The organism is Corynebacterium stationis, assembly GCF_001941345.1.
GTDB lineage: Bacteria > Actinomycetota > Actinomycetes > Mycobacteriales > Mycobacteriaceae > Corynebacterium > Corynebacterium stationis.
On sequence record NZ_CP009251.1, the window covers coordinates 1609962 to 1840647 of the forward strand.

192 protein-coding genes, 4 tRNA genes and 4 pseudogenes (2 of these 200 only partly in view) are annotated in these 230686 nt (G+C 55.1%); 74 read left to right on the forward strand and 126 right to left on the reverse strand.

Going from position 1 to position 230686, the window contains the following annotated elements; genetic code table 11:
- Window positions 1–321, reverse strand: partial view of an IclR family transcriptional regulator gene (locus CSTAT_RS07495; protein ID WP_075722984.1) — the 5' end (the start) only. The gene continues 450 nt to the left of window position 1, outside the view; only the first 321 of its 771 coding nucleotides appear in the window; it begins with the start codon at window positions 319–321; the stop codon falls past the left edge of the window.
- 212 nt (window positions 322–533) lie between these two features.
- Here CSTAT_RS07495 and CSTAT_RS07500 point away from each other — a divergent pair, with 212 nt between their 5' ends.
- Genes CSTAT_RS07500 through CSTAT_RS07510 form a run of 3 tightly spaced genes read left to right on the forward strand, consistent with a single transcriptional unit; the run spans window position 534 to window position 3622 of the window.
- Window positions 534–1817: an enolase C-terminal domain-like protein gene (locus CSTAT_RS07500; protein ID WP_075722985.1), complete on the forward strand. Its 1284-nt coding sequence runs from the start codon at window positions 534–536 to the stop codon at window positions 1815–1817.
- Between the two features lie 49 nt (window positions 1818–1866).
- Window positions 1867–3201, forward strand: coding sequence for an L-fucose:H+ symporter permease (gene fucP, locus CSTAT_RS07505; RefSeq protein WP_066794524.1), 1335 nt, complete (start codon window positions 1867–1869; stop codon window positions 3199–3201).
- Entirely contained in the window at window positions 3194–3622 is a 429-nt protein-coding gene (locus CSTAT_RS07510) for an RbsD/FucU family protein (protein WP_075722986.1), read from the forward strand. The genes fucP and CSTAT_RS07510 overlap by 8 nt, the downstream gene beginning before the upstream one ends.
- A 108-nt stretch (window positions 3623–3730) precedes the next feature.
- On the opposite strand, the gene CSTAT_RS07515 is transcribed toward CSTAT_RS07510, so the two are convergent.
- From CSTAT_RS07515 to gltX, 3 genes are all read right to left on the reverse strand, one after another.
- Window positions 3731–3803, reverse strand: a tRNA-Glu gene (locus tag CSTAT_RS07515).
- A 41-nt stretch (window positions 3804–3844) separates the two neighbouring features.
- Window positions 3845–3916 (reverse strand) — tRNA-Gln (locus tag CSTAT_RS07520).
- 163 nt (window positions 3917–4079) lie between these two features.
- Window positions 4080–5576 (reverse strand): glutamate--tRNA ligase, encoded by a 1497-nt coding sequence (gene gltX / locus CSTAT_RS07525; protein WP_075722987.1) that lies wholly within the window; start codon window positions 5574–5576, stop codon window positions 4080–4082.
- A 160-nt stretch (window positions 5577–5736) separates the two neighbouring features.
- Here gltX and CSTAT_RS07530 point away from each other — a divergent pair, with 160 nt between their 5' ends.
- Complete coding sequence (locus CSTAT_RS07530) at window positions 5737–6846, forward strand: isochorismate synthase (RefSeq protein ID WP_075722988.1); 1110 nt, start codon at window positions 5737–5739, stop codon at window positions 6844–6846.
- 98 nt (window positions 6847–6944) lie between these two features.
- Here the strand turns inward: CSTAT_RS07530 and CSTAT_RS07535 are convergent, their stop codons facing one another.
- From CSTAT_RS07535 to CSTAT_RS07560, 6 genes are all read right to left on the reverse strand, one after another.
- Window positions 6945–7757: a fumarylacetoacetate hydrolase family protein gene (locus CSTAT_RS07535; RefSeq protein WP_066838171.1), complete on the reverse strand. Its 813-nt coding sequence runs from the start codon at window positions 7755–7757 to the stop codon at window positions 6945–6947.
- Window positions 7758–7858: 101 nt separating this feature from the next.
- On the reverse strand, window positions 7859–8506 hold the full coding sequence (locus CSTAT_RS07540) for an exonuclease domain-containing protein (RefSeq protein ID WP_075722989.1): 648 nt from the start codon (window positions 8504–8506) through the stop codon (window positions 7859–7861).
- A gap of 15 nt (window positions 8507–8521) precedes the next feature.
- Window positions 8522–10381 carry a DUF294 nucleotidyltransferase-like domain-containing protein gene (locus tag CSTAT_RS07545; RefSeq protein ID WP_075722990.1) on the reverse strand — a complete coding sequence of 620 codons (1860 nt, stop codon included), beginning with the start codon at window positions 10379–10381 and terminating at the stop codon, window positions 8522–8524.
- 10 nt (window positions 10382–10391) lie between these two features.
- A complete protein-coding gene (locus CSTAT_RS07550) occupies window positions 10392–12005 on the reverse strand; it encodes a cell wall-binding repeat-containing protein (protein ID WP_244892803.1) in 1614 nt (537 codons plus the stop codon).
- 121 nt (window positions 12006–12126) lie between these two features.
- Entirely contained in the window at window positions 12127–12618 is a 492-nt protein-coding gene (locus tag CSTAT_RS07555; RefSeq protein WP_075722991.1) for a hypothetical protein, read from the reverse strand.
- A 105-nt stretch (window positions 12619–12723) separates the two neighbouring features.
- On the reverse strand, window positions 12724–13740 hold the full coding sequence (locus tag CSTAT_RS07560) for a 3-isopropylmalate dehydrogenase (RefSeq protein WP_075722992.1): 1017 nt from the start codon (window positions 13738–13740) through the stop codon (window positions 12724–12726).
- A gap of 139 nt (window positions 13741–13879) precedes the next feature.
- Here CSTAT_RS07560 and CSTAT_RS07565 point away from each other — a divergent pair, with 139 nt between their 5' ends.
- A complete protein-coding gene (locus tag CSTAT_RS07565; RefSeq protein ID WP_156845103.1) occupies window positions 13880–14344 on the forward strand; it encodes a hypothetical protein in 465 nt (154 codons plus the stop codon).
- A gap of 76 nt (window positions 14345–14420) precedes the next feature.
- Here CSTAT_RS07565 and serA read toward each other — a convergent pair whose 3' ends face one another.
- The 6 genes from serA to CSTAT_RS07595 all read right to left on the reverse strand — a co-directional run bounded on the left by serA (window position 14421) and on the right by CSTAT_RS07595 (window position 22847).
- Window positions 14421–16007, reverse strand: coding sequence for a phosphoglycerate dehydrogenase (gene serA, locus CSTAT_RS07570; RefSeq protein ID WP_075722994.1), 1587 nt, complete (start codon window positions 16005–16007; stop codon window positions 14421–14423).
- A gap of 148 nt (window positions 16008–16155) precedes the next feature.
- On the reverse strand, window positions 16156–17073 hold the full coding sequence (locus CSTAT_RS07575; RefSeq protein WP_083640761.1) for a hypothetical protein: 918 nt from the start codon (window positions 17071–17073) through the stop codon (window positions 16156–16158).
- Window positions 17074–17182: 109 nt separating this feature from the next.
- Window positions 17183–19006, reverse strand: a complete 1824-nt coding sequence (locus CSTAT_RS07580) for a GmrSD restriction endonuclease domain-containing protein (protein ID WP_075722996.1) — start codon at window positions 19004–19006, stop codon at window positions 17183–17185.
- A gap of 188 nt (window positions 19007–19194) precedes the next feature.
- Window positions 19195–20211, reverse strand: a complete 1017-nt coding sequence (gene ilvC / locus CSTAT_RS07585; protein WP_066838191.1) for a ketol-acid reductoisomerase — start codon at window positions 20209–20211, stop codon at window positions 19195–19197.
- 246 nt (window positions 20212–20457) lie between these two features.
- Complete coding sequence (ilvN, locus tag CSTAT_RS07590) at window positions 20458–20979, reverse strand: acetolactate synthase small subunit (RefSeq protein WP_066794568.1); 522 nt, start codon at window positions 20977–20979, stop codon at window positions 20458–20460.
- Window positions 20979–22847 carry an acetolactate synthase large subunit gene (locus CSTAT_RS07595; protein ID WP_075722997.1) on the reverse strand — a complete coding sequence of 623 codons (1869 nt, stop codon included), beginning with the start codon at window positions 22845–22847 and terminating at the stop codon, window positions 20979–20981. The genes ilvN and CSTAT_RS07595 overlap by 1 nt, the downstream gene beginning before the upstream one ends.
- Window positions 22848–23267: 420 nt before the next feature.
- On the opposite strand from CSTAT_RS07595, the gene CSTAT_RS07600 reads away from it, so the two are divergent.
- The 4 genes from CSTAT_RS07600 to CSTAT_RS07615 all read left to right on the forward strand — a co-directional run bounded on the left by CSTAT_RS07600 (window position 23268) and on the right by CSTAT_RS07615 (window position 28691).
- Window positions 23268–23942 carry a PH domain-containing protein gene (locus CSTAT_RS07600; RefSeq protein ID WP_075722998.1) on the forward strand — a complete coding sequence of 225 codons (675 nt, stop codon included), beginning with the start codon at window positions 23268–23270 and terminating at the stop codon, window positions 23940–23942.
- 150 nt (window positions 23943–24092) lie between these two features.
- Window positions 24093–25946: a dihydroxy-acid dehydratase gene (gene ilvD, locus CSTAT_RS07605; RefSeq protein WP_075722999.1), complete on the forward strand. Its 1854-nt coding sequence runs from the start codon at window positions 24093–24095 to the stop codon at window positions 25944–25946.
- Between the two features lie 81 nt (window positions 25947–26027).
- The gene (locus CSTAT_RS07610; protein WP_244892804.1) at window positions 26028–27380 is read left to right on the forward strand and encodes a glycosyltransferase family 87 protein; all 1353 of its coding nucleotides are present in this window, start codon (window positions 26028–26030) and stop codon (window positions 27378–27380) included.
- 198 nt (window positions 27381–27578) lie between these two features.
- Window positions 27579–28691, forward strand: coding sequence for an HNH endonuclease signature motif containing protein (locus CSTAT_RS07615; protein ID WP_075722717.1), 1113 nt, complete (start codon window positions 27579–27581; stop codon window positions 28689–28691).
- A gap of 178 nt (window positions 28692–28869) precedes the next feature.
- Here CSTAT_RS07615 and CSTAT_RS07620 read toward each other — a convergent pair whose 3' ends face one another.
- Window positions 28870–30414, reverse strand: a complete 1545-nt coding sequence (locus tag CSTAT_RS07620) for a DoxX family protein (protein WP_075723000.1) — start codon at window positions 30412–30414, stop codon at window positions 28870–28872.
- Window positions 30415–30588: 174 nt separating this feature from the next.
- Here CSTAT_RS07620 and CSTAT_RS07625 point away from each other — a divergent pair, with 174 nt between their 5' ends.
- Window positions 30589–31677: a glutathione S-transferase family protein gene (locus tag CSTAT_RS07625; RefSeq protein WP_075723001.1), complete on the forward strand. Its 1089-nt coding sequence runs from the start codon at window positions 30589–30591 to the stop codon at window positions 31675–31677.
- A 12-nt stretch (window positions 31678–31689) separates the two neighbouring features.
- Here the strand turns inward: CSTAT_RS07625 and CSTAT_RS07630 are convergent, their stop codons facing one another.
- Window positions 31690–32571: an ArgP/LysG family DNA-binding transcriptional regulator gene (locus tag CSTAT_RS07630; RefSeq protein WP_066837073.1), complete on the reverse strand. Its 882-nt coding sequence runs from the start codon at window positions 32569–32571 to the stop codon at window positions 31690–31692.
- A 78-nt stretch (window positions 32572–32649) separates the two neighbouring features.
- On the opposite strand from CSTAT_RS07630, the gene CSTAT_RS07635 reads away from it, so the two are divergent.
- Complete coding sequence (locus tag CSTAT_RS07635) at window positions 32650–33357, forward strand: LysE/ArgO family amino acid transporter (RefSeq protein ID WP_075723853.1); 708 nt, start codon at window positions 32650–32652, stop codon at window positions 33355–33357.
- Here the strand turns inward: CSTAT_RS07635 and CSTAT_RS07640 are convergent.
- The 7 genes from CSTAT_RS07640 to CSTAT_RS07670 form a co-directional block, all read right to left on the reverse strand.
- Window positions 33354–34646 carry a benzoate/H(+) symporter BenE family transporter gene (locus CSTAT_RS07640; RefSeq protein ID WP_083640764.1) on the reverse strand — a complete coding sequence of 431 codons (1293 nt, stop codon included), beginning with the start codon at window positions 34644–34646 and terminating at the stop codon, window positions 33354–33356. The two genes, CSTAT_RS07635 and CSTAT_RS07640, sit on opposite strands and share 4 nt — an antisense overlap.
- Before the next feature lie 326 nt (window positions 34647–34972).
- On the reverse strand, window positions 34973–36280 hold the full coding sequence (locus tag CSTAT_RS07645; protein WP_244892805.1) for a YkvI family membrane protein: 1308 nt from the start codon (window positions 36278–36280) through the stop codon (window positions 34973–34975).
- 318 nt (window positions 36281–36598) lie between these two features.
- A complete protein-coding gene (gene gatB, locus CSTAT_RS07650; protein WP_075723854.1) occupies window positions 36599–38104 on the reverse strand; it encodes an Asp-tRNA(Asn)/Glu-tRNA(Gln) amidotransferase subunit GatB in 1506 nt (501 codons plus the stop codon).
- Between the two features lie 70 nt (window positions 38105–38174).
- Window positions 38175–39224 (reverse strand): bile acid:sodium symporter family protein, encoded by a 1050-nt coding sequence (locus CSTAT_RS07655; RefSeq protein WP_082738155.1) that lies wholly within the window; start codon window positions 39222–39224, stop codon window positions 38175–38177.
- Window positions 39225–39670: 446 nt separating this feature from the next.
- Complete coding sequence (locus CSTAT_RS07660; protein WP_066797674.1) at window positions 39671–40702, reverse strand: 6-phosphofructokinase; 1032 nt, start codon at window positions 40700–40702, stop codon at window positions 39671–39673.
- A 75-nt stretch (window positions 40703–40777) separates the two neighbouring features.
- The gene (locus CSTAT_RS07665; protein WP_410110764.1) at window positions 40778–42184 is read right to left on the reverse strand and encodes a DHA2 family efflux MFS transporter permease subunit; all 1407 of its coding nucleotides are present in this window, start codon (window positions 42182–42184) and stop codon (window positions 40778–40780) included.
- Between the two features lie 10 nt (window positions 42185–42194).
- Window positions 42195–43253 (reverse strand): MFS transporter, encoded by a 1059-nt coding sequence (locus CSTAT_RS07670; RefSeq protein ID WP_336469900.1) that lies wholly within the window; start codon window positions 43251–43253, stop codon window positions 42195–42197.
- Window positions 43254–43296: 43 nt separating this feature from the next.
- Between CSTAT_RS07670 and CSTAT_RS07675 the strand changes: the two genes are divergently transcribed.
- On the forward strand, window positions 43297–43620 hold the full coding sequence (locus CSTAT_RS07675; RefSeq protein ID WP_066837083.1) for a hypothetical protein: 324 nt from the start codon (window positions 43297–43299) through the stop codon (window positions 43618–43620).
- Between the two features lie 124 nt (window positions 43621–43744).
- Here the strand turns inward: CSTAT_RS07675 and CSTAT_RS07680 are convergent, their stop codons facing one another.
- From CSTAT_RS07680 to gatC, 3 genes are all read right to left on the reverse strand, one after another.
- Complete coding sequence (locus CSTAT_RS07680; RefSeq protein WP_075723004.1) at window positions 43745–44605, reverse strand: siderophore-interacting protein; 861 nt, start codon at window positions 44603–44605, stop codon at window positions 43745–43747.
- A gap of 191 nt (window positions 44606–44796) precedes the next feature.
- On the reverse strand, window positions 44797–46281 hold the full coding sequence (gatA, locus tag CSTAT_RS07685) for an Asp-tRNA(Asn)/Glu-tRNA(Gln) amidotransferase subunit GatA (RefSeq protein ID WP_075723005.1): 1485 nt from the start codon (window positions 46279–46281) through the stop codon (window positions 44797–44799).
- Entirely contained in the window at window positions 46282–46578 is a 297-nt protein-coding gene (gene gatC, locus CSTAT_RS07690) for an Asp-tRNA(Asn)/Glu-tRNA(Gln) amidotransferase subunit GatC (RefSeq protein WP_066794617.1), read from the reverse strand.
- 199 nt (window positions 46579–46777) lie between these two features.
- On the opposite strand from gatC, the gene CSTAT_RS07695 reads away from it, so the two are divergent.
- Both CSTAT_RS07695 and CSTAT_RS07700 read left to right on the forward strand, forming a co-directional pair.
- On the forward strand, window positions 46778–47443 hold the full coding sequence (locus tag CSTAT_RS07695; protein WP_075723855.1) for an ACT domain-containing protein: 666 nt from the start codon (window positions 46778–46780) through the stop codon (window positions 47441–47443).
- Between the two features lie 229 nt (window positions 47444–47672).
- Window positions 47673–49076 (forward strand): DHA2 family efflux MFS transporter permease subunit, encoded by a 1404-nt coding sequence (locus tag CSTAT_RS07700; protein WP_075723856.1) that lies wholly within the window; start codon window positions 47673–47675, stop codon window positions 49074–49076.
- A gap of 83 nt (window positions 49077–49159) precedes the next feature.
- Here the strand turns inward: CSTAT_RS07700 and ligA are convergent, their stop codons facing one another.
- Window positions 49160–51229 (reverse strand): NAD-dependent DNA ligase LigA, encoded by a 2070-nt coding sequence (gene ligA, locus CSTAT_RS07705; protein WP_075723006.1) that lies wholly within the window; start codon window positions 51227–51229, stop codon window positions 49160–49162.
- An 88-nt stretch (window positions 51230–51317) separates the two neighbouring features.
- On the opposite strand from ligA, the gene CSTAT_RS07710 reads away from it, so the two are divergent.
- From CSTAT_RS07710 to CSTAT_RS07725, 4 genes are all read left to right on the forward strand, one after another.
- Window positions 51318–51989, forward strand: a complete 672-nt coding sequence (locus tag CSTAT_RS07710) for a 3'-5' exonuclease (protein ID WP_075723007.1) — start codon at window positions 51318–51320, stop codon at window positions 51987–51989.
- Between the two features lie 118 nt (window positions 51990–52107).
- On the forward strand, window positions 52108–52650 hold the full coding sequence (locus tag CSTAT_RS07715; RefSeq protein ID WP_075723857.1) for an ArsR/SmtB family transcription factor: 543 nt from the start codon (window positions 52108–52110) through the stop codon (window positions 52648–52650).
- 22 nt (window positions 52651–52672) lie between these two features.
- On the forward strand, window positions 52673–53662 hold the full coding sequence (locus tag CSTAT_RS07720) for a serine hydrolase domain-containing protein (protein ID WP_075723008.1): 990 nt from the start codon (window positions 52673–52675) through the stop codon (window positions 53660–53662).
- Complete coding sequence (locus tag CSTAT_RS07725; RefSeq protein WP_066794625.1) at window positions 53662–53946, forward strand: hypothetical protein; 285 nt, start codon at window positions 53662–53664, stop codon at window positions 53944–53946. Before CSTAT_RS07720 ends, CSTAT_RS07725 begins: the two co-directional genes overlap by 1 nt.
- Here CSTAT_RS07725 and CSTAT_RS07730 read toward each other — a convergent pair.
- Both CSTAT_RS07730 and mnmA read right to left on the reverse strand, forming a co-directional pair.
- Window positions 53943–54893 (reverse strand): uroporphyrinogen decarboxylase/cobalamine-independent methonine synthase family protein, encoded by a 951-nt coding sequence (locus CSTAT_RS07730; protein WP_075723009.1) that lies wholly within the window; start codon window positions 54891–54893, stop codon window positions 53943–53945. The genes CSTAT_RS07725 and CSTAT_RS07730 overlap by 4 nt on opposite strands.
- Window positions 54894–54903: 10 nt before the next feature.
- Window positions 54904–55989: a tRNA 2-thiouridine(34) synthase MnmA gene (mnmA, locus tag CSTAT_RS07735; protein WP_075723010.1), complete on the reverse strand. Its 1086-nt coding sequence runs from the start codon at window positions 55987–55989 to the stop codon at window positions 54904–54906.
- A 27-nt stretch (window positions 55990–56016) separates the two neighbouring features.
- Here mnmA and CSTAT_RS07740 point away from each other — a divergent pair, with 27 nt between their 5' ends.
- Window positions 56017–56871: a spermidine synthase gene (locus CSTAT_RS07740; RefSeq protein WP_075723011.1), complete on the forward strand. Its 855-nt coding sequence runs from the start codon at window positions 56017–56019 to the stop codon at window positions 56869–56871.
- Between the two features lie 53 nt (window positions 56872–56924).
- Here the strand turns inward: CSTAT_RS07740 and CSTAT_RS07745 are convergent, their stop codons facing one another.
- From CSTAT_RS07745 to CSTAT_RS07775, 7 genes are all read right to left on the reverse strand, one after another.
- Window positions 56925–58097: a glycoside hydrolase family 25 protein gene (locus CSTAT_RS07745; protein ID WP_075723012.1), complete on the reverse strand. Its 1173-nt coding sequence runs from the start codon at window positions 58095–58097 to the stop codon at window positions 56925–56927.
- A gap of 260 nt (window positions 58098–58357) precedes the next feature.
- The gene (locus CSTAT_RS07750; protein WP_075723013.1) at window positions 58358–59485 is read right to left on the reverse strand and encodes a cysteine desulfurase family protein; all 1128 of its coding nucleotides are present in this window, start codon (window positions 59483–59485) and stop codon (window positions 58358–58360) included.
- The gene (locus CSTAT_RS07755) at window positions 59485–60426 is read right to left on the reverse strand and encodes an electron transfer flavoprotein subunit alpha/FixB family protein (protein WP_075723014.1); all 942 of its coding nucleotides are present in this window, start codon (window positions 60424–60426) and stop codon (window positions 59485–59487) included. The genes CSTAT_RS07750 and CSTAT_RS07755 overlap by 1 nt, the downstream gene beginning before the upstream one ends.
- A gap of 13 nt (window positions 60427–60439) precedes the next feature.
- Window positions 60440–61243: an electron transfer flavoprotein subunit beta/FixA family protein gene (locus CSTAT_RS07760; protein WP_075723015.1), complete on the reverse strand. Its 804-nt coding sequence runs from the start codon at window positions 61241–61243 to the stop codon at window positions 60440–60442.
- Window positions 61244–61350: 107 nt separating this feature from the next.
- Entirely contained in the window at window positions 61351–62589 is a 1239-nt protein-coding gene (locus tag CSTAT_RS07765; protein WP_075723016.1) for a THUMP-like domain-containing protein, read from the reverse strand.
- Window positions 62565–63449, reverse strand: coding sequence for an NUDIX hydrolase (locus CSTAT_RS07770; RefSeq protein WP_083640767.1), 885 nt, complete (start codon window positions 63447–63449; stop codon window positions 62565–62567). The genes CSTAT_RS07765 and CSTAT_RS07770 overlap by 25 nt, the downstream gene beginning before the upstream one ends.
- 104 nt (window positions 63450–63553) lie before the next feature.
- Window positions 63554–64423, reverse strand: coding sequence for an ABC transporter ATP-binding protein (locus CSTAT_RS07775; RefSeq protein WP_075723017.1), 870 nt, complete (start codon window positions 64421–64423; stop codon window positions 63554–63556).
- 79 nt (window positions 64424–64502) lie between these two features.
- Here CSTAT_RS07775 and CSTAT_RS07780 point away from each other — a divergent pair, with 79 nt between their 5' ends.
- Window positions 64503–66530, forward strand: coding sequence for a maltotransferase domain-containing protein (locus tag CSTAT_RS07780; protein WP_075723018.1), 2028 nt, complete (start codon window positions 64503–64505; stop codon window positions 66528–66530).
- A gap of 40 nt (window positions 66531–66570) precedes the next feature.
- On the forward strand, window positions 66571–68688 hold the full coding sequence (gene glgB, locus CSTAT_RS07785; protein WP_075723019.1) for a 1,4-alpha-glucan branching protein GlgB: 2118 nt from the start codon (window positions 66571–66573) through the stop codon (window positions 68686–68688).
- Here the strand turns inward: glgB and CSTAT_RS07790 are convergent.
- From CSTAT_RS07790 to rho, 20 genes are all read right to left on the reverse strand, one after another.
- Window positions 68685–69620 (reverse strand): tetratricopeptide repeat protein, encoded by a 936-nt coding sequence (locus CSTAT_RS07790; protein ID WP_075723020.1) that lies wholly within the window; start codon window positions 69618–69620, stop codon window positions 68685–68687. The two genes, glgB and CSTAT_RS07790, sit on opposite strands and share 4 nt — an antisense overlap.
- 32 nt (window positions 69621–69652) lie before the next feature.
- The gene (locus tag CSTAT_RS07795) at window positions 69653–69967 is read right to left on the reverse strand and encodes a thiamine-binding protein (protein WP_075723021.1); all 315 of its coding nucleotides are present in this window, start codon (window positions 69965–69967) and stop codon (window positions 69653–69655) included.
- Window positions 69968–70061: 94 nt separating this feature from the next.
- The gene (locus tag CSTAT_RS07800) at window positions 70062–70529 is read right to left on the reverse strand and encodes a hypothetical protein (RefSeq protein WP_156845104.1); all 468 of its coding nucleotides are present in this window, start codon (window positions 70527–70529) and stop codon (window positions 70062–70064) included.
- Window positions 70530–70592: 63 nt separating this feature from the next.
- A complete protein-coding gene (locus tag CSTAT_RS07805) occupies window positions 70593–70904 on the reverse strand; it encodes a hypothetical protein (RefSeq protein WP_075723023.1) in 312 nt (103 codons plus the stop codon).
- A 29-nt stretch (window positions 70905–70933) separates the two neighbouring features.
- The gene (gene nucS, locus CSTAT_RS07810) at window positions 70934–71626 is read right to left on the reverse strand and encodes an endonuclease NucS (protein WP_066794676.1); all 693 of its coding nucleotides are present in this window, start codon (window positions 71624–71626) and stop codon (window positions 70934–70936) included.
- Between the two features lie 82 nt (window positions 71627–71708).
- Window positions 71709–72224 carry a DUF2550 domain-containing protein gene (locus CSTAT_RS07815; RefSeq protein ID WP_066794679.1) on the reverse strand — a complete coding sequence of 172 codons (516 nt, stop codon included), beginning with the start codon at window positions 72222–72224 and terminating at the stop codon, window positions 71709–71711.
- 373 nt (window positions 72225–72597) lie between these two features.
- Window positions 72598–72969, reverse strand: a complete 372-nt coding sequence (locus CSTAT_RS07820; RefSeq protein ID WP_066794682.1) for a F0F1 ATP synthase subunit epsilon — start codon at window positions 72967–72969, stop codon at window positions 72598–72600.
- Window positions 72970–72979: 10 nt separating this feature from the next.
- Entirely contained in the window at window positions 72980–74425 is a 1446-nt protein-coding gene (gene atpD / locus CSTAT_RS07825; RefSeq protein ID WP_066794684.1) for a F0F1 ATP synthase subunit beta, read from the reverse strand.
- A 3-nt stretch (window positions 74426–74428) separates the two neighbouring features.
- The gene (locus CSTAT_RS07830; RefSeq protein WP_066794686.1) at window positions 74429–75412 is read right to left on the reverse strand and encodes a F0F1 ATP synthase subunit gamma; all 984 of its coding nucleotides are present in this window, start codon (window positions 75410–75412) and stop codon (window positions 74429–74431) included.
- A 62-nt stretch (window positions 75413–75474) separates the two neighbouring features.
- Window positions 75475–77115, reverse strand: a complete 1641-nt coding sequence (atpA, locus tag CSTAT_RS07835; RefSeq protein WP_066794690.1) for a F0F1 ATP synthase subunit alpha — start codon at window positions 77113–77115, stop codon at window positions 75475–75477.
- 64 nt (window positions 77116–77179) lie between these two features.
- Complete coding sequence (locus CSTAT_RS07840; RefSeq protein ID WP_075723024.1) at window positions 77180–77995, reverse strand: F0F1 ATP synthase subunit delta; 816 nt, start codon at window positions 77993–77995, stop codon at window positions 77180–77182.
- Between the two features lie 6 nt (window positions 77996–78001).
- The gene (locus tag CSTAT_RS07845; RefSeq protein WP_066794696.1) at window positions 78002–78571 is read right to left on the reverse strand and encodes a F0F1 ATP synthase subunit B; all 570 of its coding nucleotides are present in this window, start codon (window positions 78569–78571) and stop codon (window positions 78002–78004) included.
- Between the two features lie 47 nt (window positions 78572–78618).
- The gene (locus tag CSTAT_RS07850; protein WP_066794699.1) at window positions 78619–78858 is read right to left on the reverse strand and encodes an ATP synthase F0 subunit C; all 240 of its coding nucleotides are present in this window, start codon (window positions 78856–78858) and stop codon (window positions 78619–78621) included.
- Window positions 78859–78960: 102 nt separating this feature from the next.
- Window positions 78961–79758 carry a F0F1 ATP synthase subunit A gene (gene atpB / locus CSTAT_RS07855; protein ID WP_066837152.1) on the reverse strand — a complete coding sequence of 266 codons (798 nt, stop codon included), beginning with the start codon at window positions 79756–79758 and terminating at the stop codon, window positions 78961–78963.
- Window positions 79759–80448: 690 nt separating this feature from the next.
- On the reverse strand, window positions 80449–80889 hold the full coding sequence (locus CSTAT_RS07860; protein ID WP_066794704.1) for a Cg1360 family ATP-synthase-associated protein: 441 nt from the start codon (window positions 80887–80889) through the stop codon (window positions 80449–80451).
- An 89-nt stretch (window positions 80890–80978) separates the two neighbouring features.
- Complete coding sequence (locus CSTAT_RS07865) at window positions 80979–82124, reverse strand: glycosyltransferase family 4 protein (RefSeq protein WP_075723025.1); 1146 nt, start codon at window positions 82122–82124, stop codon at window positions 80979–80981.
- A 3-nt stretch (window positions 82125–82127) separates the two neighbouring features.
- Window positions 82128–82799 carry an L-threonylcarbamoyladenylate synthase gene (locus CSTAT_RS07870; RefSeq protein ID WP_075723026.1) on the reverse strand — a complete coding sequence of 224 codons (672 nt, stop codon included), beginning with the start codon at window positions 82797–82799 and terminating at the stop codon, window positions 82128–82130.
- Window positions 82800–82920: 121 nt separating this feature from the next.
- Window positions 82921–83793: a peptide chain release factor N(5)-glutamine methyltransferase gene (gene prmC, locus CSTAT_RS07875; protein ID WP_075723027.1), complete on the reverse strand. Its 873-nt coding sequence runs from the start codon at window positions 83791–83793 to the stop codon at window positions 82921–82923.
- A gap of 6 nt (window positions 83794–83799) precedes the next feature.
- A complete protein-coding gene (gene prfA, locus CSTAT_RS07880; protein ID WP_075723028.1) occupies window positions 83800–84876 on the reverse strand; it encodes a peptide chain release factor 1 in 1077 nt (358 codons plus the stop codon).
- Window positions 84876–87029: a transcription termination factor Rho gene (gene rho, locus CSTAT_RS07885; RefSeq protein WP_075723029.1), complete on the reverse strand. Its 2154-nt coding sequence runs from the start codon at window positions 87027–87029 to the stop codon at window positions 84876–84878. The genes prfA and rho overlap by 1 nt, the downstream gene beginning before the upstream one ends.
- A 316-nt stretch (window positions 87030–87345) precedes the next feature.
- On the opposite strand from rho, the gene CSTAT_RS07890 reads away from it, so the two are divergent.
- Window positions 87346–89136 (forward strand): long-chain fatty-acid--CoA ligase, encoded by a 1791-nt coding sequence (locus CSTAT_RS07890; protein ID WP_075723030.1) that lies wholly within the window; start codon window positions 87346–87348, stop codon window positions 89134–89136.
- Window positions 89137–89170: 34 nt separating this feature from the next.
- Here the strand turns inward: CSTAT_RS07890 and CSTAT_RS07895 are convergent, their stop codons facing one another.
- A complete protein-coding gene (locus tag CSTAT_RS07895) occupies window positions 89171–89620 on the reverse strand; it encodes a molybdopterin-binding protein (protein WP_231725472.1) in 450 nt (149 codons plus the stop codon).
- Window positions 89621–89901: 281 nt separating this feature from the next.
- Between CSTAT_RS07895 and CSTAT_RS07900 the strand changes: the two genes are divergently transcribed.
- Genes CSTAT_RS07900 through narI form a run of 5 tightly spaced genes read left to right on the forward strand, consistent with a single transcriptional unit; the run spans window position 89902 to window position 98431 of the window.
- Window positions 89902–91260, forward strand: coding sequence for an MFS transporter (locus CSTAT_RS07900; protein ID WP_066794727.1), 1359 nt, complete (start codon window positions 89902–89904; stop codon window positions 91258–91260).
- Window positions 91261–91310: 50 nt separating this feature from the next.
- Window positions 91311–95093, forward strand: coding sequence for a nitrate reductase subunit alpha (locus CSTAT_RS07905; RefSeq protein ID WP_075723031.1), 3783 nt, complete (start codon window positions 91311–91313; stop codon window positions 95091–95093).
- On the forward strand, window positions 95093–96700 hold the full coding sequence (gene narH, locus CSTAT_RS07910) for a nitrate reductase subunit beta (protein WP_066837177.1): 1608 nt from the start codon (window positions 95093–95095) through the stop codon (window positions 96698–96700). Before CSTAT_RS07905 ends, narH begins: the two co-directional genes overlap by 1 nt.
- Window positions 96701–96705: 5 nt before the next feature.
- The gene (narJ, locus tag CSTAT_RS07915; protein ID WP_075723032.1) at window positions 96706–97602 is read left to right on the forward strand and encodes a nitrate reductase molybdenum cofactor assembly chaperone; all 897 of its coding nucleotides are present in this window, start codon (window positions 96706–96708) and stop codon (window positions 97600–97602) included.
- Window positions 97603–97615: 13 nt separating this feature from the next.
- Window positions 97616–98431, forward strand: a complete 816-nt coding sequence (gene narI, locus CSTAT_RS07920) for a respiratory nitrate reductase subunit gamma (protein ID WP_075723033.1) — start codon at window positions 97616–97618, stop codon at window positions 98429–98431.
- Window positions 98432–98457: 26 nt separating this feature from the next.
- Here narI and CSTAT_RS07925 read toward each other — a convergent pair whose 3' ends face one another.
- From CSTAT_RS07925 to CSTAT_RS07935, 3 genes are read right to left on the reverse strand one after another with little or no spacing between them, the layout of a single operon-like run.
- Window positions 98458–99942 (reverse strand): multicopper oxidase domain-containing protein, encoded by a 1485-nt coding sequence (locus tag CSTAT_RS07925; RefSeq protein WP_075723034.1) that lies wholly within the window; start codon window positions 99940–99942, stop codon window positions 98458–98460.
- Between the two features lie 11 nt (window positions 99943–99953).
- On the reverse strand, window positions 99954–101231 hold the full coding sequence (locus tag CSTAT_RS07930; RefSeq protein ID WP_244892806.1) for a beta-carotene 15,15'-monooxygenase: 1278 nt from the start codon (window positions 101229–101231) through the stop codon (window positions 99954–99956).
- Complete coding sequence (locus CSTAT_RS07935; RefSeq protein WP_075723035.1) at window positions 101212–102321, reverse strand: hypothetical protein; 1110 nt, start codon at window positions 102319–102321, stop codon at window positions 101212–101214. The genes CSTAT_RS07930 and CSTAT_RS07935 overlap by 20 nt, the downstream gene beginning before the upstream one ends.
- A 245-nt stretch (window positions 102322–102566) precedes the next feature.
- Here CSTAT_RS07935 and CSTAT_RS07940 point away from each other — a divergent pair, with 245 nt between their 5' ends.
- The 6 genes from CSTAT_RS07940 (at window position 102567) to CSTAT_RS07965 (ending at window position 107406) form a co-directional block, all read left to right on the forward strand.
- Window positions 102567–103343, forward strand: a complete 777-nt coding sequence (locus tag CSTAT_RS07940; protein WP_075723036.1) for a helix-turn-helix domain-containing protein — start codon at window positions 102567–102569, stop codon at window positions 103341–103343.
- 149 nt (window positions 103344–103492) lie between these two features.
- A complete protein-coding gene (gene moaA / locus CSTAT_RS07945; protein ID WP_228385364.1) occupies window positions 103493–104581 on the forward strand; it encodes a GTP 3',8-cyclase MoaA in 1089 nt (362 codons plus the stop codon).
- 11 nt (window positions 104582–104592) lie between these two features.
- Window positions 104593–105909, forward strand: a complete 1317-nt coding sequence (locus tag CSTAT_RS07950; protein WP_075723037.1) for a molybdopterin molybdotransferase MoeA — start codon at window positions 104593–104595, stop codon at window positions 105907–105909.
- 18 nt (window positions 105910–105927) lie between these two features.
- Window positions 105928–106404 carry a cyclic pyranopterin monophosphate synthase MoaC gene (moaC, locus tag CSTAT_RS07955; RefSeq protein WP_066794755.1) on the forward strand — a complete coding sequence of 159 codons (477 nt, stop codon included), beginning with the start codon at window positions 105928–105930 and terminating at the stop codon, window positions 106402–106404.
- The gene (mobA, locus tag CSTAT_RS07960; RefSeq protein ID WP_075723038.1) at window positions 106401–107033 is read left to right on the forward strand and encodes a molybdenum cofactor guanylyltransferase; all 633 of its coding nucleotides are present in this window, start codon (window positions 106401–106403) and stop codon (window positions 107031–107033) included. The genes moaC and mobA overlap by 4 nt, the downstream gene beginning before the upstream one ends.
- Window positions 107034–107145: 112 nt before the next feature.
- Window positions 107146–107406 carry a DUF2249 domain-containing protein gene (locus CSTAT_RS07965; RefSeq protein WP_075723039.1) on the forward strand — a complete coding sequence of 87 codons (261 nt, stop codon included), beginning with the start codon at window positions 107146–107148 and terminating at the stop codon, window positions 107404–107406.
- 74 nt (window positions 107407–107480) lie between these two features.
- Here CSTAT_RS07965 and CSTAT_RS07970 read toward each other — a convergent pair whose 3' ends face one another.
- Entirely contained in the window at window positions 107481–110342 is a 2862-nt protein-coding gene (locus CSTAT_RS07970) for an FAD-binding and (Fe-S)-binding domain-containing protein (protein WP_083640770.1), read from the reverse strand.
- Window positions 110343–110549: 207 nt separating this feature from the next.
- Between CSTAT_RS07970 and modA the strand changes: the two genes are divergently transcribed.
- The 4 genes and pseudogenes from modA to CSTAT_RS13310 form a co-directional block, all read left to right on the forward strand.
- Complete coding sequence (gene modA / locus CSTAT_RS07975) at window positions 110550–111326, forward strand: molybdate ABC transporter substrate-binding protein (protein ID WP_083640771.1); 777 nt, start codon at window positions 110550–110552, stop codon at window positions 111324–111326.
- 6 nt (window positions 111327–111332) lie between these two features.
- Window positions 111333–113264, forward strand: coding sequence for an ATP-binding cassette domain-containing protein (locus tag CSTAT_RS07980; protein ID WP_083640772.1), 1932 nt, complete (start codon window positions 111333–111335; stop codon window positions 113262–113264).
- A 127-nt stretch (window positions 113265–113391) separates the two neighbouring features.
- Window positions 113392–114483, forward strand: coding sequence for an HNH endonuclease signature motif containing protein (locus tag CSTAT_RS07985; RefSeq protein ID WP_244892807.1), 1092 nt, complete (start codon window positions 113392–113394; stop codon window positions 114481–114483).
- Between the two features lie 383 nt (window positions 114484–114866).
- Window positions 114867–116065, forward strand: a pseudogene (locus tag CSTAT_RS13310) (IS3 family transposase); the annotation flags it as partial.
- 87 nt (window positions 116066–116152) lie between these two features.
- Here CSTAT_RS13310 and thrB read toward each other — a convergent pair.
- The 4 genes from thrB to argS all read right to left on the reverse strand — a co-directional run bounded on the left by thrB (window position 116153) and on the right by argS (window position 121756).
- Entirely contained in the window at window positions 116153–117082 is a 930-nt protein-coding gene (gene thrB / locus CSTAT_RS08000; RefSeq protein WP_075723041.1) for a homoserine kinase, read from the reverse strand.
- 30 nt (window positions 117083–117112) lie between these two features.
- Window positions 117113–118447 (reverse strand): homoserine dehydrogenase, encoded by a 1335-nt coding sequence (locus CSTAT_RS08005; RefSeq protein WP_066794766.1) that lies wholly within the window; start codon window positions 118445–118447, stop codon window positions 117113–117115.
- A gap of 313 nt (window positions 118448–118760) precedes the next feature.
- Window positions 118761–120098: a diaminopimelate decarboxylase gene (gene lysA, locus CSTAT_RS08010; protein ID WP_075723042.1), complete on the reverse strand. Its 1338-nt coding sequence runs from the start codon at window positions 120096–120098 to the stop codon at window positions 118761–118763.
- Between the two features lie 5 nt (window positions 120099–120103).
- Window positions 120104–121756 (reverse strand): arginine--tRNA ligase, encoded by a 1653-nt coding sequence (gene argS / locus CSTAT_RS08015; RefSeq protein WP_075723043.1) that lies wholly within the window; start codon window positions 121754–121756, stop codon window positions 120104–120106.
- Window positions 121757–122077: 321 nt separating this feature from the next.
- On the opposite strand from argS, the gene CSTAT_RS08020 reads away from it, so the two are divergent.
- The 6 genes from CSTAT_RS08020 to CSTAT_RS08045 all read left to right on the forward strand — a co-directional run bounded on the left by CSTAT_RS08020 (window position 122078) and on the right by CSTAT_RS08045 (window position 128750).
- Entirely contained in the window at window positions 122078–123748 is a 1671-nt protein-coding gene (locus tag CSTAT_RS08020; RefSeq protein ID WP_075723044.1) for an L-lactate permease, read from the forward strand.
- Between the two features lie 195 nt (window positions 123749–123943).
- Window positions 123944–124729 carry a (Fe-S)-binding protein gene (locus CSTAT_RS08025; RefSeq protein ID WP_066794773.1) on the forward strand — a complete coding sequence of 262 codons (786 nt, stop codon included), beginning with the start codon at window positions 123944–123946 and terminating at the stop codon, window positions 124727–124729.
- Window positions 124729–126261 (forward strand): lactate utilization protein B, encoded by a 1533-nt coding sequence (locus CSTAT_RS08030; protein WP_066794775.1) that lies wholly within the window; start codon window positions 124729–124731, stop codon window positions 126259–126261. The genes CSTAT_RS08025 and CSTAT_RS08030 overlap by 1 nt, the downstream gene beginning before the upstream one ends.
- Window positions 126262–126263: 2 nt before the next feature.
- Window positions 126264–126893: a LutC/YkgG family protein gene (locus CSTAT_RS08035; protein ID WP_075723045.1), complete on the forward strand. Its 630-nt coding sequence runs from the start codon at window positions 126264–126266 to the stop codon at window positions 126891–126893.
- Window positions 126894–127077: 184 nt separating this feature from the next.
- Complete coding sequence (locus CSTAT_RS08040) at window positions 127078–128595, forward strand: alpha/beta hydrolase (RefSeq protein ID WP_075723862.1); 1518 nt, start codon at window positions 127078–127080, stop codon at window positions 128593–128595.
- A gap of 81 nt (window positions 128596–128676) precedes the next feature.
- A tRNA-Arg gene (locus CSTAT_RS08045) sits at window positions 128677–128750 on the forward strand.
- A gap of 191 nt (window positions 128751–128941) precedes the next feature.
- Here the strand turns inward: CSTAT_RS08045 and CSTAT_RS13600 are convergent.
- The 8 genes from CSTAT_RS13600 to CSTAT_RS08080 all read right to left on the reverse strand — a co-directional run bounded on the left by CSTAT_RS13600 (window position 128942) and on the right by CSTAT_RS08080 (window position 138790).
- Window positions 128942–129109, reverse strand: coding sequence for a hypothetical protein (locus CSTAT_RS13600; RefSeq protein ID WP_168970021.1), 168 nt, complete (start codon window positions 129107–129109; stop codon window positions 128942–128944).
- 114 nt (window positions 129110–129223) lie between these two features.
- Window positions 129224–129538 (reverse strand): molecular chaperone GrpE, encoded by a 315-nt coding sequence (locus CSTAT_RS08050; RefSeq protein ID WP_066837238.1) that lies wholly within the window; start codon window positions 129536–129538, stop codon window positions 129224–129226.
- A gap of 72 nt (window positions 129539–129610) precedes the next feature.
- A complete protein-coding gene (locus CSTAT_RS08055) occupies window positions 129611–129835 on the reverse strand; it encodes a PspC domain-containing protein (protein ID WP_066794781.1) in 225 nt (74 codons plus the stop codon).
- 165 nt (window positions 129836–130000) lie between these two features.
- Entirely contained in the window at window positions 130001–130477 is a 477-nt protein-coding gene (locus CSTAT_RS08060) for a MarR family winged helix-turn-helix transcriptional regulator (RefSeq protein ID WP_066837244.1), read from the reverse strand.
- A gap of 155 nt (window positions 130478–130632) precedes the next feature.
- The gene (locus CSTAT_RS08065) at window positions 130633–133302 is read right to left on the reverse strand and encodes an AAA family ATPase (protein ID WP_075723046.1); all 2670 of its coding nucleotides are present in this window, start codon (window positions 133300–133302) and stop codon (window positions 130633–130635) included.
- A gap of 2 nt (window positions 133303–133304) precedes the next feature.
- Window positions 133305–134468, reverse strand: coding sequence for a metallophosphoesterase family protein (locus tag CSTAT_RS08070; protein WP_075723047.1), 1164 nt, complete (start codon window positions 134466–134468; stop codon window positions 133305–133307).
- A 47-nt stretch (window positions 134469–134515) separates the two neighbouring features.
- Entirely contained in the window at window positions 134516–135322 is an 807-nt protein-coding gene (locus CSTAT_RS08075; protein WP_156845154.1) for an SWIM zinc finger family protein, read from the reverse strand.
- 357 nt (window positions 135323–135679) lie between these two features.
- Window positions 135680–138790: a DEAD/DEAH box helicase gene (locus tag CSTAT_RS08080; RefSeq protein WP_075723049.1), complete on the reverse strand. Its 3111-nt coding sequence runs from the start codon at window positions 138788–138790 to the stop codon at window positions 135680–135682.
- A gap of 400 nt (window positions 138791–139190) precedes the next feature.
- On the opposite strand from CSTAT_RS08080, the gene putP reads away from it, so the two are divergent.
- The 3 genes from putP to CSTAT_RS08095 all read left to right on the forward strand — a co-directional run bounded on the left by putP (window position 139191) and on the right by CSTAT_RS08095 (window position 142313).
- Window positions 139191–140747: a sodium/proline symporter PutP gene (gene putP / locus CSTAT_RS08085; protein WP_066794796.1), complete on the forward strand. Its 1557-nt coding sequence runs from the start codon at window positions 139191–139193 to the stop codon at window positions 140745–140747.
- 557 nt (window positions 140748–141304) lie between these two features.
- Window positions 141305–141793: an HNH endonuclease family protein gene (locus tag CSTAT_RS13815; protein WP_244892808.1), complete on the forward strand. Its 489-nt coding sequence runs from the start codon at window positions 141305–141307 to the stop codon at window positions 141791–141793.
- A gap of 73 nt (window positions 141794–141866) precedes the next feature.
- Window positions 141867–142313: a DUF2269 domain-containing protein gene (locus tag CSTAT_RS08095; RefSeq protein ID WP_075723050.1), complete on the forward strand. Its 447-nt coding sequence runs from the start codon at window positions 141867–141869 to the stop codon at window positions 142311–142313.
- 178 nt (window positions 142314–142491) lie between these two features.
- Here CSTAT_RS08095 and CSTAT_RS13465 read toward each other — a convergent pair whose 3' ends face one another.
- On the reverse strand, window positions 142492–142764 hold the full coding sequence (locus CSTAT_RS13465; protein WP_156845105.1) for a hypothetical protein: 273 nt from the start codon (window positions 142762–142764) through the stop codon (window positions 142492–142494).
- A gap of 137 nt (window positions 142765–142901) precedes the next feature.
- Entirely contained in the window at window positions 142902–144902 is a 2001-nt protein-coding gene (locus CSTAT_RS08105; protein ID WP_075723052.1) for a DEAD/DEAH box helicase, read from the reverse strand.
- A 327-nt stretch (window positions 144903–145229) separates the two neighbouring features.
- Between CSTAT_RS08105 and CSTAT_RS08110 the strand changes: the two genes are divergently transcribed.
- Genes CSTAT_RS08110 through CSTAT_RS08120 form a run of 3 tightly spaced genes read left to right on the forward strand, consistent with a single transcriptional unit; the run spans window position 145230 to window position 147816 of the window.
- Window positions 145230–145655 carry a hypothetical protein gene (locus CSTAT_RS08110; RefSeq protein ID WP_083640774.1) on the forward strand — a complete coding sequence of 142 codons (426 nt, stop codon included), beginning with the start codon at window positions 145230–145232 and terminating at the stop codon, window positions 145653–145655.
- A gap of 35 nt (window positions 145656–145690) precedes the next feature.
- Complete coding sequence (locus tag CSTAT_RS08115) at window positions 145691–147133, forward strand: sensor histidine kinase (RefSeq protein WP_075723053.1); 1443 nt, start codon at window positions 145691–145693, stop codon at window positions 147131–147133.
- On the forward strand, window positions 147130–147816 hold the full coding sequence (locus CSTAT_RS08120; RefSeq protein WP_075723054.1) for a response regulator transcription factor: 687 nt from the start codon (window positions 147130–147132) through the stop codon (window positions 147814–147816). Before CSTAT_RS08115 ends, CSTAT_RS08120 begins: the two co-directional genes overlap by 4 nt.
- Here the strand turns inward: CSTAT_RS08120 and CSTAT_RS08125 are convergent.
- The 6 genes from CSTAT_RS08125 to CSTAT_RS08145 form a co-directional block, all read right to left on the reverse strand.
- A complete protein-coding gene (locus tag CSTAT_RS08125) occupies window positions 147801–149012 on the reverse strand; it encodes an amidohydrolase family protein (protein WP_075723055.1) in 1212 nt (403 codons plus the stop codon). The two genes, CSTAT_RS08120 and CSTAT_RS08125, sit on opposite strands and share 16 nt — an antisense overlap.
- Before the next feature lie 48 nt (window positions 149013–149060).
- A complete protein-coding gene (gene hutU, locus CSTAT_RS08130) occupies window positions 149061–150740 on the reverse strand; it encodes a urocanate hydratase (RefSeq protein WP_075723056.1) in 1680 nt (559 codons plus the stop codon).
- A gap of 258 nt (window positions 150741–150998) precedes the next feature.
- Complete coding sequence (hutH, locus tag CSTAT_RS08135; RefSeq protein WP_075723057.1) at window positions 150999–152564, reverse strand: histidine ammonia-lyase; 1566 nt, start codon at window positions 152562–152564, stop codon at window positions 150999–151001.
- 145 nt (window positions 152565–152709) lie between these two features.
- Complete coding sequence (locus CSTAT_RS13820) at window positions 152710–153102, reverse strand: FCD domain-containing protein (protein WP_244892809.1); 393 nt, start codon at window positions 153100–153102, stop codon at window positions 152710–152712.
- Complete coding sequence (locus tag CSTAT_RS13825; protein ID WP_244892810.1) at window positions 153084–153374, reverse strand: GntR family transcriptional regulator; 291 nt, start codon at window positions 153372–153374, stop codon at window positions 153084–153086. The genes CSTAT_RS13820 and CSTAT_RS13825 overlap by 19 nt, the downstream gene beginning before the upstream one ends.
- 10 nt (window positions 153375–153384) lie before the next feature.
- Window positions 153385–154143: an IclR family transcriptional regulator gene (locus CSTAT_RS08145; RefSeq protein ID WP_066797698.1), complete on the reverse strand. Its 759-nt coding sequence runs from the start codon at window positions 154141–154143 to the stop codon at window positions 153385–153387.
- Window positions 154144–154195: 52 nt separating this feature from the next.
- Between CSTAT_RS08145 and hutG the strand changes: the two genes are divergently transcribed.
- The gene (gene hutG, locus CSTAT_RS08150) at window positions 154196–155155 is read left to right on the forward strand and encodes a formimidoylglutamase (RefSeq protein WP_075723058.1); all 960 of its coding nucleotides are present in this window, start codon (window positions 154196–154198) and stop codon (window positions 155153–155155) included.
- 20 nt (window positions 155156–155175) lie between these two features.
- Here the strand turns inward: hutG and CSTAT_RS08155 are convergent, their stop codons facing one another.
- Window positions 155176–156537: a YjiH family protein gene (locus CSTAT_RS08155; RefSeq protein WP_075723059.1), complete on the reverse strand. Its 1362-nt coding sequence runs from the start codon at window positions 156535–156537 to the stop codon at window positions 155176–155178.
- 221 nt (window positions 156538–156758) lie between these two features.
- Window positions 156759–158012, reverse strand: a complete 1254-nt coding sequence (locus CSTAT_RS08160; protein ID WP_075723060.1) for an MFS transporter — start codon at window positions 158010–158012, stop codon at window positions 156759–156761.
- Window positions 158013–158144: 132 nt separating this feature from the next.
- On the opposite strand from CSTAT_RS08160, the gene CSTAT_RS08165 reads away from it, so the two are divergent.
- Window positions 158145–158696, forward strand: coding sequence for a hypothetical protein (locus CSTAT_RS08165; RefSeq protein WP_083640775.1), 552 nt, complete (start codon window positions 158145–158147; stop codon window positions 158694–158696).
- 105 nt (window positions 158697–158801) lie between these two features.
- On the opposite strand, the gene CSTAT_RS08170 is transcribed toward CSTAT_RS08165, so the two are convergent.
- The gene (locus tag CSTAT_RS08170) at window positions 158802–159764 is read right to left on the reverse strand and encodes a DNA primase (RefSeq protein WP_075723865.1); all 963 of its coding nucleotides are present in this window, start codon (window positions 159762–159764) and stop codon (window positions 158802–158804) included.
- A 173-nt stretch (window positions 159765–159937) separates the two neighbouring features.
- A complete protein-coding gene (locus CSTAT_RS08175) occupies window positions 159938–161698 on the reverse strand; it encodes a carboxylesterase/lipase family protein (protein WP_083640776.1) in 1761 nt (586 codons plus the stop codon).
- A 194-nt stretch (window positions 161699–161892) separates the two neighbouring features.
- Between CSTAT_RS08175 and CSTAT_RS08180 the strand changes: the two genes are divergently transcribed.
- Both CSTAT_RS08180 and CSTAT_RS08185 read left to right on the forward strand, forming a co-directional pair.
- Window positions 161893–162684: a hypothetical protein gene (locus CSTAT_RS08180; protein ID WP_083640777.1), complete on the forward strand. Its 792-nt coding sequence runs from the start codon at window positions 161893–161895 to the stop codon at window positions 162682–162684.
- A gap of 202 nt (window positions 162685–162886) precedes the next feature.
- On the forward strand, window positions 162887–166660 hold the full coding sequence (locus CSTAT_RS08185) for a multifunctional oxoglutarate decarboxylase/oxoglutarate dehydrogenase thiamine pyrophosphate-binding subunit/dihydrolipoyllysine-residue succinyltransferase subunit (protein ID WP_075723062.1): 3774 nt from the start codon (window positions 162887–162889) through the stop codon (window positions 166658–166660).
- Window positions 166661–166733: 73 nt separating this feature from the next.
- On the opposite strand, the gene CSTAT_RS08190 is transcribed toward CSTAT_RS08185, so the two are convergent.
- The 3 genes from CSTAT_RS08190 to CSTAT_RS08200 form a co-directional block, all read right to left on the reverse strand.
- Window positions 166734–168515: a hypothetical protein gene (locus CSTAT_RS08190; protein WP_075723063.1), complete on the reverse strand. Its 1782-nt coding sequence runs from the start codon at window positions 168513–168515 to the stop codon at window positions 166734–166736.
- Window positions 168505–169224, reverse strand: a complete 720-nt coding sequence (locus CSTAT_RS08195; protein ID WP_244892811.1) for a DUF3558 family protein — start codon at window positions 169222–169224, stop codon at window positions 168505–168507. The genes CSTAT_RS08190 and CSTAT_RS08195 overlap by 11 nt, the downstream gene beginning before the upstream one ends.
- Before the next feature lie 149 nt (window positions 169225–169373).
- Complete coding sequence (locus CSTAT_RS08200) at window positions 169374–170039, reverse strand: hypothetical protein (protein WP_244892812.1); 666 nt, start codon at window positions 170037–170039, stop codon at window positions 169374–169376.
- Between the two features lie 83 nt (window positions 170040–170122).
- Here CSTAT_RS08200 and CSTAT_RS08205 point away from each other — a divergent pair, with 83 nt between their 5' ends.
- Window positions 170123–171259 (forward strand): Mrp/NBP35 family ATP-binding protein, encoded by a 1137-nt coding sequence (locus tag CSTAT_RS08205; protein ID WP_075723065.1) that lies wholly within the window; start codon window positions 170123–170125, stop codon window positions 171257–171259.
- A gap of 9 nt (window positions 171260–171268) precedes the next feature.
- Here CSTAT_RS08205 and CSTAT_RS08210 read toward each other — a convergent pair whose 3' ends face one another.
- The 3 genes from CSTAT_RS08210 to sigE are packed head-to-tail and all read right to left on the reverse strand — an operon-like array spanning window position 171269 to window position 172837.
- The gene (locus tag CSTAT_RS08210) at window positions 171269–171796 is read right to left on the reverse strand and encodes a twin-arginine translocase TatA/TatE family subunit (protein WP_075723066.1); all 528 of its coding nucleotides are present in this window, start codon (window positions 171794–171796) and stop codon (window positions 171269–171271) included.
- A 9-nt stretch (window positions 171797–171805) separates the two neighbouring features.
- Window positions 171806–172243 (reverse strand): hypothetical protein, encoded by a 438-nt coding sequence (locus CSTAT_RS08215; RefSeq protein ID WP_066794866.1) that lies wholly within the window; start codon window positions 172241–172243, stop codon window positions 171806–171808.
- Between the two features lie 6 nt (window positions 172244–172249).
- Window positions 172250–172837, reverse strand: a complete 588-nt coding sequence (gene sigE / locus CSTAT_RS08220) for an RNA polymerase sigma factor SigE (RefSeq protein WP_066794869.1) — start codon at window positions 172835–172837, stop codon at window positions 172250–172252.
- A gap of 121 nt (window positions 172838–172958) precedes the next feature.
- On the opposite strand from sigE, the gene CSTAT_RS08225 reads away from it, so the two are divergent.
- Window positions 172959–173600, forward strand: a complete 642-nt coding sequence (locus CSTAT_RS08225; RefSeq protein ID WP_075723067.1) for an O-methyltransferase — start codon at window positions 172959–172961, stop codon at window positions 173598–173600.
- 1145 nt (window positions 173601–174745) lie between these two features.
- Here the strand turns inward: CSTAT_RS08225 and glgC are convergent.
- Window positions 174746–175963: a glucose-1-phosphate adenylyltransferase gene (gene glgC / locus CSTAT_RS08230; protein ID WP_075723068.1), complete on the reverse strand. Its 1218-nt coding sequence runs from the start codon at window positions 175961–175963 to the stop codon at window positions 174746–174748.
- 109 nt (window positions 175964–176072) lie between these two features.
- On the opposite strand from glgC, the gene glgA reads away from it, so the two are divergent.
- Together glgA and CSTAT_RS08240 are read left to right on the forward strand one after the other, a co-directional pair.
- On the forward strand, window positions 176073–177227 hold the full coding sequence (gene glgA / locus CSTAT_RS08235) for a glycogen synthase (protein ID WP_075723069.1): 1155 nt from the start codon (window positions 176073–176075) through the stop codon (window positions 177225–177227).
- Window positions 177228–177269: 42 nt separating this feature from the next.
- Window positions 177270–178670, forward strand: coding sequence for a GH32 C-terminal domain-containing protein (locus CSTAT_RS08240; protein WP_075723869.1), 1401 nt, complete (start codon window positions 177270–177272; stop codon window positions 178668–178670).
- Between the two features lie 513 nt (window positions 178671–179183).
- On the opposite strand, the gene CSTAT_RS08245 is transcribed toward CSTAT_RS08240, so the two are convergent.
- The 7 genes from CSTAT_RS08245 to dapE form a co-directional block, all read right to left on the reverse strand.
- Entirely contained in the window at window positions 179184–180053 is an 870-nt protein-coding gene (locus tag CSTAT_RS08245) for a methyltransferase domain-containing protein (protein WP_075723070.1), read from the reverse strand.
- Between the two features lie 46 nt (window positions 180054–180099).
- The gene (locus CSTAT_RS08250) at window positions 180100–180267 is read right to left on the reverse strand and encodes a DUF3117 domain-containing protein (protein WP_066837332.1); all 168 of its coding nucleotides are present in this window, start codon (window positions 180265–180267) and stop codon (window positions 180100–180102) included.
- 201 nt (window positions 180268–180468) lie between these two features.
- The gene (locus CSTAT_RS08255; protein WP_075723071.1) at window positions 180469–180801 is read right to left on the reverse strand and encodes a DivIVA domain-containing protein; all 333 of its coding nucleotides are present in this window, start codon (window positions 180799–180801) and stop codon (window positions 180469–180471) included.
- Window positions 180798–181574, reverse strand: coding sequence for a glucosyl-3-phosphoglycerate synthase (locus CSTAT_RS08260; protein ID WP_075723072.1), 777 nt, complete (start codon window positions 181572–181574; stop codon window positions 180798–180800). The genes CSTAT_RS08255 and CSTAT_RS08260 overlap by 4 nt, the downstream gene beginning before the upstream one ends.
- Entirely contained in the window at window positions 181571–182434 is an 864-nt protein-coding gene (gene folP, locus CSTAT_RS08265) for a dihydropteroate synthase (RefSeq protein ID WP_244892813.1), read from the reverse strand. The genes CSTAT_RS08260 and folP overlap by 4 nt, the downstream gene beginning before the upstream one ends.
- A complete protein-coding gene (locus tag CSTAT_RS08270) occupies window positions 182400–183137 on the reverse strand; it encodes an LOG family protein (RefSeq protein WP_156845155.1) in 738 nt (245 codons plus the stop codon). Before CSTAT_RS08270 ends, folP begins: the two co-directional genes overlap by 35 nt.
- Window positions 183138–183252: 115 nt before the next feature.
- Window positions 183253–184386: a succinyl-diaminopimelate desuccinylase gene (gene dapE, locus CSTAT_RS08275; protein ID WP_083640781.1), complete on the reverse strand. Its 1134-nt coding sequence runs from the start codon at window positions 184384–184386 to the stop codon at window positions 183253–183255.
- A 96-nt stretch (window positions 184387–184482) separates the two neighbouring features.
- On the opposite strand from dapE, the gene CSTAT_RS08280 reads away from it, so the two are divergent.
- From CSTAT_RS08280 to CSTAT_RS08290, 3 genes are all read left to right on the forward strand, one after another.
- Window positions 184483–185811 carry an amino acid permease gene (locus CSTAT_RS08280; protein WP_075723074.1) on the forward strand — a complete coding sequence of 443 codons (1329 nt, stop codon included), beginning with the start codon at window positions 184483–184485 and terminating at the stop codon, window positions 185809–185811.
- 57 nt (window positions 185812–185868) lie between these two features.
- Complete coding sequence (gene dapD / locus CSTAT_RS08285; RefSeq protein ID WP_066794895.1) at window positions 185869–186840, forward strand: 2,3,4,5-tetrahydropyridine-2,6-dicarboxylate N-succinyltransferase; 972 nt, start codon at window positions 185869–185871, stop codon at window positions 186838–186840.
- Between the two features lie 702 nt (window positions 186841–187542).
- Window positions 187543–188463 carry a type IV toxin-antitoxin system AbiEi family antitoxin domain-containing protein gene (locus CSTAT_RS08290; protein WP_075723075.1) on the forward strand — a complete coding sequence of 307 codons (921 nt, stop codon included), beginning with the start codon at window positions 187543–187545 and terminating at the stop codon, window positions 188461–188463.
- On the opposite strand, the gene CSTAT_RS08295 is transcribed toward CSTAT_RS08290, so the two are convergent.
- The 7 genes from CSTAT_RS08295 to typA form a co-directional block, all read right to left on the reverse strand.
- Window positions 188456–189010: a GtrA family protein gene (locus CSTAT_RS08295; protein WP_066837349.1), complete on the reverse strand. Its 555-nt coding sequence runs from the start codon at window positions 189008–189010 to the stop codon at window positions 188456–188458. The two genes, CSTAT_RS08290 and CSTAT_RS08295, sit on opposite strands and share 8 nt — an antisense overlap.
- Window positions 189011–189175: 165 nt before the next feature.
- The gene (gene dapC / locus CSTAT_RS08300; protein ID WP_075723076.1) at window positions 189176–190291 is read right to left on the reverse strand and encodes a succinyldiaminopimelate transaminase; all 1116 of its coding nucleotides are present in this window, start codon (window positions 190289–190291) and stop codon (window positions 189176–189178) included.
- Window positions 190292–190318: 27 nt separating this feature from the next.
- A complete protein-coding gene (fdxA, locus tag CSTAT_RS08305; protein ID WP_066794920.1) occupies window positions 190319–190642 on the reverse strand; it encodes a ferredoxin in 324 nt (107 codons plus the stop codon).
- Between the two features lie 50 nt (window positions 190643–190692).
- Complete coding sequence (locus CSTAT_RS08310) at window positions 190693–191085, reverse strand: hypothetical protein (RefSeq protein ID WP_075723077.1); 393 nt, start codon at window positions 191083–191085, stop codon at window positions 190693–190695.
- On the reverse strand, window positions 191075–192052 hold the full coding sequence (locus CSTAT_RS08315; protein WP_075723078.1) for a PIG-L family deacetylase: 978 nt from the start codon (window positions 192050–192052) through the stop codon (window positions 191075–191077). Before CSTAT_RS08315 ends, CSTAT_RS08310 begins: the two co-directional genes overlap by 11 nt.
- Window positions 192049–193713 (reverse strand): ABC transporter family substrate-binding protein, encoded by a 1665-nt coding sequence (locus CSTAT_RS08320; RefSeq protein ID WP_244892814.1) that lies wholly within the window; start codon window positions 193711–193713, stop codon window positions 192049–192051. The genes CSTAT_RS08315 and CSTAT_RS08320 overlap by 4 nt, the downstream gene beginning before the upstream one ends.
- Before the next feature lie 77 nt (window positions 193714–193790).
- A complete protein-coding gene (typA, locus tag CSTAT_RS08325) occupies window positions 193791–195701 on the reverse strand; it encodes a translational GTPase TypA (protein ID WP_066794934.1) in 1911 nt (636 codons plus the stop codon).
- 820 nt (window positions 195702–196521) lie between these two features.
- Here typA and CSTAT_RS08330 point away from each other — a divergent pair.
- From CSTAT_RS08330 to CSTAT_RS08340, 3 genes are all read left to right on the forward strand, one after another.
- Entirely contained in the window at window positions 196522–197226 is a 705-nt protein-coding gene (locus tag CSTAT_RS08330; RefSeq protein WP_075723080.1) for an Rv1157c family protein, read from the forward strand.
- 1 nt (window position 197227) lies between these two features.
- Window positions 197228–197764, forward strand: coding sequence for a ribonuclease FAU-1 family protein (locus CSTAT_RS08335; protein WP_066794945.1), 537 nt, complete (start codon window positions 197228–197230; stop codon window positions 197762–197764).
- 95 nt (window positions 197765–197859) lie between these two features.
- On the forward strand, window positions 197860–198792 hold the full coding sequence (locus CSTAT_RS08340; protein ID WP_075723081.1) for a DUF808 domain-containing protein: 933 nt from the start codon (window positions 197860–197862) through the stop codon (window positions 198790–198792).
- Here CSTAT_RS08340 and zupT read toward each other — a convergent pair.
- A complete protein-coding gene (zupT, locus tag CSTAT_RS08345) occupies window positions 198789–199589 on the reverse strand; it encodes a zinc transporter ZupT (RefSeq protein ID WP_075723872.1) in 801 nt (266 codons plus the stop codon). The two genes, CSTAT_RS08340 and zupT, sit on opposite strands and share 4 nt — an antisense overlap.
- A gap of 63 nt (window positions 199590–199652) precedes the next feature.
- Between zupT and CSTAT_RS08350 the strand changes: the two genes are divergently transcribed.
- Window positions 199653–200537 carry a hypothetical protein gene (locus CSTAT_RS08350; protein WP_075723082.1) on the forward strand — a complete coding sequence of 295 codons (885 nt, stop codon included), beginning with the start codon at window positions 199653–199655 and terminating at the stop codon, window positions 200535–200537.
- Here CSTAT_RS08350 and selB read toward each other — a convergent pair.
- The 3 genes from selB to CSTAT_RS08365 all read right to left on the reverse strand — a co-directional run bounded on the left by selB (window position 200534) and on the right by CSTAT_RS08365 (window position 203740).
- Window positions 200534–202321, reverse strand: coding sequence for a selenocysteine-specific translation elongation factor (gene selB, locus CSTAT_RS08355; RefSeq protein ID WP_075723083.1), 1788 nt, complete (start codon window positions 202319–202321; stop codon window positions 200534–200536). The genes CSTAT_RS08350 and selB overlap by 4 nt on opposite strands.
- Window positions 202322–203626, reverse strand: a complete 1305-nt coding sequence (gene selA / locus CSTAT_RS08360; RefSeq protein ID WP_211272995.1) for an L-seryl-tRNA(Sec) selenium transferase — start codon at window positions 203624–203626, stop codon at window positions 202322–202324.
- A gap of 19 nt (window positions 203627–203645) precedes the next feature.
- Window positions 203646–203740 (reverse strand) — tRNA-Sec (locus CSTAT_RS08365).
- Window positions 203741–203768: 28 nt separating this feature from the next.
- Between CSTAT_RS08365 and selD the strand changes: the two genes are divergently transcribed.
- Window positions 203769–204797, forward strand: coding sequence for a selenide, water dikinase SelD (gene selD / locus CSTAT_RS08370; RefSeq protein ID WP_075723084.1), 1029 nt, complete (start codon window positions 203769–203771; stop codon window positions 204795–204797).
- Between the two features lie 427 nt (window positions 204798–205224).
- Here selD and nrfD read toward each other — a convergent pair whose 3' ends face one another.
- From nrfD to CSTAT_RS08395, 4 genes and pseudogenes are all read right to left on the reverse strand, one after another.
- Window positions 205225–206334: an NrfD/PsrC family molybdoenzyme membrane anchor subunit gene (nrfD, locus tag CSTAT_RS08375; RefSeq protein ID WP_075723085.1), complete on the reverse strand. Its 1110-nt coding sequence runs from the start codon at window positions 206332–206334 to the stop codon at window positions 205225–205227.
- Window positions 206335–207420, reverse strand: a complete 1086-nt coding sequence (locus CSTAT_RS08380; RefSeq protein ID WP_075723086.1) for a 4Fe-4S dicluster domain-containing protein — start codon at window positions 207418–207420, stop codon at window positions 206335–206337.
- A gap of 179 nt (window positions 207421–207599) precedes the next feature.
- Window positions 207600–210776 (reverse strand): annotated as a pseudogene (gene fdnG / locus CSTAT_RS08385) (formate dehydrogenase-N subunit alpha); the annotation flags it as partial.
- 98 nt (window positions 210777–210874) lie between these two features.
- The gene (locus CSTAT_RS08395) at window positions 210875–211570 is read right to left on the reverse strand and encodes a PIG-L deacetylase family protein (protein WP_075723088.1); all 696 of its coding nucleotides are present in this window, start codon (window positions 211568–211570) and stop codon (window positions 210875–210877) included.
- A gap of 201 nt (window positions 211571–211771) precedes the next feature.
- Between CSTAT_RS08395 and CSTAT_RS08400 the strand changes: the two genes are divergently transcribed.
- Entirely contained in the window at window positions 211772–213139 is a 1368-nt protein-coding gene (locus CSTAT_RS08400; protein WP_075723089.1) for a dicarboxylate/amino acid:cation symporter, read from the forward strand.
- Between the two features lie 313 nt (window positions 213140–213452).
- On the opposite strand, the gene CSTAT_RS08405 is transcribed toward CSTAT_RS08400, so the two are convergent.
- Window positions 213453–214397 (reverse strand): PRC and DUF2382 domain-containing protein, encoded by a 945-nt coding sequence (locus CSTAT_RS08405; protein WP_075723090.1) that lies wholly within the window; start codon window positions 214395–214397, stop codon window positions 213453–213455.
- 245 nt (window positions 214398–214642) lie between these two features.
- On the opposite strand from CSTAT_RS08405, the gene CSTAT_RS08410 reads away from it, so the two are divergent.
- Together CSTAT_RS08410 and CSTAT_RS08415 are read left to right on the forward strand one after the other, a co-directional pair.
- The gene (locus tag CSTAT_RS08410) at window positions 214643–215290 is read left to right on the forward strand and encodes a mismatch-specific DNA-glycosylase (protein WP_075723091.1); all 648 of its coding nucleotides are present in this window, start codon (window positions 214643–214645) and stop codon (window positions 215288–215290) included.
- Between the two features lie 14 nt (window positions 215291–215304).
- Entirely contained in the window at window positions 215305–216288 is a 984-nt protein-coding gene (locus tag CSTAT_RS08415; RefSeq protein WP_075723092.1) for an arsenic resistance protein, read from the forward strand.
- Here the strand turns inward: CSTAT_RS08415 and CSTAT_RS08420 are convergent.
- Window positions 216245–218167, reverse strand: coding sequence for an MFS transporter (locus CSTAT_RS08420; protein WP_244892815.1), 1923 nt, complete (start codon window positions 218165–218167; stop codon window positions 216245–216247). The two genes, CSTAT_RS08415 and CSTAT_RS08420, sit on opposite strands and share 44 nt — an antisense overlap.
- A gap of 283 nt (window positions 218168–218450) precedes the next feature.
- Window positions 218451–219647, reverse strand: a complete 1197-nt coding sequence (locus CSTAT_RS08425) for an MFS transporter (RefSeq protein WP_075723874.1) — start codon at window positions 219645–219647, stop codon at window positions 218451–218453.
- 201 nt (window positions 219648–219848) lie between these two features.
- Here CSTAT_RS08425 and CSTAT_RS08430 point away from each other — a divergent pair, with 201 nt between their 5' ends.
- Window positions 219849–220352, forward strand: coding sequence for a MarR family winged helix-turn-helix transcriptional regulator (locus CSTAT_RS08430; RefSeq protein WP_075723094.1), 504 nt, complete (start codon window positions 219849–219851; stop codon window positions 220350–220352).
- Window positions 220353–220374: 22 nt separating this feature from the next.
- On the opposite strand, the pseudogene CSTAT_RS08435 reads toward CSTAT_RS08430, so the two are convergent.
- Window positions 220375–220747 (reverse strand): annotated as a pseudogene (locus CSTAT_RS08435) (zinc ribbon domain-containing protein YjdM).
- Window positions 220748–220826: 79 nt separating this feature from the next.
- Between CSTAT_RS08435 and CSTAT_RS08440 the strand changes: the two are divergent.
- The gene (locus tag CSTAT_RS08440) at window positions 220827–221225 is read left to right on the forward strand and encodes an OsmC family protein (protein ID WP_075723095.1); all 399 of its coding nucleotides are present in this window, start codon (window positions 220827–220829) and stop codon (window positions 221223–221225) included.
- A gap of 71 nt (window positions 221226–221296) precedes the next feature.
- Here the strand turns inward: CSTAT_RS08440 and CSTAT_RS13605 are convergent.
- From CSTAT_RS13605 to CSTAT_RS08475, 4 genes and pseudogenes are all read right to left on the reverse strand, one after another.
- Window positions 221297–222827, reverse strand: a pseudogene (locus CSTAT_RS13605) (alanine/glycine:cation symporter family protein).
- Between the two features lie 427 nt (window positions 222828–223254).
- Complete coding sequence (locus tag CSTAT_RS08465) at window positions 223255–224019, reverse strand: isocitrate lyase/PEP mutase family protein (protein ID WP_075723099.1); 765 nt, start codon at window positions 224017–224019, stop codon at window positions 223255–223257.
- A gap of 102 nt (window positions 224020–224121) precedes the next feature.
- On the reverse strand, window positions 224122–224829 hold the full coding sequence (locus CSTAT_RS08470; protein ID WP_075723100.1) for an SCO1664 family protein: 708 nt from the start codon (window positions 224827–224829) through the stop codon (window positions 224122–224124).
- Window positions 224826–225494 carry a histidine phosphatase family protein gene (locus tag CSTAT_RS08475; RefSeq protein WP_075723101.1) on the reverse strand — a complete coding sequence of 223 codons (669 nt, stop codon included), beginning with the start codon at window positions 225492–225494 and terminating at the stop codon, window positions 224826–224828. The genes CSTAT_RS08470 and CSTAT_RS08475 overlap by 4 nt, the downstream gene beginning before the upstream one ends.
- A gap of 68 nt (window positions 225495–225562) precedes the next feature.
- Here CSTAT_RS08475 and CSTAT_RS08480 point away from each other — a divergent pair, with 68 nt between their 5' ends.
- The 3 genes from CSTAT_RS08480 (at window position 225563) to CSTAT_RS08490 (ending at window position 229416) form a co-directional block, all read left to right on the forward strand.
- A complete protein-coding gene (locus CSTAT_RS08480) occupies window positions 225563–226951 on the forward strand; it encodes a sigma 54-interacting transcriptional regulator (protein ID WP_075723102.1) in 1389 nt (462 codons plus the stop codon).
- Between the two features lie 15 nt (window positions 226952–226966).
- Complete coding sequence (locus CSTAT_RS08485; RefSeq protein WP_075723103.1) at window positions 226967–228925, forward strand: vWA domain-containing protein; 1959 nt, start codon at window positions 226967–226969, stop codon at window positions 228923–228925.
- Window positions 228926–229008: 83 nt separating this feature from the next.
- The gene (locus CSTAT_RS08490) at window positions 229009–229416 is read left to right on the forward strand and encodes a VOC family protein (RefSeq protein ID WP_075723104.1); all 408 of its coding nucleotides are present in this window, start codon (window positions 229009–229011) and stop codon (window positions 229414–229416) included.
- A 41-nt stretch (window positions 229417–229457) separates the two neighbouring features.
- On the opposite strand, the gene CSTAT_RS08495 is transcribed toward CSTAT_RS08490, so the two are convergent.
- Window positions 229458–229922 (reverse strand): MerR family transcriptional regulator, encoded by a 465-nt coding sequence (locus CSTAT_RS08495; RefSeq protein ID WP_244892816.1) that lies wholly within the window; start codon window positions 229920–229922, stop codon window positions 229458–229460.
- On the reverse strand, window positions 229873–230058 hold the full coding sequence (locus CSTAT_RS13830) for a MerR family transcriptional regulator (RefSeq protein WP_336469886.1): 186 nt from the start codon (window positions 230056–230058) through the stop codon (window positions 229873–229875). Before CSTAT_RS13830 ends, CSTAT_RS08495 begins: the two co-directional genes overlap by 50 nt.
- Before the next feature lie 275 nt (window positions 230059–230333).
- On the opposite strand from CSTAT_RS13830, the gene CSTAT_RS08500 reads away from it, so the two are divergent.
- Window positions 230334–230686: the start of a SulP family inorganic anion transporter gene (locus CSTAT_RS08500; RefSeq protein WP_075723105.1), read on the forward strand. Its footprint extends 1165 nt past the window's final position; 353 of the gene's 1518 nt are visible here — the first part of the coding sequence; it begins with the start codon at window positions 230334–230336; the stop codon falls past the right edge of the window.

Genomic DNA, 230686 nt, shown 5'->3' on the forward strand with positions numbered 1-230686 from the left:
GAATTGATTCAATGCCCCTACGTGTGCCGTATACCCAAGAGTGGAAGACAGCTTACTTAAGTGCGGGGCTGCAATCTGCGAAATATCAATATTCCGAAATGCTTCACCCGCAAGCTGCAAAGAAGCAGGCCCCGCGAAATAGTCCCCGTTTTCCGATATGGAAATAAACCCGAAGTCCACCAAGGATTTCAAAATTCTATGAACCGTAGCCTTCGCAAAACCTGTCGCGGTAACAATCTCCGAAAACCGTTCATATTTAATCGCTTCCTGCAGGACAATTAGCGTCTTGTCCGATGCGGTGTACTGACGTTCGCCACTCATATGGACTCCATTTCCTTCTGCCTTTCATAGTTATGTTGCCACACATCAACGCAAGCACAGCAACGAAAGAAGTAATTCAAGAAACTCCTTGCGGTACATGGTGATGTGAGATACATTCTTTCTCAAGGCGCATAAGGAACTTAGTTCCGAGAGACGGAACAGATTCTGGGCGCGGCCGGGTATCCCGTTCGGATTCAAATGAAAGGACTTCAATGAGCAAGATTTCAAAAATCTCTACCTACGATCTGCGGTTCCCCACATCCGCAACCCTGTCCGGGTCGGACGCAATGAACCCTGATCCTGACTACTCATCTGCATATTTGGAGGTAGAGACGGACGCAAACGATGGACATAAAGGGATCGGATTCGTGTTCACAATCGGCCGCGGAAATGATGTGGTCATCAAAGCCATTGAGTCACTGTCGCAGCGGTTCGTGGGTCAGACAGTAGAGCATCTCTTAGATGACATGAAAATGGCCTGGGACATGCTTGTTCACGACTCACAGTTGCGATGGCTAGGTCCAGAAAAAGGCGTCGAGCACATGGCAATCGGAGCCATGCTTTCGGCACTGTGGGATCTTAAGGCTAAGCGCGCAGGACTACCGTTGTGGCAGCTATTGGCGGAGATGACTCCAGAAGAGTTGGTAGCAACATTGGACTTCCGTTACCTGACCGATGTCCTCACCCCTGAGGAAGCCGTTGACATTCTTAAGCGGGGACAAGTTGGCAAAGCTGAACGCATCCAGTCGCTATTGGACAATGGCTACCCCGGCTATTCCACCGCGGCAGGTTGGCTGGGCTACAGCGACGAGAAAATGGTATCCCTCGCAAAGTCGGAATCTACCGAAAAAGGCTTTGGTCTAATCAAGTTAAAGGTCGGACAAAACATCAACGACGATCTCCGTCGACTCAAGCTTGCGCGTGAGGCAATTGGTCCCGACGTCAAACTTGCGGTAGACGCTAACCAAGTGTGGGACGTGGATCAGGCTATTGAATGGATTGGGCACTTCAAAGACTACGACCTGGCCTGGGTGGAAGAGCCCACAAGCCCAGACGACGTCTTGGGGCACGCTCGAATTGCACAGGCTGTAACACCAATTCCCATCGCCACTGGCGAGCAAATGCAAAGCCGTATCCTCTATAAACAATTCCTACAGGCAAACGCCTTTGAAATCATGCAGGTTGATGCAACTCGCGTAGCAGGGCCTCAAGAGCTTGTTATTGAATACTTACTGGCGCATAAATTTGGCAAGCGGGTATGCCCGCACGCTGGCGGAGTCGGTCTTTGTGAAGCCGTTCAACACTTTGCCATGTTCGACTTCGTGGCGATTTCCGGCAGTACCGAAGGTCGATTCATCGAGTACGTGGATAACCAGCACGAGCATTTCATCACTCCAGTCGTTATCAAAAACGGTAACTATATGCCTCCGACAACCCCCGGCAATAGCTGCGAAATGACCCTCGAAACCGCAGAGAAATATCTCTATGCACCCTAACTCTCGGCTGCATCCAGTCAGAGCCGAAGCATAATCCTTAAGGAAAGCAATGACTTCAAATATCCAAACCAGCGAAACATCTTCAGAACAAGGTGGCGGGAAGTCTAAAGAAGGGTTCGTTTACCCTGGACTTCTATTGCCCTTTGCATTGATCGTAACCTGCTTTGCAGCGTGGGGAATTTCTACCGACTTGACCGCTCCCATGGTCAACGTTTTTAGTTCCGTATTCGACATGAGCGCATTCCAATCTGCGCTCGTGCAGTCTGCATACTATGGCGCATACTTCCTGCTCGCGATTCCAGCTGCCATGCTCAACACCCGCTTCGGCTTCAAGGGCGGTGTCGTTATCGGCATGACGCTAGCAGCCATCGGCGCATTTCTGTTCTTCCCTGCGGCAGAAATTATGACTTTCGGAACCTTCCTGCTCGCACTTTTCGTTCTCGCAGGTGGACTTTCAATTGTTGAAACTTCCGCTAATCCGTTCGTAATGTCCTTAGGGCCTGAGAAAAGCGCTACGCGACGCTTGAACTTTGCGCAAGCATTTAACCCTATTGGTTCCAACATCGGTGTTCTCATGGCAACACTTCTGGTGGCTCCACACATCGGAAGTGCGGTTGAACGTGCATCCCTTTCAGAGGCAGAAGCCTTGGCTCAAACCTCCTCTGAACTCGAAAAAGTCATGGTTCCATACATCATCTTGGGTGTATTGTACGCGGGTCTAGCAATCGCTATCTTCTTTGTAAGAATCCCCAAGAATAAGCGCATGCAAGAAACCGACTCCAATACGGTTGCCAAAGGTGTATTCCTTCGCTTGTGGAACAACCGAACTTACCGATTCGGTGTCATTGCACAATTTTTCAACATTGCAGCACAAACCTGTATCTGGACATTCATTCCGTTCTACGTCCAGCACACGCTCGGAGCTTCACACGAAACGGCCGGATGGTGGCTTCAGCTATCGCTTATCTTCTTTCTCGTCATGCGTTTTGTCATGGTCTGGTTGATGGGAAAGTACGACGGCCGCAAGCTGTTGATATTTATGTGTGCTTTGGGAGTTGTTTTCACACTCATCGGTGTCCTGTCGGAGAACGTGGTCGGTGCTGTGGCCATTGCTGCACTCTCTGGCTGCATTTCGCTACTCTTCCCCACCATTTACGGAGTCTCTCTAAGCGGTGTCGGCGCTGACACGAAGTTTGCCTCTTCTGGATTGGTCATGGCCATCGTCGGCGGCGCAGTTGCTCCTATGATTCAGGGCGCGATTACGGATGCGACCAACCCTCAGATCGGTTTCTCGTTCGTAATCCTCTGCTTCGTAATCATTGGCGCTTTTGGCCTTTATGCCATCAAGAACCAAGTGGAGACAAAGGAAGAATCACATGCTTAAAAATATTTCACCGCTTGTCTCTCCGGCATTGCTTAACGCATTAGCTTCCATGGGACATGGCGATGAAATCACCATCGCAGATGCCCACTACCCACGCATGGGATCCGCAGACACGGTCCTAAGAATGGACGGAATAAAAATTCCGGAGTTGCTTGACGGAATCCTGCGACTACTGCCTTTGGATCACTATCACGAGTGGCAATACGCCCTCATGAAACCTGTCGGTGGGGATGAGCAGCCAACCATCTGGCAAACTTACCGCGCTATCATTGATGAACACGACCGGGGTCTTCCCCATCACTTCGAGCGCTTTGAATTCTATGAATATGCGAGACATTCTTTCATCACTGTTATCACAGGTGAGACTGCGCAATACGGCAATATTATTCTGCGCAAAGGAATCGTCAGAGAGTCTCCATAAATAATCATGGCCCCTCGAAACCGAAGAGAATTCGAAGGGCCCTGCCATTGCTGCAGAAAAACTAAAAGTCTCGGATTTCCACTAACGTGACTCCGAGACTTTTATTTGTACCCCGTACGGGATTTGAACCCGTGTTACCGCCGTGAGAGGGCGGCGTCCTAGGCCGCTAGACGAACGGGGCATTAGGACGTGATATTACTAATTTCTTAGCAGTAATCACTGCTGGCCTACCAGGACTCGAACCTAGAACGACGGTACCAGAAACCGCTGTGTTGCCAATTACACCATAGGCCATCATTGCTTTTCAGAACCGGCGTTCACCGCTCTGTGCAACGGTTAATAACTATATCCACTATACTGACCTAAGCCAAATCCCCAGCACAAAGGCAATTTCATGGCTGTAATTAGCTTCGTACTGGGGTTCATTTCCAAGCCTTAGAAGTTCGGCTTTGGGCTTTTATTGCGCTGGCTGCTCTGCTGCCTGAAAAGGCGTGACCGCGCGAGCGGCATTAAGACGTGCCAGGGTGGATTCCTTGCCCAGAAGGTCCATGGATTCAAACAGTGGTGGGGAAATTGCCGCGCCAGAGATAGCGACACGGAGGGCGCCGTAGGCCTTGCGTGGCTTCAGCTCCAAATCCTCGATAAGAGCCTTAGTAAGAGCCGCTTCGATGTTAGGAGTGTTCCACTCCTTTACTGCCTCTAGAGCGGTAATACCGGCCTCTAGTGGCTCAACTGCGTCTTCTTTCAGGTTCTTCTTCGCGGACTTTTCATCTAGGGTCAGTTCTTCGTCGGAGGTGACGAGGAACTTGAGAAGATCGTAGGCATCGGAAAGCACCTTGATGCGTGTTTGTACCAAGTCTGCTGCGATAGCGAACTTCTCCCCGTCGTAGTCTGCGGGAAAGTCGGTGTACTCGCTCAAATAGTTGCGCAGACGGAAAGCGAACTCTTCGGGGTCGAGCAGACGAATCTGGTCAGCGTTGATAGCCTCGAGCTTCTTCTGGTCAAAGCGCGCTGGGTTGCCCAAGACATCCTTGATATCAAAATTGGCAACCAAGTCATCAATAGAGAAGATATCTTCATCTGCAGATAGCGACCAGCCCAATAGCGAGAGGTAGTTGAGCATGCCCTCTGGGATGATGCCGCTATCGCGGTGGTTGAACAGGTTCGACTGTGGGTCACGCTTCGACAGCTTCTTATTGCCCTCCCCCATTACGAATGGCAGGTGGCCAAATTCTGGGGTGAAGTCGGTGACGCCAATCTGCTTGAGCGCTTCGTACATGGCTAGCTGACGTGGGGTGGATGACAGTAGGTCCTCACCGCGCAGGACGTGGGTGATCTGCATGAGAGCGTCATCGACTGGGTTAACAAGGGTGTACAGCGGTGCACCATTGGAACGCGCCACGACGTAGTCCGGCTGAGTTTCCGACTTGAATGTCATCTCACCACGTACGAGGTCGTTCCAGGACCAATCCTGTTCTGGCATGCGCAGGCGCCAGACTGGCTGGCGGCCTTCGGCTTCGAAAGCTGCAATCTGCTCGTCGGAAAGTTCGCGGTCATAGTTGTCATAACCGAGCTTTGGATCGCGGCCAGCTGCCTTGTGTCGCTCTTCTACCTCTTCGGCAGTCGAGTATGCCGGGTAGACCAGACCTGCCTCTTTGAGTTTTGCCAGGATATCCGCATAGATGTCCATCCGCTGTGACTGACGGTACGGCTCATGTGGACCGCCGACATCAACACCTTCATCCCAGCCCAGACCGAGCCAGGTCAAAGAATCTAAGATTGCTTGATAGGACTCCTCTGAGTCACGAGCTGCATCAGTATCTTCGATGCGAAAGACGAGCTTGCCACCAGTGTGGCGGGCATAAGCCCAGTTAAACAAGGCAGTTCGCACCATACCAACGTGCGGAGTACCGGTGGGCGACGGGCAAAAGCGTACGCGTACTTCTTGAGTCATACCGACAATGTTAGACCAACCAGTCCGGACGACTCCACAAAGGCAATGGCTTTGATTGGTGATTTTTGATTCCCGTTAAGGGACGTCAACGTGGAGATAGCTCCAAGTTAAAGGGACTTAATTTTATTAGTTAATAACCCACGAAGTATTGTGGTTGGTTATGTGTGCCCAACGCCCTTCTACCGCGCCTGATTTCCTGTTGTCTAGAACAACAGGTTCTGTGCGTACCCAGGGCTCGGTGCAAACCTACACGGACGTCGATAAAGCCATCGACGATATTGAGGCACAGCGCGTAGAAATGGTCGTCGGCGCACTGCCTTTCGACCTGGATAAACCCTCTGCTTTGACGGTTCCGAAGACGATTGTTCGTGAACCTGCGGCACTCGAACCCCCAGCGTATTTCCGGCAGCAGAATCTGACCTCAGAAATCTCTGGTGTCGATCCAGACATGCACGAGCATCTTCGCCGCGTGGAAGCTGCCGTTGCCACTATTAACGCGTCCCGTTTGGAAAAGGTCGTTCTAGCCCGCGCTGTCGATATTGAATTCAACGGCCCGGTTGACCCGATGCTCGTGGCAGCGCGCTTGATCAATTTATCGAATCACCGCGATGGCTTTGCCGCGGATCTGACCCCTGCCGGCTATGACGGCACTATGTTGGTGGGCGCTTCCCCTGAGGTGCTGGTGAAAAAGCGGGGTAACGTGGTCTCCGCCTACCCCCTGGCTGGCTCGGCTGCACGTAGCGCCGACCCCGAAGAAGACCGCCTCGCCGGTGAGCGCCTTCTGACTTCTGATAAAGACCTGCGCGAGCACGCCTTTGTCGTCGAACACCTCACTGAGATTCTGGCGCCGATGTGCGATACCTTTTACGCACCCAATACCCCGCAGCTGGTCCACACCAATGAGATGTGGCACCTGGGCACGCCCATTTCCGGCACCTTGAAAAAGCCCACCACCGCGCTGGAACTTGCCGTGCGCTGTCACCCCACCCCAGCTATTTGCGGCACCCCGACGGCTGCCGCGAAGTCCCTTATTTTCACTGCCGAAACAGACCGCGGTTTTTACTCCGGCGCCGTGGGCTGGTGTGACGCATCCGGCGACGGCGAATACATGGTTGCCATCCGCTGCGCCGAAGTAGCCGGTGACGGCCTTACTGCGCGGGCCTGGGCCGGCGGTGGCATCGTCGAAGACTCCGACCCCGAGGCGGAGCTCGCCGAGACCACCGCGAAGCTGCAGACCATCGTCCGCGCGATGGGTATCCAGAACTTCTAAGTTTTCTAGCCCTCGCAACAAATAGAACTGCTCCCACGACAATTGGTATCTGATTTCTCAGGCCAACTGGTGGGAGCACTATTTGTTAGGGGTGGGACTTAAGCGTTCTCGATTGGGTTGGCAAGGATGCCGACCTTCGGGATTTCCACCTCGATGCGGTCACCGTCGTACATTGGTGCGGTGCCTGCTGGGGAGCCGGTGGTAATGACGTCGCCTGGCAGCAGAGTCATGGACTGGGAGATCTCAGCGAGGATGCCACCCATCTTCACAATCATCTGATTCGTGTTGGAGTCCTGCTTTTGCTCACGCTTGCCCTCGTGGGTCAGGTAAGCGTTGATCTTGTGATCATCGAGGTCCAAGGCATTCAAGTCGGTCTGGATCCATGGGCCGATTGGGCAGAAAGTATCAATGCCCTTCGCGCGTGCCCACTGACCATCCTGGAACTGCAGGTCACGGGAGGAAACATCGTTGCAGATGGTAAAACCTAGTACGTGGTCTTGCCAGTTTTCAGGGTCGATGTTCTTGGAGACCTTGGAGATAACTACAGCCAGCTCGCCCTCGAATTCAACCTTGGTGGCAAAATCCGGGATCTTGATGGGAGCCTCAGGGCCGATAACGGCCGTGGATGGCTTGATAAAGATGGTTGGTGGCAAAGATTCTGCTGATTCTTTAAAGACCTCAGCAACGTGGTCAGCATAGTTACGGCCCAGTGCCACAACCTTGGTCGGCAGGGTTGGGGCAAGCAGTCGAACCTCGTTGAGCTTCCACTCACGGCCGGTTGGCTCTGGAGTGGTGTATGGGGTGCCAGCGATTTCTTTCGCTACAAGCTTATCGCTTTGTGGGTCGTCGCTGTCGCCTTCAATGATGGCAAAGCAGATTCCGTCGGGGTGTGCAATTCGTCCTAAACGCATATGTCAATGCTACTAAACAGTATCTTTGCACACTTGCAAAGGATAAGGCTAACTAGTTTACAGGCCGGTTAAGGCTCATATTCGCCCGGTGTTGCTAATTTTTAACAACGCTGGATTTGCAGATTTTTCTGCATATCCTTCAGCTTCTGCGGCGGACGATGCGCGGCCATGGCGAGGTAGAGTTCGGCGCACGCGATGGCATCGGTTAGCGCATTATGATTGCGGTAATTCGGCAGCCCGTACCGCGCGCGCACTCGGCTCAGCCGGAGGTCTTCCCCACGTGGAAAGGTACTCATGCGTTCCATGTGGCGGCGCTCTAGCGCGAAAGTGTCTACTACTTGCAGTTGTGGTTCTTTGCCCCAGAGCTTTTTACACGCGTGTGAATAAAAGGCGGTTTCAATCGGTGCGAAGTGTGCAAGCAATGCCTTGCCGTGCAGGGCCGCGGTGAGCATTTCTATTGCTTCTTCTAGCTCACAGCCTTGTTCCAAATCGCTATCGCGTAAGTGGTGAATGATTGCGGAGTCGCCAACATCCACGCCTTTAATCAGCACATAGTGCGCATCTTTGAGCTGCACGCGGTTATTGATGACCGGCACCCAGCCAATGGAAACAATTTCATGCTGCTTGGGCTTTAAACCGGTAGTTTCCATATCGACGGCGAGAAACTCCACCTCCTCGATGGGAGTATTCGGTTCTGGTGCTTCAATCTCGAACACGCGCCGCGGAGAGAGAAAATCAAATAAGGCCATGCTGTCATCTCTCCCCTACAAAATATTCCGGACAGGATACTTGGTGGCCAAAGCATTTTGCATGCTCTTAATAATGGAGAAAGCATCACGAAGGTTCTCGCGCTCCATGCCGGAAAGTTGTTTGGGGTCGATATGATAGTTCGGTTGCTGGCCAGAGCGAATCTGCGAGGCTTGATACTTCAAGGTGATAGAACGTAGGTAGTCGAAGGCATCGAGGAGGTCTTCGCTGCCGGCACGGCTGACAGTCTTGCCCGCGGATTGGCGCAGGCGCTCGCGGGTTTCTACGATGCTGTGTCCTGCAGAGAGTGAATACAGCCGCGCCATCTGCACGATAGCGGCTGTGCCGCCTTTCTTTATGTTTAAGGTATTGGCGTACTGCCCGCTACGCTCGACCACCAGGCCCTTAAAGAAGGTCAAAGGTGGTTCTCGGCGCGCGGCTAGTGATGCCAGGTGCGCGTGCATCCGCAGGGCGTTTTTGCCGTGCGCGACGGCGGATTGATGGACTTCGTTGCCTAGTTCTTGACTGCCGGCGATAACGCGGAAGTCAAAGAATATCTGCGCGTTGAGCAAAGCATCAGGTTCTGGTGCCCCGGTCCAATTGGCAAAGGTGCGCTCCCACTCGGTCACGGTCATACGCCACTGCGGGTTCATGGCCATCATGTCACCGGGGCACAGCACCTGCCCGGCACGATCAAGTCCCAGGCACACAAACTCGGTGAGCTTTTGGAAGTAGTCGTTGTGGATGGCGTGGTCGAAATCATCGCTAAGCACAAGTGCATTGTCCTGGTCTGAAGCTAAGACCATCTCCCTGCGGCCCTGGGAGCCCACGGCAACAAAAGCAAAGTCCACCGGGGGCTTGCCATATTTCTCTATCCCTAAGGTAAAAAGCCTGCGGGCTACGCCATCGGCAGCGATAGTGATCATGCCGGCGGTTTCTTCTGGTGCTGCCCCGCTTTCAATTAGTTGAGCAACTACCTTGGTGGTACGCGTAAAGGCATCGGCAAGCTCATCGATGGAGTTCTTGCGTGAGATATCCGCTGCGAGGAAGACTGGGTCATTGTGCAACAGGCGTGCGATATCGTTCTGCGTGACAATGCCTGTTACCCGGCCATCATCCACCACCGGCAAGTGGTGAATCTTGCGCTCGGACATGAGCATCAAAGCTTCCATGGCAAGTGCCTCTGAGCCGAGCGTTAACAGGTTGGTGGTCATCACTTCTGTGACCGGTCGGGAGGTATCTACTCCTTCGGCGACGACGCGCCCGCGCATATCGCGGTCAGTGATAATGCCAAGCAGTGCTTCGTTTTCAATCACCAGCAGTGAGGAGACGCTGTGCTCATCCATGCGCTGGGCGGCTTCGCGGATGCTGAGGTCCGGCGGGCACGACAGCGCCTTGGAAATTTTGACGTCATAGATATGCGTGCGCAGCACATTGGTGTTGGCACCTGCATTGGCAATTTCTTCTGCCGCGGCACGGATACGGCGTGACTGGGAGGAGTAAAAGCGCGCGATATCGGGGTTACGCTTAGATAGCTGGATGAAAACCTCGCGTGGCATTTCATACACCAAACTATCTTCGACCGCCTCCATGCGATAGCGCGAGGAATTCGTACCCACCAAGGTGGAATAGCCAAACGTTAGTCCTGGGTCGCGGCGGTCCAGCAGCACATTATCGGGGCCTAAGATATCTATCGCGCCGGAGCGGATGATGCGCAAGAAATTATTGGACTCTTCAAAGTCCAAAACAATTTCCCCACGTCGGACGTAGCGCACCGTTAGTGTGGGCGCTAGTGCTTCGAGCTCTGCTTCCGGAAGGTGCCGGAAGGGCTCGATGGACGCGAGGAAACCTGTAACCTCTTCTAATTCGACGCTCATGCGCCTTAGGTTACTGATAAGAAACGAACCATGGGCGTGGATCGACATCATAAGTTTGCGTGGGGTCAAACATTGGGGTGTCTTCGTCGATGAAATTCTTCCACGCCATGAAGTAATCAGAGCTTAGGTCCTGACGCATTGCATTCCAGGTATCGAACTTCTGCCCGGCATCACCGTGTCCATCTGCGTGCAGGATAAACGACAGCTCTGGGTAGTCAGTGCGAATCTGGTCCCTATCGCGCAGCATCTGCAGCTGGAATTGGTGCAGAATCAGTCCCTTTTGCGGCAGGTCATTATCTTGCACGAGCTGAGCAAGCCATTCGGAGACCTCATTGACCTCTTCGGCTTCCACGTGGCCCACATTGGTCATTGGCACTTCATCAGGGCCAATCTTCCACTCTGGATCCAGTGCTAAACCGACGTTAGGTTGTTTGAGCAGGTCCTCATACATCTTGGCCTGATCAATCAGGCGTGCACGGCCTGGCTGAAGGTCCAAGAAGGCGTAGCCACCGGCCTCGGTAATCGCATCAACATAAGGGCGCAACTCATCCGGTTGGGATTCATTGCTGTAATCGCCGTCATCGCCAGGCGAATCCGATGCCACCGTCGCGATGATTTCAAAAGCCGGGATAACTGGCCACTGCGTTAAGTCCTTGTACCTATCGGCGTATTCCTGCGCGAGTGCCGCAGCTTCTGCTGGGGGTTGCTCGCCCATGACACCTAAGGCAGGACCTGAAGGATGACCGTAGAGCGCCACCATGCGTCGGCCTGGGAATACGAGTCCACCGCCACCAGGCAGTTCACCATTGGCAGCGAGTTTCACCTGGGCATCGAATTCTTCCTGGTTGCCAAAGCCTTCGCCTAATGCGACGGCGTTGCCCTCAGCTACAGCAGCCATGGAATCTGAGGTCGCACGTGGGTCAGCAGCGGCTAGAACCTGCACTGGTGCGCCTGCCGCGCGTGCTGAGGCTACCTGTGCGACATTCGTGCCTGATGCCACGAGTACCTGCGGTGCAGCGTCATTGCCGTCATTAGGGCTTTCCTGCGCTGCTAGGTCCTCTAAGGAGCTTAGGGTTGCAGTCTCCTCACTCTCCTCTGGCTTGCTAATCTTTGCATCAGATTCGGCGAGCGCCGGGTCATCGTTTAAGTCGATGCCGTACTGCACGATCTCTTCGGGCGCTAGTTCCAGGATCTGTGCTTTGGCCTTTTCGCCGGCTTCGCCGTCGCCGATAATCAGCATGGGCGCGCCTGACTCAACCGCTGCCTGCGCTGCGGCATATTGGTCAGTTTCCTCAGGACCAGCGACCACTAACTGCTTGCTAGTGGGATCATTATCGCCAGCCTCGGCTGGGAAGAAATATTGCGCGGCATTAAACCCGGACGGGTCCGCATCCGATAAGGAAGTCGGCGCATCCACGGCGAAGCTAGGCGCCTTAGAGCTATCTTCCGAGGACGCGCTATTGCTCGTGCCATCGTTGTTCTCGCCGGAGGTAAAGACGCTACAAGACGCCACCATCAAGGCAGCGGATACAGAAGCCACCGCCATGCGGCCATAGCGGCGCAGTTTGCGACCATGTGGCTGCTCAGTAGCGTTGAGGGAATGGGAAGCTAAATTAGTGTTCATCAGTTACCAATGTTAGCCGTGTGGACCATCAACATGGGCAACACGACATAGCTAGGGGTAAGGATTAACCGCGCTATACCCCCTTTGACATCCTGATGCCTGCCATGAGTTTCGACAGAAACTATTGGCCTGGCTCTTTGAGCAAGCGGGCTTTTTCTTCATCGGAGATATGGCGTGATTGCCTATCGATTAAATAGCGGCGCGTAAAAATCCACGCGGCCGGCACCCCAACCAGCGCGAAAAGCGCCAGCGCATACCAAAGCACTTCGGCAACGCCGGTTTCCATGGTGACGGACAGAGCATAAATTCCCAGCGCCAAAAGGAAGCTGACAAGTGCCATCAGGAATAATTCGCCAACGCCGACTGTGGTGTGAAAGTGCAAAGTGCGCAGGCTCTTCTTATACCCAACCAACGCATCAGTGCTGTAGACAACGCCCTTATCGTCGTGGAAGTCGTGCTCGGCGCGCTCGAGTTCATCGAAAAGCTGTGCTGCCTCGCGTAATGCCTCAGCACGCTCTAATTCCTCTGCCACCGAAAAACGCGACAACAACGTGTACAACATTGCAATCGCTGAAACCACCAGACCTAAAAGTTCAATGACTTCAAGTGACATTTTTATACCTCCGACATGCAAAAATTCCCCGTGTGAGCATCACCTTAGACGCTCTCACGGGGAGTTCGCGGACTTATCGTCCTTGAACTAGTGCTAGCTAGGAGATTAAGACAATGCCTGGGCGATGCGGTCGCCAACCTCAACGGTGTTGACCTGCTCCTCACCACGGGATGAGACATCATCAGCGACAGCCTTCTCAATGCGCTGGGCATTGTCTTCATCACCTAAGTGGCGCAGCAACATCGCAGCGGACAAGATAGCTGCGGTTGGATCCGCAATACCCTGGCCAGCGATATCTGGTGCGGAGCCGTGTACGGGCTCAAACATCGAAGGGTTAGTACCGGTGGAGTCAATATTGCCCGAAGACGCCAAGCCGATGCCGCCTGCTACTGCACCTGCCAAGTCGGTCAGAATGTCGCCGAAGAGGTTGTCAGTGACAATGACGTCATAACGTGAAGGATCAGTAACCATGTAAATGGTTGCAGCGTCGATGTGGTTGTAGTCGACTTCGACGTCTGGGAATTCCGGTGCGACCTCATCAACGGTGCGCTGCCACAAGTCACCAGCGTTGACCAACACGTTGGTCTTGTGTACCAAGGTCAGCTTCTTACGGCGGTTCTGCGCGCGGTTGAAAGCATCACGCACAACGCGCTCAACACCGTAACGGGTGTTTTGCGAAACCTCAGAGGCCACCTCATGCTCAGTGCCCTGGCGCAGGGTGCCGCCGTTGCCGGCGTACAGGCCCTCGGTGCCTTCGCGGACCACGACGAAGTCAATCTCACCAGGATTAGCCAAAGGCGATACCGCGGTTGGGTACAGCTTCGATGGGCGCAGGTTAACGTGGTGGTCGAGAGCAAAGCGCAGCTTCAGTAACAGGCCGCGCTCCAAGATTCCTGGAGGCACCTGCCCTGGCGCGCCAACAGCACCCAACAAAATAGCGTCGTGTTCACGCAAAGACTTCAGGTCTTCGTCGGTCAGCAACTCACCGTTGTTGAGGTAGCGCGCAGCGCCCAGATCGAAATCAGTAGTCTCAATATCATCACGCACAGCGCGCAGAACCTTAACTGCTTCTGCTGTGACCTCTGGGCCGATGCCGTCTCCGCCAATAACCGCGAGTTTCATTGTGTGGTACGCCTTTCTCATAGGGTGGATATTTCTACCTTAGTTCAAGAACGCGATTGTTGCTAGCACTACCCCGCCCTAAATCTTTTAACCTTTATGGGGCGCGTTCATCTTCGCGATTGTTCCCAGCGTCGTTATTTTGATTCCGCTGATGATTGGCGCGTGGAATATTAAAAGTCAACGGGCAAAGAAACCCTTCCCGCTTATCGGCATGGCCATGGCTTTTATCAGTGGCATCTTATCCGCCGGGTTGTGGCTGTCGTGGAATAGCGACTCGCCCATCCCCCACTACTTTCAGCGCGGTGCGCCGACGCAATTTCCAGCGTGGCAAGTTATCGGCTGTGGCGCGACGGTGGTTATTCTCAGCGCGCTGATTCTTATTAAGTACTCACGACACCGCAATGTCTTAAGCTGCGCCACGGTAATAACTACTGCCGGGTTTACTACCGCCTATGCGCACGCGGCATCATTTGGCGTGAGCACCCAAGAAGCCGTCGGAGTGTTCCTCTCCTATATCGGTATTAACCTTTTGCTGCTCGTCACCAATGGCATCTGCCTCGGCGTCATCAAGTGGCGCGAGCCCAGAAAGTCGAACCAAGGTTAAGCCCAGTTAGGGCACCGATACAAAGGAAAAGACGCCATGCATCGACAAGCGATGATGGCGTCTCTTTGTGCGCTATTTAAGCGTCGAAGTTGACCTGCAAGGACTGAGCCTCCAGCTGGTCCTGAATCTCAGAGATGAGCTCTTCTGGGACCTCGCGCTCAACGCGCAGGATAAGCACGGCGGCATCGTCCTGCTTGCCCTGGGTCAAAGCTGCTGCCTGGATGTTGATGCCAGCGTTGCCCAACACAGAGCCGACAACACCCAAAGCGCCTGGGCGGTCACTGTAGGAGAAGAAGATGTTGCGGCCGGTCGCGCGCATATCCACGCCGCGGCCGTCGATGCGCACAATCTTTTCCACACCATCGATGCCGGTAAGTGCACCTTCCAGAACAGAGGTGTTGCCCTCTGCGGAAATGACCTTCACGCGCACCGTGGAGTTGTGGCCCTTTGCCTCATCCTTGGTGGAGACCTTGACGGTCACGCCGCGGGATTCAGCAATGGACATAGCGTTAACGAAGGTAACAACCTCGCTGGTAACACCGGAGAACAAGCCACGCACTGCAGACAGGCCAAGGACCTCAACGTCTTCGGTGGACAGCTGACCACACGCGGTGACCTCGATGGCCACTGGTGCAGAGCGCAGCAGCTTGCCGGATGCCAGACCCAGCTTGCGCGCCAGGTCGAGCCAACCTGCCACTTCTTCGCCCACGCGGCCGCCGGAGACGTTGACTGCGTCTGGAACGAACTCGCCAGCCAGTGCCTTAAGCACGGACTCAGCAACGTCGGTACCAGCGCGGTCTTGTGCCTCAACAGTCGATGCACCCAGGTGTGGGGTCACAACGACCTGTGGCAGGCCAAATAGTGGCGAATCGGTGCAAGGCTCAGTGGCGTAGACGTCAAAGCCTGCGCCCCAGTGGTGGCCGGCCTTAATCGAATCGGCCAACGCCTGTTCATCGACAAGCCCGCCGCGAGCCGCGTTGATGATGATCTGGCCCTTCTTCGCCTTGCCCAAAAGCTCAGAGGAGAACATGCCAGCGGTCTCTGGGGTTTTAGGCAGGTGAATGGTGACAAAGTCCGAGCGGCTCATCAGCTCTTCAAGCTCAACCAGCTCCACGCCCAAGGACGCCGCACGCGCGGGATTGGCATATGGATCATAAGCGATGATTTCTGTTTCAAACGCTGCCAAGCGTTGCGCGAACAGCTGACCAATGTGGCCAAAGCCGACGATGCCGACGGTCTTGCCGAAGATTTCCACGCCCTTGAAAGAAGAACGCTTCCATTCTGCATCACGCAAGGTCGCATCTGCCTGCGGAATTTGACGTGCGGTAGACAGCAGCAAAGAAATAGCGTGCTCACACGCAGAGTGAATATTGGAGGTTGGTGCGTTGACAACCATCACGCCGCGAGCAGTAGCTGCGGGAACGTCAACGTTATCGAGGCCAACGCCTGCGCGGCCTACAATCTTGAGGTTGTTCGCAGCTTCGAGGACTTCCTCATCAACAGTGGTTGCAGAACGAACCAGGAGAGCATCAGCTTCGCCTACTGCCCCCAAAAGTTCATCGCGGTTTGGTCCATCAACCCAGCGGACCTCAACTTCCTCCCCCAAAGCTTCAACGGTGGATGGGGCAAGTTTGTCGGCAATTAAAACGACCGGCTTCGACATGTTCTTCGATCCTTATGGAAATTGGAGTGATCAGTGGCTCGTGATCAGTGGCGGTTCATCAAGTCAAGTCACCAAAAGTGACCAAGCAGCGGGAATTGGGCGGCGCGCTCATGCTTTTAAATCTCCTCGAAGATTACTTGAGGTGATTTTATGAGTTTGCGTGCGTCGAAGAATTCCAACCGTGCCTAATCCTATCGGTTAACAGGTTGGTATCCCCAAACTGGGGGCCGAGCGCGACTAGCGGACCATCTTCTAAACCAGACACCAAAGCCATTTGATGCTTGGAATCGCGCGGATCGCCGGTGGGCATAACCCACACTTCCCCGCCCCAGGCTTTGACATTAGCTACCGATGCCACCGACGATTCCGGGGTCACAATAATCACTGGTGACATGCCAGAATCCCTGCGTGACTGCGCGGGAATCGGTTCTGTCTCCCACCGCTCTTCGCGGTATAAGGGCTCCCATGCGGCCTTTAATTCCGTGAAGTCAGCTGACTCTACATCGGCTACGGCTTTGACCATCCCCTCTGGGCTATCGACGACTTGGCTGGTGAATTGAAATGCCGTCATCTCCCCCAATGCTTGGGTAGTACCCGGGTCATGCAAAATCTCTAGGTCCCCGTGCGTGGACGCAAACGGCAGGTCGCCGACCAATAAAATGCGGGTAATGCCCAATGCATCTATTTGCGCGATTAGTTCACTGCGCATGGAGTCATCGTAGGTGACCATGGGTACGCGTTGCGCCACGGCTATCGATGCCGCCCGCAACTGCGAAGAATCCGTATTCTCCGCGATGATGATCGAATTTGAACCAGAAGCCTGGAAAAACAACTCCGCTGATTGCAGTCCCCAGGGGTCTGGGAGCACCTGGACTTTATCGCGGAATTCTTCGCGCACTAACTGGCTGCGGTTTTCGGTCGCAGCCTGCTCTAAGTTGATCTGGGCTTCATCCAGATCAAAAAGCTGCGGGGTTACCACTGGCTCGCTTTGACGGAAACACGACGACAAACTCAGCGCCAAGCCCATAGCTACAAGCGCTGCGACTGCCTTCGGTACTTTTGCCACACGCAACTTTCCCCGCCTTATTTTTCCACTACTGGCAGTAAGTATCTCACCACTACTGCAGTTTGGGAAACACCCAGTTGAAGGCCGAATTGCCTAGCAGCTTGGGTGCCTAAACTGTGCTGAGATCCCGGATGATGTTTTTGCCCATGGCGTGTTCGACCATTCCGACAAAGCGCTCGCGTCGATCCCGAATAAACCCGTCAAAGTCAGCGTCGTGTAAAAGCTCCGCATTGAGTTCGTGGGAGGCTAATACGGTGTCGAATTCTGCGTCTTCCATAATCGATTTCGATTGCACACGGGATAGATACCGTGCCGGCGATTGCCCATCGATGACGACTTCGGTGCGCTTGCCCATTGGGGTGTGGTTGAGCACTGAGCTGGCCAAGGCGGGATCCACCTGGAATTTTGCGCACCAGGTATCGGGGAAGATTTGGTGAAATCCTGTACTCAGCTCGAAGAACGAGGTCTTGTCAAAGACTTTCGCGCTGCGCCAGTCCCTTGCGCCGCGGGCCATCAAAAGCGCATAGAGCGCGTGGTAGATACCGCTGGATTCATCTGCGGAATTAAGCCGGGATTCTTTAAACTCCGCTTCACGCACGGACTTCGGCTCTTCGTCACGGGTGCCTAAAATCCACGCGCAGACCTCTTCCACATCGCGTGCTGCCCGCAACTTGACGGCTTCCGAGCCATAGAGCTCACCAAAGACGCCCGACCAGAACCAGCGGTTGAGCTTATCCCAGGCCTGCTGGGAGGACAGACATCCGGTAATCGGTGCTAGGCGCGCCAGAATGACCGCGAGCGGGATAATCTGTGCGGTATACGGGACTTGTTCCTGGTTGAAGATGCAGCGCTGGCGCAAGAACTCTGCGACTTCCTGGAAAGTAATTTGCAGCTTGTCGGCTGCTGCCAAGTACTCCGATAGATTCAGGTTCAAAATATCTTCGCGCTGACCGCCTGCATGGCCGGAATCTGCCGTGGAATACAAGGAGACTGCAGAAAGGAATTGCGTGCGCGTGATGCCATTAAGCGCCGGGTATTTCCGCAAGGCTTTTTCACGCTTGGCCCAATCATCCGCCAACCGGAAATCCTCGTCCTCGGAGGCAAAGACCGCTGTGACTAAGTCAAAGACATCCATGTCCTTGCCAGACCTATTGGCGTGGGCGAAAATCGTTCCCACACCAGCACTCGCGGTTTCGCGCGACAGCCGAATCATCGGCACGTCATAGCCTGCCAGTGGGAAAAGCACGCGGTTGTGAAACTCGGCGAGCTCCGCGTAATTAAGCTGCTGTTCGCTCGCTGTACTGTCAGTAGACGTGCTCTTGCTGCTTGCTTCGTCGGCGGCTGCGTTTACGCTGCCAGCGACGTGGGCGGCCATGGATAAGATGATGCGCGTGCCTTCTTCAGACAACAGCATAGATACGGGGACGCAACCGCTGCGAATATAGGCCTCTTCCCTATCTAATGGGTAGTCCAAGCTGGGGCCAAAGTGCGAGCACACATAGCCGTCATCATCAACGGCGAAGACTGACTCATCGGGAAGCAGCCCTTCAGATACTGCCCGGCGTAAGTCGACAAAGTAGCGGCGCATCACTGTTTCGTTGCGGAAGTTGGTGGTGCGGATATTCCCGGAACCACGCAGGCAGTGATACAAGGTGGTCAGGCGCTGCTCGCCATCTAATAACAGCATGCCGGGGTTATTGTCGGTAGCCGGTGCGCCAGCTAATGGACGCGGCTTAAAGCGCATCTTTTCATCGCGTGTATCTAAGACAGTCACCGCACCCACTGGGTAGCCGCGCAGGACAGTAACTAATAGGGAGCGAATATGGTCTTCGTCCCAGGTGTAGTCTTGCTGGAAATCGGGAACTTGGATATCACCGCGGTCAATGCGTTTGAAAAGGTCCAAAAGGTCATAGCTTGGCGTAATAAAACCCATGCCTTCGAGCTTATACCGCAAATCAACTTCCCGCGCGTGTCCGATCGGACATTATTACCGTGGGGGTGCTTTTGTTTAGAGATCGCAAAAGCGGCTAGCCCGCAAAGGTATCTCAACCTTGCGGGCTAGCCGCTTATGAAGATTATTTCGAACTAGCGAAATAGCTCTGGTTAAATCGTATTTACGACCTAAGCGGTTTCAGCGCGAGCGTCAACCTTGACCCAGCTCATCAGATCGCGCAGCTTCTTACCGGTCTGCTCGATTGGGTGATCGTTGTAAGATGCACGCAGGCCTTCGAGCTCCTTGTTGCCACCTTCAACGTTAGCCAGCAGACGCTTGGTGAAGGTGCCGTCCTGGATATCGGCCAGGATGTCCTTCATGCGCTCCTTGGTGCCAGCGTCGATAACGCGTGGGCCGGAGACGTAGCCACCGAACTCAGCGGTATCAGATACCGAGTAGTTCATGTTGCTGATGCCGCCCTCGAACATGAGGTCAACAATCAGCTTCAGCTCGTGCAGAACTTCGAAGTAAGCCATTTCTGGCTCGTAGCCAGCTTCGGTCAGAACCTCGAAACCGGTCTTGACCAGTTCTTCGGTGCCACCACATAGAACTGCCTGCTCACCGAAGAGGTCAGTAACGGTCTCCGCCTCGAAGGTGGTTGGGATAACGCCCGCGCGTGCGCCGCCAATTGCGGCAGCGTAAGACAGCAGGAGGTCGTGGCCTTCTTCCTTAGGGTCCTGATCAATTGCGATCAAGCAAGGAACACCCTTGCCGTCAACGAACTGACGACGAACCAAGTGGCCTGGGCCCTTTGGCGCAACCATGCCGACCGTGATGTTGTCAGCTGGCTTGATCAGGTCGAAGTGAATGTTCAGGCCGTGGCCGAAGAGCAACGCGTTGCCCTCTTCTAGGTTTGGCTCGACGTCATTGGTAAAGATCGAAGCCTGGGAAGTATCTGGAGCCAGGATCATGATAACGTCTGCCCACTTGGTGGCGTCTGCAACAGACTTTACTTCAAAGCCAGCTTCTTCTGCCTTGGCTGCGGACTTGGATCCGTCGCGCAGACCAATGACTACCTCAACGCCGGAGTCGCGCAGGTTCTGAGAGTGCGCGTGGCCCTGGGAGCCGTAACCAATAACAGCGACCTTGCGGCCCTGGATGATCGACAGATCAGCATCGTCGTCGTAAAAAGTCTCAATTGCCATGAGAGTTAACCCTTTCGTTGGAAAGTTCGGAACTAGTGTGGGTGCACTTCATCTACCGTACCACAGTGCGGGATGATGTGTTCACATTATGAGATATTTTAGAAATTTACTATGAATTTTTGAGAGGGCTTCCCTTATGAGGACTCCCCCTACTAACCGACGCGAACCTTGTGGGCTGCGCCGGAGTGCCTTCCTCGAGGATTCCCTCTCGTCAGGTGATTCTTCTGATTGACTTTGTTGAGTGAATCAGAGCTTGCTGGGTGCCATGGCCTTCGGACCACGGCTTAGTGCCACGTGCCCGGACTGGATGAGTTCGCGGATGCCGAATGGCTCTAGAACATCGAGCAGTGCGCGCAGCTTTCCTGGCGAACCCGTAGCTTCCACAATGACGGATTCTTGAGCCACGTCTACTACGCGGGCACGGAAGATGTTGACGGCGTCGACAACCTGCGGGCGGTTGGTGTTATCAGCGGTGACTTTGACCAGCATGATGCCACGTGCGACCGAGGTCTCTTCATCTAACTCAACAACCTTGATGACGGGGATGATCTTGTTGAGCTGCTTGGTTACCTGTTCGATAACTACCTCGCTGGCATCGACCACGATGGTAAAGCGGTTAATGCCGGGAGTTTCCGTGCGTGCGGAGACAATGGATACGAGGTTGTAGCCACGGCGGGTGAACATGCCGGCGACGCGGGAGGTGATACCTTCTACGTCTTCGACCAAGACGGACAAAGTATGGCGGGTGACTTCGTGCGGAGCAGGCATTAGTCTTCGATCTCCTCTACGGTTTCGTGAATGGTCGCCGGTTCTTCAGCAGCTGATTCATTTTCATCAAACAGTGGACGCAGGCCAACGGCGTACTGGATTTCTTCATTCGAAGCGCCACCGGAAATCATTGGCCAGACCTGAGCGTCTTCGCCAACGATGAAGTCGATAACTACTGGACGGTCATTGATTTCGCGCGCGCGCTGGATAGCAGGCACGATTTCTTCTTCGGTGGTAACGCGTATGGATTCGCAACCCATGGCATCGCCAAGCTTGACGAAGTCTGGGATGTAGTTCCCCTCCTCACGCAACTTGGTATTGGAGTAGTTGCGCTCGTAGAACAGGGTCTGCCACTGGCGCACCATGCCCAAGTTGCCGTTATTAATAACAGCGACCTTGATGGGGAAACCTTCCAAAGCTGCGGTAGTCAGCTCCTGGTTGGTCATCTGGAAACAGCCATCGCCGTCGATTGCCCAGACTTCCTTCTCTGGCATACCGGCCTTGGCACCGAGTGCTGCAGGAACCGCATAGCCCATGGTGCCGGCGCCACCGGAGTTGATCCAAGTGCGTGGGTTTTCAAAGTCAATGAACTGTGCAGCCCACATCTGGTGTTGCCCAACGCCTGCGACGTAAATGGCCTCCGGGCCGATTTCACGCGAGAGGTGCTCCAAAATCAGCTGCGGGTTGAGCTTGCCGTCTTCAGTTGGCTCCCAGCCGCGTGGGAAACGGTCCTGCAGATCATTAAGGTAGCCAGTCCACTCGTTGATTTCCGGCTTCGGGTACTTGGTGGAATTCTGATACGTCTTGGTCAGTGCCAAAAGTACCTCACGCGCATCACCCACGATTGGGATGGCAACTTCGCGAATCTTGCCGATTTCCGCTGGGTCCACATCGGCGTGGATAACCTGCGCGTGGGGCGCGAAGGTATCAACGTCACCGGTGACGCGGTCATCGAAACGCGCACCGATAGCAATAAGCAAGTCTGAGCGCTGCATTGCAGCAACCGCTGGAACCGTACCGTGCATGCCCGGCATACCCATGTGCTGTGGGTGAGAATCAGGGAAGGCGCCCAAAGCCATCAAGGTGGTAACCACTGGGATGCCGGTAAATTCGGCAAACTCCAGCAGCTCACGGTGAGCATCAGCCTTGATGACACCGCCACCGACGTAGAGAACAGGGCGGGTAGCTTCCGAAATCATCTTCACTGCCGCAGAGATCTGACGGTTGTGAGGATTCGTCGTTGGCTTATACCCCGGCATGTAGAACTTCGGTGGGAAGGTGTATTCCATCGTCGCATTTTGGATATCCTTCGGGATATCCACCAGGACAGGACCAGGACGGCCAGTCGACGCCAAGTGGAACGCAGACGCAATCGCCTCTGGAATCTTATTCGGATCCGTGACGATGAAGTTGTGCTTGGTAATCGGCATCGTCACACCGCGAATATCTGCTTCCTGGAAGGCATCGGTACCCAAGAGGTTAGAGCCCACCTGGCCAGTAATGGCCACGATTGGAACAGAGTCCAAGTTGGCATCCGCAATTGGCGTAACTAAGTTGGTTGCACCAGGGCCGGACGTGGCAATACACACGCCCACCTTGCCGGTTGCCACTGCATAACCTTCAGCAGCGTGGCCAGCACCCTGCTCGTGGCGGGTCAGCACGTGGCGAAGAGTTTCGGAACGGTTTAGTGCATCATACAAAGGCAGCACGGCGCCGCCTGGGATGCCGAAGACTAGGTCGGTGCCTAAATCTTCAAGGGTGCGGACAATAGCTTGTGCACCAGTCATGCGCTCTGGGCCTTTTGGTCCTGGCTTTACGCCAGTCGAAGAGGCCACCGAAGCCGGAGAGGGCGTTGTGGAAGCTGCCACGGTGGTAATGCTCCTTAGGTCATGGACTTTTTCAAAGTAATTATTCAATTAGACACTTTTCCCGTCCTAGCACCGTGCGGGTGGCGGGCAGGCGAGCAAGCGCAGATCAAACATCGGCTGTGGGTGGGCCGAGCTATAAATAAACAATGCCCCCGACTCAACTCGGGTGGGAGTTGGCGAGGGCACTTGCTTTTAACGACTTCAAAATGGCCGCTACGGCAAGCGCCGCGCTGCTACTACTACCACCTGAAGTCGAATATTGATCATGGCCTACATCATACACACGGATTTTCCTCAGTCCAGTTAACACCCCCATTGCGCGAGAAGCCCATCTCAGTGTGCGGAATTTACCTGCATCTTTGTCCGATCCCCCATCCCATGATTAACCCCAGGGAATAAAACTAATTAGCATAGGTTTACATGACCGATCCTGTGCCTGCTGACAACCCTGCCGACAACAACGCAACTACCTCTTCCACTATCCCGGCCCCCACGGGCGAGACCAAGGAGTTCGTGCCCGAGCGCACCCACGTCTTCGCCATCGCCTTGATGGCCATGGTGTGCATCATCATGGCCGGTTGGAGCCCACTGCTTTTGGGCTGGACCGTATTAATTCCTGCCCTGTGGATTTATTGGGTATTGCGCGGCAAGACCACCGTCGGCGAAAAAGGTATTGCCATTCGCTACGCATTCAAGGGCCGCAAGACCATTTCTTGGGACAACTTCGAAGGCATCGGCTTCCAAGGCTCCAAGGCTTTTGCTGAGACCTCCACCGGCACCAAGCACAATTTGCCCGGCGTTACCTTTAACTCTTTGCCAGGGCTTTACGATGCATCCCGCGGCCGCATCCCCGACGCACTCAGCGAGGGGAAAGCCGCAGCTCATGAAAAGGTGGTCATTGTCCACCGCGACGGCCAGCAGATCTTGATGGACAAAGAAGAATACGCGCAATATCAAGCCGCCCAAGACGGCGCCGCGAGCGCCGTCCCCGAAACCAATGAAGGCGTCCCACAGAATGGAAACCTTTATCCACCCCGTGAGACACCCCCATCGGATGGCCAGACTCAGAATCAGCGCCGCAACGGAGTAGAGTAAGTAACCTACCGATGCTGCGGCGAGCACACCCCCTTTACCCGCAGCATTCGCCGAAGGCCCAAGGCAGTGAGGGAATACTTTCTTATCACAAAGCGTTGACCACGCTATACGCCTTATAATCCCCATCTTTGATTTTTAGGATCTATTTTCATGTTTCCTCTGCGCTCTAAAGTAACCACCGTCGGCCGGCAAGCTGCGGGTGCGCGCGCTCTCTGGCGCGCGACCGGCACCAAGGAAAATGAGTTCGGCAAGCCAATTGTCGCTATCGCCAACTCCTATACCCAGTTCGTTCCTGGCCACGTCCACTTGAAAAACGTCGGTGACATCGTCGCTGATGCTATTCGTGAAGCTGGCGGCGTGCCGAAGGAATTTAACACCATTGCGGTCGATGACGGCATCGCCATGGGCCACAGCGGCATGCTCTACTCCCTGCCATCACGTGAGATCATTTCCGACTCCGTGGAATACATGGTCAATGCACACACCGCTGACGCGCTAGTCTGTATCTCCAACTGTGACAAGATCACCCCAGGCATGCTCAACGCCGCTTTGCGTTTGAACATCCCCACCATCTTCGTCTCCGGTGGCCCTATGGAAGCCGGTAAGGCAGTTGTCGTCGATGGCGTCGCCAAGGCTCCAACTGACCTGATTACTGCAATCACCGCATCGGCTAGCGATGATGTCGATGATGCCGGCCTGGCTATGGTCGAAGAATCTGCCTGCCCAACCTGTGGTTCTTGCTCCGGTATGTTCACCGCGAACTCCATGAACTGCCTGACTGAGGCTTTGGGCTTGGCGCTGCCGGGCAACGGCACCACCTTGGCAACCCACTCTTTCCGCCGTCGTCTTTTCAAGCAGGCCGGCTCCACCATCGTGGACCTGTGCCGCCGCTACTACGGCGAAGAAGATGAATCCGTCCTGCCACGCAATATCGCCAACAAGGACGCTTTCTACAACGCCATGGCGCTGGACATGGCCATGGGTGGCTCCACCAACACGATCTTGCACACCCTAGCTGCGGCGCAAGAAGGCGCCATCGACTTCACCCTGAACGACATCGAGGCTGTCTCCGACGCTGTTCCTTGTCTGTCCAAGGTGGCACCGAACGGTGTCTGGCACATCGAAGACGTCCACCGCGCCGGCGGCATCCCTGCCATCTTGGGTGAGCTGCGCCGCTCCGGTCACCTGAAGATGAATGTTCACACCGCGCTGTACAAGGACGCCGGCGAATGGCTGGATGACTGGGATATCCGCGGCGGCAAGGAACTGGAAGAAGCCCGCAATCTCTTCCTGGCTGCCCCAGGTGGCGTACGCACCACCGAGCCATTTTCCACCGACAATGTCTGGGAAACCCTGGACACCGACCAGGAAAACGGCTGCATCCACTCCGCAGAATTCTCCTACTCCGACCAAGGTGGTCTGGTTGTCCTGCGCGGCAACCTCGCACCTAATGGCGCCATCATCAAGGCCGCCGGTGTTGAGGAAGAACTGTGGCACTTCCAGGGCCCTGCTCGCGTTGTCGAGTCCCAGGAAGAAGCCGTCTCCATCATCCTCAAGCGCGAAGTGCAAGCTGGCGATGTCATCGTCATCCGCTACGAGGGCCCAGCTGGAGGCCCGGGCATGCAGGAGATGCTGCACCCGACCTCCTTCCTCAAGGGCTCCGGTTTGGGCAAGGCATGCGCCTTGATTACCGATGGCCGCTTCTCCGGTGGTACCTCTGGTCTCTCCATTGGCCACATCTCCCCTGAGGCTGCTCACGGCGGAGTTATCGGTCTGGTCCAAAATGGCGACCCGATCACCATCGACGTACGCAAGCGCGCACTGACCTTGGACATCGACGAAGATGAGCTGGAGCGTCGTCGCGCTGAGCAAGAACGTCGCGAAAAGCCATGGACCCCGGTCAACCGCGACCGTCCTATCACCAAGGCTTTGCGCGCATACGCGAACATGGCGACTTCTGCCGACATGGGCGCAGTCCGCATCGTTGATGGGCATATCGCTTAATCAACGACATTCGCCACATTTCAACTAGGCGGTGGGTCAGTATTTACCGAAGTACTGACCCACCGCCTAACATTATGGCCTGTGACTACTTCGCCAAATATTGACCAAGACCCGCCGGTGCCGACAGCGGCTACGAACGTCGCTGCTCCCAAAGCCTTCTTCTCCCCCGCTATCGCGGGGTTCATTGGCTTACTTGGGGTTATCATCGCCACGGTAACCACGGCGATTCAGGTGATGTCGACGGATTTTCCCATCGACATGATCATCTACCGCGAAGGCGTTAAAGCTTTCATGGCCGGCAACGAGGTCTACTCCGTGCCCATGATGGCCGGGGATATCGCGCTACCGTTTCTTTACCCGCCTTTTGGCGCGCTGGTGATGGTGCCACTGGCTGGTGATTGGTTTAGCGATGCCGTGGCCGGCGATATCGTCATTATCTTATCCAATCTGCTCATCGGCCTCGTGCTGCTTTTGCTGGCTTTCGCCTTAAATAAGCAACGCACCAATCGTTTTGCTAGCTCCGATGTCATCGCTGTTACCGCCTTGGTGTGGGGCATCGTTTTAATCTTTGAACCCGTGCGTTTGAATAACGGTTTCGCGCAGATCAACATCATCCTCATGGCGCTCGTCGCTTTGGACTTAATCCCCCGCAAGCGTCTCAAGTGGCTACCGCAAGGCTGGCTTATCGGCATTGCCGCGGCCATCAAAATCACTCCCTTGGCGATGCTGCTGTATTTCTTGGTCCGCAAGGAAATCAAACCGATTATCACCGCAGGCATCTCTGCCATCGTGGCCACCGCCATTGCCGCGGCCGTGCGCTGGGATGTGGCGTGGGAATACTTCACCGTCAATCTCTTATCGATGGGCTCCGGCGGCGAAATCGGCGTCCAAACCGCCTACCAATCCAATAGCTCCCTCAAGGGCTTCCTCGAGCGCCTCTACACCTCCCAAGAGGCCATGGACACAGCCAGCATGATCACCACGATCATTTGGTTCTGCCTGGCCATTATCACCGTCGTGCTCGGTGGCTGGTTGATGATTGCGCTGAATAAGCGCGGACTCAACATCGAAGCCTTCATGATCAACGCGTTCATCATGCTGCTGATTTCCCCAGTCAGCTGGTCGCATCACTGGATCTGGCTCACCATCGCCATCCCTGTCTTGCTCTACCGCGCTATTACTTGGCGCCACCTCAGCTGGCTATCCGGCATCATGATCTCCATCCTCGGCCTGTGGTCACTGCTGATTTTGACCATCCCACCGAAGTGGTACTGGGGCGATAGCATCAATGTCTGGGAACAAGAACTAGTCTTCAAACTCGTCATGAGCGATTTCATTTGGTTCGCTATCGCGACCATGGCCGTCACCGCATTCATGCTCCGGTTCGTTCCGCTTAAAGATTCCACCGCTCGCAACGCTGCGCAAAGCATGTAGTATCACGCGCTAGATTCTCTCCTAGGCCGGTTAACCGCCGGCCTTTTCGCGATCTCAGTTACTTTTCGGCGCCATTGTACCGCCTCAGTGGCCCGCTTGTGGATAACTTTGGCAGTTAGGTGACGCGTCAACGTAGTTATCCACAGATTTTCGAGGTTGCACTAGCGCACACTTGCTTTCCATTTTAGTGTCGAAGTCATGAACGATATATGGCAAGCATTCAAGCTTCTCACCAGCCACGGAATAGGCTTTTTGCGGCTTTTCGATGAGCTTTCACCCCACGACTTATCCGACGAAGGCATAGAAGTTTCCCTCGCCAAAAATTACGCCCGCCTCGCCACCGAACTTTTTAGTCCTTGCGACTCCCCGCGTGTCCAGCACGACGCTATCGCCCTCGCCGAAGAGCGACAGCTCAGCGCCAATCACTTACTAATGGTCAACAAACACGCCAGAAAGTTAAAAGCTCGCGGCGCGGCCTGGAAACTACGCGCAGAACTCATGGCCCTTGAAGGCTCTTTAGAAGAAGTCGAAGCCTACGCCAAAAAGCGCGTCACCGAAGAAGGCGGCGACAAACCCAAACAACGCGGCGTACGCGTCGGCCGCGTCACCGATGGCCTACGGACTATCAGCATCACCGATACCCAACGGAAAATCACCGACTTAGAAAAGACCCTCGATACTGCCATCAAGGATGATGACCAGCCACGCTCCGAAGCACTTCTGGAGCCATTCTGGGATTTAGTCGAAGGAGGCGGCACCGGGCTTATCAAGCCGGAATACCGCACCGTCATCGCTATCGGTCTTAACGATTTCGCTAAAGTCTCCTGTGGCAAGGGCGACGAAGTCATCATCGGACTATCTGATGGAACGACCATGACCGGCGCCGAATTCATCAACGCCGCAATGGAAGGCAGCTTGGGTGACAAGCTTTATGTCGGACTCTTCCATCCCACCGCCGGACCAGTGAATCTCTACGAGACCCGCTTCGCGTCAGACAAGCTGCGGACTTTAGCCATGGCGGAGAATCTCGTCTGTCCGTGGCCAGACTGCAACGTGCCTGCCGATAGGTGCCAGGTCCACCACATTGATGCGCATAAGAATGGCGGTCATACAAAGCCCTCGAACCTGACGATGCTGTGTAAGCACCACAACGGCGTCAATGATGATGACGGCCCGCGCAAGAAGCGAAAAGGCCCAAGTCGCGGCAGGATGCGCCGCCACCGCGGCAAAGTCCGCCTGCACACCCCAGGCGGCAAACTGGTGGGCAACACGCACGACCTGAGCAGCATGGGGGCAATGGACCTCATCTAGCAGCCTCTCCGCCGCAAAGTGGCAATCACACACCCCGACTAGATAACCGGGCTAGTCGGGCGATTCGGCGAACCCTTTTCCAAATGCAGCGCTAAGGAAGGCTGTGCAAACAAAAGCGCGCCAGTCAGAATTTCCACGAAGGATTCTGACTGGCGCGCTTTCTTGCGCTTAATGCGGATTAGTTCAGCGGGTTGACACCTGCGCCGAACCACCACACAGCTACCAGTGCCGCTGCACCGAGGATAAAGAATACCCACGACGACGCAAGCGGGCGGCGAGCCGGGCTCGAGAGTGCCTTCACGCCAAGGGCGGAGTCAACCGAGATAAACCCTGGGCCAGTAAACTGCACGCCAATGTTAACTACGAACAAGACTAGTGCCAGCCACAAAGACTCAGGCCAGCTGAATACATCCAACCCTGCACCGGAAACAGCCAACTCATGGATAGCCATGAAGCCGGTAACAACAAGTGCCAGCATGGATGCAAATGGGGTCAGAAGGCCGAGGACTAGGAAGACACCTGCAACGAGCTGTCCTACTGGAATGCCCATAGCAAGGATATTCGCCATCGAGTAGCTAGCATACTCAGACTCCAGTCCGGAAATGCCAGCGGACTCTCCGATGCTAAAGAGCGTGCGCACGCCCTCAACGATGAGGAAGCCACCCAGCGCGATACGGATGAAGAGCAAACCGAAATCAATGGTGCCGCGCTTGCCGTACTGACGACGCAGTGCTTGTTCTTCCTCAGCCTGGGCTGCAGCAGCGCTATCGGCATCGAGCGCCAAGGCAGTGTCATCCGAGTACTGCGACGGTGAATCAAAGTGCTGCGTCGCCGCGTATCCTGCTGCACCGCCTGCTGGTACTGCAGCCGGCTGCACGGTAGTTGGTTCATTGCCGTAATCAGCGGACGGGTTTACCGACGTCGGCGATTGGTCGAAGGAGGTATCGCGGCTGGCGAAATCACGGTCATCGTAAGGATTGTTCTGTGAACCAGTTGTAGGGCCCATGTTCATCGTCTCCGTAGGTTGGGACTCAACAGCGGACTGAGGAGCCTGGGTGGTATTGGGCGTAATTTCTTGAGGTTGAGCACGTCCCGGGCGTTCGAAGACGCTCGAGCGCGGAACTTCTTGGGTGGCTTCAGGCTTCACAGCCTCCGGCTCAGCATCCTTAGCGCCCGATGCGTGCGCCGCGGCAAAGCCTGCACCAGCAGCACCAGCAGCCGCAGCTGCGATACCACCAGAAGCGGAACCCGTGGAGCCACTGTCTGCAGTGCCAGTGCTTGCGGACGCCTTAGGTGCCGCGGTGCCTTTCGTAGGCTCCGCAGTTTGTGGAGCATCCACCTGAGTCTGTCCCGAGGTTTCTACTGGGGTTGCCTCAGAGGTAGCCGCTGCCGGTGCCGAAGCCGCGGAAGGCGAAGAAGGCGTGGATGCTACTGGGTCGATACTTTCGACGATGCGCACACCACTTGGTTTCTTATCGGATGCCTTGCGCTGCTCGCTAGCTTTAATCTCCGCGTCGGATGGTCGCTCGAATGACGTCGTTGGCTGATCCGATGGGCTGGTGGACTCAGCAGCCGTGCCGGCAGCAGAGGCCGGCGAAGCGGAAGCTGGAGATGCTGAGGCCGGAGTGGAGTCGGTGGACGGTTTGTATGCAGGAACACCCAACTCGTCATCAAAGTCTGATGCCTTATCAGGTTGATCGTGGGACGGTGTATTCGTGCTCATAACCTAAACACTATGCGAAATCGTCGCTGCTGACAGCCAGCTAAGTCGGCGCGCCCCACCATTTTGCCAGCTGTTGCCAAACCTTTATCTCTCATGCGTGGGTTCGGTCTAGATTTTTCGGGGCAAATGAACTAGAGTTGTTGACACGTCAACACAATAGAATGAAGGAGTGACATGGCAACCGAGAATAAGCAGGAACCAGTCCAAGAAGCACGTAACGCCTCTCCCGATGGAGAGTTTATTCGCGATACCAATTACATCGAGGATCGTATAGTCCCCGGGATCAGTGAGCCAACAGAGCAGGGAGATGGCACATTCCACTGGCCACAAGAAGCTGGCCGCTATCGCTTGGCGGTAGCTCGTGCATGTCCGTGGGCGCACCGCACCGTTATTGCACGCCGCTTGATGGGCCTCGAAGACACCATCTCGCTCGCTTTGGCCGGCCCAACGCACGACGTGCGCTCTTGGCAGTTCGATCTAGATGAAGGCGGAGTCGACCCAGTCCTACAGATTCCACGTTTGCAAGACGCTTACTTTAAGCGCTTCCCCGATTACCCCCGTGGAATTACGGTTCCAGCGATCGTGGAGGAATCCACTGGTCGTGTGGTCACCAATGACTACCCTTCTATCGTGCGCGATCTCATAACCAACTGGAAAGATTTCCAGCGCGAGGGCGCACCGGATCTCTACCCAGCACAGCACGCCGAAGAGATGGAGGAGATCAATTACTACATCTTCAAATCCATCAACAACGGTGTCTACCGCTGTGGCTTTGCAGGTTCGCAAGAAGCTTATGAATCGGCATATGCGTTCATGTGGGAAGCACTGGACTGGGTGGAAGATCGCTTAGGCAAGCAGCGCTACATGGTGGGTGACCACATCACCGAGACCGACATCCGTCTCTTTGTCACCTTGATTCGCTTCGATCCGGTTTATTACAGCCACTTTAAGTGCTCCCGTCACAAGATGGCTGAGCTTCCTAATATCCGCGGCTACCTGCAAGAGCTCTTCCAGATTCCGGGCTTTGGTGACACCACGGACTTCACCGAGATCAAGCAGCACTACTTCATGGTGCACACCGAGATTAACCCCACCAAGATCGTGCCTGTCGGTCCAGACATGGCGTGGTTGATGGAACCTCATGACCGGGATCGTTTTGGCGGTCAGCCATTTGCAGATGGCACCACTTTGCCAGGCGCTCTGCCTGCTGGTGAGGAAGTTAAAAACCCAGAAGATTTCCAACTTCCACTGTTTAACCGCTAAAAGTACCGCGCGTCATTTACGTTGTGGCAGCGCCGCCCGCGCGGCGCTGATAACGCTGCTGGTGAGCTTTTCCAGAACTTCAGATTCTAATCGCCAGCGCTGCCAGTACAGGTCCACTTCAATATCCTCGCCATCCAGAGCCACTAATTCGCCGGAGTCGAGATATTGCTGGACCTGGATTTCTGCCAGCACTCCCCACCCCAAGCCAATGCGCACGGCTTCGAGATAGGCCTCAGACGTCGGAATTTGGGATACCCGGCCGCGGATAACGTGCAGCTCCACGTCGCGGTCGCGCATCGCGCGGTCCAAGATGGCATCTTGGGGGCCATAGATCACCAGTGGCATCTGCCGCCACGCCAGGCCCAACTCCGTGTTAAACCGAGTTTTGATATCCGGGGTACTCACCGCAACATAGCGCATGGTGCCTAAATATTCGGAAACACAACCCGACACTGGGGCTTGCTCATGGGTAATAGCGCCAAGGACATCGCCGCGGCGCAGCATAGCCAAGGTGCGGGTTTCATCTTCGACGCGCAGCCGCAGCGCTGCCTCACCGTATTGCGCCATCTCCGCCATCACGGCCTTAAACCACGTGGCTAGAGTGTCGTTGTTGACAGCCACCGACAGCGGCACACGTTGTAAGCGTTGGCCTAAGCGGGCATCAGTTTCTGCTTGCACCAGTGCCATGCGCCGGGCAGATTGCACCAAAATTTCCCCGGCATCAGTCGCCGTGACTGGATTTGCACGACGCAGCAGAACACGGCCCGTGGATGCTTCAAGTGATTTGATTCTTTGACTAACTGCCGACGGTGTGATCCCCAGCACCGTCGCAGCATACTCAAAGCTGCCCTCATCCACGATGGCCAGCAAGGTTTCCAAATGTACCGGATTCATGAAGCCATTCTAACCTAAGGTGAAATTCAATAACTGGACTTCATCGACAAGCGACTGCACAGTAGAGATATGTCAACGCTGTCTATCCTTCTCGCCGGTTTCGCACTAGGGCTCTCACTTATCGTAGCGATTGGCCCGCAAAATGCTCTGCTGATCAAACAGGGCATTAAACGCGAGCACGTGTGGGTAGTCATTGCGATTTGCGCGGTGTCCGACATCATTTTGATTAGCGGTGGCACCGCGGGTGTGGGCTATCTGGTGGAGACTTTCCCGACCGCACTGGTGGTGCTGAAGTATCTGGGCGCGATTTATCTGGCTTACTTTACTTATCTGTGCTTTCGCGATGCGTTGCGCGACAAGGTTGAAACTCTCTCCCCTGCGCAGATCGAGCCGAATAAGACGCAGCAGATCGATGCATTCGATGGCGGCGACTTGGGCGGTTCTTCTATTGATACCCGGCGGCGCACCACGCGTCTGCGCCAGCAAGTACGCGAATCGACCTGGGTGAAGCCAGCTCTTGCGACCTTGGCGATTTGCTGGCTGAACCCGGCAGCTTATGTCGATGTGCTGGTAATGATTGGCGGACTTGCCAACCAATACGGCGAAACCGGCCGATGGTTCTTTGCTGCCGGTGCCATTGCAGCGAGCATGCTGTGGTTTCCCACCGTTGGTCTGGCTGCCGCGAAGTTCTCGCACGTACTTTCGCGCCCTGCGGTATGGCGCGGCATCAACTTCGGCATTGGCTGCATCATGGCGCTGCTGACCATTAAGCTGCTGTTGACCTAGGACTTTGTAGGTTGAAGTTCCTCGGTGGATTCTTCGGCTGGGGAATCTTCGACCACCGAGGTTTTCTGCGCGCGGGCATCCATGAGCCAGGCAATGAGGCAGCCAAAGACGATGCCCCAAAATGGTGCAGAGATACCCAGCAGTGAAATCTCTGAGACTGTAACTAGGAAGCAGACCAGCGCGCCGGTGGAATATGCGCCAGAAAATCCTGCGATGAAAGCATTCTTCAGCGGGGTCAGCATCGCGATGCCTGCAAGTGCTGCGATAAATGCCGCAGGCATGGCCAGCATGAAGCCCACGAATACTGGAGAGAACAGTCCCACGGCAATCGCGCCGACGGCGGTGACCATCGCTGCGGCATAGTGCCGTTCTTTGTGCGGGCCGGAGACGATCAAGGCATTTGTCGGGCCGGTCAAGCAGGTAGAGATATTTCCAATCAGTGCCATGGGCATCGACACTAGGCCGCTGACTGCCGCAGCGACATTGACGCCGGGCTTATGCCCTGCCGCTTGGAGCACTGCGATGCCTTGGCCATTTTGCACGATAACGACGGTAATGGTTAGCGGGATAACAAGCTCCGCCATAGCTGCAAGAGAGAATTCCGGCGCGGTAAACACTGGTGAAGCGATGATGCCGTCGGCGAGGATTCCGCCGCCTAATTGCCCAGAGACAATCGCGATGATTGTGCCAATCACTGCTGCGATAGCCACTGGTGGAGCAACTGCGGCCAGGCGCGGGGCGACGCTTAACGCAACGAAGATGAGAATCATCGGCAGTGCAATCAGCGGGGAGCCGGTGGCGGCGTCGATTAGTTCTAAGCCAAAACGCAAGAAGATGCCCGCGACCATCGCCATGACAATTGTCGGCGGCAGGAGCGCCATGATTTTTCCAATGAGTCCTGTCCACCCGAGCAGAAATACCAAAAGCCCGGTGGCGAGATAGGCACCGATAACTTCGCCGAAGCTCAAATGCATCAAAGCATCGCCGGCGAGCACCGTGCCGGGAATGGTCCAGAAATACGCCTGCGGGCTGCGGTAGAGATAAGTCATCAGCAGCGTAAGAATGCCGTTGCCCAAAAAGGCACCGAAGATCCACGATGAGGTTTGATCGGGGCTGAGATTGCCCGCCGCAGCTGCCGCGAGGATGACCGCAATCGGACCAGAGGCAGAGAAGATCAAGGCCACTAGACCGTCCCCAATTTCATAAGGTCCGAGATCGCGCAGGATCTCACGGAAAGTCGGGCGCGGCAAGTGTGGCTTTTCCACCGCCAGCAAAGATGATGTGCCCATGAGGGTAAGGCTCCTAATCTTTTTAAATAAGATGGCGCTAAGCCCTAAGTGACATCGCTCCACGCCACCTAGGGCGGATTTTCCATCCAGCACTCTTACCTGCCATATTGTGCCGCACATCACCGAATAGTGCGCGAAAATACCCCTGCTAAAAAGCGGATTTGTGCGGTGATGAGTGACTTTGAAGAAGTCTTTCCAGCGCAGCCAATAAGGGGTTTGCGTTCACAGAACGCACGGCTGTACCCCCGATGAACAGTAGACAGAAAAATACCCTCCGCGGGAGGTTTCTCCCGGGAGGGCTTATTTTCGCTAGTGTGCGGAGTCGGCTACTTTCTTAGCATCGCCACCGCTTCTTCACCACTGTCGCCTTCGTTGTCGCTGTCGATGTAGTACTGCACATCGGTTGTCTCTTCTTCCACTTCACCAACTGCAAATTCGACCTCATCATCGGATTCGAGCTCTTCAGTGACTTCCTCGATCAAGTCTTCAAAGAGTACCTCGTGGTGCAAGTTGGATTCTACGAGTTCGCGGCCGATGGTTTCATCGTGCTTTTCATCGTATTGTGCGTCGGGATGCAGCTTAAGGCGCAGCAAGGACTTGATGCGCTCGCGGCGGGTGGATTCATCACGAATCTTAGAAAGGCCACGGAACCAAGCGATGACAAGAACTATAACCATGAACATGCCTAGGTAGCCCAGAATTGGGTAGACGTAATTCATCAGCGTCTTGAAACCGAAAAAGCTCATGCCGTAGCCCGCGACGGTACCTGCGGCAAAGATTGGGTAAGTGCGGTTTTCGCGTCCCGCAGATAGGCGCTTGCCAAGCGCGTAGAACATGCCGATGGCGGTGTTGAAAATCATGAGGAAGATGACCACGGCCATCAAGGTGCCTGCGGTATCGCCCATTTCGTTGACGAGGACAAGCATCGGAACATCGGAGCCGACAATCTTGTCAGCGCCCATAAGCAAAACAAAACCAGCAATGCCGAGCAAAATCGCGTAGACAAAGCCGCCGAAGATGCCACCCCAGCCGGCTTCGCGGGGGCTAACGCGGTCACCGCCGATGACCAACGACATAGATACTGCCAAAATCAAGGCGAGACCGTTGTAATTGAGGCCAGATACAAGCCAGTTGCCGATGGGTGCATCAGTGTGCGAGGCGGTCTCGACCATGGCGGCTGGTTCAGCTGGCATATTCATCAAGGTGTAGACCAACACAACGACTACGGCGATGATGATGGTTGGGGTCAACAGGCCAATGACGTTGGAGACCTTGTCGACATCCAACAGGCCAGTTGCTCTGACGGGCACCATCATAAGCGTCGAGCCCACCCAGGTGGGCCAGCCAAATTGCTGCGCCATGTTTGAGCCGGCGCCAGCAAACATGACAAAGCCGACGGCAAAGAGCGTGAAGGTGACAGCGACATCGAGCATCTTCGAGACCACTGGGTGCGATACGTTCCGGAAAACCGTGTTATGTTCCGAGGCGTGGAAATAAGAACCGAGTTGTAAAAAGACGGTGCCGGCAAGCGTCATAATGACACCGGCGATAATCATTCCCCACACGCCGTTGATACCAAACGCCGTGAAGTACTGGACCACTTCTTGTCCGGTTGCAAAGCCTGCTCCCACCAAGAGGCCAATGAATGCGAGGGCAATTCCGATTATGTTTCTAAAAGACCCATTTATCTAGGCTAACCACTGACCTGCACCGATGCTAATTTTCTGCGGTGCTGTTCATTGTTAAAACAATGCAGAAATATACCCCTGCCTGGCTTTATATAGTTTTGATTACCACGCGCTATCTCACAGGCCGACTAATTGTGAATCAATCAATGCGAAAGCGCACGCACGCGTCATTTTAGACCCATAAAACGCGAAACCCGCACGTCAAGAGCTTGGGAATCCAAACACTTAACGTGCGGGTGAGCTGCGAGCGAGGCTTATCACTTATTAGCTAAGCTTTTTAGCAATCAGCTGGTTGACCTGACCTGGGTCAGCCTTGCCCTGGGTAGCCTTCATGACGGCACCGACGATAGCACCGGTGACCTTCTTGTTGCCAGCGCGGTACTTCTCCACGATGTCTGGGTTTGCGGCCAAGGCGTCATCGACAGCCTTTTCAATCGCTGCGTCATCGCGAACGACTTCCAGACCGCGTGCCTTCACAACCTCATCGACATCGCCTTCGCCGGCGAGAACGCCATCGACAGCCTGGCGTGCCAACTTATTAGTCAGCTTGCCTTCCTTGACCAAAGCGGCCACGCGGGCAACCTGGGCCGGGGTAATGTTCAAAGCTGGCAAGTCAACACCCTGCTCATTTGCCTTCGCGGACAGGTAAGAAACCCACCAGGAACGAGCTTCATCAGGGGTCGTGCCCTCTTCAGTCGTCGCGATAATCAAATCCAGTGCGCCGGCGTTGACCAGGTCACGCATCTCTGCGTCCTTCAGGCCCCACTCTTCCTGGATGCGCGCGCGGCGAATCCATGGCATCTCTGGCAAGGTCTGGCGGATTTCTTCCACCCACTCGCGTGGTGCCAAAACCGGCGGCAGGTCTGGATCGTTGAAGTAGCGGTAATCATCCGCGGTTTCCTTCGGGCGACCCTTGGATGTAGAACCATCGGTCTCTTGGTAGTGACGGGTTTCTTGGTCGATCACGCCACCATCGTCAAGCACCTGCGCCTGACGCATCATCTCAAAGCGCACTGCCTGCTCTACAGAGCGCAAGGAGTTGATATTCTTGGTCTCGGTGCGGGTACCAAACTCGGTGGTGCCGACCGGGCGCAGGGACAAGTTGGAGTCCACGCGCATAGAACCCTGGTCCATGCGGGCATCGGAAACGCCGAGTGCCGCGACCAGCTCGCGCAAAGCGGTGACATAGGCACGCGCAATCTCTGGCGCACGCTCGCCGGCGCCTTCAATCGGCTTGGTCACAATCTCAATCAGAGGAATACCAGCGCGGTTGCAGTCAACCAATGACGCGGTTGCGCCGTGAATACGGCCCGAGGTGCCGCCCAGGTGGGTCAGCTTGCCGGTGTCTTCTTCCATGTGCGCGCGCTCAATCTCGACGCGCCATTCGGTGCCGTCCTCCAGAACGACGTCGAGGTAGCCATCGTAAGCAATTGGCTCATCATACTGGGAGATCTGGTAATTCTTTGGCTGATCCGGGTAGAAGTAGTTCTTGCGGGCAAAGCGCGACGATTCCGCAATGGAGCAATTCAGCGCCAAACCAATCTTGATGGCCCACTCCACGCCCTTGGCGTTAACCACTGGCAAAGCACCTGGCAGACCCAAGGACACAGGGTCTACGTTGGAGTTGGCAGGAGCATCAAAGTTGGTCGCCGAGGTGGAAAACATCTTGGTGTCCGTGCCCAATTCGACGTGGACTTCCAAGCCCATAACTGGGTCATACTTTTCAAGGACTTCATCAAAGTCCATCAGGTCATACATCGCAGCAGTCATGCGTGCCATCTTAATACTTCTACCCTGAAGCGTCAGACACCACCCAGCCCTCACAGGCTTTTAAAGGGGGCTACTTAGCCTCCCCGGTCTGCTCAGCATTTGCAGCACGGCCATCAACGTAGCGGCAGATGGCCGCCACCACGGCTCCGGAGAGGTTGTGCCAGACAGAGAACACCGCGCCCGGCAGCGCCGAAAGCGGGCTGAAGTAGGTCGAAGCCAACGTGGTTGCCATGCCGGAGTTTTGCATGCCGACCTCAATCGCCATGGTGCGTGCGACGGCTTCTGGCTGGCGGGTGAACTTACCGGTTAGGTAGCCCAGCGCGTAGCCCAGGCCGTTATGGATAATGACCGCAATCAGCACGACGCCGCCCGCGGTGACGATGTTGTCGCGGTTGCCGCCAACGACAATGGCAACAATCGACGAAATTGCGATCACAGAAATCCATGGCAACGCCGGGGTAATAAATGCCACGACCTTCGGCAATAGCAGGCGTACAACCAGACCGCCGACCACAGGGATGAGCACAACCTTGACGATGTCCCACGCCATCGCACCGGCATCGAGCGGCATGTACTGCCCCGCCAGCCACAGGGTGAGCATCGGGGTCAAAAGCGGCGCCAGTAGTGTAGATACGGAAGTCATAGTTACGGATAAAGCAACGTCGCCGCGCGCGAGGTAGCTGACCACATTGGAGGATGTGCCACCTGGTGCACAACCAACCAAAATGACACCAACTGCAATTTCCGCAGGCAGCTGCAAAATCCATACGGTCAGCACCGCAATAAGCGGCATGACGACAAACTGCGCGACAACACCAATAAGAACGGGCAAAGGCCGCTTAGCGATGAGCCCAAAGTCCACCGGCCGCAACGTCAAACCCATGCCGAACATGATGATGCCCAGCAGCGGGGTTACCTGCGGTGCAAAGCCCGTAGCAACATCAGGGAAGAAAAAGCCTAATAGGCCACCAATGATAACCAGAACTGGAAATCCAAGCGCCGCGATAAACGCCGCGCGGTCCTCTCGAGCGGTCGCCGCTTTATCAACGTCAGATTGTGCAGGAGTCGAATGCCCGGTAGCACCTGCGCCACCGGATTGTGAATCAAGGGAATTATTCATCCCCTCATAGTAATCCACACTTTGGGACAACTATCCCATTAGGTGGGCAATTTCACGGGCAAAGCCACCGGTCACTCTCTTTTACTGAGATGGAGTCCAGTTATGCGACTATAATCTATCGCTCAACGGTACTCGCTGATGCCCGTCGTGGTGAGCGGAGCACTCCCGAAGCTCAGTACGGTCTATCTCTCGGCGGTGCTCGAAGATCTTTAAGTCGCTGACTTCGATGAGCCGTAATGCTCCCGCAGCATGAGAAGGTAAGTCACCACACTCAACAAGCTTGCTTAAATGACATCTACTCATGCCGATTTCCTGTGCTGCCGCCTATAACACATATGTCTGCTGCTTGTTCTATTTCATCGTTTCCTTAGGAAACTCAACTGCAAGACAATCCTTCAGTCCACTGTTCCTAATTGGAGCCGCATGAATTATTTGCCTTGCGCGCTTTAGCCAAACAGCGCTTGGGCGTTTTCGTAGCGGTGAATTGGCACGGTTTTTAGTTCGTCGACGGCGTCGGCCAGGTCGACAAGTTTGATGTCTTCGCCGCGTAGTGCAACGCACTTATTGGATAAGCCTTCGTGGGCAGCGCGGGCGGCGGAAACACCGTAGCGGGTTGCTAGGACTCGGTCGTAGGCGGTTGGGGTGCCGCCACGCTGGATGTGGCCAAGCACCGTGGTGCGCACGTCGTATCCAGTGCGGGCTTTGATCTCGTCGCCGATGACTTGCCCGATGCCATTGAACGTTTTGTGGCCGAATTCGTCTTCTTCACCTTCGCCGAAGTTCATGGTGCCTTCCTTGGGCAGAGCGCCTTCGGCAACGCAGATGATGCCGTACTTCTCCCCCATTTGGAATCGGCGTTCCATTGCCTTGCAAATATCAGCTACATCGAAAGGCACTTCGGGAATCACGGTGTAGTGCGCACCGCCAGCCATGCCGGCATGCAGCGCAATCCAGCCAACGTGGCGGCCCATGACTTCAACAATCAGAATACGGTTGTGGGATTCCGCCGTGGTGTGCAGCCGGTCAATGGCGTCGGTAGCAACGGAGACGGCGGTATCAAAACCGAAGGTGTAGTCGGTGGCGTTGACGTCATTGTCAATGGTCTTGGGAACACCAATGACGGGCACGCCGTTATCAGCGAGCCACTTCGCGCCTTTGAGTGTGCCTTCGCCGCCAATGGCGATGAGTGCGTCGACTCCGGCATCTTCCAGATTGGATTTGATGGTTTCTAATCCGGCTTTGAATTTATCCGGGTGCAAGCGGCCGGTGCCTAAGATAGTGCCGCCGCGCAATAGGATGCGGTCGATGGTGGCGTCGTCATATAGGTCGCGGCGGCGGTCTTCCATCAGCCCCACCCAACCGTCTTCATAACCTACAACGGTGTCGCCGAACTCATTAGACGCGGTGCGCACAATAGCGCGAATTACGGCATTTAGGCCGGGGCAATCGCCGCCGGAAGTCAATGTGGCTAGTCGCATAACCACCACACTAGTTTGGAATCTTTCCCCGCGCTTTTCTGCACGTGCTAAAGGGGAAATCGAGCTCCGAGATATTTACCCTTTAGGCGTCAAAGTATTTTCAAAACAGGCCACGGCAATAAGACCGGCCACCATCACGGCTGCCGGCAGCACGAGCGATATCGCCATGCCTTGGTGCAGCCCGAGGCTGGCGGAGCCGACCTGCATCGCTGCACCTACGGCAGCGGCACCCACCACGGCGCCGACTTGGCGGGTGGTGTTGTAGACGCCCGAAGCCGCGCCCATATAGCGCAGGTCAACGGTGCGCATGGCGGTCACCGAGTTCGGTGCCCAGACAAACGCATTGCCCACACCCAGTAGCGCCGAGGCGCCAATGAACCAGAACAATGCAGCATCGGTGTACATGATGCCGGCAATCCACAGCAGCGCAGCAATGACCGAGCCGAAGCCAAACACCGACAGCAGCCGCGGTTTAATCCGGTCAGCCAAAGGTCCCACCAACGGCGAGCCGAGACCTGCGGCCACAGCCATGGGCACCATCATCAGGCCCGCTTCCGCGGAAGTTAGGCCCCGGCCGGTTTGAAACCACATCATGATCGGCAGCATCTGCGATGCCACAGCAAAACCCATGGTCGAGATAGAAAAAGCACCGAGCGAATAGTTGCGGTTTTTAAACAAAGGCAGCGGCACCAGCGGTTCGGTACCGCGTTTACTCGCCGTGGCTTGCAGCCGCACGAACCAGACAATCAAACCAATACCGCCGATAAGTAGGACAAAAGTCCACCACGGCCAGCCCAAGCCCGGGCCTTGTTGAATGGCGATAACCGCAGAGGTCATACCGACCAAGGTCACCACGACGCTTAGCTTGTCGATGCTCCGTGCATACGTCGGCAGCCTCGGCACCCACAGAGCAGACAGCACCAATGCAGCAATGCCTAATGGCAGGTGCAGTACAAAGACGCCGCGCCAGCCAAAGGTGCTGATGATAATTCCACCGAGTACTGGTCCTACTAGTGAGGCAACGGATCCGACAGCACCCCATACGCCAAGTGCCGGTCCGCGGGCGTCTTGGGGGAAGATGCGGTTGATAACAGCCATGGTTTGCGGGGTCAGAATGGCTGCGCCTAAACCTTGGACCGCGCGGGCTACCAGCAGCACGCCGAGATTCGGCGCCAATGATGCAGCAAGTGCTGCGATCACAAAGACAGTAATGCCCAATTGGAACATCCGCGCTTGGCCAAAGCGGTCTCCCAAACGTCCGGTAAATAGCAGCGGCACAACCATGCACAACAGGTAGATGGAAGTGACCCACACAACTTGGTCAAACTCCGTATCGAAGTTGGCCATAATTTCAGGCGTTGCTACCGCGACGATGGTTTGATCCATCAGCACCATGAAAAAGCCCAGGCACAGCGCAGCTAAAGCGCGCCAGGCTTGAGGCTTCGACACTGAGGGCATCGGGGTAGGTTTAGTAGTAGACACGCAGGCTATCCTAACTGGATGTTACTCCTTCCGGCGAACCCTGACCCGATATGGTGTCGACGGGCGTCGTCGTGGCTTCTGATGCGACAAAGCTCGGCAGTACCTTCAGCCCGCGGATCATCGCCCACACCGCGACTAACATGTAGGCGGCAACGAGTAGGACGGCCAGCTGGTAGATCGACAAGGTAATCAGCACCATCTGCAAAGGTGAGAGCATGCCGCCGGCCAGACCTGCGATTCCGCAGCCGATGACGACGAACCAGGACACGCCGAGGGCGGGCATCATCGCAAAGCCTATGGCTTCAACCCCAATGGCAACGGCCCACACTAAGCGACGACGCGATGTGCCGACTTTGGCAATGCCTGCGCCGGAAATCATCATGCCGATGGCGTAGAAAGAAAAAGCCAAGCATCCGAATGGGTGCGGGACTGATAACCTTTCCCAGCTCTTGAGTGCTTGCAGGTTCAGGGCATTATCTGCTGCCGCGGCCTGCTTTTCTTCTTCCGTAAGCTCGCGCTTGGCCAAACGCAAGAAGGTAGTCAGCAATGCTGCGAGGAAGGAACAAGCTGCGGTGATGATGAGTACCAAGCTGGAATTGAGCGCGGCTAATAAGACGGCCGCGACAGCGGGGCCTACCAAAAATGCCACGCCTAAGATGGCCTGGTTAAGACCTGCGATATAGTCCACGGTCTTGCCCGAGGCCTGCGAGACATCGCCTACCAACGCGGGACGCGCTGCCATGCCGTGGATATCCCCCACGCCACCGATGATGCCTAAAGCGATGAACCAGGCGATGGTCAACCCTAAGGTCTGATCAACGAGGACCACACCTGCAACAGAGGCTCCAGAGATGATATCGGAGATAACCGATATGGGTTTTCTGCCGACGGTATCGATGAGGTAGCCGCCGAGGGAAGCGAAAATTACTGAGGGCACTGCCACTGCTGCAGCGACCAAGCCGGCGGCGGCGGGGTCGCCGGTGCGCTCTAAAACGATCCACGGCCGCACGATGCCCGCAATCGAGTTGCCCAGCGCAGACATTCCCGCTGAGCCAAGATATATCCAGATATTTACTACCGGAACTGTATGGCAAAACGGCTATCATAAAATCATGTCTGCAATTGATATTAAAAATGCGAAGAAAGTAAAGACTGCGACTGTGGTTAGCGCAGGTCTGCTCGGTGGTTTCATCACCGCCCGGGAATCTGGAATCCGTCCGCTTGGAGGCGTTGTGCTCGCTGCTGCGGGTGGCTGGGCTGTGCGTTCGTGGTTGGCTAAGACTGATATTCCAACCACCGTCGGCCTGACCGCGCTGTATATCGGCGGTTTCGGTGCTTCTCACCCACTGGCGAAAAAGATTGGTCCGTGGCCAGCGGTCTTTGCGGTCACCGGAGCATCGGCAGGCGCGGCCTACCTGCTTTCTGACAGCAAGTAGGCTTCAATAATTATTGAAGCCTGAGTCAAGGCGAAGAGCCCGCATTCTCACAAGGTGAAAATCCCAAGTGAGAATCCGGGCTATATTCTGCTGCGGTGCTCCTGCGTTATTTAACTTCAGTTAATTAACGCGTGCTGAGGCGCTCTTCTTCTGCCTCAATCTCCGCATTGAATTCCTGCTTGGAGGATTGCCACTGGTCTTCGGTCATGCCGATGCGCCAGTAACCAGAGATGGAGACGTCTTCCCGTGGGATTTCGGATTCGACGAAGAGGAAGCGACGCATCTCTTTAATCATTTCGGCAACGCCGTGCACGAACCAGCTGGTTTTCTTACCTTCTGGCACACCGGCACCGCGGACGATGCGGGAGAGTTCCGTGCCATGGGTTGCGCCGTTGCGGTAGACCCACTGGATGTCGATACCTTCACCCGTTGGGATGTCAAAGGTGCGGTCTTCGGATTCAATCTCGATATAGGCCGTTGCGGTGGCACCTTCTGGCAAGCGGGCCAAACCTGCGCTAATCGCTGGCGCAGCTGACTCATCGCCGGCGAATACGAAGTGGTCATAGGATGCTTCTGGCTCCCACTTGCCGCCTGGGCCGAAGAAGCCGATCTTCGCTCCTACTTCCACATCGCGGCCCCATGGGCCTGCCAGACCGGAATCACCGTGGGTGACAAAGTCTGCCTCGAAGTCGCCGGTCTCGGAGTTGAGGTTAAAGATAGTGTAGGTACGGGTGATGGGCTGCTTATCCCGTGGCTGTTCCTCGCGGACCTGTGCTGCATCGAAAGGCCATGCGTAATCCGCTCCCTCTGGAACAAACAGCAGCTTGATGTAGTGGTCGGTAAATTCTAATTCCTGGCCCACAAAGTCTGGAGAATTCAAGCTGAGACGAACCAGGTCTCGAGAAAGCTGACGGCGACCAGTAACGGTTGCCTCGTGTGCCTTCCGTGCCTTGCGCTTGGGTGCTTTATTAGCTTGGTCAGCCATAGTGATCACTGTCCTTAAATAATTCTGGGCTTGCTTCGTACCGGCGGAAATCTACACGCCGCACACTTAGGCAAGGCTAACACACTAACAGCCGACGAGTTGTTGAGACCTTCATGACACAAAACTAAACCCGCTGGCCACAGCGCCATTACGGGCGCTTGGACCAACGGGTCTAGGGGTGAAACGAGTGTTTACTTGTTGCGGCCAGCCTCATAAGCTGCGCCGACCTTATACAGGCGGTCATCCTGGAACGCAGGTGCCATGATCTGCAAACCGGTTGGCAGGCCAGTATCGGAAGCCATTCCGGACGGTACAGACATGCCGCACAGACCAGCAAGGTTCAATGGCAAGGTGCACAAGTCGAAGTTGTACATCTCCATTGGATCCTCAGTCTTTTCACCGAGCTTAAAGGCAGTGGTTGGCGTGGTTGGGGAAACCAGCACATCAACCTGCTCGAATGCGCGCTCGAAGTCCTGCGCAATCAAGGTGCGTACACGCTGCGCCTGCAAGTAGTAGGCATCGTAGTAGCCCACCGACAAAGCGTAGGTACCCAGCATGATGCGGCGCTTGACCTCGGGGCCAAAGCCTTCAGCACGGGAGATGCTCATAACATCATCAGCAGAGTGCGCGCCGTCATCACCAGAGCGCAGGCCGTAGCGCATGCCGTCGAAACGCGCGAGGTTCGAAGACACCTCACACGGCATAATCAAATAGTACGCAGCAAGGGCATCATCAAAGTGCGGGCAGTCGACTTCAACGGTCTCAGCGCCTTGCGCCACCAGCTGGTCAACAGCTGCGCGGTACGCTTCCATCACGCCTGGCTGCCAGCCATCGCGCTCAAATTGCTTAATCAGGCCAACCTTAACGCCCGACAAGTCACCCTTTGCGCCTTCGCGCGCAGCAGCAACAACATCTGCCACTGGACGGTTCACAGAAGTCGCATCGAATTCGTCGTGCCCTGCGATAACCTCATGCAGTAGCGCGGTATCGAGGACAGTACGCGCGGTTGGACCGGCCTGGTCCAAAGAAGAAGCAGCTGCGATAAGTCCATAGCGCGACACCGTGCCATAGGTTGGCTTCACGCCAACGGTGTTGGTCAGTGCTGCTGGCTGGCGGATCGAACCGCCGGTATCGGTACCGATACCCAAAGGTGCCTGGCCCGAAGCCAAGGCAGCAGAAGTACCGCCACCGGAACCACCTGGGGTGCGCTCCAGATCGTGTGGATTGTGCACGGGACCGTAGGCAGAGTTCTCATTCGAAGAACCCATGGCAAATTCATCCAAGTTGGTCTTGCCCAAGATCGGAATGCCGGCGTCGCGCAGTTTCTTGGTCACCGTGGCATCGTAAGGCGAAATCCAGCCTTCCAACATCTTGGACGCTGCCGTAGTTGGCGCGTCCGTCGTCGTCAGCAAGTCCTTCAATGCCAAAGGCACACCAGCCAACGCCGATGCTGGCTTCTCGCCCGCATCCAGTGCTTTATCAACAGCATCGGCAGTAGCCAAAGCTTCTTCTGCACCAACGTGCAGGAACGAGTTCAAAGCATCGTTGGTCTCAGCGATGCGATCGAGATGCGCTTGCACAACCTCGCGGGAGGTAACCTCACGGGAGTGGATTTTTTCCGCTAGTTCAGCAGCGCTTAACGATGTAAGCCCCTCAGCAGGAACTACGTAGGACATTTATTCGCCTCCCAAAATCTGAGGAACTACAAAACGATCATCTTCAACCGCTGGCGCCTGATCCAGTGCCTGCTCCGCGTTCAAGGTACGCACAATGACATCTTCACGCATCGAAGTGGTAATCGAATGCGGGTGGCTCATCGGCTCCACCCCTTCGGCATTGACCTTGCCCACAGCCGAAACTGCATCCACAATCTCATCGATTTGGCTGGCAAACTGGTCAAGTTCTTCTTCGCTCAAAGCCAAACGTGACAGCTTGGCGAGATGGCTGATTTGTTCCCGCGAAATCTCAGACACGCGCTACCCATCCTTTTCCACAACGTTAATTATTTTTCTGCCTACCCATGCTACTGCACAGCCTGTTTCGAGATAACTATCCCCCGTGCCCTTATTTAATGCCACCTTTAGGTGCAAAAGTGAAGGTGGAGGTTGTAGCATGGAACACAATAGCCTTGCCTTTGGTTTAGTTTATTTAGAGAAAGCCTTTCATCAACCAATGTCTTTTTTAATCCGTGTCCAACTTCCCGATACTCCCGGCAGCCTTGGTGAATTAGCCGAAGCTATCGGCGCCGTCGACGGCAATATTAAATCCGTCGATATTGTAGATACGGCCTCTGATGGAACGGTAACCGATGACATCGTGGTCGAACTACCCGTTGGCACCTTGGCTGATACACTTATTACTGCAGCCAGCACCGTGAAAGGTGCCGAAGTAGATTCCATCCGCCCATTCTCCGGGCGTGTGGATCGGCGCGGGCAGATTAACTTGCTGTCCTCTATCGCAAAAAAGACGCACAATATTCAAGCCGCCATGGAACAGCTCGTCCAGGCTATGCCGCAGGCACTGACTTCTAGCTGGGCAATTGTTGCTGATACTTCAGGAACGATCAAACGTGTCGCGGGTTCTTCTGCTGCTCCCGAAGATGATGGCACTGTCCCCTCCGACTTGGAAGTTGATACCGCGCGCCACCTCAATCCTGACACAGAGGATTGGATCCCAACTTCTTGGGCGCTGTTGGACTCATCCCTTGCGGCAACGCCCATCGGTTCTACCGGTTTAGTGCTTATCATCGGCCGCGTTGGCGGACCAGACTTCTTGGCTTCTGAGGTTGAGCATTTAGGAAACCTCGGCACCATCTTGGGCGCATTTTTAAACAAATAGCCGCCTGTTAATTTTCACCGGCCCATCTTGCCGCCAGTAAGTTGTTGCAGCTCACTGGCCAGGTCGGTCGGTGTTTTGCTGCGGGCGTAGATAGCGCATTTTCTGCCCCAACGTACATCCTGGTTTAGACTAGAACGCTTAGGCTATAATTTGGCCGAATTTTCTCCTCTTTTGTTATAAATAGAAAAAGGTTCTAGTGCGTTCCCGCCTTTCTCAATCTGCTTCTGTAATGCAGAAGTCCCCAGAAATTTCTCCGCAACAATCCTGGCGCGCTTTAGCCGCGCTGTGCACCGGGTTATTTATCACCATGATGGACCAGACCCTGGTGGCCGTTGCACTCCCCCGCATCCGCGAAGACTTGGGAGCCAGCATTAACCAAGCAGTGTGGGTATCTGCGGTCTATCTCCTGACTTTCGCAGTGCCACTGCTTATCGCCGGTCGCCTGGGCGACCGCTTCGGTCAACGCAATGTGTACCTCGCAGGCATTAGCCTGTTTACTTTAGGCGCAGTTGCCTGTGCTTTTGCTCCAACGATTGAAATGCTTATCGCTTTGCGTGCTGTACAAGGCCTCGGCGCATCCCTGGCCAACCCGCAACCGCTGAGCGTAATCAACAAAATCTTCCCACGTGAGCGCCGCGGTTCTGCCATGGGCGTGTGGAGCGCTGTCGCCGGTTCTGCTGGACTTTTCGGTCCCGTCGTCGGTGGCGTGTTGGTAGGTTTCGTCGGCTGGCGCTGGACATTCTTCCTCTACTTGCCACTAGGACTGGTGTGCCTGACGTTGGTTGCACTGTGGGTGCCGAAGCTGCCAACGATGAGCGGCCGCATCGATTTCCTAAGCGCTCTGGTTTCTCTAATCGCCGTGCTCGCTGTGGTTTTCTCCGTACAGCAGGGTCCCGATTTGGGCTGGCCGCTGTGGCTGTGGGCACTGCTGGTCTTAGGGCTCGTGGCCGCGGTGGTGTTTGTCCGTTTACAAAAGACCGCTTCCCGGCGCGGCGCCGAGGCGCTTGTCCCCCTGGATTTGTTCCAGCACCGCAATTTCTCTTTAGGCCTTTTCGCTGTCGCGATGCTCGGGTTTACGGTTTATGCCGTGAACTTGCCCATCATGTTGTACCTGCAAGAAAGCGCTGGCCTAACGTCGCAATCCGCGGGTCTATTGCTGGTTCCGATGGCAGTAATCTCCATGTTCATCGCCCCAGTGATTGGCCGCATTACTGACCGGGTCAGCCCAGGTGGCGTATCCATCCTCGGTTTTTCTTCGTTGATTTCATCCATGGTGCTTTTTGGAATCTTCATGTTCTTAGAAGTTCCCGCCGCTTGGATGCTGGTGCCGATTATCTTATTGGGTGCAGCTAATGGTTTATGTTGGTCGCCGAATTCTACGATTTCAATGCGTGATCTGCCGCCGCACCTCGTTGGCGCTGCATCTGGTGTGTATAACACCGCCCGCCAAGTGGGCGCGGTATTAGGCGCAGCCAGCCTTGGCGCAGTGATGCAGATTGCCGGTCAGCATTTCTCTCTCCATAGCACAATGGGCGCCGCGATGTTATTCCCAGTGCTCTTCTTAGTCTGTGGCCTTATCGCGGTTGCCAATTTTCAGGCGCATCCCCGGGTTGTCAGCACTTCGAAGCCTTAATACGTCCCAAGAGATGGGGTCTAGTTGGCATTTATTGCCGCCTAGACCCCAATTCTGTTTCATTGGTGATACGACTACAGATACTAGCCTTCTTCCGGGACAGCGCCGGTAGCCAGCAGAGTTTCAAAGCCTGCTTCATTAAGAATGGTCACGCCTAGGTCGCGGGCTTTAGTTTCCTTCGAGCCAGCGTTTTCTCCTGCCACCACGAAGTCAGTCTTCTTCGATACTGAGCCGGATGCTTTGCCACCGCGCGAAATAATTGCTTCTTTGGCGCTATCGCGGGAGAAGTTTTCCAAGGTGCCCGTGACCACGATGGTCAATCCTTCCAAAGTCTGTTCTGGCTTATCGGATTCATCGATAGCCATGGTGACCCCAGCGGCAGACCACTTCTCAACGATGGTGCGGTGCCAATCCACCTCAAACCACTCTTTGAAGCTTTCGGCAATAATGTGTCCCACGCCATCTGTTTGCGCGATATCTTCTACATCAGCGTCGCGCGCGGCGTCTAAAGAGCCGTAGCGTGAAGCGATCGCACGCGCAGCTGTTGGGCCGACATGGCGGATAGACAACGCCACCAGCACGCGCCACAAATCTGTGTGGCGCGCAGTTTCTAGGTTGCTGAGAAGTTTCTTGCCCGAAGCATTCACATTGCCAGCCTTGGTGGTGTAGACATCAGACTTCTTTAATAGCTCTTCCGTCAGGTCAAAGAGTTCTGACTCATCTTCTAGAACACCACGTTCAATGAGATCGATAGCGCCCTTCTCCCCTAGTGCCTCAATGTCGAAGGCACCTCGCCCGGCAAGGTATTCCAGACGCGCCGATAGCTGCGCTGGGCAGGTACGGGTGTTGGGGCATCGCCAGTCGGCATCGCCTTCTTTTTGCGGCGCAAGTTTTGTGCCACAAGATGGACAGTCTTCAGGGAAAGTCCACTCGACCTCACTGCCGTCACGCTTTTCCAGTACTGGGCCCAGCACCTCTGGAATGATTTCGCCGGCTTTACGGATGATGACGGTATCGCCAATCAACACGCCCTTGCGCTTGACCTCAGATTGGTTGTGCAAAGTTGCCATCGAAACCGTGGAGCCTGATACGAAAACAGGGTTCATCACCGCATAAGGAGTAACGCGTCCAGTACGTCCCACGCCGACTTCAATATTCAACAGCTTGGTGGTCACTTCCTCTGGTGGATACTTATAAGCAATTGCCCATCGAGGCGCACGAGAAGTCGCGCCAAAGCTGCGCTGGGTTGCCAGGTCATCGACCTTGATGACCACGCCATCCATCTCAAATTCAGCGTCATGGCGGTGGTCCGCCCAATACTTGACCTTGTCTTGGACTTCCTTGGACGTTGTCACGCGCTCGGTGTAAGGCGAAACCGGCAAGCCCCAAGCAGCGATCGCGGCATAGGCATCGTGCTGGCTTTGCGGAGTAAACCCATCGCGGGCACCAATGCCGTGTGCGACTAAGCGCAAGCGACGCTTTTTCACCTCTTCAGGGTTTTTCATACGCAAACCACCGGCTGCTGAGTTTCGAGGATTGGCAAAAGCCTGCTTACCGTCAGCAGTGCGTTCCTCGTTGAGGGTGTCGAAGTCTTCTGGGCGCATGTAAATCTCTCCGCGGATTTCCACCAAGGCAGGCACCGGGTATTCATCCGTTCCCTGAAGCTCGTGTGGAATGGATTCAATTACCTTCGCATTTGCGGTGATATCTTCGCCGACGCGGCCATCGCCACGCGTTGCCGCGGTAGTAAGCTTGCCGTCCCGGTAGACCAAGTCGATTGATGCACCGTCGATTTTCAGCTCTGCTAAATAAGCCTTGGCCGGAGTACGGTCTAGCCAGTCTTGTAGCTCGGAAGCATTGAAAACGTTGTCCAAGCTCATCATTCGCTCAAGGTGCTCAATATCTGCGAATGCTGAATCAGCCGCCGGTGCTGAACCTACCTCTTGGGTGGGCGATTCTGGAACCACCAATTGCGGATGCGCGGATTCCAGCGCCACAAGCTCTTGAAATAGGGCATCAAAATCAGCATCGGGGATCGATGGCTGCTCGTTGTAGTAAAGCTCACGGTGGCGTCGCACTTCTTGGGCAAGCTCGGCCCAACGCTTCTGTGCTTCTTCCGGGGTTAGCTGGTCAAATGAATCAGTAGCAGTCACGCTTTCCAATTCTAGTGGGATCGAGGTTGCAACCGGGATATTCCCCCACTCGGCGCCAATGTCTGCCCCTGCCTATAAAGTAAAGGCCATGAACTTCGACGCCTCCAAGATGCTTTCCTTCGACCTTGAAACCACCTCCGTCAATACTCGCGAAGCCAAAATCGTTACCTCTGCGGTCATTCGCATCGCCGGCCGTGATGTAGTGAAGAAAGAAACCCTCGCCGACCCGGGCGTAGAAATCCCCGAAGCAGCAGCCAAGATTCACGGCATCACCACGGAAAAGGCTCGTGCAGAAGGCCGCCCGCACGATGAAGTCCTGCATGAGACCGTCAATGCCATTAAAACTGCGTGGGACGAAGGCTTTACCCTCATTGTCTACAACGCGCCTTATGACCTATCCGTGCTGCGCAACCTCACTGGCGACTTCACAGTCACAGGCCCGGTCTTTGACCCTTATCTCATCGACCGTGTTAAAGACCGCTACCGCAAGGGCAAGCGCACCTTGGGCGACTTGTGCCGCGAGTACAAGGTCACTTTAGATAATGCCCACGAAGCAACCGCCGATGCTTTGGCTGCCGCGCGCATTGCGTGGAAACAAGTCAACCAACGTTGGCCTGAGCTTAAAGACATGGACTCTGATGAGCTCATGGAGTTTCAAGCGGTTAATTTCTACGACCTAGCTGTTGATCAGAAGAAATACTTCGAAGGTATCGGGCGCGATGTCTCCGACTTCAACATGTCCTGGCCGCTGCAGGGCTAAATACTTAGATAGTGAGCGCTGCCTCTCCACCTATTCCAAAAATTTCAACGCCTTTGTAAATTAAGGGAATTATTTCCTGAATGTTGAAATCATTCCCGCAATGATGGAAGATGGGTTTATGTCTTCGATCCCAGAACCGCAACGCAACACGAGGAACGCCACGCAGCCCGCCAGCGCCGAAGAGCGCTTGGCGGCGCTGGAAGATCGTGTTGAGGCGCTTGAGAACGCCGCTGCAGAATCTTCTGCGGCACAAGGGTTTTGGGTTGTGGATGCTCTTCATGCTCAACGTGACCAGATTCCTGAGGGCTCAGTTATTTTCGGCGGCGATATCGACGCAGCCGGTGGCAGCTATAGCTACCAGTGGCAACGTCCCATCTCAACGCTTACTGAACCTTCAATGTGGAGTGAAAGCTTTGAACGCCTTTCCGCACTGGCACATCCGGTACGCGGGGAGATTTTGCGCCGATTACTGCAAGCTCCGGCTCAGGTCGCAGAGCTTGTCGGTGAAGAGATAGTCACATCCACGTCGACGGCATATCACCATCTATCTGCGCTTTCTCATGCTGGTTGGATTAAAAAATCCGGCAGCGGGACTTATGAGATTGCGCCAGCGCGGGTAATTCCGCTGCTGACCATCATTTCAGCTGGTGAGGACCACTAGCTCAAGCAAAGGGGTAAGCGCCATGAAAAGATCGGTTCTTTTCGGCATCCTGGCAACCGTCGTCGTACTCATCGGACTTTTGATCGTAGGTCCACAGCGCATCGCGTTGGCAAAGAACAACACGGGCGATGAGGAATTAGCACACAAGCTGCGAGAAAACGCAGGCAAAGCCCAAAACCAGATCACTGCCTTTACTTTCCACAATGGCGAAACAACCTTCGCAGGTGTCGGTGCCGATGAAAACACTGAAGTAGAAGTTGGCTCTGTGACCAAGACTTTCACCACTGAACTTTTACGCCAGCAAGTCGAAAGCGGAGACATCAAATTAGACACCACGGTTGGAGACATCATTGATGTCGAAGGCAGTGAAGTCGCGGATGTCACCATGCTGGAATTGGCTGAGCATACTTCCGGTCTTCCGCGCTTGGACAAGGATAATTTTAAGATTTTCGGGAATCTTTTTGCGGCAAACCCTTACCTCGGCATTACTCAAGAAGATATCTTCGATGCTGCTCGGACAGCGAGTTTGAGTGGTCGAGGTGAGGAGAACTATTCCAATTTTGGCGTCGCACTACTCGGACAGTTACTAGCGGTCAACGCCAATGCCGACTACGCGGTCTTGGTCGAGGATAATATCCTCGACCCCGCAGAAATGAACGACACCTACGTGGGTGGCGAAACCAATATTGCTGCGGATGCACCACGTGGGTTGGCAGCTAATGGAAAAGAGACTGCGCCTTGGGGTATGGACGGCTACGCCCCTGCTGGTTCAATTCGCTCCACGGCGGCAGACATGTCCAAATACGCCAGCTTCTTGCTGGAAAATAGCGAGTTCGAATTCGGTTGGTTCCCCGAGGATTCCGGCGGCTACTGGCACAACGGTGGCACCTACGGCTTTTCCACCATGCTAATTGTGGACCCAGAAAAGAATGAAGCCTTCTTTACCAGCGGCAACACTCCGCAAGGTGTCGAAGAACTCGCCGTGGCTATCCGCCCAGGAGGTAATTCCTAATGCTTATCCCCTACGTGCTCTACCTAATACTGGCGCTTATCGTTGGCGACAATATCTACCAGATGTGGAAGCTTACTCGCCCTGTGCAACCCGCAAAGTCCACAGCCAAGGTTTTAAGCCACTTGGTCTTTACCCTGGCCATCATTGTGTTTATCGCCTACACCATGCAATGGAATGTCCTGATCTCGATATTCATGTGGTGGCTAATAGCAGTAACTACCGCGGCCTATGCGGGCGTTGCTATTTGGCGCGTATTGCGCAATAGCGAAATCAAGCAGGCTTAAAGATCGCCGGCGTCACGTTCGAGGATGCCGGCGATCTCCGCTACAAAGCGGTAAGCCTCCGCCATGTCTTTAAGGCTTTCACCTGCGGTGGCGGGGACAATATCAAGATTAGTGGTCAGGCGGATACGCGAGTGACCGATACGGTCCCAGGCTTTGGCAATGCTGATGGAGACTTGGCGTGAATCTTTCAGGCTGCCGTCGTCAAAGAAAGGATTGATCGCCAAAGCGAGGCGGTGGCCTTCTTCAATGTGCTCGCCGATGCCGTCTTGGTCAGTCGTTAACAGGTTGACGTCAATTACGGCAGTCTTTGCCACGCGGGCTGCTTCCCAGTTGGGGTGTTGCCCGGTGAAGTTCAGCAAGTCCGCATCAAATTGTTCTATGGCATCAGCTGCTACTTCAGATGGAACGGGGCGCACGGGATCGAAATCCGTGGTGCCTTTGAGACCTGCTAGGACATCACCGTAGAGAGGTTCATCAATCTGCACGGCAATATCGCAGTGGAAACGGTTTTTCAGATCCCGGATATGCTCATCCAAACCGGCATGCAAAGCAGCGGTGAGATCACGCAGGGCACCAGAATCAGTTATCGCACGGTGACCATTGGAAAGCTCCAGTGAGGCAGCAAGGGTCCACGGGCCAATAACTTGCACCTTGAGATTGTCGAGGTCATCGCCCCACAGCTCCTGCAAGATATCGAGGTCACGGTCCATTCGATCCCACATGGCACGTGATGCCAACTGTGGACGGTCGGTCAAGCGCCAGCTGCGCGGGCCCCGATCGACAGACACCGCTTCCAAAAGCCCCGCGGTGCGCCCGATAGCATCGGATCCCAAACCACGGGTGGGAAGTTGCGGCAGGTGCAAATTATCGCCGGTCTCCCCGGCGATAATATCCGCAGCAACAGCAATATCGGTGCCAGGCACCGGGCCTAATCCAAACGCCGTCATCTATCTCGTGCTAAGCCGTTTCAATAATCGTGCCGGAGCCGATGACAATATCGCCCAGCTCATCCGGAGATGGGAAGTACAGCACGGCAGCCTGTCCTGGAGCGACACCAGAGAGTGGCTCAGTGAGTTTCAAAACCATGGTGTCGGCATCCCGATCTACCTGCGCATGGCATGCCACGACGGAGCCGTGCGCACGTACCTGCACGTCGCATTCAAATTCGCCGTCCATCGCGGGGTGCAGATACTTCAAGCGGTCTGCGGTAATTTCCGTGACCTTGAGATCCTCGCGAGAGCCAACGGTTACGGTGCCAGTTTGGGCATCGATACCGGTGACATAGCGTGGGCGGCCATCGGCAGCCGGTGCCTTAATGTCCAAGCCCTTGCGCTGGCCGATGGTGTAGTTCCACGCACCATCGTGCTCGCGCAGCTCAGTACCGTCCTGGTCCACAATCATGCCCGGTCGCATGCCGATGCGCGCGCCTAAGAAAGCCTGAGTGTTGCCATCAGGGATGAAGCAGATGTCGTAAGAATCTGGCTTGGATGCCGTGGAGAAACCGTGACGCTTAGCTTCCTCACGAATCAGCGGCTTCGGAGTATCGCCGATTGGGAAGTAGCAGTAATTGAGCTCTTCTGCGGTGATAACACCCAGTACGTAGGACTGATCCTTGTTCTCATCCAAGGAACGGCGCATATAGCCGTCCTTGTCCAAGGTAGCGTAGTGGCCGGTGGCCACGGCATCAAAGCCGAGCGCCATGCCCTTGCGCAAGAGCGCTGCGAACTTAATCTTTTCATTGCAGCGTAGGCATGGGTTAGGGGTTTCACCGCGGGCATAGGAATCCACGAAGTCACTGATCACTGCTTCCTTGAATTCTTCGGAAAAGTCCCAGACGTAAAATGGGATGCCTAATTTATCGCAGATGCGTCGTGCATCCGCGGAGTCTTCCAATGAGCAGCATCCACGTGCTTTCTCACGGGTTTGTTGGGCATCTTTGTGCAGGGCAAGGTGGACGCCGACCACCTCATGTCCTGCTTCAACGGCACGAGCCGCTGCGACAGATGAGTCGACGCCTCCTGACATGGCAACCAAAACTCGCATGTTATGGGAGTGTACTCTTTATTAGCTATGGGTAAAAAGCGTGGCAAACGAGGTCACAGTTCTTCTTCATCCAGCGTTGGAGCACAGACCTCACCAATTGGTACTTATGAGATTTCTACGGGTACTGCGGAGATTGAAGCAGACCCGTTTCGCGATGGTGCATATGTCTTGCACGTCAATGGTGTCCCCAGTTCCCATATTGTTCCGGGTGAGCCGCGGGAACTCGAATTTGAGTATATGCGCTGGATTGCTGCTGCCGTCGAAGCTTTCGCACCAGGTCATCGTCTAACTCATTTAGGCGGCGGTGCCTGTTCGCTCGCGCGCTACTTTGCGGATATCTGGGATGACTCGAAGAACACCGTCGTGGAATTTGATGCCAAGCTCGGTGAGCTCGTCCGCGAGAAATTCGATATCCCGCGCGCACCGAAGGTGAAGATTCGTGCGGGTGAAGCTCGTGAGGAAACCGAGAAGTTTCTGCCGGCCTCCCGCGATGTCATCATCCGTGATGTATTCGCCGGCGCTGTCACGCCTACTCCCCTGACCACCGTGGAGTTTTTCCAAACGGCGCACCGCTCACTGGTGCCAGGTGGACTCTATGTCGCCAACTGCGGCGATCATTCTGATTTGCGCGGTGCCAAAGCAGAAGTCGCTGGACTCAAAGAAGTCTTTGGTCACGTCGCGGTTATCGCAGATCCGCCCATGCTCAAAGGCCGGCGCTACGGCAACATCATTCTGATCGCTTCAGATACTGAATTGCCTTCGCAGCACCAAGAGATGACCTCTCTCCTACTTGGCGGCGCGGTGCCTGCACACTACAAGGGACCAGCCTGGATTGAAAAGTTCGCAACTGGTGCATCTGGTCGCCATGACGAGGATGACTAGTAAGCGTTAGTGAAGCACTAGTGGAGTATGAAGCTCTAACGCTTCTTACGGGTTTATTGCTGGGCGATCTCTGTGAGCGCACCGACGGCGGCTTCATACTCTGGGGATTCGGCAGCGCCTGCTGGCGCCACGCCGTTCTCTTCAGCAACGTGCTGGGCGTTATCCAGCAGCAGCACCAAGTCGCCTAGGGTGTAGTGGCCATTGGCCATCTCTTTAAGTTGTTCGACTGGCAAATTGTTCTGCGCAATCAGGTCATTGACGACATCGGGAAGGCCGTCAAGGTTGGCGTTCTCGGCGGCATCGACAAGCGCTGGCGCTGCGATGACCCCTGCTGCCAGAGCTAAGATAACACCGATGATTGCTGCGGCGTCGCCACCTAAATCAATACCTTCGTCAACGGTCAAGCCTTCCAGCTTGCCTCCGGAGGCTTCCAGCTGACCCGCGGAGAACATATTCAACTGATTTTCATCGCCGTTAAAGAGGTTCAAGTCCACGTTTCCAGCAATGCCATTGACGCGGCCGGCATCAGAGCGCTGCCACATATCCAGTTTGTCCCAACCGCCAACCGGCTGCGGTGCGGTGGACTGATAAGCCGCCAGCCACAGCGGGTAGTTCGCAAATTCCTGGGAGTTATTCATCTGCTCAATCCAGAAATAGCGGTAGGTATAGACCATTGGCGTGCGGCCGGTTAGTGACTGCAGCTCGTTTAAGAACTCACGCGTCCAGGCGCTAAGCTGCTCCGGGCTTTTGCCTTCAGCAACTTCTAAGTCCAGCACAGGTGGCAAAGAGTGATTACCCACCTGGTTATATTGCGCGGCATAGTGCTGAGCCTGTGCACGTGGGTCACCCGCGGGGCGCGCGTAGTGGTAGGTACCGACTTTCATGCCGCTTGCCGCAGCCTGTGAGGTATCTTCTGCCAAGTGTTCATTAGTCCACGTGGATCCTTCCGAGGCCTTGATGACAGCAAAGGATTGGCCGTCGGTGCGGACCTGATCCCACGCAATCGCTTGGCCATCAGGGTGCTGCCAGCGGGAGACATCCACACCGGAGGCGATACCTGGCACGGTCGATGCCGTGGGGTTTACAGAACCCGGCACAACGCCTTCCGGCAATTCGATCGGAAGATTCGCTGGTAGACCAGGAATCGCCGTGGCAGGAAGGACCAATAAGGATCCAGCAACGGCAGCGGTGGCGGTCACGGCAGTAAGCAAGCGGAGTTTACGCATGCATCACAGCCTAACTGAATTCACTTTAGTCACATACGTTTCATGCGTAACAATTTCGACATTTCATCCAACATTCATCTTCCGCGCCCCCTTCGAGAGGGTTTCCCGTGCCAGTCAGAAAGCCAAGGGAAAATTTAAGGAAAAGTCTGCATAAAAATAAAAATCTTCAGCACGCGGCGAGTTGCGAAGTATAATTTCGCGCTCCACGGTGCCGAAGATTTCTTGTGCTGGAAGTCGTAGCTGGCTAAAAAGATAGCCCCCTAGACTGAGCGGGCGAGCGCCACGACCTCTGGGAGGAGGCCCAGCAGCTCATTGACGTCGGCTTCGGTGCTTAACCGGCCCAGGGTAAAGCGCAGGGAGCCTCTGCCCTGCTCATCGTCAACGCCCATGGCTTCGAGCACATGCGACATGCGGTTAACCCCTGCGTGGCAGGCAGAGCCAGTAGCGGCCTCAACCCCGCGCTGGTCCAGCAACATGATCAGACTATCGCCATCGGTGCCGGGGAAAGAGACGTGCAGGTGTGAATCCAAGGAAGGTTCATTGGTGTTGATGACGGCATCATCGATGCTGCCCAAAATGCCCTCGCGCAGTTGGTTGCGCAGCGCAAGAATATGCGCGGTTTCCTGCTCCATCTGCTCGACAGATTCTTTCAATGCAGCGGCCAGGCCCGAAGCGCCAGCAACGTCGTTGGTGCCAGGGCGAATGCCACGTTCTTGCCCGCCGCCAAACATCAATGGTCGCGGTGCTGGGGTGCGCTTGGCCAGCAGGAGGCCAATACCGCGCGGTCCACCAAATTTATGCGCGCTGGCTGCCAGTGTGGCAGCACCTAGCTCGTGGAAATTAACCGGCAATTTGCCCACGACCTGCACAGCATCCACGTGAACGGGAGTGCCCGCGGCCGCTGCGCGGGCAACAATATCTGCGACCGGCATAATCGCGCCGGTCTCATTATTGGCCCACATGGCAGTAGCCACAGCCGCCGGAGTATCCAGCGCCGAGAGCTCGCTGATGTGCCCATCACGGCCAACCGGTAGGAGATCAACCGTGGCGCCGTGTTCTTGTTCTAAGCGAGCAACGGTATCGCGCACCGCAGAGTGCTCAATCGGCGTGGAAATAATCCGGCCCGCGCCAGCTTCATTCGAAGAAGCGTGGAAAAGACCCTGCATGGCGATATTGTCAGCTTCGGTGCCGGAGGCAGTAAAGATCACTTCAATCGGCTCGCAGCCCAGTAGCTCAGCCACGGTTTCCCGGGCGTCATCTAATACCGACCGGGCTTTGCGGCCCGAGGCATACTGCGCACCAGCATTTAACATGCCGGAAGCGTCAACCCACGCATCAATCGCAGACTGGCGCATGGGTTGGGTTGCTGCGTAATCGAAATACGACATTAGACGCGCTTCTTCAATTCTTCGACGAGTGCTGGCGCAAATTCATGCAGGTCAGCAACTACGCCGAGATCGGCGATCTGGAAGAAAGGCTCATCCTGGTCTTGGTTGACCACGACGATGGTGCCAGAGGTCTGCATACCGGAGGTGTGCTGGATAGCACCGGAGATGCCCAGACCAATGTAGAGATCCGGAGAGACGGTTACACCGGTCTGTCCGATCTGCAGCGCTGGGTCGTACCAGCCTTCATCCACGGCGTCGCGGGTAGCGCCCACGGCAGCGGAGAGAGCATCGGCCAGCGGTTCTACTACCCCGGCGAATTCATTGCCTACACCGCGGCCACCGGCCACGACGGTCTTGGCAGTGCCCAATTCCGGACGCGCCGACTTCACTGCTGGTGTGAATCCTACAACCTGCACATCGCGCTCGGTTGCTGCTGGCAGCGGCATTGGCACAACCTGCGCCTGCGCTGGTGCCTCGGAGGGCTCTACTGCACCTGGCTGCACGGTATACACCGGGCAGTTACCGTGAGCAGAAGCGGTGACCTCCGTGGAGCCGCCGAAAATCGACAAGGTTGCTGAGCGGTCTTCAGCAATCGCTGAAACATTAGCCAAGACACCGGAGGCAAGGCGTGCGCCCAAGCGGCCAGCAATCTCATTGCCCGTGCGGTCTGCCGCGATGATAATCGGCGCTGGGTTAGCCTGACCCAAAGCGTGCAGGGCATCGACCTCTGGGGTGATTAGGCGAGCGTCATAATCAGCAGCGGTGGCATTGACAACCTGCACCGCTCCGAACTTTTCCAACTCCGGGGCAAGTTCCTCAGCGTGTCCACCGACAACTACGGCAGATACAGCGCCCAAAGGACGTGCTGCAGTAATGAGTTCGGCGGTAACTGGGGCTAGCTGGCCGGCATCGTGCTCGACCAAAACATAGACGTGAGACACGTTAATTCTCCTACTAAATTAAGTTCTTCGAGGCCAAGAAGTCAGCGACCTGCGCTGCCATCTCCTCTGGGCTACCGGAATCAATAACTTCACCTGCGGTACGCGCTGGCTTTTGTGCCGACGAGTTCACCACGGTGGTAGAGGCTGCAAGGCCGACGTTGCCAGCATCCACGCCGATATCAGCGATAGACCACACGGTGACATCGTGCTTCTTCGCAGCCATGAGTCCCTTGAAGTTCGGGAAGCGTGGCTGGTCAGCCTTGTCAGTGACGGAGACAATAGCTGGCAGTGCGGCAGAAAGTTCCCAGTGCCCAGCCGCGTCTTCGCGGGTGCCGGTGACTTTGCCATCGCCCAGGTTCACAGAGAGCACATTGGTCAGTGCAGGGGCCTGGCGGTATTCTGCCAACATGCCTGCGAGCAGGCTGGTTTCACCATCGGTGGAGGTATTGCCCAAGACCACCAAGTCAACGCTACCGTGCTTTGCGGCGATAGCGTTGAGTGCATTGTGGATGACCCAGGTGGTTGCCAAAGCATCAGAGCCAGCAAGTGCGTCATCTTGTACATGCACGGCATCGTCAGCGCCCATGGCCAGGACCTTGCGCAACGCTTCATCCGCATCTGCTGGTCCAACGGTCAGTGCCACGACCTGGAATTCCGGGTTGGAGTCTTTGAGCCGCAGGGCTTGCTCAACGGAGTATTCGTTGATTTCGTCCAACATGTTGTCAACCGCTTCGCGGTTTAGCGTGTGGTCGGAGTCTAAGGTCTTGGTCGACCACGTGTCAGGAACGTGCTTGACCAGTGCCACGATCGTGGGCATTAGGCATTCACCTTTTCTTTAGATCAGTTAAATGTTGCGAAATTCATTCAACTGCCATAGTAGTAGGCATACCTACTTTAGAACTACTTTAAAGTCTCCAAAGGTGCCTAAGCCCACTCCCGCGCGGAGCAAATTAGAGCCACGCCGCGGGTGCCAATGCGGGTAATAATCACGGCATATTCTTTAGTCCCGCGCAGTTTAAGCTTCTTTCGCAGCAGGTCAGGGTCAGTATCAAGGCCGCGCACTAAAATTTCTACACGTCCGCAGTCAAGGGCTGCGAGCGCAGATTTTAATTTCTTGATGGGTACTTCTTCGATGAATCGAAACCCTGAGCGCCCGGTCGGAATTCGCGGTCCGGTCAAATATGCGATGCGATCATCTATCTGCCACAGGCCCTCACGCGCGGCATAATCTTTGACCAGCCCGGCGCGCACGATGGCTCCATCGGGGTCGATGAGAAATTCAGAAATTTCCCCGGCAGCGGGTAGGTCCTCACGGTCGCCGGAATATTCTTCTAGGACATAAGGGGCAGGTTCGCTATCGCCTTTGCTTGTCGATGCCAAAAGCACCGCCCTGCGGGTCTTCTTCAACTGCGGGCTATATAAACACGCTTCTTTGACTCCCCCATCCAGTGAAGTCACGGTAATACCGCCGTCCCAGTCGGAGAAATCCAAACCGGGTGCGCATTTCACCATGAGCGCTTTATCAACGTGGGTGGATACTAAATCCGGCAATGGCGGCAATAAGTCTGCTGGGGAGGTAATCCTTCGCCCGCCTGCCCGGCGCGCGGGATCGGCAAGAATCACTTCGGCATTGGTTGTCTGCGTCAGCGCATCTGCTTGAAAGAAGTGACCGGTGGGAACGTTGTGGCGGGCCATCGATAAGCGAATGCGATCGATATCGCTGCCGAAATAGCCGATACCCGTCCTGCGCAGTGCCGCGCCTTCAAAGCCCACGGAGCACGTAATGTCATGCACCGTTGAAACTCCCATGCTTTGTAGCTCTTGGGCGCGAAAGCGCGCTACGGGTTCCGGGGTTGCTTGCTGGATGGAATCGGTATCCACCAACCACGTGAAAATTTCAGCCTCGCTATCGCTCGCTTCATTTTCACTCCGCTCGGATGGGAGGAAGCTTGCTGAGTCTCCGGGGAATTTGTGGGTGCGCACCCCTGCCCTGCGCGCGGAAATCAGCTCTGCGACCGCGCGGGAGAACTCACCAAATTGCGTGCGCAACACAGTCATATCTGCCATGGTGGAAGCTTTGCTCAACTCGAGTGTGTGCGCAGTAGCCGCGATAACTTGCTGATTCGCGGTGAGATATTCTACTTCTGCTGATGAGAACGCCATGTAATCCGATCGATGGGAGTAGTGGTGAAAAAGTCATGGTAGCGCGGGTCATCTTTCGGGTCCCCGATGACCGGGCGGGTATCAGACAGCGAAGCTGCATCAATAACTTCTGCCACCGAGTCATACTGCGCCAAGCGTTGCAGCTGCGCCCACGTGGGGATGACCAAACGAACCAGACCCGCTTTCCAGCCGTCGAGCAATAATCGCGGTGGAAACCAGTTGGCATCGGCTGCTTCGCCGGTTTCACCATCGGGCGTTTGTCCCTCGGGCAATAATGCTACGAAAAAGAAGGTATCAAACCAGTTTTTCGCACCCGATGAGCCCACCCACCGTGCCCAGGGAATGAGCAAGTCTGAGTCAACCTTCATGGAGTTCTCTGCCAAAAAGTCGGTAAAAGAGACTTCATGGGTCTCCAGCAACTGGCGCTGGTCATGAAAAGGCGAAGAGTCTTGAATCGGGCCGTCATCATCAACAACCAACAGCGTGCCCGATTCTTCGAATAGCTCGCGGGCTGCAGCAAAGACCAAAGCGTGCGCTTTATATTTGGTCACGCCCATCCGCCGGGCCATCGACACCACAGAGCGCCCTGCCCAAAATTCACCCGAGTCCCAGGACCGCGGTGGAAAGTCACGGCTATCTACCCCGCCGCCGGGAAAGACCACGTATCCGGGATAGTTGACCATGGTGGAGACGCGCTCTTGTACCCAGACTTCCAGGCCGTTTTGCCCATCACGAATCAACAGGACGGTCGCTGCCATCCTACCGCCGTTAAATCCCGTGGTATCGGCGTGATCAATCGCATCAATCTGAGCCGGGTCAAAATGTTGAGCTCTACTCAGATTCTTATCTGTATCGCCCATTTCCCTTGTATCGTACGTCTTCCCTCCCCAAAGCTAAGACTGCTTGGAAGCCTCTACCCCCAACGGTGCGGCAAGTAGTGCGAAGTGTCGAAGACACGGCAGCACTACTTGCGGTGGCTGGTGCGCGCCGAGCGGATACGGCGAGCAAAATAGCGATCGCCGATGCGATCCACCTGAATCGGCTGATGGAATGCCTGGGAAAGATTCTGCGAGGTCATCACCGAGTTGATAAGGCCCTTGGCGACTACTTTGCCCTCGTCCAAAATCATCGCGTGGGTAAAACCATAAGGAATTTCTTCTACGTGGTGGGTAATCATCACGATTGCTGGGGCATCAGCATCCAAAGCCAAATCACCTAAGTAGCCGACTAAGTCTTCACGTCCGCCCAAGTCCATGCCGGCGGTTGGCTCATCCAGGATCAGAAGTTCAGGATCAGACATTAACGCGCGGGCTAAAATGACGCGCTTGCGCTCGCCTTCGGACAAAGTGCCCCACCTCCGCGTCGCCAGATGGTGCGCGCCGACCTGGTCGAGGATCTCGCCGACGCGGTCAAAGTCCATATCGTCGTACTCCTCGCGCCAGCGTCCTAAGACTGCATAACCGGCGGAGATAACTAAGTCTTGGACAACCTCCTCATCCGGGATGCGGTGCTGTACTGCCGCCGAGGACATACCAATCGCCGCGCGCAGATCGCGCATATCGGTCTTGCCGATGCGTTCCCCCATCACAAATGCCGTACCCACAGACGGGAATTCTTCTGCTGCTGCCATGCGCACCAGCGAAGTCTTACCCGCGCCGTTGGGGCCAATCACGACCCAACGTTCATCTAATTCCACTTGCCAATCCACTGGGCCAACCAGCGTATTGCCACCGCGGCGCAATTCCACGCCCCGGAAGTCAACGAGTAAATCATCGTGGGTTTCTAAAGTCTCGGCGGCAGCCTGCGACGGAGATTGAGCTGAAGAGTTAGACATAGGTACATTCACACCCTCTATTGTGTCCTAATTTTTGGTTGACCGGTGAAAGTGACACAGCTCGACTAACCTAGCAATCATGACTCAGCGCCTTGGGATAGATGACGTCCGCCCGCGGATCGATAATGGAAACTTAGCCGTCAAAGCAGTTGTGGGGGAAGTAGTACCCGTTACCGCTTTGGTGTGGCGCGAAGGCCACGCCGCCATCGCCGCCACTTTAAATGTGTGGTCCGATCGGGATCCTGACACTGTGGCTACCTCTACGATGACCGTGGACCGCTTTGTCCCCGACCGCGTGCACGGCATTTTCACCCCCGGCACCGAAGGCACCTGGTACTTCCGCGTTGACGCCTGGTCAGACCCAATATCGACCTGGCGCGATGCCGTCGAAAAGAAACTCGCTGCAGGCCAAGACGCTGAAGAATTAGCCAATGACTTAGCCCACGGTTCTAATCTCTACGCGCGCGCCGGGCTGGAGCTTGACGGCGATAAGGGACGCACCTTGTTGAAAGCGGGTGTGGCGCTCGATGACCGCACGGCCGGTCTCGAAGAGCGCGTGGAATTAGCGCTTTCCGATGAAGTCCGCGAGATCTTGTGGCACCACCCTTTTCGCGAGCTGCTGACCGAAGGGCCAACGCAGCAGGTACGTGTGGAGCGCCCCCAGGCATTATTTAATTCCTGGTATGAGCTTTTCCCGCGCTCCACCGGTGGCTGGGATGACAACGGCAAACCCGTGCATGGCACATTTGCCACCACTGCCAAAGCACTCGAGCGTGTAGCTGCGATGGGCTTTGACACTGTGTACTTCCCTCCGATCCACCCCATCGGGCAAGTACACCGCAAGGGTAAAAATAACACCTTGACCCCAGAAGCTGATGATGTGGGATCACCATGGGCCATTCAAGACCACACGGCCACGCACCCAGAGCTGGGCACCATGGAAGATTTCACAGCACTTGTCGAACGCGCAAATCAACTGGGTCTTGAAGTGGCACTCGATTTAGCGCTGCAAGCCTCCCCCGATCACCCGTGGGCGACAACTCATCCGGAGTTTTTCACTGTCTTAGCCGATGGCACCATCGCCTATGCAGAGAATCCGCCGAAGAAGTACCAGGATATCTATCCCATCAACTTCGATAACGCACCGGATTTGGTTTATGAAGAAATCTATCGCGTGGTCATGCTGTGGGTCGAAGCTGGCGTTAGCACCTTCCGCGTGGATAACCCGCACACTAAGCCCACGAATTTCTGGTCGTGGCTTATCACTAAAGTCCACGCGAGCCACCCCGGCGTCATCTTTCTCGCCGAAGCTTTTACCCGCCCCGCGCGTTTGTACGGTTTAGCTAAAAATGGCTTCTCTCAGTCTTATACCTACTTCACGTGGAAGACCACCAAGGAAGAACTCACAGAGTTCGCTACGGAGCACGCGCTGCAAGCAGATTTCTGCCGCCCCAACCTCTTTGTCAACACCCCGGATATTTTGCACGAGTCTTTGCAAACCGGCGGTCGCGCGATGTTTGCCATCCGCGCCGTGCTAGCGTCGACCCTCTCGCCGCTGTGGGGTGTGTACTCCGGCTATGAGCTCTACGAACACGTGCCGGTCAAACCAGGCAGCGAAGAATACCTCAACTCGGAAAAATATGAACTGCGCCCGCGCGATTTCCAGGGAGCCGTTAATTCCGGAGATTCGCTGGAAAGCTTCATCCGGCACTTGAATATGCTGCGCCGCAACAACCCTGCCTTGCAGCAATTGCGCAACCTGCATTTCCACGACGTCGATAACGCCAATGTCATGGCTTATTCCAAGGCTGATGCCACCACCGGAAATGTCATCTTGGTGGTCATCAACCTCGATCCGCGCAATGCCCAAGAAGCCACCGTCACTATTAACTACGACGCAGTTGGACTCAATGCCGAAGGTAAGAGTCCAACTGCGTCCTACCAAGTCGATGATCTTATCTCGGGCAATAGCTACGAGTGGTCGAGGCGAAACTTCGTACGCCTTGAACCACTGCGCGATGTCGCCCATATCTTCTTGCTGCCTCGGGTGCCACGGGAGCATCGAGAAGCACTGGCGTATCGCCATGTCACTGATTACCGTCCCTAATCCCGCCCCTTACTTTCATTTTCCAAGGTAGCGTTAAACCATGAGCATTCCCGCAGATGATCTGCATCTTTTAAACCAGTGCCGCCACTACAATCCACATGGCCTCTACGGCTGGCACGACGGCACAGTGCACACTCGCCGCCCTGGGGCACAGCGCGTGGAACTTGTAACCGCCACCGATGTCATAGCGATGCGCAACCTTGGCGATGATATTTTCTTCGCCGAGTTAAAAGACAATGAAGATTACCGTCTGCGCATTACCTACCCGGCCCAGCCCCCGCGCGATGTCGCCGATGGCTACCGATTCCTGCCGACTTTGGGTTCTTTGGACTTGCACCTAATTTCCGAGGGGCGTCATGAGCGCCTATGGGATGTACTTGGTGCCAATATCAAGACCTTCGACTCTGAGCTCGGCTCCATTACCGGCACAGCATTTGCCGTGTGGGCTCCCAATGCCGAAGGAGTTTCTGTCGTAGGTGATTTCTGCGGCTGGAATGCTGCGCAATACCCCATGCGTTCTTTGGGTTCGACAGGCATTTGGGAAGTCTTTATCCCCGGCATTGGCGCGGGCGAGCGGTATAAGTTCGCCATCCAGACCAAGGACGGCCACCGCATTGATAAAGCAGACCCGATGGCGCGCAAGACCCTGGCGCCACCGGAGACAGCCTCTATCATTGAAGAGTCTTCCTACCAGTGGAATGACGAGCAGTGGCTCCAAACTCGCAACTCGGACTTGAACGTCCCAATGAGCGTGTATGAAGTCCACGTCGGCTCCTGGAAGCAAGGCTCCAACTACGCAACGCTAGAAAAAGAGCTCATTCCTTATCTTTTGGAGCACGGCTTTACCCACGTGGAGCTCATGCCCGTGGCGGAGCACCCCTTCGGTGGCTCCTGGGGCTATCAAGTATCGAGCTACTACGCACCGAGTGCACGCTGGGGCAACCCGGATGAGCTTCGCTCGCTTATCGATGCTTTACACAACGCCGGCATCGGCGTCATCGTCGACTGGGTGCCAGCACACTTTCCCAAAGACTCCTTCTCCCTCGGCCGCTTCGACGGGCAGGCCTGCTACGAGCACCCTGACCCGCGCCGCGGCGAGCAACAGGACTGGGGCACCTATGTCTTTGACTTTGGCCGTAATGAAGTTCGCAACTTCCTCGTCGCCAATGCCTTGTACTGGGCAGAAGAATTCCACGTCGATGGCCTGCGCGTCGACGCAGTCGCCTCCATGCTGTATTTGGACTACTCCCGCGATGATTGGATCCCCAATGTCCATGGCGGCCGCGAAAACCTCGAAGCGGTGCAGTTTTTACAAGAAACCAACGCCACCTTGCACCGCCGCCACCCCGGCGTGCTGACAATCGCTGAAGAATCCACTTCCTGGCCAGGAGTTACCAACCCCACCGTCAACGACGGCCTGGGCTTTAATTTGAAGTGGAATATGGGCTGGATGAATGACACCTTGGAATACTTCCGCCATGACCACATCCATCGCAGCTACCACCACAGTGAGCTGACCTTTTCCATGGTCTATGCCTATTCAGAGCGCTACATGCTTCCCTTTAGCCACGATGAGGTCGTCCACGGCAAGGGCACATTGTGGACCCGGATGCCCGGCGATGACTGGAACAAGGCCGCTGGCGTGCGCGCGCTGTTTGGTTATATGTTTAGCCATCCCGGCAAGAAACTAATGTTCATGGGCTGCGAATTTGGGCAGACCACCGAATGGTCCGAAGCATATTCCGTGGACTGGTCCAATTTGGACGGCTGGGGCTATGAATACCACCACGGTATTAAGCGCCTTGTTCGCGACCTCAACCACACCTACAAAGTCCACCCGGCACTGTGGTCTCAGGATTTCACCCAAGATGGCTTCCAATGGGTCAAGGCTGACGATGGCAACAACTCCATCCTCGGCTACGTACGCTACGGCGCAGATGGCTCCACCATCTTGGCGGTGTGCAACTTCGCCGGCACCTCACAGCCTGCCTATGGCATGTGGGTGCCTTTCGACGGCGAGTGGGAGTTAATCTTAAACACCGACGACGCCGTCTATGAAGGCGCCGGCAATGAGCTTGCCCGCAACCTCACATCCAGCGATAACAACCTGCAACTACACATTCCGGCCAACTCCGTGCAGTGGTACAAGTTTCGCTAGTAGAGCGAGCTTGCTAGCTTCGTGCGGGCGGTGAGAACGCGCGGATCGGCGGCGTCGAAAAGCGCAAAAAGCTCCAGCAACCGATCGCGTACCTTGGTCTTTTCTCCGCCGACGTTGCCGGCAATCAACGCAATAAGGCGATCAAAAGCTGCCTGGGGATTGCCCGCAACGATCTCGGCATCGGCAGCAGCAAATTGCTTATCGATGTCCTCCGGTGCCTGCTGCGCATCCGCAATCGGATCCGTGGTGCGATTGGCAGGGTCCAAGCGCTTGAGCAACATCGTGGTATTGCGCGCCTGCTTGATATCAGCGTTATCTGGCTCCTGCGCGAGGATGGAGTCATACACACCGAGTGCCCCGTCAAAATCCCCGCTGTTGAGCATGCTTTCGGCCTCCGCTAGGCGGGGGTCTTCTGCTGGCTGCGGCTCTTCCTCCTGCGGCATATCTTGGGCCTCAAGGCCTTTGAGCTTCGGCCCAATCTGCTCGACTAGGGCATCAACCCACTGCTGCAAAGCCTCTTTCGGCTGTGCCCCCTCGAAGTTGGTCAACGGTTGGCCCGCGCCAATGGCAACCACGGTTGGGAGCTGCTGCACGCCAAAGACCTGAGCAATCTGCGGGAAGGTATCGGCGTCAATGTAGCCGACGAGAAACTTTAAACCACCGGCCCGCGCGAGTTCTTGAAAATCTGCCCTAAGTTGCTCCGACGCGGGCGAGCGCTGGGTGCCGATAATCGCAATAACCGGCACCTGCGTGGAACGGCGCACCACATCATTTTCAAAATTGGCGTCTGTAACCTCAAAAAATGGGGCAATTCCCCCACCCTGTCCTTGGGACTGGGCCTGATTCTTGGCAGCTTCGCGGGCTTCGGCTTGGGCCTTCACCTGGCTTAAATCTAAGGCTCCACCCACAAAGCCGGACTGCGGATTCGTCATATGAAAAATACCTCTTTAAAAGTAGCTAAATTTTACTGTGCAGAATCTGGACCGAGGTGACGGTCAATGGCCTCAACCTTGCCGCGAATCCGGTCTGCGTAGCCCGGGCGGATATCCGCCTTAATCACCAATGACACCCGCGGGGAGACAGCTTCAACCGCAGCAGTTGCTTGTTTAATGACGCCAAAGACTTCATCCCACTCACCTTCAATGAGCGTGAACATGGCGTTAGTTTCATGCGGAAGACCCGATGCGCGAACTACGCGTACTGCCTCCGCGACGGCCTCGGACATCTCAGCATCTGCGGATGGGGTGCTTGTAGGAGCTACAGAAAATGCAACAATCATGGCTTCTACTCTACCGCTCGCGGCAGTCTGCGTGGGGTTGAAAGTGCGATGTGATCGCAGGTGGTTTAAGCCAACCACCACACCACGAAGCCCCTCACCAGGCTTGCGGCAAAAAGTACGAATAGCGCCTTGGGATGCAATTGTCTTTAACGTGGAAGCCATGGTCTTGCCAACCGGCGCATTCTTCAGTACCTGGCAGCATGAGTTGACGAGGTGACCAGGTACAAATCACTAGCCAATCGGTGATGACAAGGTCAAAGAGCGCAAACATGATGCTCAGTGCCCGTGCCATTAATGCCACCTCAGCAAAGCTGGCGTCCGGGTTTTCTGCCGCCCACAACGACACCACGCTGGTGAGCGATAAGAATAAGACCACAATGAAGATGATTCCGCTTATTAACCCGGAGCGTTTCTGCGCCGTGGTCGGGGCGGGTGCAGCGTTGCGGATGTCTATTGGGTAGTCATCGATGCGCATATGGCGCAAAAAGATAGCACTGCTAGAAGCACTTCCCCGCTTAAGAACACGGCGATTGCGCCGTAGGTCGCGGTGTGTAGCCACCATGACCCCCATGCAACAGTGGACACTGTAGACACTGCAGTCCTTCTTTACACTTTAGGGGAAAGCCTAGCGCCGTTCCCAACACCGAGTATGCCAGTGACGGCGTTCTTCTACGCGCCCACCACCTTCCTGGGGCCATGCCACGATGTGCGCCATGCCGGCGAAAATGGTGCCATTGCATCCTGGACACACATAGTTTTTCTGCGCGCCGGCTGCTCCCACCCGACGCAAAATATAGGGGCGGCCAAAGTCCCACGAAGGTCCCTCAACGGTCTCAGCACCAAAGAAGGCGGCAGCATCACGCGGCAATGCACGCGGTGTCTGCTGCGCACGTGCGTGACGGAAGGAACCTTTACCCCGACGACTTTTGCGACCCATAATCTTTTAGTCCCTTAGCATTCGCCGGATTAGAAAAGACGAAGTTCGTTGGATTCAATACCGCGCAGTTCTTGATAGTCCAAGATTACGCAGCGAATGCCTCGGTCTTCCGCCAAGGTACGTGCCTGTGGCTTAATCTCCTGGGCAGCGAATACACCTTGCACGGGGGCTAGAAGGTCATCGCGGTTGAGCAATTCGAGGTAGCGAGTCAGCTGCTCTACACCATCAATTTCACCGCGGCGCTTAATCTCAACGGCTACATATCCCTTCGAGGCATCCTGCGCCATCAAATCCACCGGACCAATGGCGGTTGGATACTCCCTGCGCACCAAGGTGTAGCCCTTGCCCAAAGTCGTGATGTGCTCAGCTAAGAGCTCCTGCAAATGGGCTTCCACGCCATCTTTGACCAAGCCGGGGTCTTCGCCGAGCTCAGCTTGGATATCTTGGTGGATCTCTTCAATGGTGATGCGCAGCTGGTCACCCTTTTTATTTTCCACCAGCCACAGATACTCCCCCGTGGGCTCACCATCGATATCTTTAATCTCTGATTCTTCTAAGGTGCACGGTGGCGTCATCCAGTTCAAGGGCTTATAGGCCCTATCGTCCGCGTGCACCGAAACCGAACCATCGGCTTTGAGCAACAGCAGACGATCTGCCATGGGAAGGTGGGCATCCAAACGGCCGACATAGTCGACGGAACAACGGGCGATGACTAAACGCATGCCCACTACATTAAGCGTTCAAGCACGCGAACAAAAACTAGCCGCGCGCAGAAAAGAATTCGTGGGAGGATTAATACCTTAATTACTTACCGTTATAGCTTGACCATGTCGATGGATCGTAGGGCATATTGCTCCCCCGCGGACGCGTTGCCCGTTCGCGCAAACGACGAAAATCAATCTGTTCCTTACGCTGCGACGGCGAGGCTTCCACCCACGCGCCAAAGGCCATCATGGCGTGCTGCGTACACGCGAGCTCGTAGCCCTTGCCAGCTGCGCTGAAGCAGAAGATCAAATAGTCCTTGGAAATGAAAGCAGCCTCGCCATCAGTTGCGGGACGAGAATCCAGCAACTCGATGTCGAGGCGACTAAATGAGTGATCGGCCATAGGCCACACGGAGCGAAGCTTGTAGAAATCTACAGTGTCTCCCTTGTAGCGCAGCACACCATGGCGCCAGCCGTGGTAGCCCTTGGCCGGGAGCTTGCGCATCAACACTGAAGCACCGCGTGACCGCAAGGTGAAAAAGCGCATCGCTGCGAAGAAAATACATAGTATGGCAATAATGGCGAGCAACCAAAGGATTACCGAAACCACGCTCATCAGTCCCGCTCTTCCCTTCTCCGTCACAACCGCTAATGGCACGGGCGAGGCAGAACACGTTATCTGAACTGCCTCAACCAAACTGCCTAGAAGCGGTTCAATCAATCTCAAGTTGTTGAATAGTCTACAGAGCGCCTGCATAGAGTCACAATAAATCGTTTGGTTGACTACCTCCACCCAGACCCCTGCTATAGTTTCTGCTCGGGCTACAGCGATAGTCTTCGCACACAAGCTGGCTAAAACGGCAAAAAAGAACCCGCAGCAATTATTACTGCGGGTTCTTTATGAGAGAGGAAGGGCGGTAATTGCTGCCCTAAATCTCCGAATCCTCGGTGCTTAAGCAACCTTTAGAAAGAACGAGTCTTTAAAAGGGTTAGCTTTCGCGAGAACGAGCCAAGGCGCGAAGCGCTGCCTGTCCACGAGAAGAAACCAGTTCATCGGAAGACAAGGCATCTTCTTGAGCCTGAGATTCATTAACCTCATCTGCCCAAACTGCCCAGTCCGCCAAGACGGTGATCTTCTCGGTGGATACGGAGAGGAAGCCACCCTGAACAGCGGCGACCTTGCGGTCACCGTCGACAGGACGGAAGGTAACTACGCCATTCTCAGCCAGCTGGCCAAGCAATGGTTCGTGACCCGGAAGCACGCCGATCTCACCCTCGGTGGTCTCTGCGGAAATGATGGTGGCCTTTCCAGACCACAGCATGCGCTCAACAGAAACCAGTTCCACGGTGATGTCAGCCATGTGCCTCTCCCTACTTCTCAGTCAGCTTCTTGTACGCTGCTTCGACGTCGTCCAAGCCACCCAAGCCGTTGAAGGCCTGCTCTGGGTAGTGGTCGAATTCGCCGTTGCAAATGCGCTCGAAAGCGTCGATGGTATCTGCCAAAGGTACGTAAGAGCCTGGCAGCCCGGTGAACTTCTCTGCGACGAAGAAGTTCTGGCCCAAGAAGCGCTCAATGCGACGTGCGCGCTGAACGGTGATCTTGTCCTCTTCAGACAGCTCGTCCATACCCAGAATCGCGATAATATCCTGCAGTTCCTTGTTCTTCTGCAAAATGTTGATCACGCGCTGAGCAACAGCGTAGTGACGCTCACCGACGATGCTTGGCTCGAGAATACGAGAAGTCGACGACAGTGGGTTCACTGCTGGGTAGATACCCTTGGAAGCAATCGCACGGTCAAGCTCGGTGGTTGCATCCAAGTGAGCGAATGTGGTCGCTGGAGCTGGGTCGGTGTAGTCATCGGCAGGAACGTAAACGGCCTGCAGAGAGGTAATCGACTTACCCTTAGTAGAGGTAATGCGCTCCTGGAGTACACCCATCTCATCAGCCAAGGTTGGCTGGTAGCCCACAGCGGAAGGCATACGGCCCAAAAGGGTCGAAACTTCAGAACCAGCCTGCGTGAAACGGAAGATGTTATCGATGAACAGCAGCACGTCCTGGTTCTGAACATCGCGGAAGTACTCCGCCATGGTCAGACCGGACAGAGCTACGCGCATACGAACTCCTGGTGGTTCGTCCATCTGGCCGAACACGAGGGCGGTGTCCTGCAGTACGCCCATTTCTTCCATTTCCAAGAACAGGTCGGTGCCCTCACGGGTGCGCTCGCCAACACCAGCGAACACGGAGGTACCAGAGAACTCGCGTGCGATACGAGTAATCATTTCCTGAATCAGAACGGTCTTACCAACACCCGCACCGCCGAAGAGGCCAATCTTGCCGCCCTTGACGTATGGGGTCAAAAGGTCGATGACCTTAATGCCGGTTTCGAGGATCTCGGTCTTGCCTTCGAGCTGGTCGAATGCTGGTGGCTCGCGGTGGATGCCCCACTGCTCGCCATCTCGGCCCAGACCTGGCTCATCCAAGCAGTCGCCCAATGCGTTAAAGACGTGGCCCTTAACAACATCGCCAACTGGCACGGAGATTGGTGCCTCGGTATCGGTTACTGCCGCACCGCGAACAAGACCATCGGTAGGTGCCATCGAAACGGTACGAACCAGGTTGTCGCCGAGGTGCTGTGCAACCTCAAGGGTAATGGTGCGTGCAACAGACTCGAGGTTAATCTCGACGGTCAGTGCATTATACAGTGCCGGTAGTCCGCCACGCGGGAACTCCACGTCGACGACCGGACCGATGACGCGCACCACACGGCCGGCAATTGCCGACTCCTGTGTGTTCTGCTCATGCAGAGCTGTAGTCATAATCTAGTCACTTTCTGCGCTTTCGGCGAGCGCGCCAGCGCCACCGACGATTTCTGTGATTTCCTGGGTAATCTGCGCCTGACGAGCCTGGTTAGCAACACGAGACAAGTCGGTTACCAAGTCATTAGCGTTGTCAGTCGCAGCCTTCATTGCAGTTCGACGAGCTGCGGACTCAGAAGCCGAAGCCTCCAAGAACATCGAGAAAAGGATACGTGATACATACTGCGGCAGAAGTGCCGAGAGCAAAGTATCTGCATCCGGCTCAAACTCGTAGTCAGCAGACAGGCCCTGAGCATCAGGGTTGGCTTCTAGCGCCGAGTCGCCCAAGTGAAGTTCCTCTTCTTTAATTACCGGTTCAATCGGCAACAACTGGTGAGCACGTGGAGTCTGAACCAGCATGGATTCGAACTCGGTGTAAACAACGTGTACCTGGTCGAAACCACGTACCGTTTGGTCTTCGGTGTTCACGCCCTGACGGGCCGGAGTTGTACCTTCGGAGCCAGCAATGAAGCCGTCAACCAAGTGGTGACGAACGTCGTGAGTGCCTTCCCAGGACGGATCCTGAGAAAAGCCAGTCCACGCGCCCACAACTTCCTTCTCACGGAAGTTGTAGTAGCCGACGCCCTTGCTACCGGTTACGTAGCGGACAACGTCGAAGCCTTGACCGCGAAGGAGTCCTTCGAGCTCAGCAGCCTTCTTAAAGACGTTGTTGTTGTAGCCACCACACATACCGCGGTCAGAAGAGACCACGAGTACGGCTGCAACTTTGCCGTTTTCACGGTGGCGCAGCATTGGGTGCTCCAACGAGCTAGCCGATGCAAGACGGTCCATCATGTTCGACATCTCGTGTGCGTACGGTGCTGCTGCATCAACCTTGGCTTGCGCCTTGGTAATGCGAGAAGTTGCAATCAGCTCCTGCGCCTTGGTGATCTTCTTGGTCGAGTTCACGGACCGGATACGGTCGCGCAATTCGCGAAGATTTGCCATGTTGTTTCGCTCCTCCCTTCTAAATTTCTATTCAGTCAGTGTGAGTAAGTACCCGGAGGTCTTTACTTAGCCGACTTACGGGAGACGGTGACTTCAGTCTTCTTGACTTCTTCTTCAGCCAAAGGATCAACTGGAGCTTCAGTGCCCAAGTTGTGGCCCTCGGTGGTGCGGAAGGAAGGAGTGAAGTCCTTAGCTGCCGCCAAGAGGGCTTCCTTGGACTCGTCGGTAAATGCCTTACCGCCGGCAATCTGCTCGTAAACCTCTGGGGTGTTCTGCTGCAGGTATTCCTGAACGTCAGCCTCAAAGCGACGAACATCTTCGACAGGAACGACGTCGAAGACGCCTTCTTCAGCCAAGAAGATGGAAACCATCTGGTACTCGACTGCCTGAGGAGAAGACTCAGACTGCTTCAGGATCTCAACCAGACGCTCACCGCGCTCAAGCTGGGCCTTGGACACTGGGTCCAAGTCAGAAGCGAAGGCAGCAAAGCCCTGCAGATCACGGTAGGAAGCGAGGTCAAGACGCAGGTTACCTGCAACCTTCTTCATACCCTTGGTCTGAGCAGCGCCACCAACACGGGAAACCGACACACCGACGTTAATTGCCGGACGGACGCCCTGGTTGAACAGGTCGGACTCCAGGAAGACCTGGCCGTCGGTAATGGAAATAACGTTGGTTGGAATGAACGCAGAAACGTCATTCGCCTTGGTTTCAATAATTGGCAGTGCGGTCAAAGAACCTGCACCCAAATCGTCGGAGAGCTTCGCAGCACGCTCCAGCAGACGAGAGTGCAAGTAGAAGACGTCACCTGGGTAAGCTTCGCGGCCCGGCGGGCGACGCAGCAACAGGGAAATCGCACGGTAAGCTTCAGCCTGCTTGGTTAAGTCATCGTAGATGACCAGGACGTGGTTGCCCTGGTACATCCAGTGCTGACCAAGAGCAGCACCGGAGAACGGTGCCAACCACTTGAAGCCTGCGGAGTCAGAAGCAGGAGCAGCCACGATGGTGGTGTACTCCAAAGCGCCCTGCTCTTCGAGGGTCTTGCGGACACCAGCGATGGTGGAGCCCTTCTGACCAATAGCGACGTAGATACAACGAACTTGCTTGTTCTTGTCGCCGGATTCCCAGTTAGCCTTCTGGTTAAGGATGGTGTCGATGCAGACTGCGGTTTTACCAGTCTTACGGTCACCAATGATGAGCTGACGCTGACCGCGACCGATTGGGGTCATAGCATCAATAGCCTTGATGCCGGTCTGCATTGGCTCTTCAACTGGCTGACGCTGCAACACGGAAGGTGCCTGCAGCTCGAGGACGCGGTCCTCTTCGCCAGCGATTGGGCCCAGGCCGTCAATTGCCTGACCCAATGGGTTAATTACGCGGCCGAGGAACTCTTCACCCACTGGGATGGAGAGAACTTCGCCAGTTCGCTTAACTTGGTCGCCTTCTTTGAGGGACTCGTAGTTACCAAGAATAACAACGCCAATGGAGTTGGTTTCAAGGTTTTGTGCGACGCCGATTACGCCGCCAGGGAACTCGAGCAGCTCATTCGCCATAACTGAAGGTAGCCCAGAAACCTGTGCAATACCGTCAGCTGCCGAAATGACCACGCCGACCTCCTCACGGGAGGCCTCCGCGGAGTAGCTCGAGGTGTAGTTCGCTATCGCGCTACGGATCTCATCGGAGGAGATCGTCAGCTCCGCCATATTCTTCCTACTCTCGGTAGATTCGTCCAGCACTTACTTAAATCAATTCTGTCGTTGTAGTTGACTACTTCAAAGCGGTACGCAGGCGCTCAATCTTGCCTGCGGTAGAACCGTCAATAACTTCATCGCCTACGCGGATTGTCATACCACCGAGGAGGCTGGTGTCAACCTCAGAGTGGATGGACATCGCACGACCATAAATCTTGCCCAGCTTCTCGGCGAGTACTGCCTGCTGGCCTTCATTGAGTTCACCCGCACTAACAACGTGCGCAACAGTGCGACCCTGAAGCTGTGCTGCTTCAGCCGCCAGATTCGCAATGTCATCAATGGGATTGTGCTCAGGGCGGTCAATCACCTGCAGCGCAAGCGCCTCAGTGAATTTGGTGACCTTTCCGTAAAGCACATCTGCCAGCAACTTGCGCTTACGCGCAGGTTCTGCAGCTCGGTCAGAAAGCAGCTGGGTGAGTTCGCCTTCGCGGTCCAGGATCCGGGACAAACGGAAGAGTTCATCTTCGACCTGTCCTAGTTGTCCTTCGCTTTCTGCGCCGCGCATCAAAGCACGACGTGAAAGAGCGACCAGTCCGGAAACCATCTCGCGAGCGCTCGACCACTTCGACGATGCAATCTGTTCCAGAACCTGCAAGGTAGCAGGAGAAACTTTGGCACCGAAGAGATCATTAACGAGCTTCTTACGGGATTCAGTGGAAGCAGATTCATCAATGATTGCTCCACGGAGTTCGCGGTCATCACCCAGTACTTGGGAAACCTCGAACAGTTCCATGCCGGTCATGGTGGACACTGCTACACCTGCTTGAGCTGCCAGATTGGAATCCAGCGACTCGGAAGCGGATGCGAGCGATTCGCGGCTAGCTGCCTTCATAGTTGCCTACTTTCCGGCCGATGCCACAGAGTCGAGCTCGGACAGGAAGTTATCAATGGTTGAAGACTGCTTGGTGGACTCAGAGAGTTCACCGCCGAGCAGCTTCTCAGCCAAGTTGATGGAGTTCTGTCCGATATCGGAACGCAGTTCAGCAACTACCTGTGCGCGGGAAGCTTCAAGCTGTTTTTCGCCACCTGCGACGATACGGCGTGCTTCTTCCTCTGCCTGGGTCTTTGCCTCTGCTTCAATCTGCTTGCCGCGCTCACGCGCCTGCTCACGGATTTCAGCTGCCTCTGCGCGAGCGTCAGCTAGCTGTGCGTTGTACTTCTCAAGTGCGGCCTTTGCTTCTGCCTGTTGGGCTTCAGCGCGCTTGATGCCGCCCTCAATCCGGTCTTCACGCTCTTGCAACAGTTCCTGGAACTTCGGAATGACAAACATTGCGAAGACAATAAGGATGATTAAGAACGGGATCAGAGACCAGACGATGTCATAGCTCTTGGGAAACAGAAGGGAGTTGCCACCTTCCAGTGGAAGGGACTCTCCTTCCGCTGCAAGATAGTAAAAGACGTTGTTCATAAGTCTCCAGTCTTAAAAACGGTGGTTTGGTTTTAAACGCGCGCTTTTTAGAACAGGAAGCCTGCAACCAGGCCAATAAGTGCAAGAGCCTCAACGAAGGCGATACCCAGGAACATGGTGGTACGCAGCTGGCCAGCCATCTCAGGCTGACGTGCCATGCCCTCAACGGTCTTGCCGACGAGGATACCAATACCCAAGCCTGGGCCGATGGTTGCAAGGCCGTAGCCGATGGACTGAAGGCCATCGAAGGAGGTCTCGGTTGCCTGAGCCAAGATGATGTCGTTCATGAAAGTCGTTCCCTTTCGAAAAATCTTCGCTTTTCGTTTATTCCAGCGAAGTTGGAGTTGGTCTTAAAGTGGGGGTTATTACAAGGCCGGTTAGTTCGCGCCTTAGTGCGAGTCTGCGTGAAGTGACAACTCGATGTACACCGCCGTCAGCAGAGCAAAGATGTATGCCTGCAGGAAGATGATGATGATCTCGTAGACCGTAAACAGAACCGCTGCGAGCAGGGTCACACCGGACATCGCTGTCCAGCCGTTGAGCTGCCAGAAGAAGAAGTTCGTGGCAGAGTACAGCAGAACCAAAATGATGTGGCCGGCAAGGAAGTTCGCCATAAGACGAATTGCCAGAGTGACGGGACGCAAGATGAAGGTCGAGAAAAACTCAATTGGAACAACCAGCAAGTGCAAAGCCGGTGGAAGGTTAGGAATAACCAACGACGACTTGACGTACTTACCGAAGCCATAGCGCTTGGTGCCTGCGTAAATCATTGCGATATACGCTGCGCCAGCCAAGACAATAGGCATACCAATACGAGCGTTTGCGGAGATGTTCAGTGCCGGAATAATCGTGGAGACGTTCCAGAAAAGGGTGCCGAAGAAGATAGCCGCCAGCAACGGTAGGAAGCGACGACCCTCCTTCTTGCCCAGGATGTCCTCAGCAATGTGAATTCGGACGAAATCTAACGCGTATTCTGCGACGTTCTGTAGTCCCTTAGGAACCAGCTTTGGGTTCCTAAATGCTGCAATAAATAAAAGCACCAAGATGGCGGTCATCAACAGACGAACCAGCATGATGCGATCAAGTGCGAACCATCCGCCCAACACATCGTCGAACAGGATGTCGCCGTAATATTGCCCCGGGAAAAATTCTGGGTCCAGTTCGGGCGCGTGGAAGCTACCCTTCATGGCCAATGTTGTAACGCTCAGCGTTCTCTCCCGTGTTCGGGCCGTACGATTGTCGGCGTCGTACGGTGCGATGGACGTCTCAAACTCTCTGTCACAGCTACGGACTCCGTCGCACATCAGCGAAGCTGTAACAGGGAATCACCGTAAATGGGATACGGCATAAATTTTTCGCAGGACACGAATCTTACTAATGCCGCTTCCGCGGTAACCCGGAGGAAATAATATCAGCTCATTGAGGCTTATTTCGATCTGCAGTCATCCGAACTTCCGAGGTTTGAGCCAACCCTGCGATTGCTCCCCCTGGATTAGCCCATATCCCCAGCCCAACCCCGGTTTACAGGCATTAGTAAGGTTGATCACAGTTATTTTTTGAATAGCCGTTTCACAGTCTTTTACCCCCCTTGAATCACCCCCGATAACATTGCCTGCTTTCACCCCTTGCAATTCCCCTTAGGTGCTCGTTAAAGGCATTTTTTCGCCATACGTCACCCCTTTGCCTTTATATGCTTTATGTCACATGCCATGTCTCGACCAGGGAATTCAAATAAATCAAAATTCTGTTTTGCCTATTTCCCTACACCCCATCACTCCACCCGTTTAGCGATCACCAAAGGGAGCACATCCCTAAAGATGCACTCCCCTTTGTCGCAACCTACGACGCCCCAGCGGGCGTCATGTCACTAGTAGCTATTAAGAAATATAAGTCACGCGGGAGGTGATGATTCCCCAGACCTCAGTACCGAGTACCGCAATCATCGCCAAGACAACCGTGATGAACATAGCCATAGTGTCATAAAATTCCAGGTCCCGAATGATCATCAGGACGACAATCAAGAGTACAACCTTGAGTAGCCATCCACCGAGGACAACAGCCATGGTGGTGGACGGTGCAGACTTTGCAGTAAACAGCACAAGCGCTGCCGTAATCAGAACGAAGCCACCGCCAATAGCAGCGCCGATGACTACTCCCCAGATTCCGGGTAGACCACGAACTCCACCCCAGATAGCTAGAGATAAAACGGTGATTATGGCTAGCGCAATCGAGCCCAGCCGCAGGGCGCGCTGCAGTGGCACGCGCGGGTCATCAAAACTACTGGTGCTGGCGCCATCGCCATTTAAAGTATCACTCACGCTGGGACACTCTACTACAGACGTAAGGAAAATCTGAACCCTCTAAGTAGGGCTTGTGGCGCAGGCTATCATCGAAAAGCCTGTCTACGTCAACGCTTGGCTGGCAAGTCGATTTTCCCACGACGCAACGGAATTAGTGTCACGCCACTTGCAACCACCAGCGCCAAAATTGTTGCGATGGTTGCGATCAGTGGCGGAACAATCGAGTAGCTAACTGCGCCAAAGGCAACAGCCGAGACCCACAAATAAAGCACCAATACGGTGCGGCGGTGCGTATGGCCTAAAGACAACAGCCGGTGGTGGATGTGCGCCTTATCTGCAGCAAAGGGAGATTTACCTTGGGAGACTCGGCGAATTACTGCCCATACGAGGTCTAGGACAGGGACGAAGACAGCTGCACAGACAACGATGAAGGGGCTGACCAACGCCACAACGTCTGCGGTTCCATACAGCGACTGCGTAATCTTGCCCGAAGCCGAGGTCGAAGCGGCGGCCAGAAGCAGTCCGATGAGCATCGCGCCTGAGTCGCCCATGAAGATGCGCGAAGGTTCGAAGTTATGTGGCAAAAAGCCAATACACATGCCCACTAGTGCTGCGGAGATAATGGCCGGTGGATACGCCGATACTGCCCCGCCCTGGTCATAGAGAACCGTGAGCGAGAAGATTAAGATGGCGCCACCGGCGATAAGTCCCAGACCCGCTGCTAGCCCATCGAGTCCATCAACGAAGTTAATAGCGTTGATAAGCAGAACCGTGACGAATGTAGTCAAGATTGAAGACTGGAATTGATCCAATAAGACGGTGGTTCCACCGTCAAAAGGAATAAAGAGGATAGTCCAAGACAATCCCAAAATGCTCAATAGTGCCGCTGCGACAATCTGACCAACCAGTTTTATCCATGCGCTGAGCTCATAGAGATCATCTATGACTCCGACGATGACAATCGCTACAGCGCTCCAGATAACGGCAGATATTTCCGGAGTCACAGGCATAAATCCGCGTGTGAGCGCAGGCAATTGCGAGGCTAGGAAGATAGCTGCCATAAAGCCCACGAACATCGCGACGCCACCGAGCTGCGGGGTGGGTTGCGAGTGACTATCGCGCAGACGAATCTCAGCGACTTTGCCAGTGCGCACGAGGACGGAACGAACGATTCCGGTCACAAGAAAAGTCAGCACCGCGGCAACTAGGATCACCAGCCCTAGTTCCCGCAACGGCACGCCAGAACCAGTCATGAATTACTGCGCTCCAGGTCGGGTGCGCAAGCGCTGCGCATCCACACCAATAACCTCGCCGATGCGTTCAGCAGATAGTGCGCCTTCGCGCAAAAGATATGGCCATGGGCCGGAAAGATCGATTATGGTGGAAGGTTCACCAATTGGTGCTTCCCCGCCATCAAGGTACACCGAGACACTCTTGCCTAATTGTTGCTTAGCAGCAATCGCAGTTGTGGCCGGTGCCTGGCCAGAAATATTCGCGGAAGAAACAGCCATCGGGCCGACCTCGCGAAGCAGTTCAATAGCAATGGGATGCAATGGCATACGCAACATCACGGTGCCGCGGGTATCTCCCAAATTCCATGGCAATGAAGGCGCCTGCGGAACGACGATGGACAATCCTCCTGGCCAGAATGCTTCGGTGATGAGCTGCACCTGGTCAGTAAAAGTCTGTACTAACCCTTTGGCGGTATCCCAGGAGCCAATCAAGACTGGCACTGGCATATCAGGTCCACGGTGCTTCGCTGCTAAGAGGTTGGCAACAGCGTTATTGTCGAAAGCATCGCATCCAAGCCCATAAACAGTATCGGTTGGGGTGACGATCAGCTGGCCAGACTTCGCGGCTCGTGCTGCCAGCGCAATCCCTTCAGCGCGTTGCTGCTCGTCTGAGCAATCGTAAATCTTTCCTTGCATGTGTTTGCTCCCCACTTTTAAAAAGTGTTGCTTCGTGTATCGATGGCCTAAGGCGTATTTAGGCTTCTCATAGTACTACTGCCAAATATTGGCGCAGTCTCTTGTGCCGAGTCTTGCTCCGCTATCCTCCACCCGGTGCCTGAGCCAACACAAATCGCGCGGTCCCGCCTAGGTCCTTCAAGGGTGAAACATTGACTAGGCCCGCCTCACGCGCTGCCTCTTGCACAGCGTTGGATGTGGAATCATCATGTTCAATGCCCACTGCCCCGCCGGGTTTGAGTAACGCCAGAACGTTCGGCAGCATCGCCTTAATCGTGTCCATGCCATCATCACCGGAAAAGACCGCATCATGGGGATCAAAATACACTTCCGGGGCAAGATTCGGATCTTCAGGGACATAAGGCGGATTAGTTACTAAAAGATCGACTTTGCCCACCAGATCAGAAAGGACCTCTAAAAGCTTTTCGCTTGTGACATCTGCTTGTTTGATCTCCACGGAAGTGCCCGCGAGATTACGTGAGGTAAAGGGCAGGGTTGCATCGGAAAGCTCTACTGCGACAATGTGAGCATCCGGGCGATAGTGCGCGATATAAGCTGCCAAAGCCCCCGAACCCGTACACAAATCCACAACAATTGGCGCAGGCTGCACTCCGCGTCGATGCTGCCGACTTAAATGGTTCACTGCCCAATCAGCCAACATTTCAGTCTCCGGGCGTGGGATGAACACGCCCTCACCAACCTCCAGGTCCAAGGGCCCAAAAGGCGCTGTGCCCACGATATGCTGCAAAGGTTCGCGCTGCGCACGACGAGCAATAAGAGCGTCAAACTCTTCTAGGTCACCAGCTTCCTTCTGCAAAGGAATATCCATGTGACCGACCTTGAGCACGTGTGCAAGCACCATGCGGGCATCCCACATTGCCGAATCTATTCCCGAAGCGCGAAGGCGCTCCGCGGCAATGCGAAGCGCCTTTTCATACGTAGCCTTCTGGCTCATTGACAACTAGCCTTCAGATTCCATGCGCTCTGCACGCTCTTGCGCCTGCAAAGCTTCAATCAAGCTACCCATATCGCCATCGAGCACAGAGTCCAAGTTATTTGCCTTGTATCCAATGCGGTGATCGGTAATACGATTTTCTGGCCAGTTGTAGGTGCGGATGCGCTCAGAGCGGTCCATGGTGCGCACCTGCGATGCACGCTGCTCACCAGCTTCTGCCTCACGCTGTTCACGTTCCATCTGCTCCAGGCGAGCCTGCAGAACCTGCATTGCGCGAGCCTTGTTTTGAATCTGTGAACGCTCACGCTGACAAGTCACAACCAGACCTGTTGGCAAGTGGGTTAGACGCACCGCGGAGTCCGTGGTGTTAACGCCCTGTCCACCCTTACCGGAAGAGCGGTATACATCGACGCGAATATCCTTTTCATCGATGTGGACTTCTGCGACCTCATCTGGTTCTGGGTAGACCAACACACCTGCTGCTGAAGTCTGAATACGCCCCTGCGACTCGGTGACTGGCACACGCTGAACGCGGTGCACGCCACCTTCAAACTTGAACACAGACCACGCACCATCACGCGATGGGGTCTTGGACTTGAACGTAATGGTCATGTCCTTAACGCCACCGAGATCAGATTCGTTAATGCCGATAACTTCCCAGCTAAAGCCAGACTTATCTGCATAACGCTCATACATGCGCGCAAGGTCAGCCGCGAACAGCGCTGCTTCCTCGCCGCCGGCACCCGCTTTAATTTCCATGATGATGTCTTCGGAATCATGCTCATCACGTGGTGCCAGCAAGTCTGCAAGCTGCTCTTCCAGCTCGAGAACAACGCCTTCTAGACGCTGTGCCTCTTCCTGGAAGTCATGATCTTCATACGCCATTTCTTTGGCATCTGCGAGATCGTCTTTCGCCTGCGATAGCTCAGTGTGCACCACGATGATCGGGCGCAATTCGGCATAACGCTTCGACAACTTACGAAACTGTGTCTGATCAGAGGCAACCTCTGGGTCTGCCATCTGCATCTCAATACCTTGGTATTCAGAGACGATGTCATCTACCAGTGAAACTTCATTGGCCATTAGGAGTAGTCCTCCTCTTCAAGGCTTGCCGTCATAGGAGCAGAAGTTGCAATACCCATGAGGAACTCAGCGTTGGACTTGGTCTTCTTGAGCTGCTTAATCAGCAGGTCAATAGCCTGGTGGGAATCCATACCAGACAGGATGCGACGCAGCTTAGTCATGATACGCAGTTCATCTGGAACCAGCAGAAGCTCGTCTTTACGGGTACCCGATGGGTTGACGTCAACCGCTGGGAAGACGCGACGCTCAGAAATAGAGCGATCCAGCTTCAGCTCCGCGTTACCGGTGCCCTTGAATTCCTCGAAGATGACATTGTCACCGGTAGAACCGGTTTCCACCATCGCGGTAGCAATAATAGTCAAAGAACCGCCATCTTCGATGTTGCGTGCTGCACCCAAGAAACGCTTTGGTGGGTAAAGCGCATTCGAGTCCACACCACCGGACAAAATACGTCCAGATGCTGGTGAAGAGTTGTTGTAGGCACGACCCAAACGAGTAATCGAGTCCAGCAGAACCACAACGTCCTTGCCCTGCTCTACCAGGCGCTTTGCACGCTCAATCGCCAGCTCCGCCACAGCGGTGTGCTCTGATGGTGGGCGGTCGAAGGTCGAAGCAATAACTTCCCCCTTGACCGAACGCTGCATATCGGTAACTTCCTCAGGGCGCTCATCAACCAACACAACCATCAAGTAGCACTCTGGGTTGTTGGTAGCGATAGCATTTGCAATATTTTGCAAAATGGTGGTCTTACCAGCCTTAGGAGGCGAAACAATCAGCGCACGCTGACCCTTACCAATAGGCATGATCAAGTCTATAACACGAGTGGTCAGCACATTTGGTGTGGTTTCCAAGCGCAAACGCTGGTTCGGGTACAGCGGAGTGAGCTTAGAAAACTGCGGGCGGCTCTTAGCCTGCTCTGGTTCTAGACCATTGACCGTGTCGACGCGAACCAACTGGTTGTACTTGCGGCGGTTGCGGCCGTTGCCGTGCGAGTGGGTTGCACCGCCAACCTTGACCTGGCCAGTCACAGCATCACCGGAGCGCAGACCCAAACGGCGCACCAGGTTGCTGTTAACAAAGACGTCGCTGCTCATCGCGCGGTAACCGGTGGTACGAAGGAAGGCAACGTTGTGGTCGACAACCTCTAGGATGCCGCCAACAGCCTGCAGCTCGTCACCATCGCGAACCTGCATGTCATTGCTGTTTTGACCACCGTGGCTGTCATTGCCCCCGCGGTTGCGACGGTTGCGACGACCGCGACGTCCACGACGTCCGTTGTCATCATCCTGGTTGCTATTGCGACCACCACGATTGTTATCGCGGTTGTCGTTGCCACGGCTATCACCATTGCGGTTGTCGCCATCATGGTCGCCATTGCCGTTGCGGTTATCGCTACCACGGTTATCGCCACCGCGGTTGTCGTTGCGGTCATTGCGGCGGTTGTTGTTGCGGCCCCCGCGCTGGTGGTTATTGGAATTATCGCCACGGTTATCTTTCGAAGAGTCGCTCTCTTCGTTGTTATCGCGTGCATTACGGCGGTTGTCGTTGCGCTCGGAGTCAGAATCTGGCTGGTCATCAGATGCGCTAGCGCTTGTCGATGCCTGGCTCTCATCTGAACCGGATTGATCATTGCGACGTGCGCGGTGACGACGTGCTCGACGAGCCTGGGAGCGGGATTCATAGCGGTGTTCTTCGCTGCCTTCCCCCTCATTAGAAACAGAAGTGTCGGCCTTGCCGGCATCTTCGCTAGCGCTTGATGCAGAAGCCGCAGCCTTCTCAGCCTGTGCAGAATCCTGTGCACCATCTTCAGCACGTGCTGAACTAGTCGAACGCACGACGCGACGTGCACGACGGGCGCCAGACTTTGGCTTGTCTTCCTCAGCAGCACCGCTAGGGGCAGACTGCGTCTTTTCCGCAGCGTTGTCCTCGTTCTTTGCAGCTGGTGCATCAGCTTGAGGTGCAGCCTTAGCCGATGCCTTCTTGGCAGCAGGCTCTGCCTTGCCCGGCACTTGGCCGGAAACAATTGCGGTAATCAAGTCACCTTTACGCAAACCTGAAACTCCACGCAAACCCTTCTGAGCAGCAATTGTGCGCAGCTCAGTTAGCTTTAGGGAGGCCAAATCCTGTGCGGAGTTGATGTCCGTATCGCTCACGGATGTCCTTTCATAGCCTGCGACAGTATGTGTACAGCTTCGCTGAACTGCGCCATTTTCAAGCAGGCCGTTACGGTACTTTAAGCTATTTATATTCTCGCCTGAAACAATAATTTTACGGCGAAAGTTTCTTCATTCCCCATGTGAGGCCCAAAAAGTGACAGTACAAGTCAGGGACCAATCATCAGGTGATGTGACTGTTTTCTACGCTTCATCAGCGCTGGTAGATATGTTGCACACTCGACTAAATAGCGAGCAGTCAATCAGTCAGCTATTAGTATAACGCATCACCACCAGCACCGCTAAAGTGGGACACATGCTTTCGACCATGATGGATATCCCCCTTTCAATTTCACGGATATTGACGTACGGCTCTACCGTTCACGCCAACACTAAAGTCACCACCTGGCACGGCGGACGAGCAGGCGAAGACGCAAGCGACAGCCCAGCAGAAGAAACTACTTTCGCTGACATTGCCGCCCGCGCTGCCGCCTTTGCTCATGCGCTTCACGATGACCTAGGGATCACCGGCGACGAACGAGTGGGCACACTGCTGTGGAATTGTGCGGAGCACCTAGAAGTCATGTTCGCCTCATCCTGTAAAGGGGCTGTATTTACCCCATTGAACAAGCAGCTGATGAATGACCAGATCCGTCATATCGTCAATCACGCAGAGATTGAAGTGGTCGTTGCCGATCCGCGCCTGGCGGAACAGCTAGGCAAGGTTCTCGCCGGTGCTGATACCGTGCGCGCCGTGGTCTTTACCGGCACGCAGAACCCACGCCATTTTGCTCATCACTTTGGTCGAAATGTTGAAGTCTATTCCTATGAATCATTACTAGACGGCAAGTCCTCGGTTTATGCCTGGCCAACGCTGGATGAAAATACCGCTGCGGCACTGTGTTATTCCACAGGTACAACGGGAGCGCCCAAAGGCGTGGTCTACTCACATCGCTCGATCTATTTAGAAGCAATGCTGCTTCGCACCACCGATAGCTTAGCCATTACCCACGGTGAGTCTTTCTTGTGCTGCATCCCGATTTATCACGTACTGTCCTGGGGTGTCCCTTTTGCCGCATGGATGACAGGCACGCCGCTCATTTTGCCGGATTCCAATGTTTCTGCGCCGACGCTGGCAAAAATCATTGCCACCACCCACCCGCGTGTGGCGCATGGTGTTCCAACGCTGTGGATCCAATTGATGGTTCACTACCTCAACAATCCACCAGAGCGCATGTCTCTCGTTGAAATTTACGCCGGCGGCTCCCCCGCACCGGAACAGTTAATCCGCGTGTGGGAAGAAAAGTATGGTGTCGATGTTATCCATGTCTGGGGCATGGTTGAAGTTTCCACCGTGGGTACAGTTGCTCGTCCTCCTTCAGGAGCTTCGGGTGATGCACGCTGGGCATATCGGGTTTCTCAAGGCCGGTTCCCTGCCTCATTGGAATACCGGGTTGTCAACGACGGCCAAGTTGTGGCCACCACCGACCGCAACGCCGGTGAAATCCAGGTCCGCGGCAACCTTGTAACCAAGGAGTACTACGACTCCCCTGCTGAACATGATGACGGGTCCGCATCGGAATTTCGCGGCAAGGCAACAGACACCGCCACCAATAAATTTACTGCCGATGGCTGGTTGCGCACCGGCGATGTGGGTTACGTCAATGAAGACGGCTTCCTCAATGTCTCTGACCGTGCACGTGATGTTATTCGCTCGGGTGGTGAATGGATTTATTCCGTACAGTTGGAGAACCTCATCATGAACAATCCGGAAGTCGTTGAAGCCGCCGTTATCGGCTATCCCGATAAGAAGTGGGTCGAACGACCTTTGGCTATCACCGTTTTGAGCCCAGGTATCTCACCAACTATTGAGACAGCTGAACGCCTGCGTGAAGCGCTGCGCAAGGAACTGCCGAAATGGATGCTTCCGGAATATTGGACCTTCGTGAAGTCCTTGGATAAAACTTCGGTCGGCAAATTCGATAAGAAGGATATGCGCTCACATCTCGCAGAAGGTGACTACAACATCATCCAGCTTGAGGGCCCAGGCTCTAGCAATCCCGAGGACCCCGAGGCGATTAGGGACGTCGAGGCCGACCAGGACTAAACGATCCCCTGGCCAAGATTTATAGTCCTGGCCGCTAGCACTCGCGCAGAATATCGTCGACGCGCGGCAAAACAACGCTGAGAGTATCAGTCACCGCGCCGCGGGAGCCGGCAGAATTCACAATCAAGGTCGTGGGGTGACCGTACTTGGTCACGCCGATTACCCCGCGGCTAAGCCCTGCTTTGGGTGAAGATTCTAAGCCTTTAAGCAACACTTGCGTCTCCAGCCCATGCAGGCGCGCGCAGATTTGTCGGCCCGTTACTTCGGGGACAACGTTGCCGACACGCGTTCCTGTGCCGCCAAGCGTGACAATAATGTCATCGCCTGCCTGCAGCCGCGATTGCAGCGCGATAGTAAAAGCGGCTTCTTCTTCGCGCACGATTTCCCGGTGTGAAATTTCTACATCCGCGCCCTGCAACATTTCGACAGCACTATCAGCCGCATGATCCGGCTTGAGACCGCTGGAAATTCGGTCTGAAACCACAATCACAGCTGCCTTCAGGGGTGTCGTTGTGGGGTACATAAAGTTCCCTTTTCCGGCTTTTACACCATCGTGATGAAAATAACATTTAACAGTACGGAAATACTGTTTTAACCCAAAAACTAGTCTGCCTGCATCGACAGTTTCTGCAGGTCAATTAGGCAATATTAGTGTTGCGTAATTAAACGGGTTTTACCGGTTTAAACAGCTAATAATTGAGCTTAGCAAGCTAATCTATTCACTAGGCACCCCATTGGTTCCCTTTCTTTTTCAAGCGAGGATAAATGTCTAAACTCAGTTCCCCCGGTACTCAACTAGATAGCTCCGGAAGAATTCTTCATGGCTGGGATCCTGAAGATCCGGAGAAGTGGGACAAGGCTATTGCCTGGCGCACTTTGACCATTACCACCGCCACGATGGCAGTGGGTTTCAGCGCCTGGTACTTGGTTTCCGCTATCGCCCCGCTGCTGAATCAAATCGGTTTCGACCTAACCGATAGCCAGCTTTATGCGCTCACCGCCATTTCAGGACTTTCTGCCGGGCTGTTCCGTCTGGTCTTCATGTTCCTGCCCCCAGTGCTAGGCACGCGGAAGCTGGTTACATTTTCAGCACTATTGTTCTTACTGCCCATGCTGGGCTGGTTCTCAGTAGTCCAACGTCCAGAAAACACGCCTTTTTGGGAATTGCTCGCCATTTCCTTTGCGTCCGGTTTCGGCGGCGGTGTGTTCGCAGGCTTTATGCCTTCGACGGGCTACTTCTTTCCTAAGCGCCTGCAAGGCACTGCCTTGGGCTTGCAAGCTGGTATCGGTAACTTTGGTATCTCTTTCATTCAGCTAGTCGCACCGTGGCTGATGGGCTTTACGCTCTTGGGCATTGGTTTCGTCGCCCCACAACGCCTTCCAGATGGATCGAATGTATTCGTTCACAATCCAGCTATTTTCATGGCACCGTGGGCAATCGTCTGTGCGCTGTTGGCATGGACCTACCTTAAAGACGTCCCGGTCAAAGCTAATTTCCGTCAACAGCTTTCAATCTTTGGCAACGTCAACACCTGGGTGATGACCGTGGTCTATCTGATGACCTTCGGCGCTTTTGCAGGCTTTGCCGCGCAATTCGCACTCATCATCAACCAAATCTATGGTTCCGGTTCCTCTTTTGCTGAAACTATTGGCGTTGAAAATCTGCCTCGTGGTGCAGCTTATGCCTTCTTAGGCCCACTCATTGGTGCTGGTGTTCGCGCCGCATGGGGCCCGTTGTGTGACAAGTTCGGTGGTGCCATCTGGACGTTTATCGGTGGTATCGGTATGACCATCTTTACCGCTGTTGCCGCACTATTTTTGAACCCCACCGACCCAGACCAATTCTGGTGGTTCCTCGGCGCGATGCTCTTGATGTTCTTCTTCACAGGTCTTGGCAACGCAGGCACCTTTAAACAAATGCCCATGATTTTCCCTAAGCACCAGGCCGGTGGCGTCATCGGCTGGACCTCCGCGATTGGTGCATTCGGCCCCTTTGTCGTCGGTATCTTGCTCTCGCTGATGCCCATCCAGGCTTTCTTCTGGGGCTGTGTGGTCTTCTTCGCCATCTGCACCGTGCTCACATGGATTTTCTACGCCCGCCCCAAGGCTCCCTACCCCGGATAAATACTTCGTGCAGATTGTCCAATTTCCATTAACCCAAAGGATTTCCCCTCATGACTAAAGCAACCACAAGTTCTTCCAGAACTTCACGTAGCTCCACAAACTCACTGTTTGAGATGGGTTCCCACCTGCGCAAGGGAACCTCCGGCTCCGGCGGACAGCAGCTATTTTTACAAGGCGGCCGCCAAGCTGATGTCTTCTACCGCAACCGCTGGGCTTTCGACAAGATGGTTCGCTCCACCCATGGCGTAAACTGCACCGGCTCTTGCTCGTGGAAGGTCTATGTCAAAGACGGCGTCATCACGTGGGAATCACAGGCGGTTGACTACCCCACCAACGGCAATGACATGCCCGAATATGAACCCCGCGGCTGTCCTCGTGGCGCATCCTTTTCCTGGTACACCTACTCGCCCACGCGTATTCGCTACCCTTATGCCCGCGGCGTGCTGGTGGATATGTACCGCGAGGCCAAAGAACGCCTGAAGGATCCGGTGCTGGCGTGGCGGGAAATCCAGCAAGATCCGGAAAAGCGCAATGCATATATCAGCCAGCGCGGCAAGGGTGGACTCATTCGTATTAACTACGAAGAAGCCATTGAAATGGCAGCGGCAGCACACGTCTACACCATCCGTGAATACGGCCCCGACCGCATCAACGGCTTCACCGTTATTCCGGCAATGTCCCAGGTCTCCTACGGTGCGGGCACACGCTTTTTGGAGATGATTGGCGGCGTGGCGCTGTCCTTCTACGACTGGTATGCCGACTTGCCACCGGCTTCCCCGCAGACCTTCGGTGACCAGACCGACGTGCCGGAATCTGGTGACTGGTACAACTCCTCATATCTGATGATGTGGGGCTCCAATATCCCAGTCACCCGTACCCCGGACGCGCACTTCATGGTCGAGGCCCGTTACCGCGGCACCAAGGTCGTTGTAGTCTCCCCTGACTTTGCTGATAACACTGTGCACGCTGATGAGTGGGCACGTATTAACCCAGGTACAGACGCAGCGCTCGCCTTTTCCATGGGTCATGTCATCTTGAAGACTTTCCATGTCGACCGCCAGGAACCATACTTCCTCAACTACATGCGCAAGTTCACGGACTCCGCGTTCCTCGTGGCTCTGGAAGAAAACACCGATGAAGCACACTCCAGCACTTCCGGTGAAACCACCTACACCCCTGGCAAATTCCTCACCGCCAGCCAATTGGAAGGTGATGAGTACGCCGAGCTGCGCGCATCGGCGAACGCAACCCACCGCACCCTGATGATGGAAACCGACGGCAAGATTGTCGATCCAGGCGGCACCGTTGCCGACCGCTGGGATGAATCCACTTCCCGTTGGAACCTCTCACTCGAAGGCGTCGACCCAGTCATGTCCATTGCGGAGACTGATAGCTTCGGTACCGCAGAGGTACTCTTCCCGCGCTTTGATCTTGATGCCAAGCCAGAAGAAGTCGGCACCGGCCGCCCCATCGGCGCCGGCGTTGTGCACCGCGGTGTTCCCTACCGTGAGATCAACGGCGTTAAATACACCACGGTCTTTGACATCATGCTCGCGCACTATGGTGTTAACCGCCCTGAGCTGAACCTTCCGGGTAGCTGGCCAGAGGACTTCCACGACGCGACTGAGGTCGGAACCCCAGCGTGGCAGGAAACCCTAACCGGTGTGCCAGCCAATGCCGCTATCCGTATCGGCCGCGAGTTCGCGCAAAATGCCGCGGATTCTGAAGGCCGCTCCCAGATCATTATGGGTGCTGGTGTTAACCACTACTTCCACGCGGATACCATCTACCGCACATTCTTGGCGTTGACCTCGATGTGTGGCACCCAAGGTGTCAACGGTGGTGGCTGGGCGCACTACGTCGGCCAGGAAAAGCTGCGCCCAATGAATGGTTGGCAGCAATGGGCGATGGCCACAGACTGGCAACGCCCACCGCGCCACATGGTGACCACGGCCTTCTACTACTTCGGCACTGAGCAATGGCGCTATGACAACACCCAAGCATCGCACTTGGGATCACCGCTTGCGCAGCGTGGTTCGATTGGTTCGAAGATGGTCTCGGACACGATGGCCGAATCCATGCGTCGCGGTTGGATGCCGGCGTATCCACAGTTCAACCGCAATTCACTGTTGCTTGCCGATGAAGCCGAGAAGGCAGGCATGGATGTCAAGGAATACATCCCGCAACAACTGCAATCTGGTGAACTGGGCTTTGCTTACGATGACCCCTCGGCCGAAGAAAACTGGCCACGCATCTTGCTCAACTGGCGCACCAACCTCATGGGTTCTTCCGCAAAGGGTACGGAATACTTCCTGCGTCACTTACTCGGAGTGGACTCTGATGCCACCGCGCAGGAGTTAGCGGAGGGCGAGCGCCCGGAGACCATTAAATGGCATGAGAAGGCGCCGCAAGGAAAGCTCGATTTGATGCTGACCACGGACTTCCGCAATACCTCCACCACCTTGGTCTCCGACATCGTGTTGCCGGCTGCAACATGGTACGAAAAGCACGACATGTCATCGACAGACATGCACCCCTACCTGCACTCTTTCAACGCGGCTATCAACCCGCCGTGGGAAGCTCGCACCGACTTTGAAGTCTTCCGCGATCTCTCTGCATCGTTGTCTGCGCTCTCTGTGCGCTGGCTGGGCACCCAACGTGACGTGGTGACCCAACCAAGCCACCATGACAGCCCGGATGAATTGGGCATGCCAAATGGCGTGGTACCTGACGTCGAAAAGCAAGGCTATATTCCAGGTGTCACCATGCCGAAGCTTGCTGTGGTGGAGCGCGACTACACGAAGATTTATGAAAAGTGGTCGCACTTGGGTCCTTTGACCGCCAAGGCAGGAACTGCCGTTCACGGCACCAAGTTCGATGTCAGCAAGCAGGTCAAAGAACTTGAGCTCATATGTGGAACCTCAGAGACCTCCATGGGTGAACTTGTTGATTTGTCGAGGGACACCAAGGTCATCGACGCCATCTTGCACTTATCGGGTGTCTCCAACGGTGAGGTTGCTGCCAACGGCTTTGACTACCTGTCCTCACGTACCGGCAAAGATCTCTCGCCTTTGGCCGCATCCGATCAGGACGTCCGCATTTCCTGGGACACGATTAAAGAACGCCCGACCCAGATCATCACGTCGCCGGAGTGGACGGCAGATAAGCGCAACAACCGCCGGTACACCGCCTTTTCCATCAACGTGGAATTCGATAAGCCATGGCACACCTTGACCGGTCGCATGCACTACTACATCGACCACGACTGGTTTATGGACTACGGCGAATCACTTCCGGTCTTCCGTCCGCCGCTGGATCACCTGCACCTGCACGGTGAATTCAACCCAGGGGAAACCTTCAACAACAACGGCGAAGTGGAAATTTCACTGCGCTATCTGACCACCCACAACAAGTGGTCTATCCACTCGCAATACTTTGACAACCTGCATGTCCTGTCCATTTCCCGTGGTGGCCAGGTCGTGTGGATGTCGAATAAGGATGCCGAGAAGATTGGTGTCGCGGACAACGAATGGGTCGAAGTCTACAACCGCAACGGTGTAGTCAGTGCTCGTGCAATTGTCTCCCACCGCATTCCCGAAGGCACGATGATCATGAACCACGCCCAGGAACGCACCGTGGGCACCCCGCTCAATGAGCACACCGGCCGCCGCGGCGGCACGCACAACTCTCTGACGCGCATTCTCATCAAGCCTGTACATATCGCTGGCGGCTATGGCCAGCTGACCTATCACTTCAACTACATCGGTCCAACCGGTAATAACCGCGACGAAGTTACCCGTGTTCGTCGCCGCTCCCAGGAGGTGCAGTACTAATGAAGGTAATGGCACAAATCGCCATGATCATGAACCTGGACAAGTGCATTGGTTGCCACACTTGTTCGGTGACATGTAAGCAGGCGTGGACCAACCGCGAAGGCACTGAATACATCTGGTTCAACAACGTTGAAACCCGCCCTGGTGTGGGCTACCCACGCACCTGGGAAGATCAGGAAAAGTGGCAAGGTGGCTGGAGCTTAACCGGCAGCGGCAAGCTCAAGCCCAAGGCCGGTGGCCGCATCAAGAAGCTGCTCACCTTGTTCCACAACCCGAACTTGCCCACCATCCATGACTACTACGAGCCATGGACCTATCAGTATGAAGATTTGATGGGTGCTAAGGCGGGTCAGAAAACCCAGCCCACGGCGAAGCCCGTATCCCAAATTGATGGCCGCGAAATCAACAAGATTGAATGGTCCTCTAACTGGGACGACAACCTCGGTGGCTCCACCGCCACCATGGATAGTGACCCGGTGCTCAACAAGATGAATATCGCGGTCAAAAAGCAGATTGAAGACTCCTTCATGTTCTATCTGCCGCGTATTTGTGAACACTGCATAAACCCGACGTGTGTTTCCTCCTGTCCTTCGGGTGCGATGTACAAGCGCGCTGAAGACGGCATCGTCCTTGTAGACCAGGACCAGTGCCGCGGCTGGCGCATGTGTGTTTCTGGCTGTCCTTATAAGAAGGTTTACTTCAACCACAAGACCGGCAAGGCTGAAAAATGTACCTTGTGCTACCCGCGCTTGGAAGTTGGCCAGCCAACTGTGTGTTCGGAAACCTGCGTCGGCCGTCTGCGCTACCTAGGTGTTATCTTCTACGACGCCGACCGCGTTGCAGAAGCAGCGTCTGTACCCGATGAGAAGGACCTTCTGGAAGCTCAAAAGTCCATCTTGTTAGACCCCAATGACCCTGAGGTCATCGAGGGCGCCAAGCGTGAGGGAATCCCGCACTCCTGGATTGATGCAGCACAGCAGTCGCCTATCTACGACATGATCTTCAAATACGAGGTCGCGCTTCCCTTGCACCCCGAGTACCGCACCTTGCCTATGGTTTGGTACGTTCCGCCTCTGTCTCCAGTAGTCGATGAAATCACCGCCGCGGGCTATGACGGCGAAGACCATAAGCTGCTGTTTTCAACGTTGGCGAATATGCGCATCCCGCTGGATTATCTGGCAGGACTTTTCAGCGCCGGCGATACCGTCCCGGTGGAGAAATCCCTGCGTCGTCTCGTCGCCATGCGGTCCTATATGCGCGATATCAACCTCGGCAATGAGCCGCAGGAAGAAATCGCCGAAGCAGTTGGTATGACCGGTAAGCAGATTCAGGAAATGTATCGTCTGCTGGCTATTGCCAAGTACGACGACCGCTACGTCATCCCTACTGCTTCGCCTGAAACCCCGCGCGGCATTGCTGACCTGGATCCCTTCGGTGACACTGACCCGACCCGCGCGATGGACAAGGCCTTTGCGGATTTGGGCATGGGCGCACCTGAAGCATGTTCCAGCCACGGTGGCGGCGAATCCGGCAAGGTATCGCTATTGTCCTGGACCGGTGACCGCCCTGATGGCATGTTCCCACCACGGCGTGAGGAAGAAAGCTAATCACCATGGGTATTTTCGACAAGCTCAAGCTCCTGCCTGGTGCAGGAAAATTCACGATCTCTTCCCCACATCATCACTCACACCTACCTCCCCTAGACCACGACACTTTGGCAGGCTACGGCACACCCGCTGGCATGGGTGCGTCTGGCGGCGCCAAAGATGTCGAGCGCACCAGCCGCGCCACCATCAGTGCGCAAGTAGGCGCTGCCGATCCCAGGCGTACCCACACCGGCCGGATTCCGGCCGAGCTGATCACACCAGTTGCGGTAACTGAACACCAGCGCCGCACCGTCGCCATGGCAGTGTCTGTCCTGCTGCAGTACCCGGACGAGAATTTCCATGACACCGTCGCAGCGGTTGAACAGCACGTAGAGGATCTCCCTCAGGCGATCTCCGAGGATTTCCGCGAGTTCTTCAGCTGGGCGTATTCCGCTAGTTTGCGCGATGTCGAAGAGCACTACGTGGAAACCTTTGACCAGCGCCGTCGCTGTTCGCTGTTTCTTTCCTACTACGCAGTTGGCGATACTCGCCAGCGCGGAATGGCCATTTTGGCTTTCGGCGAGCAGCTGCGTTCGCTGGGCTTCGACTTTGATGAAAATGATGAGCTGCCAGACCACCTCTGCGTGGTGCTAGAGGCCCTCGGGCTTTCGGAAGGTTCATCGCATGAGCAGGCCGTGGAGTTTGTGGCCAGCTACCGGGACGGACTGGAAGTTCTCCGTGCTGCCTTAGAGCACACGGATTCGCCTTATGTCTCCCTCATCATTGCTGTGTGCCGCGCATTGCCGCGTGTCGATGCAGAGATCGCCCAGAAATACGTGGACCTAATCCGTACCGGCCCGCCCGCAGAGGTTGTGGGTATTGCCGATCTTCCATTCCCGACCGTCCAACCAGACGATCTATAAAAGGACTATCACCATGGAATACTTTGAAAATTTCCTCTGGGGCGCGTTCCCATGGCTGGCCATCGTCGCATTCTTCGTCGGTATCTTTTGGCGTTGGCGCACTGACCAGTTTGGCTGGACAACGCACTCTTCGCAAATCTATGAATCCAAACTGCTGCGCATGTCTTCGCCACTGTTTCACTGGGGCATGGTCTTCGTTATCGTCGGACACCTAATGGGCCTGGCCATTCCGAAGTCCTGGACTCGTTCGGTAGGGATTTCGGACCACTTTTACCACTTGATTGCCACTTATCCCGGCGCGCTGGCCGCGATTGCCACGGTTCTAGGCCTGGTCGGTTTGATCTATCGTCGCGTGGTTAATCGTTCGGTATTTTTGGCCACGTCTCGCTCAGACAAAGTTATGTACATCTTTTTGGGTGGAGCTATCTTATCGGGCACGATTGCTACATTCTCCTTGCAGCTTTTCGATACTTTGGGCACCAACGGCTATGACTACCGCGAAACCATTTCGCCGTGGCTGCGTAACCTGTTGATTTTCAACATCCAGCCTGAGCTCATGTCGAATGTCCCGTGGCAGTTTAAGGTCCATGTCCTGGCTGGCTTTACCTTGATAGCGGTGTGGCCATTTACTCGCCTGGTCCACGCATTCTCAGCACCAGTTGGTTATGTCACGCGTCCTTATGTGGTCTACCGCTCGCGTGATACCCGCACCACCGATATGCGTTCCCACGTTGCGTGGGAGCCAGTGCGATCTCCTGCTTCACAGCTAGACCGCAACTCCGAGCGCCGCGGCAACTCCGACCGCAGCCGCCCACCGCGCTCTTCCTAGCTAAAATTCCGGATTCGTAGATTCCTTCATTTTACGACCACGATTGACCCGCTCTGACCTTTCTCAGCGCGGGTCATTACGTGATTAACAAAGGTATAGGTTCCGGGTTCGTCGAAGGTCATTTCCGCAAAACCGCCCTGGGCTGGCAGCAGCGACAGGGCTTGGGAACCGGTTTCGGCCGTATCGCGCACCGTATACGCGCCTTCGGTAAATACGGTGTCAAAGACCTCGCCCACCACATGGAAACTCAACGGCTCATCGGGACCAACATTCATAATCCACATTCGGATCGTGTCTCCCACTTTCGCCTGCAATGGCTCCAACGCGTATTGCGATGGATAGTAGTTAAAAGCCATGAGGTCGAATTCGCCATTCGCAACGCGCTGTGGATCTGCGCCGACTTCAGATTCTCCTAAGAAGATCTCTGAAGCAATCATTGCGTATTCCGCATCAACATCCGCCAGCGCAAGTTCTGAATCTGCCGGCGGGTCAATAATGACTGCTCCAGCCATACCATTAGCGATGTGCAAGCTCATCGGCATCGTGGCGCAGTGATACATCCAGATGCCAGCCCGGCGTGCCGTGAACTCATAAACTACTTCTTCGCCGGGTTGAATAGTGGCCATTGCCTGATCTGGGCTGATTTCACCGGCGTGAAAGTCCAGGGAGTGCCCCATCGTTCCTTCGTTACGCAGGGTGATGCGGAAAGTATCTCCTATCGTGCCGCGCAAGGTAGGTCCTGGTGCTTGGCCGTTGAAAAGCCACTGTACCTGTTCAATCCCTGGTGCAACTTCACGCTTTTCTTCTGTAGCCACCCAGGTGTATTCGTGCACGGTTGTGCTCGGCGCTGGTTTTAAGCTGGCATCAAAAGCTTTAAAGCCTTCGCGTTGTGTTCCCAACTCCGCCATGCTCGGCACCGTCACGTGTGGGTTATCCCCCGCCACCACCTCATGATTGTGTTCGCCTGCGGCATTTCCTGCGGCATTCCCCGTCGCTGTCCCTGTGGCTGTGCCTGTGACAGTGACATCGAAGACCATGCCTTGGGAGTGATGACCGACAATTGTGCAATATCCTTGGATGCTTTCCCCAATGGGCGCAGTTTCTAGCACTGCCGTATTGCCGGGGTTCACGCGCCCGGTTTCATCATTGCCAATTTTTAGATCATGGACCTGGTCGCCGGTATTGGTAAAGGTGATTTTGAGGCTGTCTCCTGCTGCAATCTCTACTGAATTAGGCACAAAAGCCATGCCTTCGACCTCAACGTCGAGTTCTACAACCTCACCGGTGGATACAACAGACCGATCGTTTTGGTGCTGGGCCTGTCCCTCTCTGGGCAGGCCCGCATCTCCACCCGAAGAAGGCGTCATGGTGGTGACAATCAAAATGACCACAGCGGCAATTGCAAGAGCGATGACTAACCACGCTGCCCATTCAGCGCGCTTTTTGCTACCACCCGCGGCAGGCTGATTCGGCCTGTTGGGTGAAGAATTAGCCATAAGGTTTTGTGTCATGATGTCTTCCTTTAATGATGAGCTCTAATTAACGCACTGAGCAGGACGCCTATATGTCCGGCAATCCCTAATGCGATGAGTATGAGTCCTGCCTGCACGGCTGTCGATGCCGGAACCTGCGATGGGGATATCAGTGTCAGCACGGCGCCGAAGTTGATAAGCCCCAGCCGCGCCCAGCCGCCTAAATCGGCATATTGGCGTGCAGCTGTCACCACATGATTTCCGCCCCCGCGCAAGGTGGGTAATAGATGGAGCAATACCCCGGTGACCAATTGCAGCAAACCTGCGCCAAGAAAAGCTGGGGCTAGCGCACGCGTAATTTCTCTGGTTTCTTGCCCCAAGCCGACACAGACGGCATCGGCAGCACACAGCGCAACCAGCCAAATGACTCCTGCCATGACAGAAATCGCGGCAGCGCGCAGTCGTTGGTTCTTCGCAAAGATTCCGGCTAGCAATGGCTGCATGATAAGTACTGCAGCAACCACCATGAAAAGCTGCGAGATGCCCGCCCCGGTATTCCAGCTAGCAGCATAAAAGCCGCACGCCGCAATAAGTCCGCCGCTGTGTAATGAAAGCGCAAACGTACAGCGTTTCATCACTTGGGGCGGAATCTTCGTCGAGGTCAGCGTCGGCAACAAGGTCATGATCGTGCCCAAGACAGTCAGCCACGCGAATCCCCAAATGGTTAAGCGGGAATGAATTGCGATCATGCGGGTGTAATCGCCCACGCCATGACTCGCCACGACTGCCACCACTACCGCGGTGATGAGAAAAGCCAAGGCAGCGAGATAAAACGGCACCGTGGCAGCAAAATTCGTCGACAGTGACGTCCGCAGCATGCGAAAGATAACCCACAGATGCCACCCCGCAACAATGGTGACAAGTGTGGCACCAATATCAGAAAGCATCGACCACGTGCCTGTTGTGGTGTCGAGCAAAAGCACAATAAGCCCTACTTGCACCAGGCTAATGCGCACCATAATCGGCTGGTAAGAAGAGGTAGGCTGCCGCGTGAGTGCTTCGGCAAAGTGCAGCGAATAGGTCAAAATCGCTGTGGTCACCACTCCCAATGTGAAGGAGTGGACAATGGCCCACCAGGCAATCGTTGCTCCAAAATTACTGGCTATCACCAAGCCAATTCCGCACACCAACCACACTGAAATCAGGCCAAAGACAATGGTGTGCCAACGCCCGCGTGCTTTCAAAGACACATCGGTTACGCCAACGGGGCCTGCATGAAGACTTTTTCCTTGCTGCGGCATCCCTGAATTAGGCATTGCTATGTGCACGTTGTTTGCTCCTTTTCTTCCACGCCGCCCTCACCGCTAGCACGACTGCGGTGAGCAAAAATCCCAGCACCCCGACCGCATTGATAACCCCACCGAGCTGATGGCCTGGAACAAAATTTTGAGTATCGGAAACAATGCGCACAATCAGTCCCAGGTGCACAGCGGCAACGGGCACATAAAGCACTGAGTGATACGGCAGCGCACGATGCACCACCGCTGGAAGAATCACGGGAGCATGCGCAAAAATCATTGACAAGGTAAACCCGATAAACACAGCGTGAACCGCCGCGTCATAAACCAGCTCCCCAGGTAGAAATTGCGAGCTCATCCACAAAATTCCAGTAACAGCCAGCCACCCATAAGCAGCCAGCATGCACGCCGCCGAAAAGCGCGGGAGGCCACGTGAGCAAACAAGGTTGATAGCGACATCGACACGCACTGCTGCTAACGCGATGATGAGAAAGAGTGCTCCCATCACGGCAAGCCCAAGTTCTGGGGCAAGGATGAACACCAAGCTGGCAGCCACTAGCGCCAGGCATAGCGCAGTTAATAAAACATCCGCCGATGACTGCGCAATCTTCAGCTGCGCTAGTTCAACCCGCTCCCCAATGATGGTGGCTACGACAAATACCGCAGCCAAAGGCATGGCAGGTTCAAAGTCACCGGCTATAGCCCACTGAACAACAGAGCTTAAGATTCCAATAGTTCCGGCGGCTTGGATAACTACTTCCAGCGTCGATTGCCGGTGATAGATAAGGACGTAGCAGGCGCTAAGCGTAGCAAAAGACATGCAGAACGCTACCGCTGTTAGCTGTCGTGGGGCACCACTAATAAGGAGAACAACGCCCAAGGTATGAAAGGCAGGTGCGGCCCACGCCCACCAGGTCTTGGTCGCTACAGTGCGCTCCATGACAATGGCACCTGCTATAAAACCGAAAATCATCAACGGGCCGTGCTCGATCGCTTTGGCGTCAAAAGGCCGCGGAACTGTGAGTCCTAAAAGAGCTAGTCCAGCGCCGAGGCCAATAATTAAAGATATGCCGGCGAATGCCAAAAAGAAGGCACGATGAGCAACCCATTTCTTTTCCACGGGTTTTATAGTACTTATTATTCAAGAAGCTTTGAAGTTTTCGTATAAACATCACAGCGGGAGTTAAAAATTAGGGCATATACTGGTTCTTTCCCTTACGGAAGTATCGACCATAGAAAAGTGTTGGTTATTTAATTCACCGATTGTCACGGTAGTATCTATTCAATCTCATCGTGCTAACACTGCATGATTTATCGGAGAAGAAACCTCCAAATTTTTACCCTCAAGAAAGGACGCTGATTCAGATGACCAGCAGTGCTGCGACTTCTTCCTCGCGCGTCCCCCGCTCCAGCTCTGATCTGTTCCCCGAGTCTTTGGGATTATCACCCAAACAGCGCAAAGTCCTAGACGCGCTGCACGAATTCCCCCAAGGCGCGAAGATTTCAGAGATCGCCGAAATGCTGGACTCGCACGTCAACACTGTACGCAGCCACCTCGACGAGCTCATTGCCAAAGATGCAGTTCAGGTCATGCCCGCGCCAGCCCAGGGCCGCGGCCGTCCGTCGTTTGTATTCCACGTTCGTGCACCAAAGACTGAAACCATCGCCGAAGAGTATGTCTCTCTCATCGGCGTGCTCACCAGCATGCTGGTGGACCAAGAAAACTTGACCCCGGAAACCTATGCGCAAGCACTCAACGTTGGCCGCCAGTGGGCCCAGACCATGGAGAAAAAGGATCCCAAAGGCGCAGCTCCTGTCGGAGTTAGTACAGAAAAGGACGCCTTAGAATCCCTATTTGCCAAGCTTCGAGACCTCGGCTTCGATCCATCACCACCGGCAGGCGATTTAGATTCCGCGCAAGGTTCCGACCTTGATTTGCACGCTTGTCCACTGACCGTCAATGGCACACGTCCGCATCCTTTCGTGTGCGCCGTGCACGAAGGTTTCTTGGGACATCTCACCGATGCCGACGTCGATCCGCGCTTGCGCCTTGAGCTACACCCATTATCACGTCCTGGCGTGTGTTCCATTAACCTCAGCACGCATCGTGGCCAAGCATCCGGGCCGACTGCAGAAGAATAAACAGGTATGGTCCAGGCGCGCCTTTCAAACTGGGTTTTTCGGTGTTTAAAGCCTAGACTGGATAGAACATGACTACTCAGATTTCTTCCCTCAATCCCCATGAAGGGCAAGCAGCTGAGAACCATTCAGTGTCTCTTGGCCTTCCCCAGATGGGCCTTTCGCACGCCTCGAGTACTTCGCTCCCGAAGGATTTACCAGCAGCCAAGGCTGATGGTTCCCGCAGTTTGCTAGATAAGTATGGCCGCGTGGCGCGTGACTTGCGGGTTTCTTTGACCGACCGTTGTAACCTGCGCTGTACTTACTGCATGCCAGCAGAAGGTCTGGAATGGATGGCCACGGAGCACACGCTTGACGATGATGAAGTGATCCGCCTTATCACCTTGAGCGTGACCAAGTTGGGGATCCGCCAGATTCGTTTTACTGGTGGTGAGCCGCTGTTGCGGAAGTCTTTGGAACATATCATTGCGGAGACTAAAAAATTACGTACCGATGAGGGCCTGCCGCCTTCAATTGCGCTGACCACTAACGGTCTGGGGCTGGAGCGTCGCGTACACCAGCTCAAGGAGGCTGGGCTAGATCGCGTCAATATTTCGCTCGATACCATCGACAAGCAGCGCTATGCGCAGTTGACCCGGCGTGACCGGCTCGATGGCGTGTTCAAAGCTATCGATGCCGCCATCGAAGCTGGTCTTAATCCAGTCAAGATTAACGCCGTGGTGATGCCAGGGATTAATGAAGATGACATCGTGCCGCTGGCGAAATTCGCGCTGCGCAAAGGTGCCCAGCTGCGTTTTATTGAGCAAATGCCGCTGGGACCTCGTGAGCAGTGGAAACGCTCGGATATGGTCACTGCTGATGATATTTTGCGCAGGCTTAGCGAAGAGATTTCGCTTACCCCCGCCGAGGAACCACGCGGTTCTGCTCCAGCACAACTATGGAACGCAGAGGTGTCCTTAGATAAAAATATTTATGAGGGCAATATCGGCGTTATCGCCTCTGTCACCCGGCCGTTTTGCGGCGATTGTGACCGCACGCGTTTGACCACTGATGGCGCTGTGCGCAACTGTCTCTTTGGCAACTCGGAGACCTCCCTGCGCGATTTGATGCGTGCTGGTGCCAGCGACGAGGAACTGCTTGCCGCGTGGGCTGGAGAGATGTGGCGGAAGAAGCCCGGGCACGGAATGGATGATGAAGGCTTCTTGCAGCCAGACCGCCCGATGTCTGCCATCGGTGGCTAAGATCGGCTTTTATGAACCCGGCGGATCCTTCTACCCCACCTGCTTTAGATGTGCGCACCATGGAGCAGCATCGCGCAGCGATTTTATCGCTGGCACCAGTGCCCGATACCGAAACTATTCCGGTAGATGTCAACGCCTTATCGCGCATACTTGCCGCGGATCAGCAGGTTATCAATGCTATCCCACCTTTTGATAACTCGGCGATGGATGGATTTCTTCTCCACCGCGCTGACCTCAAATCTACGGGCAGCGCCACGCTGGACGTTGTCGGTGATGTCGCCGCGGGCGATGCTCCTCTTACTCCACCCGCTGGCGCTGCGGTGCGGATCATGACCGGGGCGCCAGTGGATACTTCGACCGCGGACTTAGTCATCGTGCCTGTTGAGTACACCAATATCCCCGCCGGCCCGCAGCCGCTGCCCGCGGAAGTCCACGTGGAGAATTTTGATGCAGCTAAGTTGCACATCCGGCGTAAAGGCGAATCCCTAAAAGCGGGTACGCTTTGTGCACACACTGGTCAAGGTATTGATATTGGTCTGCTGTCCACGTTAATTTCTGCTGGCATCGCCGAAGTTGAAGTCTATGCTGCACCGCGAGTGGCCGTGATTTCTACCGGCAAAGAATTACACCCTACTGGTGAGGCGCTCGCTCCCGGCAAGATTCCCGATTCCAATAGCCCCATGGTCGCAGGCCTTGTGCGGACCTGGGGCCCGGCACACACCACGATTGCCCAGTGCGACGATGATCCAGAAAAGCTGCGCGCTCTTTTTGAACAACTCGCCGCTAATCACGATGTCATCATCACCACTGGTGGTGTGGCCGTGGGAGTCTACGACGTGGTGCGCGAAGTCTTGCTCACTTATACCAACGACTCCTGGTTTGGCCGGGTAAATCATAAACCTGGTTCCCACCAAGGGGCGTCGTGCTGGACTAACGATGCTGGCCGTCGTGTCCCCGTGGTTTCTTTGCCGGGAAATCCGGTTGCGGCATTTATCTCCTTTGTTCTGTATGTGCAGCCCCTGCTGGATAGGATTGCCGGAAAACCTGTCCTGGCTCCGCCTGCCAAAGCTTCGCCAGCGACAGTCGAAGGCAAGCTCTGTGGCGAGCTTCCCAAAGTAGCTGACCGCGACATACTTGTCCCAGCCATCGTGGATTTCACGGCTACCCCGACGACGGTGACGCCATTTAATGGCCGCCATGTGGGCTCGCACATGATTAGTGCTCTGGTCGGAGTAAATAGCGTGCTGCATCTCGTCAGCGGGGGTCGTAAATACCGGGAAGGCGATATGGTGGAAGCCATCCTGCTGCCCACCTCGAACCATATTTAGAAAGATTTAAGGTTGTCCATGAAATTTACCCACCTTGATAATGCCGGCGATGCTTACATGGTCGATGTCACGGAAAAAACGCCGACGGTGCGGGCAGCAACTGCGCAAGGAGAAGTAGCGTGTTCGCCTGAGGTGCTTCAAGCCCTGCGCGAAGGCACTGTTCCGAAGGGCGATGTCTTAGCTGTCGCGCGCATCGCTGGCATTGCCGCAGCAAAGAAGGTGCCGGAATTGCTGCCGCTGGCGCACACGATTGGCGTGCACGGGGCCAAGGTAGATGTAGAAATCTTAGAGGACCATGTCTTTATTGAAGCTACGGTGCGCACCGCTGACCGCACCGGCGTGGAGATGGAAGCGCTCACGGCGGTCAACGTGGCAGCGCTCGCGATTATTGACATGGTCAAAGGTGTAGACCGCAGCGCATTTATCCGCCGTTGCGGCATTGTCGCGAAGTCTGGGGGTCGCTCTGGCGATTGGTCACGGGAGCTTCCACAATGAACCAGACGGCGAACCAGGCTCAACAGCCACGCTTAGCCACGATTGTGGTTGCCGGTGGTCAAGGCACGCGAATGGGTGGCGTGGACAAGGCCAGCGTTAAAGTACACGGGGTAAGGCTCGTCGACCGTCTCATCGCCCAGTTGCCCTCTGCAACTGATTATGTGGTGGTCTCCCCGCGTGAGTTGGGTCTGCCTTTAACGTGTGAGCAACCGCCTTTTGGCGGCCCCGTCGCAGGAATCCACGCAGGTTTTGAATATCTCCTCCACCGCCACCCCGACTTAGAATTCATCGCCACGTTACCGGTTGATGCCCCGGATTCCCCGCAGATTCTCCCCCGCCTTTTTGCCGCCATCACCGCTGATTCAAGCGCCGGCGTAGCGCTTATTCGCAGTCAAGATGGTAGCTTGCAAAATCTCTGCGGAATCTGGCGAACCTCCGCACTTAAAAACGCCTTCGACCAGTTAGGCAGCCCCCGCAATCAATCCGTGCGACGCCTTCTAGCCCAAGCCGGACGGATCATCGAGGCGGAAGGCACCGGCGAAGAACAAGACTACGACACTCGCCAAGAAGCGGATGCCTATATCTCCTCGGCCTCAGAGAACGTCCGCTGTGCCAAGCTTGATCATTAACCCCGATTGAGGGACAGATTATTTACTAGTGGATCCGTGTTTAATGCTCATTCTAGGATGGATGGGGTAATAAAAAATACCCCGAGAAGAACGAGTAGAAAAGGCCACGCTCATGGAACTTAACCTCACTGAGGCCAACAAGGTCGAGGAAATTCCCACCCTGCAGGCGAGCCTCATCCGACATGCCATCCGCCACGGTGCCATTCACGGCGCATTGAGCAACCGCCAGGTCGGAGAATCTTTGATCCTGGTTGCTCCTCATAATCCAGTGCCTTTGCTGCGCGAAGTCGAAGCCCGCGAGGAGAAGTTCGAATTGGAATACCTCAAGGAAGAACCACGCGAATACCACATCAAGTTTACCCGGGTTTCCTAATCTTCTCGGAAACCCGAGAATACCGCTAGGACTGCTAGGACCGCTAGGCAATAAGGGCGCGTTTGGCGCCCCTCCTACCGCGTAGCTATTTCCAAAAGTTCGAGCACGTGGCGATAAGGCTTGCCGGTTGCCCGCGTCATCCCTAGCTCACACGTGCGGTTTGAAGACACGTGATATTCCGAATCAATCCCTGCCACTTCAGCTGCTTCGCGCGCGGTGGCACTCGCGGTGAGCTCTGGATGCAGCATGCCGCGGTCGCCGGCATAGCCACAGCAACCCCAGCTATACGGAATGACCACCTCGTTAGCCGCTAAGTTAGCGACTTTTTCTATCGCTGGCATGAGAGCTAAATGCTGCGAGGAACAGGTCGGGTGAATAGTCACCGAATCCACCGGATGAGCCACGGTGAGCTGCTTCGCCAGATGTGAAGCAGTAAAAGCAATCGAGTCCAGCACGGTTATGCCAGTATCTTCGAGCATCGCGATAAATCCTTCAGTACAACTTGATGCGTCGATGATGACGGGCAGTTTGCCGCCGCCGGAGGCATCGACAAGCACTGTGCGAACCCGCTGCTGCATAACCTCATGGCCATTTGCCATGCCTTTCGATGTCCACGGCGTTCCACAGCACAACGAGTCGATGGCCTCCGGAATTGCTACCGCCACCCCGGCGCGCTTAAGCAGCGCGATGAAAGCCTGCGTGACCCCCATCCCGCCTTTTTGTGGACCGAACATCGCGTTGACACAGGCCGGAACATAAATGGCCTGAACTTCGGCGTTCTTATCACCCACGATGCCGCCGAGTTTCGAGCGTCGATGACCACCGCCGGGCAATTCTGGCTGGTACTGCGGCATGGTTTCTGTACCAACTAGTTTCCGGCCAACGTCTGTTACTGCCTGAACCAGCGACGTGGGCAAACGGTGTGCTCCGCTCAAGGCAATGGATGCGCCCCGATTCACCGCGGACCAGCCCTGTGCTGCACCTTTCCAGGCGGTTTGCTCAACCTTGTTGGCGTCCTCGCGGCGCAAACGCTTGATAAATTTGCCGGTGTCAATGCCCACAGGACACGCCCGCAGGCACATCGAGTCCACGGCACAAGTTTGCTTGCCCATGTATTCATAGTCTTTATCCAGCTCGGTGACCGTGATGAAGTCACCTTGGTGCTCCGCTTGGGCACGCGCGCGACGCACCACGATGCGCTGGCGCGGGGTCAGCGTCAAGTCCTTCGATGGACACACGGGCTCGCAATAGCCGCACTCGACGCAGGTATCGATTTCTTCTTCCACGCTGGGGTTGAGCTTGATATTGCTAATATGCGCCGTGGGGTCTTCATCCAGAATGACACCGGGGTTTAAAATCCCGCGCGGGTCGATGGCCTTTTTCAGCTCCTGCATGACTTCATAGAGCTCATCGCCGTATTGGCGGCGGACAAAAGGTGCCATCGCGCGGCCGGTGCCGTGCTCAGCTTTCAAGTTTCCTTCGGCACCCAAGATGAGATCCACCATGTCATCGGTGAAGTTGTTATAGCGCCCAAGGCTGTCTTCGCCTTCGAAGCGGTCGGTGAGCAGGAAGTGAATATTACCGTCTTTTGCGTGGCCGAAGATGACTGCGTCGGCGTAGCCATTGGCATCGAAAAGCTCCTGCAAACCAGCACAGGTAGAAGCCAGTCGCTCCACTGGGACGGCGACATCTTCTAATAAGGCCGTTGTGCCGCTGGGACGTGCTTTGGCCACCTTGGCGTAGAGGCCTTTGCGGAACTGCCACGCGCTATTGCGATCAGCCGCGGCAGTAGAAAATGCCGAAAGCTTAAACATCTCTAGCTCACGCAGCAGCTTCTGCCCTGTATGTTCACGTTCTGCGAGCTCCTCGGCGGTGTGCGCGTGGTACTCAATCAGCAGGGCTGCTTGGGCGTCTACTTCGAAGCCGCGGATCGATGCTGGTGCATCATCAAAGCCTTGGCCGACTTTGATAGATGCTGCGTCCATGAGCTCCAAGGTGGCAGCACCAGTATCTACAAGTTGTGGCAACGCCGAAGTCGCGCTGTTGAGGTCCGAAAACACCGCCACAGTCGTAGTCGCAAGCTTTGCCACCGGAATAGTTTCAAAGACTGCTTCTGCGACAAAAGCCAGCGTGCCTTCAGAGCCCACAACGAGGTGTTCCAAAATCTTCGCAGGGCCTTCAAAATCCAAAAAGGAATTTAGCCCGTAGCCCATGGTGTTTTTAATAGCGAAGTGGCGGCGAATAATCGCCACGGATTCTGGATTCTCTTTCACGCGGCGTTGGAGCTGCATCAGCCTTTCGGCTAGCTGCGGTTCCTTGGCATAGAGCTGCGCATCGGCATCATCGGCGCCGGTATCAATAATCGTCCCAGAGGCAAGCACTAAAGTCAGCCCGCGCAGGGTTTGATAGGTATTAAATTCCGTACCGCACGCCATGCCGGAAGAGTTATTGTTAACTACCCCGCCGATAGTCGCAGCCGATTCACTCGCCGGATCCGGGCCTAGCTTGCGCCCATACAGTGACAGCCGCGCATTGACCTGGGAGACAGTAAGCCCAGGCCCCACCCGAATAATCCGTCCCTTTTCTTCGACCGTCATAGTGCGAAAGCCACGGCGGACATCGACAAGCAAGCCCTCACCGCTAGCTTGTCCCGACAACGAGGTGCCTCCCGAGCGCAATGTAATGGGCAAACTATTCTCTGCCGCGATGCGGAAAGCATGCGCTACCTCGGAGATATCAGAAGCAACGATAACCGCTTTGGGCACGTGGTAATAATGCGAGGCATCACTGGCATAGGCCAGGCGGTCAATCAAACGCGTGCGCACATCATCGCCTGCGATTTCAGCGCGCAGGGCTCGCAGCACCTGGTTGGGAACCTCTCCATGTGAGCAAGTGCCATCGTGGGCATGGGCCGGGTTTGAAAAAGCAGTAGTCATGGGGGTCCTTCTTCAAGTAGATGCCGATGTCGTCGAATGCTGAAAACCACCAGCACAAGTCTGTGATTAATATTACTCAGTCCTGGCCTGCTGACAATCAAGGTTGACCTAACTAAGCAGGCTATCTGCCCATTTAGCCAGGGGTGTACGTGCTAATCTGGTCTTGTTTCTAAACACGAATAATCCCGTTCAAATTGGAGATAAATGATGAAAAGCCGCGTGCTATCTGGACTCGCTCTCTTGTCGCTGACCGCAGCGCTGGTTGCCTGCTCAGATTCCTCGGATGAGGCAAGCACCTCGGAGGCCCTGGAAAATCGCGTGGAGCTGAATCTGCTCGCGGCATCATCCACTCGTGTCTTCAATGATGACTTGAAAAAGCAAGCCACAGAGCTTGAGCCACCAGTTGGGTTGTTTATCAACAATGCAGGCTCTTCCACACTCGTTCAGCAGCTTGTCGATGGCGCACCGGGCGACGTGTTGATCACCGCCGACGAAAAGAACATGAATGATGCTAAGGAAGCTGGCGTCGTCAACGATCCGGTTCAGTTGGCATCGAATGTGATGGTCATGGTGGTGCCTTCTGGCAACCCTGGCAACATCAACTCGATCGAGGACATCACCGATGAAAGCACCTTTGTGCTCTGTGACCCACAGGTACCGTGTGGCACTGTCTCTGAGTCAATCATTGAATCTAAGGGTCTGGATATCACCCCTGACTCCCTTGAGCACCAGGTAGCAGACGTGTTGGGCAAGGTTACTTCCGGTGAAGCAGATGCTGGCTGGGTCTACGCTACCGACGCGGCAGCTGCTGGTGACACCGTTGAGGTCATTGAGATCGAAGGCGCTGAGGAATTTACCAATGGTATTTTCGGAGCGGTCGTCTCTGAGTCTGAGAATCCAGAATCCGCACAGCAATTGCTGGACCTGTTGGCTGATGACTTCGATAAGGTCTGGAAAGAATACGGCTTTACCCCAGAAGATTAATATCTCATGACTTCCTCCCTGTCTGGCCCGGCTTCATCCGCGGGCGTGCAAACGTCCACCCCGATTTCTTCGCAGCTAAAGGCTGTTACGCACAAAGTACCGGCGCTTTTCGTGGCGATTGGAATCATCGCTATCGGATATATCGTCTTTCCGGTTATTGCTTTGGCGCTGCGGGTGCCCTGGGAGGATTTCGCAGCTATAGCTCAAGACCCAAGCACCATCGAGCTGCTCAAGACGACGTTGTCTGCAGCAGCTTGGTCCACAGCAATAGCCACTCTCTTAGGCACCGCCCTCGCCCTGTGGCTGTCGCAGCTGCGGCGAGGTGCGGCGGCCGTGCGCCTTTTGGTCTATCTGCCGCTGGCTATGCCACCGGTGGTCTCTGGTCTGGCATTGACCGCTTTTATTGGCCGTCGTGGCCTACTCGCGCCGGTGCTGAATTTCTTTGGGTGGGAGTTCGCTTTCGCTTTTCCTGGGGTCGTTGCCGCGCATGTCTTTGTGACCTTGCCCTTTGTGGTGGTCGCGGTCGATTCAGCTTTGCGGCAGATTGATTCTGAAATCACGGCCTCTGCGCGTGGTGTCGGGATTGGCCAGTGGACCATTTTGAGCTGCATCACGCTACCGACAATCTTGCCGGCTATCGTCACAGGCGTGGGCTTAGCTTTCGCTCGTTCGCTCGGGGAATTCGGCACCACCATTACTTTCGCAGGGTCCATGCCTGGCGTCACCCGCACCCTGCCTTTAGGGATTTACTTAGAGCGCGAGGTCAGTGCTGAAAATGCGTATGCACTGTCTGCGATTCTCATCGGTATCGCGGTGCTGAGCTTAGTGGTCGCAGGCTTACCGATGTTATTTACCCGCCGCGCTTCCCAACGCGCACATGTTTTGGACGATATGGACATCGATAAGCTGCGAGCTTTAACGCGTTCGGTAGGCGACAGCCCCGAAATTGCCGTGACATCCAATGGCTCGACCACGCGCTTTCCGGCGAATAAAACCACCGCGATTGTGGGGATGAATGGCTCTGGTAAAACCACGCTGGTGAGTTTGATTGCAGGGCGTTTAACTTCAAGCAATTTCCAGCTGCATGACCACACCAAAGTAGTCTTACTAACGCAAAATCCCGGGCTGCCGAAGACGGCCAGTGTCCACCAGGCGATAACGATGGTGACCAAAAATTCCGCCGTGACTGATGAACTTCTTCAAGCAGCGGGTCTTGCTCCTTTGTGTCACGTTCGTGTGGCCACGCTCTCTGGTGGTCAAGCTGCCCAAGTCGCTTTGGTGCGTGCTCTGGCGGCTAAGCCGAAAGCGTTGATTTTAGATGAGCCGCTGGCAGCTATCGATGTCGCTTCCGCTGCGCGCTGGCGCCGCTTTTTGCACGCGACCTCCGCGGACCGCACCACCTTGATGATTACCCACAACGCACTGGACATCGCTGGGCTGTCTCACAACATGGCGGTATTAGAGGGCGGGCGTGTTATCGCATGTGGCCCCACCAGTGAGATTCTCAACGTCCCACCAACTGCTTTTGTCGCAGACCTTGCTGGGCTTAACCGCCTCAACGGCACCATCCAATCCGTCGATGCCAACGGGCACGCAGTGATCAATTCACACAATCAAGACATCCATGGGGTTTTGGAAATCACCCCTGGCGCGGATGATCAGGCCGCTGGCAACCAGGCCACAGCCGTATTTTCCCCACAAGATGTGCAGCTACACCTCGAGCCTTTAGACCAAGGCTCTGCCGGAAGCACAATTCGCGGCACCATCTACTCAGTTACAGCTGACTCCCTTACTCAGCTGCGCGTGAGTGTGCGCGTAGGCAATGAGCTCATCACCGTGCCGGTGACGGCGTCCAGTGCTCTGCATGCCTCGCTAGATTCCTTAAAGGAAGTCGATTGCACTATTGACGCCTCCAGGGTTCGGGTATATCAGCACTAAGAGTGCACGTCCTCTAGGCCTCGCCTGTGAATAACTTTGGCAGTTGCGTGACGTGTCAACGTAGTTACCCACAGATTTTTGAGCTCCCCCTAGCGCGGGCTCGCGTATCCGTCTTAGTGTCGAAGTTATGAATGGACAACAAATATTAAACCTCTTCACTACCAGCGGAGTAACCATCCTCCGCGATGTTTATCAGTGTTCCCCGCATGACTTAGCCGGTGGCCTGATGTCACTAAATACCGCACGAAAATACACCCGATTAGCCACAGTCTTCTTTGGGCCGGCTGCTTCTCCCAAGGTGCAGTGCGATGCTGTCGCACTCGCTGAAGCGAGGCAATTAAGCCTTGAATACTTAGAGCTGGTTAACAAACACGCCAAGAAACCCACAACCCGCGGTGCTGCCTGGCAACTGCGCGCAGAACTCATCGCGCATAAAGGCACGTTGGACGAAGTTGACGCACACGGCAAGAAGCGTGTCACCGAAGAGGGCGGCGACAAACAAAAGCAACGCGGCGTGCGCGTGGGCCGCGCTATCGATGGCCTACGCACCATTAGCATCACCGATACTCAACGCCGCATAACTGATTTAGAAAAGACGCTTGACGCCGCCATCAAAGACGACGACCAGCCACGCTCCGAAGCCCTTCTGGAACCTTTCTGGGACTTAGTCGACGGCAACGGCACCGGGCTCATCCGCCCCGAATACCGCACCGTGATTGTTATCGGTCTCGATGACTTCGCCAAAGTCTCCTGCGGTGCCGGCGACGAAGTCATCGTCGCTTTATCCGATGGCACGACCATGACTGGCGCAGAGTTCATCAACGCCGCGATGGAAGGCGCTTTAGGTGACAAGCTCTACGTCGGGCTCTTCCACCCCACCGCCGGGCCGGTCAACCTTTACGAAGCACGGTTCGCATCCGACAAGCTCCGCACCCTCGCCATGGCAGAGAACCTAGTCTGTCCATGGCCGGACTGCAATGTGTCAGCCGATAGGTGCCAAGTCCACCATATCGACGCCCATAAACACGGCGGGCATACCAAGCCATCGAATCTGACGATGCTGTGTAAGGACCACAACGGCGTCAACGACGACAGTGACCCGGGCAATCCCGGGTCGCAGAAAAGAAAAACAAGCGAGGAAAAGGCAAGCCTAGTCGCGGGAGGATGCGACGCCACCGCGGCAAAGTCCGCCTGCACACCCCAGGTGGGAAGCTTGTGAGCAATTCACATGACTTGAGCAGCATGGGGGCAATGGACCTCATCTAACTGCCTCCTCGCCGAAAAGCGGCAATCACGCACACCCCGACAAGACACCCGGTCTGGTTGGGTAAATTGGCGATCCCTTTTTAGTTTCTGAAACAGCAGGAAAGCTCCCATTCTTCAACGATTATGAACTGCTCCCTGAAAGTTGGACTGATTAATCAGACACCAATTTTTGGGGAGTTTTCTATGCGTGTACGAAGTTCACTATCGCCTTCTCAACGACTTCACCTGGTAGAGCTGTTTGAGGAAGGCTACGGGTATGCCGCATCAGCAAATCGATTGAAAGTCAGTCGTGAAGTTGTGCGCCACCTATTTCGTCGTTGGTCCTTACATGGCAGGCTATGTCTTGTGGAAAAACCAACGAAGCAGTTCTACTCCTTTGAGACGAAAAAGAGCATTGTTGATCGTGCTCTAGCAGGCGAGACATACATGGCTCTTGCCCGGCAGTACAACTTAAGCTCCAGCGAACTTGTTAGGACTTGGGTCCGTGCATTTCGCAAAGATGGATACGACGGGCTAAAACCAAAGAAGAAGGGCCGTCCAACCAACAGTGCGATACCGGTGCCGCTGACTGAGGAAACGAAACTTCGTCGTGAAGTTGAAAAGCTTCGTGCCGAAAATGCTTATTTAAAAAAATTGCGGGACTTAAGGAATCAGGGGCACGGCTAAAAACTCAAGTCATTGTCACCCTTAAGTCGCAGTACCGCCTTGACGATCTACTTTTAGCCGCGGGTCTGGCACGGTCGACCTATTTCTATCACCAAGCCAGACTTAATGAGCCAGATAAATACGCACCGCTGAAGAAGACAATCAAGGATATATTTGACCAGTCTCGGCAACGCTATGGCTACCGCCGTATGTGCATAGAACTACGTCATATGGGCACAGTGGTCAACAAGAAGCTGGTCTATAAACTCATGAAGCAGCAAGGTCTGGCATCGAAGATACGTCGTCGGCGACGCTACAATTCTTTTAAAGGACACAGCAGCAACATTGCTGAGAATCTGTTAAATCGCGAGTTTGATGTCGACCAGCCGAATCAAAAGTGGGTCAGTGACGTCACTGAGTTTCGGGTAGCAAACCGCAAAGTCTATTTATCTCCGCTTATGGACCTGTGTGACCGTCGGATTATAAGTTTCACGGTGTCTACGTCACCGACGACGGCGTTTACAGCTGCGAGTTTAAAAGCTGCCTTTGAGCTAGAAAAGCCAGCTAAAGGGCTCATAGTGCATACCGATCAAGGATTTCAGTATCAGCATTCCAGTTGGCGTGATCTCATTGGAAAGCATCACGGTGTGCAGTCAATGTCGCGTAAAGGCAACTGCTACGACAACGCAGTGATGGAAAATTTCTTTGGCCATCTCAAAGCTGAAATGTTTCACGGCGAAGTCTTCCACAGTGTCGACGCCCTGATCGCTGAAATAGATGATTACATCACCTGGTACAACACACAACGCCGGCAAGAACGACTAAACGGCATGACTCCAATGGAATATCGAAATCATGCCGTTCATCGAACACTACAAGGGGTAAACTAAACCCAGTCTAACTTTCGGGGGTCAGTTCAATTAATTATCGGAAGAATCGGAGCTTTGTTTATGTGGTGCCGTGTGGGTAGCTCGCGATTAAGCTTGCGTTACCTCGACGGTAGCCGGACCGGCGACATCGAGTTCGATAACGCGTAGGCCTTGGGCACGGGCGTCGTCGAGAATTTCGGCATCGATAGGCTCGGTGTGTAAAACCATCACGGTCGGACCTGCACCGGAAAGGTACGCTGCGTAACCGCGGTTGCGTAGGCGGTTAACCCACTCCGCAGTAACCGGTAGTACATCGGAGCGGTACGGCTGGTGTAAGCGGTCGCGGGTACCTTCCCACAGCAATTCTGGGTAGCTTTGCAAAGCCGCAACCTGCACTGCAGTGCGCGAGACGTTAAACGCCGCATCACCGTGAGTGACGTGCGAAGGCAGCACGCGACGCACAGCTTGGGTCGATGCGTGGAAATTCGGCACCAACGCGGTGGCGTGAATATCCTCGTGCACCTTAATCTGCGCAGCTTTGTATTGCGGTTGGGACCGGCCGTCGACTGGGATAGTCGTCCACGAGACAACCGCCTGGCCCAGCACAGATGCCGCAGCATTGTCCGGATGGCCCTCGAAGGCCGAAGACAGCTGCACAATCTGGTCAGTATCGAGCGGGAAGCCAGCCAAAGCATTGGCGGCTACTACCCCGGCAACTGCCGCAGAAGCTGAAGAACCCAAACCACGAGATTGTGGAATGTTATTCGTGGAGACAATGCGCAGACCTGGTGCATCTACATTCGCTGCATTTAGACCGGAGCGAATCGCCTTGACCACCAGGTGCGAGCCATCACGTGGCAGGTCTTCTTCGCCCTCGCCAAAGATCTCTACCTCAAGACCTGATGGGATGATCTCTACTTCAACAGTGTCATAGATAGATACTGCCATGCCTAAGGTGTCATAGCCTGGGCCCAGGTTCGCGGAAGAGCCCGGGACGGAGACTACTACCTTGGTGCCTACTTCTAATTCAGTACTCATAATTGCACTATCTTAGCTGTGCTTGCCGCACTAGCTGTCAAGACGTAGGACAGAGTTAACTTCCTTGACCACATCCAGCTGAGTCAAGGTCTCGACAATCTTGCGCAAAGCGGATTCGCGGGCCGTGTGAGTAACCACAATTAGGCGTGCACCTTCTTCAGAGCCTTCCTGGCGCACGGTGCGCAGGGAAACGCCTTGCTTAGCAAATTCAGAGGAAATAGCTGCGAGCACACCGGTGCGCTCATCGACCTGCATATCGATGTGGTAGCAGGTCAGAGCCTCGCCAGCGTCAGCGATAGGCAATTTAGCGTAGGTATTATCCTCCGGTGCACGGCCACCGTAGACAATATTGCGGCTGGCACCAACGATATCGCCCACTACTGCAGATGCGGTTGGGTATCCGCCAGCACCATTTCCGTAGAACATCAAGGAACCTGCAGCCTCGGCTTCAACAAAGATCGCGTTATAAGACTCAGAGACAGTAGCCAATGGGTGTTCCTTCGGGACCAAAGTGGGGTGCACGCGCGCATTGACCGCTTCGGTACCGTCTTCACGGGTCAAGCGCTCACAAATAGCTAGAAGTTTGATGGTGTAGCCAGCTTGATTTGCTGCTGCAATATCTTCAGACGTGACATTGGAGATGCCTTCGCAGTACACATCCTCGAAATTCACGCGGGTGTAGAAACCAAGCGATGCCATAATTGCCGCCTTGGAGGCTGCATCGTGGCCTTCAACATCGGCGGTTGGGTCAGCTTCTGCATAACCCAGGCGAGTAGCTTCTGCCAGTGCGTCGTCGTAAGTTGCACCGGTCGACTCCATCGCATCCAGAATGAAGTTGGTGGTGCCATTAACGATGCCCGAAATGCGCTGGATGTGATCGCCAGCCAAGGAACGACGCAGCATACCCACGACAGGAATGGCGGCCGCAACAGCAGCCTCGTAGTAGAGATCCACACCCGCAGCATCTGCTGCTTCTGCTAGACCGTCTGCGTGTGCGGCAACAAGTGCCTTATTGGCGGTGACAACGGATTTACCAGCATTGAGAGCATCAAGCACCAATTCGCGCGGGTAATCGATGCCACCGATAACTTCCACAACCAAGTCCACGTCATCACGTGCGATCAAGGCGCGCGCATCATCAGTGAGCAGCTCTTCAGGAACGCCAGGGCGCTGCTTCGCAAGATCTGACACAGCGATGCCGCGAACCTCGACGGGTCCACCGATGCGGTGCGTGTAATCATCGGCATGCTCAGTCAGGAGACGAAAGACTTCCGCACCAACGGTGCCGAAGCCCAACAGTGCAACGCCTACTGGCTGCCCTTCGCCCTTGCCGGTGCGGTTAAGTTCTTGGACGGTCGAAGACATGCGTACTCTCCAAAATTACGTGTAGTGGGATTTATATTTCATTCCATGACCATCATACAGAACGAGCGGTCTATTTCAGCCCTTGGGCTGGACTAAAGGCGCATGTAGATCCGAGTAACTCTGCCCCACAGTGGCACCACCAGTATTAATAGGCTCAGCAGCACCCGGGTCCACATCGAAATGAAGCGAATATAAGTCTAGCTAAGGCTGCTTTAGAATTGCTAATGTCGTTTTTAGCGCCAAAACTGAATAAAATACCCCACAGCTTGGCTAATGCTGTGGGGTATCGAATATCACCGAGTAAAGAAGATTCTTAATCTACTTCCAAGGAGAGCAAGTCATCGAGAGACTCGCGACGCAACATAGGTTTGATCATGCCAGCGCGCACGGCAACTACTGCTGGGCGAACAGCTGCGTTGTACCGCGAGCCCATCGAATAACTATAAGCGCCCGTTGCTGCGGTGGCGAGGAAGTCTCCTGCCTTGACATCGTTGGGCAGTTGGACGTTATCGATGAGGATATCGCCTGATTCGCAGTGCGAGCCCACGATGCGCGTTGGGATTTCTTCGCCATCGGTGTAGCGGTTGATGATCCGCGCGTCGTATTCGGCACCATAGAGCGCGGGGCGGATGTTATCGCTCATGCCGCCATCGACAGCCACGTAGCGGCGCTGCGGGGTTTCTGCATCGCCAGTGGTGACGTCTTTGATAACGCCTACTTCGTAGACAGTTACCGCTGCGGCGCCAACTAGCGCGCGGCCCGGTTCGACCAACACGGTGGGTGGAGTAATGCCTAGCTCTTCGGCAGTGCGAGCTACTGCCGACAGCAAGTCTTGCGATACAGATTTGATATCCAATGGGGACTCATAGGCGGTATAAGGAATACCGTAGCCGCCGCCCAGGTCGATTTCTTGCAGCGTGTAGCCCAGCTCATTGTGGATTTGGCTGTACAGCCCCATGACGCGCTCGGCGGCAAGTTTAAAACCTTCGGCATCAAATACCTGGGAGCCAACGTGGCAGTGAAGTCCCACCAGCGTGAGGTTCTCAGCACGCAAGCAGGCTTTAGCTGCTTCGAAGGCATCGCCGGTAGCCAGGGAGATACCGAATTTCTGATCTTCATGGCTGGTTGCAATGAACTCATGCGTATGGGCATCAACGCCCGGGGTCACGCGAATCAGCACTGGCTGCACGTGCTGCGCTTTGGCTGCCACGAGATCGAGGAGCTGGAGTTCGTCGGCAGAGTCGATCACCACGTGGCCAACCTTGGCATCAACGCAGGCCTGTAAAAAGCGCGCGGACTTATTGTTGCCGTGGACAGTGATGCGCTCAGCTGGGAATTCCGCGGCCAAAGCGATCTGGAGCTCGCCTAACGATGCAACATCCAACGCAAGTCCTTCTTCATTGACCCAACGGGCGATCCGCTTGGACAAAAATGCCTTAGAGGCATAGTGCACGCGGTCTGCACCGCCGAAAGCATCTGCCATATCGCGGCAGCGCGAACGGAAGTCGTCCTCGTCAAAGACCATGACTGGCGTGCCAAACTCTTCAGCGATTTCTGAAAGCGGGACCCCGGCGATGGTTACTTCCCCATCTTCTTGGCGCTGGGCGTTACGTGGCCAAACGTGTGCTGGTAGTTCATTGAAATCAGCCATAAAATTTACATCTTCTCCGGTGCTGAGACGCCCACCATGCCCAAAGCATTAGCGAGTACTTGGCGAGTAGCCTGCGCAAGCGCCAGACGAGCCGCGTGGATTGGTTCTGCCGCATCGCCTGCCTTAGGCAAAATCTGGCACTGGTCGTAGAACTTGTGGAATACAGATGCCAAGTCTTCAGCATAACGAGCGACGCGGTGTGGCTCGCGCAGCTCTGCAGCTTCTGCGACAACAGCTGGGAATTCACCCAGGGTGCGAATGAGGTCGCCCTCGCGCTCATGGGTCAGCAAAGCGAGGTCAGCAGCTTCAGAGGTCACGCCGATTTCTTCGGCCTTGCGATGGATAGAGCACAAACGTGCGTGTCCGTACTGCACGTAGTACACGGGGTTTTCTGAAGATTGCGCAGCCCACAGGCCAAGGTCGATATCAATGGATTGATCCACAGAAGAACGAACCAATGAGTAGCGCGCGCCGTCAACACCGATGGCCTCAACGAGGTCATTCATGGTGATAACAGTGCCGGCACGCTTGGACATCTTGACAGCCTTACCATCGCGCAGGAGGTTGACCATTTGTCCAATAAGCACTTCAACGGCTTCAGCGTTGTAGCCCAATGCCGCAGCCGCAGCCTTCAGACGTGGCACATAACCGTGATGGTCTGCGCCCAGCATGTAAATGTTGAGGTTGTGGCCACGGTCGAATTTATCAGCTACGTAGGCGATATCGCCGGCGATATATGCAGCATTGCCATCAGACTTGATGACCACGCGGTCTTTGGAGTCACCGTAATCGGTGGACTTGAGCCACCACGCGCCTTCGGTTTCATACATCTGACCAGAAGACTTCAGCTGCTCCAAGGCCTTGTCGACGGCACCCGATTCGAAGAGCGAGTTTTCGTGGAAGTAGACGTCGAAGTCCACGCCGAAATCGTGCAAGTCTTTCTTAATCTGCGCGAACATCATCTCCACGCCAAGGGAGCGGAAGTTTTCTTGAACTTCTTCTGCTGCACCATCGAGCGCGTCTGGCTTTTGTTCCACGATAGCTGCAGCAATGTCATGGATGTACTGGCCTCCGTAGCCATCTTCTGGCGTAGGCTCGCCCTTAGCTGCAGCCACCAACGAACGCGCGAAGCGGTCAATCTGTCCGCCGTGATCATTGAAGTAGTACTCGCGGGTAACAGTTGCACCGGCCGCTTCAAAAATGCGTCCCAGTGAGTCGCCCACTGCTGCCCAACGGGTGCCGCCCAGGTGGATAGGTCCGGTTGGGTTCGCGGAGACGAATTCTAAGTTGACCTTGACATCGGCCATGGCTTTGCCATTGCCATAAGCACTACCCGCAGCTGCAATCTGGGAAACAATTTCACCCTGTGCTGCTGCAGCTAGGCGGATATTCAAAAATCCAGGGCCTGCGATCTCAGCGACGTCGATAGCATCTGATTTCGCTAGAGCTTCAGCCAACCATTCTGCTAGCTCACGAGGGTTTACTCCAGCCTTTTTCGCGACCTGCAAAGCAACGTTGGTGGCGTAGTCGCCATGCTCAGGGTTACGCGGACGTTCAACCGTTACGGCTTCCGGCAATACGGAGGTATCTAAATCGTGGCTTTCAAAGACCTGCACGGCAGTCTCTTTGAGCAAAAGGGATAAATCAGCTGGTGTCATAGCACCGTAGTTTATCGCACCGCCCGCCGGACTACTCAAGTAAGTTCCCCGAAGACCCGCGCACGGGATTTAACCAATTGGTCCCAATGTCGGCACCGGTGCTGGTTTAGGGGAAAATACCAGGGGTAATGCACTCCTTATTGGGGTAGGAAAAGATAACAATGTGTTAAACGCGGGGACGCTTCGGCAGCGTGTGAATATGCCGCGAAGGGAAAAGGGAATCTTTGCTTCAAAATCTAAATATTGCCCCTGCAAAAGCGATAAAGTGTAGGCGATCACATGTGATTATGGCTTTCGTCCTCCTGACTTAAGGAAAACACAATGGAGAGATTCGCAATCGATACCGCTGCCATCGGTGGCAGCCTAGGTCTAACTGCTTTGGTATCAACCCTTCCCCTTTTAACCTTTTTCGTGATGCTTTTGGGTGTTAAAGCCCGCGCGCACACCTCTGGTGCAGTAGCGCTTTTAGCATCCATTCTCGTTGCACTGTTCGGCATGGGCATGCCGATCGATCTGGCACTTTCATCCGCTGGCCGCGGTGCACTCTTTGGCTTCCTGCCAATTGTGTTCGTGATTGTCATGGCGATTTGGTTCTATGAAATCACCGTCGCCTCAGGACGCTTCGAAGATCTCCGCCGCACTTTCGACATTCTCGGTGAAGGCGATATCCGTATCCAAACCATTTTGATTGCTTTCTGTTTCGGTGGTCTGCTGGAAGCTTTGGCAGGGTTCGGTGCTCCGGTCGCGATTACCGCGACCATGATTTTGGTCCTTGGCGTACCGCCGCTGCGTGCGGCAACTGCCGTGCTGGTTGCAAATACTGCACCTGTTGCCTTCGGTGCGGTTGCAATTCCGATTACTACCGCGGGTGAAGTCGGTGGGCGAACTGTCGAGCAGACAGAAAATATCGCTGCCATCGTCGGACACCAAGCACCGTTTCTGGCGTTTATCGTGCCATTTATCATTCTGTTCATCCTGGACGGGATGCGTGGCGTGAAAGAAGCTGCCCCTGCGGCCTTTGTCATCGGTTTGTCTTTCGCTATCGCACAATGGGCGGCATCGAACTTCTTTGCATACCAGCTCACTGACGTTGTTGCGTGTATCGTCTCGCTCGGCGCAGCATTCCTGTTTCTGCGTGTGTGGAACCCCAAGGGTGTTCCCGAACTGCGTGAGCGCATGAATGTTGGCCCGCATGAAGCCGATGCTGACCTTCCAGGTCGCCGCATCTGGATGGCGCTGATGCCTTATGCCGTTGTGACGATTATCTTCGGTCTGGCCAACTTAGGTTCCTGGCTGCCGGGGCTGTTGGCAAAGGCCACGGTCGCGTTCGACTGGCCGCTGCTTACCGGCACGCTGGCAGATACCGATGGAGAAGTAATGGGTACTCGCTACTCCATTGCTCTTATCAGTAACCCTGGTTCCCTGCTCCTCATCGCTGGCTTGGTGGTTGCCATCATCTACAGCATCTTCAATGACGATGGCGCTTATCCGCTCAAGGCGAAGCAAGTCTGGGGTGCTTTTACCGATACCGCATACCGCATGCGATGGGCAGCATTGACCATCGTATTGGTGCTGGCTTTGGCCTATGTCATGAACTACTCCGGCCAAACCGTCGCCATGGGTGAATACCTCGCTGCACTAGGTGGCGTCTTCGCTATCCTGTCACCGCTGCTGGGCTGGATCGGCACCGCGGTAACGGGTTCTGATACTTCTGCCAACGCACTCTTTTCCAAGCTGCAGGTCACAGCCGCTAATAACATCGGCATCAACCCCGACCTGCTGCTTGCGGCAAACACCGTTGGTGGTGTCACCGGCAAGATGATTTCTCCACAGTCATTGGCCATTGCCGCCACGGCAGTAGAGATGGAAGGCGAAGAGTCGAAGATCTTCAAGTCGGTTGTCGGCTACTCCATTTTCTTCCTCATCCTTTTGTGCGTCTTGGTCTTCCTTCAGTCCAACGTCCTAAGCTTTATGGCGCCGGTGGTCGGATAGACAGAAAGAATTCCGCAACACTAGCCTTGCGGAATAAGCGCAGGCCAGAGCGAGTTTACTTTCGATTAAACTCGCCCATTGTGCCGGAAATGCGAGTAGCATGAAAAGCACAATCCTTCGAAACAAACTCGTTTTATCGCACGTACGCGGGACCCCATGCCGCGCGCACAAGTGAGGGACTAAAGGAGCAACACATTGCGTATCGCACTTTTCTCAACGTGTATCGGAGACTCCTTGTTTCCGGATGCACACAAAGCAACCGCGGTTATCCTCGCGCGTTTAGGACACGAAGTTGTCTTCCCCGAGGAACAAACCTGTTGCGGGCAGATGCACATCAATACTGGCTATCAAAAAGAAGCCCTGGGCATGATTCGCACGTATAACGATGCCTTTGCGGATCCATCCATTGACTATGTCGTCGCTGCCTCTGGTTCATGCGTCGGTGCAGTACGCGAGCAGCACGTTCGCCTCGCGGATCGCTTTGGTTCAGCTGCGGATGTCGACGGTTCCAAGAAGGCTTCACACAAGACTTTGGACTTGCCGGAATTTCTTGTCGATATCGCAGGGGTTACCAACGTGGGCGCCTTCTTTCCACACAAGGTCACCTACCATCCTTCTTGCCATGGTCTGCGCTTTTTAAAATTAGCTGACAAGCCATATCAACTTCTCCGTGAAGTGGAGGGCATCGACCTCGTTGAACTTGCCAATTCCGAAGAATGCTGTGGGTTCGGCGGTACCTTTGCTATTAAAAACGCTGAGACCTCGCAGGCTATGGTCTCGGATAAAGTCCGCCACGTGAAAGAAACCGGTGCTGAATATGTCACCGGTGGTGACTCTTCCTGCTTGATGAATATCGGAGGCTCACTGTCACGCCAGCAAGCCGGCGTCCGCGCTATCCACATGTCAGAAATCCTCGCGTCCACTAAACAACACCCGTGGACGCCTAATTCTGCTATTTACTCGAGGGAGAAGATGCTCTAATGGCTACATTTCTAGACACCACTCCACCCCGCGCACCAGAAGGTTACGGCAACCTCCGCGGCAAGAAAAGCTTCGTACCGGCAGCCCATGAGGGCCTAAACAACGCTACGCAGCGGCGCAACCTTCTGCATGCAACGACAACCATTCGCAACAAGCGCCAGCATGCGGTTGATGAGATTGACGATTGGCAAGATCTGCGCGATGCCGGCTCAGGCATCAAAGAAGATGTTGCAGCGCGTTTGCCTGAGCTCTTGGAGCAATTTGAACACGCCGTCACCGCGCGTGGCGGCATTGTGCACTGGGCGCGCGATGCCAAAGAAGCCAATGAAATCATTGCTGATTTGATTCGCGAGACCGGTGAAACGGATGTCGTCAAAGTGAAGTCTATGGCTACGCAAGAAATCGCATTGAATGAACATCTGGAAGAGATCGGCATTCATGCTCGCGAAACCGACTTAGCAGAGCTTATTGTGCAACTGGGTGATGATATGCCTTCGCACATCTTGGTTCCTGCCATTCACCGAAATCGCGCGGAGATTCGGGATATCTTTATCAACAAGATGCCTCATACCGACGAGACCCTGTCGTCGAACCCGCCAGAGCTGGCAGAAGCCGCGCGGTTGTTCTTGCGCGAGGAGTTCATGAAGGCCAAGGTTGCTATCTCGGGCGCCAACTTTGGTATTGCTGAGACCGGCAATGTCTCGGTCATCGAGTCAGAAGGCAACGGGCGCATGTGCTTAACGATGCCAGAAACGTTGATTACGCTGATGGGCATAGAAAAGCTTTTGCCGACTTTCCAAGACTTGGAAGTTTTTCTGCAACTGCTACCGCGTTCTTCCACCGCCGAGCGGATGAACCCTTATACCTCGATTTGGTCAGGTGTTACGGAAGGCGATGGCCCGCAGAATTTCCACATTGTGCTGTTGGATAATGGCCGTACCGCGGCGCTGTCGAGTGAGATTGGCTCCCAGGCGCTAAAGTGCATTCGTTGTTCTGCTTGTCTCAATGTTTGCCCCGTTTATGAACGCGCGGGGGGCCACGCATATGGTTCGGTCTACCCAGGCCCCATCGGTATTTCGCTAACCCCGCAATTGACGGGCATGAAAGACCATAACGATCCATCAGCAAGCTTGCCTTATGCCTGCTCTTTGTGTGGCCGCTGTGATGAAGTCTGCCCAGTGAAGATCCCACTGTCCGATGTCATCTTGGAAAACCGCTACCAGAAGGTCACCCATGCGACCCCGCCTGTGGAATCGAAGCTTTTCAAGGTAGTAGAGCAAGCCTGGAAGCATCCTTTCTTGTGGAATCAAATCACGCGTATGGTCTTTGCAGGGCGCATTTTGGGTGGCTTTAATGGGGTTATTGAATCCCTGCCGCTGTTTATGAGCGGCTGGTCTGAAGGCCGCAATACTGCAATTCCGCCGAAGAAGTCTTTCCGTCAATGGTTTGAAACCGATGATGCGCAAGCCTTGTTAGAGACCGCACGCGCAGAGGGTATTCCCCGCAACAACCTCGCCAAGGAAGGAAAATAGCCATGGCTTCTGCCAAGACTGAGATTCTGGCCCGCATTCGTTCGGCGCAGAAATCCGCGAAGCTTCCGGAGTTTGTCAACCCTCCGCGCAACTACCTCGTCAGCGGCACCACCGACCCAGAAGAGCTGCGTGAAGTGCTCATCGACCGACTTGAGGACTACAAGGCGGACGTTCACCTCTGTGAGGAATCAGAGCTAGCAGCGACGATTCTTGGGATTTTGGATGAGCGATCCTGTCGCACCATCCGTTACGCTCCCGGCATGGATTCCCAACTCTTTGCTGATTTTTCCGGCGAAGCAGCTGCCGATCATGAATCTGTTGATCCGCGTGAGCTCGACGTCATTGACGCTGTGGTTACTGAATCGACGGTGTCTTGTGCCCAAACCGGCACCATTGTTCTGGAATCTGGACCAACCGATGGCCGCCGTGCGCTTACTTTGGTGCCGGACCGCCATATCTGCATCGTTCGCAGCGAAGATATTGTCTACGGCGTTCCAGAGATGGTCAGCCGGATTAATCCGGAGCGTCCAGCGACCTTGGTTTCTGGTCCTTCGGCAACCTCCGATATTGAGCTCTCGCGTGTCGAGGGCGTTCACGGTCCCCGGGATTTGATCGTGGTCATCGTAAAGTAATGCGCTTTTAGCGTGGGTCTTCCTCCACAGCAACCTTAAAAAATCCCGACACGGCAATCAGGTTGCTGCTAGGCTTTGCAACGGAAATATTTATACGTTGTTAAGCGAGACTTAAAAGTATTGAGGAGACCTTTTCGTGAAAGCCCCACGCTTAGTTATCGCAGCCGCTACCGCGGCGGTCGCGATGCTCGCGCCGCCTGTTGCGGCCCAAGCCCAAGACTCATCCCCTGCTATTACATGGGAAGAATGTCCTGCACAGGTCAACCTCGATAACGCCGAATGTGGCCGCATCGACGTGCCTACCTATTACTCGAATCCGTCTGCTGGAAATATCAGCGTCGGATTCGTTCGTGTCAAGGCACTTGACCAATCCGCTAAGCGTGGAATTCTCTTCGGCAATCCTGGCGGCCCAGGCGGCGACGCCTACCTCTATGCTGCTAACGATCAAGCATTTGCGTGGCCGGAAGAAATCCGCCAAGAGTGGGACTTCGTCGGCGTGCAACCTCGCGGTTTGCCTGGCTCAACGCCGGTAGAATGTACCGCGCCTGGCGGAAATATGTTTGACGCCATGGTGAATATGGGTGCTTATATCCGCAATTCTTGCGAGAAGTCTACCCCTGGCTACACCAATTCTTTGACTACTGAGAACACCGCCCGTGACTGGGAAATGGTACGCCAAGCTCTCGGCGAAGAAAAGCTCTCTGTCATGGGTCTAAGCTACGGAACCTTCTTGGGCTCGACGTACGCTACCTTGTACCCAGAGCACACTGACCGCGTGGTCTTGGACTCCGCGATGAAGCCATCGGCTGCGTGGAATGGCATCCTGGCTTCCCAAGAAGCTGGCTACCACAATGCCCTGCATGACTTCTTTGGCTGGGTCGCAGAAAATAACGCCACCTACAAGATGGGCACTACCCCACTGGCAGTCTATGAGCGCTGGTCACGCGTTGTTGCCCGCGAAGCTGGCGTGCGCCCAACCGCCCTGCCGCCTAAAGCCAAAATTGGTGACTTACCTCCAGGGCTTGAATTCGCAGGCCAGCCAGGCGCAGACATCATGACTGCCACCGGACCGCTGCGCGTGCAGGCAGAGAACCTCCGCGATTCTGCTCTAAACCCGGGGGCTAACCAAACCTTCTCCGTGACCTTGAGCTTAACTCGCGGTCTGATTCCAATGGCTACCGAATGGGATGCTCTGGCAAAGCACATCAACGGCACCGAGCGTCTTGATGAAACTGCAGCTGAGCTTTCCACTGAAGAACTTCAGCAACAGCAGGCGCAATTGCTGCAAGGCCAGTCTTTCCAGAACCTGGTTATCTGTAATGAGAACACCGTGCCCGCCGACTACGCTGCGCTGCCAGCTTATGTGTGGTCGAACTACGTCGTTGGCGATGTCTTCACTGCCCCACCTGCAATCTTCGCCTCGGGTGCGGCCTGCAACGGCCGCGGGCCAATCACCAAGAACCCAACCTTGAACGGCTCCGGTCTGGAAGTTCGCCCGCTGCAGATTAACGCCACCGGCGACCCACAGACGCCATACCGCTACCACGGTGAGATGGCACGTCAGATGAACTCCCACGTGGTTACCGTGCACGGTCCTGGCCACGGCCACGTTGCTGCCGGCAACGAAGTTGTCGATGACATTGTCGTCGACTACCTGCGCACCGGTACCACTTCTGTGAACTCAGCGCCGGGCCTGCACTAGTTAATAGAGGGTCGGTTTCCAAAGCATGAAGCCAATAGGCTAGAATTACACCGTTGCTTGATTTCAGGCAATGGTGTCTTTGTCTCCGTAGCTCAGCGGATTAGAGCATCGGTTTCCGGTACCGAAGGTCGCAGGTTCGATCCCTGTCGGGGACACAAAATTTCTTAAGCTAACTACTTTCTGTTTCAGAAGGTAGTTAGCTCTTCTATTCTCTACAGAGCCCATGCGCGAGCTACAATCTGTCCCCGAGGACGACGCGCCACGACGCACCAAACCGAAAACACCGAGGATCCAAAAATCCCAGTGCATATGCACTGGGATAATAAGAAAATGCGCTGAAAGCGTATTAGTAGGAAGTCTCGAGCCACCACATGCCGTAGAGCAAACCGAAGATACCCACGGTCATTGCCACTACTGCTGGAACCCATGCGAGAACTTCACGGACAATACCGTCCTGGGCATCACGAGCCTTTGCTTCTTCCACATCGGTATCGTGACGTGTAATTTCAGACATTCTTAATCCTCCGACTCACCTGAGCGCTATTTAACTTCAACCATCATAACAGGTCTGGGCTTAAATCTAACTTTTATAATCGATACTCCCCCATTAACGTGTAGCCCGAATTACCTAATCGGATTCAGTCACTCGCACGGAGGCATCATCTGACTCCAAAGCATCTACAAATGCATCTCGGTCACTAAACATCGCTTCGATGTTATCTTCTTCGCCGGCAATCCACAGTCCAGTGGTTTCATCGAAAGTCAACGCGGATTCTGGGTGCGCATCAAGAATCGATTCCATCGCCGCTTCTTGTTCGGGCGTAGGTTCAGCGTTTTCAAAAGATTCAGGGTCGCCGATAATTTTCGACTGCTTCGGAAAAGCAACAATGGAGTACTTTTCATATTGCTTTTCTGGGCGTTCAAATAGCTCTTGGCTCATCATAGGTGCGATTCTACCTTGCACCCTTTACAAACTTCGGGTTGAGGTAAACGCTAAGACCCTATTTAACCGGACTTACTTAGCCGGAGGAATTACTACCCACAAGACCAAGTACAGCAGCAGCTGTGGACCTGGCAGGAAGAAAGACAGCAAGAAGAGAACGCGGACCAAGGTGGCGTCGATGTTGTACGTTTCCGCCACACCGCCGAGGACACCGCCGACGTACTTATTGGTTGCCGAGCGGTGCAGACCGCGACGGTAGGCTGGCTGTTCGGAGTACTGGTTGTATTGGTTCGACATCGAAGTTCCCTTCTCCTGATGGGGTATGTGTTTTTCTCTACACCCATCATTAAACGCATTCGGCGCAGTAAATACATCAGGGATCTACCCTGAGATTCCACCGATATTTCCTGAACCCTTACCCCGAGATTATAAGCGGTTAGCGCCGCCGTTAAAGCTAGGGCTTTAGCATTCTCCGTAGCCAGGGACGTTATTTACGTCTACGATGCCTTGCAGGAAGCGACGCAAAGATGGAATATCTTCTGGTTTTAGATGGTCAAAGACCAATCGACGTACTGATTCCACGTGATCAGGCGCGGAAGCTTCCAGGCGTCGTGCGCCCTCATCGGTTAATTTCACCATGACACCTCGGGCGTCACCTTCGCTTTTGCACTTAGTGACCAAGCCGCGACGCTCCATGCGGGTGACCTGGTGGGAAGTCCTCGAGCGGTCCCACTCTAGATAGTTGCATAGCTCGCGCAGGCGCATTTGGGTGTCTTGCGCATCCGATAACGTCGCCAACACTGCAAACTCTGGCATCGAAAGCTCTCCGCCGGCTTGCAGGGTGTTTTCCATACCTCGATCTAGCTTTCGAGTCGCGGCCAGGATTAACTGCCAAAGCTCTTGCTCGTCGTCTTCTAACCACCGCGGCTGTTCATTCATAGGAAATAACTTACCTTAATCTAATCGAAAGGTTGATAGGTATGACTATTTGAAGCCCCAACGCACCTTGTCCAACGTGGCCGCACATAAGCGGTTTAACAGGAGCTTGCGGAACTGGTGCGGAATTAATAGGGACTGCTTTCAGACCTAATACTTTATCCTATGGGTGTAGAAGCCTTAAGTTGGTCGATATCTAACAAGGTGCTATTCGGAACGCGGTCATAGCGCGAAGGCTCACAGGTAAAGACAATGACCTGCGATTGTTTGGCTACTTCTGCAAACAAGGTAGCCATCAGCTGGATGCGATGGGCATCCGTACTGCCCAATGCATCATCGACTACCACCGGTGCGCCTTGCTCACCGTCTTTGGACAATAGTTGTGCGATGGCGAAGCGCGTCAGAATGGCCATTTGTTCTTTCGCCCCGCCGGAGAGTTCTTGCAGCCCGACGGTCACCCCATCCAGGGTGCGCTTTTCGACGACTAGGTCATCATTGAGATGGAATTGCACCTGCCCGTTGAAAACACGGCCAGCCAGTTGACCCAGCTGTTGTGCAAAAGGCGCAGCGTAGCGCTCACGTGCTTGGCGTTGATGACGAAGCAACACTTCTCGCAAATGCTTGACAGCCTGGGCACGGTGTTCCACCGACTGCAAAATATTGCGCGCAAGCTCTTCTGCGGCTTCCGCCTTTTCAACGCGTTCTGCCACACCAGTTTGCATCTGGATATGCCCACTCAAAGACTTTTGGGCATCCTGTGCGTCACGTAGTTGCGCTTCTAGATTCTGAAGCTTTGCTTGCGCACCTTCTGCCAAGCTCTTTGCGAGCTCCGGGTTAGCTGCATCTAATGCTTCGCGCGCAGTCTGTACTTCACCACTGCGTTGTTCTAACTGTGCTTCGGCTTTCTGGAACTGATCCTCGAGGGCTGCATCAGATAATTCTTCGGCAATCTTCTTCGCCTCATTGTCCAGTCGCTCATGTTGTTTAAGCGCCTGTTCGGCTTCAGTCTGTACCTTAATTAACGCCAAACGGGCTGGTTGTTCCTCCCACGGTTGCAACGTTGCTCGGGCAGAAGAAAGATCACGGTCTGCCTTTTCTTCAGCCTCAACCGCAAGATCAATCTCCGCCTGTGCTTTGTCGATGGCATCGGCATCAGGAACCTCTGCATCTTGAGATTCGCTGGTCTCTCCTAACGCTGCCACACGCACCCGCAGCTGCTCTAGCGCTTCACCATCGAGCAGTCTTTCAATTTCTACTTCTAGCTGCTGGCGTTGGGAAAGCAGGTCTTTATATCGATCCCGCTGTTCGCGAAGCTCGTCAGTATTCTCACAACCGAACTTTTCGAGTTCGCTACGCAGTTGCTCCGTGAGCTTATCGATCTTGCTATCTAGCTCCTGACCGGAGCTAGAACCTGCACCAGGTTCATAGACCGCGGTGACCTCACCGATTTGCAGCGTTAGGCCTTCGGTTAATTCAACGCTGCGACCGGCGCCAGAGACTTCCAACTCGTCGTCATTGACGACAATGTGTTGTGGGCTTTGCGCGCTCAAAACCAACTTGGCAACAGACGCTTCACGCAGTCGGCGTTCAAGTTCAAGGTCTTGTTCTAGTTTTTCAATCTTTTTTACATCAGCGTCAGAAACAGCTAGCCCAAATTTTTCCAGGTCAGTACTGATCCCCGTGAGTTTTTCGGCGTGCTCTTCCACAGTCGCAGACTTCAAGCGCAGCTGATGCACCTTCAATTGTTGCTGGAGGTCATCTAGCTTGGCACGAGAGGCTTTAGTCCGCTCCCGTGCTTGATCGTAGTGTTGCTGCGCATTATCGCGTGCCTCAGAAAGCTTTGTGACTTCCTGCTTTTCGGCCTCTGCTTTCTGCTTCGCTAATTCGACGCTGGCGTTGGTTTCCTCCACATTTTTCAATGCGGCTGCTAGACCCTCACGAATCTTCTGGCGCTCTTCGAGCTTTATGCGCGCCTGGTCCAAACTTGCGCGCGCGAGTTTTTCTTCGGTCACGCGCGCATCGACAGCCTGCTGCAAGCCTTCAATCGCCTTGATCTCTTGCTGGTGTTCTTCTACTTCTTTTCGCGCAGCAGGTAGGTTTTCTTCAGCCTCGCGTTCTTTATGCTGCGCTTGTTCGTAACGCTCCACGAATTCCGCCAAAGCCTTAAGTGCTTGCGTTGCCTCGTGCAGTTCTTGTTCAGCCTCAGCGTGCTCAGTGCGCGCTGCGCGTAGCTCTTTCGCTTCCGCACCCGTCTTTAAGGAAAAATAGCGCTCATAAGTGCTATCTACTTGCTTCATCAATTCGGTTGCGGCTTCGGCGTCTTCACCGTGAGCGGATTCTTCGCCGGTTTGATTACTCAATACACCCGCAACGCTGGAGATACCCGCTGCCTTAATGCCTTCATGCAGGTCATCTTGGTTCAAAAACATCGCATCAAAGAGATTACGATCCAGATGTCGGTTCAAAATCTCATTGAGCTGAGTCTCTGCCTCTTCCCCCTTATAGGTCTCGTGCCCTGGAGACAGCACTTCTAAAAGCGCGGAGGCTTGCCGCAGCCACTGCTTAGACAATTTCAAGTGGTAAGGCCCAACGCTAAATTCCATTGCCGCTTCTGGGCTGACATCAGCGTTGACGGTTTGCAATGATTTAACGCCGGCGGCTTTACTGCTGAATTTATAATTGAATAAAGCCTCGATGGCTTTCAAGATTGTGGTCTTGCCGGCCTCATTGCGCCCGTGAATAACCGTGACACCAGTGTCTGAGATTTCTTCAATCTTCAGCTGCTCAATCCCGCGGAAGTTCTTCAGCTCGATGAAATGAATTCGCATTTTTAAGAAGCATCCTTTCGAGTCAAACGGAAAAGTAGGTTCGCTGCGTCGCGGGAGACAGATTTCGGGTCGCTTTGGATATTTTCCATCAGCTCATTAAGTGCGCTGGCCGCAAAGCCCGTTAAAGACAGGCTTGCCAGCTCGTCGTCTTCTGGAGCCAGGTGCAAGTCCATCACGCGCTGGCGAGGTTTGAGGGAGGCAAACACTGGCTCTAGTTGTGCAATCGCAGAGTCTAACTTCGTCTGCGCCGCCAAGTTGATGGTTCCACGCAGGCCGTATTTGATTACGGTGCGGTGTTTATCGGGATAATTCTGAAGCTGTTGGACAAAGCGCTCGACATCTTCTTCACTGTTGATATCCATGGAAATGGATTCAAAGACCCACTGCCCAATTGCTTCCTTGACCACGCTTACCTCAACATCGGAAGCTGAGTTCTTTTCGATGGTTACAACTAAAGCGTTTCCGGAGTCGGACTCACCACCGCCGTCTGGCAGGTGTTTGAAATCAGTTGTTTCCGGAGAGCCTGAAAACCACACCGACCCGGTACTCCCCAGCTCCATGGTGGAATGGGTATCACCTAAAGCTAGGTAGTCGATGACGCCATTATTGATATTGTCTTCGACGTTTTTGAGATCAATAGCATCCAGCTTTTCCGCATCACCCCACCCGTGGATTTGTCCATGGCCTATAGCTACGCGGATATTTTCTGTCGATTCTAAAGGCGCGAGCATATCGGCGACTAGGTCATAAGCTGCAGTACGCGCTTTAAACGGTGCCCCCACAATTTCCACGCCTTCGCGCAGTACGAAAGGTTCCGTGTCGGAGATGACGTGAACGTCTGGCGCAGTTTCCTTGTTTAGCGCAGTGAAAAATACCGAGTCAGCAATGAGTGGATCATGGTTTCCTGGCAGCAGAAAAACGGGCACGGGAAGGTTTTCTAATGCCTCCCGTGCGCGCCCAGTGACTTGGCTGGATAAAGAGTTACGTTCAAAAACGTCTCCGGCAACGACGATAAATTCTGCACCACTACTAATCGCCAACTCACCTAGGCGCTTGATAGATTCCAGCCTCGCATCATCAAAGCGTGCTTGTGCTTCACCAGTTAAAAACCAGCGCTGCATTCCAAGTTGGAAATCTGAAGTATGAATAAACGTCGTTTTCGTCATGTCACTGTTCTAGCATGCCGCCCAGACATAGCGCGTGAGCAGCAGCTTTAGTTATTCTTCTCGGTTAGGAAATGGTAGAGGTCTTCCACATCGCTCACGGCACGCAGCAAGTCCACATTGGTGTGGGACACCGCACGCATCGCTTTGCGTAATAGCTCGGGATCGGAGTCATCGATAGCCGGTGCAACTTTCGGCTCCGGCATATCGGGCAAGCTGCGGCCATTCCAAAATAGTTCATTGCTAACGGCACGAGCTTTGCTCGCGGCTGTCGATGATCCCTCGGCCTTATTGGAGCCATCGGCACTGCCATCAGATGTCGATGGCCCTGGCATTTGAGTCGTGTCTTCATCGCCTAAGTCATCGCTAAGCTCTGCAGCGGACTCCCGCGCTACTTTCTGCGCGGACTCCATCACCATGGTTTCTAGTGCGTGAATATTTAGCCCGCGCAGGGCAAATAGCTGCAGCGGATCGGCATCGATACGCGCGGCAAGACGGTCCGCCACTGCGACCACGTGCTTACACACGTGCCCATAATCTGGGCAATCGCAGCTCATTTTCACATCATCAGCCGAGGGAGCAAGCAAGATATCCAGCACTTCCGGCGCCACATCACCACGGATTGCGCGACGAATGGAGTTAGCACTGCGGGCAAGCATGCCCGTGACTTTCTCAATATCATCCTTGTCGCGATATGGAAGTTGAATAAGCACGGAGAAAGGTTGATTCTGTGAGCCAGCCACTTGGCCATGGACCGCGCCCACTCGCAAATCCAAGTCAACAACATGCCCGGCGCGCGCATACTTCCGCCCGCGTGCCAACCGGCCCGAGTCGGTTGTGGTGGTCACAAATTTCATGACGCGCTCAGCAGCCGGGTTAAAAATGCTATCGCGCGGCTTATCCGATGTAATGCGCTTAGACCAGCGAGTTTGCTGACGGTTGTGATACTCAACCGCAGTCTTTTCAATAGCCTCGCGGAAGCTTTCAGGACTAAATTCTGGGTCTGGGTCCTGTGACTCAGGCTGCGCGGGGCGTGCGAACTTCGACGGATGGGCATCGTCACGCAGCGTTTCTTCTTCCGTGTCTACCCTGCGGCGCTTGCCAAAGTTGACGTAGGTGACGTTATCGTCTTCCCCGCGGCCTGGTACACCTTTGGCGCGCTCTTTCGGCCCCTTGCGCTTGCCTTTGTTAGGAGTATCTCGAGGTGACATGGTTTAACTCTCCCTCTCTCGATAACTCATCAACTGTGCTAACTGTTCTGGGGCCAATTCCGTGATCCAGCCTTCGCCTTCACCGACGACAGCGCCAGCTAATTGGGTCTTGCCATCCAAAATATCCTGGATAGATTCTTCTAGCGTACCGGCTGTAATCATCTTATACACCTGCACATTTTTGCTCTGGCCGATACGGAATGCGCGGTCCGTTGCTTGGTTTTCTACCGCGGGGTTCCACCAGCGGTCCATGTGCACCACGACATTGGCGGCAGTGAGGTTCAAACCTGTACCGCCGGCTTTGAGCGATAAGATCATCGCTGGTGGGCCATCGGCAGCTTGAAATTCCGTGACCATATCGTCGCGGCGATTTTTGGAAACTCCACCGTGCAAAAATGGAATCTTCGAGCCCAATTGCGCTGAAAGATAAGGCTGCAAAATATCGCCAAAGGCCTTGTACTGGGTAAAAATCAGCACGCGCTCATCATGGGTGACGGCAGAGTCCAAAATCTCCATGAGCTTTTCCACCTTGCCCGAGCGATGCTTGCCCTTCGAGGTCACCGAAGAACCATCGCCTAAGTAATGAGCCGGGTGGTTACAAATCTGCTTGATGCGGGTAAGCGAAGCAAGCACGAGCCCACGAAGTGCCATTCCTTTCGGCGCAGTCTCCATCCGCAACTGGATATCATCCACCAAGGCCTTATATAACGCTGCCTGTTCAGAAGTCATCGTGACCGTGAGGATTTCTTCGGTCTTTTCTGGCAAGTCGTCGATAATCGCCGTATCGGTCTTGAGTCTGCGCAAAATAAAGGGCGCGGTGAGTTTGCGCAGGCGCTCCGCCATGTCTTCGTCCTGGTATTTCTCAATGGCAGAAGCAAAGTGGTTGCGGAAGAATGTCGCTGAACCAAGCACCCCGGGGTTACAGAAATCCAAGATGGAACGCATTTCAGACAAGCGGTTTTCCACCGGCGTACCGGTCAGCGCAATGCGGTGTCGGGAGGCTAGGCTTCTCACGGCTTTCGATGAGCGTGTCGATGCATTCTTAATCGCCTGCGCCTCATCCAGCACCACGCGATCCCATTCCACCATGCCGAGAACTTTAAAGTCCCGGCTAATCGTGCCATAGCTTGTTACCACCAGGTCATGTTTTTCCGCTTGCTCAATAAGCTCGCGGTCTTTCGCACGGTTCGCACCATGGTGAACCATGACCTTTAAATCAGGTACGAATCTATGCGCTTCGCGCGCCCAGTTCCCCACCACCGACGTTGGCGCGACAACCAGAGTCGGACCTTTGGCCTCACCACGAGCTCTTTCTACCGCGAGCAACGCTAGAAGCTGCAACGTTTTACCCAAGCCCATGTCATCGGCAAGCACTGCTCCGACGTTATTTTTCGACATCCAGTACAGCCAGTCCACGCCGCGGCGTTGATATTCACGCAGCTCAGCATGCACAGTATCCGGGATATCCACCCGCGTCGGAGCAGGCGTTTCCATTCCCCCGAGCATCGAGGAATGCCACTGCGAGCCAGTAAACTCAATGGGTTCTTGAGCCATGGCTTCCAAAGCCAGCTCACGCAGCTCCGCCATGGTGGCCACTCCAAAATCGGCGTCGTCTTCTTCCAACGCGCTATTGAATTCTTCAAGCTTGCGCTCAACCTCGGCGACCTTGTCCTGCCAGCCTGGTTCTTCCAACATGCGCATGCGTTCTGCTTCGCGTGCCAGCGCATCTAGCTCCTTGCGCATCCGAGTCTTCGAATTCGCAGCGAGCTGCTCCATATATTCGGTGATTTTGCCCAGCGCCGTGCGGTCAGCCATCACCCACTCGCCGCGCAGGCGAATCAGCCCGGTCTTAGAATTAACCAGCTGCTGCATCTCCTCCTCGGACAGCTCCATGTCACCGACGGAAAGCTTCCAGTCATACTCGACCAGCTGATCCATGCCGAGCTTCTTTTGCAGCGGGGAATCCCCACTGATTTCCTTAGTCACCAATTTGGCCGAGGCAGCCATCTGCGTCCATGCCTTCGGCAACATGACCGTGTATCCAGCGGCCTTCAGCGCCGCTGCGTCCTCGCTGACAAATTCCACCAAAGCCGTGGTGTCGAGATAGACATCCCAATCACCCGCGCCCTCATCAAAATACGCCGGAGTGCGTGAACTACTCGGGTCTAGCCTTGGGCTAATGCTAATCGCGCGGCGGCGGGACTCTTTGATCTTTTCCATGCTGCTGCGGTCGATGCGGCCTTCTTTAACTGGCCGCGGTGAATCCGCACCAGACCGCACACACACGCGCACAGGCCAAAGCGCGCTTTCCGATGACTTAGGCGCCGACGGAGAATCGTCTACTTCCGTCTCTGTTTCAAAAGGTTCTTCAACGATAAAGACCATGCCCAAATCGACGGCATTAATAGAGTCTTTCCATTCATTTAACCCACGCAATAGCTGCGCCCTGCCACGCGCAATAGGTGTGGTCTGCAACAAAGCTTTGGCAAACTCATGCCACGGATAAGGCCTGGGCGCCTGCATCAAATCGGCCAACTGTGTATAAACAATCCAGTGGGTTAGATCATCTGCAAGATCCTCCGACAACGAACGGTTATTAATAGTCAGTATCCCCGGCGCCGCAGCAACCAACTCTGCTAACCATCCGCGCTCGCCCAAGCCGTTGGCCAGTTGCCACATGGGGTACCATTCACCGGCTTGATAGCTCAATCGAATGGTCACACGTCCCGCCCGCGCAAAGCGGTTGAGCCCCCTATAAGCACGGATAATCCACAGCAGGTCCGGCGCAATCGCTGCGCGTTGTTCCGCCGGTACTACCCCACGCTGTTCTTCATCGTCCAGGTACGCCAATTGTGAAAGTGCGAGGACTGCATCGGCAGGCCCAAAGCGTGCCATTGGAGCCATCAGCTCAACATTTTTACCTTTAGGCGTTCGCAGATAAACCCGAGAGCGGGTGCGAAATGATTTCTTCTCCAGCAGCTTGTCGACGGCCTCCGGAAAAGTCCCCTCCGGCACCGCCTGGGGGGTGACAATCCTGTGCCCATCCACCTGTTCAATCCACAAACTCAAGCCTGAAACGGGCAGCCAAAGTCCGTGAATAAGGTAAGAAGCCATAAGCGCCAGTATAGAGCAGTTGGTAGTTTTACTCAGCCTTGGATTCTTAACGCATATCTTTTCGGCGACATTATCCCCGGTAAGAACGCTTTCTCAGATCCACTGTGATTAACTTGTGCCACAAGTCACTTTCAGCCACTTGGATTGACGAGGGCTACTTTTATTCGCATTACACAGTCAATCGTTACACTTCCGTTATAACCGCAGTAAGTTGCAAGGTTATGGCAAAACCTAGCTTGGTTTTTTCTGTGTATTGCCAAGAGAAAAGTTGGGCGCAACACTTTTGCTCGTTAAGGTAACCCTGTTCCGTGAACCGCGCTGTACGGTGACCTGCGGATTTGATCAAATTTTTGAATTACTGGCTTAACCAACACATTTCGACAGGTCTAAGGAGACCATTATGAGTCAATCAACGTGGTACGTGATTGCCATTGTCATTTATCTGGCAGTCATGCTTGCCATCGGCTTTTGGAGCTACAAGAAAACCGATAAGTATGACGACTACGTCCTAGGTGGACGTGGCTTGCACCCATTCGTCGCAGCTATGTCGGCGGGCGCATCAGATATGTCCGGCTGGCTGCTCATGGGTCTGCCTGGTGCACTGTTCCTCACCGGTATGTCTGAATTGTGGATTGCCATTGGCCTGACTGTAGGTGCTTGGGCGAACTGGAAGTGGGTTGCGCCGCGACTGCGCTCCTACTCGGAAATTGCCGGCAACTCGATTACGGTTCCATCCTTCTTTGAGAACCGCCTTCGCGATAACTCCCGTGCACTACGCGTTATCGCCGCAATCATCATTATTTTCTTCTTCACCTTCTATGTCTCCTCCGGCATGGTGGCAGGCGGCCGCTACTTTGAGTCCACGTTCAATGGTGACTACTTGACCGGCTTGCTCATTGTCTCCGCTGTCACCGTCATCTACACCTTAGTAGGCGGCTTCTTGGCAGTGTCCTACACCGACGTTGTTCAGGGCTTGATGATGTTCACTGCCCTGCTCATCGTTCCAATCATGGCGCTGGTTTCTTTGGATAACCCATCAGAAATCTTCTCCTTCGCCGCTGAGAATCCTTATGGCACCACCGGAATTGAGAACCCGAACTACTTCAACATGATCGCCGGTGTTTCGGCTGCAGCCATCATCGGTAACGCTGCATGGGGCTTGGGCTACTTTGGCCAGCCACACATCATCGTCCGCTTCATGGCGATGCGTAAGGCTTCCGATGCCAAGGCCGGCCGCGCATACGGCATCTCCTGGATGTTCCTCTCCGTCACAGGTGCGGTATTTACCGCCATCATCGGTACGGTCTTCTTTACCCAGAACGACTACTCCATCACTGACCAAGAGTCCTTCGAAACCATCTTCTTGGACATGGCTCAGGTTATGTTCCACCCACTTGTTGCTGGCCTGGTTCTGACCGCTGTTCTGGCAGCAATCATGTCCACCATGTCTTCTCAGCTGCTGATCGTTTCCTCCTCCCTCATTGAGGACCTGTGGAAGATGGTCACCAACAAGGAGCTCGGCGAGAAGACTCTGATCAGCCTGTCCCGTGGCGCAGTTCTTGTCATCGCCGTTATCGGTGGTGTCCTTGCGATTAACCCATCCGACTCCATCCTGGGTCTGGTTGGCTTCGCTTGGGCAGGCTTCGGCTCCGCCTTCGGCCCACTGGTTCTGTTGGCTCTGTACTGGAAGCGTCTCAACTCCAAGGGTGCTATCGCCGGTATGGTCACCGGTGCTGTGGTTTCCATGGTCTGGGGCATGGTCCCAGCGACTTCCTCCCTGATCTACGAAATCGTTCCAGGCTTCATTGCCCACGTCATCGTTGCAGTTATTGTCACCCTGATGACCAAGGAACCTGCAGCTGAGGTCCAAGAAGAATTCGATCGCGCAGCCAAGCTTGCACACATGGCTGCTGAAGACGAAGACCTCGACTTCGAAGAAGCAGCCGACAAGGTCTAACCTCAAGTCTTCTGCTTTACTTCAAGCCTTCCCTCGCGCCTGATGGTGCGGCGGAGGGCTTCGTTTCTTCTGACGCCTTTATTCCGGCTTGTTTCCTGAAAAATCCCCACCATATCCCCTTCGCGCTCACCACAATTATGCGCCTGCCAAGAAGCCTCCTTTCGTTGAGCGCGAAGGGTACGCCGGGGTTTTCCGGCCCCGTACGGAACTTCGCGTGGGGCCTAGCAGTCTAAATTGTCATGGGAAATCCTAGGAGAAGTCCGCATGCCCCAACATCCATTCCTAACTCCCAGCCCTATCGCGTCACCGTCTTTACCACGCCCACCAGCCGTGCCCGAAAAATCTCCACCTCAGACACACCCAGCACCTTTGAAGACGCAGCTGCACTCGCCCGCAAAGCAGCATTTGTCGCTCTTTTGAGAAATATATTCCTTATTATCTTGTCCATCACAACGCTGCTCTTCGCGTTGTCTATGTTCCTCCCCCGCCTTCACCCTTTTAGTCAGGAAGGACTTCCCCAACTCAGACACTCACTGCAACAGGTAGAAGCCATCGACATGCGGCACAAAGTTTTAGGCTATGACCGCTCTGAATTCGGAAATGACTGGGCTGTCCCGCTCGGAAGCACATGCAATACCCGCCAGCACGTCATCTTTAGTCAGTCGGCGGCTGCCACCGACTGTGCATCGGAAAGCGCTGAGCTATTCGACCCCTACAGCCAAACCCACATCCCGACCTCAGACATTGAGGTTGACCACATCTTTCCGCTCTCTGCAGCATGGGACCACGGAGCTTATGCCTGGGACGATGAAACCCGAAAGAACTTCGCCAACGATCCACTTAATTTGGTCGCAACTTCTCGCTCGCTGAATCAGTCGAAGTCTGACAGCTTGCCCGACGAATGGCTCCCGCCCCACCCTGCTGCCAGGTGTTGGTATTCCGAACGGCTCGCTGCGATAGCTGCTGCATATTCTCTATCACTATCGGAAGCATCACTGAGCACCATGAAAAGGCAATGCCAGTTGGGCATTCCAATCCCGTGGTGACTAGGCTGTTTTACTGAGCGCGGCCGAAATGGGCGGCGTACATAAAACAATAGAAAGGCAGCGAAGTTCCCCCATGACTTCACTACTTATCGCAATTCACGTTTTGGCTGCAGTCCTGTTGATGGGCCCAGTAATGATCACTGTATCGGCATACCAGGGCCAAATGATGAAGGCCAAAGACGGTGACACCAAAGCACTCGGCGCTGCAACCACTTTGCACCGTCTCACCAGCCAGTACGGCCCGATCTCCGCAATTGTTCCCGTTGCAGGTATCGCAATCTTCCTCACCAACCTGAGCGTATTCGGTACCCAGGGTCGTTTCCACATCTCGATTCTTCTGTCGGTCATCGCGTGGGTTCTGCTCATCGCCGTGATCATTCCACGTCAGAAAAAGACTTTGGAAGCTCTGGAATCTGGCAGCAACGCTGTCGATTTCACTAAGGCGAAGAAGCAGCTGTCGATGTTCGGCGGAATCTTCAACCTTTTGTGGATCATCACCGCACTGTTGATGTTTGTCTAATCTTCGACACCACATCAATTACTCCTCGCAGTCTTAGGCTGCGAGGATTTTTCGTTGCCGCACACGGTTTTCATACCCGTGTCCCCTTCGCGCTCAAAGCTTGCGCCGAATTGTTTCAAAACCACGTATCCATCTTTTGCCTCCCTTGCTTGCCATGCCGCCCATGTGCGCTTCGCGCTCACCAGAACCAGCGAAGTCGGAAGCAGGTAAGTTTCCGTGAGCGCGAAGGGTACGCTCTGCCAAGCTCGCACAAAATTGCCGCGGTTGGGCGGGCATCTGATTCATCACCTGGGTCCTGCTGTGGGCGGGCTCTGCGGTAGGCAAGCTCTGCTTCCCAGGTTTCCCATGCACCCGATGCCGCCCATGTGCGCTTCGCGGTCACCAGAACCAGCGAAGTCGGAAGCAGGTAAGTTTCCGTGAGCGCGAAGGGGACGGGTTTTGAAGAGTACAAGTGTTGGTGAAGAGTGCAAGAGGGAGCCGACTAGGAATCGGGGCCTGTCGAAAGAGCAAAACAAAAAGAAGAGCTTCGCTCCAGTTTGAAACTGGAGCGAAGCTCTCGGTTTAGCTATTAAAAGCTAGGCTGCGATTTTAGTCGCGCCAGCGTCCGCGTCCGCCACGGTCACGGTCGCCACCACGGAAGTCACGTCCGCCACGGCCGCCGCGTCCACCACGGTCACCACGACCACCACGGTCATCGAAGTCGCGGTCACGAGGTGGGCGACCAGTATCCTTCTTGATATTGATCAACTGACCGGAGATGCGAGTATCGCTCAGACGATCCAAGACGGATGGGTCCATCTTCTTTGGCAGATCCACCAAAGTGTGGCCAACTGCAATGGTGATGCGGCCGAAGTCCTTAGCGGACAGGCCACCCTCATTGGCGATAGCGCCAACAATTGCACCTGGACGAACATTTTGGCGCTTACCAACGTCAAGACGGTAAGTCTCAAAGTCACCATCGTTGCGGCGCTCATGACGTCCACCACGATCGTCGCGGTCGAAACGGTCACGGCCACCACGGTCGCGGTCACGTCCGCGTCCACCGCGATCACCACGGTCATCACGATCAAAGCGGTCACGGTCACGACGGTCGCGCTTAGGAGCAGGCATGTCCTTGACTAGGAAGTCTGCGCCACCTTGGAGCTTCACTGCTAATGCAGCAGCGATATCGTCCATCGCAACGTTGTTGGTCTCGGAGTACTTGCGAACTAGGCCACGGAAGAGTTCCATCTGGCCATCGCCGAGAACCTCGGTGATTTGGTTAGCGAAGTTTTCCTTGCGCTTTGCGTTGACTTCGTCAACGGTTGGCAACTCCATCTCTTCCAAACGTGCGTTGGTAACACGCTCGATGGAACGCAGCATACGGCGCTCACGAGGAGTAACGAACAAAATCGCTTCACCGGTACGTCCAGCACGGCCAGTACGGCCGATGCGGTGAACATAAGACTCGGTGTCGTTTGGAATATCGAAGTTGATCACGTGCGTAATGCGGTCAACGTCGAGACCACGTGCTGCAACGTCGGTAGCAACCAGGATGTCCAGACGGCCATCCTTGAGCTGGTCAACGGTGCGCTCACGCTGATTCTGCGCGATATCGCCGTTGATGGCTGCGGCGTTGTAGCCTGCATCGCGAAGCTTTTCTGCAACTTCTTCAGTCTCATGCTTGGTGCGGCAGAACACGATCATTGCGTCGTAGTCTGTTACTTCCAAGATGCGAGTGAAAGCATCGAGCTTTGCGCGGTGCGGGGTCAACAAGAAGCGCTGCTTAATGTTGTCATTCGTGCGTCGTTCAGTCTTGACAGTGACCTCTGCAGGATTGTTCAAGTACTTCTTCGACAGGCGACGAATACTGTTTGGCATGGTTGCCGAGAACAGTGCGACCTGCTTTTCTTCCGGAGTGTCAGCGAGGATTCGCTCAACATCTTCCTGGAAGCCCATGTTCAACATCTCGTCTGCTTCGTCGAGTACCAGGAAACGCAGCTGGGAAATATCCAGAGAACCCTTTTCCAGGTGGTCAATGACACGACCTGGTGTACCCACGATGACTTGTGCGCCACGGCGAAGGCCCGAAAGCTGAATGCCGTAGGCCTGTCCGCCGTAAATCGGCAGCACATCGATGCGTCCCAAATGGCTTGCAAATGACTGGAATGAATCTGCGACCTGCAGCGCAAGCTCACGGGTTGGAGCCAGCACCAATGCCTGCGGATGGCGAGCATTGGTATCGATTTGGGACAAGACTGGCAGCGCGAAAGCGGCCGTCTTACCAGTACCAGTTTGTGCGAGGCCGACTACGTCGCGGCCTTCCATCAAAATTGGGATGGTTTCAGCTTGAATTGGTGAAGGGGTTGTGTATCCAACCTTGGCTACGGCGTCCTGAACGTTGTCAGGAAGACCTAAATTGGCGAACCCCTGGGGATTATCGTTGGCTGAGTTCTTATCCTCAGCGCCGGTGTCCTCAGAAGTATCCGCAGCCCCGGTGACCTGTGCAGTATCTACTGCATCACCTTGCGTTTTATCCTGAGATTCCGACTGGTTAAAGTTATCTTCCGGCTCCATTTCGCCGCCGGTGGCGTTATCGGTAATGCTCATTGCTCGCTTAACCTTACGCTAGGTGAAGCAGAAATACTATTATTATTGCCCCAAAACTGTCGATGGTGTTGGCAAACACACCCGCATCACTTTCAGCGCATCGCTCACCTTTCAGCAGGCCGCTGTGTTTTTATCTTGAACGATGCAGCCGGGTTCTTGCATGCCTAAACCAACATTAAGAAATTCTAATGTTTGCCTCATCGCTCTTTCACATGCGCTTTCCATACTTATAAGTGTTCAACCACCAAGCATGTTGAATTTACTTCCTCCGCTGGGAGTTTAAACGTGATACTTTTTGACCAGAACTTTTGAAAGAAGATTTTTATCATGTCCGAGGCACCACACACCCCGAACACTTCCGCTTTCGAGCTTGAGAAAGAGTCCAAGGCTTCCCCAGTCAAGCGCTTTGCTCCCCTGGCCGGCATCGTTGCTTTGATGGGCACCCTTGTTGTTGCGGGCTCTGCCATTGCTAATACGCGCACTGCGCCGGAGATTGATCCTTCCGCGGTGACGGTTGAGCCATCGATAAGCAAAGAGCACTCCGATCACCAGAGCCCGTCCACGCCAGTTACTCCTAGCTCGGAACGCGATGATGATAGCGACGATGTATCTGATGACATCCAGCAAGAGCCCGCATACATCACCCCGCAAGTGCCGTTGACCTATCAAGACTGGGACGACGATGACGACTGGGATGATGACTGGGACGATGACGATTGGGACGATGACGACGATGACGACGATTACGATTAAGTCGGCATAAAGCTGAGAGTTGTCCCCTACCTAACATGAAAAGGCTTTTTGTCTCCCTCCGATTCTCCATCATGGTGTGGATCATCATGGTGGTGTTCGCGGCGCTGGCGTCGATGATTTACTTCACCGACTCTTTGCGCCGCGCTGACGTGCACGATATTGCTAATGAAGCTGTAGAGAAAACAGCTGTCGAAGTCGAAGCACATTCACGCCTTGCGGGAGGGCATGCATCAAGCGCGCAGTTGATTGAGACCTATCTGAGCCACGAGGTACCGGAGGCCAATGAGGTCCTGGTTGGCGTTATTGATGATCGCTTGGTGTTCCAGCAGCTAGATTCGTTGACGTGCCCAGATGTTGATGCGCGTGCTTTTAGCCCCATGGTGCGCTCCATTGTCATAGGTGATGAAAGTTCAGGTATTACTGATGGAATTCACTGGGGCAAGATTACGGTGCCATCGGAAAGCGGCTTGGACTACGTTGTGGTCTTGGTGTCTACCGAGCAGGTTTATGCCGACCTTAATCGGCAAACACTTATATTTGCAGGGCTGGGACTGATTAGTCTGAGCTTGGCCGCGGCAATCGCGTGGGTTATTTCTTCTCGTATTATTGCTCCGGTGCGCCAGGTGGCTCACGTTGCGGAGCGGATCTCGCAGTCGAATCTGACTACCCGGGTGCCGGTGCATGGCGATGACGAAGTCGCGCAGCTAGCACGCACTTTCAATCACATGATGGACCGTATCGATGAGGCTTATCGCGCACAGCGGCAATTCATTGATGATGCGGGGCATGAGCTGCGCACCCCGATTACAATTGTGCGCGGCAATCTAGAACTACTCGATACGGCAACGCCTGAAGAACGCGAACGATCTTTGGAGTTGTGTATTTCAGAACTGGACCGCATGACGCGCATGGTCAACGACCTTTTGACGTTGGCGATTGCAGAATCGGCGGATTCTGATTTCTTGAATATTGAGGAAGTAGATCTATCGCAGCTGACCATCGATATCGATGACAAGGCGCATATGTTGACCAATGGTCGCTCGGAAGTCGTCGGAATTGGTGAGGGCACCATAGCGTGCGACCCGGCGCGCATTACCGAGGCAGTCTTGGAGTTCGTCCGTAATGCTGCAAAGTACAGCCCGCAGGATTCACCAATTCGTATCACCAGCAGCATTGACGGTACGCATGCGCGGTTTTGCGTGACAGATTTTGGCCCCGGGGTCGAAAAATCGCAGCAGGAGGCGCTATTCCAGCGTTTTCACCGCGGGACATTAGAAAAGAAAGAACAGCCTCAGGGCAATAAAGCCGTGCCCGGTTCTGGGAGCAAGGGGGCAGGCCTTGGGCTTTCCATCGTCCAAGCCATTGCCCAAGCACATGGTGGCCGGGTAATAATCAGCTCCCCGGAGGGGGCAGAGAATAAGTCGCAGGGTGCGACGTTTGGTATTGAAATTCCTATTGAAAGCACAGTGACACGATGAGCCGGATTTTAATTGTTGAAGATGACCAAGACATCGCAAGCTTTATCAAACGCGGGCTAGAAGCCGAAGGCTACGCGTGCGATATCGCAGATAATGGCGCGTTGGCGCTGGGGTTGGCGCAGTCCAATTCGTATCAGCTGGTCGTTTTGGACTTGTCGCTTCCGCTTCTCGATGGCACCGATGTGCTCACCAAACTGCGCGCCGCAGGGGTCGATGTCCCGGTTATTGTGTTGACTGCCCGCACGGCACTAAAAGATCGGGTGCGCGCGCTCGAAGGCGGGGCGAATGATTATATGCCGAAGCCTTTCCAGTTCGCGGAGTTGCTCGCGCGCGTGCGGTTGCGCCTGCAAGACTCAGCACCTGCAGTGGAGCCTACGGGCGCCACTGGGGCGAATGAATACGGCACCCTAAACCATGGGGAGCTCACCTTGGATATTCGCGAACATCGGGTGCTTGTCGATGGCAAATGGAAGGACCTCTCGCGTCGCGAGCTTGGCCTGTTGGAGACTTTTATGCGCCACCCGCGCATGGTGTTATCCCGCGCGCAGCTACTAAGCCAAGTGTGGGGTCTTGATTTCGACCCCGGTTCGAACGTGGTGGATGTGTATATTGCGACGCTGCGCAAAAAGATTGGTGCGCAGCGTCTTGAAACCATCCGCGGGGCCGGTTACCGGCTGCTGTAGACCTTCTTTCCCGCCAGCCATGTCTGGTAGGTCGCGGGCATGCCGGGACGGTATGCCAGGTTAATCGCGTTGACAGCATCGAGGATATGCAGGTCGCATGCCGCGCCAACAACCAGCTGGCCTTTGGCAGGACGGCCCTTTGCGTCAAGTCCGCTGCCACTGCCGCCATCGGTCGATACTGCGTTGCGGCGCAGCGCTTTCGCACCGCCTAAGGTGGCTGCCTCGATAGCTTCGTCCAAGCTCATGTATTGCTGCAGCACCGCAGTGGTAACGCAGTAATTCATCGACGAGGTGAAACTTGTGCCTGGATTGAGATTCGAGGCAATCGCGACGGTGGCGCCGGCATCGAGAAGCCGGCGGGCATCGACAAGCGGCTGCCGCGTCGACAGATCACATGCCGGGAGCATGGTCGCTACCGTGCCAGAGCCAGCGAGTGCCGAAACATCCTCATCCGTGAGATAGTTGACGTGGTCAACAGATGCGGCACCGAGTTCGACGGCGAGCTGGACACCGGGGCCATCGCCAAGCTGATTGCCATGAACGCGAAGTCCCAAGCCAGCTTTCTTACCGGCCTCTAATACCCGGCGCGACTGGGCCTCGTTGAAAGCGCCACGTTCACAAAAGACGTCAATCCAGTCCACATGCGGTGCGACCTGCTCCAACATGGGGCCGACGACTTCATCGACGTATTCTTCCGCGTCTGCCCCGGGGGGAACCAAGTGGGCGCCTAAGAAGGTCACGTCATCGGCGTGAAGAGCTGCCACTTGCGCGGCCTCCAACTCCGATTCGGTGTTTAGCCCGTAGCCAGTCTTGGTTTCGAAGGTGGTGGTGCCACCGGCGTGACCTGCTTGGATGCGCTCTACCAGGAGCTTCTCCAAGCGCTGCGCACCGGCAGACCGAGTCGCTTCCATAGTCACAGCGATGCCACCGGCAGCGTAGTCGGCACCGGCCATCCGCGCTTCGAATTCTTCGGCGCGGTTGCCGTCGAAAATCATGTGCGTATGCGAATCCACCCAGCCAGGAAGTACTGCGCGGTTGCCGCAGTCGATAGTTTCGGCTTCCGCGAATTCAGCAGGCACGTCCGTGGCTATGCCGACCCAGCGGATAATGCCGTCTTCTTCTATCAGCGCGGCGTCTTTGATGGTGCCAGCATCAGAGACGGTGCGCAGCTCTGAGATATTCTTGAACAGTTTCATATCTCTATCCTCCCAGTTTTATGTCTCCCGTTTTTTCTTTCGCGAGATTTAGTCTTCTCGTGAGTGAAATTCCATCGGGATGCGCACGCCACGCTCATCGGCGACTTCCTTAGCGCGGTTGTAGCCGGCATCGACATGGCGGATAACACCCATGCCAGGGTCGTTGGTCAGCACAGCGCGCAGCTTCGCCGCGGCCAAGTCGGTGCCATCGGCAACAGATACCTGGCCAGCGTGGATGGAGCGACCCATGCCTACGCCACCGCCGTGGTGGATGGATACCCAGGTTGCGCCGGAAGAAACTGCGGTCATGGCGTTGAGCAGTGGCCAGTCGGCAACCGCGTCGGTGCCATCGAGCATCGCTTCGGTCTCACGGTATGGAGATGCCACGGAGCCGGAGTCGAGGTGGTCGCGGCCAATGACGATCGGTGCGGAAATCTTGCCTTCGCGCACCAGATCATTAAAGAGCAGGCCAGCCTTGTGGCGCTCGTCATAGCCGAGCCAGCAGATACGTGCTGGCAGACCTTCGAATTCCACGTATTCTTCAGCGGCGTTGAGCCACTTGTGCAGATGCTCATTGTCGGGGAAGAGTTCCTTGAGCGCGGCATCGGTGACCTTGATGTCTTCTGGGTCGCCAGAAAGTGCAGCCCAGCGGAATGGGCCGAGACCCTCGCAGAATAGCGGGCGAATGTAGGCAGGGACAAAGCCCGGGAATTCGAATGCGCGAGTATAGCCTGCGTGACGGGCTTCATCGCGGATGGAGTTGCCGTAGTCGAAGACTTCTGCGCCGGTGTCTTGGAATTCCATCATGGCCTGGACCTGCGCCGCCATGGATTCGCGAGCCTTCTTGGTGAAGGTTTCCGGGTCTGCCTTGGCCTCAGCGTGCCAGTCTTCGACGCTGATTTCGGTAGGCAGGTAGCTCAACGGATCGTGCGCGGAGGTCTGGTCGGTGACAATATCGACGGTAAATTCCCCTGCCTTATGGCGGCGGAGAATCTCTGGGAATACTTCAGCGGCATTGCCGACAAGGCCGACTGAAAGGGCGCGCTTTTCTTCCTTCGCCTGCAGCGCGAGCTTCAACGCTTCGTCGATATCGGTGGTTACTTCATCCAAGTAGCGCTTGGACTGACGGCGCTTGAGGCGGGTTTCATCCACGTCCACAATCAAAACTGCACCGCCGTTTAAGGTGACTGCCAAAGGCTGGGCACCACCCATGCCGCCGCAGCCACCGGTCAAGGTCAGCGTGCCGGCCAAGGTGTTGTTAAAACGCTTACGCGCAATCGCACCGAAGGTTTCATAGGTTCCTTGCAAAATGCCTTGGGTCGCGATGTAAATCCAGGAACCAGCGGTCATCTGGCCGTACATCATCAGGCCTTCGTCTTCGAGTTTGCGGAAGTGCTCCCAGTTCGCCCAGTCGCCGACCAGATTGGAGTTGGCCAGCAGCACGCGCGGTGCCCACTCATTGGTCTTCCATACACCGACTGGCTTGCCGGATTGCACCAGCAAGGTCTCGTCGGATTCGAGGTCTTTGAGGGTTTCCACAATCGCGTCGAAAGCTTCCCAGTTGCGGGCTGCTTTGCCGGTGCCGCCGTAGACCACCAGGTCCTCAGGGCGCTCAGCTACCTCAGGGTCCAGGTTATTCATCAGCATGCGCAAAGGCGCTTCGGTCTGCCAGCTCTTGGCGTTGAGTTCGGTGCCGCGTGGGGCGCGGACTTCGCGTGGTTGAGACACTGTGGTTCCTTTCGAAGACATTTCAAGAACAAGGTTGCGAACTAACGTGAAAGGGCCGAAAGTCCAACAAGGTCGGTTTTCCGGGGCTGTCCCCTTAGCCGTTATGCGCTTATTAATTAACTTAAAAGGAAACAGGCATGTGCAACAGGCCACAGAGAGGCTAGGTGTCTGAAATACCAGACTTCACATTGGAAAGCATGAAAAAGCCGCTCTGAGCTAGGTGGTATCAAAGCTAAGAGCGGTAAAAAGTTAAGGTTTTTAAAGCAGCTTTCCGATGCTCCCCTCAACCTCTTCAATCAACACACCAGACTGAACTAGCTGGACAGCTTCTTCAATCTCTGGGGCTAAGAAGCGGTCTGGGCCAGGACCAGGAGTGACTTTGCGCAGCGCATTAATTGCCGCGGCGGTTCCCGCTGCAGCCTGCTCGGTATCACCTTCGGTGCGCTGATCAATGGCGCGCGCAGCAGTAAGGACCTCAATTGCCAGCACGCGCTGCAGACCATCGACAGATTTACGCAGCTTGCGCCCAGCAGCCCAGCCCATGGATACGTGGTCTTCTTGCATCGCCGACGATGGAATGGAATCGACAGAAGCCGGTGTGGCCAAGCGCTTGAGCTCAGAGACAATGCCAGCTTGGGTGTATTGGGCGATCATGTGGCCCGAGTCCACACCGGGGTCATCGGCAAGAAAAGCGTTGAGTCCACGGTTGCGCGCAAGATCCAAGAAGCGGTCAGAACGGCGCTCGGAAATCGATGCCAAATCAGCTGCGACAACGGCCAAAAAATCTAACGCATAAGCCACGGGCGCACCGTGGAAATTGCCATTAGAAGTGACTCGGCCGTCCAGAGCGACCACTGGATTGTCCACTGCGGATGCTAATTCACGCTGCGCAACCAGCGCGGTGTGCTCGATCGTGTCACGGAAACCGCCGGCGACCTGCGGTGCACAGCGTACGGAATAGGCGTCTTGGACTTGGGTCTTTTTGAAATCTTCAAAAGCAGCCTCCAAAATCTTGGAGCCCTCAGCGATGGCGCGAATATTGGCTGCCGATGCCGCCTGCCCTGGGTGCGGGCGCAGCTGCTGTAAGTCATCGGCAAATACCGCAAGGGTTCCCAAAAGCCCTTCGACGGTCATGGCGGTAGCGATATCGGCAACCTTGGCCGCTTCACGAAGATCAGTAATCGCCAGACACAACATGCCCAACATGCCATCGGTGCCGTTGATAAGCGCAAGTCCTTCCTTCTCGCGCAGCACTAGCGACTCAATTCCGGCTGCTGATAATGCATCACCAGCATCTTGAATATCACCGCCATCCACGCGAACTGGTCCCTCCCCGAGCAATGCGAGCGCGCAGTGCGCGAGTGGTGCCAAATCACCAGAACAGCCCAAGGAACCGTATTCGTGGACTACCGGATGGATCTTTGCGTTGAGTGCTGCGGCATAGGTTTGCGCAACCATCGGACGCACCCCGGTACGCCCGGTACACAGGGTGGACAAGCGCAGGAGCATTAGCGCACGAATGACTTCGGTTTCTACCTCTGGTCCCGAGCCCGCCGCGTGTGAGCGCACCAGGGATAACTGCAGTTGCGCACGCATTTCTTCAGGAATATGCCGCCTGGCCAGTGCCCCGAATCCAGTGGAGATGCCATAGACCGGAGTCGGGTCTTTCGCCAGGTCTTCGATTCGCTCCCGCGTAGCAGAAATCTCCGCCAGCGCTTCAGCAGAGATTTCTACCTGCGCACCAAACCTGGCAACAGCAACAACTTCTTCAATCGAAAGCGCACCGACTCCCACGGTGACCGTGTCTTGATGATGACGCGACATGCAAGCTCCTTTTTAGTTCTTTGGATAAAACCTCTGGTTTTGAGATTAAACCTACAGAACTAACCTGCCGTGAGACACACCACCAATCTCCCGGTTGTCTGAGATACGAGCCTCGTTTCTGGGATGAGCGTTTAGCTCATCCCGCCTATCCGAGTTCGGCACGGATGCCATCCTCGGCACGCTTGAGAGCAGTGAGCAGCGCATCCAAGGCCATGTTCTCATCTTGGGTGGTAGCGCCGGCGACAAATTGCGCGGCTTCATCGTAAAGCAATGCGACATTGCCGGTTTCAAAGACATCCTTAACACCGACCATCTTGTAGTAGCGCGAGCGCGCCCACAAGGTGCGGATGAAACTCATCAAGGTTTGATTACCGGCGCGTTCAAATACGCAGGTCAACATAGCCTCTTCGGCATCCAGAAAACCCGCTGGGTCTTGCGCATCCAGGGCCTGTTGAATCTGCTGAAGCTTTTCTTCCAGCTCTTTAACGCACACGCCATCGCACTGCCCGATGCCTAGCTTTACAGCTTGCGACTCCAATAGCGTGCGAACTGAGTAAATCTCCAGCAACTCGCCCTGGGAAAAGCCTTCACGACCGCACCGCGATACGGCAAGGCCTCGACCAGGCCAAATTCCTCTAGTCGGTTTAAGGCCTCGCGCACGGGCATCATCGATGTGCCTAAAGACTCCGCGAGATCATGCACCTGCAATCGGCTTCCAGCTTCTAAGTCGCCGTGAATAATCGCCGTATATAGCGCATCAAAAGCGCGGTCACTAACGCGTGCTTGTCCACCCAGTTTTCCTAAAGCCATACCCGCTGCCCTACTGCGCTTTCGTGTCTGTGCCGTACATACGCTGCGAAATAGACTTGGCCGCTTTGATCAACACAGCGATTGCAGCATCGACTGCTTGCTCATTTTCTGCCACATCAACGCGATAGGTCACCGCCAATGAGGCTGCAGGGCGCTGCAAATGATCCACAATCGCCACGGCAATTGAACGCTGTCCGCGTGAGACTTCTTCGATTTCCTCAGCCCATCCACGGCGCTGAAAAAGCTCCAGGCGCTCTTTAATCTCCCGCCACGATTTGTGCAGCCCACTTGTACTCAGCGCCGCTTTGGCTTCTGCCTGCGGTAGATGCGCCAGCATAATCCGCCCCGAGGCCGTACGCGCCGCCGATAAGCGCACACCGACTTCCGTAATCAAACTCACGGCATGCTCAGAACGAACTTCGCTCAAATATAAAATCTCTGAGCCGGATAAACGCGCGAGGTGCCCGGAGCCATCGACAAGCGAAGCTGCTTCCAACAGAGGCTTTTGTGCCATACGCACCAAAGGTTGCTGCGTTGTATAGGCCGAGGCCATCGAATAAGCCGCCAGGCCCAAACCATAGGTTTGATTTTCTGGAAGGTGCACCACAAAGCCGGAAGTCTCCAGCTCAGCCAGCAAATGGTAGGTAGTTGAACGCGGCAAATCCAGTTCCGTGCGGATACGCGCAGCAGAAATTGGCACATCAATGCTCGACAGCAAAGACAAAATGCGCAAAGTATTACGCGCCGCGGGAACCTGAATTTTGCTCACTAATTCACCATAGAACACGAATCGGACAATTTTCTTCTTTATTATCGGGTACATGAACACTGAGACCGCGCCCTTGTACTCCCCTGCCCCCGATTGGTCTGGCCGCAACGACGGCCCAGGACCGGAACATGCCCGGTGGCACAGCGTCATTGAACCCATTGCACAAGATTCGCCCGCGGGTGTTGCCTTGTTGGGCTTTGCTTCCGATGAAGGCGTTGAGCGCAACGGCGGGCGGCAAGGTGCTGCGGCAGGACCAGCAGCTTTACGCGAAGCACTGGGCGGTTTAGCAGTACACGATGAGCTTGCGCTTTTCGATGCCGGCACCATCACCACCCAAGAAACCGACCTGGAGGGAGCCCATGAGGAGCTTTCTTCGCGAGTAGCCACGCTTATCGATGCCGGACATTTAACCGTCATTTTAGGCGGCGGGCATGAAACTGCTTTTGGCTCCCACCGCGGACTGTTTCGCTCCTTAGGCCCAGCGCAGATTATTAATCTAGACGCGCACTTCGACTTACGCTCGGAGGACCGCCCAACTTCCGGCACGCCCTTTTTACAGATATCCCAGCTTGTAGGTAAAAAGGATTTTGATTACAGCGTTTTGGGCATCTCCCAGCCGAATAACACCGCCACGCTTTTTGAAACTGCAAATGAGCTTGGCGTTCATATCACGTTGGATGAAGACCTTGCGGAGATGAGTGTGAAAGAGGCTGCGCAGTTAGCGCGCGTGCTGGTTCAAAACTCCCCGCACGAGCGCGTGCACCTTTCCATCGACATGGATGTTTTGCCCGCTGACCAAGCACCGGGGGTTTCTGCTCCTGCAGCTTTGGGTGTGAGCTTTGACCGTATCCGCGCTATTGCCGTAGCTATCGCTGCTACCGGAAAACTGGCATTGGTAGATGTCGTGGAGATTAGTCCCCGCTTTGATCAAGACAACCGCACAGCCAAATTGGGTGCGCGGTTGATCAACGATATTGCGGTCGCTCACGTTCTTTCGACGTCAGCAACTTAAAAAATCACTCAGGGAATAGCTCACAGCAGAAGGTAAGCAACTGGTGTGGCGATGACAATGGTCAGCGCCACACGCTCAAACCAGATAACCAGCATCTTCGGGATAGAAACTGGAATCCGGGTTGCCATGATGCATGGCACCAGCGCGGAGAAGAAGATAATTGCGGAGACTGACACCACGCCGATAACAAACTTCAGCACTAGGTCATCGCTGCCGGCAACTGCGGTGGCCGGCAAGAACATCTCAGCAATACCCAGCGCTGCTGCTTCACTGGCCAGCTGTGGTTCAGGCAGGCGCACCAGCCATGCGAATGGGTAGAAAAGGTAGCCAATCCACTCGAAGATCGGGGTAAAACGCTGCAGCAGCAGGCCAATCAAGCCAACGGACATGATCGATGGCACAATCGCGCCCGACAGACGCAGCCCGTCGCGGAAATTGATCCAAATGGATTTGCCCAAGCTTGGTGCGGCATCCAAAGTCAGCAATCCTTCACGCACGGCTGCCTTGAATCGGTTGCCCGTTACCTTTTGTTCTGGCGACGGCGTGGAGCCTTCAAAGTACTCATCCGGGATGGTTCGCAGCGGCGGGATATGCACGGTAATTGCTGTGACTATAAAGGTGATGATCAAGGTGGCGAAGAAGAACGTGGTCCACATGTGCATCAAGTCCAAAGACTTGGCCACAATCACCATAAACGCTGCAGAAACGGTAGAAAACCCGGTCGCAACAATCGCTGCTTCACGTCCTGTGTAGCCGCCTTGCTGGTAGACGCGGTCCGTGATCAAAATGCCCAGGGAGTAGGAACCAACAAATGATGCCACCGCATCAATGGCACTGCGGCCTGGGGTTTTAAACAGCGGGCGCATGACCGGCTGCATGAACACACCAACAAATTCCAAAAGGCCGTAGCCAATGAGCAGGCCCAAGAAGGCACCGCCAATGGGCACAATCAATCCCACGGGGATTGCAATGGCATTCCACAAAAATGGAACCAGGTCTTCATCACCAAGCACCCATGGCAATTGGCCAATGACATGTAGGAATGAGACCAGCAGGCCCACGAAGTTGAGCACTGCGAACACGCCGTGCACCCAGCCGCGATCCCAGGATTTTGTGGCAATGCCGCGATACGTTCCGAATGCGGCCAGGGCCAGAATCAACCACGGAACAATGCTGGGGATTGTTTCCCGAACGATGGTGACCATGTGGTCCAGGGGAATTGAGCTCTTTCCCTGGTACTGCATGGGAAAGAAGAATACGAAGGCGCCAATTGCGCTGTAGACAACAAGGCGCCATTTTCCTTTGACTTGTGGAATGGCGGGGTCTTTATCATCCGGTGAATTGCTGTGATTGGAATTCACCGTTGCTTCGGGCGTCGTCATAACGAACTCCTGACTATGGGCTTTGATCTTTACCCATTGCCACAGGGCATGCGCATAAAGGCATGCATTTCTATGTGGCAATACGATAAATAGTGCGACGAGTTAAATACATGCCCGCGCGACAGCCTGACGCGAGTTGAGATACATATTAAGTGCCGTGTGCCACAAAGTCACCACCTCGGCGACGCAAAACACCCCCATTGCCCCCCGAGGATAAAGCTTTAGACCTTGGGCAAGCGTCGAATTTTGGGCTTGGGGTTTTCTAAAGTCTCACGTGCAAAAATCCAGGCCACAACACCAATGAGCGACAGTACGCCACACACCGCGAATGCAATCTTGAAGCCGAAGATGTCCGCCAACAGACCCACGATAATTGGCCCGCCAATAGAGCCCAGATCCATTGCCATCTGAAACGATGACAGCACCTGCCCGCCAGAGCGTTCATTGCCAATAACATCTGCAATCACGGCTTGCTGTGCTGGGTTGGTAAATCCGCCAGCAGCTCCTGCCAAAGCAGACAGTACAATCAGCACCGGCGCTGAGCCTGCAAAGCCGAAGACCCCGACGAAGATCGCCGTGCCCGTAAGACCTGCAATAATCAGTGGTCGCCTACCGATGCTATCTGCCATCCGCCCAGATACCTGCAACACAATTGCAGTACCCAAGGCATAAGCTGCCAAAGCGAAGCCGGCCACCGCCGAGCCATTATGAAACATCGCTGCGGCAAATAGCGGCACGACCGAAACCCGCACGCCCATATTTGCCCAACCATGCGCAAAATTCGAGGTCAGCGCTGCACGGAATGCCGTATCGCCCCACGCTTCTTTCAACTTCATCGGCGGTTTTGCCGTGGACGTCTCCTCAGCATGATCCACCTTTGGCATCAAAATCCACACCACTAATGCCGCCAGCGCTACGCCAACGCCGTAGATGAAAAATGGCCACCGGAATCCCAAAAAGGACAGGGCCGCGCCCATGATCGGGCCGATGATATTACCGATCAGAAATGAGGTGCCATAAATCGCCGAGCATTTACCGCGAATCGTCGGCGGCGCCATCTTTACAATTAGCCCCATGGCCGAGACCGTAAACATGGTCGAGCCAATTCCGGCCAGCGCGCGCAGGACAATAATGTGCCAATACTCCGTAGCACCTGCAACCAAACCGGTGGTCCCAGCAACTATAAGCAAGCCGGTGATATACACCGCGCGGGTTCCTAGCTTGTCCACCAGTACGCCCGCGCCCGGCGCCATAATCAGCCGGGTAACTGAAAAGATTGAAACTACGAGGCCCGCGGCTGCCATTGACACATCGAAAGAGACAATGAATTGCGGCAGCAGCGGGGCAATCAACCCATAGCCCAAGGCGATAATAAACGCAGCAACGACTAAGACCCAAATTTCCCGTGGAACTTTCGGCTGTACTTTGCTCGCGTCGAGATCCGCATCCGGGGAGGTAGATTCAATATTTTTCATAGCTCGGTTAACTCTAGCCCTAATCCTCAACAAAGTCTTTTCACATCAAGACCCCAAAGTTATCGAATTTATGTTCTAATAGTTTTCGAAACTTTAGAACGGATGTCCGAAGGTGGTCCTAGAGTGTTAAACATGAAAAAGCACAAAAACATTCCCACGTCCATGAACCCACGCTCCATTTCGCAGGCACGTAGAGCGGCGCAGGCCAAGCGCGCCCCGCTTGTCGATGCTGCCACGGTAGCTAATGAAGTACTGTTTGCTCACTCAGATACTGTCGATGCCCTAAATTCCATCATGCGCCATCCGCGCTCCCTCAACCGAGATATAGCCAATTGGCGCCCGCCGATAAAACAACTTCCAGGAGTAATCGACCACGGGGACTTGACCGCAAGCATCTCTCGCTTCCGAGTAGGCCCACGCGCGATTTCACGCATTCACGGGTACGGCGAACGCCGGAAGCCCGCCTATCTCATTCGCCTTCGCATCACTGATCCGGCAGGACTTGAAGTGCGGCCTGAAATTGCCGAAGGCTGGGTGCGTGCCCTTATCCCACCACATACCGCTACTGCGGTGCATGAGATCGCTTCTGGACAAGCCACAACTTTTGTATGGATGGTGGACCGAGATTACCAGCCGCTGCGCTCCCCGAGTTCAATGTTCGCCGGCCTCAACCAAGCGGCTTAGGTAAAGCCACGCAGCACAAAGCCCGCGGTGCACAATTGGCTTTCACCGACTATGCACCGCGGGCCTCTAAGGCAGCGTCTAAAGCTGGCCGCAAATAACTAGTTGCTAGTTATCGCGTTCAGCATCATCTGAGTCTTCAGAATCAGCACCTGTACGCGAGCCCGATAGTTCGTGGATTTCGAGGTCGTCATCCTCGTCATCTTCATCGTCAAAGCCGTCTTCGTATCCTTCAAGCTCACTTTCGAGTTCTTCATCCAAAGTGTCTTCACCGTAGATGTCATAGACATCTGGCTCATCAAACTCATCAGAATCGAAAGGCACTAACTGTGACTCCCAATCCATAGCTTGTTCAGAGACTAGGCCAAGAACGTCGAAAAGACGGTCGAAGTCGATGTAGGTTCCCAGCTCGAGGGTTTCTGCGGGAATCTCAATGACCGGTTCTGCTCCGTCGAAAAGCGAAGACTGCAACAGCAGCTGGTATTCATCGTCGCTCAATGGCTCCTCAGAATCGACGCCTTCTTCTGTATCCACATCCCACAGTTCTTGGATGGTTGCATCATCGTAGTCATCGATCTGCGAAGAATCTTCGGCATCATCAAATTCATCTTCAGTGTAGGCAAAAGACAAAAAGCGCACGATAGCCGACGGCACACCATCGACTGTTTCAACGAGCACGCGCAGCTCTGAATCATTCGCTACTTCTGCTACGACCAGGTTCGGGTTGAATTCATCTTGCACAAACTCCAACTCTGCGATGCGCTCATCAGTGCCTTCCAGCAAATCGCGCAAGACGGTGACCACCTGGTCGGTTGCGATGTGGCGAGCCACCGCTTCTACTGCATCTTCAACGGAAAAAGCCACCGACACTAGTACTGCTTCAAAGTCTTCGTCGTCTTCGTCGACATCAGCTGCTGCAATGTAGACATTCGCTGCGGGAAGCAGTTGATCAATTTCCACGAACTGAATCTCCAAGTCCGCGGTAATCGGCACAAACATAATGTCATCATTGACGCGAGACTCAATACCCTCGGCATCCAAGGCCGCTGCAATGTTCTCGAAAAAGCTCATATCTGGCATTCCGTCCTTGTTGATAATAAAGCGTGGGCCATGCGACAACGGTTATCTAGAAAAGCCGTTGCCGCACAAGCCTACCGCGATCCCACAATCTTAGGCAGCCGATCCCAGCAGTTTCTTGACGTGTTCTCTACAAGCGGAATCAATGACAAGAAACCCGCTGTTCACTACGGCCTAAACCCTTCGAGCAAGAACTCAATTTCTGCCAAAATATCAGGACGCCCCAACCCCCATTCCAGCATGTTGTAGTCATTCCAGGCCTTGCGTCGCTCACGTCGTGGGTCAAAATCAAGGCGGTGCGGGACATCGAACATCATCGTTGCCCGGTGCGCAGGAGCAACCCCTGGGCTCTCCGACTTCGCTTGCGAGGCCGAGGTGGTGTACTGCGGCCAATCATTACCGGGTCGCCCAAAGTGGATAAAGTTCGCCCAATGCCGCTGCATAAGCGCGGTAAGCTCATCCATTTTCTCCGCACTGCCCATGCGCAACAGCAACGATGCCCGAGAGGCGTTCATATCGCCGAATACATTAGACAGCTCCATCGAATGCATCGCGCCCAGACCCAAGGCGCGCAAGGCTTTCGAAGCATAAGAAAAGCGATACATCCATGTGGAATTCTTCAAGGCATGCGACTGTGCAATGCGAATCGATGGGGCCCAAAAGAGGGCATCGGCAAGCAGCTCTGCAAAGTCATTACGATTAGTCGCCCCGTCATAGGCATCGACTACTCCGCGGGCGTTTTCTTCATCAAAAGACGCCAGCAAGCGAACGGCTGCGCGTTGGCGAATATGCTCACGCTGAAACATGAACTTCGAAAAGCTTGCTTCATCGCTGTTGGTGCCAATCAGCAACGGAATATCAAGCTGCTGGCCGCGGGCAAAGACCTCCAGCGGATGATCCGGAATCAAATCCCCATCGACTGTGGGCGCATAAGAAGAATTCAGGTGCAATAGCTCGCCGTTGCGCCACATCATGGACTGGCCTGCGCGAACAATGTCATCACCAGCAGCCTCACGCAGCGCACCCACCGTCGTGCCGCGCGGCAAAGCCATGCGCTTTACTAACTCGCGAGCCCAAAACGTCGACTGTGTACGCGAATGGACCATGCCCACCGGCGAAGACTGCGCAATCGCACGGTGAAAAAGCCCTTTCGCGGCAGGACTTGCCATCAACGTCAATACTGCGGCACCGCCGGCAGATTCGCCCATGGCGGTGACGCAATCAGGATCGCCACCAAATGCGGAGATATTTTCCTGTACCCACTGCAAGGCCAAAAGCTGGTCCATGACCGCGGGATTGGCCACGCAGTCATCGGAAAGCGACCGCAAATCCAGATAACCTAAAGCGCCGAGCCGGAAATTAATGGACACATAGACAACATTCATCGCCTCAGTGAGCTGAAACCCGCGCAGCATAAGCATGTGAGAGGAGCCCACGATAAAAGATCCGCCGTGGAAATAAACAACCACCGGCAACTTTTCATCCGTATCCGGGCGCACAACATCCAGATGTAGACAGTCTTCGCTACCCACGATGCGGTCCTGCCAGGAATACGTCGGCTGCGGCGCTACCGGGCCAAACTCGCTGCAATACCGAATCCCCTCCCACGCCGGCGCAGGCCGAGGCGCGCGGAAACGATTATCCCCCGAAGTATCAGCGCCGAAAGGAATCCCGCGCCAGGAGCGAACTAGCTTGCCTTCGGTCTCTTCCATGCGGCCATGGACCCAGCCCGTGGTGGTTTTGATGGTGAGCTTTTCACCACGTGACTGCTCGGCTGCTGCCACCATGGCTTCGTGCGCACGTCGACGCGCTCTTTCTGCTGCTGCTTTCGCTGCAGCCACTGACATCTCGCGTTCAACCTGGTCCGAGGAATAATCTCCATGTGATTGCAGTTGGCCACCGGTTGAATCCTCATCACCATTACTCATGCCGTCTGACCACGCATTCGACTAGGGAGCGAATAAGAACTCATATTCATAACAATAACCCTGTTTCGGGAATTGCGCCGCTAGTTACTGTGGTTGAACACTGTGTGAGTACCTGCAGCGTGCCTGGCTGGCCCTGTATCCTCATGCTATCGCAGTAATTATGTACCGCTATTAAATTGAAGAGGAATCTAGCGATGAAACTTCCACAAATTCTAAATAAGAAAAACTCCCGCGAAGACCGCGATAACTTCGGCGGTCTGGGCGAGGATGAAATCTTAGAAGGCGAACTCGTTGAAGAATCTCCAAGCCGTGAGGCCCAAGAATTATTCGACGACGATGACAAATTTGCGTCCATGCTCATGTCCGGGCTGCAAAAGGCTGTTCACGTGCAATCTTCAACGGTTGCGAAATACGTCGATTCCGTACGCAAGCGAAACCCGAACTCTTCTCCTGAGGAAATCCAGAAGATTTTGGACAAGCATTTCATGCGTTTTGTCCAGGGCACTGGCGCTGGTGCGGGTGCGGCCTCGGCTATCCCGGGCGTGGGTTTCTTCACGGGCGCTGCGGCCATTGGAGCTGAATCTTTAGTCTTTGTTGAAGCTGCCGCGTGGTACTTTTTGGCTTCCGCACATAACCGAGGCATCGATCTCAGCACTAAAGAACAACGCCTTGCAGTCGTGCTACTGGTATTAAATGGTGCTCAGGGCTCAGCGCTTGTCGATGCCTTGGTCCAAGACGTAGGCAAAGGCAAGGGCCTTCCTACGGCTAGTGCGCTCACTCGGTTTTCTGCGCCGTCTCTCTCCGGTCTCAATGGCCGCTTGCTAAATATGTTCATTAAAAATATGAGCAAGCGCTTGCGGTGGATGTGGGTGTCGAAATTAATTCCCTTTGGCATTGGCGCCGCCTTGGGGGCAATCGCCAACCGGAAGTTGGGACAGCAGATGATCAAGCACACTCACACGCAGATCCCAGCGTTGGTGAACTAACACCACACTACCCCTCTATTCTAGGGTGTTTTAGCAGGTCGAACGGCGCGTTCACCACCATAACGATGGGTGCTTATGGTTCCTACTTGATTCCGCCGTATCATAAGGAGCGAGCTGTCAACAGTACTTTGGCCGCGTATAGTGGCTAAGCACTGAATGCACAACTAAAGTCGATAAAAGACCTACACATAAACTCAACGAAATGAGGCGAGCACCTGCCGTGAGCAACTCGAGCATCTATGGCCCCAATGCGTGGCTGATTGACGAACAGTTCCAGCAGTATTCCAAGGATCCCAACTCCGTAGATAAGGAGTGGCGAGAGTTCTTTGAGAAGAACGGTGCCCCAAAGAAGCAGGCTGAAGCGGCAAAGTCCGCATCCTCGGCCAGCGTCAAGAAGGACTCCGCTCCACAGTCGAAGGCTAAGGCAACGGAGGGCAAGCCAACTGAAGCTAAGCAAGCTGCCCGCAAGACCGTTGTAGAATCTAGCGCTGAAGCCGCTAGGGGCGTCCAAAAGGCTCCGAGCCCTGTCGGCCCGGCTGCTAAGAAGGCTCCTGAATCTCCTTTAGACCGTATTGAGCCATACCCAGAGTTTTCTGAGAAGCCATTAAAGGGCATGTTCAAGGCTATCGCTAAGAACATGGACCAGTCGCTAGAAATCCCAACCGCAACCACCGTGCGCGACATGCCGGTGAAGCTGATGTGGGAAAACCGTGCGATGATCAACGACCACCTCAAGCGCACTCGTGGTGGCAAGATTTCCTTTACCCACATTCTTGGTTGGGCGATTGTCAAGGCTGTTCAAATTCACCCGGACATGAACATCCGTTACGAGGTTCAAGATGGCAAGCCAACCGCTGTTCAGCCAGAGCATATCAATTTAGGCCTTGCAATTGACTTGCCGCAAAAGGATGGCTCCCGCGCGCTAGTCGTAGCAGCTATTAAAGAGTGCGAAAACAAGACCTTTACTGAGTTCGTAGATGCTTACGAGGATATTGTCGCGCGTTCCCGCAAGAACAAGCTGACGATGGATGATTTCTCCGGCGTTTCCATCAACCTCACCAACCCAGGTGGCATTGGTACCCGTCACTCCATTGCTCGTTTAACCAAGGGTTCCGGTTCCATCATCGGTGTTGGCTCCATGGACTACCCAGCAGAATTTGCTGGCGCATCCACCGACCGTCTTGCAGACTTGGGCGTTGGCCGCCTAGTTACTCTGACATCCACCTATGACCACCGCGTCATCCAGGGTGCAGAGTCCGGTGAATTCCTGCGCACCATTTCCCAGCTGATTATTGATACCAAGTTCTGGGATGAAATCTTTAAGGAAATGGCTGTTCCTTACCAGCCATTCCGCTGGGCACAGGATGTGCCAAACAGGGGCATCGATAAGAATACCCGCGTTATGTCTCTCATCGAGGCCTACCGTTCCCGCGGTCACTTGCTTGCCGATGTCAACCCGATCGGCTGGGCTCAGCCTGGCCTTCCAATCCCAGATCACCGCGACTTGGACATGGAAACCCACGGCCTGACCATTTGGGATCTGGACCGTACCTTTAACGTTGGCGGTTTCGGCGGCAAGGAATCCATGTCGCTGCGCGAGGTGCTTTCTCGTCTGCGTTCTGCCTACACGCTTAAGGTTGGTACCGAGTACGCACACATCCTCGACCGCGACGAGCGCGAATGGTTGCGCGACCGCGTCGAGGCTGGCATGCCGAAGCCAACCACTGCTGAGCAGAAGTACATCCTGCAGAAGGTCAACGCTGCTGAAGCATTCGAGAACTTCCTGCAGACCAAGTACGTCGGCCAAAAGCGCTTCTCCCTCGAAGGCGCTGAAGCACTGATTCCTTTGATGGACTCTGTCATCGACACCGCCGCTGGCCAGGGGCTTGATGAAGTTGTCATCGGCATGCCTCACCGCGGTCGTCTAAACGTCCTGTTCAACATCGTCGGCAAGCCATTGGCTGAAATATTCCAAGAATTCGATGGCAACTTCAAGGGCGGCCAAGCTGGCGGCTCGGGCGACGTGAAGTACCACCTGGGCGCTGAGGGTGAGCATCTGCAGATGTTCGGCGATGGCGAAATCAAGGTCACCTTGACCGCTAACCCGTCCCACCTGGAAGCTGTTGACCCAGTTCTGGTTGGTATGGCTCGCGCTAAGCAGGACATCCTGGATCAGGGCCAAGACGGCTATTCCGTTGTCCCACTGATGCTGCACGGCGATGCTTCCTTTGCTGGCCTGGGCATTATCCAGGAGACCATCAACCTGTCCCAGCTGCGTGGTTACACCACCGGCGGTACAGTACACGTAGTTGTCAACAACCAGATTGGTTTCACCACCACTCCTGATTCTTCACGTTCGACTTACTACTCCACCGACCTTGCCAAGGGCTTTGATTGCCCTGTCTTCCACGTCAATGGTGACGACCCAGAAGCAGTTGTCTGGGTAGGCCAGCTGGCTACCGAATACCGTCGTCGCTTCGGCAAGGACGTCTTCATCGACCTGATTTGCTACCGCCTGCGCGGTCACAACGAATCCGATGACCCATCGATGACCCAGCCAATCCTCTACGACCAGATCCAAGACCACCGCGGTGTTCGTGAGTCTTACACCGAAGACCTCATCGGCCGTGGCGACCTGTCTGCAGAAGACGCAGAAGCAGCAGCACGAGACTTCCGCGACCAGATGGAATCTGTCTTCGCTGAGGTTAAGGAAGCTGAGAAGAAGGGCCCACAGGAGCAGGAAGGCATTACCGCTTCCCAGTCCCTGACCCGCGGCCTTGACACCTCGATTACTGCCGATGAAATCCGCGCAATCGGCCAGGCTTACTTGGATACTCCAGAAGGCTTTGAGTACCACAAGCGCGTGGGCAAGGTTGCTCAGGACCGTGCCAAGTCCTCCATCGAGGGCAACATCGACTGGGGCTGGGGCGAGCTTATCGCCTTCGGTTCTCTTGCTAACGAAGGCAAGCTAGTTCGTCTGGCTGGTGAAGATTCCCGTCGTGGTACCTTCACCCAGCGTCACGCAATTGCTTTCGATCCAAACAGCGGCGACGAGTTCAACCCACTCAACGAACTTGCCGCCGAGCGCGGCAACGGCGGTAAGTTCCTGCCTTATAACTCCGCGTTGACTGAGTACGCAGGTATGGGCTTTGAGTACGGCTACTCCCTGGGCAACCAAGATGCAGTTGTTGCATGGGAAGCACAGTTCGGTGACTTTGCCAACGGTGCTCAGACCATCATCGATGAGTACGTCTCTTCCGGTGAAGCCAAGTGGGGTCAGACCTCTTCCCTGATTCTCCTTCTGCCACACGGATACGAAGGCCAGGGCCCTGACCACTCCTCTGCTCGTATCGAGCGCTTCCTGCAGCTGTGTGCTGAAGGTTCCATGACCGTTGCTCAGCCGACGACCCCAGCGAACCACTTCCACTTGCTGCGTCGTCAAGCACTCGGCGAGATGAAGCGTCCACTGGTTGTCTTCACCCCGAAGTCGATGCTGCGTAATAAGGCTGCTGCTTCGTCTGTCGAGGATTTCACCGACGTGAAGTCCTTTACCTCGGTCATCAACGATCCAAACTTGGTCGACCGTGACGGCAACGTCATCGGTGATGTTGACAAGGTCAAGACCATCATGCTGTGCTCCGGCAAGATCTACTACGACTTGGAGAAGAAGCGCGCTGCCGAGGGCCGCGACGATATCGCCATTGTTCGTATTGAGATGCTGCACCCAATTCCGTTCAACCGTCTGCGTGACGCATTCGAGTCCTTCCCGAATGCAACCCAGGTCCGTTTCGTTCAGGATGAGCCAGCTAACCAGGGTCCATGGCCGTTCTACAACGAGCACTTGCGTAACCTCATTCCGAACATGCCGGAAATGGTTCGCGTGTCCCGTCGTGCGCAGTCCTCGACTGCAACTGGTATTTCCAAGGTTCACCAGCTTGAGCAAAAGAACCTGCTGGATGAGGCATTTGACATCTAGTCCAAGCCTTTAAAAGCCTAAAGTGGCTCACTCCATTTTCCGGAGTGGGCCACTTTTCTGTCTCTACGCTGTTCTAAACTTCCTGCCGCGCCCAATCACCAATTGGTCCTGGCAGCGCTGCTGGTGGCTCTCCCAAAAGGTCGCGTCGGTTCTTATTAGCTTCAACCCGTGAGGTCACAGCCTTAATCATCTCCGAGCTCTTTTTCTTATCTTGATTCCGTCCCGCTGCGGCAGCCGGCGCCATCATCGGACCAATGCCCCGGCCATGTTGTCCCTGTGAACCGGTTCCGTGTGCCGCTGCACCTGCACCATTCGTTCCTGAGCTTCCGCCGACTGCGGAACCCGCTCGCGCAGGACTGTCCCCGCCGCCCAACAGGCGTGCGCCACCATCGCCTCCAGAGATACCAATTCCTCGACCACCCGCGATTGCGCCACCTCCGCGTAGTCCGCCAAGTCCTGCACCTGGTACCCCATCACGAATACCTGCTCCCACTGAGCCAGCACCAGCCCCGGCGCCCGCGCCGGTTCCCGCCCCTGCAAAGCCACCGCGACTTCCGAGCACTCCTAGCGGCCCCAGACCAGAAGCTGCCATTCCGTTGGCCCCACCGCCGAAGCCTGTGCCGTTATTAGCCGCGCCCGCATATCCCAACGAAGGATTCACGCCACCGTTGACGGCGGTACCACTTGGCATACCTATCCCAGCTGTCTGAGTATTCGTGTCTGCCAAACTGGTCATCCCACCGTTAATGAACTCTTGAAGCCGCCCTCCTCCATACAGGGCCTCATTACGCTGGTTGACTGCCTCGCGCACCTGGTCCACTAACCCCTGGTCGATATTCTCCAACGCAACCAGTTCACCATCTGCTACCCCAAACGAGCCTGGTCCAATCTCACCGCTCGCAATCGCATCTTGAATTTCCTGCGGCCACACAACCTCATCCGTGTTGTAACGGGTTCCCGTTCCAGCGATGCTGCCCAACCCCACGTTGAGATTGTCGCCCCCGCCGGATGCCGTCGGTGCCTCCGCCAAACTTTGCTGATTAGGCAATGAGCTTGTGACCATCTCCTGCAGCTTCGCCTGCCACTTAACCAACAGCGCAGCCTCCATCGACTTTTTCAGTACAGGATCCGGGACCAACGAAACTGCTTGTAGGTCTGCCGGAATTTCGACATATCCCATCGGCGCCTTCGACAACAGACCGAATGCCCGCTGATTCATCAGCGTCGCATTAGCCGCGAACTGCTCACCTGTCGACGCAAGCTCTCGAATCTTGCTCGCAGCACTGCGCGTGAAGTCACTATCGTTTTCACTCTCAATCTGCGACGCCGCACTATTGAGCTGCTCCACGACTTGGCTGATGTTTCGCCCCATCGTGCTCCAGTCAGAAGCAGCTTGTCCCAGCTCGTTAAACCTCGTGGCGTTGAAATTGTTCGCCAATTGAAGCAACGATGTCCCTGGCATTACCACTGGCGGGACAAAGGTCAAGGGTACATTCTGGTTACTCGGCTGCGGTGGAAGGTTCACACTGTTCGCGCCAACTTCACCGCCAACATCTGCAAGTTCTAGCCCATGTGAGTTGAGATCTTCTTGATCTCTCAACGCATCAATTTCGGCAGTCAGCAACTCTGCCGCCCAACCGACTTGTGTTGAATATTGCCGTAGCACTTCCTGGGCCGAAGCTGGATCGTGTTTAATTGCCCTTCCATGAATTTGCCCGGTTTCGTTGAGCCCAATAATTCCCGAAAATTGTCCTCCCAAATCGCTTGCAACTTCGGCGGCAGTCAGATCGATCTGTGTCTTAATTTCTAGTAGCTTAGCCAGCATCCTGTGAAGAGAGTCAAAATTAATGTTCATTTTCTTGGTCCAATTCCAATAGGGTCTTCAGTAATAGTGACGCTTCGTCGCAATGGTCATATTGATAGGATTCGTTCCCATATTCAAAAGACTGGAATACAGTGCCTAAGGTTCCGCGCTCGGTTTCTATAAGCGCCCTACAAGATGAATCTGCAAGGTGTTCTCCGCGATGGTGCAGTATTGGCGTCCCTTGCCGAGTTTCGTCCCAAGCTATCGACCCTGGAATCCTTTTATAAGCCTCAAAGTCGAAACTACTCCCCACAAGTTTGTAGACAGCCTGGCCATGTTCTGGTTTCGCTGCAAATGCACAAACACCATCCATTTCACCGACTCCCTCCAGAATTTCTTTACCGTGGAGGCCAGCTTCTGCGAGAAATTCGTCGGGCATCTCTAGGCACGGCTGATATCTGATGAAATCAGGATCCAAGCGGTCGAAGGCACCCAACGGTGGGATTACTGAGCCGAAGTCATCTGTGGTTCCGTCCGTGGCATGGTCAGTGGACGCCGTCGTTGCGACTGGAGATGCATCGGTAGCTGCATCGACAGGCGCTGCATCGTTCGCTGCGTCGGGTGTTGATGCACTGGTTGATTCGCTGCCCGAGATTGTCGCGGAGCAGGCAGTTTGGATACTTGCAGCGCTAATTAATGCGAGTGCGAGATAAAGCTTGCGTAGAGTTCTTTTCTTAGAAGCGGACAGGTCAACAGACACGGGTGTAGTGCCATGAAAGATCATTTAGTTCCCCCAAACCCAAGTTGTGCTTTCAGCATGCACCATTGGGTCGGGGTTGTCCATGGATAAGAACACTGAAGTGTTCATCGCTGAAGGAATCATCCCGAGATGATCCCCGGCCAAGCTAATTAATTGGATTCCTTATCGGAGCCAGAATCCGAGTCGTCGGAGACGGCATCGCCGGTGTCAAGGTTGCCGCCGCCGGCAACTGAGGTCAGGATCCACTGCTCGACTACGTCGCGGACAGGGGTGGTGCGGGAGGCATCGACAAGCTCTTGTAAATCGGTGTTTGTGATGTATTTGGTCACGCTATTGACCTCATAACGGTCGCTGCGGCCCAACAGATTCTTCTGATAAATGGGGACAATATTCATGGGAATGTCGACCTCCTCGAAGTCATCGCACCACGTCGCACCGGAGGGGTCATTGGTGGTCCAGTCCGTCGGCATCGAGCCCATCATCTCTTCATGGGTGACGGCGTTGTAGTCACGACCATCAAAATCTTCCTCGGCCGCGAATGCCTTTTCAAGTTCTTGGGCACGCTGAGGGTCGTTTTCCCACAAAATTTTGCCAGTGCAGCCAACCCGGAAATTGCCCACGCCCGAAGCCACAATTTCAGCGTCACGGTCTTGAATTTCTAAAGACCCCCGATAAATTTCGCCCAAAACTACTTCTTCCGGGTTATCGGAGTCGACTTCAATTCGCACCGGTTCCGATTGCAGCCCTTCCGCTTCCGGAGACACCTCCGCAAAACTGCAGGCAGAAAGCATCGCGGTAGATAAAATCAGACTCATTGCACCAAACTTCTTCACCCCTAGCAGCCTAGCAGCCACGGCCTTTCGAAATTGTGCGCGACGGGACTAGACTGGGTTGTGCTATGACTACCGCATTAACCGAATCCGCTGTCCGCAGCGCGCTTTCCCGCGTAGAGGATCCTGAGATCGGCAAGCCGATTACAGAACTCAACATGGTCAACACCGTCGAGGTGGATGGCCAGGATGTTTCCGTTGAGATTTTGTTGACCATCGCTGGCTGTCCGATGAAAAACACGATCGAAACGAATGTCCGTGCCGCCATTGAAGACATTGAAAATGTCGGCCAGGTCAACGTTACCCTCGGCGCGATGACCGATGAGCAGCGTTTAGAGCTGAAAAAGCAGCTCCGTGGCAGCGCGCAAGATCCGGAGATTCCATTTTCTAAGCCGGATTCCACCACGCGTGTCTTTGCTGTAGCTTCCGGTAAAGGCGGCGTGGGCAAGTCGTCGATGACCGTGAACCTCGCTGCGGCATTGCACGCGCAGGGCTACAAGGTCGGCGTTGTCGACGCCGATATCTACGGCCACTCCGTACCAGGCCAGCTCGGCAGCACGGCAGGCCCCACAGTGCTTGACGATGAAATGCTGTTGCCTCCTATCGCGCACGGCATCAAGCACATCTCAATTGGACAATTCGTGCAGGGCAATGCGCCGATCGTATGGCGTGGGCCAATGCTGCACCGTGCATTGCAGCAATTCCTGACTGATGTTTTCTGGGGCGATTTAGACTTCCTCTTGCTCGATCTACCTCCAGGAACTGGTGACGTTGCACTGTCCGTCGCCCAGCTCATTCCGAATGCGGAGCTACTAGTTGTTACTACCCCGCAGGGTGCAGCTGCAGAGGTAGCAGAGCGTGCAGGCTCCATCGCCCAGCAAACTCATCAGCGCGTAGCTGGCGTGATTGAAAATATGTCGGCCATGGTTATGCCTGATGGAACCACCGTTGATGTCTTCGGGTCCGGTGGCGGTCAAGTCGTCGCCGATCGTCTCACGACGTTGTTGGGCTACGAGGTCGAGCAGCTCGGCCAGGTTCCATTGGAGCCAGGCTTGCGTGTCGATGGCGACGCGGGCACCCCGACTGTCATCGCCCATCCAGAATCCGCCGCATCGAAAGCTATCACCGATGTCGCTTCCAAGGTTGCCAAGCGTCGTATCTCGCTCGCTGGAAAACCTTTGGGTCTAGGCGTTACCTCGCACTAAAACCTAGCGCTAGGTAATATCTGCCCACGAGAATCCGCCGCCGGCATAACCCTGATTGTTGTTATTAGGGTTCTGGGGCGGATTATTTTGATTCCCCGGGTATTGCGGCTGCTGCGATTGCTGCCGCAGCTGGTTGGCCGGAGGCTGGTTCACCGAAGGCTGATTGACTGGCGGCATCTGCGGCTGCGCGGTATTTTCCGGAGCTTGCGGGGTAGGTTCTTCCAACAATTTCTTCGGATTGAAGTCGTCCCAGGCGGAATCGTCGCCATCGAAAAGAGCTTTAGTCAACGCTGCACGAGGACCCAACCGGCCCCACTCTGCAGCCTGTGACAAAGGCTCGCGGATGGCATCGAACTCTTTACCTAAGCCTTCGAAGTCACCGTTGAGTTCCTTCTTCGCATTATTAATCGCCTTACGCGCGGCGAAGATCGCGGCACGCACATCCTGAATTAGGTTGGGCAGGCGCTCAGGACCGATAATGATGAGCGCCAATAACCCGATGAAAAATATCTCAACCCAGCCAATAGACGAAAACACGGATTCAGTCTACTCGCTTCCCCGCTGGTTATGCCTAATAGCCCGAACAACCATTTCTAGCTTGTCGAAGAAGTCCTGACGCGAAGCCGGCTTACACTCATCTTCGTCAGAAAAACGGTGCGCACGCATATCTTGGCTGTCGATACTTGCCAACTTACGCAGTAAATCCCGCGGCGCACGCACCTGAGATTCAATATTGCACTGCCGCACCCACTCCGAGGTACCGCGTTGAGTATAAATCTCATCACGGCATTCATGGCAGTGAACTAAATGAACGCGCGCGCGATGTTTAGCTTTCAAGTCCATCTCATCATCGACGAAAGCTACAACTGCTTCTGGACCTAGATGCCCAGTGGTATCAGCCCGACGTGCCTTTGATTTTCCGCGCGCACGAATCTTCTGACGCTTTTCCGCAGACAGCTCCGATAGATGTGCAAACTGAGACATACTGACTTACCTCGTGCGCAGCAGTACTCGAGCTTCGTCATTGGTGCGAGCTGCCTTTTCCAAAGAGCTCTTAAGCTGTGACCGCCCGCGGTGGATACGAGAACGCACGGTGCCCATCTTCACACCGAGGGTTTCTGCAATTTCGTCATAAGTCATACCCACGACATCACACAGAACGACAGCCACACGGAAATCTGGCGAAAGGTCATCGAGAGCAGCCTGCAGCGCTGGATCTAAATTGGCTACATCATAGGACTGCTCTGGAGTCATATCCGTACCAGGCACCCGCTCATAGTCTTCCGGCAGCGCTTCCATACGGATCTTGGAACGATGACGCACCATATCCAAAAAGAGGTTAGTGGTAATACGGTGCAGCCAGCCCTCAAAAGTGCCGGCTTGGTACTTATTCAAAGAGCGGAAGACGCGCATAAAAGTTTCCTGCGTCAAATCTTCTGCGTCATGCTGGTTACCGGACAAACGGTACGCTAGCCGATACACGTTATCTGCATGTTCTTCGACTAATTCACCCCAGGTTGGCATGGTCGCTTCGCCCGCATCAAATGCGGCGGTACCTGAAAGATCCTGTGATGTCATAGCTACTATTGTGCTATATCGAACTAGCAAACACCAGCTATCAGCCTGATAATTTGCTGATAGACATTAACTACGGTGTTTCTTCACGTTTACATGCGAGATTATCCCTAAACTGTAGGGCGTGACTGTACAAGCTTATGATGCCCTTCGAACCTACATTGACTCCACCAGCTACGAGTCAGAAGCTCTGGCGAGTGCCCGCGCGCACGCTGAAGAATTCAGTCTTCGCACCCCAGATCCTTCCATGGGCCAGCTGCTTACCACTTTGGCGGCCGCAGCTGAAGGCGACAAAGTGCAGACCATCGCCATTACTCCAGCTTCTTCCGTGGTCGGCCTCTATCTTTTCGAGGGCCTTTCAGATAGCGGAATCGTAACCTGCATCGACCCAGAGGTTGAGCACCAGTCTCACGCCAAGAGGACATTCCGCGATGCTGGCTACCCGCCAAGCCGCGTGCGCTTTTTACCTTCGCGCCCGCTTGATGTCATGAGCCGTCTCGCAACCGAGGCCTACCACGTTATTTACGCTGACGTGCCAACGCTAGATCTTCCAGCGCTCATCAAAACCGCCTGGCCGCTCATCGCGCGCGGTGGAACATTGGTTTTGCCAGATGCGCTTCTCGATGCCACCATCGCCGACCCTTCCCGCACCGACCGCGTCACCGTCGCCGCCCGCGAAGCCGACGAGTACGTTCGCTCCCTCGAGGATGCACACGTCACCCGCCTACCACTCGGCTCGGGCCTCATCCTCGCCACCAAGCGATAACCCTCAGGCCTCGAATCTCAGGTCTCGAATCTCAGGTCCCGAACCTCAGGCTCCAAACTCTATCCTTAAAATTCCCGGACCCAATCCCCCAAATTCCCGACCCCGTCCCCCAAAAAGAGGTGTGGGACGCTCAGCCCCCGCCAAACGCCCCACACTCTCTTAACTCTTTTTGACCGCGCCACTCGTCACACACGAGTTGTGACTACCCCCCCAGGTTTCGCGAAAGAGCCCGGCCCCTCTAAGCTTTCGCCCAATAGCCGGTTTATATTCTATTTTCCCAGGAGCCTCACAAGCTCTCCTAGGTCTTTCAGATCGGAGGCTTCTGCCTCCCCCCGACACGCAGAAACTTCCGACCTTGCGCCACTTTCGAACTAGCTTCCATCGCTACCTTTGAGGTTTCTCTAGAAGCTCTTTCCCTGTGTTGCACCTATAGAATTACACAGCTTCCGACCCCTAGCAACAGATAGAGATTTCACAAACTTAGGATAGCCTGCCCAAGTTACCTGCATTTAACCTCAGAAAATGCATCTAGCTGCTAAAACCACACTTCAATTAACCTGGGTTTTACCTGTCAAAAGGCTGAATTTAATTCGCTCGCGCTATTCCACAGCCACGATTTTGCGCACACAAAAGCCTTTCCCTCACGCAACTCTCCCCTCCCCCTCGCCTTACCATTCGCCGTTAGTCTCCAGCCGCTCGTCTCCCGCCCCTCGCTCAGAATTGTCCCCACTTTCGCGCGACGTCCCCTTCGCGCTCACGGCACGAGTGCAGGTCGGCAGAAACACGCGCCCGGTGAGCGCGAAGCGCACACTCTCGCAGGATTTCAGGACAAATGAGCGTCATAGACCGCGTGGAGGCCTCAAAGACGCACAGGGAGCCTGTCGCCGAGACCGCAGCATAAAGCGAGGGAGAGGGTGTGCATCGACAAACAATGGCGCAGCGTACCTTTCGCGCTCACAGCACAGCCCAAAATCGGCAGAAACACGCGCCCGGTGAGCGCGAAGGGCACAATGGTCGATATCGGAGGCAGATGGAGGCTCTCGGAGAGTTTTGAGGCGCCTAGGTGAGGCCATCGCCTTGCGCGCAGCGTAAAGAAGAAGACCTCTCGCACGGCGGGCAGCGAGAGGTCTGGGAAGCGTGAAGTTCTAAACGACGGCGTTTTTGCCAACCACCACTACGCCGCCGTCAGAAATTTTAAAGCGCTGCTTATCGCGCTCACGGTCAACACCGACGATGGCGCCGTCGGTGATCACCGCGTTCTTATCGATAATCGCCTTGCGCACGACCGCGCCTTTACCAACCCTCACACCAGGCAGAAGAACTGAACCTTCAACCGTTGCGCCATCGGCAATGTGCACGTCAGAAGACAGAATCGAATTACGCACCGTACCGCCTGACACGATGCAGCCAGGAGCAACCATGGATCCTTGCGCAATGCCGTTTTGCACAAATTTCGCAGGCGGGAAGTTCTGCGTTTCCGTCGAGTGAATAGGCCATTTTCCGTTGTATAAGTTGAAAATCGGGTGCACGGAAATTAGGTCCATATGCGCGTCATAGTAGGAGTCAATTGTTCCCACATCGCGCCAATAACCGCGGTCGCGATCGGTAGCACCTGGGACTTCATTCGCCATAAAGTCATAGACGTGCGCTTGCCCCTTTTCGACGAAATAAGGGATGATATTGCCACCCATGTCGTGTGCGGAGGTGTCGTCTTTTTCGTCGGCAAGCAAGGCATCAATGAGAGCTTGAGTTGTAAATACATAATTGCCCATCGACGCATAGGTCATGTTTGGGTCGTCCGGAGTCGATGGCGGATTCGCTGGCTTTTCGATGAACTCCGTAATCGAACCCATCCCATCCGCCTGGATGCAACCGAACGCACTTGCTTCTTCCCGAGGAACACGAATGCCCGCGACAGAGCAATCCATGCCGGTTGCGATGTGCTCATCGACCATCTGCGAAGGATCCATGCGGTAGACGTGATCGGCACCGAAGACGATTACGTAATCAGGCTTCTCATCGTTAATGAGGTTCAGCGACTGCACAATAGCGTCGGCAGAACCGCTGTACCAGCGCTTTCCGCGACGTTGCTGAGCAGGGACCGAAGTGACATATTGGGGCGTGGGCCCCGATAAGCTCCACGCTTGGGAGATGTGTCGATCTAGGGAATGCGACTTATACTGCGTCAGCACTGCGATCTTCAAAAATCCTGCATTGACTAAATTCGACAACACAAAATCAATTAAGCGGTAGGAACCGCCGAAGGGAACGGCAGGCTTGGCGCGGTCTTCAGTCAACGGAAATAACCGCTTCCCCTCCCCGCCCGCGAGGACAATTGCTAAGACATTAGGCTGGCTTCTCACACTTGCCAGGATATAAGTTAATAATCACTTTCGCAGGGAGACGTACTTTTCTCACTACCCCCGCTCGATTAGCAGGCGGGCACGTAGGCCAGCCGCTAATGTGGCAAATATGAAAGCAGGCATCTTTTCTAAAGAGTATCCGCCAGAGATTTACGGCGGCGCAGGAGTACATGTCGCAGAGCTCACGCGGTTTATGCGCGAGCTTATCGATGTCGACGTGCACTGCATGGGCGGTCCCCGCGACGAAGCGGGCGTCTATGTCCACGGCGTGGATCCGGCGTTAGCCCAGGCTAACCCCGCCTTGCAGACTCTATCCACTGGGCTGCGTATGGCTAATGCCGCTGGCGACATCGATGTGGCGCATTCGCACACGTGGTACTCGGGTTTGGGAGGGCATATTGCGGCGCGCCTTTATGGCGTTCCGCATGTTGTTACTGCGCACTCTTTGGAGCCGCATCGCCCTTGGAAGCGGGAGCAGCTTGGCGGGGGCTATGAAATCTCTTCGTGGTCTGAAAAAAATGCGATGGAATATGCCGACGCTGTCATCGCTGTGTCCTCCGGGATGAAAGATGCGATCTTGGATGCCTACCCGCGGATTGCTCCGGAGAAGGTGCATGTGGTGCTCAATGGCATCGATACGCAGCAATGGCAACCCCGCGACGAGGGTCTCCTGGAAGAACTTGGTGTGGACCGAAACCGACCTATTGCTGCTTTCGTCGGTCGCATCACCCGGCAAAAAGGCGTTCCGCACTTGCTCAAAGCTGCCGCGAAATTCGATCCTTCCATTCAACTGATTTTGTGCGCCGGTGCACCGGATACTCCTGAGATCGCACAGCAGACTCAAGAATTGGTTGCTGCTTTGCGCGCAGAACGCGATGGGATTTTCTGGGTCGAAGAAATGCTCCCGCGTGAGAAGGTGCAAGAGGTTTACACAGCTGCCGATGTCTTTGTCTGTCCGTCAATCTATGAGCCGCTAGGTATCGTCAACCTTGAGGCCATGGCATGTGAAACTGCTGTTGTCGCCTCAGATGTTGGGGGCATTCCCGAGGTTGTACAAGATGGTGTCACCGGCACGCTCGTGTACTACGACGAAGCTGATGAAGCCACCTTCGAAGCGGACATAGCCACTGCTGTCAACGCACTCGCGCTTAATCCGGAAAAGTCCAAGTCCTACGGACTGGCGGGGCGTGCGCGCGCTGTCGAATCCTTCTCTTGGGCATCCATTGCTGCACAAACAGTCGATATTTACCGGAGTCTAATTTAAGGCTTCCACGAGGTGGCCGGATTTTGTGTACAAATGGGTGTCATGACTGTTCATCGTCCTGAGCTACATTTTGCACCAGAGTCCGGAATCGTCGAGGCACCCGCAGGCGCGCTACTCGACGGCAACACTTGGCACCTGTTTTTCCAGCACCGAGCAGATCCCGGTTCACCTTCGCGTTGGGGGCACACGTTCTCGGAAGAGTCTCCCTTTGACTGGCTAGAATGCGATGACCCGCTCGCGCCCCAAGACGATGAAACGGGGCTACGCGCAGGTTCTGTCACCGCTACTGAAGGCGATGTGCACCTGTACTTCACCTCCGTCAAAGAAGATTCCACCAGCATCGAAGTCGCCCGCTATAACTTATTTGATGATGTCTGCGAAATTTCAGACGATCCTTCTGCGCTGGACACGCGTGTCACACGCCTCGGTACAGCAGTCTCCGACCAGGACGATGTACGGCGCTTTCGCTCTCCGGTGGTGGTCGCCGACTGGGTAGATCCTAACTCACGCGGCGAAGGCCATAAGGGCTGGTTAATGCTCACCGTGGCTGGCGATGCCACAGCCCCACAGCTCATGATTTTCCGCAGCGACGATGCCAAGCAGTGGACCTTGTCCGGGCCTTTGGAATTCGACGGCGATCCAGGAGCAGAACTTCAGCCAGGCCGCGTAGTTGTCTCCCCACGCATTATTCGCTTGCGCGATGAAGTCGATAGCAAAATCTACGACGTCCTCATGGTCACAATTGAAGAAAATGGCAGTGAGCACGCCGGATATGTCGTCGGCCGCCTCGCTGGCACTAAGTTCGAGGTCGGGCAGCCTTTCCAGCGTTTAGACTACGGCCACGATTTCACTCGTCCCCGCATCACTAACTACACCCCCGGCAGCGTTGATGAGTCCACTCTCTACGACGAGGGCATTCTATTTGGCCTGCTCAACGGCACTGGTCGCCTCGATGACCCCAGCCAGCACAAGTCGTGGCAAGAAGGTAAGTGGGCCAATGTCATTTCTTTGCCTAGGGTCGTAACTCTTCAAGGCGGAACGATTTTCCAAACCCCGCCTAAGGGTTTGCCGGAGGCTATCAATAATGCCACCCGCGCTAGCTCATGGATCGGGTTACTGGAAGTTCCAGAAGGCTCCACCGTGACGCTTTCGCTTAACGATGCCTCCGGAAACCCCGCCGCCACTATCCACCACCGTGGTTCCTCGCTTGAACTTGATCGTTCTGTATCCTTTGAGTCAGAAACCGCTATCGCCCCGCTTGCTGAGGGCGACTCCGACTCCCTTACCGTCATCGTCGACGGCTCAACTGTTGAAGCCTTCGCCGACGGCGGCCAGGTCGCCATGGCTTCCCGCGTTTATTTCGAAGGCGGCTGTTCCTCTATAACCGCAACCACCGACGGCGACGCACAGGTCCTCCGCGACTGGTACATCAGCCACCCTTAATTCCCTCTCACCCAACGCCCGCCCCCGCCAAACTCGCCCGAGCCAGCGCCCGGCCCGGCCAAACTCGCCTACCGGGCGCCTGCACGACGCCCGCCCGCGACTAACCGCATCAGCTCACGTCTGGCCCAACGTGTCCCCTTCGCGCTCACTGCGTCATCGCGCCTACCGAGCACCACTCGCCCAGTGAGCGCGAAGGGGATATTTACAACCTAAAGATACTTTTCGCTGCCCAGGACGCAAGCGGCGAAGAGAATCAATGCCTTCCGCCACGAGGGGCCGGCAGGATTGTCGAGGCGTGCCGGGTGGCATCCACAAGCAAAGCGGCGATCTCGCGCAAACCTGAACTGACCCCGCACGCGTCCCCTTCGCGCTCACCAGAAAGACGTTACTCGCCAGGCAAGTTCTTGCGGTGAGCGCGAAGGGGCCCTTTGTGACTGGAAACGTCGGAAGCTGAAAAGACGCAAGAGTCCCGAGCGATAAAGAATACTCGGGACTCGAAGTTTGGGGTGGCGCTTAAACTGCGCGCAGACGATCGAGGCGTGCGTGCGCAGTTACAGACATCGTCTGCGGCAATGCTTCCATGCGTGCTGCCAGTTCTTCCGCAGAAATGTGCCGGGCTGACGGGCTCATCGCTACCTGTGCTGCGATGGACTCCTTGTCCAGCTGAACTGGAAACGCAAGATTAACCGGATCAGCGGCCTGCTCCAAAAAGCCCTCCGCTTGGTCATACATGCGCTCAACCTTGCCCTCTTCGACGCCCAGTATGCCAAGTGGCTCGCGCAGTTCATCGAGGTGTCCGGCCTGCGGAGTCAGGACAATGACCTGTCCGCCTGGCGCCAGAATGCGCTGAAATTCCGCGGGGTTGCGAGGGGCGAAGACAACTGAGATCGCGTTGATGGATTCATCACGAATCGGCAGAGTCTGCCATACATCCGCAATCACGGCACCAACGCGCGGGTGGCATTTTGCCAGGTGTCGCGCTGCGTGTGGGGAGATGTCTAGGCCAACTCCACGCGAACCGTCGATGGAGTCAAGAGTATGTGAGAGATAGTAGCCGGTGCCGGCGCCGACCTCGAGAAGCGTAGGCTCAGGCACGTCGTCTTGGCTTATCGCATTGTCTAAAGCGTTTTGGATAGCGCCGGTGACAGCTTCCACAAAAGGCGCGAAGTGGCCTTTAGAAAGATATGTTTCGCGGGCAGTGACCATATCGGCGTCGTCGCCTTTATGTTTAAGACCTGCGCCGGATGCAAGGGTGACATACCCCTGCTTGGCGACATCATAAGAGTGACCGGATTCAGATACCAACCGGGTAAAGTCATCCGCGCCTGAAAGCGCGCTTCCATCGGCAGGATCCGCCAGAACATCAATAATGTGCGAAAGCATAAACCTAGATTAGATCATCTCATCTTTAAACCGATATTGCGGTGGGCTATTGTGCGACTTCAGTCAGAAGCTCACCGAGCTCAGCGGCTTCTTCTTTAGTCATCTCCACAACGATTCGACCGCCACCGTCAGAGGGAATACGCATGACGATTTTGCGCGATTCGATTACAGCTTCCATTGGTCCACCAGTAGTGCGAGGCTTCATTGCTGCCATGTGAATTCTGCTCCCTTAAAAAATTAAAAATCCACTGCTTCTCCACGCTGCGCCGAAAGGAAATTACTTCACCTTTGGCATAGCTGTGAGGAAAAACTCAGTGCTTCACACCCATTATAATCTTTTTTCGCACAAAGCACCTGCGCAGTGGGCTCACCAAGCATCATTTACGCAGGCCACAGGTTTATCGCGGGAAAGGAACTACTCAGATTCCGAAGCTTCGTCGGTACTTAGGCTGCGCTTTTGCGCCGCTAATTCTTCTTTGGTTCGCTGTAATTCGTGGGTGAGAACATCTAAAAGATCATCGACCTGCGCAGGTGAATAGCCGAATTTCACGGTGCTAAATCCGACTTTTTCATACTCACCATGCAAAGCGAAGGCGCGGTTGCCTTGCAGCGTGGCCTGTTTTTCGTCGGCAGGTAAATCCGCCATAACGGGGCCTTTGCCAACAAAGTGCGACAGCACCCACGTTGCTACGATGGCAAAGAGTGCGATCAAAGCCGCCACGATGATAATCGTTAGCACTATATTCATGAGATTATCTCCCGGGACTCTAGCTGTTCAAGGGCAGGACGTTGACTTAAGGCACTCCGAGTGGCCTGCGCAGAAGTCCCGTACAAGTGTGCACGGTCCAGGATGGTCTCTGCGACGACTTTGGCCATCGGAGCGAGCTGGGACAGAGGACGGTTGCGGTGCACGCGCGGCGGCAATTTAACCTGTGCGATTGCATCGGCGCCGAAAAAGTGTGCCACATCAATCATCAGCCCGGCTTCTACGCCATAGCCATCGACAAATGGCAGTTCGCGCGCGACGGAGCGCCGAATGGCATATTCTCCGCCGAGTGGCTGCGCGATATGAGAAAGGTCTGGGAAAAACATGCCCAGCAAAGGCTTGGCGGTCAATTCCGTAACGCGGCCGCCTCCAGTGGGCTGGTTGCCGAAGGTGCGGCTATAGACAGGCTTCACCAGGTGAATTGACGGGTCGGCAAAAGGCGCAGAGAGTGCTGAGACCAGGCCAGGTGCAGCTGATTCCAGATCAGCGTCGACAAAGACCACGATGTCGCCACGCGCCGCCTCCACGCCGCGCCACATGGATTCGCCTTTACCCACGCGCACTGGCACATGCGGCAAAACCTCGCGCCAGTTAATCACCCGCGCGCCAGCTGCGGTTGCTACAGCAGCGGTGGCATCGGAAGAATCAGCATCGATGACTAGGACTTCCAAAGGGTCATCAGCCAGACAAGCTTGCACCACACGAGCGATAGTTGGTTCCTCGTTCAACGCCGGTATAACTACAGAAACACTCATGCCAGTCCCCTTGTGGTAGCCAAAGGTGCAGCAATTCCCTGAATAGCAGCAGTCATGCGGATGGCATCGACAGTCTCTTTTACTTCATGGACGCGAAATGCCGCCACGCCTTTCGATGCAGCCCAGGCCGTAGCCGCCAAGGTTCCCGCCACCCGGTCGCCGACTTCCCTGCCTAAGGTTTCACCGACGAAGTCTTTATTAGACAACGCCATGAGCACCGGCCAGCCGGTAGCTACTAGCTCATCGATGCGGCGCAGAAGTTCCAGGCCATGGAAAGTATTCTTGCCAAAGTCGTGTGTGGGATCGATAAAGGTCAGCTCGGGTGGGCAGCCAAGCGCAACGGCGCGCTCAGCCAAAGCCGTGGTCTCGGCAATCACGTCAGCGACAACGTCGTCGAAATGCACGCGGTGCGGCCGAGTGCGCGGCGTAACCCCACCGGTATGGGAGCACACGTAGCCCACCCCGTGAGCACCTGCGACTTCAATAAGTTGCGGGTCCCAACCTGCCCACGTGTCGTTGATGAGCCGCGCGCCGGCAGCAATAGCTTGCTTAGCTACCGATGCACGCCAGGTATCAACACTGATAATTACCTCCGGGTACCGCGCAGCAATTTCTGCGATAAGCGGCACCACGCGATCGATTTCAGCAGCAGCATCGACTGCCTCACCGGGACCAGCCTTCACTCCGCCGATATCGACGATGCTTGCGCCCTGAGCGACGACTTCTTCACAGCGAGCCAAAGCGCTAGCCATCCCCCAGGTCGCTCCTTTGTCATAAAAGGAATCAGGTGTGCGATTTACAATCGCCATCACCTGGGCTAAAGGTTTAAGCGTCGTGGTTGAGTCGGCTGACTCGCTCATCGGTCATCTCCTTGTGCGCAGCAACGATGTGCTCCACGGCTTCATCAACCGAATCAGTAAGCAAGAAAAGGTCCATATCCTGGGGGTTGATATATCCTTCAGCCACCAAGGTATTTGCCATCCACTCAACCAGACCCGACCAGTATTCGGTACCGATCAGCACGATTGGGTAGTTGGTTACCTTGCCGGTTTGCACCATGTAGAGCATTTCAAAAAGCTCGTCCATCGTACCCATGCCACCTGGCAGACAGACAAAAGCCTGCGAGTACTTCAAAAACATGGTCTTGCGCGCAAAGAAGTACCGGAAATTAATGCCAAGGTCGACATACTTGTTAAGGCCCTGCTCAAAGGGTAGTTCAATGCCCAAGCCCACGGAAAGCCCACCAGCTTCATAAGCGCCCCGGTTGGCAGCCTCCATAATTCCTGGGCCACCGCCGGTCACCACGGCATAATCGTGCTCGACTAGCTTTGCGCCCAAGTCGATGCCCTGTGCATACTCCGGCGCATCTTCCATGGTGCGCGCCGAACCGTATACGGTCACGGCTTTGGGCAAGTCGCTCAGTGCATCAAATCCCGCGACAAATTCACCCTGGATACGCAGTACACGCCACGGATCCGCATGCTTCCACGCGTGGTCTGCCCCAGATTCCAACAAGCGCTGATCGTAGGTAGAGGTTTGATTACCGTCGGTACGCAACAGCATGGGACCACGGAGCGTGCGGTTAGTTTCTGCGCTTTCCGTACTGCGCGGAACACGCGGTTTACCGTCTTTATTACTACGCAAAGGAGCCATTGATTTTCTTTCTACTAAAGGGTTTCTACGCCGTGAGATATGTGTGAAGTGCTTGTGCCACTGACGTTATCTGTTCCACCGGACATTGCTCGTCGCGCTTATGCGCAAATCCGGGGTCACCGGGACCAAAGTTGACCGCTGGCGTGCCCATTTCAGAAAAGCGCGCCACATCCGTCCAGCCGTACTTGGCACGAACGTTGCCACCGACTGCATCGATAAGCGCTGCGGCAGACGGCTGCCCCAATCCCGGAAGCGCTGCACCTGCGACGTCATCAACCTCAAAGCTGATACCAGGTGAATCCAAGGTGGCATCGGCAGGCATCTCTTGCTCTTTCGCCAAGCCTAAGACATCGAGCAAGTGCTCCATCGCCTCTTCGGAGCTGCGGTCCGGCGCGAAACGGAAATTCACGAACATCCACGCGTGATCCGGCAAAGTATTGGTGGCCACCCCAGCTTCAAGGTGCACGATGTTGAGTCCCTCGCGGTAAGTGCACCCATCAATGGTGACATCACGCGGTGAGTAATCTGCAATCTTGGTCATAACCGGCGTTAGGGTGTGCACTGCATTCGAACCCAGCCAAGCCCGCGCCGAGTGCGCGCGGGTGCCATGCGCTGTTACTCGCAGGCGAATAGTGCCCTGACAACCTGCCTCAATCATCGCGCCCGACGGCTCTCCCAGCAATGCCAAATCCCCCTGCAACCACTGAGGATTATCCCGCTGCAAATGCCCCAAACCGTTGAACTCCGTCGCAACCTCTTCGCCCTCATAGGCAATCAGCGTCAAGTCGTGGCTAAGGTGTTTATCCGCTGCCAGCTGGGCAAAGGTGTGCAGGTAGACCGCCAACCCGGACTTCATATCCACCGTGCCACAGCCAAACATAATGTTATCTTCCATGTGGTGCGGAACGTTGTCCGCAATTGGCACGGTATCCACGTGGCCAGCTAAAACAACGCGGGAACCCAAGCCGCGATTGGTACGCGCGCACACGGTGTTTCCAAAGCGCGCAAGCTCCACATCGGCGGAATCAACCAACGGTTTCAAGGCCTGCTCGATGGCATCGGCAATAGCCTTTTCATGATGCGAAGGGCTAGGGATATCAACCAGCGCCTTCGTCAGCTCGATGGGGTCCTGGGTCAGATCAAGATGGAAAATAGTCACAATCCGCCATCGTAGCGTGAAACCCGCTGCTGATCAGGGCAGATGAGGCGTGTAACATTTCTAACGGCCAATACCAGGATGAAAGAAAAGTGGGCGATGAGTAATTCAGAGTCAAATAAGTTAAAAACCAGACACTTGACGATGATGGGGCTTGGCTCAGCCATCGGCGCCGGACTATTCCTCGGCGTTGGCGTGGGCATCCAAATCGCCGGTACCTCTATTTTGATTGCGTACCTGGTTGCCGGTGTCCTGGTTACTTTAATCATGTACATGCTCGGCGAGATGGCCTCTGCACGCCCTTCTCTGGGTTCCTTTTCCACGTATGCGGGTCAAGCGTTTGGCAACTGGGCACGCTTTACGATGGGCTGGTTGTACTGGTTCATGCTCATCATGGTGATGGGCGCCGAAATTACTGGTGCGGCCGCAATTCTTGGCGGTTGGTTCGGCGTAGATCCGTGGATCCCGGCACTAGTTGCCGTGGTATTTTTCGCCGTGGTCAATTTCGGGGCGGTACGCGGATTCGGTGAATTCGAGTTTTGGTTCGCCATCATCAAAGTCGCGGTCATCGTTGCTTTCTTGGTACTCGGCGCGTGGCTCATCTTTGGCCCAGCTGAGACCCAAACCAGCAGTTTCGTTGAGAACTTCGCGCCCAATGGCGTGCCAGGTTTGGCAGCCGGTTTGCTGGCGGTGGCCTTTGCTTTCGGCGGTATCGAGCTAGTCACCATTGCTGCGGCTGAATCTGAAGACCCCGCACACAATGTCGCCACAGCAGTGCGCGCGATTATTTTCCGCATCATTGTCTTCTACCTGGGCGCAGTTGCAGTTATTACCTTGCTGCTGCCATTTTCTAGGATTCAAGACGCGGACGTTGCAGCGCAGTCTCCTTTCACTGAGGTTTTGCGCGTTGCAGAGATTCCTTATGCCGCGACCTTCATGGAGCTCGTCATTGTGGTTGCGCTGCTCTCAGCGTTCAATGCACAGATTTACGCAACTTCACGCTTGGTCTTTGATATGGCCCGCGATGGCAATGCTCCAGGCGTGTTTAAGTACACCTCGAAGACAGGCTCGCCGCTATATGCCGTGATCTTGTCGATGATCTTCGCTTTCGCTTCCGTCGGTCTTCAGTACTGGAATCCTCCTGGACTCTTGACTTTCTTGTTTAACGCCGTCGGCGGCTGCCTGTTGGTCATTTGGTTCTTCATCGTGACCTCTTATATCAAGCTCAAGCCGAGCCTCGAGTCCACCGAAATTCGCGTGCCAGGTTTCCCGTGGATTCCATATGCAGTGATACTCGGACTGCTGCTCATCGTCCTGCTCATGCTGTTCGACCCTTCAGCGCGCGGCCAGCTCGTCGCCGTTGCCGTCATCGCCGGCGGACTGACGATTGTGTCACTGTTCATGCCCAATTCTCGCACAAAAGTATAGGGTTACCTATACTTTCTAAGGTATCTATCCCCGACTCCTCTAAGGCTTGAATATTCAATGACTTCTGCATCTGCCCGCGGTTTGGCAACGATCACCCACGACGGAACAGTGTTGGATGTTTGGTTTCCAGCAGTTTCTCTGGATACTCCTGTTTCTGCTGCTGGCACTGAACGCTTGGAGGAGACTCCACAGCAATTTGCAGCCCTTGTTGGCCCTGACGAAGAGCGCGGTGTAGCTCGCGTCGCGGTTGAGACTTCCATTGCGGACCTCGACGCTGCGCCAATCGACGCATATGACGCCTACCTGCGTCTGCACCTTCTTTCCCACCGTGCGGTCAAGCCCCACGGACTCAACATGGACGGCATCTTCGGCCACTTGGCTAACGTTGTCTGGACCAACTACGGTCCATGTGCAGTCGCAGACTTCCAGATGGTGCGCAGCCGCCTGGCATCCCGCGGCCCAGTTACGGTGTTCTCCGTGGACAAGTTCCCACGCATGGTGGACTACGTCGTTCCTTCCGGCGTTCGCATCGGTGACGCAGACCGCGTGCGCCTGGGTGCACACTTGGCAGAAGGCACCACCGTTATGCACGAAGGATTCGTAAACTTCAACGCCGGCACCCTTGGTGCTTCCATGGTTGAAGGACGTATTTCCGCAGGTGTCGTCGTTGGCGACGGCTCCGATGTCGGCGGTGGGGCATCCATCATGGGCACCCTGTCTGGTGGCGGCAAGGAGACCATTTCCATCGGTGAGCGCTGCCTGCTCGGCGCAAACTCGGGCGTGGGCATTTCGCTTGGCGATGACTGCGTTGTCGAAGCCGGCCTCTACGTCACCTCTGGCTCTAAGGTTTCCGTCTTCGGCCGCGTCGCTGAAGTCGCTGGCGTTGACGAAGGCACCTCCGTGAAGGCAGCCAAGCTTTCCGGCGCATCCGGCATGCTGCTGCGCCGCAACTCCGTCACTGGTGCCATCGAAGCAACCGAGTGGAAGGCAGAAGCAGTCGCCCTCAACGAGGAACTGCATAAGAACTAACCCGCTCATTTCACGCGCCCATTAAACGCGCGTCAAGCGCCTTGCCAAACATCTCTCGGCAAGGCGCTTTTGCGATCTCAACGCCACCCTTGTCAGCACCCGTCCACAGCGCGCGCATCAGCAGCCTGTCCTCAGCCCCCTGTCCCCTTCGCGCTCACCATATAACAGCTCCTCGACATCAACAGCTTCGCTGTGAGCGCGAAGAGCACGCCGGCATCGACAAGCGAAGGCATCAGCCGGCGTTGCGCTTTCAACCGGCCACCGTCGGAGTCGGCGCCCGCGATGCTCGCTTCCCGCTCACAGCGGCAGGCGCTCTCGAGACTTGGCCACAGCTGGTGAGCGCGAGACGTGCAGGCGCAAGAGCTTGTCGATGCCCACAGCGCCCACACTTTCAACAGCCTTACCCACGGCAGGCAGTAGGCCCCGCAGCTTCGCCCTCCTGGCGGACAGCAGCAGGTATCCCTTTCGCGCTCACAGTAAGCCATCGCATGGCTAGTGGCCTGCTCTGGGTGAGCGCGAAGGGTTCGGTGTGCAAATACGCGTGGTGCGTAAAGCACGGAAGCGCGAGAGCGCGGTGGCAGAGGTATTTATCCACAACTTTTGGGTGACACGTCAATAAATGTGGCAGGAAGGGGCGAGTTATCCACAGCAGCCCCAGGTCGGCCTAGATTGCGGTAGCGTGCGAGCAATAGCGTCAGGAGTATGAATACCAAGGTCACGGACACCAAGGGTACGAATACCCAGAGCGGAAGCATATGGACTACGCAGGAGTTGCGGAAAAGGGGCATCGGCAGGCGCAAACAAGCGCACATGGTCGAAGACGGCACGCTGCATCGCGTGCATCGCGGAATCTACATCAGGGGCAGGGTTAGCGCGCGCAATGTCGCTAGGGCGCTCACGCAATCGCTTGCCGATGTCGCGCTTGCTGGACACTCCGCGACGCAGCTGCACCTGGGGCATACGTTGACATTCCCGCTGGAATTGGAAGGCCCGCGCACCATTCGGGGCGAAAATTTCACGGTGCGGCATACTCGCAGGCAGACCACGCAATTCAAAGACGGCATCAAACTGGTTGAACCGCTGTGGGCCGCAAGACGCAGCCCCTACGAGCAGGAGTGGCTGTTGGAGCAGTGTTATAGGGGTCGCAGCGGCATCGACAAGCTAAAGCGCGACGTAGGGCGCATGAACCGCTTGACGATGCAACTACGCAGTGTATTGAAACGCTGTTGCATCGGGGCGGATAGCGTTGCAGAGAAGAAGCTGGCAACGGAACTGCGTCGCGTAGGATTTCAGGTGCAACACAATGTACTTTTTGCGGGATACCGTTACGATCTGTGGCTGCAGAAGCTGGGGATTTTAATCGAAGTCGACGGCTATGAGGTGCACAGCGATGCCAAAAGCTTTGTGAAAGACCGCTGGAAATCCAATGATGGCGCAAGCCTTGGGTGCGTGGTCTTAAGGTTTAGCGCTGATTGCGTGCATTATCACTTAAAACAGGTGGTGGCGAAGGTAAAAGAAATCGCGCAGTGGATTCGACAAGGTCGACCACGGCGCGATGAAGTGGGCATACAAGGCAACCCGGTGTTCAACTGGCACGAATGCGTGCGCAGCACGTTTAGCTAGGAGCTGCGTCCTGTACGAAGACAGGGCTTTTCGGGCGGGAGCGGAAGGTCCACAGCTTATTAATCACGAAGTTAATCGGCATAGCTACGATAATTGAAATTGCTGATGCCCAGTAGAACTTGGTGCGGAAGCCGGTGGAGTCGTCGAAGATTTCTGGCGACAACGCAATCGGCGAATTCACATTCATCAATAATGTGGCGATGACCTGGCTGACCAAGAAGGCGCCAAGTCCTGCCAGTAAGAATGGGAAAAAACCGCGCAACCATGAGATACGCTGGGCTTCTTTGAAAGTCCACATGCGGTTAAGCTGATAGTTCCAGGTATTGGCGATCAAAAACGCAATCGCCATAAACACGTGGTACCAGCGGATATTGAATTGGGTTCCAAAGAGGTTGATAAAGCCATCATGCTCGGTAATTCCAGCTGACCACATCGCGATCTTTTTGGATAGAAATACCACCAGCAGGTTGACAACCGTGCCAGATCCGCCCACGAGGCCAAACCTGAGAAATTGCCCCATATTAGATATAAAACGAGCTACCGTCATGCTCTTGAGTAACCCTTCTGTATGGACAATTCTTCTAAAACTACGCACGAGTGTGGCGGCAAACTTCTCGTTCGCCGCCTTTAAACGCTGAAAGTTATTAAAGTTTAGCGCACTTGGGTTACTGAATTGCTTTCCACACGGTACTAAATAGCTGTGAGCCCAATTTTAGTTGCGCTGACCGGCGGCAGTAAGGCGAGCGCACGCGGCGTCGATACGCTCATCAGTGCCATTGAGACCAACGCGAATAAACCGCTCGCCCACCTCTCCGTAGAAATCGCCGGGAGCAACCAAGATACCCAAGTCTGCTAACCACGCAACATCGTCGCGGCAGTTATTACCGCTGGTGGCCCACAGATACATTCCGGCTTCGGAATGTTGGATCTCGAAGCCGACATCGCTCAGCGCGCGCATCAGCTTTGCACGACGCATCGCGTAGCGGTGGACTTGAAGGGCTTCGGTGGCGTCATCGTTAAGCGCTGCGACCATCGCTGACTGCACGGGACCTGGAACCATAAGGCCGGCGTGCTTGCGCACTTCCAAAAGCTCGGCGATTAGCTCTGCGTCACCGGCGAAAAAGCCCGCACGGTATGAGGCCATATTCGCTGACTTCGATAAAGAGTGCATGGCAATCAACCCAGTCATATCTCCGTCTGTAACCCGAGGGTCCAAGATGGATACTGGCGGATGATCGTCTTCCCAAGCTAAAGCCATGTAGCACTCATCAGAGGCCACAATGGCATTGTTCTCACGTGCCCACGCCACAATCGCGCGCAGCTCGTCGACACTTAACACCTTGCCGGTGGGATTAGACGGAGAGTTGATAAAGACCAGTGCTGCACCCTGAAAATCAGCCGGATCATCAGCGCGGATAATCTCTGCGCCGGCGATCTTCGCACCGACTTCATAGGTCGGATAAGCCACTGATGGAATAACTACGGTCTCCCCACGCAAACCCAACAAGGTTGGCAACCATGCGATTGCCTCCTTAGTGCCCACGACAGGAAGTACAGACTTGTCCCCTAGCCCGACGATTTCGTAGCGGCGCTCCAACGCACTCGAAATAGCCTCGCGCAATTCCGGGGTACCCATAGTCTGGGGATATCCAGACAACGATGCTGCCGAAGACAAAGCCAGCTGCACAGAAGGTGAAACTTCATCCACTGGGGTTCCCACGGACAAATCCACGATCCCCTCAGGGTGGCTAGCCGCCTTAGCTTTGGCCTCTGCCAGGGAATTCCACGGGAAATCCGGTAATACACTGCCCAGTGGGGTCCGTGTCATAGTTAGTTCAAACTCCTTGTTTACAAGCTAATCCTGATTTTGAGGTGGCAGCGCAGCAATCATCGGCACGTCGAAGTCCTGTGGGCCTACAGCCGCTGCACCACCAGGGGAGCCGAGATCATCAAAAAACGCGGCATTAGCGTCATTGTATTCCAGCCACTCGTCTGGAACGTCGTCTTCGTAGAAGATAGCCTCTACTGGGCAAGCTGGCTCACATGCACCACAGTCCACGCACTCATCAGGGTGGATGTAGAGCATACGCTTGCCTTCATAGATGCAGTCTACTGGGCATTCTTCAACACAACTCCGGTCTAAGACATCGACGCAGGGTTGAGCAATTGTATATGTCATGGGGTATTTTTCTCCTGAAATCCGGCACTATCCAGACAATTATAAGTATGTCACTTAGGCCCTACAAATGGCCAAATACCACCGATTATTCCGGCAAAAAGCAAGGCAACGGTACGAATATTACTTCCCAACCATTGATCGCCAGTAGTTGAACCTATAACTAAAAAGCCAAAAAATCCCAAGACCCACACAGCCAACGGGATGGCAGCAATGAATATGTTTGGACTCCACAGGCGCGCAGTTTTGGTCAAAACTTTGTTAAACCACCAGGCGATAGCAACGGTGAGCGGGAAAGCAATACGCACGCCATTAGGCATGGTGAGATACGCACCGAGGTACACAACTTCTAAAACCAGCGAGAGCAGCGCGCCGACGCTCAGCCACACCAGGCCGCCGACGGCTTCAGCGCGGGAGAATTCAAATGGCACAAAATTACTGCTCATCGAAAAATACCTTCCACACATCACCGGTTAAAGGCTCCTGTTCCGCGCGGTGGGCGCGGTTGGCGTCAGCCTCAACATCGGCTGGCCAGGGGTTGTTTTCTCCGTGGCTGCGCTGCAAGTACTCGGCACGAATCACCGGCATCACCAGGTTATTAGATAAGGCATAAGCCACCGGCGCTACAGCAGGGTCAGAGCACACCGCCCAGCGCGGCTCAGGATTCGTCTCGCTGACTGCACCATTTCCGACCCACACTTGGGTCGGGTGGGCAGAAATCCCGGCGATTTTCGCGTTATAAGAGGCATCGGAAAGCGAAAGCTTTAGATCATAAGCTGCGTTGGTGAAATTAAGCAGGTAGTCCGCCGAAGGCTTTTCCCAGCCGCGAGCCGGCGTGACCGTCTCCAGTGCGGCAAAAATCGCCTCACGCTGGTAGATAGTCCACCAAATATTGCTTATCCCAAAAGCTTTGCACGCGCGCTCGGTCGCCTGGTGCACGGCAATATGGTCAGGATGCCCATAGCCGCCATCTGGACCATAGGTAATTACGGCGTGGGGTGAAAAGATCGCAAGATGCTTTTCGATGCCCCCTGCCGCCTCATCCACGTTATTCACCAAAGCGCGCGGGTGCGCGTGGGCTGCAGAGCCGACCATGCCGGAATCTCGGAGGTAGCCGGGTGCAATCAGGTGCTCGCTGCGCGCGCCTATAGCAGATGCTGCATCTTGGAGCTCGCGAATACGGAATCCGCCAAGTAAATCGCTACCAGCGAGATGTTGATAGCGTTCGCCAATTACTTCACCTTCTTCACCCAAGGTGGCCGTCAGAATTAAAACCTCAGCACCACCCGAAGTTAGCTCTGCGATGATGCCGCCGGTAAATAGCACTTCATCATCTGGGTGCGCGTGTACAACTAAAACGCGCTTGCCCGCAAGTTCAGTGGCTGCTGCGTGGGATAAATTCTTGTGGTTCACTTGGAGCTCCTGCCATCAATTTCGTCGAGAGTGGATAACGATCCACCGAGATAGTCTTCATCGAAGGCGCGAATACGCGTCTCATCAATTAACGGGAGATAAAACGCTTGCTCACGGTTGACTTGCCGGATCATTTCCAGACCTTGTTGCGCACTTATCTCACCCGATAGTATCCTCTGCGCGCGATCGTCAAAATCGTTCGCGCATGCCAGCGATAGATTACCCGACCATAATTTTTGCTGTGTAGACGCAGGTGATTCAGATTTGGTTGGGGCTGGTTCTGCTGAAGTTGGGGCAGCCGTGGTTGATGCCGCAGCTGCGGCTGTTTTCTCATCAGCGTGACAGGTAAAAAAGCTCGCCACATTAGTGGCCGTGACGGAGGTATCCGCGGTAGAGATTACTGCATCGACCTCGCCTTCAGGCAGTGCTTCTTCCACGATAGAGGTCATGCGGTTTTCCACCACGCGCGCCTCGATGCCTTCGATACGCAGCATATCCACCAAGGTCATCGCAGCAATGCCGGCAGCCTGTTCTGTCGGGTCTACAGCAATGCGCAGTGGATTATCTTTGGTAGCAGCGGCTAGCACCGCAATCTCTTCTTCGCTCGAGGAGTCTAAAAGCGGATTACCGCCATAGGGCACGCGCAAATCTACATCGCGCTCGGTTGCCAAGCGCGCGAGCTGACGCGTATCGATGAGCGATAGCATCGTGCGACGCAGTTGCGGAGATTCCAAGACTTGCGACTGCGTAGAAAGGCTCAACCTCAGCTGGCGCGAAGGATTTGCAGTTTCAGTACTGATGTCCCCTAATAAGCTAAGTTGCTCTTTTAAGGTTTGCGTCGGGGCAATATCAACGAAACTTACTTGCTCCGAGCGCAACAGGTTTGCAGCTTGCGATGTCGAACGAATCGCACGCAATTGCACCACGTCAATTTTCGCAGGGTTCTTTCCCCAGAAGCGATCATTGCGGTTTAGTGTGATTAAGCCGCGCGCCTGGTCGATGCTCGCGACACTGAATCTGCCCGCGGAAGCCGGGATAGCTGACTCTAAAACCCGGTCGAATTGTCCCGATTCCAACAGGTGCGAAGGCAGCAAGTGTGTAAATAACCGGTGCCAATCCGCCACGCGCGTCGAAAAATCGACGGTCACAATGCTCCCGCCAGCAGAAATATTTAATGCCGAAATAGTGTGATAAGGTGCTACTTCGCGCACCCCGGGGGTGGAGACCATTTCTTTGAACAGGTAGTCAAAATCCGCACCCGTAATGGGCGTGCCATCAGACCACTGCGCGCCATCTTTAATGGAATAGCGCACGCGTTGCGCAACCCCTGGCGGCGCATCAATTTCACGCGCTGAATTCAGCACATCAGAATCGATGATATTGCCGTGAAAGGCTGAGGGTAATACGAGGTCCGCGAGGGCATCGACTAGCTCTGTGTCATCAGCAACGAGGTGCGGATTAAAACCCAATTGAAATGGGTCAATGCCCACAGACATCGACGAGCGGTCGGGGCCTTCTTCGTCCTCTATGCCGTCGGCAACTTCAGCATCATCGTCGCTGGCTTTGTCCGCTTCTTTGTCGCCGGACGGCTCGTCGTCGGCGGAGGCATCGACAAGCTCTTCTTGCTCATCAACAGTCGGGGCAGGGCCGGGATTTGCCATGCAACTAACCAGCAACGCCGCGGAAAAAATCGCTGACGTGCCGGTGAGACGCTTCAACCCTGCCCGACGCATGAGACTTACTTGTTAAGCTGCTTAGCCTTCGATGCTGCACGACGGCGATCGGTAGCAGACAGCTCCAGCTTGCGCACGCGCAGAACATTTGGCCCTACCTCAACGCACTCATCGTTGCCACAGAATTCCAAAGCTTCTTCCAAAGAAAGGGTACGAGCCTTAGACAAAGTCACGGTCGCATCCGCAGAAGCTGCACGCATGTTGGTGAGCTTCTTTTCCTTGGTGATGTTGATGTCCATGTCCTCGTCGCGGTTATTCGCGCCAACGACCATGCCTTCATATGCTTCAGCGCCTGGCTCGACGAAGAAGTCGCCCCGGTCAGCAAGCTGCATCAGTGCATACGCGGTGATCTGACCGGAGCGGTCAGCAACCAAAGAACCGGTTGGGCGTGCCTTGATTTCACCAGCCCAGACGTCCAGGCCATCAGCCAAAGAGTTGGAGATACCGGAGCCGTGGGTCTCGGTCATGAAGGTGGTGCGGAAACCAATCAGACCGCGGGCAGGGATACGGAAAGTCATACGTACCCAGTTGCCTTCGCGCACGTCCATGGACTGCATCTGGCCCTTGCGGTTTGCCATCAGCTGGGTGACAGCACCCTGGTATTCGCTTGGAACGTCAATGGTGACGGACTCATAAGGCTCGTGTACCTTGCCATCGATTACCTGGGTAACAACCTGTGGCTTACCCACGGTGAGCTCAAAGCCCTCGCGGCGCATGGACTCAATCAGAACCGACAAAGCCATCTCGCCACGGCCTTGAACTTCCCAGGTATCTGGGCGCTCAGTTGGCAATACGCGCAGCGACACGTTACCGATTAGCTCTTGATCCAAACGAGCCTTGACCATACGCGCGGTCAGCTTATCGCCACCTCCGCGGCCAGCCATTGGCGAGGTGTTCACACCAATGGTCATCGAAATCGCTGGCTCATCTACCTTGATGCGTGGCAGTGGAACTGGGTGCTCAGTATCAGCAATGGTGTCACCGATCATGATGTCGGAGATACCGGAAATCGCAACGATGTCGCCTGCGATAGCCTCTTCGGTGGGCTGACGTTGGAAACCAACGGTGCGCAAAAGCTCCGCAACCTTCACATTCTTGGTGTGCTGATTGCCTTCTTCATCGTAGTGAATCCAAGCAACCTGCTGGCCCTTCTTGATCTTGCCGGCGTGGATACGCAAAAGCGCAATACGACCGAGGAAGTCAGAAGAGTCCAGGTTGGCAACGTGTGCCTGCAGCGGCGCATCCACGTTGGCGGAAGGTTCTGGCAAGACGTTGTAGATTACATCGAAAAGCGGCTGCAAAGAGTCACCCTCAGGGACGTTTGCATTGCCAGGGTTTTCAGTCGACGCAATGCCTGCGCGGCCAGAAGTGTAGAGAACAGGCAGGTCAAGCAGCTCTTCAGCAGCCGCAGCCGCCTCAGCGTCTTCCAAGCCTGCAGCAATCTCCAGCAGCAAGTCCTGCGCGTCAGAGACAACTTCTTCAATGCGGGCATCAGGACGGTCAGTCTTGTTAACCGCAATAATCACAGGAAGCTTTGCCTCAAGTGCCTTGGTCAGCACGAAGCGGGTTTGCGGAAGCGGGCCTTCCGAGGCATCGACAAGCAGCACGACGCCATCAACCATGGACAGCCCGCGCTCGACCTCGCCGCCGAAGTCAGCGTGACCCGGGGTGTCAATAACATTGATGATCAAGTCAGCGCCGTCTTTACCCTGGCCCTTGCGGTGAATCGCAGTGTTCTTGGCCAAAATGGTAATGCCGCGCTCGCGCTCCTGGTCGTTGGAGTCCATGACGCGATCCGAGTGGTCGCCGTGTTCGCCGAATGCGCCGGACTGTTCCAGCATGCCGTTGACGAGGGTGGTTTTGCCGTGGTCAACGTGGGCGACGATGGCTACATTACGGAACTCAGTGGTGGTCACTAAAGGAATCTCCTCACAGAAAATAAAAAAGCTAGCGTCTAAACAGTACTCGCAGTTGCTTGTCGATGCACTATTTACGCTCGCCCATGTGACCCACATCCTGCCAGATCGCTGCAAATTCCTCGAAACACACCCCCATCCCGCTCCTTTCATGCGCTGACTCTCACTCGCCATCCTCCCCTCCCCTCCCACCATTCTTATTTCACTGCTCGCCACCGTTTTACTACCCTGCACCCTCCCTTAATCCCGCCCACGTCCCCTTCGCAATCCCGCCCACGTCCCCTTCGCGCTCACCAGATTCATCGGCCTCCCCAGGCAGCCCATCTCCGTGAGCGCGAAGCGCACATCCACCGCGGTGCCAGCGCTTTCCTCTTCCCCGTCCCCCAATGTCCCCTTCGCGCTCACCGAATCACGACACCTCGCTTGTCGATGCCACCCGTGAGCGTGAAGGGGACGCTAGGCGAGCCAAGTGGAGAGAAGGCGCTCCAGCAGGGGTCCGAGAGAGGGGGCTAGAAAGGTGGCCGGGAAGGGATTTTAGGAGGTTGCTGCGATTAGTCCGGGAGCGCTGCAAAAGATGCGCAGCATGAGGGAAACGCCAGCGGGGACGAGCGGCGGCGAATTGTAACGAAATAGTCTCGATGGGCGAAGTAGTAAACAACAGTCGACCTTAAGGGTTGACTGCGTGCCAAAAGTGAATAGTGTTACAGGGGGTGTCAAAGTTGCGAGTGTTGCCGATGTGACTATCGGTGGCTCAGTGCGGAGCTTTGACATATACCTCGATGTAACTTCAATTACTTCACTACTCCAAGGATGTAACCCAGTGAGCAAGAACCGCCGTTTGGCCTACGCTGCAGCGCTAGCAGCTGCCCTGCTCGGTATCGCTACCCCGGCGATCGCACAGTCTGGTGCAGGATCTTCTCAAGGGGTGCCCCCAGTAGCGGTTTCGAGCAATATCGCCAGCCCGCTCGACGATCTCGGCCGTCCGACCCCACAAACCCAGGCGCAGGTCAGAGACTTCGCCAATCAACCATGGGTGCCACGCGATATGCGTAACGCTATTTTGTCGGCCTTGGCATTTTATGCCGGCGGCTCCGGCGAAGGCGGCGTGCCTCTGGTCGAAGATGGGCCGAACTTTAAACAGTTCTACTGGCCAACAGTCTCCGGTAAATGCATCGGCGGCCAAGGCGATTCCGTAGGTTCTGCCATCGCGGTACCTGGCCCAACGAAGATTCCGGCCCCAGGTGCGCGCTCTGGACAAACAGCGTTTGTATTCACCGCACTTGGTACTTCGCCTGCGGCGAAGAAGCAGGGCGGGATGAACGTGCAGTGGGCGAACCTTAACACCATGAAAACTGGTGTAACTCCCCTGCGCAATAACGGCATCAACCCAGATGGCCCCGCTACGGTTTCGGGCACTGCATCCACAGGAAAGGGAACCATCGTGGCGATGGTCTCCGGCACGGTCAACACCCAAGAAAAACCCTGCAACTTCGTGCCCACCGTGGCCATCTTCGAGGTGAAATAAAGTGAGCGTAGACCTTCATCCCGTCAAAAAGGAAACTTTTAATACAACTGAACACATCAACGTCGATCCCAAGGGCTACCTGCGAGAAGTGGACTCTTATAAGGTCACGGATTTTGGTTTATATATGGCTCGCGGCGCCAACCATCCCCGCTTTGGATACTTGGAATCGTGGCTTTTGCCGAAGTTGAGCCTGCGCGCGAATATCTTCCACTTCCGCGAAGGTATTGATGAGCGCCAGGACTTTTACATCGATATTGCGGAGATTGACCGCAATGGTGAAGTCTGGACTACTCGCGACCTTTACGTGGATTTAATTTCGAATACTGGTGAGCCCATTGATGTCCGCGATATCGATGAGCTTTCGGCTGCAACATCCGCGGGCTTGATTTCTGCTGAGGATGCAGAAAAAGCCATCGACTCTACCCTCGCGGCGGTAGAAGGCATCACGCGCTACGGCGACGATGCCATGAAGTGGCTACAGACCCTTGGCATGGAGTTGACTTGGGCTGACGATGTCGAGCTCACCCCTGCTGGCTAAAGTTTCTCGCTAGAATTAGTGCGGTTGCACGACCCCGATGAGCTGCACGCGATAGAATTCCTCCACAACCTTAAATTTACCTTTGGAGGTACTACATGGCCGGCGGACTTCTCGCACTGTTAGATGACGTTGCTCTCATCGCACGCTCGGCAGCATCTTCGGCAGATGATGTCGCGGCCTTGGCTGGCAAAACCTCGGTTAAAGCCGCTGGCGTTGTAATTGATGACGCCGCTGTTACGCCACAATATGTCCAAGGCGTTGACCCGAAGCGCGAATTGCCCATGATTTGGCGCATCACCAAGGGTTCTTTAGTTAATAAACTGGTCATCATTTTGCCGATTGCGCTGCTGCTATCGTGGCTTGCGCCGTGGGCCTTGGGTCCTATTTTGATGTGCGGCGGTGCCTATCTTTGTTATGAAGGCGCGCATAAAATCTTCCACAAGCTTCTGCCTTCCGATGACCACGAGAAAGAACCCACCGTCGCCAAAGGCAAAGAGGCCGAAGACCGCCTAGTGAAATCGGCCATTACTACTGACCTGATTCTATCAGCAGAAATAATGGTGATTTCACTTAATTCATTGTTGGATCAGACATTTTGGATGCGGCTCGGCGCCCTTATCGTCGTCGCCGTGTTCATTACGGTCGGTGTGTATGGCGCGGTGGGTTTGTTGGTCAAGATGGATGACATTGGCTTGTCGATGCTCCGTCGTCGCGACGGCAAGTCCCCTCTCGGCTCGGCATTGGTCAAGGGCATGCCGGTAGTTCTCAACATCATCGGGGTAGTCGGCACAGCCGCGATGTTGTGGGTCGGTGGCCATATCATCGTTGCGGGTCTCGAGGATTTTCATGTCGATGGCCCCGCAGAAATCATCCACGGTCTAACAGCTCAGGTGCCAGAAGGCATCTTGGCATGGCTCGCAGATACGGCAGGTTCGATGGTCTTTGGTCTGCTCGTGGGCACGATTATTGTCGGTGTCATTGCTGGCGTGGATAAGCTCACCCCAGACCGCAAGGAGCAGGCGGCTTAAATAAAGAGCAGCAGCGAGATGGCCATGATTGCCATGCCGGCGATAAGGCCGTAAATAGCGTGGTGGTGTTTGCCAGTTTCTACAGCTGACGGGAGTAGCTCGTCGAGGCTGATGTAGACCATGATGCCAGCGACCATCGCAAAGCAAATGCCCATCGCTGCTGGTCCAATGAACGGCATGAGTATCAAAAAGCCGATAAGCGCCCCGAGTGGCTCGGCAAAGCCGGACGCTGTAGCCCACCAAAAGGCTTTCGAGCGGGACATGGTTGCTGCGCGCAACGGCACTGCCACAGCGATGCCTTCTGGGATATTGTGAATCGCAATCGCGACTGCGACTGGGATCGCAATGGTCATGTCTTCTAACCCCGCGAGGAAGGTGGCAAAGCCTTCGGGGAAGTTGTGGATCGCAAGCGCACCCGCGGTAAATACGCCGGTTTTCATCAAACGGTTTTTGCGCTCAGCTTGGGCGATGGTGCCTGGTTCGTGCGGGTTGATAGATTCTGGCACGAGCCTATCGATGATGCCGATGATGGCAATTCCAGCGAAAAATGCGCCGGCACCCGCCCACGCCCCGATTTTCTCGGAGCCATAAGCCTCAGCCAGCTCCGAGGTGCCTTCGGGAAGAATTTCCATAAACGAGACATACAACATCACTCCGGCTGATAAGCCTAAAGAAGCCGCCAGAAATCCTGGTCCGGGGTTTCTTCTGCCGACTGCGATGGCACCACCGATTGCGGTGGAAAGCCCCGCCAATAATGTCAGCCCGAAGGCAATCAATATGGTGGAAGTCTCGTACATAGAAGTCATAGTATCGGTCGCGGCGTTGACGCGTAGCACTGTGGCTAGCCTAATATCGGTAGTATGCCTGACTATCCATTGCCTGCGAATCATCTTGGGGTGGAACACCTCGCGGTGTTGGATTTTGTGTGCTTATCCACAACGTTGTCTCTGCCTGCTCCCACCCAAGTTCCCGTCACGCTGGAGGCTGATAACCGCACGGGAGGGTGGCGTATTCGCAGTATGTTTGGAACGCTGGGCTGGCTTAATGCGCAGGAGGCGGCGGATTTTCCTGACTTGGACCGACTGCGCGCAGCGGGTATGACGGCGTCGACGACTGCCGAAGTGTACTTGGATGAAGTCGCCGTTAATCTTGGTCTGGCACCCTGGCATATCGCGCGCAATGACCAACCTGACAACACCGTGCTTTTAGCAGGTGGAGTGCCTGCAGCAGTGGACACTTCGATGACTTCCGATGTCCAGCAATCACAAATTGAGGCGCTGGGAACGGCCAGCGTATTCGTGGAATTTCACCACATTGGTGACGATATCGTGATCACCGTCGACGACGCAGTCTTTGGCCTGTTAGGCCCCGCGGCAGATTATGAATTACTCGTGCAATTGCTTGCACAGACCCCGCTTGCAGCACGCGCGTATATTGCTCAAGGGCTTGTCGCCGTTGACTTGCCTGCGGATCCGCAGCAGCTGTTTGTTGCCTCTGTCCCAAAGCTCAATTCCGACACCGATGCCACGGTATTCCCGACATTCCTTCCAACAACCGGGGAATTAGCAGACGAGCTGCTGAGCTTTGACCCGACAGAGTATTTGGAGCCTCCGCACGCGACCAGAAATAAATCGCAGCGCTTCTTCCAAACGACGAAATTTGATAACCAGCCCGCGACGGAAGCTTTCGAGGCACTGTTTCGCAAAGAAGAAACAGACACCGACACAGGTGAAAAAAACAACTAGGTTGTTTTCATCAGGACACGGGCACTATCACTGGTGCGCCTGGTCAGACCGCGTGCGTCCATGTATTCCAAAAGCGGCACGGCAACTCGCCGCGTCGTACCAAGGGCCTGACGTGCTTGCGATAGCGTGAACTCCCCCGGCTGCTGACCCAAGATTTCCGCAGCCTGCTGCGGGGCGCTAGGAAGTAGCACGATTGGACCGACACGAAGTAGTCTCCCGGCGCGCTCTGCTGCGGCCAGCTCGATTGGCCCAAGCCCGAGTTCATCTAGGGTGCTGGCATCAGGCGCCACAAATGGTTCTTTGGCTAGTTGCGCTTCTACTATCGCAACAGATTTCTCGGCAGGTCCAAGATCGCGAGGTGCTGCATGCGGGTCGCGGATGATGGCACCATCGCGCTTGAGTCGTGCGCCCGCGACAGCAATGGAAACCAAGCTGTCATCCGGCAACGCAAGCGCGGAGAGCGCGGTCGCCAGGGGCAGGCCGTCGGATAAGTGGTCGTCGGTCAGGTGGGTATCGAAAAGCGTGCGTAGCTGCGCCGTCCACCGGGCAATAGCTTGGGCATTGACCCACCAGCTGCGAAATTCCACCAGCGATGCAGGCTTGTTCGCCACATCGAAACCGGCCGCCGCCAAGGTTTCTTTCATCACAGCCTCCTTGCGCGCAACATAGGCCGAAGCATCAAACGGTTTTTGGTCACGCAGCGCCTGTGCACGCCGCACAGGTGCCCCGCGGCGATTCAACAGCGGCGGGTCCATATCTACTACCTCAACCCCAGCCAAGGCATCCAAGCCCGGCCCACGCAGCGCCAGACGGTCACCCAGTCGCAGCGGGAAAGCGCGTCCTTGCAGGGTTAGCCGCGCGTGCTCAGCATCCAATCCGCGCACGTGGACAGGCACCGATGCTGTACCAACGTGGAGATTTAGCTTGCGAGGCACACCATCTAGCTTTGGCCCCGTGCGCCAGCGGACATCGATGACTTCCGGCTGCCACCAGGTACTTTCAGCTTCGGTCAGCACATCGCCACGCGAGATGGCATCAGCATCCACCCCGCGCAGATTCAGCGCCAAACGCATCACCGGCTCGGCCTTATCCACGGCCGAATTCTCACTGTGCAGCCCGCGCACGATCACATCGTGCTCGCCACTCGCAGTCACAAGTTTCAGGTGTTCGCCAATTTTCACGCTCCCCACAGCCCACGTGCCTGTGACAACGGTGCCAGCGCCTTTGATAGAAAAAGCCCGGTCAATCCACATTCGCGCTGGCATCGCACAAGCTTGCTGCAGAACTTCATCAGCGGGAAGCAGCTTATCGATGCCCCCTCGCAGCTCTTCCATCCCCTCACCCGTACGCGCGGATACCGCAAAGATGGGAGCTACAGACAAAGACGTGCCCGCGACTTTATCGCGAACGTTGGCTTCGCTAATGCGCAGCCCGTTGTCCATGCGTGTGAGGACGATAATGCCGCGCTCAATGCCGAGCGCGTCGATGGCTTCGAGGTGCTCTGAGGTTTGTTCTTTCCAGCCTTCATCAGCAGCAATAACTAGCATGACTGCTGGCGCGGGCCCTAGGCCGGCAAGCGTATTGGCGATGAAACGCTCGTGGCCTGGCACATCAACGAAGGCGACATTCGCCCCGGATTTTAGGGTGGTCCACGCAAAGCCTAAATCAATGGTGAGCCCGCGCTGTTTTTCTTCTTCCCAGCGATCGGGGTCCATCGTGGTCAGTGCATTAACTAGCGTGGATTTGCCGTGGTCAACGTGCCCGGCAGTGGCGATAACGTACATCTATTCCGCTTGCTCCTGCGCTCGCAGAATAGCCGCGGCAAGCATTTGGTCATCGCTTGCTGGAATGCAGCGGACATCAATCAAACACTGCCCGTTGTGTACGCGCGGCAACACAGCTGGTCGTCCCTGCCGAAGCAGCGGCGCCAAGAATTCATCCAGGGCCACGGCATAACCTGGCAATGGATATTCGGGCGCGCCTCCCCCACCCACGCGGCCAGGGTGTTCGACGACCTCGCCGCCCACAGCCTGCGCAAGCGCCTCGGTGCGCGCCAAGTGCTCCGCGGGGTCCAGATGCAAAGCATCCTCAACCGCATTGCTAGGGGCATTGATGCTTGCTTCCAACGCGTTGAGCCGCAGCTTATCGATGCGCACCGCTCTTGCCAACGGATGCTGTTTCACCTTCGCTATCGCCTCATGTGTTCCCAGCATGATTCCTGCCTGTGGTCCGCCAAGCAGCTTATCGCCCGACGCGATGATGATATCCGCGCCCGCTGCCAGCTGTGCTTGCAAGTCCGGCTCATCCGGCACCGTCGCATCAGGGCGCAACAATCCTGAGCCTAAGTCCACAATCAACGAGATTCCGCGGTCATCCGCGAGCTCTCGCAGCGGTTCAATTCCCACCGAAGAAGTAAAGCCCTCAATACGGAAATTCGATGGATGCACCTTCAATATCGCCCCGGTCTTCTCCGTCACGGCATGCTCATAATCTGCCAGGTGCGTGCGGTTGGTCGCGCCAATTTCTTTCAAGCGCACCGAGGTGGATTCGATAAGCTCTGGCAGGCGAAAGCCCGCACCGATTTCAATCAACTCACCGCGGGAGATGATGACTTCCTTGTCCGGCGCTAGCGCTGCCGTGGCCAGTAATAATGCCGCAGCCCCATTGTTCACCACCAGCGCATCCTCGGCGCCTGGGCACGCAGCCAGCAAAGCTTCAATCGCAGCGCGGCCACGATTTTTCGACCGCAGCCCCGTCTCTAAGTCCAGCTCCACGTCCGTGTACCCGGCAGCCGCCACCAGCGCATCGACAGCTTCCGGCGGCAGCGGCGCACGTCCGATATTGGTATGAATGATTACGCCCGTGGCGTTTAAGACGGGATGAAGGGAGTACGGGGTGGCATCGATAAGCGATGCTTCAACCTCATCTTTGACTGCTTGCGGTGCTATCTCCCCGGCCCGCGCTGCCGCAAGCACCTGGTTTATGCGCACGCGAATGACATGCTCAGCCAAGTGCGCGCGGGCATTAGCAACTACCTGCGACGCCAAAATCTCATCAACGCGAGGGATAAAACGCCGCGGGTCAGTCATCAAAGCTCCTTTGCGCATGTGGCGGAGACGGACAGGAATCGAACCTGCCAGACCAAGCTACTTGGCCTCACCGGTTTTGAAGACCGGGGCGCCCACCAGGACACGTACGCCTCCACCTATTCAAAGTAGTAGGTTGGGGAGTATGACACCAAAACTTACCTCTTTCGCGGCTGGCGGCGGCTGCGCATGCAAGATACCCGCAGGTCAGCTTGAATCCGCTATCGCCGGGCTCATTGGCAATGATGACCCCAACGTCATCGTGGGATTAGAAGACGGCGACGACGCCTCGGCGATTCGCATCAACGGGGACACCGCCGTGATTTCCACCGCGGACTTTTTCACCCCCATGATTGACGACCCCTACGACTGGGGCCGGGTTGCCGCCGCCAATGCGCTTTCCGATGTCTACGCCATGGGCGGCGACCCCATTACCGCCATCAACCTCCTGGGCTGGCCCGTTGACTTGCTCGGATTAGATGTCTTGCGTGAAGTGCTGCGCGGCGGCATGGAAGTCTGCAACGAAGCTGGCATTTCTGTCACCGGCGGGCATTCGATTACCGCGCCCGAACCCATCTACGGCATGTCCGTCACGGGCATCGCCGACCCCGCGAAGCTCATGCGTAACGATGCCGCCGCCCCCGGCCTTCCACTGACGCTAACCAAGGGCGTCGGCGTGGGCATTTTTAACAACAAGCACAAAGCCACCGGCGAAGTCTCTCTTGAAGCCGTTAAGTCCATGACCGCGCTCAACCGCGAAGCTTCCAAGGCTGCAGTTGCCGCTGGTCACAAGGCCGCAACTGATATCACCGGTTTCGGTTTGCTCGGTCACCTTTACAAAATGTGCCGCGCTTCCGACGTAAACGCCGAAATCAATTTCGCTGACGTTCCAGAGATTCCTGGCGCAAAGCAAGCGCTTGCCGATGGCTTCGTTCCCGGCGGTTCCCGCCGCAACCTCGATTGGGTGCGTGAACACCTCAACGTCGCCAATTCTTCGCTTACCGAGGAGGACCTGGTCTTCCTCGCCGACGCCCAGACCTCCGGCGGCCTGCTCGTGGTCGGCGAAGTCCCTGGTTACCCAGTTATCGGCCACACCGTCGCCCGCCCTGCGACTTCCAACTCGGGCTCCGATTCCGGTTCAGCCAAGGCAGGCGCTTACATCACAATCAATTAGTCCCGCCCCTAGCCGCTTTCCTTCCGCTCCGCGGCTTTTGTCCTACTATCTGCAAGCCTCGCGTGTTCATCCCGCGGGGCTTGTCCTTTTGTGCTCCCCCAGCACCCCAATTACCCTGCGCGTCCCCTTCGCGCTCACCAGAAGAAGCCGTCTGCCCAGAACCTTCTCCTCCGTGAGCGCGAGAGGTACACCGCGAGGCTTACGGGAAAGTACTCCAAAAACGAACCTGCTTCCGTTCCTGTGATGAGCCCTAAAACGCACTGTGTCCCCTTCGCGCTCACCGGAAGTGCTGTCCTCAGAACAAGGACGCTTCTGGTGAGCGCGAAGGGGACGCGCAGGACGAGGCCACTGTGTTTGGCACCGGTTGCCAGGGGTTGGCAGTACTTCGCGATGCATGTCGATGCCTAGCGGTATGCCGGACGAGGCACTACTTGGTAGTAATCACCGAATTTGTAAGTCCGGATTCGCGCAGGCGCGCCTCGGCGCGGCGTTTCTGCGGACCGATGGTTGCCTCGGGGTCTTTGGCAGATTCGAGGCCGCCTTCAAGGACGCCTAAGCGGGTGCACAAAGAAGCCGCTGCGAGACAGCCGCCAGCAACAACGGAGACAGCGCGGGACTTGGTCACTGATGCAAGCGCTGTTCCCACGCCGCCGGCGACGGCAAGGTATTCGGATGCTTTCATGAGCTTGCCGGGCTTGCCCTCTTTAAGGTGCTTGACGTGCTCGGGTTCCATGTTGTCTTCCATGACCCGGACCATCGCCAAGTCACCGGCCACGCCAGCTAGCGCGAGCGCGCGAGCGGGAGCTGCGTTTTCAACCGGAGTGGTGATCATCGCTGTGCCGGCCGAAGCTAGAGAGGCCGATGCCACGAATACGTATGGCAAATGCTTTTTGGCGCCGTTCCAGGTGGGATTGGAAGTATCAGCGATCAACACAGCCGTGTAGCCAGCCAATGGACCGCCGAGAACAGCCGAAACAATTCCGGCAGGACCAGCTGCCGTGTGCAAAACACGGTGGACGACGTTTGGCAAAGGCAACACGTTCTTGGTCATCTCGGCGGCTTCAGATGCGGCCGCAACAGCGGCTGCACCAGAGAATCCACCGAGCAGCCACGAACCCATGTTCATAGGCGAGGATGCCTTGAATACGCGGAACATGTTGTAAAAACGCTCAGGTCGGCCCAAGTCTAAGATGAGGAATGCCGAGCCGAGACCAGCTGCAACAATAGAGGTCAACCGGGTAGTGCGTAGCAGCGGCTTATTCGATGTGGCTTGCGCACCAGCACCGAGTAACGCAGAACCGCCGGCGATGCCGCCGAGCCAAAAGTACACACCAATCGGCCACTCCCATGGTGGGGCTTTGACCACCGGTTGACCGTAGTAGTTGGCAAACTCGAAGTCCAGCGCCATGCGCTCTTCGCGCGTACCGTCCTGTGCACCGGCGCCACGCTTCTTGCGCGGTCCGTTGCCCTTTTTCTTCTTGTCACCGCGGTAGCGGCGCTCGTATCCGGGCGGGCGATACTCGTCAAAATCCGGCATCTACTTCCCTCCTCTACCAACTAAAAACGACGCTGCCACGGCAACGCCCATCGCGCCGACAGCCTTGGCAAAAGTCTTCGCCATCGCGGGCAAATCGGCGGTCGGGACACGCGGATCTGGTGGAAGACCGTAGACTTCCGGGGAATCCAGCAGCAAGAAGATGGAGCCCGTTCCGCCGACGCCGTCTTCGTTATTTGCGCCGTACAGTCGTGCCTCGGTCTGACCTTGGCGGTGTAGCTCAGCCACGCGCGCTTGCGCAGCGGCCAGCATATTCTCATAGGTGCCGAACTGGATGGACTCCGTCGGGCAAGTCTTGGAACACGCTGGCTGCTCGCCGACTTTCAGGCGGTCGTAACACATTGTGCACTTTTGAGCCACGCCAATATTTTTAATCGGCATGGTCTCACCCGGGACGTGATCCGGTCCTTGCGGGCGCAGCTGTTTGAGCTTCTTAAACACGTTAATGCCCGCGTGTTCAGGGACTTCTTGGGCTTCGACGTGGTTGGCTTTTAGCGAAACACCGCCGTCTTCACGGCGCTCAATAACACCGAACGGGCACCCGGCAACGCAGGTGCCGCAGCCATTGCAGACATCATCTTGGACCACGACGGTGCCAAATTCGGTGCGAAATAAAGCACCGGTTGGGCACACATCCAGGCAGCCAGCGTTGGTGCAGTGCTTGCAGACATCAGAAGACATCAGCCAACGGAAAGTATCAGTATCCGGCGGCGTGGTATCGGCGGAGGCAGGATTCGGGGCTGCATCGACAGGCGAAGTGCCAAACGTCGGCATGCCCAGCGAGACCAGCTTGGCACCTTCTTCACGCGCTTTGGTGATGCGCTCGTTGTCTTGCTCAATAAACGCTACGTGTCGCCAGGTATTCGCGCCCAGCGCGCAGGTGTTGTCGTAGGAATTACCCGTCAGGTTATAGCCCTCAACCGGGTTGCGGTTCCACTCCTTACAGGCCACCTCGCAAGCCTTACAGCCGATGCACACCGAAGTATCGGTGAAAAAGGCCATGCGCTGGTAATGGTCGTAGCCGTGCGCGTGCGAATTTTCTGTTAGATGATTGGTCGTAGCCGTCATTGCTTTTCGCCTCCCTCCGTATCTTTTGGTTCAGAATTTGAAACTTCCCCCATCGCTGAGCCATGATGCGCAGAACCATCTGCGGCGCCAGGCTCGCTTGTCGATGTCTCCACCGTCTCTTTATCTACGCCATTCGGAATAAACAAGTCGATCGTGGACGTAGCTTCTAGTTGCTTGGCATCGGGATCGATGAGCTCGTTACCGGTGTCCAACGTCAATCCGGCACGGCGCTGATAATCCTTGAGCATTTCTAACCGCGCCTTGCCGCGTGGGCGTCGGCCGGCCTTAATTTCACATGCACCAACCTTAGAGTTTTGAATGAACACATTCGGCTCCAAAGTCAGACCCAGAAGGTCATTGGCACCGTCACCAGTAACTGGCGAGGAGCTGGACTGACCGTAGTGGAAAGGCAGACCAATCTGGTGGAAGTCCTTGCCATTGATGGTCATAGATTCCATGCGTTCGGTCACCAGCACGCGAGCCTCAATCACGCCACGCGGCGAAATGATGGTTGCCCAGCCACCGTTTTCCAAGCCGCGCTTTTGTGCTAGAACCGGATCGACCTCAACGAACAAATCTGGCTGCAACTCTGCCAAATAAGGCAGTCGGCGGCTCATCGCACCCGAGGTGTACATCTCCGTCAAACGGTACGTGGAGAAAACCACGGGGTAGACCTCTGAGCCGGGCTCGCCAGCCATGGGCTTCGACAAGTTATCCGGACGCTTGATGGTCAAGCGTGTCGGCGACTGCTGCTGGCTGTACAAAATATTGCGTGCCGGCGACTCGTGCGGTTCATAGTGAGTTGGCAGGGGTCCATCGGAAAGCCCTTTGGGTACGAACAACCAACCACGACCATCTGCCTGCATAATAAACGCATCAGTGCCGTCAAGGGCTGCGGGACCTGTGGCATCGACAGGCGCGCGGTACGACGGATCTAAGTTGACTGGGAAGTCCGGTACGTCATCGCCCGTCCAGCGGCCGGCTTCAGCGTCCCACCAAATGTACTTCTTGCGCTCCGACCACGGCGTGCCATCTGGCGCAGCTGATGCACGGTTGTACAGCATGCGGCGATTCGCTGGCCACACCCAGCCCCATTCCAGCGCAACCTCATTTTGCGAAGCGCCTGAAACTTTGCGCGCGGACTGGTTGATGTTGTCCTTGAACACGCCGGAGTAGATCCAGCAGCCGCCAGACGTCGTGCCATCAGGCTTCATCTCTGTAAAGCCAGGCAGCAGCTGCCCCTTCTTCGGGCCATCCAGATAGTAGCCGTTGATTTCGCGCAGCACGTCTTCAGGATCTGGCTCGCCGTGTTCGGTTTCCTCGTAGTTCCAGTCGATGGCCAACAATGGCGCGTCCATCGGATCAGTAGAACCAGCAAGCTTTTCGCGAATGCGCTTGCCCAGCTGGTAGAAGAACCACAGATCGCTCTTGGCATCGCCTGGTGGATTTGTGGCCTGGAAACGCCACTGCAGCATGCGCTGGGTTTGGGTAAAGGTACCGGCCTTTTCTACGTGCGTTGCTGCAGGCAGAAGGAAGACCTCGGTGCCAATATCTTCGGTCTTTAGTTCACCAGTCTTGATCTCCGGTGAGTCGTACCAGAACGACGCTGTCTCAATTTCCTGGAAGTCACGAACAACCAACCACTTCAAAGACGCCAATCCGCGGCGTTGCATGCCACCGTTGGATTGAGCGACCGCTGGGTTTTGTCCGAAGACCATATAGCCTTCGACGATGCCGTCGAGCATGCCCATCAAGGTTTCATAGGTGGAGTGCGCACCGTTGATGCGCGGCATGTAGTTCCAGCCCCAGTCATTGTCCTTGGTGGCATTCTCGCCCCAATAGGACTTCATCAAGCTCACGGCATAGTTTTCACGCAGACCCCAGAAACCCTTCTGGTCTTCCTTGGCAATCGCGTCCAAGAATCCTTTCCAGTCGCCATGGTCGGCATGAGGCATCGGCAAGTAGCCCGGCAAGTTATTAAACAGCGTCGGGATATCTGTCGAGCCCTGAATGGAAGCGTGTCCACGCAGCGCCATGATGCCTGAGCCTGGGCGGCCCACGTTGCCCATCAGCAGTTGCAAGATGGCCGCGGCGCGAATGAACTGCACGCCTAAGGTTTGCTGCGTAAAGCCCAAAGCATAGGCAAAGACTGTAGTGCGCTCTGGATTGGAGTTCTGTGCAATCGACTCCGCTAGATAATGGAAGTCTTCCTGGGAGATACCGCAGGTCTCTTCCACGATTTCCGGGGTATAGCGGGAATAGTGGCGCTTGAGAATCTGGAAGACCGTATTCGGGTCCTGCAAAGTCTCATCACGCTCGATATTCCACCACGCACCTTCGGGCTTTTGCACGTACTGCCACGAGTCCGTGATGTACTTACCGGTTTCTGGGTTGTAGCCAGAAAAGAGGCCGTCTAGGTCTTCCGTGTCCCGGAAGTCGGGAGAAATGATCGACGACGCGTTCGTGTAATTGACCACATAGTCGTGAAAATACAGATCATTGTCGATCATGTACTTGATAAGTGCGCCAAGAAGCACCACATCGGTGCCGCCACGGATCGCTACGTGCCGGTTCGCAAACGCCGAGGTACGGGTATAGCGAGGATCCACGTGAATTACGCGCGCCCCGCGCTTTTTAGCTTCGACTACCCACTGGAAACCCACAGGATGGCACTCGGCCATATTCGAGCCCTGAATCAGGATGCAGTCGGCATTTGCCATATCCTGCAGTGGCTGAGTTGCGCCACCGCGGCCAAACGAGGTTCCCAAACTGGGAACCGTGGCGGAGTGTCATATGCGTGCTTGGTTTTCGACTTGTACGGCACCAGCTGCAGTAAACAGCTTCTTGATAATGTAGTTTTCCTCATTATCCAAGGTGGCGCCACCAAGTCCTGCCACACCCATGGTGCGGTTTAAAACACGGCCTTTTTCATCAAAGTCCTGCCACTGATTGCGGCGGGAGGCAATAAAACGGTCCGCAATCATATCCATTGCGGTTTCGAGATCGAGGTCTTGCCACTCGGTTGCATGAGGCGCGCGGTATTTAATCTTGGTCAAACGCGTCGCAGAGTTCACCAGCTGCTCAGAGGCAGCGCCTTTCGGGCACAAACGTCCGCGCGAAATAGGCGAGTCCGAGTCACCTTCAATATGAACGACGCGGTCATCTTTGACATATACCCGCTGCGAGCAGCCCACAGCGCAGTAAGGGCAGACCGATTGAACTACTTTGTCGGCCTCTACAGTGCGCCCGTGCAGGTTCTCCGATTTGGCAGACTGGGTTGATTTATCTCGACCAAACAGATCGCCGCGCTTCACCTGGCGCACAACCGGCCAATTCAGCGGACTTAACTTCGACATAGCCTTAAGGCTACCGGATCAAAGTGATTTCCACACCTTAATCCGGTACATATCGTCCAAAAGGTGGAACACACAAAACTAGCCGCGACTTCGCCGGATTACATATTGACAACCCGCAGGCTCAGGTACTTTTCTTCCCCCTCGCCACTCACCATGGCGGGGATAAAATCAGCAGGCTTCGGGTGGTCCGGCAACGCCTCTAGGTAGACCTTGTGCTGCTCCAGCGAGCGCACACCAGCCTGCACATCGGCATCAGTAACCAGCAGGCGGTGGGTTGGGGTGGAACTGCCAGAAATCAGCAAACGGTCAGCCTTCCACGGCTCTACGCCCAGGTCGCGGTGGGTCCAGGGGTTATCAGCATCGCGGATGGCATCGGCGACCACTTCACCGGTCACGCGGTGGTCAATATGGTTAATCCCCCATCTTGCCGAGAAATCAAAGTTGATAACAGCCACAGTATCGGGCTGAAATTCCCGAATTTCCTTCGCGACGGCCTTGCGCACATCCAGGCCATATTCCATTTCACCGTCAGGAAAATCCAGGATGGTCAGATGCTCAACGCCAACTTCCTGACAGGCAGCTCGCTGCTCATGAGCACGCAGGGCTTTGGTCTTCGCCGGCTCCATGTCACGAATGCCGGCTTCACCCGCGGTAAGCAGCAAGTATCCGACTTCTTTGCCCGCGGCCGTGAAGCTATTAACGGCAACAGATAAGCCATATTCCGCGTCATCAGGGTGGGCAACAACCACGAGTACGCGTTCGATTTCTTCCACTTTTAGTAGTTCAAGGTCCATAACTTCCCATCATGCCAAAGGTTGCAGTTCCACGCTTTGCTTGTCGATGCCGCCCTTGCCTCGACTATGGGAATGTTCCTTCAGACACATGACGTTGTGTTGTTATGAATTTAAAGCTAAAGTAAAACGGTCAAATAAACTGGTCTGTCTATCCAATTCGGACTAGTCAGTCTAGAAATGAAAAGAAGAAAGGTACTGAGCATGTCTGATACGGCAACTAGCTCGGAAACAAACAAGAAGAAGAAATCCGGTCTGCCCGCTTGGGCAACGGGCTTCGGCGCACAAGTTTTCGCCGGCCTTATTATCGGACTTATTCTAGGTTTCGTTGCCTCTGGCATGAGTTTGCAGTGGCTTAGCGATCTCCTCAGCGGCGTCGGAAATGCTTATGTCCAGCTGCTGCGCGTGATGGTACCACCACTGATCTTTGCCGCAGTAGTTACTTCCGTAGCTAACCTGCGCAAGGTCGCCAATGCAGCTGCACTGGCAGTATCTACGCTGGTATGGTTCGCGATCACGGCATTTTTATCCGTCCTGGTTGGCATCGTCGTCGCACTCGTTATGCGCCCAGGTGTTAACTCCACCGTTGATCCATCCTCTGCGGCAGATCCTTCTCGCGTGGGCTCGTGGACTGCGTTTATCCAATCGATTGTGCCGGATAACTTTATCGGTCTGTCTGCATCGACAAGCGATGATGGCGTCTCGTTATCCTTCGCGGCACTGCAGCTGCTAGTTATCTCTTTGGCTATCGGCATCGCCGCAGTTAAAGCCGGCGAAGCAGCCGACCCATTCCTGCGCTTTACCGAATCTTTCCTCAAGGTCATCCAGGTCATCTTGTGGTGGATCATCCGCTTGGCACCCATTGGTACCGCGGCTTTGATTGGTAAGGCTGTTGCCACCTACGGCTGGGACGCACTCGGTTCTTTGGGCAAGTTTGTCCTGGCCATCTACGTCGGCCTCGCACTCGTGCTGATTGTGGTCTACCCAGCAGTGCTGAAGTTTAACGGCATCAACACCATTGAGTTCTACAAGCGCGTGTGGCCAGTATTTTCCTTGGGCTTTGTTACCCGCTCCTCCATGGGTGTTATGCCTGTTACCCAGCGCGTTACCGAACGCTCCATGGGTGTTCCTAGCGAATATGCATCCTTTGCCATCCCGCTGGGTGCAACCACCAAGATGGACGGCTGCGCATCTATCTACCCTGCTATTGCTGCAATCTTTGTGGCGCAGTTCTACGACATCGACCTGACGCTGACGCATTACCTGCTGATTATCTTCGTCTCCGTCATTGGCTCCGCCGCTACCGCTGGCACCACCGGCGCAACCGTCATGCTGACTTTGACCCTGTCAACCCTGGGTCTGCCCCTGGCTGGTGTTGGTCTGCTGCTGGCTGTCGAGCCAATCATCGATATGGGCCGCACCGCGGTCAACGTCACCGGCCAGTCGCTGGCTGCGACCATCGTTGCTAAGCGCGCCAACATCTTGGACCAAGAAACTTGGGACCAGGCTGCCGACGGCATCGAAGCTGCTGTTTCTCCTTCCCAGTCCACAAAGGCTGAAGTTACCTCCTAAGCCTTACTAATTTCCCTCGCCCAGCGGCTCATTTATTTAGCGGCTCGCACCGAAGTATTGCGGTGCGAGCCTCTTTTATTTTCCCTGGCCGGCCTGCTTTGACCCGCCCCTACCCCCTTCGCATTCACCCAAATTAATCTCCTGGCGCCCAAGGATCTCCGCGTAAGCGCGAAGAGGACACGGAGTGTAGATGGAAGAAAGTCTGGTTCGGATGGAATACGTCAAGAGCATAGAGATAAAGGAAACGCCCCGTGCGAAGACGGGGCGTTACGGAGCGTCTACTTCAAAGCCGCGCTCACATCTTTAACTAAGGCTACTTGTCGTCAAAGCCATCGACGCCGTCAGCATCGATCTGCTCCTTGCTCACTTCTTCAGTCACGCGCTCTGTGCCGGAAACTTCTTCAGTGCTGAGGTTTACCTTTTCTACGGGCACTGTTTCCTTATTTACTACAGGGCGTTCTTCGTGAAGCGTCACTGAGGCATCTTCGGCGCCGCTGGCGTCAAGCCCGCCGGATTTAGCCTGCGCTTCGGCCTCTTCCGCTGAGATTGGAGTCCGCTCGACGTGAACTTCTTCGCGGGTAACGGGGACTTCGACGGTCTCGGTGTCAGTAACAACGTACTTGCGCAAGCGCGCCTCACCAGTTTCGACACGCTCGGTCCCTACGTTGAGATGTTCCTCATTGCGAATCAAGGTGTTATCAGCGCTAGAAGGGTCCGTACCTAGATCGTTGCTGGTAACAGCACCTCTGTCGGCTACGTTAGTTCCGTCGGACGCATTCGAGTCCACGTCGGCAGAAGTTCCGGCTGGCCCGGGAGTGCCGGCAACCTCTGCGTCTACTCCAGCACCAACAGCACCAGCACCCGCTGCGCCTATCCTGTCACCATCCAGCTCACTTCGAGGGCTCCCGCCGCGAGGGTTCTCGGCGCCAGTGTAGCCCTCAACGTGAGGGGCCTCAGAAACACCGTAGTGCCGGTAGATTTCGGTTTGTTGCTCAGGAGTCAGAGGTGTGTCCACGTCAAAATTGGGAGCGTCCTTGATGCGGTCTTTGGCGAAAGCCAGCGACAAATGGTCACCATCAAGGGTATGGCCCCGTAGCGGGACGAGCGAGTTTCCCATGCCGAATAGGCCATGATTGACGTCGACGAAGGTGGGTTGACCGGAGGCATCGTCGACAAATACTTCGTTAACATTCCCGACTTTATCGCCATCTTTGTCGTAAGCGGTCGCCGTGAGAAGGTCTTTTACGTTCATAGACATATAGAAAGTATCCTTTCCTCTAATCGAGGTAGTTCATTTCTTTTCTTGCCGTCGCGCTCCCCATCGACCCTGCTTGGGCATTAGTACCTAACTCGTGGAGCGTTCAATCTAGTCTAAAGAAATTAGTAGCTTTGTGCAGCGGCCTATCGGCTATTTTCTCTACTTTGCAGGCAAAGAAGCTGGACACGTGACAGATTACAGGTTGATAAATATCTCGATCGGGAGACGTAACTAGGATGGTTGTCATGAAATTCGCTCCCCGTCGTCCCTCGCCCATGAATGGCCAAAAGCCCACCAAGCAAGATTTGGAAGGATTTCGGCTGGCTGCAGTCGATGACATTCTCCCCGCCGAGGATGAAACCACGCGGTTGCGCATGCTCATCGTCGGAGTCAACCCGAGCCCCTGGACAGCTGCGGTCAATGCGCCGTTTGCGCACCCGGCGAACCGGTTTTGGCCATCGCTTTTTCGCAGTGGCGTCTTAAGCCAGCTTGTCGATGCCTCCCGCGGCCTTCCCGACTCAGTTCTTCAAGAGTTCGCGGACAAGCGCATTGGGCTAACCAACTTCATTTCCGAAACAGCAACGGCACGCGCAGATGAACTAACTAAGGAGCAGCTGCGGATGGGTGCAGGGCGCATCGTTAAGCTAGTGGCGAAACTGCGGCCGGAATCGGTGGCAGTAGCTGGCATTACTGCCTACCGTGACGCCTTTGGCCTGCGCAAGGCGAAGCTGGGACTGCAAGACCCCGAGCTAGTAGATATTCCTGCGGGCTGGCCTGCCGATGTGCAGCTGTGGGTGGTGCCGCAGCCGAGTGGCATCAATGCGCATGAAAATATTGAGTCGCTGGGGCAAAAATGGGCGGCCGTATGGAACGCCACTGAACCGGCTGGGTAAATAAAGGAGAATAAATGGTTGCCTGGTTGGAAAAGCACCAAATCTGGATGTACCTTTTGGCGCTTGTGATTGGTGCGACAACCGGACTAACAGCCCCTGAGCTTGGCTCTCCTTTAGCAATCGCCATCAACCCGGTGCTGGGGCTTTTGCTCTATGCCACGTTCTTGATGGTTCCCATGGCCCGCATCGGGCAAGGACTCAAGGACTTTAGATTCTTAGGCGTTTTAGCGCTGCTGAATTTTGTCCTGGTGCCGATTGTGGTCTTTGTCCTCACACGGTTTATCGCCGGTGACCAGGTGCTGCTAGTCGGTGTGCTCTTCGTGCTTTTAGCACCGTGTATTGACTACGTCATCGTTTTTACACATTTTGCCGGCGGTGCGAGTGCGCGACTATTATCGGCTACTCCCCTGCTCATGTTCGGACAGATGCTTTTGCTACCGGTCTATCTGTGGCTATTTGTGGGCACAGAGTTTGTCCGTTCGGTGGATTTTGCGCCCTTCTTGAAGGCTTTTGGCTTTTTGATCGTTGTGCCACTGTGTGCTGCGGGGCTTACGCAATATGCGGCCGCGCGAACACGCTGGGGCCAGATTCTGGCAGATGGCGTCTCTGCCGCGATGGTGCCGTTAATGATGGCGACTTTGGCCATCATCGTGGCCTCGCAGATTTTTAAGGTCTCTCACCAGCTCAGCAAACTCGTTGTGGTCGTCCCGCTTTATGTTGCTTTTGCAGTGATTATGATAGCCGGCGGCGCGGTTGTTTCGCGCGCGGCGGGACTCAGCATTGCCAGCCAGCGCGCGGTGGTTTTTAGCGCCGTGACCAGGAATTCCCTCGTGGTTTTGCCGCTGGTGCTGGCTCTGCCTGCGCAGTTTGAACTTGCGCCTTTGGTGGTGGTGACCCAAACCTTGGTGGAACTGTGCATCATGCTGGTGATGATTTGGGCCCTGCCACGGATTCTTAAACCACAAGCTGCGCTTCGTGTTCAGCCTCAAGGTAGCTAGCGATTGCTAAACGATTAATTGCAGAGCGGCTGATGATTCCGACCATGGAGCCGTCACGGTTGGTGACGGGGACTTTCTTGAGGTGGGCATCGGAAAGCGCGGCGATGGCATCGACAAGCGATGCCATATCAGACAAAGAAATGACCTGCTTGGTCGCCAGCTGCATGATGTTGAGCGTGCTGAGTTCTTGCATGGCATCGTCAAGCTCTTGCTTTTCATGCACGCCGAACGAGTAGAAATTCACCGTGCTGGGGTGAGCTGCGGAGAGATAACGCATGATATCGCCATCAGAGATAAAGCCCACGAGCTGACTGTTTTGATCCATAATTGGCGCGCCGGAAATTCCCAGAGAAGTGAATTTATATAGCGCTTCTAGGACCGTGTCGGATGATTGCAAGGTGTAGACATCAGTTTTCATAATCCCCGCGATAGCGGACTGCGGCGCCGAGGTCTCTGCTCGTTGAGCTTGTGGTTTGCGTGCCGCATAGGCACGCATGGCGATGATGATTCCAATAACGGAAGTAACAATCACCAGGATGGCTGCTGCGCGGAATCCTGTAATTAGCGAATCAACTTCTGCCTGACCGGCATCCAACTGCATCTGGCTCACCATGCCGTAAATACCTGCGGCTAGTGATGTGCCCACGCCACCGGCAATTTGGAAACTGGTGGAAATGACCGTGACACCGTGCGGGCTGGAACGCTCATCGAGGTGCGACAGAGCAAAGGTCTGGGCTGGGCCAATGACAAATGCGGTAGCTAATACAGCCGGGACATAAAGCGCGCCGAATAGCACCAAGGAGGTCTGTCCTGCTGCCAAGCCGACGAGTCCAACGAAAATAGCCATGACTGCAAAACCAAGCGGAATGGAGAAGCGTCCGCCGAAGCGGTCGAACCATCGACCAGCGATTGGCCCCAGCACAACGGTGAGCAAAATGCCGGGCGCCAGGGTCAACGAAGCGCTCAATGGTGCGGTGCCGCGGGCTGCTTGCAGGAACAGCGGGATGGTGACATTCATGGCAAAGACAAAAAGCAGTCCCAGCATGGTCATGGCAACGCCGCGGTTGAACGCTGCAGTTTTAAAAGGCGTGATATCAATGAGTGGGTTGGCAATACGGTATTGGCGCCGGATGAATGCCCACAGGAACAGCAGGCCGACGATGATTGCCCCGCCGGAGATTACGATATTGCCGCCAAACGCTGCGGAGACGCCGTAAAGAATTCCGATTAGAGCTACCGCGACCAAGCTGAAAGACGCGATATCAAGAACTGGGCGGCCAAGTTCAACAACCGTGTACAACACGAAGGCACCTGTAATAAGCACGATAAGCACAAGTGCTGCGAAAACCCACATCAGCGTCTTCCATGGCGCGATGGTGAGTAAAGCACCAGATAGCACGATGGCTAGTGAGGGGCCAAGGGTGGTCATCGCGGCCATGATTCCCATGTTCATACCGAGCTTTTTCCGAGGTGACACGGCCAGCGTGATATTCATGCCAATTGGGGTAAGCAAGCCGGTGCCAATGGCTTGCAGCAGTCGCCCGCCAAGCAATGTGGCAAAGTTCGGTGCCAACGCGCCGATAATGGAGCCAACAACCATGATGGCGGTTACTGAAATAAACAGCGCTTTGGTTGGGAAGCGGCGGTATAAAACTTTCGCTACTGGCACAAAGATTGCGGCAACTAAAAGATAGCCAGTGGTTAGCCACTGGACGGTATTAACGTCGACCCCGAAATCAGCCATGATGGGGGCGAAAGCGACGTTGAGAAATGTTTCATTGAAGGTAGCTAGAAAAGCTGCGGCGGCCGCAATCGTAATCATCCATCCAGGGGATGATTTAGGTTTCGGTGGGGTGTGGGCATGAATAGATGAATCCATGTAGTCTCCTGACAATCAGCGGGGATGGTGCTCGAGCGTGCCGTGCCAGAAGTCCTGGGTCCTTGGGGACTTCGCGTGTCGTTTCGTCGAATAGTTCTGGCCAGCTTTGGCCACCGAATTAAGCTAATAGAAAATTTCCTTCTTCATAAGCCAGCCCCCCATTTTCGCAGTTCACGTGCTAAAGTTTCCAAGAAAAATAAGGCTGCGTGACCGAAAAAGAATTCTAGTCACGCAGCCTTATCGATTTACTGTGAAGGAAATATTCCCTTGGCTCAAATATTTATTATTGAGCCATAACGATGGTTTCTACATCCTTGACTACGCCGTGCTTTGCGCGCTCGGTGCGTGCGTGGGTGAACAGGTAGTAGATGCCGGCAATAACGCCGACGCCGGCGAGCACTGCATACATCGAACCGTAGCCAATCGCGGAAACCACTGCACCAAGGATGACTGGGCCGAAGCCGAAGCCGAGGTCAACGAACAGGAACAAGGTGGAAAATGCTGAGCCGAACTCGCTCTTGTCGACGACACCAACAGATACTGCTTGAGCAGCTGGCATCAAGGTGCCGTAGCCCAGACCTGCTAGCACGCCAGCGACAACGACATGCCAGTTGGCGGTAGAAAGCGAGAGCACGATAAATGAGATAACAAAGAATACGAGACCAAAGTAGATGACGCTGTTATCGCCCCGGCGGTCTTGCAATTTACCAAGGTAGGAGCGCATCACGAACATGGAGATGGCGTAAGCGATAAAGAATAGGCCTGCGCCAGTAACAACGTCGCGGTTTTCAGCAAAAGCGTTGATATGTGCGATCACGCCGGAGTAGGCAAAGGCTACCAGCAGCATGAAGAGGCCAATCGGCAAGACTTTAGGGTTAATGATGGACTTGAAGCTGAACTTAATGGGCTCAGCAGCATTGCCGTTTTCATCCAGCTCTGGCCCTGGGTCGGAGGTGCGGAAATAGATGACTAGCGAAGCGATCAAAGAGACAATCGAAATGCCGAGGACGACAACGAAGAGGACTTCGTAGTTGAAAGAACCCAGCAAAAATAGCGCTAGCGCTGGTCCGATAGCAGCCGAAACGGTGGTACCCAAAGCCAGGTACCCTGTGCCTTCTGAGCGGCGTGCAGAAGGAATGAGTTCCTGGACCATCGCCATAATCGCGGTGCAGGCAAAGGCATAAGCTACACCATGGAAGAAGCGGTCAGCGTAGAGCAGCCCCAAAGAATCGATCGGGATATATAGCGCGCACGCAATAGTGGTCGCGATGACGGAGACCACCACAATCTTGCGGCGACCGAAGCGGTCAATAATGTATCCGGAAACCAAACGGGAAAAGACCGCACCGATAACAATCGCACTGGCGGCAAAGCCTGCTTCGGTTTCCGATGCGCTGAATTCCTTGGTTGCGTAGAGCGCCATCGTGGTGATGAGGAAGTAGAACACCAGAAACTGCAGGAAGTTGGCGATCCACCCCATGATAAACGTCGGCGTAAAGAGTTTGACCTCTTCGGTTGTGTGCACGATTCTCCTTACTGCAGTTATTTTGCATTATGCAATTCCTTTGTGCAATAAGGTTATACCCTTTTATTGCATCATGCAACTGTGCTGATAAGATAGATTTTTATTAAACCGGTGCTAAAACACATTCAAGCAAATCACAAGGAGTGGGCGTAGATCATGACAGCGGATTCCAACGATCCAAAAGTGCACGACGACAGTGAAACTCAGGCGCTTTTAGATCACATCGCTTATGAAGTCGTCTTGATCACCCGGTACGCGGCGCAAAATCTCCCCACGATTAAGCGCAAGTCCATCATGGACCGCAGCGCGCTGATCCTTTTGGCACGTCTTAAGGCTCAGGGCCCCATGACGGTCAACGAGTTGGCAGAGGCGTTTGGTTTGAATGTTTCAACGGTGCATCGACAGCTCAAGGCAGCAATTGCCAATAATCTCATTGAAACTTTCGACGACCCCGACAATCCTGCGAAGCTCCACCGCCCCACTCTTGAAGGAATGGATACCTTGGGGCGCGAACTGGCTGCCCGTCGAGAAGATCTAGAGAAAATCTATGCTGACTGGGACCAGGAAGATATCGAGACTTTCGCCCGCTTGATGCAAAAGCACAATACTTCACTCGAGGCATACTTGGAGATGCCGTGGCCGCGCCCACACAAGGATTAAGCTTTGCTTGTCGTTGTTTTAACTACGACTTCTTAACCACACTGGACTTAAGGCGCATGGGCCCAAATCCAGGGACCTTCGCTTCAATATCGTGGCCATCAACCGAGGTTTCTAGAATTCGGATGCCGCTGACTTTGCTACCAATCTCGATAGCACCAGAGCCCTTAACCTTGAGACTTTTCACAATGCTGACGGAGTCACCGTCATTTAAGACATTGCCCACGGCATCTTTAATGACGTTGGAATCAGTGGCAGACACATCACCGGATGCGCCTGCGGATGAGGCATCACCTTCGACCCATTCATGGGCACACATTGGGCAAGCCAGGAAGCCACCATTTTCATAAGTAAATTCGCTGCCGCATTCTGGCGCAGGGCGCTAATGTATCAGACATAAACTGCAGATCCTACCCGATGCGCACCCAATTTCCCAGCTCACAGACCATAAATGAACTTCAGTGCTAGCCTGGGAGCATGGCTATGAAAGCAACTCGCACCAACCCGAACGAATACACCGTCACTAATAAAGATGGCACCTCGCTAAAGGTCTCCCCGCACGGCACGCCAGGCGCATTTTCCCCGGGCGAGCTTCTGCAAGCAGCACTTTTAGGCTGCGCTTCCCTATCGGCTGATATGCAGCTTGCACATATGCTCGGCAAAGATTTCCATGCCGAAGCGGAAGTGAAGTCAACAGAAGAAGACAATCACATCTCCGAGATGTTGTTTGAATTCCTCATCGACACCGAAGGCCGCGATGAGCAAGAGCGCGAAAAGATCATCCAGGCGGCAGCGAAAAAGATTGAGCAATTGTGCATCGTCAAGCGCTCGCTCAATAAAGGTATTTCCACCCACACGGATATCTCCGCGAAATAAAAGGCACGTAAAAGCCCCCGGACGGTCGATAAATAAATCAGAGGTAGCAGGGGAATGGAGCTAAACGATGTTTAGCCGTTCAAGTTTTTCAGCGCCTGTTCGATGCGTGCAGCGGCAGCAGCGGAAACATCAGCCATTGGTGCGCGTGGAAAGCCAATTGGGAAACCTTGCAGGTCAAGCCCCTTCTTCACGGCTGCGATGAAAGGCTCAGAAATCATCGCGTCGATGACTGGGTAGACCTTATTCCATTCAGCACCTTCGATACTAAGAGCCTTCGGTTCGAAGGCGGGGTCAAGACCCTCCTTGCGCTGACGGTCATAGTCATTGACAATCTTGCGAACCTTCGGCGTGAGCAAGAGAACCGCTGCCATATTCAGCCAAGCTAAAAGTCCGTATGCGGTATCGCCTGCTGCTTACATCGCATCAGCGGTGATGACACAACCGATGAAGGAAATAGCCAAAGCGCCAACCTTGACAACGTTTCCTAGGAAGATGTTGCGCTTTTCTCCCAAGAGGAAGACCAGGTTGGTTGTCGCAACGTAGAAGAATAACACCTGCGAGGTAAATGCAAAGAGCAAGATAGCAATCGCGACGATTCCCCACCCTAGTAGTGAGAAATCAATCGCGTGCTGGACAACGTTGGGTCCAGCAATTGCGCCGGGCACCTGGTCCACAATCATGTTTCCAGCTGCATCCTTGACGTGGTAACTGTCGGTGAGAAACACCATGATGCCGGTAGACATGCAAATCAGCAGCAAAGGTGCCCTCACCAAAGCCAGTCGCGGAAGCAAAGATCGCGCGGCGCACGCCCCAGGCCACGGCGTAACCAATGATGCCGCCGAAGATTTGATCGGAGCCGAAACCACAGGTCAGGATAAGCGCAATTGCTACTGGCAGCTTGTCAAGGTTCAAGACGATAAGCAGCAGTGCGGTGATCACGTAGCCAATCGCCATGAAAGGAACGATGGTTTGTGCAACCTGCACAACACGCTTGGCGCCACCGATGACAACTACACCGTGCAACCCGGTGATGACCAGGCCTGTTCCCCACGGCTCAACGCCAAGAGCCTGGTGTGCAGAAGAAGCAATGTTGTTGGACTGCACGCCTGGGAAGACAAAGCCGTAGCCGATGAGCGCGGTCAACGCGACGATGAACGCAAGCCACCGTGGTTTCAAACCGTATTTGATGTAGTAGGGCATGCCGCCGCAGTCTTCGCCGTGCACGCGACGCTTTTACAACTGCGCCAGAACCGCCTCGGCATTTGCACAGGTCGACCCTCGCAACCCGGTAATCGCCATTCACATGATGGCACCAGGGCCACCCATAGCGATAGCGGTGGCGACACCGGCAATACTCCCGACACCAACGCGCGAGGACAGGGTCAAAGCAAGGGTTTGGAATGGTGACAAGCCGCCATCACCAGATTCGCTGTCCTTGAGCTGGCGAATCATACCCGGAAGGCAATGAAACTGCACTGCCTTGGTTACAAAAGTGAAGAAAACTCCGACTGCTAAAGCAAAATTCGCCAGCGGATTCCAGATCCAGTCGCTGACCGTAGTCAATAGGTTCATGAGCTCTTCCACCCGGTTGGTGACCCCCATCACGGATGGATAAACTCATGTTATACACATTTCTGACCTTGTCGAGTGACTGGCCAAGGTTTTCTTACTATGTACAGATTTTTCACGATTTTAAAGAAAAAGCTTGTGCCAGGTCACACGCCCATGTACGTGCGTGACCGCACATCACATATCTGGCGATTAATTGTCTGTGAGAGGTGATGTCACCGACGTGTCCCAACTCAACTGACACCCACGCGAGGACACCTGCTGTAAGTATTCAAACTCGAAGGTCGCGGCGCCACAGGCTGCGACCGAAAACCCACAAAGCCCTGTTCACGGTTCCTTATTGGAAACCGCGAACAGGGCATTGCGTATTTAAAAATCAAACGCCGTAGGACGTTAAAGTACTCAATGGCACGCCGTTAAAATGCTCAATGGCACGCCGTTAAAGAGCCTTTAGGCAGCTTTAACGCCAGGCTTTGAATTGCTCTGCCGAAGCCGCACCGAGCCACTTCTGCCACAGTGGGCCGAAGGTTACGCGGCGTACGTCCAAATCTTTCAGTGCTGCCAGGTCTCCTGCTCCGTGTCCGTCAACTGGATGAGCGGTGACGTTGACTGGAATGGTTACGGCATCGACCAAAGTCTGCACCTGCTCAGCAGTCTTCAAAGCCACTGGGTAGACCGAGCGTGCGCCAGCTTGTTGCATTAATTGAATGCGCTTTGCTGCCTCTGCCAGTGGATCTTCGAAAACATCTGTACCTAGACGCACCGCATCAGTGCGGCCGTTGATGACGAAATTGACCCCGGCAGCATCGGCGGCTTCGCGTGCCGCAGCGATGAAGTCTGCATGCTCTTGGGCATCGCGTACGCGATCGCCTTCGGTGTGCACGACGTCTTCAATATTGGCGCCGACAGCACCCGCCTCCAACAAGCGATTGATCAGTACGGCTGGCTCTAGACCATAGCCAGATTCCACGTCCACGGAAACCGGAATGCTGACCTTCTTGGTGATTTTCGAGACAACGGCGAGGTACTCAGAAAAGTCCATGTTTTCGCCATCGGTGCTGCCGGTGGCATCGGCAACCGGGTGGCTGCCAACGGTTATTGCTTCAAACCCGGCTTCTTCTGCAACTGCTGCGGACCAGGTATCCCAGGCAGTTGGTAGAACTAAAGTATTTCCGGATTCGTGTGCTTGTGCGAGCTTGGCGGCTAGTGCTTGAACGTCAGTCATTTCGTGCTCCTTCGCGGTTAAAAGCCTGCGCAAAATACGTTAGGCTGTGGAAATTGCTGCGGCTTTACGCCACTGTACTCAAATCCGCGTGAAGGCCAGCGGCTATACCAATGGCCACGGGAATTGGCGGTGCGATTGTGGCCGTGGAAGGAAAGGCAAGCGCACAATCCGTGAGGCTCGTCTTTGCAACGCTTCAATTTCTACGGGGTGCAAAAGCTGCCAAAGCTCAGCGGGGACATCGTCAAGCAAAGGCTCTACTGCCGCGGTCAACTCCTCTGGAATGGGATGCCCACCGAATTCCCATATAACTGTGCGTAGCTTGGGCTCCACTGAAAAGCACAGGCCGTGGTCAATACCCCAGATGTGTTCACCGTCTAGGAGCACGTGTCCTGATTTCCGGTCGGTGTTATTACACAGCAAATCAAAGACCGCCATTCTGAGAAACTGCGCGTGGAGGTCTGCCCTGCTATCAACCAGCGGAAAATAGTGTTCGCCGTCGTTGTGAATAAACCACTGCACAGAGCCCACCCCGGCGGGACCGTTATGGGAGATTACTGTCGGTGGAACGATATGCCAACCCAGATACTCACTAATGACAAAAGCCGCGCGTTCTCTTTTGTATAACCCGGGCGGAAAATCCCACAGTGTCTGCTCCCCTGCTTCGGGTTTGTAGACGGCCCACGCGTAGTCTTCGCCCAGTTCTAGATCAACCACGAATCCGATATTGCTGGATTCCACTAGTTGCTCAACGATCCCCATCTGCCCGAAATTCAAAAGCTCCAGTTCACGTTCAAATGGAGGGACGATCACTGTTTAACCGCACTATCTTGACCAGCCGAAGAAGGCTGCAGGTACGACAAAGATCCGGTACGCGAATTGGTCACCAGCATGCGCGCACTGTCTTGGGTAAATTCCACGGCCGAAATTGAGGCAGTATCAATGTGAATCTTTTGAAAGGAATCCAGCGGGGTGCCCACGAAACGAGCAACGGCTGCTTTGATTGTGTCAGCGTGGCTAAATGCCGCAACGATTTCGCCTGCATGCTGCTTGGCGATATTAGAGATGCCCTCCACCATGCGGTTTTGCATCTCAGTAAAGCTCTCGCCTTGAGGAAAACGAAAAGTCGACGGCGAATTTTGGACTTCTTTCCATTCTTCTAGCTTATTGAGCTCGCTGAGTTTGCGGCCGGTCCAGTCGCCGAAATCGCATTCGATAAGGGAGTCATCGACAAGCAAGTGCTTTTTGTGCGCGGCAACTGTCGGCGCGGCTGTCTCCTGTGCGCGTTCCATCGGGGATGAATAAATAGCCGCAATCTCTAAACCATCCAAGCGTGCTGCGACCTCGCGCGCCTGAGTGATTCCTTGCTCTGCCAAATGCAGCCCTGGCGTACGCCCCGGTAGTACTTGCCCGGTGGTGGGAGTTTGCCCGTGGCGAATAAGTAAAACAATCGTGGACGGATTCGCAGGCTGGTTCATGCCATATAAGCCTACCTCGGGAAATATTTTTGCACCGAGAAGAAGTTTTTGCGGCTAGGGTTGAGTATGTGAGTCTTCCACATAATGTTTCCACGGTCGGTGAGCTGAAGGCCGCCGGCTACCAACACCGAACTTTGCGCGCCGAAATCCGCGAAAATCTTCTGGCGAAGCTTCGCGCTGGCGAGGACCCCTGGCCAGGGCTGCACGGTTTAGACCAGACCGTTATTCCGCAGGTTGAACGCGCACTTATTGCTGGTCATGACATTGTGCTTTTGGGCGAACGTGGCCAAGGCAAGACGCGTTTGTTGCGTTCACTGGTCGCGCTTTTAGATGACTGGATTCCGATCGTCGCAGGCTCTGAGCTGCGTGAAGATCCTTTTGCACCGATTACAGATGCCACACGAGAGCGCGCCGAGAAAGAAGGCGATGAGCTTGCGGTTGACTGGGTTGCCCGCGATGACCGCTACGCAGAAAAGCTCGCGACACCAGATACGTCCGTTGCTGACTTAATCGGCGATATCGACCCCATGCGCGTAGCCGAAGGCCGTCGCTTGGGTGATCCCGAAACCATTCACTACGGGTTGATTCCGCGCTCCAACCGCGGCATCGTGGCCATTAATGAGCTGCCTGACTTAGCTGAGCGCATCCAAGTGTCCATGCTCAACGTCATGGAAGAAAAAGACGTGCAAATTCGTGGTTACATGCTGCGTTTGCCGCTCGATGTGCTGGTGGTGGCCTCTGCTAACCCCGAGGATTACACGAACCGCGGGCGGATTATTACGCCGCTGAAAGACCGTTTTGGCGCCGAGATTCGCACCCACTACCCGCTGGCATTAGAAGATGAAATCGCGGTTATCCGCCAGGAAGCTAACTTGGTGGCCGAGGTGGCAGACATTTTGCTGGAAATCCTTGCTCGCTATACCCGTTCTTTGCGTGAGTCTTCGGCGGTGAACCAGCGCGCGGGCGTTTCAGCGCGCTTTGCCATTGCCGGTGCCGAAACCATCGCCGCCGGCGCATTGCACCGCGCTACTGTCCGCGGCGAAGAAGAAGCCGTCGCCCGGCTTGTCGATGTCGAATCTGCCGTGGAGATTCTAGGCGGCAAGATTGAATTCGAGTCCGGCGAAGAAGGCCGCGAGTGGGATATTTTGGAATACACCCTGCGCACCTCCACCGCCGAAGCCCTGCGCGCGACGTTGCGTACGTTGGATTTCAATCCCTTGATTGCTGCGTTAGATGGCAGCGTAACTATCTCCACCGGTGCGAATGTCTCCGCGAAGGATTTCCTCGCTGGCCTTCCTGATTTGGGCGAGACTACATTATATGACGATATCGCCGACGCTTTCGGCGCTACTTCTGAAGGATCCCGCGCTAATGCGATTGAGCTGGCATTGGAAGGGCTCTTCCTCTCGCGGAAAATCGCCAAGGATTCTGACGAAGGCACAAGTATCTACGGTTAGGAGTACACCTTAACCATGTCCCATCCCATTGATCCCCGCGGCCACCGGCGCTCCCGCTACGGACGCTATACCGGCGGGCCGGATCCGCTCGCTCCCCCAGTCGATCTCTCAGATGCACTGAATGAGATCGCCGAAGATATCATGGCGGGATATTCGCCGGAGCAGGCACTTCGGGAGTACCTGCGTCGCGGTGCACGCGGTCAAGATGGGTTCGACGAGCTCGCGTGGCAGGCCGCGCAGCGCCGCAAGGAGCTATTAGAGCGCAATAACCTCGGTGGCACTTTGCAGGAGGTTAAAGCATTGCTTGACGATGCCCTCCGTTTAGAGCGCGCTCAACTTGCCCGCGATATCGACTTGGATGATACTGACCGTGCTTTTCGGGAATTGCAGCTGGAGAATCTCCCGGAATCCACCCCGGCGGCAGTATCTGAGCTCAATACTTATGACTGGCAGTCCCAGGATGCGCGCGAGAAATTCGAGCACATCCGCGATTTACTCGGCCGCGAGATGTTAGACCAACAATTCTCCGGCATGAAGCAGGCTCTTGAAGGTGCTACCGAAGAAGATAAACAAGCCATCGCGGCGATGTTACGTGACCTTAATGAGCTTTTAAGCAAGCACCGCGCGGGCACCGATACGCCAGCGGATTTCGCGGATTTCATGGCCAAGCACGGTGAGCATTTTCCGGAGAACCCGCGCGATATTAATGAGTTAATTGATATTTTGGCGCAGCGTTCCGCGGCAGCGCAGCGCATGCTCAATTCCATGTCGCCCGAGCAGCGCGAGGAGTTGATGCAATTATCCGCGCAGGCTTTTGGCTCCCCAGAGCTGCAAGGTTTGCTGGGAGATCTCGCCGGCAATCTGCAAGGGCTGCGGCCAGAGTTGGATTGGTCCGGTTCGGAAGATTTCTCAGGCGAGGAAGGTATGGGCTTAGGCGATGGCACAGGTGCTATGCAGGACTTGGCGGAGCTCGACCGCCTGGCTGAGCAGCTGCGTCATGACCACACCGACTTAGACTTGGACGCCCTGCGCCGCCAGCTCGGTGATGATGCCGCGGTTTCAGCAGATTTGCTCAATAAGATCGACCAGGCGATGCGCAACAGTGGGCTCCTGCGCCGCTCGGCCGATGGGTCTTTGAAGCTCAGCCCGCAGGCCATGCGGCGTTTAGGCAAAAGCTTGCTTGACGATGCCACCGCGCATCTCTCCCCTCGATCTGGGTCTCGGGATTCTCGGCTTAGCGGACTTAGCGTTGAGCAGACCGGATCAACTCGTCCTTATGAATACGGTGATACCCAGCCGTGGGATGTCACCCGCACACTTACCAATGCGATCCAAAGAACCGCCGGCACCGGTGATCCACTCAAACTCACGGCTGAAGATATTGAAGTAGTCGAAACCGAACAGCGCACCCAAAACGCTGTGGCGTTATTAGTTGATACCAGCTATTCGATGGCTGCCGAAGGACGCTGGGTCCCGATGAAACAAACAGCACTAGCGCTGCATCACCTCATCAGCACGCGCTTTCGCGGTGATGAACTAGCGTTAATTACTTTTGGCCGCCACGCCATGAGCACCGATATCGAAGAGCTGACTGCACTCCCGCCGGTGCAAGAACAAGGTACTAACCTGCATCACGGCCTATTGCTAGCTGAACGCTTCTTTGCTCGGCACCCGTCTATGCAGCCAACGCTGCTCATCGTCACTGATGGTGAACCCACTGCCTACCTGCAACCCGATGGACATGCCTGGTTTAACTGGCCAACGGATCAGTACACCATGTATTCCACCATTACGCAGCTCGACAAAGTCACCAAACGCGGCACCCGCACGACATTCTTCCGTTTAGGCTCCAACCCAGGGCTGGAGAATTTCCTCAACCAGCTCGCAGATCGCGTCGACGGACGCGTCGTCGCACCCGACTTGGATGGGCTAGGCGCTGCAGTCGTCGATGAATACCTGAACTACCGGTTCTAAGGCGCAGCAAACCTCCAACGAGACGCCGATCACAATTTACTGGCATACTAGAGCTTAGTTTCTACCGCAGAAGTGAGTCCCGAATGTCTCGTCCAGTTCATTTTGAAATCGAAGTTTCCAACGTCCCACAAGCCAGCGAGTTCTACACCGCAGCATTCGGCTGGATCTATGAGGATTATTCTGAGTACGCCCAACGCCCCTACTACGGCGTAATCACTGGTCCTGAAGATACCCCTGGCATCAATGGTGCCATCATGCAGCGCGACGACGGCGCTACCCCAGCCGGCACTGCACCGGCATCTGCGCCTAATGCAGCGGTGTTGACCATGGGCGTTGAGAACTTCGACGCCACTGCCCAAAAGATTCTTGCCGCTGGCGGCACCGTGGTCAAAGAAAAATATGCCCTTCCAGGTATGGCCTGGCAGGGCTATTTTTTGGATCTTGACGGAAATGTCTTTGGCATTCACGAACCTGACGAGAACGCCAGCTAACACCTTGGCCACAACTCAGCAATCTACTTACCGCCTTGTGCCTAGTTGCCTTGTACCTTACTGTCGTGGGGCTGTTGGGCAAGAAAGACCAAGGCATCAAGAAGCGGGCCGCGCAAGGTAGTCCCTAATGCCATGCGGCGAACCACATCAGAACTTGAAGTCGCCATCTGCAGCGTTGAAATATCTGTCATCCCAACTTTATCCGCGGCATCCATATAGCCCGCAAGGTGGTTGCTGGGAGGGCTTAAGTTTTCTTGCGCGATTTCCGCCAAAGCACGAAGCGCCATGCGATAAGCGCCAGAATCTTTGTGAATGCGCCATCCACGTTTGGCGATTTCTGCATCGAGAAGCTCCTGCGCCGCATCCCATCCCTTCGGCTCATCCTGCTCATCTGGGATTTCCGCTACCAAAGATTCCTGGGTGCGCCGCATGGCGTCTGGAGCATTGCCGCCACTATCAACAATATTGAGCACCTCGCGAATAGTAGTCAGAGGCAGCTTGGCCATAGAGCGCCTGATTCTTGCTAATTGCTTCACCAGGTGCCAGCAGGCCTTCGCGCACATAATACTTAATGGTGGGCACGCTAACTCCCGTTATCCGCGATAGCTCAGCCATCCGAACTTTGCCATTATGCAGTTCCATTAACCCTACGCTTTCCTACTTCAGGCATATCGATTAACTGTAATACAACTAAGAACCGCAAAACCACGCCCACCTATTTAAATTCAAACTCACGCGATAGTTATCTCAGTTCGCCATAGCCGGCCGGCTGCGCTACAGTAATTCGAGCATCTGCCTGCACGAAGGCTAGTTAAATAGCAAGTATTCCCGTGTCCTTTTGCGCGCGCTACAACCACGGTTTGTATGGCTGCGCCCTTCTTAAAAACTACTTGCCTCGTTTTCGGAGTTTTACTGCCATGACTACTGTCACCTCACCGATTAATGACAAAGATCGGTATCGTCCCGAACCATCAGTGCGCACAGCCTTAAAGACGCCACGGATTCTCATCCGCGAAATGCTCGCTGGTCTGGTGGTGGCGCTCGCGCTGATTCCAGAAGCGATTTCTTTTTCTATTATCGCTGGTGTTGATCCTAAGGTCGGGCTGTTCTCGTCCTTTATTATGGCGATGACCATCGCTGTAGTTGGCGGCCGCCCAGCGATGATTTCGGCCGCGACTGGTGCGGTTGCGCTAGTAGTTGCTCCCGTCGTCCATGAGTACGGCTTGGATTATCTCATCGCCACGGTATTACTCGCTGGTGTGTTCCAGAT

What these genes read in the sequence shown, in the direction of transcription:
- CSTAT_RS07500 (WP_075722985.1), top strand. Translation starts at nt 534, where the DNA reads ATGAGCAAGATTTCAAAAATCTCTACCTACGATCTGCGGTTCCCCACA.
- fucP (WP_066794524.1), top strand. Translation starts at nt 1,867, where the DNA reads ATGACTTCAAATATCCAAACCAGCGAAACATCTTCAGAACAAGGTGGC.
- CSTAT_RS07510 (WP_075722986.1), top strand. Translation starts at nt 3,194, where the DNA reads ATGCTTAAAAATATTTCACCGCTTGTCTCTCCGGCATTGCTTAACGCA.
- gltX (WP_075722987.1), bottom strand. Translation starts at nt 5,576, where the DNA reads ATGACTCAAGAAGTACGCGTACGCTTTTGCCCGTCGCCCACCGGTACT.
- CSTAT_RS07530 (WP_075722988.1), top strand. Translation starts at nt 5,737, where the DNA reads ATGTGTGCCCAACGCCCTTCTACCGCGCCTGATTTCCTGTTGTCTAGA.
- CSTAT_RS07535 (WP_066838171.1), bottom strand. Translation starts at nt 7,757, where the DNA reads ATGCGTTTAGGACGAATTGCACACCCCGACGGAATCTGCTTTGCCATC.
- CSTAT_RS07540 (WP_075722989.1), bottom strand. Translation starts at nt 8,506, where the DNA reads ATGGCCTTATTTGATTTTCTCTCTCCGCGGCGCGTGTTCGAGATTGAA.
- CSTAT_RS07545 (WP_075722990.1), bottom strand. Translation starts at nt 10,381, where the DNA reads ATGAGCGTCGAATTAGAAGAGGTTACAGGTTTCCTCGCGTCCATCGAG.
- CSTAT_RS07550 (WP_244892803.1), bottom strand. Translation starts at nt 12,005, where the DNA reads ATGAACACTAATTTAGCTTCCCATTCCCTCAACGCTACTGAGCAGCCA.
- CSTAT_RS07555 (WP_075722991.1), bottom strand. Translation starts at nt 12,618, where the DNA reads ATGTCACTTGAAGTCATTGAACTTTTAGGTCTGGTGGTTTCAGCGATT.
- CSTAT_RS07560 (WP_075722992.1), bottom strand. Translation starts at nt 13,740, where the DNA reads ATGAAACTCGCGGTTATTGGCGGAGACGGCATCGGCCCAGAGGTCACA.
- serA (WP_075722994.1), bottom strand. Translation starts at nt 16,007, where the DNA reads ATGTCGAAGCCGGTCGTTTTAATTGCCGACAAACTTGCCCCATCCACC.
- CSTAT_RS07580 (WP_075722996.1), bottom strand. Translation starts at nt 19,006, where the DNA reads ATGGGTTTTATTACGCCAAGCTATGACCTTTTGGACCTTTTCAAACGC.
- ilvC (WP_066838191.1), bottom strand. Translation starts at nt 20,211, where the DNA reads ATGGCAATTGAGACTTTTTACGACGACGATGCTGATCTGTCGATCATC.
- ilvN (WP_066794568.1), bottom strand. Translation starts at nt 20,979, where the DNA reads ATGCCTGCTCCGCACGAAGTCACCCGCCATACTTTGTCCGTCTTGGTC.
- CSTAT_RS07600 (WP_075722998.1), top strand. Translation starts at nt 23,268, where the DNA reads ATGACCGATCCTGTGCCTGCTGACAACCCTGCCGACAACAACGCAACT.
- ilvD (WP_075722999.1), top strand. Translation starts at nt 24,093, where the DNA reads ATGTTTCCTCTGCGCTCTAAAGTAACCACCGTCGGCCGGCAAGCTGCG.
- CSTAT_RS07615 (WP_075722717.1), top strand. Translation starts at nt 27,579, where the DNA reads ATGAACGATATATGGCAAGCATTCAAGCTTCTCACCAGCCACGGAATA.
- CSTAT_RS07620 (WP_075723000.1), bottom strand. Translation starts at nt 30,414, where the DNA reads ATGAGCACGAATACACCGTCCCACGATCAACCTGATAAGGCATCAGAC.
- CSTAT_RS07625 (WP_075723001.1), top strand. Translation starts at nt 30,589, where the DNA reads ATGGCAACCGAGAATAAGCAGGAACCAGTCCAAGAAGCACGTAACGCC.
- CSTAT_RS07630 (WP_066837073.1), bottom strand. Translation starts at nt 32,571, where the DNA reads ATGAATCCGGTACATTTGGAAACCTTGCTGGCCATCGTGGATGAGGGC.
- CSTAT_RS07640 (WP_083640764.1), bottom strand. Translation starts at nt 34,646, where the DNA reads ATGGGCACATCATCTTTGCTGGCGGTGGAAAAGCCACACTTGCCGCGC.
- gatB (WP_075723854.1), bottom strand. Translation starts at nt 38,104, where the DNA reads ATGACTGCTGCGATGTATGACCTGATGGACTTTGATGAAGTCCTTGAA.
- CSTAT_RS07655 (WP_082738155.1), bottom strand. Translation starts at nt 39,224, where the DNA reads ATGAATAATTCCCTTGATTCACAATCCGGTGGCGCAGGTGCTACCGGG.
- CSTAT_RS07660 (WP_066797674.1), bottom strand. Translation starts at nt 40,702, where the DNA reads ATGCGACTAGCCACATTGACTTCCGGCGGCGATTGCCCCGGCCTAAAT.
- CSTAT_RS07675 (WP_066837083.1), top strand. Translation starts at nt 43,297, where the DNA reads ATGTCTGCAATTGATATTAAAAATGCGAAGAAAGTAAAGACTGCGACT.
- CSTAT_RS07680 (WP_075723004.1), bottom strand. Translation starts at nt 44,605, where the DNA reads ATGGCTGACCAAGCTAATAAAGCACCCAAGCGCAAGGCACGGAAGGCA.
- gatA (WP_075723005.1), bottom strand. Translation starts at nt 46,281, where the DNA reads ATGTCCTACGTAGTTCCTGCTGAGGGGCTTACATCGTTAAGCGCTGCT.
- CSTAT_RS07695 (WP_075723855.1), top strand. Translation starts at nt 46,778, where the DNA reads ATGTCTTTTTTAATCCGTGTCCAACTTCCCGATACTCCCGGCAGCCTT.
- CSTAT_RS07700 (WP_075723856.1), top strand. Translation starts at nt 47,673, where the DNA reads ATGCAGAAGTCCCCAGAAATTTCTCCGCAACAATCCTGGCGCGCTTTA.
- CSTAT_RS07710 (WP_075723007.1), top strand. Translation starts at nt 51,318, where the DNA reads ATGAACTTCGACGCCTCCAAGATGCTTTCCTTCGACCTTGAAACCACC.
- CSTAT_RS07715 (WP_075723857.1), top strand. Translation starts at nt 52,108, where the DNA reads ATGTCTTCGATCCCAGAACCGCAACGCAACACGAGGAACGCCACGCAG.
- CSTAT_RS07720 (WP_075723008.1), top strand. Translation starts at nt 52,673, where the DNA reads ATGAAAAGATCGGTTCTTTTCGGCATCCTGGCAACCGTCGTCGTACTC.
- CSTAT_RS07725 (WP_066794625.1), top strand. Translation starts at nt 53,662, where the DNA reads ATGCTTATCCCCTACGTGCTCTACCTAATACTGGCGCTTATCGTTGGC.
- CSTAT_RS07730 (WP_075723009.1), bottom strand. Translation starts at nt 54,893, where the DNA reads ATGACGGCGTTTGGATTAGGCCCGGTGCCTGGCACCGATATTGCTGTT.
- mnmA (WP_075723010.1), bottom strand. Translation starts at nt 55,989, where the DNA reads ATGCGAGTTTTGGTTGCCATGTCAGGAGGCGTCGACTCATCTGTCGCA.
- CSTAT_RS07740 (WP_075723011.1), top strand. Translation starts at nt 56,017, where the DNA reads ATGGGTAAAAAGCGTGGCAAACGAGGTCACAGTTCTTCTTCATCCAGC.
- CSTAT_RS07745 (WP_075723012.1), bottom strand. Translation starts at nt 58,097, where the DNA reads ATGCGTAAACTCCGCTTGCTTACTGCCGTGACCGCCACCGCTGCCGTT.
- CSTAT_RS07750 (WP_075723013.1), bottom strand. Translation starts at nt 59,485, where the DNA reads ATGTCGTATTTCGATTACGCAGCAACCCAACCCATGCGCCAGTCTGCG.
- CSTAT_RS07760 (WP_075723015.1), bottom strand. Translation starts at nt 61,243, where the DNA reads ATGCCCACGATCGTGGCACTGGTCAAGCACGTTCCTGACACGTGGTCG.
- CSTAT_RS07765 (WP_075723016.1), bottom strand. Translation starts at nt 62,589, where the DNA reads ATGGCGTTCTCATCAGCAGAAGTAGAATATCTCACCGCGAATCAGCAA.
- CSTAT_RS07770 (WP_083640767.1), bottom strand. Translation starts at nt 63,449, where the DNA reads ATGGGCGATACAGATAAGAATCTGAGTAGAGCTCAACATTTTGACCCG.
- CSTAT_RS07775 (WP_075723017.1), bottom strand. Translation starts at nt 64,423, where the DNA reads ATGTCTAACTCTTCAGCTCAATCTCCGTCGCAGGCTGCCGCCGAGACT.
- CSTAT_RS07780 (WP_075723018.1), top strand. Translation starts at nt 64,503, where the DNA reads ATGACTCAGCGCCTTGGGATAGATGACGTCCGCCCGCGGATCGATAAT.
- glgB (WP_075723019.1), top strand. Translation starts at nt 66,571, where the DNA reads ATGAGCATTCCCGCAGATGATCTGCATCTTTTAAACCAGTGCCGCCAC.
- CSTAT_RS07790 (WP_075723020.1), bottom strand. Translation starts at nt 69,620, where the DNA reads ATGACGAATCCGCAGTCCGGCTTTGTGGGTGGAGCCTTAGATTTAAGC.
- CSTAT_RS07795 (WP_075723021.1), bottom strand. Translation starts at nt 69,967, where the DNA reads ATGATTGTTGCATTTTCTGTAGCTCCTACAAGCACCCCATCCGCAGAT.
- CSTAT_RS07800 (WP_156845104.1), bottom strand. Translation starts at nt 70,529, where the DNA reads ATGGTGGCTACACACCGCGACCTACGGCGCAATCGCCGTGTTCTTAAG.
- CSTAT_RS07805 (WP_075723023.1), bottom strand. Translation starts at nt 70,904, where the DNA reads ATGGGTCGCAAAAGTCGTCGGGGTAAAGGTTCCTTCCGTCACGCACGT.
- nucS (WP_066794676.1), bottom strand. Translation starts at nt 71,626, where the DNA reads ATGCGTTTAGTCATCGCCCGTTGTTCCGTCGACTATGTCGGCCGTTTG.
- CSTAT_RS07815 (WP_066794679.1), bottom strand. Translation starts at nt 72,224, where the DNA reads ATGAGCGTGGTTTCGGTAATCCTTTGGTTGCTCGCCATTATTGCCATA.
- CSTAT_RS07820 (WP_066794682.1), bottom strand. Translation starts at nt 72,969, where the DNA reads ATGGCTGACATCACCGTGGAACTGGTTTCTGTTGAGCGCATGCTGTGG.
- atpD (WP_066794684.1), bottom strand. Translation starts at nt 74,425, where the DNA reads ATGACTACAGCTCTGCATGAGCAGAACACACAGGAGTCGGCAATTGCC.
- CSTAT_RS07830 (WP_066794686.1), bottom strand. Translation starts at nt 75,412, where the DNA reads ATGGCAAATCTTCGCGAATTGCGCGACCGTATCCGGTCCGTGAACTCG.
- atpA (WP_066794690.1), bottom strand. Translation starts at nt 77,115, where the DNA reads ATGGCGGAGCTGACGATCTCCTCCGATGAGATCCGTAGCGCGATAGCG.
- CSTAT_RS07840 (WP_075723024.1), bottom strand. Translation starts at nt 77,995, where the DNA reads ATGAAGGCAGCTAGCCGCGAATCGCTCGCATCCGCTTCCGAGTCGCTG.
- CSTAT_RS07845 (WP_066794696.1), bottom strand. Translation starts at nt 78,571, where the DNA reads ATGAACAACGTCTTTTACTATCTTGCAGCGGAAGGAGAGTCCCTTCCA.
- CSTAT_RS07850 (WP_066794699.1), bottom strand. Translation starts at nt 78,858, where the DNA reads ATGAACGACATCATCTTGGCTCAGGCAACCGAGACCTCCTTCGATGGC.
- atpB (WP_066837152.1), bottom strand. Translation starts at nt 79,758, where the DNA reads ATGAAGGGTAGCTTCCACGCGCCCGAACTGGACCCAGAATTTTTCCCG.
- CSTAT_RS07865 (WP_075723025.1), bottom strand. Translation starts at nt 82,124, where the DNA reads ATGACTGGTTCTGGCGTGCCGTTGCGGGAACTAGGGCTGGTGATCCTA.
- CSTAT_RS07870 (WP_075723026.1), bottom strand. Translation starts at nt 82,799, where the DNA reads ATGCAAGGAAAGATTTACGATTGCTCAGACGAGCAGCAACGCGCTGAA.
- prmC (WP_075723027.1), bottom strand. Translation starts at nt 83,793, where the DNA reads ATGAGCCAGAAGGCTACGTATGAAAAGGCGCTTCGCATTGCCGCGGAG.
- prfA (WP_075723028.1), bottom strand. Translation starts at nt 84,876, where the DNA reads ATGGCCAATGAAGTTTCACTGGTAGATGACATCGTCTCTGAATACCAA.
- CSTAT_RS07890 (WP_075723030.1), top strand. Translation starts at nt 87,346, where the DNA reads ATGCTTTCGACCATGATGGATATCCCCCTTTCAATTTCACGGATATTG.
- CSTAT_RS07900 (WP_066794727.1), top strand. Translation starts at nt 89,902, where the DNA reads ATGTCTAAACTCAGTTCCCCCGGTACTCAACTAGATAGCTCCGGAAGA.
- CSTAT_RS07905 (WP_075723031.1), top strand. Translation starts at nt 91,311, where the DNA reads ATGACTAAAGCAACCACAAGTTCTTCCAGAACTTCACGTAGCTCCACA.
- narH (WP_066837177.1), top strand. Translation starts at nt 95,093, where the DNA reads ATGAAGGTAATGGCACAAATCGCCATGATCATGAACCTGGACAAGTGC.
- narJ (WP_075723032.1), top strand. Translation starts at nt 96,706, where the DNA reads ATGGGTATTTTCGACAAGCTCAAGCTCCTGCCTGGTGCAGGAAAATTC.
- narI (WP_075723033.1), top strand. Translation starts at nt 97,616, where the DNA reads ATGGAATACTTTGAAAATTTCCTCTGGGGCGCGTTCCCATGGCTGGCC.
- CSTAT_RS07925 (WP_075723034.1), bottom strand. Translation starts at nt 99,942, where the DNA reads ATGACACAAAACCTTATGGCTAATTCTTCACCCAACAGGCCGAATCAG.
- CSTAT_RS07940 (WP_075723036.1), top strand. Translation starts at nt 102,567, where the DNA reads ATGACCAGCAGTGCTGCGACTTCTTCCTCGCGCGTCCCCCGCTCCAGC.
- moaA (WP_228385364.1), top strand. Translation starts at nt 103,493, where the DNA reads ATGGGCCTTTCGCACGCCTCGAGTACTTCGCTCCCGAAGGATTTACCA.
- CSTAT_RS07950 (WP_075723037.1), top strand. Translation starts at nt 104,593, where the DNA reads ATGAACCCGGCGGATCCTTCTACCCCACCTGCTTTAGATGTGCGCACC.
- moaC (WP_066794755.1), top strand. Translation starts at nt 105,928, where the DNA reads ATGAAATTTACCCACCTTGATAATGCCGGCGATGCTTACATGGTCGAT.
- mobA (WP_075723038.1), top strand. Translation starts at nt 106,401, where the DNA reads ATGAACCAGACGGCGAACCAGGCTCAACAGCCACGCTTAGCCACGATT.
- CSTAT_RS07965 (WP_075723039.1), top strand. Translation starts at nt 107,146, where the DNA reads ATGGAACTTAACCTCACTGAGGCCAACAAGGTCGAGGAAATTCCCACC.
- CSTAT_RS07970 (WP_083640770.1), bottom strand. Translation starts at nt 110,342, where the DNA reads ATGACTACTGCTTTTTCAAACCCGGCCCATGCCCACGATGGCACTTGC.
- modA (WP_083640771.1), top strand. Translation starts at nt 110,550, where the DNA reads ATGAAAAGCCGCGTGCTATCTGGACTCGCTCTCTTGTCGCTGACCGCA.
- CSTAT_RS07980 (WP_083640772.1), top strand. Translation starts at nt 111,333, where the DNA reads ATGACTTCCTCCCTGTCTGGCCCGGCTTCATCCGCGGGCGTGCAAACG.
- CSTAT_RS07985 (WP_244892807.1), top strand. Translation starts at nt 113,392, where the DNA reads ATGAATGGACAACAAATATTAAACCTCTTCACTACCAGCGGAGTAACC.
- thrB (WP_075723041.1), bottom strand. Translation starts at nt 117,082, where the DNA reads ATGAGTACTGAATTAGAAGTAGGCACCAAGGTAGTAGTCTCCGTCCCG.
- CSTAT_RS08005 (WP_066794766.1), bottom strand. Translation starts at nt 118,447, where the DNA reads ATGTCTTCGACCGTCCAAGAACTTAACCGCACCGGCAAGGGCGAAGGG.
- lysA (WP_075723042.1), bottom strand. Translation starts at nt 120,098, where the DNA reads ATGGCTGATTTCAATGAACTACCAGCACACGTTTGGCCACGTAACGCC.
- argS (WP_075723043.1), bottom strand. Translation starts at nt 121,756, where the DNA reads ATGACACCAGCTGATTTATCCCTTTTGCTCAAAGAGACTGCCGTGCAG.
- CSTAT_RS08020 (WP_075723044.1), top strand. Translation starts at nt 122,078, where the DNA reads ATGGAGAGATTCGCAATCGATACCGCTGCCATCGGTGGCAGCCTAGGT.
- CSTAT_RS08030 (WP_066794775.1), top strand. Translation starts at nt 124,729, where the DNA reads ATGGCTACATTTCTAGACACCACTCCACCCCGCGCACCAGAAGGTTAC.
- CSTAT_RS08035 (WP_075723045.1), top strand. Translation starts at nt 126,264, where the DNA reads ATGGCTTCTGCCAAGACTGAGATTCTGGCCCGCATTCGTTCGGCGCAG.
- CSTAT_RS08040 (WP_075723862.1), top strand. Translation starts at nt 127,078, where the DNA reads ATGCTCGCGCCGCCTGTTGCGGCCCAAGCCCAAGACTCATCCCCTGCT.
- CSTAT_RS13600 (WP_168970021.1), bottom strand. Translation starts at nt 129,109, where the DNA reads ATGTCTGAAATTACACGTCACGATACCGATGTGGAAGAAGCAAAGGCT.
- CSTAT_RS08050 (WP_066837238.1), bottom strand. Translation starts at nt 129,538, where the DNA reads ATGATGAGCCAAGAGCTATTTGAACGCCCAGAAAAGCAATATGAAAAG.
- CSTAT_RS08055 (WP_066794781.1), bottom strand. Translation starts at nt 129,835, where the DNA reads ATGTCGAACCAATACAACCAGTACTCCGAACAGCCAGCCTACCGTCGC.
- CSTAT_RS08060 (WP_066837244.1), bottom strand. Translation starts at nt 130,477, where the DNA reads ATGAATGAACAGCCGCGGTGGTTAGAAGACGACGAGCAAGAGCTTTGG.
- CSTAT_RS08065 (WP_075723046.1), bottom strand. Translation starts at nt 133,302, where the DNA reads ATGCGAATTCATTTCATCGAGCTGAAGAACTTCCGCGGGATTGAGCAG.
- CSTAT_RS08070 (WP_075723047.1), bottom strand. Translation starts at nt 134,468, where the DNA reads ATGACGAAAACGACGTTTATTCATACTTCAGATTTCCAACTTGGAATG.
- CSTAT_RS08075 (WP_156845154.1), bottom strand. Translation starts at nt 135,322, where the DNA reads ATGAAATTTGTGACCACCACAACCGACTCGGGCCGGTTGGCACGCGGG.
- CSTAT_RS08080 (WP_075723049.1), bottom strand. Translation starts at nt 138,790, where the DNA reads ATGGCTTCTTACCTTATTCACGGACTTTGGCTGCCCGTTTCAGGCTTG.
- putP (WP_066794796.1), top strand. Translation starts at nt 139,191, where the DNA reads ATGAGTCAATCAACGTGGTACGTGATTGCCATTGTCATTTATCTGGCA.
- CSTAT_RS13815 (WP_244892808.1), top strand. Translation starts at nt 141,305, where the DNA reads ATGCGGCACAAAGTTTTAGGCTATGACCGCTCTGAATTCGGAAATGAC.
- CSTAT_RS08095 (WP_075723050.1), top strand. Translation starts at nt 141,867, where the DNA reads ATGACTTCACTACTTATCGCAATTCACGTTTTGGCTGCAGTCCTGTTG.
- CSTAT_RS08105 (WP_075723052.1), bottom strand. Translation starts at nt 144,902, where the DNA reads ATGAGCATTACCGATAACGCCACCGGCGGCGAAATGGAGCCGGAAGAT.
- CSTAT_RS08110 (WP_083640774.1), top strand. Translation starts at nt 145,230, where the DNA reads ATGTCCGAGGCACCACACACCCCGAACACTTCCGCTTTCGAGCTTGAG.
- CSTAT_RS08115 (WP_075723053.1), top strand. Translation starts at nt 145,691, where the DNA reads ATGAAAAGGCTTTTTGTCTCCCTCCGATTCTCCATCATGGTGTGGATC.
- CSTAT_RS08120 (WP_075723054.1), top strand. Translation starts at nt 147,130, where the DNA reads ATGAGCCGGATTTTAATTGTTGAAGATGACCAAGACATCGCAAGCTTT.
- CSTAT_RS08125 (WP_075723055.1), bottom strand. Translation starts at nt 149,012, where the DNA reads ATGAAACTGTTCAAGAATATCTCAGAGCTGCGCACCGTCTCTGATGCT.
- hutH (WP_075723057.1), bottom strand. Translation starts at nt 152,564, where the DNA reads ATGTCGCGTCATCATCAAGACACGGTCACCGTGGGAGTCGGTGCGCTT.
- CSTAT_RS13825 (WP_244892810.1), bottom strand. Translation starts at nt 153,374, where the DNA reads ATGGCTTTAGGAAAACTGGGTGGACAAGCACGCGTTAGTGACCGCGCT.
- hutG (WP_075723058.1), top strand. Translation starts at nt 154,196, where the DNA reads ATGAACACTGAGACCGCGCCCTTGTACTCCCCTGCCCCCGATTGGTCT.
- CSTAT_RS08155 (WP_075723059.1), bottom strand. Translation starts at nt 156,537, where the DNA reads ATGACGACGCCCGAAGCAACGGTGAATTCCAATCACAGCAATTCACCG.
- CSTAT_RS08160 (WP_075723060.1), bottom strand. Translation starts at nt 158,012, where the DNA reads ATGAAAAATATTGAATCTACCTCCCCGGATGCGGATCTCGACGCGAGC.
- CSTAT_RS08165 (WP_083640775.1), top strand. Translation starts at nt 158,145, where the DNA reads ATGAAAAAGCACAAAAACATTCCCACGTCCATGAACCCACGCTCCATT.
- CSTAT_RS08170 (WP_075723865.1), bottom strand. Translation starts at nt 159,764, where the DNA reads ATGAGCTTTTTCGAGAACATTGCAGCGGCCTTGGATGCCGAGGGTATT.
- CSTAT_RS08175 (WP_083640776.1), bottom strand. Translation starts at nt 161,698, where the DNA reads ATGAGTAATGGTGATGAGGATTCAACCGGTGGCCAACTGCAATCACAT.
- CSTAT_RS08180 (WP_083640777.1), top strand. Translation starts at nt 161,893, where the DNA reads ATGAAACTTCCACAAATTCTAAATAAGAAAAACTCCCGCGAAGACCGC.
- CSTAT_RS08185 (WP_075723062.1), top strand. Translation starts at nt 162,887, where the DNA reads ATGAGGCGAGCACCTGCCGTGAGCAACTCGAGCATCTATGGCCCCAAT.
- CSTAT_RS08190 (WP_075723063.1), bottom strand. Translation starts at nt 168,515, where the DNA reads ATGAACATTAATTTTGACTCTCTTCACAGGATGCTGGCTAAGCTACTA.
- CSTAT_RS08200 (WP_244892812.1), bottom strand. Translation starts at nt 170,039, where the DNA reads ATGAGTCTGATTTTATCTACCGCGATGCTTTCTGCCTGCAGTTTTGCG.
- CSTAT_RS08205 (WP_075723065.1), top strand. Translation starts at nt 170,123, where the DNA reads ATGACTACCGCATTAACCGAATCCGCTGTCCGCAGCGCGCTTTCCCGC.
- CSTAT_RS08215 (WP_066794866.1), bottom strand. Translation starts at nt 172,243, where the DNA reads ATGTCTCAGTTTGCACATCTATCGGAGCTGTCTGCGGAAAAGCGTCAG.
- sigE (WP_066794869.1), bottom strand. Translation starts at nt 172,837, where the DNA reads ATGACATCACAGGATCTTTCAGGTACCGCCGCATTTGATGCGGGCGAA.
- glgA (WP_075723069.1), top strand. Translation starts at nt 176,073, where the DNA reads ATGAAAGCAGGCATCTTTTCTAAAGAGTATCCGCCAGAGATTTACGGC.
- CSTAT_RS08240 (WP_075723869.1), top strand. Translation starts at nt 177,270, where the DNA reads ATGACTGTTCATCGTCCTGAGCTACATTTTGCACCAGAGTCCGGAATC.
- CSTAT_RS08245 (WP_075723070.1), bottom strand. Translation starts at nt 180,053, where the DNA reads ATGCTTTCGCACATTATTGATGTTCTGGCGGATCCTGCCGATGGAAGC.
- CSTAT_RS08250 (WP_066837332.1), bottom strand. Translation starts at nt 180,267, where the DNA reads ATGGCAGCAATGAAGCCTCGCACTACTGGTGGACCAATGGAAGCTGTA.
- CSTAT_RS08255 (WP_075723071.1), bottom strand. Translation starts at nt 180,801, where the DNA reads ATGAATATAGTGCTAACGATTATCATCGTGGCGGCTTTGATCGCACTC.
- CSTAT_RS08260 (WP_075723072.1), bottom strand. Translation starts at nt 181,574, where the DNA reads ATGAGTGTTTCTGTAGTTATACCGGCGTTGAACGAGGAACCAACTATC.
- folP (WP_244892813.1), bottom strand. Translation starts at nt 182,434, where the DNA reads ATGAGCGAGTCAGCCGACTCAACCACGACGCTTAAACCTTTAGCCCAG.
- CSTAT_RS08270 (WP_156845155.1), bottom strand. Translation starts at nt 183,137, where the DNA reads ATGCTGTTGCGTACCGACGGTAATCAAACCTCTACCTACGATCAGCGC.
- CSTAT_RS08280 (WP_075723074.1), top strand. Translation starts at nt 184,483, where the DNA reads ATGAGTAATTCAGAGTCAAATAAGTTAAAAACCAGACACTTGACGATG.
- dapD (WP_066794895.1), top strand. Translation starts at nt 185,869, where the DNA reads ATGACTTCTGCATCTGCCCGCGGTTTGGCAACGATCACCCACGACGGA.
- CSTAT_RS08290 (WP_075723075.1), top strand. Translation starts at nt 187,543, where the DNA reads ATGAATACCAAGGTCACGGACACCAAGGGTACGAATACCCAGAGCGGA.
- CSTAT_RS08295 (WP_066837349.1), bottom strand. Translation starts at nt 189,010, where the DNA reads ATGACGGTAGCTCGTTTTATATCTAATATGGGGCAATTTCTCAGGTTT.
- dapC (WP_075723076.1), bottom strand. Translation starts at nt 190,291, where the DNA reads ATGACACGGACCCCACTGGGCAGTGTATTACCGGATTTCCCGTGGAAT.
- fdxA (WP_066794920.1), bottom strand. Translation starts at nt 190,642, where the DNA reads ATGACATATACAATTGCTCAACCCTGCGTCGATGTCTTAGACCGGAGT.
- CSTAT_RS08310 (WP_075723077.1), bottom strand. Translation starts at nt 191,085, where the DNA reads ATGAGCAGTAATTTTGTGCCATTTGAATTCTCCCGCGCTGAAGCCGTC.
- CSTAT_RS08320 (WP_244892814.1), bottom strand. Translation starts at nt 193,713, where the DNA reads ATGGCAAATCCCGGCCCTGCCCCGACTGTTGATGAGCAAGAAGAGCTT.
- CSTAT_RS08340 (WP_075723081.1), top strand. Translation starts at nt 197,860, where the DNA reads ATGGCCGGCGGACTTCTCGCACTGTTAGATGACGTTGCTCTCATCGCA.
- zupT (WP_075723872.1), bottom strand. Translation starts at nt 199,589, where the DNA reads ATGTACGAGACTTCCACCATATTGATTGCCTTCGGGCTGACATTATTG.
- CSTAT_RS08350 (WP_075723082.1), top strand. Translation starts at nt 199,653, where the DNA reads ATGCCTGACTATCCATTGCCTGCGAATCATCTTGGGGTGGAACACCTC.
- selB (WP_075723083.1), bottom strand. Translation starts at nt 202,321, where the DNA reads ATGTACGTTATCGCCACTGCCGGGCACGTTGACCACGGCAAATCCACG.
- selA (WP_211272995.1), bottom strand. Translation starts at nt 203,626, where the DNA reads ATGACTGACCCGCGGCGTTTTATCCCTCGCGTTGATGAGATTTTGGCG.
- selD (WP_075723084.1), top strand. Translation starts at nt 203,769, where the DNA reads ATGACACCAAAACTTACCTCTTTCGCGGCTGGCGGCGGCTGCGCATGC.
- nrfD (WP_075723085.1), bottom strand. Translation starts at nt 206,334, where the DNA reads ATGCCGGATTTTGACGAGTATCGCCCGCCCGGATACGAGCGCCGCTAC.
- CSTAT_RS08380 (WP_075723086.1), bottom strand. Translation starts at nt 207,420, where the DNA reads ATGACGGCTACGACCAATCATCTAACAGAAAATTCGCACGCGCACGGC.
- CSTAT_RS08395 (WP_075723088.1), bottom strand. Translation starts at nt 211,570, where the DNA reads ATGGACCTTGAACTACTAAAAGTGGAAGAAATCGAACGCGTACTCGTG.
- CSTAT_RS08400 (WP_075723089.1), top strand. Translation starts at nt 211,772, where the DNA reads ATGTCTGATACGGCAACTAGCTCGGAAACAAACAAGAAGAAGAAATCC.
- CSTAT_RS08405 (WP_075723090.1), bottom strand. Translation starts at nt 214,397, where the DNA reads ATGTCTATGAACGTAAAAGACCTTCTCACGGCGACCGCTTACGACAAA.
- CSTAT_RS08410 (WP_075723091.1), top strand. Translation starts at nt 214,643, where the DNA reads ATGAAATTCGCTCCCCGTCGTCCCTCGCCCATGAATGGCCAAAAGCCC.
- CSTAT_RS08415 (WP_075723092.1), top strand. Translation starts at nt 215,305, where the DNA reads ATGGTTGCCTGGTTGGAAAAGCACCAAATCTGGATGTACCTTTTGGCG.
- CSTAT_RS08420 (WP_244892815.1), bottom strand. Translation starts at nt 218,167, where the DNA reads ATGGATTCATCTATTCATGCCCACACCCCACCGAAACCTAAATCATCC.
- CSTAT_RS08425 (WP_075723874.1), bottom strand. Translation starts at nt 219,647, where the DNA reads ATGGGGTGGATCGCCAACTTCCTGCAGTTTCTGGTGTTCTACTTCCTC.
- CSTAT_RS08430 (WP_075723094.1), top strand. Translation starts at nt 219,849, where the DNA reads ATGACAGCGGATTCCAACGATCCAAAAGTGCACGACGACAGTGAAACT.
- CSTAT_RS08440 (WP_075723095.1), top strand. Translation starts at nt 220,827, where the DNA reads ATGGCTATGAAAGCAACTCGCACCAACCCGAACGAATACACCGTCACT.
- CSTAT_RS08465 (WP_075723099.1), bottom strand. Translation starts at nt 224,019, where the DNA reads ATGACTGACGTTCAAGCACTAGCCGCCAAGCTCGCACAAGCACACGAA.
- CSTAT_RS08475 (WP_075723101.1), bottom strand. Translation starts at nt 225,494, where the DNA reads ATGAACCAGCCTGCGAATCCGTCCACGATTGTTTTACTTATTCGCCAC.
- CSTAT_RS08485 (WP_075723103.1), top strand. Translation starts at nt 226,967, where the DNA reads ATGTCCCATCCCATTGATCCCCGCGGCCACCGGCGCTCCCGCTACGGA.
- CSTAT_RS08490 (WP_075723104.1), top strand. Translation starts at nt 229,009, where the DNA reads ATGTCTCGTCCAGTTCATTTTGAAATCGAAGTTTCCAACGTCCCACAA.
- CSTAT_RS08495 (WP_244892816.1), bottom strand. Translation starts at nt 229,922, where the DNA reads ATGGCCAAGCTGCCTCTGACTACTATTCGCGAGGTGCTCAATATTGTT.
- CSTAT_RS13830 (WP_336469886.1), bottom strand. Translation starts at nt 230,058, where the DNA reads ATGGAACTGCATAATGGCAAAGTTCGGATGGCTGAGCTATCGCGGATA.